Source organism: Halorubellus sp. JP-L1 (genome assembly GCF_011440375.1).
GTDB lineage: Archaea > Halobacteriota > Halobacteria > Halobacteriales > Natrialbaceae > Halorubellus.
In genome coordinates this window covers 1,502,578-1,703,293 of sequence record NZ_JAAOIR010000001.1, presented here as the reverse complement: position 1 = coordinate 1,703,293, position 200,716 = coordinate 1,502,578, and the positions used below count along the sequence as shown (strand labels likewise).

Sequence of the window (200,716 nt, the reverse complement as noted above, 5' to 3'; positions counted from 1 at the left end):
GCGGTGCTCGCCCGCGCCGGCGGCGTCCCTCGCGGGTGTGTGGCCCGCGCCGGCTCGCGACGCGCTCACTGCGTTCGCGCGGTGCTCGCCGGAGCGGGCTCGCTCGCGCGCCGAACCGGTGGTGTGGTGAGGGTGTTCCGCTATGCTTAAATTCGGCGAGTCGGTAGGTGTGGGTGCGCCAAGGTGGCAGAGTCCGGCCGAACGCAGCGGCCTGCAGAGCCGCACCCCCGCCGGTTCAAATCCGGCCCTTGGCTTCTCGCTGTTCGCGTTCGTTGTTCGTGAGTGTTCTCTGTGGTGTTCTGGTGGATGGCTTCGGTGAGTGGTTCGTGCTGGTGGGTGGTGTGGTCGGCGTCGGTGTCGTGTTTCGTGCTCGTGCGCAGTTAGTAACCGTTATACCGAGTGCGTCCTTCGCTTCGATTATGCAACGACGAGCAGCGGCGGCGTATATCGCGTTCTTTCTCGTGATCGCTGCCGGGTCGTACGCGTTCATCGCGACTGCGGACGCGCCCGACGTCACGATCAGTGGTGACGACGTACGCGAGATCGAGGAGGGTGATACCGTGACGGTCGATGGTCGGACGTACACGGTCGCGTCGGTGTCCGCGACGGCCGAAGAGGGCGGTGGTCACGGTGGCGGTGGTGGTGTGTCGTACGAGATCGTCTTCGAGTGGACGAACGAGTCGGCGGAGTACTCGGAGACGTGGGCGGCGAATTCGACGGTCGAGTACGAGAATCAGACGCGGCGCGTCCTGCCGGAGAACGGGACTGATCGCGTTCTCCTTCGTTGGGAGCCGACCGAGCAGTATCGGCCTGCGTGGGATGGTGGCGTCCAGTACATCGATAGTGCGCCGGACGAGGGTGGTCGACAGGACGTCGCGGTTACGGCGTTCGTCTCGAATTCGTCGAACGAGTCGATCCAGAACGTGACGCTCCGCGAGTCGGAGACGATCGACCGTAGTGGGAACCAGACGACGGTTGCGAACGTCTCGAACAGTTCCGTGCGTCTCGAGTGGATTGCGCCGACGACGAACGAGGTCGCCGCGGCGAACCACCAGAACGTCTCCCTGAACGGACAGCCGTACGTCGTTCACTTCGAGGACAACGATACCGTCCGCCTGGGGCAGGGCGAGAACCAGCAGCAAGCGCTCCAGGACACCATCCGGAAGGAGAGTCGGTTCCACGACCGCATCAACGGCGTCTGGGGGATCACGATCGGGAGTACCACGACTATCGTCCTCCTGCTCGGGCTCGCGTTCCTCCCCCGTAAGGAGTAACGCTCGCCACCTCGAGTCGACGGCTTCTCTCACGCATCTCACGACCAGCGCTCGCCACTGCGCGTTCTCCACGCCGCGCTACGCGTCGTCACCCGTAGCTCGACGCGACGGACCGGGAGGGACTTGAACCACGGTCACTTCGCTCACATTCGTTCGCTACGCGCGACTCGCAGGGTTCAGTCCCTCCGTGGCCGCTCCGCTCGGCACGTTCGTCTTCCGAAGCGTACACGCTTCGACGTCCCGCTCACTCCGTTCGCGGGACCCTCGCAAGAGCGGGCCGGGAGGGACTTGAACCACGGTCACTTCGCTCACTTCATTCGCTCCGCTCCCTGATTCAAGTCCTCCCGTTCCGATTCGCGCTGCTCACCGTCGTTCGCAGCGCGAAGTAGCGGGCCGGGAGGGACTTGAACCCCCGACCGTCTGGTTAAAAGCCAGACGCTCTGCCAACTGAGCTACCGGCCCTCGTGGGTTGGTTTCGGTCGCGCGTATTTAAGGATTGTCGATGCAGTGGAGAACGCTTAGGAGCGTGCTGGGTGAGCGTCCTCGTATGGAGTCACTGGATGCGGTGGATGGTGGCGAGGTGCGGTCAGTGTTGTCGTCGATCGTGGAGTATGCGTCGACGCCGGGTGAGGAGGCTGCGGTGGTCGCGTGGTTCCGTGATCGGCTCGAGGAGTGGGGGTTCGAGACGGTGACGTGGGAGGCGGACGCGAACGTGCTCGCGGAGCATCCGTCGTTCCCGGACGACCCGGCGGCGATTGACGTCGCGGATCGGCCGAGCGTCGGCGGCGTCCTCGAGTTCGGCGATCCGGATGCGGGGCGGACGCTCGTCCTGAACGGGCACGTGGACGTCGTGCCGGCGTCGGAGGGATCGTGGTCGAGTCCGCCGTTCGAGGCGACGTGGAACGGCGACGAACTCACGGCGCGTGGTGCGGCGGACATGAAGGGCGGGGTGGTCGCGGCGGCGTTCGCGGCGCGTGCGGCCGCCGAGCGTGCTCGCGACCGCGGGCTCGACGGCCGTCTCGTCGTGGAGGCGGTCGCTGGCGAGGAGGAGGGTGGGATCGGTGCGGCGAGTGCTGCGTTGGATTCGCCGTACGACTTCGAGCGCGACGCGTGCATCGTCGCGGAACCGACCGAGCTGGACTGTATCACGGCGGTCGAGGGGAGTCTCATGGGCGAGATCCGGTTGGAGGGGCGGAGTGCGCACGCGGCGACGCGGTGGCGTGGCGAGAGCGCAATCGAGCACTTCGAGCGCGTTCACGAAGCGTTGCGTGCGTTCGAGCGTGAGCGCGACGAGACCATCACGCATCCGCTGTACGACGAGTTCCCGATCCGGTGGCCGGTGAACGTCGGAACGGTTCGCGCGGGCGAGTGGGCGTCGTCGGTGCCGGCGGCGCTCGAGGCGGGCGTCCGGGTGGGTGTCGCGCCCGGGGAGACGGTCGACGAGGTCGAGGGCGCGGTCCGCGAGCGGTTGCGTGCGGTCGCGGACGCGGACGCGTGGACGCGAGACAATCCGCCGGTGTTCGAGCGCGAGGGTATCCAGTTCGAGCCGGCGGCGGTCGACGTCGACGAGCCGGTCGTGGACGCGGTCCGCGATGCGATGACGAGCGCGGGTCTGGACGACGAACCGCACGGGGCGACGTACGGTGCGGACTCCCGGCACTACGTGGCGGCGGGGATTCCGACGGTCGTGTTCGGTCCGGGGAGTATCGATCAGGCGCACTTCCCGGACGAGACGGTCGACGTCACCGAAGTGCGCGAGGCGGCTGCGGTGATTGCGGACGCGGCGGTCGGGTTCCTCGATGGGGAGTGACGAATGCGACGGGGCGACAGGAATTAACCGTCTTCCGCACGAGTGCGGTGTATGGTATCACGCGTCTTGGTTCCGATGGGCGACTCCGAGATGGCCGAGCAGGCGCTTCGGCACGCGCTGGAGGTCTATCCGTCCGCGGAGATCGCCGTCGTCCACGTGGTCGGCGGAGCGTCGTCGATGATGGGTCAGGCGGCGAGTCTCGCGCTCGAAGCGGACACCGAGGGGGCGATGGCGGAACGCGCCGAAACGGTCCTCGAACGTGCGAGAGCGATCGCTTCGGACTACGACGCGGAGATAGAAACGGACGTGCTGGCGGGGCGACCCGCGAAGGCCATCGTGGAGCGAGCCGCGGCGTTCGACGTGGTCGTCGTCGGGAGTCACGGCGGGTCGGTGGTCGACCGACTGTTCGGCGGGGACGTCGCGAAGTCGGTGTTCGAGGGGTCGCCGGTCACGGCGACGGTGGTTCGAGAGGATCAGTCGTAGCGTTCGGGGTCGTAGGCGGCGAGTGCGTCGGCGAGAACGCTTCCGGGGGTGCGGTTTTCGGCGGCGGCTTGCCGGCGGAGTTCGGTGTACGCGGCGAGGGGAAGGTCGACGTCGAGGTGGCCTGGGTGGACGTCGTGGTCGCGGAGGGCGGCGTCGATTGGGGTGTCGTCGTCGACGGCGCTCGCGATCGAGCGGACGTCGCGGACGGTGAGGTCGGCGTCGAGGACGGCCCATGCGAGGAGAAAGCGGGCTTCGCCGGCGAGGCGCGCGACGTGTTTCGCGGCGGTCGGGGCGATGTCGCCGCGGGCGACGTGCAGTCGGACTTCGCGCGGGAGGTCGTGGACGCGCGCCCACTTCCGGATGAAGGAGACGGTGGCGGCGCCGTCGGTGCGTTCGGCGGCGGTCTTGTACGAGCCGACGCCGCGGACGAGGGCGGCGCACGCGGCGGCGCCGCGGAGGACGTACACGTGGTCGTCGTCGCCGACGCTACTGGTCGCGAACCGCGCGACGGTGTCAGCGGCGAGGGCGACGCTCTCGGGGTCGTCGGGGTCGAACTGGACCGCTTCCTCCGGCGTCTGGCCCGTGATCGCTGGGTCGCCGCGGATGACGGGCTTCCCGACGGGCGAGGTCCGGTCGGCGCGCGGCACGTCCTCGTCTGGCATCTGGTGTTCGTTGGGGGCGCGTGGAGAAAAACCGTGGGCTCTATTCGTCGCGGGTCTCCGAGAGGTGCTCCCAGATCTCGGTGCAGCCGGCGCCGGGTTCGACGTCCCGGAGGTGTGCGTCGTCGCGGTCGGCTTCGTCGTCGGTGTGCTCGACGTCGTCGACGGCGTCCTCGGGTTCGGCGTCGGTGGCGGTCATGCGTCGGTGTCCTCGTGGAGTTCGGGTGCGACGTCGGCCGATGGGGCGACGTCGTTCGCTGCGTTCGTCTGCGTCGCCGCGCTCGGTCCGGGTTCCGCTGGCGGGTCGTCGGTGGCGTGGGGGGGAGTCATCGAGAGGTCGTACGGACGGGGCGGGGTTAAGGGAGTCCGTGGCCCCAATCGTGTCCGGCACTCACGGGTACCGGAGGGGGTTTCCGGTATCTCGGTCGTCGATTGCGGGCCGTAATCGACCGACGGCGAGTGGCTCTGGGCGCGTGGTGGCGTCGTGGACGGCACGGACGTTTGCGGTCCCCGACGGGGCCTTGGTTGTGGCGGCCGGAGTGGGGGTATGACGACGCAACTCCGCGTTCTCGACGACGGTGCGTGGGTGTCCGTGGACAACCGCCGGCAGGTGGCGACGACGGACGTCTGGCCGTTCGTGGCGACGGACTTCTGTTCGTGTTCGACGGCGTTCGTCCTCCTGGAGGCGTTCACGGACGTCGGCGTGGACGGCCGGGAGGTCGTCGTCGACGGCGTCGGTCGCTGCGTGGACTGCGGCGAGAAGCAGACGTTCGCGGGGCTGGGCGTCGGGCGCGTCCTCGACGGGTCGTTCCGCGCGTACCCGCCGGATGGGGTGCGGGCGACGAGCGAACCGGTCGTGTAGGCCGTGCTCGGGGTCGCAGTATTCTCCGGTTCCGGGGAGTACGGGGGATTCCTGACGCGACGGCTGGGGGTATGACCCCGTGGCGCGTCTGCTCGTTCAAGGATGCCCACGGACGTCGAGGAGTGGAAGGCCGAGGTCTATGGTACCGACATCCGCGAGCACATCGAGCGGTTCGCGGCGGAGGGATGGGACTCGATCCCGGAGGACGAACGCGACGCGTGGTTCGAGCGCTTCAAGTGGTACGGGTTGTACCACCAGCGCGCGGGCCAAGAGAGCTACTTCATGATGCGGATCGGGACGCCGAACGGCGTGCTGGAGCCCGGACAGTTGCGCGTGGTCGGCGAGGTCGCGCAGGAGTACGCGAGCGGTCCCGTCTCGAATCCGGAGTTCGGCGATTCGTGGGCGGACTACACGACCCGGCAGGCGATCCAGCTGCACTGGATCAAGGTCGAGGACATCGTCGAGGTCTGGGACGCGCTCGAGTCCGCGGGCCTCTCGACGGTGCAGGCGTGCGGTGATTCGTGGCGGAACATCGTCGGCTGTCCGGTCGCGGGGAAGGACGAACACGAGCACGTCGACGCCTTGGAGACCGTGTACGACTTCCAGCGCGAGTTCAAGGAGAACGACCGGTACGAGAACATGCCCCGGAAGTGGAAGGTCGCGGTCAACGGCTGCCGCGAGGGTTGCGGGCAGGGCGACATCAACGACCTCTCGTTCGAGCCGGCGACGAAGGACGGCGTGAAGGGGTACAACGTCCGCGTCGGTGGCGGGCTCGCGCGGAACGAGCCGCGGCTCGCGCGCGACATCGACGTGTTCGTGCCCCACGGGAAGGCGGCGAAGGTCGCGGACGGCGTCTCGGCGCTGTTCGAGGCGTACGGGAACCGCGAGGACCGCTACTCGGCGCGCATCAAGTTCCTCGTCGACGAGTGGGGCGCCGAGAAGGTCCGCCGGGTCCTCCAGGAGGAGTTCGTCGACTTCGAACTCCAGTCCGCGGGCGAGGACTTCCGCGACGAGTACAGCTACAACGCGGGCCGGGAGGGCGACGGGCACGACGACCACGTCGGCGTGCATCCGCAGGCGGACGGGAAGAACTACGTCGGCTTGAACGTCCTCGTCGGCCGGATGGGGACGGAGGACGTCCTCGAACTCGCCGACCTCGCCGACGAGTACGGCAGCGGCGAGGTTCGCCTGACCCAACGTCAGAACGTCATCGTCACGGACGTTCCCGACGAGAACCTCGACGAGCTGCTCGCCGAGGACCTTCTCGTGGACTACGAACCCGACCCGAGCCCGTTCATGCGTGGCTCGATCGCGTGCACGGGCACGGAGTTCTGCTCGCTCTCGATCGTCGAGACGAAGAACCGGATGGTCCGGTACGCGCGACACCTCCGCGACACCGTCGACCTCCCCGACGAGGTCGAGGACTTCCACGTCCACCTCTCGGGCTGCACGGCGTCGTGCGCGCAGCCCCAGATCGCGGACGTCTCCCTCAGGGGGATGAAGACGCGGAAGGACGGCGAGCCCGTGGAGGCGTTCGACCTCGGCCTCGGTGGCGGCCTCGGCGAGAACCCGCGGTTCGCGGACTGGGTCGGCGAGCGCATCCCCGCGGACGAGGTCCCGGGCGCGATCGCGAACCTCGTCGACTCGTACAAGGCCCAGCGCGATGGCTCGGAGACGTTCCGGGACTTCGTCGAGCGCCACGACGAGGACGACCTGGAGGCGCTCGTCGAGCCGGAGGAGACGAGCTACGAGGACCCGATGATGCACAACACGAAGCGGACGTGGTATCCGTACGCGGAGGACGACGACATGGCGGCGTCGCCGGCGCCGACGGACCGCGACGGCGTCCCGCTCGACCGGGGCGGCGACGACGCCGCGCCGGCGGACGACTGATGCCGCTGGCTACCGTAGTCCGAGCCGAGAACGCATGGTAGGACGCCTGATGCGCGTGAACGCGTACACGACGCTCGACCTCGTCGACTGCAAGGTCCGGACCGCCGACGACGAAGCGACGGGGCTCGGCGTGGCGAACGCGACGAGCGCGCGCGAGGACCCCGACTGCGTGCAGTTGCAGTTCGAGGCCGACGGCCAGCCCGAGGGCGTCACCGGGCACGTCGACGAACTCGAACTCGACCCCGAGCAGGCGCGCGAACTCGCCGCGGATCTCGAGACGCATGCCGATAAGGTCGAGGCGGCGCAGGCGGGCGGCACCGAGGACTGAATCCGTTCGTTCTCACGCTCCCAGCGCCGCGAGGAGTAGCGACACCGTCCCGAGGGCGAGCAGTACGAGCGACGTCCGGCGGGGAAGCTCCCGTCCGCCGAGTGGTTTGCCGAGGACGGTCGCGTCCGGGAACGCGACGCTCGCGATGGTGGTCAGTATCATCCCGACGCCGGACGCGACGACGACCCACCCGATAGTGGGCGACGTAGTGACGGCGTCGCGGAAGGTGACGACGAGGGATGCGCCGACGGTGAGGGTCGCGGCGACCGAGAGCGCGCGCTCGGACATGTTTCAACGATGCGGGTGATGGGTTGAATACTCTCGGTGTGGGGTGCCGTCGTCGGCCTCGACCTCGACGAACCGCCGGGATCAGTCGCCGTGGAGGACGTCGGTGACGTCGTCGGCGAACTGGGGGCGGAGCGTCAGGCGCGCGTCGCAGCGCGGGCAGTGCACGGCGACGCCGTAGGGGCGCTGCCGTTGCTCCCAGTCGCCTTCGACGGGGGCGTCGCGGCCGCAGTCGGGGCAGAAAAGCGTCGCCTTCGGTGGCGTCGCTGGAGGCGGGTCGTCGCTATCGCGTCGCTGGAGGGACTCCTGGGCGGTCATGGCTGAGGCTAGTGGCTGGAGGCGTAAATACTTCCTCTGAGGCTGTGTCACCATGCCAAACGAAGCGTTCGCGCGGTCCGCGCCGGCGACTGGTCGGCGTCAGCGTGCGTCGAGGTCGAGTGCGTCGAACGGCGTCGCGGGCGGTGGACTGGAAGCGTTCACCTCCCACTCGATGCCGTCGTGGTCGACGACGAACGCGGCCGTCTCGCGCTCGTCGACGTCCCAGCCGCGGTCGCGGGCGCGGGCCGCGATGGCCGCGACGTCGTCCGCGTCGACGTGCAGCGCGACGTGACCGAGCGGGCCAGCGGCGTCGCCGTCGGCCGACCCGGTGGCCTCGCCCTCGGTCGACTCGGTGGCGTCTTCGACTTCGGCGACCGCGATGGCGGCGTCCTCGCGGCCGAGGAACGTCATGCCGGGGTCGACGCCGGCGGCCGTCGCCGTCTCCCAGTCCATGCCGTCGGGGAGTGCGCCGAACTCGCCGTCGTACGTGCCCTCGCGGAACAGGACGTCGAGGCCGAACACGTCGCGGTACGCGCGCTCGGCTCGCGCGACGTCGGCGACGGCGAGCGTGACGTGGTGGATGCGGTGAACGCCCATGCCAGTCGCGTTCGAGGCCGAGCCTCTTGACGGTTCGGCGAGGTCGCCGTCTGGTGCGTCGAGGAGTTAGGCGAGGCTGACGTCGAGGAAGTGACTGCTCATGCCAAGCTGACGTCGAGGTAGAGCATGACGACGACGCCGATCATGAGGCCGGTGGTCGCGACTCGCTCGTAGCCTCGCGAGTGCGTCTCGGGGACGATCTCGTCGCTGATGACGAACAGCATCGCGCCGGCGGCGAACCCCATCGCGTACGGGAGGAGTGGGGCGGCGAGCGTGACGGCGAGCGCGCCGAACACGCACAGCGGGATCTCGACGACGCCCGAGCGGACGCCGGCGAAGATGGCGTACGTCCGCCGGTCGAGGCCGGCGTTGACGGCGGCGACCGACACCGCGAGTCCCTCGGGGACGTTCTGGATGCCGATCGCGAGCATGAGCGAGAGCGCGTCCGCGAGCGCAGCGGTCGCGTCGGCGCCGGTCGCGTTCGCGGCGTTCCCGAACCCGACGCCGACGGCGAGCCCCTCGGGCATGTTGTGGAGCGTGATCGCGAGGATGAACAGGACGACGCTCGCGACCTTCGCGTCGTCGACCGCGGGGACGTCGCCGCTGGGCTGTGCGGCGTCCTCGCGCTTCTTGCCGGTGAGGAGGTAGTGCGCGTGCGGCACGAACCGGTCGGCCTGGTCGAGGAACGCTGCGCCGAGGAGGACGCCGAACAGCACGGGGAGGGGGTCGCCGCCCGCGGCGTCGATCCCGGGGAGGATGAGGCTCGTGAACGCCGCCGCGAGCATCACGCCGGCCGCGAACCCGAGCGCGCCGTCGAGGAAGCGCTCGCTCGGGTCCCTGATGAAGAGGATGAGCGACGCCCCGAAGAGGTTCATGAACGCGATGACGATACCGCCGACGAGCGCCTGCACGAGGACGCTGTCGCCGACGAGGTTCACGAACAGGTCGGTGGCCGCGGACATTCGTCACACTCGACGCCCGCGGGGGTCTTGAAACCAGCCGTCGGCCAGGGAACGCTCGAACGCCCCGTCTGGGGCGTTCGGCGTAGCCTGCGGGCGCAAGCACAAGAGACTGTGGCGGACGGTAGCGTGTTTCGAGTGGGTCGTTGGGAGACCCGTTTCGTATCGTGCTGTCAGTACTCAGAGAGCGGAACTCACTCATCATGCCACACCACGACCATAACCGACGACGAGGCGAACAGGAGCGAGAACAACACGGCGGCCAGCACCAGGGCCAGTCGCGCGGCGGCCAGCACGCCGAGCAGTCCCAGCAGCGCGACCAGCAGGGCCAGTTCCAAGGCCACCAGGGCCAGCAGCAGGGCGGGCAACGGCCCGGTGGTCACCAGCAGCATGGACAGCAGTTCGGCAGTCATCAACAGCAAGGCGGTCAGCAGCAGCAGCACGGTCAGGGACAGCAACAACATGGCGGGCAGCAGCAGCACGGTGGCCAACAGTATGGGGGGCAGCAGGGTCAGCAGCACGGTCAGGGACAGCAACGGCACGGTGGCCAGCAACAGCACGGTCACCATGGCGGCGGCCAGCAGCAGGGTCGATCGCGCGGCGGGCAGCATTCGGCGCAGTCCCAGCAGCGCGACCAGCAGGGGCAGTTCGCGGGTCACCAGGGCCAGCGTGGCGGCGGGCAGCAACCCCAGCAGCGCGGTGGTCGGCAGCAGGGGATGCAACGACACGGCGGGCAGCAACAGCACGGCGGGCAGCAACAGCACGGCGGGCAGCAACAGGGACAACGTGGAGGCGGCCAACAGCAACACGGACAGCACGGCGGGCAGCAACAGCACGGCGGGCAGCAACAGGGACAACGTGGAGGCGGCCAACAGCAACACGGACAGCACGGCGGCGGCCAACAGCACGGTAGTGGATGGCAGGGACAGCAGCACGGTGGCGACCAGCAACAGCACGGCGGCGGCCAACAGCACGGTCCGCGCGGCGGCGGCCAGCAGCAGGGCCAGTCGCGCGGCGGGCAGCATTCGGTGCAGTCCCAGCAGCGCGACCAGCCGGGACAGTTCGCGGACCGCCAGGGCCAGCAGCAGGGCGGTAGCCAGCAGCGACACGGCGGCCAGCAGCACGGACAGCGAGGTAGCAGCCAGCAGCAGCGCGGACAGCACGGCGGGCAACAGTCCGATCGGGGTCGCCAGCGCGGCCAGTCCGGCCAGTCCCAGCACCACCACATCGGTGGCGGCGTCGAGCACCAGCAGGAGGGTCGGGGGCGAGATCGCGGTCGGGAGTCGGAGCGAGGTGGCGGCCAGCACGAACGGAACCTGAGTGACGACGACGAGGGCGGCCAGGGGATGACGGAGGGGGGCCGCTCGCGCGACCGGAAACGCTCGGCTCGGGAGCAGGGGCGCGACGAACAGGGTCAGTTCACGGGGAAGTAGCGTCAGTCGGGGCGGTGCGGAGTCCACTGCTCCCTTGCGGTCGGTATTTTGCCTCGCGCGTAACGGTTCGAGGATGCGTACGAACCCGTTCTCGATCGCGTCAGGCGGCGTCGTCGAGGCGCTCCACTTCGTCGTCGTCGAGGTCGATCTGACTGGCGGCGACGTTCTCCTCCAGGTGCTCTTTACTACTGGTGCCGGGGATGGGGAGGGTGACGTCGCTCGTGTGGAGGAGCCAGGCGAGCGCGATCTGTTCGCGGGTGGCGTCGTGTGCGCCCGCGATCTCGTCCACGGCGTCGTCGTCGTCGAGGTCACCTGCAGCCAGGGGATACCACGGGATGAACCCGGCGTCGTTGGCCTCGCACCACTCCAGGACCTCTCGCTCCTCCCGATAGCTCAGGTTGAACCGGTTTTGTACGGTTGCAACGTCGACGATATCGCTCGCGCGCTCGAGTTGCTCCACGGAGTAGTTCGAGACGCCGACGTGCTCGACGACGCCCTCGTCCTGGAGTTCCGCGAGCGCGTGCAGCGAGTCCTCGACGTCGACGTCGGGGTCGGGGCGGTGGTGCTGGTAGAGGTCGATCTTCTCGACGCCGAGCCTGTCGAGGCTCGCGAGGTGCGCGTTCTTCAGGTAGTCGGGGTCGCCGAGGGGCTTCCACTCGCCGTCGCGGTTCCGCAGCAAGCCGCCTTTCGTCGCGACGAACACGTCCGGGTCGTCATAGGGATGCAGGGCCTCGCGGATGAGGCGCTCGCTGACGCCGGGACCGTACGAGTCCGCGGTGTCGACGAAATCGATGCCGAGGTCTGTGGCGTGCCGGAGGACGTCCGTCGCGGTCGCCTCGTCCGCGGGCGGACCGACGATGTCCTCGCCCGTGATCCGCATCGCGCCGTACCCGAGGCGATGCACGTCGTCTGTCCCGCCGATCGCGAACGTCTCGGACTGGTTCTCGACCATACTCGACGGTCGGCGTCGCGGCGGGTATGCGTTTCCCAACCCCCACGGGGTCGCCGCCTTCGAGTCGCGGTCTCGACCGCGACGGCACCGCTCTGGCGGGGCGATCGCCGCGGTCGACGCGGTCTGGCTACAGTTCGCCTCGCAGCCGCAGTTCGTCGTCGCTCCGGGCTTCGACGGCGTCCTGGTGGACGGTGTACTCCTCCGAGTCGGCGTCGCCCCACCCGAGCGCGGCCTTGATCTGCTCGGCGACCCCCGGCTGGGGGTCGACGTACGCCGTGTCCTCTACGACCTTCGTGACGAGTCCGAGCGTGCTACCGCTTGCGTCGACCACGGTCCGTCCTTCGTCGTCGTCCGTGAACGTGACTGGCATCGGGTGTGCGTTCCTCGGCCGCACGGTTCCGTCCGCGGCCTGCAGTGACCGGGTGCGAGTTCCTACTCGCCGGCCGCGCAGTTGTTCGGGCCGAGTTCAAGTTCGAACGCCTCGCTGTCGTCGACCGCGGCTCTGCCGAGGTTCGCGGCGATGATGCGCTCGTAGTTGTTCGGCCGCGGGGGCATCCCGTCGAGGATCGCGTCGACGAACGCCTCGCGGTCGCGCTCGAACGCCGGCAGGCGCTGCTCGAGCTCGCCGAGCGTCGCGGCGTACGTGCCGTCGTCGCGCGCGGTCGCGGTCTCGGAGGTGTGTCCCGGCGCGATCAGGACGCCGTCGTCCAGTTCGCCCACTTCCTGGATGGTGTCGTAGAGCTGGCGCGCGGCGTCCTTCGCGCCCTCGTCGCCCGCTTCCAGGTCGGGTCTGGCGACCGAGTCGGTGAAGATAGTGTCGCCGGCCAGCAAGACGTCGCCGACGCGGAATCCGAGCATCTCGCTCGTGTGCCCCGGGAGCGCGACGGCTTCGACCGCGACGTCGCCGACCTGGAGTTCGTCGCCTGCGTCGACGAAGTCGGCGTCGCCCTCGTACCCGCGTTCGTCGGCGCCTCGCGGGACGAGCGCCTGGGCGTCGGTGGCGTCGGCGACCGCGTCGACGCCGGAGACGTGGTCGGCGTGTACGTGCGTGTCAGCGGCGTACACGAGCGTAGCGTCGTGCTCGTCGGCCGCGGCGGGGTACTCGTTCGCGAACGCACGCAGCGGGTCGACGACCATCGCCTCGTCGTTCGAGAGGACGAGGTAGGCGAGACAGCCAGAGCTGGGGCGGACGAACTGGCGGACGACGGCTTCGTCGGGGACGTACTCGCTCGGGAGCGGCGTGGACTCGTAGAGGCCCGCCCAGCCGCGCATGCCGTCGTCGAGCCCGACGACGTCGTAGCCTTCGCGGGCGAGGAACTCGGCGACGTAGAGGCTGGAGATGCCCTTCGCGCAGCACGTGACGATGGGCTCGTCGTACTGCTCGGGGAGGGCTTCGAGGAGAGACTCGGGAACGCCGGAGGCGGGGTCGTCGCCGTCCATGAACTCGGTGAACGGGACGTTGATGGCGGTGACGGCGTCGCCGCTGACGTGCCACGTCTCGAAGTCGTCGGGGCGGCGCGTGTCGAGGACGACGACGTGGTCGCCGGCGTCCAGGCGCGCCTTCAGTTCGGCTGCGCCGATCAGTGGAACTGTCGCGTCGAGGTCGGGGAACTGGTCGGACATACTGTACCGAAGGTGGGGGAGACTGAAAAGTGCGATGCGTACAATTGCGCTGGTCGCCGCGTCCGGCCGTTCGAGGGGCGCGGTCAGTCCGACAGCGTCCCACGGAGGACCTTCGCGGCGGTGAGGATCGGGTCCCAGACCGGCGAGAACGGCGGGGCGTACGCGAGGTCGGTGCGTTCGAGGTCGCCGACGGTCATCTCGGCCTCGAGCGCGGTGGCGACGGTGTCGATGCGGATGGCTGCGCGGTCGGTGCCTGCGATGGTCCCGCCGAGCAGGCGTTCGCTGTCGCGGTCTGCGGTCAGCGAGACGACGGTCTCGGCTGCGCCCGGGTAGTAGCCCGAGCGCGAGCGCGTCGTGACGGTCTCGGTGACGGGGTCGAAGCCGTACTCGCGCGCTTCCGCGTGGTCCGTGATGCCCGCGCGCCCGCACTCCATGTCGAAGGCCTTCGTGACCGCGGTCCCGGCGACGTCCCCGATCGGTTCGCGGTCGGCGGGCGCAAGCGAGCGACCGCCGCCGTCGCCCCCGTCTCCGCCGTGGCCGTCGCGGTCGGTAGCGTCGTCGTACGTGGTTCGTGCGACGGTGGTGCCGACGGCGCGGCCGGCGCGGTTCGCGGTCAGGCCGAGTGGCACCCACTCGGGCTCGCCGCTGACCGCGTGGATCGCCTCCGCGCAGTCGCCGGCGGCGTACACGCCGTCGACGTTCGTCTGCCCGTACTCGTCGACTGCGACCGCACCGCTCGCGCCGAGTTCGATCGGCGTGTCCGCGAGGAGCGCGGTGTTCGGGCGGACGCCGATGCCGACGAGCGCGAGCTCGCAGGACAGCGTCGTCCCGTCCGAGCACGTGAGGCTGCTCACGCGACCGTCCGCGTTCCCTTCGAGGCGCGCGACCTCCTCGCCGAGGTGGAGCGCGACGCCGTGCTCGCGGAGGGTCGCCTCGACGCGTTCGGCGACGGGTTCGCCGAACGACTCGAGGACGTGTTCGGGACGCTGGAAGAGGTGGACGTCGAGGTCGTGCGCGCCGAACGCTTCGGCCATCTCCACGCCGACGTACCCGCCGCCGACGATCGCGACGGTCTCCGGTGCCTGCATCGCGCCGTACCGCTCGACGAGTTCGCGGTCGACGTAGGACTCGCCACCGACTGCGGCGAGGTGGTCGGCGTCCGGGTCCAGCAGGAGCGCCCGGAGGGCGGCCGCGCAGTCGAGGCCGTGCATCGGGAGCGCCGCGTCGAGGTCGTGTCCCTCGATGGGTTCGGTGACGGCGCGCGCGCCCGTTGCCACCAGGAGGTCGCTGTAGGGCTGCTCGAACTGGCCGTTCGGCCCCTGGACGCCGACGGTCTCCGCGTCGACGTTCACGCCGACGACCTCGTGCTCGCGACGCAGGTCGATCCCGCGGTCCTCGACCTCCTCGGGCGACAGCGACAGGAGGTCCTCGAGTTTCTCGACCTCGCCCTTCACGAAGTACGGCTCGCCGCAGTGCGCGTACGACACCCACTGGCCCCGCTCGAACACGACGACCTCGCGGTCGGGAGCCTCGCGCCTGGCCTTGCTTGCGGCACTCAAGCCCGCAGCGTCACCGCCGACGACGACGAACGGATCCGTCATATCGACGACGTCGGCCGCGAGCGGCAATACCGTTCCCCCGGAAACGCCCGGTTCGCGCACGACTGCGACGCCAGGCACTCGAATACGACGCCGAGCACTCGAATCCGGTCGGTGACCGCCTCAGACGATTGGGTCGTCGCTGTCGACGGGCGTCACGGAGTAGTCGACCGTCGTCGTCCCCTTGGTCGCGCGGACCTTCCCGACGAACGCGGAGATCTCCTCGAGACTCCCCTCGAGGACGAACAGCTCCATGCACTGGTGGTCGCCGACGTGGTTGTGGAAGTTCGACTTGACGAGGCCCTCGTACTCGTGGCGGAGCGTCATCATGCGCTGTTCGGCGTTGCTCGTCTCGAAGTCGAAGAGCACGGTGATGACGCCGATGAGCTGTCGGTCCTCGAGTTGCTTGTCCTCGAACTCGCCTAAGAGATTCCGCGCGCCCTCGCGGAGCACCTCCGACCGGCCCGTGTAGCCGTGTTCGTCGGCGAACTCGTCGATCCTGTCCAGCAGTTCCTGGGGCATGGAGACGCTCGCGACCGTCATGCTACTAACTCGGCGTCGGTCAGTTAATAAGGATTGATGAATCGGTGCGGTCTCGGTCGCGGGTGGTCACGCGTCGCGTTCGCGAGCGATCCAGCAGTCAGGCGGTGCGTTCGCGAGCGATCCAGCAGTCAGGCGGTGCGTTCGCGAGCGATCCAGCCGCCGGCGAACGCGAGCGCGGCGACGACTCCGGCGACGCCGAGTACCGTCGTGGTGGAAAGCGAGACGGCGCCGACGTAGACGACCGCGGCGACGGGGAGGAGGCTGAGTCCGGCAGCGCCGACCGCGTCGACCGCCCACCGCGATGGCCCCGCGAGCTCCTCGACGAACAGCGCCACCGCGACGAAGACCGCGAGTGCGGCGAGCGCGCCCGCGCCGACCCCGACGATGCCCGCGCCGACGTCCGCTCGCGGCGCGAGCGCTTCGACGACCGCGACGGCGACGACGCCGAACGCGACCACGGCCGACCCCGCGGCGACGAGGAGACGGTGGAGTACCATGGTTACTGTGACGCGTCGAACGGTCAAATAGCTCGACCGTGACTCTCGCGGGGCGAGAACCGGCGTCCGCGCCGCGGTAGCGACTTCCGGCCAGAGGCCGCGCGTCGGTCGCGACCGGCGGTCCGAGGCCGCGCGTCGGTCGTGCCTACGGCCAGAGGCCGCGGGTGGCGTGTGCTTCGGCCACGCGAGAGAGCGCGACGACGTACGCGGCGTCGCGCCACGTCACGTCGCGCGCCTCGTGCTCTTCGCGGACGCGATGCCACGCCGACAGCATCTCCGCGTCGAGTTCCTCGTGGACGCGTTCGAGGCTCCACTTCCGGCGGTTGATGTCCTGGAGCCACTCGAAGTAGCTCACGGTGACGCCGCCGGCGTTCGCGAGGATGTCCGGAATCACCGGAATATCGCGCTCGGCGAACACCTCGCCTGCGCCGCTGGTCGTCGGGCCGTTCGCGCCCTCGACGATCAGGTCCGCCGCGACGTCGTCCGCGTTCTCCACCGTCAGCACGTTCCCGACCGCGGCCGGGACGAGGACGTCGACGTCCAGTTCGAGGAGTTCTTCGTTCGAGAGCGTCGCGGGCGCGTCGTGGCCCATGACCGCCTCGGGCTGTTCGCCGTGGGACTGCACGGCGTGCGTGTCCAGGCCGCTCTGGTCGTAGATCGCGCCGTTCACGTCGCTGACCGCGACCACGCTCGCGCCCCACTCGTCGAGGAGGCGCGCGGCGTTCGCGCCGACGCTTCCGAACCCCTGGATTGCGACCGTCGTCTCCGCGAGGTCCTTCCCGTAGTACTCGACCGCTTCCCGAGTGACGAGCGCGACGCTTCGTCCAGGTGCTCCGTCCCGGCCCTCGCTCCCGCCGACGACGGGCGGCTTCCCGGTGACGACGCCGGGCGTCGTCTCGCCCTCCTGCATCGAGTACGCGTCCATCAGCCACGCCATCGTCTGCGGGGTCGTCCCCATGTCGGGCGCGGGAATGTCCGTGTTCGGCCCGATGACGTCACGGAGTTCGCCCGCGAACCGGCGCGTGAGGCGCTCTGTCTCGTCGTCGCTGAGGGACTTCGGGTCGACGGCCACGCCGCCCTTCGCGCCGCCGAACGGGATGTCCATGACCGCGCACTTCCACGTCATCCACATCCCCAGCCCCACGCACTCGTCGCGCGTGACGTCGGGATGGTACCGGAGTCCGCCCTTGAACGGCCCGCGGACGCTGTCGTGCTGCGCGCGGTAGCCCGTGAACAGGTCGACGCTTCCGTCGTCGCGCTCCACGGGAACCGTCACCTCGTGGACGGCCTTCGGGTACTTGAGTCGGTCGACGATGTGCTGGTCGACGTCGACGAGCGCCGCGGCCTGCTGGAGCTGCCGGCGCGCCGTCTCCAGCGCCGACTCCGTCTCGGTCTCGTCGTCCACGTCGTCGGCCTCGGTCGATCCGTCGACGCCGTCGCTCGCGATCTCGTCCCCGCCGGTCGATTCGTCGACGCCGTCTGTCTCGTCGTCCGTGGTCGTGGTCGAAGCCATCTTACTCTATGGGCGTCCGTCGATTGCGTAACGATCCCGCGCAGTCCGGGCACGCGCCGGGGTTGTCCTCGGCGACGACGACGCTCCCGCATTCGAAACACTCGTACGGCGACGCTTCGCTCGGATCGTGGTCTACGTCTCTCATGGTGTGTGGGGAGCACGCCGCGAACCGCGGGTGCTCTACGACCCACTAGCGGCGACGGCGGTGAGTAGGTGGCAGTTGGTCACCGAACCCCTCGGCGCGAGTGGGGTTTAGTAGTAAAGTCCACGCTGGGGCGAGTGGCTGGGTCGCGCACCGGAGGGCAGTCGAGTCACGCGCTGGCTGGCGGCGAGACGGGGACGTGGTCGTCGACGAGCGCGGCGAAGAGCTTCCGCTGGACGGTTCGCACGTGCTGGTAGAACGCCTGCGGCGAGATGCCCAGCGAGTCCGCGACCACGTCCCCGGTACACTGGCGCGGCGACTCGAAGAACCCGCTGTAGTACGCGGTCTCCAGGACCTCTAACTGACGGTCGGTCAGGCGGTCGAGGACGGTCGCGTAGAACCCGTGCTCGCTCGCCTGCGAGCGCGTCTGCTTCGACGCGAGTTCGGCGTCGTCGAACCGCTCCTCGACGACGCGCGTGACGCGCCTGACGTCGACGCTCTCGGGCACGTCCACGGTCAGCGTCGTCCCCGCCGCCGTCGCCTCGATCCGGCTGACGACCGCGCCGTAGTCGGCGAACTCGGCGGCGACGAACGGCCTAGAGAGCCCGAGTCGGAGCACGCCACCGGTCTCGCCGCCGGCCATTCGATGGACGTCGTCGACGCCGACGACGTCCCGTGCGGCCGCCACGACGTCGTCGACGGGCGCGTCCTCGACGGTCACGAACACCTGGGTTCCCGTCGCCGTCTGCTGGACGCCGCCCTCGTACGTGACCGTGCAGTCAGCGGCGCGCGCGAGCGCGGCGAGGACGAACGAGCGGTCCTCGACCGCGAACTCCACGCGCGTCATCGACGTCGTCAGTAGCGCTCGCTTGCGTTCGCTCGCGCTGATCGCGGCCGCGATCGTCTCCGCGAGCTCCTCGAGGACGGTCCGTATCGTCTCGTCGAACGCGTCCGGCGTCTCCGCGTACACCGTCAGCACGCCGTGCGTGACGTCGTCGTACGCGAGCGGGATGCTCAGGACCGAGAGGAAGTCGCGAGCGAGCGCGTCCTTCCGCCAGGGTGCCACGCGGAGGTCCGTGGCGACGTTCGACACCTTCGTCGCGCGCTGGGTCGCCGCCGTCCGCCCGGCCGGCTCCACGTGGTGGGCGTCGACGTCGAACGAGACGGCGTCCAGGTAGCCCTCGTCGGCGCCCGCCCACGCGCGCGGCTCGACGACGTCGCCCGTCCCGTCGACGCTCCCGACCCAGGCGAACCGGAACCGGTCGTCGGCCGTCAGGAGGTCGCAGACCGTGTGGTCGATCTCCTCGCGCGTCTCCGCGCGCACGAGCGCCTGGTCGATCTCGCGGATCGTCTCGTTGATCCGGTTCAGCGCCGTGAGTTCGTCGTTTCGCGCCTGGAGTTCGCGGTCCTGCTCGCGGAGCCGGCTCTCGCGACTGACGCGGTCGAGCGCGGCCTCGGCCGTCGCGGCGAGCAGGTCCGCGAGTTCGCGCGCGACGTCGTCGAACGCGCCGACGTCCGTCGACCCGGCGACGAACACGCCGTGACTCCCGAGCGGGATGTACGTCGTGCTCCGGAGCTCCGTCGCGGGGTTCGCGAGCCGGTCGGCGTCGTGGACATCGTCGAAGAACAGCGATTCGTCCTCGACGAAGCTGTAGCTCGTCAGGTCGCGGCCGTCGGCGTGTACGGTCGGGAGCGGGCCGTGCGCCTCGCGCATCCCCTGCGAGTACGCGGCCGGCTCGAGGTGGTTCTCCTCGGCGTCGAACAGGTACACCGCGCTCGCGTCCAGGTCGAGCACGCTCGCGGCGTCGTCGACGACCTGCTGGGCGATCTCGCGGTGCGTGCCCGCGTACAGGAAGTCCCGCGCCGTCTCCTGGAGCGTCGCGAGCGCCTCCTCGCGCTGCTTGCGCTTCGTGATGTCGCGGCAACTGTAGAGGAGCCGGCCGTCCTGGATCGACACCTCGCGGACGTTCACGAGGAGCGTGTGCTCGCGCCCGGCCTTGTCGATCGCCGTGCACTCGATGTTCTTCAGGACGCCCGTCTCCGCGAGTTCCTCGCGGTCGAAGAGGTCCTCGCCGAGGAGCGCGTCGATGCCGCCGAGGTCGCGGATCTCGTCGGCGCCGTACCCGAAGATGAAGTGCGCGTTCGGGCAGACGTACGTGTACTCGCCGTCCTCGTCGGTGATGAGGACGGTGTCGGTCATGTTGTTGAGCGTGACGCGATGGAGTTCCTCGGACCGGCGGAGGTCGCGCTCCAGGTCGACGCGCTCGGAGATGTCGACGCCCTCGACGACGACGGAGACGAGACGACCGCGTTCGTCAGTGACGGGCCGCGCCGAGAGCTCGACGACGCGACCGCCGTCGACGCCCTCGCGGAGGACGACCGCGTGCCCGAACGAGCCGCCGAGCGCGGTCTCGACGATCCGCCGGACGTCGGCCCGGTCGTCCGCCGCGTCCGTCCACCACGGGAGCGTCCAGAGCGGTTCGCCGACGATGTCGTCGACGTCGGCGTCGACGACCTCCCGCGCGGTCTGGTTGACGCGCTCGAGCGTGCCGTCGGGCGCGAGCACCCACGTCGCGGTGCGGTCGTCGTGGAAGATCGCGTCGAACTGGCGGGCGCGATCGCGGCGCGTCCGGGACCGGCGAGCGGCCCGGATCGCACGGTCGGTGCGCTCGAGGACGTCGTCGACGACGGCGTCGGACGGGGCGTCGACGGCGACGTACCCGGTGACGCCGGCGGCGGTCGCCTCGCTCGCGAGCGCCTCGCTCCCGTTCTCCGCCCCGAGGAGGACGGGGAGCGTCGCGGTGCGGTCGCGGACGGCCCGGAGGAGCTCGATGCCGGTCCCGTCCTCGAGCGCGTTCTCGGTGACGACGGCGTCGACGTCGCTGGACTCGAGGACGTCGAGCGCCGCCGAGTTCGCGGTCGCTCGTTCGACCGTCGCGGCGGTTCGCTCCTCGAGTGCGGCGGCGAGCGTCGTCGTCCAGTCGGCCGCGCCGACGACGAGGACGGTCGCCGCGTCGAGGACGGACGCGGCGTCGAGGGTTTCGTGATTCGTGGACATTTGTAGGGTACGTCGGAACCGGGAACAGCCAGCAGTCGCGCCGATGCACGTTCGCGGTGGCGTCCGGTGCGCGTTCGCGGTGGCGTCCGGTGCGCGTTCGCGGTGGCGTCAGGTGCGCGTTCGAAGTTGCGTCCCGGTAACCGTCCCGGACGGTTAACCTACCCCCTTTACTTCTAAACCCACGAGATGGAGTGACGTTTACTAATCAACTGGGGGTGGGCGAGGAGGTCACAGCGTCGCGGTGTCGCCGACTGCGGGCGCGCTCGCGTCGTAGCCGTCCGCGCGGAGGTCGGCGGCGAAGCGCTCGCAGTCGTCGCCGTGGTTCACGAGCACCCGTGCGTCCCGGTAGTCGTCGAGGAACGCCCGCAATCCGGCTTCGTCGGCGTGCGCGGAGAAGTCGTACTGCTCGACCTGCGCGCTCACGGGCATCCGGCGGCCGTCGAACTCGGCGCTCCCGGTCTCCAGGAGGTCGCGGCCGGGCGTTCCCTCGACCTGGTACCCCGTCATCGTCACCTTGTTCGTCGGGTTCGCGCGGATCTCCGGGACGTACGTCATCGCGGGGCCGCCCGAGAGCATCCCGCTCGTGGTGACGATGGCGGCCTTCTGGTCCGTGATGCGCTTGCGCTGGCCGTCGCGGCCGGTGACGAACCGGGCGTGGCTGGTCGCGCGCTTGAGGGCGTCGGCGTCTCGGACGAAGTCCGGGTGGTGGCCGAGCATCCGCGTGACGTCCTTCCCCATCCCGTCGACGTAGCAGGGGACGTCGTGGGCGTCGCAGACGAGGAGCAGCTCCTGCGTGCGACCGATCGCGAACGCGGGAACGACCACCGTCCCGCCCTCCCAGAGCGTCTCCTGGACGCTCTCGACGAACCGCGACTCGACGTCGCTCCGGGGGTCGTGCTCGACGCCGTAGTACGTCGACTCGCAGATCACCGCGTCGGCGTCCGGCCGCGCGGTCGTCCCCGGCACCAGTCGCTGATCGTCCACGTGGAAGTCACCGGTGTAGAGCAGTCGCGTGTCGTCGTCCTCCACCAGGACGTGCGCGCTGCCGGGGATGTGGCCGGCGTCGAAGAACGTCACCTCGTACCCGGCCGCGGTGAACGTCTCCCCGTAGCCGTGCGTGCGCGACACCTGCGTGAGTCGCTGCACGTCCGTCTCCGTGAACGGGCACTGGAGGGTGCCGCCGTGCAGTTTCAGCGTGTCCCGTGCGAGCGTGAGCGCGAGTTCGCGCGTCGGCGGCGTCCAGTGCACGGGCGGGCGGTCGCTCCCCGATAGCAGCGCGGGGACCGCGCCTGCGTGATCGAGGTGGCCGTGGGAGACGACGACCGCGTCCGGCGTCGGCGTCTCGATCGGCGTCCGCATCGGATTCCCCGTCAGCAGTCCGAAGTCAAGCAGGAGCGAGTCGTCGACGAGGACGGCACTCCGCCCCACTTCGCGCGCGCCGCCGAGGAATCGGACGTCCATGCTGTGTCGTCCGAGGAGAGTCGCCACGGGCACTTGCGTTCGTCGCTCCGGGCCGCACGCTCCGGGTCGCGCTCGAACCGCCGTCACGGACCTACGCGAGGTCGTCGGCGTCAACGCCGGGGAGCGACCCGGGATCGGTCGCGACGGGTGCGGCGTCGTCGGTCGCGGCGCCGGTGGTGACGATGAGGCGCATGCCGCGGCGGACACTCATGTCGATCTCGTGGACTTGCTCTTCGGGGAGGAGGACGAGGCGGCCGGCGGTCGGGTTCGGGCTGTTCGGGAGGAAGACGTTGTACGTCTCGCCGCCGACGTGGTCCTCGACGGGGTCGGGGCTCTCGCCGGTGACGAGTCCGATTGAGTAGATGCCCTCGCGGGGGTACTCGACGAGGACGACGCTCTCGTAGGCGGTGTTGCGTTCGACGAGCGAGTCCGCGACCTGCCGGATGCTCCCGTAGATCGTGGAGACGAGCGGGATGACGTTCACGACCCGGCCGACGTTCCCGAACAGGTGCCGGCCGATGCTCTTCTTCGCGAGGTAGCCGAGGACGGTGATCGACGTGAGGATGAGGACGACCGCGAGCAGCTGTGCGGCGACCTCGTCGTTCCCCGTGTACTGGGTGAGTCGCGTCCCCTGGACGACGGGGTTGACGAACTGGAGCGACCAGTTCACGAGGATCTGGACGATGTACGCGGTGAGGACGAGGGGTGCGAGGAGGAGCAGCCCGGAGACGAAACTGCTCTTGAGTGCGTCGGTGAGTCGCATACGTGCCGTTGCCGGTCGGGCGTTGAAAGCGATGGTGGCTCGGGGACGGTCCGGGCTCGCGTGCCAGCGCGCGTCGGCGCTGTCAGAGCGCGTCGACGAACGCGTCGAACGCGCCGCTCTCGGGGTGACAGTGACAGTACGTGCCGAGCGTTCGGTACTCGGTGAGGCCGTCGCGGCCGTCGTCGATGCCGTCGCCGCGGACGACGTCGAACGCGAACCGGGCGTCGGCGGCGACGTCCGCGCTGGAGTAGTGGAACTCGTGGCCGCGACGCGTCTCGCCGACGCTGGCGGTGACGGCGTCGGTGCGCGCGCGGAGTTCGACGTGGTCGAGCGCCTGGTAGCGGTCGTGCATGCGGACGTCGGCGGGGAGGACGCCCGCCATCGAGCGAGCGTCGCCGTCGGTCGTGGTGAGCGTCTCGGCGAGCGCCATCAGGCCGCCGCACTCGCCGAGGACGGGGGTGCCGTCGGTGGCCGCGGCGTGGATGCCTTCGAGCGCGGGCGAGTCCGCGAGCGCGTCGGCGTGGAGTTCGGGGTAGCCGCCGGGGAGGTAGACGCCGTCGCAGTCGGGGAGGGCGTCGCCGGCGGTCGGCGCGAACGAGACGACGTCCGCGCGCTCGCGGAGCCGTTCGACGGTCGCGGGGTACGCGAACCGGAACGCGTCGTCGCGCGCGACCGCGACCGTCGCGTCCACCGACTCTACCCTGCCTGCCGCGTCCGCCGAGCCGTCCGCGTCGACGGGACGGGGCGGGGTGCGTGCGAGGTCGAGGATGCGGTCGGTCCGGACGTGTTCGGCGGCGGCGTCGAGCGCGTCGTCGTCGAGCGGCGCTTCGTCGCCCATGTGGAGGCCGAGGTGGCGGTCGGGGACCTCGAGGTCGTCGGTCGGCGGGATGCGCCCGAGGTACTCGAGGTCGTCGGGGAGCGCGTCGCGGATGCCGGCCTCGTGGCGGCCGCCGTGGGCGCGCTGTGCGAGGACGCCCGCGACGTCGACGTCGCGGTCGGCGACCCGGGCGTACCGTCGGAAGCCGAGCGCGGTCGCGGCGACGCTCTCCATCCCGGCCTTCGCGTCGACGACGAGGACGACGGGGAGGTCGAGGGATTCGGCGACCATCGCGGTGCTGGAGGCGTCGCCGTCGTACAGGCCCATGACGCCCTCGACGACGCAGACGTCGCCGTCGCCCCGGTGGTAGTTCCGACGGAGGCCGTCCTCGCCCTGGAGCCAGCGGTCGAGCGTGCGCGACGGCTTCCCGGCGACCTGCGCGTGGTGACTGGGGTCGATGAAGTCGGGACCGGCTTTCGCGGGCTGGACGTCGTACCCCGCTTTCTGGAGCGCGCGGACGACGGCGAGCGTGGCGACGGTCTTGCCGACGCCGGAGCGCGTGCCGCCGAGGACGACGCCTCTCATGCTGCCGCCGTCGGTCGCGCTCACCGTCGACCGCCCTCGCCGTCGGTCGCGACCCGCCGGCGGGACGCGGGCAGGTCGACGTCGAACGTCGCGGTACTGGGGGCGTCGCCGGGCGCGAGCGCGCGCTGCTTTCGGACCTCGGCCTCGACGGCGTCCGTGACTCGCGGGTGGGTGCCGTAGGGGTCGGCGTACGCGATTCCGCCCCGATCGAGTTCGAGTTCGTCGGGGATGCGGCGCTCGGTCGCCTCGGTCCGCGCGAGGAAGAGGGGGACGGCGACGGCGCGCGGGTTCGTGGTGGCGTAGCGGACGCACTCGACGGCGGGGTTCTGGAGGAGGTAGCACGTGCGGACCTCGCCGTACGCGGTGCGCTCGCGGAGTCGGGCGGCGTGGTAGTCCGCGGTCTGTCGGTGGTAGGGCTGGGAGCCGCTGCCGAAGGCGACGAGGACGAGCGAGCCGTCCGCGGCGGCGTCGACCTCGGCGGCGGCGCGGTCGGCGACGACCTCGGTGACGGCGGGACTCCGCCCGAGGGGTTCGCCGTAGCGGACGTCGCCCGGGATCGCGGAGAGGGCGGCGGGGACGGCGTCGAGCGTGTCGTGAGTGTGGGCGGTACACATCGGGACGGCGTACACGGTATCGGCCGCGATGGACTCGAACCGGTCGCGGAGCTCGCGGTCGGGCTCGCGGTCGTAGGTCGCCACGGCGACGTCGTCGACGAGTTCGCGTCGTTCGAGCCGTGCGGCGTGCGTTTCCAGCACCTCGTTGGCGTTTCTCGCGTCGCGGCCGATGAGCAGGAGTGTTTCGGATGTCATGGAGCGCCCGTTATACAATTGGACTTGAATTAGACCAATCTGGCTTGCTAAATCGGTTGGTGCGAACCGGCAAATAAGTTTTGGTGCGGTCGATCGCGGGAAGGAAGGCTCCGATCGAATCGAGGAGAGACGGCCCGACACGTCGAGAACGCCTGTTCTGGACGGAACTACGCCGTCCGTACCGCCAGCACCGAGAGGTCGGAGAACCGCGAGTCCGCCGCCGTCGAGTTCACGCTCTGGTCGCCAGTCGAATCGCTCTCGTCGCTGGGAGTGTTCTCGCCGCCGCCGGCGAGTGCGGCGAGGTCGCCGAGCGTCGTCGCGGTGACGGACTCGTCGGCGTGCGTGAGGCGCTCCAGGACGAGCGCGGGCAGCGACGGTGACGCCCCCGCGTCGAGGAGGTCGGCGGCGACGTCCTCGGGCATCCAGTCGTAGGGGCGCGGGAGCACGAGCAGGTGTCGATCGCCGACGTCGGCGCGCAACCGCTCCAGGCCCGGGGTCAGGTCGCCGCTCTTGTGCAGCGTCACGAACGTCGTCGCCTCCATCGACGTGCGGGCGCGACTCGCCGCCACCTGGAGCGACGAGATACCCGGAATCACGCGCACCGGCGGGTCGACGGCCGCCTGCACCTTCCCGACGAACTGGTAGCCGGAGTGGTTCGGGTCGCCCATCAGGACGGCCGTTCCCGACTCGCCGGCCGCCACGCGCTCGGCGAACGCGTCCAGGGTCTCGGCCTCGTCGCGGTACCCGCAGGTGAGCGCGTCGCCCTCGACGCGGTCCGCGACGACGTCGACGACCGTCTCGAACCCGACGACGACGTCCGCCTCGCGGATCGCGCGCTCGGCGCGCGGCGTCAAGAACTCGGGGTTCCCCGGGCCGACGCCCACGGCGAACACGGGGTCCGCGTCCCCGTCGGTCGTCCCCGTGGCGCCCACGGACTCCGGTGCGGCCGCGGCGACCGCAGCCGGGTCCGGGCCCGCGTCGAGGTCGTACGCGTCGGTCACGACAGGTCGACCTCTCCGTTCCGGGCGTCGCTCGCGACGTGCACGAGCTCGTTCGCCAGCCCCGCGGCGAGCCCGCTCCCGCCGCGTCGACCGACGTTCGTGACGGCGGGCACGTCGTGCTCGCTCGCGACCTCGCGCAGTCGCTCGCGGCTCTCGGCGGCCTTCACGAACCCGACGGGCGTGGCGACGACGACCGCGGGCCGCGTGCCGTCGGCGATGCAGTCCGCGAGCGCGAGCGCCGCCGTCGGCGCGTTCCCGACCACGGCAATCGCGTCGTCGTAGACGCCCTCGCGGTCGAGTTCGAGCACCGACGCCGCGGTCCGGGTCATCCCCGTCTCCGCGGCCAGTTCCGCGCCGTTCCCGATCGCCTTCCGCACCGGACAGTCGTGGCCGCGGCCCGTGATTCCCTCCTTCACCATCGTGATGTCCGTCACGATCGGTCGTTCGTCGAGCACGGCGCGAGCGCCCGCCCGCACCGGCTCGGAGTCGTCCTCGCCCGTGAACCGGACGAGGTGCTGGAACTCGGGGTCGCCGGTCGCGTGCACGCTCTTCTGGCGGACGCGGTCGGCGAGCGTCTCGTCCAGGACGAGTTCGCGGACGCGGTCCATGCTCGTCGTCGCGATCTCCATCGCGTTCTCCGTCGTCGCACCGAGGTCCGCGTGCGCCTCGAAATCGTCGTCGTCGTCGGTCATCGCGCACCTCCATCCGTGACCGTGGGCGCGGTCCGCGCTTCGACGTCGCGGTCGACCTCGAGGTTCAGGTCCCGGAGCCGGTCGACCACGTCGTCGGCGGCGTCCCAGAGGCCGCGGTCGACGGCCTCCAGCAGCGTGTCCGTGATGGACTCGAGCGCCCACGGGTTCACGTCGCGCATCCACTCCTGGCGGTCGTCGTCGAACGCGTACTTCTCCGCGACGCTCGACCAGAGCGCGTCGCTGACGACGCCCGTGGTCGCGTCCCATCCGAGGACGACGTCGACCGTCGACGACAGGTCGCCCGCGCCCTTGTAGTCGTGCTCGGTCATGCTGTCGAGCCACTCGGGGTTGAGGACGCGAGCGCGCATCGCCTTCCGGACCTTCTCCTCGTTCGTGTACACGTCGACGCGCTCGGGGTCGCTCGAGTCCCCGACGTAGCTCGCGGGCTCCTCGCCCGCCGTCTCCGCGACGGCGGTGATGAACCCGCCGTGGAACGCGTACCAGTCCGAGGAGTCGAACTCGTCCTGCTCGGCGGTGTCCTCTATCTTCACCGTGGCGTCGACGTTCCCGAGCCGACGCTCGAACGCGTCGTGCGCCTCGGTGACCTTTCCGCGCGACCCCATCGCGTAGCCGCCCCACTGCACGTACACCTCGGCGAGGTCGCTCCGGTCGTCCCAGTTCCCCTCGTCGACGGCCTTGTTCGTGCCCGCGCCGTAGCCGCCGGGGCGCGTCGTGAACACGCGATGGCGCGCTGCGGCCGCGGCGTCCTCGACGCCCTGCGCTTCGAGCTCCGCCTCGTCCTCCTCGACGTGCTTCTTCACGTAGTTCAGCTCGTGCGGCTCGTCGAGGGCGACGACGGCGTCGACGGCATCGTGCACGACGCTCGCGGCCTGCGGGAACGCGTCCCGGAACAGCCCGGAGACCCGCGTCGTCACGTCGATCCGGGGCCGGTCGAGTTCCTCGAGCGGGATAGGTTCGACGTCGTCGACGCGCCCGGCGTCGGTCCACTCGGGTTCGACGCCCATCAGCGCCAGTACCTGCGCGATGGTCTCCCCGCGGGTGCGCACCGTCGGCGTCCCCCACGCGACCACGCCGACCTCCTCGGGGTACTCTCCCTCGTCCTCCATGTGGCGTTCGGCCACGCCGTCGGCGACCTGCTTGCCGACGTGCCACGCCGAGCGCGCGGGCACCTTCCGGGGGTCGAGCGTGTAGAAGTTCCGCGCCGTGGGTAGCAGGTCGACGCCGCCGCGCGTCGGCGCGCCGCTCCCGCCCGGCGGGACGTACTCCCCGTCGAGCGCGTCCGCGGTACGCGGGACCTCGGCGCTCGCCCCGTCGACGCGCGGCTGCGCCTCCTCGCAGACGAACCGGAGGACCTCCCGCAGGGCGCCGTGCGCACCGCTCTCGGCTCGGCCGTCGCCGAGCGGGTCGAGGTCGACGACGAGGAGGTTCCAGTTGATCGCCTCGGCGTCGAAGCCGCTCGCGGCGAGGTGCTCGACGAGTTCGAGACACGTCTCGTACACCTCGTCGGCGGCCTCGGCGTACGTCATCCCGAGGTCGTCTGCGTAGGTGCCGGGTTCGTCGAGCATCCGCTCGTGGTCGACGCCGAGCACGCCAGCGACGCTCTCCCGGAGACTCGGCGCGCCCGGGTTCTCCAGCCTCGTGAGCGCGACGAGGTACTCGACGAGGCGCTCGCCCTCGGGGGGCTCGCTCAGCGTGTGCAGCCCCATCCGGATCTGCGTCGTCTTCACGTCCGTGACGTACTCGTGGACGCGCTCGACGAGCTCCTCGACGTCGACGCTATCGCCCGCAACTTCGCCTTCCGCGAGCGTCGTTCCAGCCTCCTCGGGACCGCGGACGTCCACCTTCTCCTCGACGTCGCCCTCGATGCCGAGTTCGAGTGCGAGGTCGAGTTCGTGGACGAGTTCGCGGAGGCGGTCGGCGAGCGCCTCGCCGTCGTCGCTGCGGGCGTCCTCCATGCCGGCCTCGCGGTACCGGGAGGCGAGCTCCTCGAGTTCGGCGAGTTCGTCGTACGCGCCGGCGTTGCGCATCACCGGCGTCAGGTAGTCGACGACGGCGGCGTACGACCGGCGCTTGGCCTGCGTGCCCTCCCCGGGGTTGTTCACGATGTAGGGGTAGACGTTCGGGAGGTCGTCGACGAGCTGGTCGGGCGCGCTCTCGCCGTCGAGGCCGACGGTCTTCCCGGGGAGCCACTCCAGGCTCCCGTGCGTGCCGAGGTGGACGACCGCGTCCGCCGCGAACCGCTCACGGAGCCACGCGTAGAACGCGACGTAGTCGTGGGGCGGCTGGAGCGCCGAATCGTGGTACACCTTCGACGGGTCCATCCCGAACCCGCGCGGCGGCTGCACGGTCACGAGGACGTTCCCGAACTCGACGCCGGGAATCGCGAACGGGCGATCGGGCGGGTCGCCCCACTCGTCGACCACGTGCTCCTGGAACCGGTCGTCGAGGTCGTCGAACCAGTCTCGATACTGCCCGGAGTCGACGACGTCGACGCTCAGGTCGCGGACGTCCTCGGGCGCGACCCACCGGTCGTCGAGCGTCAACTGGCTCGTGAGGTCGTCGACGAGCGCCTGCCCGCTCGGCGGCGTCTTCCCGTCGAGGTCGTATCCACGCGCCCCGAGTTCGTCGAGCAGGTTGACGGTGCTCTCGGGGGTGTCGAGGCCGAACGCGGTGCCGATGCCGTCGTCGCTCGGCGGGTAGTTGTGGAGAACGACCGCGACGCGCTTCTCGTCGTTCTCGAGGTAGCCGAGGCGCGCCCAGTTCGTGGCGAGGCGGGCGGCGTGGTCGACGCGGTCCTCGATCGGGAAGTGCTGTTTGGGCGCGGTGCCGATGCCGGCGTCGTCGTCGGTGCGTTCCTTCCCGCTGATGGGGTGCGTGATCACGTTCCCGTCGAACTCGGGGAGGGCGACGGAGAGCGCGAGTTCGAACCCCATGACGCCGGTGTCGCTGGCTTCGTACCGGGAGCGCGAGCGCATCGTCGTCACCGTCTGGAGGACGGGAACGCCGAGGCGGTCGAGGAACACCTCCTGGGCGCCCTCGCCCTCGTCGCTGGCCGACCGGCCGCGTTCGTCCATGGAGAGCGAGAACATGAACGACGAGAGCACGGCGTCGACGACCGGATTCCCGTCGTCGTCGACGAGCCACTCGTCGGTCACCCACTCGGCGTCTTCCTGCTCGTCGCTATCGGTCGCCGGGTTGCAGAAGATCGGGAGGGCGTTCGCGCCCTCGGCTTCGAGTGCGCGGACCTGCGCGTCGACGTACCGCGTGTTCTCGTGGGTCCAGTGGGACTCGTAGAACCACACCGCGACCGTCGGTCGGTCGGGGTCGAACGTCGCGACGAGCTCGTCGTAGCTCGCACCCGGGTGGTCGGGGTGGTAGACGCCCTCGGTCGGGAGCGCGACCGGTGCGTCGTACTCGCGGCCGGCGTCGTCGTCGGTCTCCCCGTCGGCGCTCGTCTCGTCGACGAGGAAGCGCAGGCAGTTCGCGACGTTCGCGGTGCCGCCCCGTTCTAAGTACTCGTAGACGGTCTCGCGCGTCTCGGCGTCGACGGTGGTGTCCTCGTGCGCGTAGGCGTCGCCGGTGGACTTGACGACGAGCGGGACGCCGGCGTCGCGGAGCGTCTCGACGACGTGCTCGTAGCCGGGCATGCTGTCCTCGGCGCCGTGCAGCCAGAGCACGACGGCGGTGGCGTCCTCGAGTTCGTCGAGGAAGTCGGCGACGTCGTCCTGGCCGTCGAGGTCGCTCTCGGAGCGAGCGACGAGGTCGGTGTCGACGCGCCCGGCCGCGCGCTGGACGGCGCCCAGTTCGTTCTCGGTCGCTGTGTACAGGCCGATCTGTGGCATAACGTTGTTAAACCTCTATTGTTCTACTACAACCATGATTGATTACGGTGGTCACAAAAAACCCTCGCACGCCCGCCGCGACCGGCCGGCGTTCGACGACGTCGTCGGCCAGCGCGAACTCAAGGAGGCGCTGCTCGCGGTCGCCGTCGACGACGACCTCGACGGTCTCCTCGTTCAGGGCGAGAAGGGCACGGCGAAGTCCACCGCCGTCCAGGGACTGGCCGACCTGCTCCCCGACCAGCGCGCCGTCGCCGACTGCGAGTTCGGCTGTCACCCCGAGGACCCGGCGCTCCAGTGCGCGGACTGCCAGTCTCGCGCGGACCCGCCGATGACGACGCGACCCGTGCCGCTCGTCACGCTCCCGCTCGGTGCGACCCGCGAGCGCGTCGTCGGCACGCTCTCCGTCTCCGACGCGCTCGACGGCGAGCACACGTTCGACCCCGGCCTGCTCGCGCGCGCCCACCGTGGCATCCTCTACGTCGACGAGGTGAACCTCCTCGACGACCACCTCGTCGACGTCCTGCTGTCCGCCGCCGCCAGCGGGGTCAACCGCGTGGAGCGCGACGGCGTCAGCGTCACCCATCCCGCCGCGTTCGCGCTCGTCGGCACGATGAACCCCGAGGAGGGCGACCTCCGCCCCCAACTCCGCGACCGCTTCGCGCTCCAGGCGACGGTCACCGGCTGCGACGCCGTCGACGACCGCGTCGCCATCATCGACCAGGCGCTCGACGACGATACGGCGGCCGTAGAACCCGACGACGACGGCAACGGCGACGACTCCCGCGAGCGACTGCTCGACGCCAGGACCCGCATCGACGACGTCTCGCTCTCCGGCGACCTGCGCGCCGAGGTCGCGGAACTCTGCCGGGACGCCGGCGTCGACGGCCACCGCGGCGACATCGCGACCGCCCGGACCGCACGCGCCCTCGCCGCACTCGACGGCCGCGACGTCGTCGAACGGGAGGACGTCGAGGCGGCCGCCCGGTACGCGCTCCCGCACCGCCTCCGCACCCAACCGTTCGAGGACGCCCCCGACGCCGCGGACGTGATCGACGAGCACTTCGAGGACGGTGACGGGGACGCAGGGGACGGCGACGACGGGGCGAACGGTGGCGAGGAGACGGGAGACGGCGACGCCTCGGCAGACGGCGACGGACGCGAGACCACCGACGACGCCGCGGACCCCGGCGGCGACGAAGGAGGGACGACCGCCGGCGACGCGGCCCCGGAGCCGGACGGTTCGGACGAGGGCGAGGGGACGGCCGGCGCGGCGACGCCGACGGCCGACGACGGCGAAAACACCGACGATGCGGCCGACGACGGCGAAAACACCGACGATGCGGCCGGCGACGGCGAGAAGCCGGGGGACGATACCGACGGGGACGCCTCGCAGGACGCGAGTCCGCGACCGCGGCAAGCGGGCGGTGATGGGCGCGAAGACGGCGGGTTCGAGGACGCCGACGCGGAGCGGCCGGATGCGGACGCGGACGACGAGGAGTCCGGGACGCCGCTGGTGGCGGGCCAGGAGCGCGCAGGCGTCGGCGAGGCGACCGCACCGGACCTCGAACCGCCGGACCCGGTCGGCGACGTCGGGTCCGGGAGCGGGTCGCGGGCCGCGAGGTCGCCGAGCGTGGACGCGACGGGGCCGCGGGTGCGGACCGAGCGGGCGGACGCGTCCAGTTCGAGCGTGGACGCTGCGGCGTCGGTGCGCGCGGCGAGCGCTCGCGGCGCGGACGCCGTCGAGTCCCGGGACCTGCGCGCGTCGGTCAGGGCGGGCGAGGCGTCGGCGCTCGTGCTGTTCGTCGTGGACGCGAGCGCGTCGATGCGGCCGGCGATGCGCGCGGCGAAGGGCACCGTGCTCGACCTGCTGGAGGACGCGTACCAGCACCGGGACGCCGTCGGGTTCGTCGCGTTCGCGGGCGAGGACGCCGAGGTGTTGCTGCCGCCGACGGACAGCGTCACGCTCGCCGCTCGGCACCTGAAGTCGCTGCCGACCGGCGATCGGACGCCGCTGCCGGCGGGCCTGCGGACGGCCGGTCGCGTGCTGGACCGTGCGGACCCGGCCGCGAGCGTCGTGGTCGTCGTGACCGACGGCCGGGCGAACGTCGCCGACGGAAGCCCGGTGGCGGCGACGCGGCGGGCGGCCCGCGGGCTCGCCGAGCGGGACGCGGCCGTCGTGGTCGTGGACGCCGGCGGCGACGAGCGCGCGACGGTGACGGATGCGCTCGTGGCGGCGAGCGACGGCGAGCGCGTACCGCTCTCGGCGCTCACGGCGGAGCGCGTGGACGCGACGGTCGCCGACGCGGCCGGTCGAGGGCCGTAGCTCGCCTCAACGACGCGGTCGGCCGCCGGTCGTAGCTCGCCTCAACGACGCGGTCGGCCGCCGGTCGTAGCTCGCCTCAACGACGCGGTCGGCCGACAGTCGAACAGACACGAAACTTTTACAATCTCACTTGTTCTTGTCCAATCCAGATTTAGTATGTCGGCCGCACAGGACACCGTCCACGACCGCTTCGACCGCGCACGCACCACCCTCACCGCAGGCCAGATCGCGACCGGGCTCGGGCTCGTCGCAGCGATCGCGTTCACCTTGCTGGTCCTCCAGGACCCCGCAGCGCACGACTCCCTGCACAACTTCCGGCACGCCGCCGGCGTCGTCTGTCACTGATGCTCGTCGCCCACCTCGTCCGCGGCGCGAAGGCCGGCGTCGTCGCTGGCCTCGTCTTCGGCCTGTTCGTCGCGCTCGTCGGGACCCCGCTCGTCGGCGTCGCCGAGGAACTCGGCCACGGCGACCACCACGCCGGCGGCGGCGCGCACGAGGGCGACGGCCACGAGCACGCGGCGAGCGCGGTGTCGGCTGCGACGACGACCGCGGCGAGCGTCGCCGGCGGCGTGCTCTGGGGACTGCTCCTCGGCGTCGTCGCCTTCGGCGGCGCGTTCTACCTGCTCGAACCCGCCATCCCCGGCACCGGCGGCGCGCGGAGCTACGTGCTCGGGGCTGCCGGGTTCGTCACCGTCTCGGGCGCGCCGTGGCTCGTCCTCCCGCCCACGCCGCCGGGCGTCGAGGCCGCACTCTCCGTCGAGACGCGACTCGGCGTCTACGCCGCGACGATGCTCGCCGGCGCACTCGCGTGCGCGCTCGCCGTGGTCGGGTACCGGCGCGGTCGCGCCGCAGCGAGCCGACCGGTAGGCGCGCTCGCTGCGAGCGTACCGCTGCTCGTACTCGCGACCGTCGGCGTCATCGCTCCAGTACCGACTGCCCCTGCAGCCGCGAGCGCAGCCCTGCCAGACGGGCTCGCCGCGGGCTACGTCGGTGCCGTCGCCTTCGGACAGCTCGTCCTCTGGCTCGTCCTCGCGGCGACGCACGCCCACCTCCAGCCAGCGCCGGGCGGCGCGACGAATACTCCCGGACTCGGCGACGACCACGCCCCGGCGGCGGCGAGCGCGGACTGATGCGCGACCGCACTCGAGAGATCGAAGACAGCGGGTTCACCGACCACGTCCTCGTCTGCACGAACGCCCGCGACAGCGACTACGCCGCCTGCGCGGACGCCCACGGCGACGCCGTCTACGACGCAGTCGCGGACTGGCTCCGCGACCGCGGCGTCTTCTGGTCGCCCGTCCAGCTCGCCGAGACGACGTGCCTCGGACTTTGCAGCGCAGACGGTACTGCCATCGCCATCCACCCACGGAGCCGCTGGTACAGCGACGTCACGCCAGAGGACGTCCCCGAACTCATGCGCGCCGAGTTCGGCCACGACGCCGACGAACTCGGCCTCGGCCCCGACGACGAACCACCGCTCGGAGTCGACGACGCGACCGCCGACTGATCGCCACCCGACCCCGGACCTGCTCCTGGCGACCGACCAGCGAACCGTCGAGACGCATCGCCACTGCTCGATGCGGAAAGAGAGAACAGGAGCCTGGACGACGCGCGCTACGCGGAGTGGCGGTGCAGTCGGGACGCGCTACGCGGAGTGGCGGTGCAGTCAGGATGCGCTACGCGGAGTGGCGGTGCAGTCGGGACGCGCTACGCGGAGTGGCGGTGCAGTCGGGACGCGCCGCGCTCGATGCCGTCGTCGTGGTAGACGACGGGTTCCTCGACGGCGGCGACGGCGTCCCCGTCGAGCGCGACGGCGGTGACGACGCCGTCGGTCGCGCGGTCTTCGAGCGGGCCGTCGGCGACGTCGAACGTGCGGAGGCCGTGGCCGTCGGCGTCTCGCGCTCGGAAGTGCTGGGCGCCGGGGACGACCACGCGGTCGCCGTCGGTCGCGACCTCGGTCGCGAACCCGCCGACGTCGGCGCGCCAGCGCCGGTCGCCGCCGGGCGACACGCCGAACGCGGTGTGTTCGTCGGGGTGCAGGCCGTCGGTCTCGCGGCCGTCCTCGGGGTACGTGTTCCCGGTGACGAAGACGACGCCGTCCTCGGTCGCGTGGACGTGGTTCGGGTACGCGTACAGCGTCTCGTCGCCCACCTCGGTCGACGTGGCGAGGTCGACGCGCCAGCGGACGCGGCCGCCGTCGGCGAGCCGGTAGCCGCAGTAGTCGCCGTGGCTCGCGACGACCGCGCCATCGGCGAGCAGGGAGACGTCGCCGACGCGCCGCTGGCCGTCGGTGCCGGGGTCCCAGTCGTAGCGGCGGCGGCCGGCGTCGGCGTCGAGCACGACGAGGCCGTGCTGGTCCGCGCCCGGACAGCGGTTGTGCGCGACCGCCAGTCGGTCGTCGCGCGCGTCGAGCGCGATCACCGAGGCGTCGGTCTCGTACGTCCACGTGCGCGCCCCGTCGGCGTCGAGCGCGAACACGACGCTGCGGAAGACGCGGTCGTCGCCGTCGCGCTCGTAGCGCCGCGACGCGACGTACGCGCGCTCGCCGTCGCCGACGACGTCGACGACGAACGGCAGGAAGAACCGCGTCCGGCGCTGCGGGCGACCGACGTCCTCGCGCGTCTCGATGCGGAAGCGGACGCTGCCGTTGGACGGGTCGAGGCAGCGAACGCCACCGCGGGCGGAGCGCTCCCCGGCCAGGAGCCCGCCGTCGTAGACCGCTATCGAGACGACCGACGGGTCGTCGCCGGCCGCGGGCGATGTGCGCCAGCGTTCGGCGAGCGTCTCGCGATCGAACGCGACGACGTCGCCGTCCGCGCTGCCGGCGACGACGACGTCCCCGGTGAACGCGACCGCGGACCGGCGGCCGGCGTGGTGCGACCGCGCCGGGTCGACGTCTCCGAGCGAGACGGCGGCGCGTTCGTCCGGGCTCGCGTTCGTCCACGCATCGCGCTCACTCATCGACGGGGAACGCCTCGTGCAGGACGTCGTGGGCGTCCCCGAGCCCGTCGAGGACGCTCTCGCCCTGGGTCGTGAGACGGGCGACGGCGCGTTCGGCGTCGCGGACGGCGACGAGCCGCCCGCGCAGGTAATCGTACTCGGGGTCGTCGGCGTCCGTCGCCGCGATCTCCGCTTCGAGGTCGACGAGCGCGGCGTCGAGGTGGCGTTCGATGGCGGCGAGGCTCTCCGCGTTCGCGAGCGCCTCGACGGGACCGTCGAGGTGCCCGTCGAGTTCTTTCTCGGCGTGCTCGCGCGCGGCGCGGTCGTCGGTGCCGAGGACGTTCATCAGGCCGAGTCGTAGGGCTTCGAGTTCGTAGCAGCTCATTGGTGGATTATAGCGTTTGGTCGACGAGGTCGGAGACGATGCGCTCGCGGTCGAGGTGCGAGGAGACGATGCGGTCTGCGTCGTCGCCATCGACGTCGCCGTACCAGACGCCGTCGGGGTAGACGGCGACCATCGGGCCGTCGCCGCAGCGACCGAGGCACGACGACCGCGTGATGCGAGCGTCGCATTCCTCGGAGTCCCTGGCGGCCTGCCGGAGGCCTTCGAGGACGGCGGGTGCGCCGTCGGCGGCGCACGTCTGATTCGTGCAGACGGCGACGTGCTTCTCGGGCGCGTCGTGGACGTGCGGGTCGTCGTCGACGTCGTCCCGGTCGGCGTGCTCGCTCTGGTGGGTGAGTGCGCGGAGCATTGCGCGAGCGCCGCCGACGTCCGCCTCGTAGCCGTCGAGTTCGACCTTGTACTTGCACGTGTCACAGGACATGTCGACCGAGTCGGTGCGGGCTTCCTGCCAGCGGTCGCCGAGGACGTCGAGGATGCGGGGGTCCGTACCCAGGGGGTCGCCGGCGGCGGCGTCGACGTAGGGGTACTCGTCGTCGAACGCGTCGGCGCCGTCGCGGACCCGGCCGGTGAGGACGCCGTCGCCGAGCATGTAGGGCAGGACGACGACGGCGTCCGGCCGACGCTTCGCGACGTCGTGGAGCGCCTCGTCGAGGAGCGGGTCGGTGACGCCGACGAACGCGGTGTCGACGCTCGCGAACGCCCGGCCTTCGTAGAGCAGGCGGGCGAGCTTGTGCGCGTCGGCGTTCGCGTCCGGGTCGCTGGACCCACGCGCGCAGAGGACGACTGCGACGTCGTCGGCCTCTCGGTCGACGCCGAGGTCGGCTTCGACCGCGGCGGCGCGGTCGTCGAGCAGGTCGACGAGCGCCGGGTGGACGCCGAGGTGCGCGCCGCTGTGCACCGTCAGGTCCGGGTGCGCGGTCCGCGCTTGCTGGACGGCGAGCGGGACGTCGTTCTTGACGTGGCTCGCGGCGAACAGCGACAGCTGGACGAGCGTCACGCGGGAGACGCTCGCCGCGAGCGCGTCGATGGCGTCGGCGATGTCCGGCTCGGCGAGTTCGAGGAATCCGGCGTCGACGGGGACGCCGAGGCGCCCCTCGAGGTCGGCCGCGAGCGCGCGAACCTGCTCGTTTGACTTCTCGCGACGCGAGCCGTGCCCGACGAGCAGGACGGCCTCGTCGTCGAGCGCGGCGGGCGTCGCCGTTCCGCTCGCGGTCACGGCGACAGTTCCCCGACGGGTCGGTCGGTCGCGCGCTCGACGCTCCGCGCGAGCTTCCGCCGGCGGTCCGCGGCGAACAGTCCCGACTCGTCGCTCCCCGCGTACGCCCACTCGGCGAACGCGGGGACGTCGGCGCCGTCCGCGAGCCCGAACCAGTACCCGCCCGAGGACGTCTCCTTCAGGTCCTCGGTCGGGACGTGGGGGTCGGCGGCGTCGAGCAGCGACCGGACGGTCTCGAGCAGCGCGTCGTCGTCGTGGACGAACGACACGCCGACCGCGTTCGCGGACTCCCGGAAGCAGACGGTCCCGCAGGCCTCCAGCAGCCCGCGGACGAGCTGCGGGCGGTGGTCGGTGAGCGCGTCCAGTCGGTAGCCGCCGGGGCGGCCGTCGACGGGCAGGCCGAGCGCGGCCGCGGCGCGGTCGGCGACCGACCCGACGACCTGGAGCTCGTACTCGTCCTCGAACCGGACGACTGAGGCGTCGTGCGCGGACTCGCGGGCCGCGACCTCGCGGGTGGGCCGGTCGGCGCCCGCGATGGCCGCGAGCGCGTCCGCCGCCCGCTCGTCGCCCGCGCGTACCGTCACGCAGTCAGTCTCGAGGCCGCCGTCGCCCGCGACGCGCCCCCAGAAGTACGCCGTCTCCGGAGTCGCGGCGAGGAGGTCGTCGACCGCGTCTGGAGTGACGGCTCCACCGTCGCGCGAGTCCGAGTTCGCGTCGTCCTCAGGCATCGTCGCCCTCCACGGTGACCTCGATGGCGTCCACGGGACAGGCGCGAGCGGCCTGCCGGGCGTCCTCGACGCGGTCGTCGTCGAACGCGACGACGAGCGTCTCGTCGTCGCCCGCGTCGTCCGCGCCGTCCGTAGCGACCGCCGCCGCGTCGCCTCCGTCTTCGACAGTCGCGAGACCGTCGTCGCCCTCGACGAACCGGTCGTCGCGGACGAGGCACGCGAACACGCCGTCGCACGCCTCGCGGTCGAGCTCGATGGCGTACTCAGTAGTCATACTTGGACTCGTAGCCGCGCGGCGTCACCATGCGGTCGTCCCAGACGTACGTCTCCTCGTTGCCGACGACGAGCGTCGTCGTCATGTCAACGAGGTCGGTCTCGCCGAGTTCGGAGAGCTCTCGCAACTCGACGATCTCGACGCGCTCGTCGTCGCGGCCGGCGCCGTGGACGACGCCGACGGGCGTGTCCGGGTCGCGGTGCTCTAAGAGTATCTCGCAGCACTTCCGGTAGTTCTCGCGGCGCTTCCGACTCCACGGGTTGTAGATGGAGATCGTGAATCCCTCCTTGGCGGCGGCGTGCAGGCGCGACTCGATGGTGGGCATGTCCGTGAGGTGGTCAGACAGCGAGATGCTGACGCTGTCGTTCACGAGCGGCGCACCGAGTCGCGCGCCGCAGGACTGCGCGGCGGGCACGCCCGGCACCACCTCGAAGTCGACCATGCTCGCGGTCGCGCCCTTCGACTCCAGTATCTCGAGCGCGAGCCCTGCGAGTGCGTACACGTTCGGGTCGCCGCTCCCGATTATCGCGACGTCGTGGCCCGCGAGCGCGCGGTCGATCGCCTCCTCCGTGCGCGACACCTCGCCGCACATCGGCGTGTCGTAGAGTTCGTCGGCGGACTCCGTGATCTCGTCAGGGAGCAGTTCGACGTACGTCGTGTACCCGACGACGTGTTCGGCGGAAAGGAGCGCCTCCCGGGCGCGCCCGGTCATCCCCTCGGGCTGGCCGGGCCCCAGGCCGACCGCCAGCAGGCTCCCGGGGTCGCCGTCGAAGTCGTCGACGGTCGCCGCGACCTTCTTCTCGGTCGTCTCGGCCTTCGACGCGCCGCAACTCGACCCCGAGGAGCTGGTGGCCGAACTCGACGAGTCCGAGGACGCCCCGCACTTCGATTCGCTCGCCGCGTCGTCGCCGTCCTCGCTCGGGGAGACACCGCAACTCGACTCCGTGTCCGTATTCGCGCCGCAGTTCGATTCGGCGTCTGTACTCGCGTCCGCGGTCGTGTCGGTGGTGTCGTCCGTGCTCATTGTCAGAAGTCCTCCACGTCGCGCCCGCCGCGGGGCGTGACGAGGTGCTCGCCGTGGTCGTTCTCCCAGACCTCGGTCTCGTGCGTGCCGACGAGGATCGACGTCCCCATGCCGCCGACCTCGTCGTCGTGCTCGGTCGCCGCACCGAGCGTCGTGATGGTGTGCGTCTCGTCCTCGCGGTTCCGGCCGGCGTCGCCGCGACCGGCGTCGTTGACGATGCCGACCGGGACGTCGTCGCTGCGCTCCTCGCGAACGACGTCGATCGCGCGCTCGTAGTCCCGCCAGCAGTTGTAGAGGACGATCACGAACCCGCTGATGGCGGCGGCGCGTAGCTTCTCCTCGATCTCCGCCCAGCCGCGCCACTTGTCCGAGAGCGAGATCGTGCAGAAGTCGTTCGAGAGCGGCGCGCCGAGGTTCGCGGCACCGCCGAGCGCGGCGGTGACGCCCGGGACGACCTCGATGGGGACGTCGGTCGCGTCCTCCGCGTCGGCCATCTTGTAGATGAGGTCGCTCTTCCCGTACACGTTCGGGTCGCCGCCGGAGACGTGCGCGACCGTCTGACCGTCGCGAACGCGCTCGAACGCCTCCCTGGCGAGTTCGACCTGTCGCCCCATCGACGACCGGACGAGCTCCTGCCGGGAGCCGTCGTTCCTGGTTGCGACGCCGTCGGTGAACGCGTCCTCGGACGGGAGCGTCCCGTCCCGGCGCAGGAACTCCTGGTAGAGGTTCGAGGCGACGACGCAGTCCGCGGTCGCGACGACCTCCTTCGCGCGCTGGGTCATCGCGTGCGGCAGGCCGGGACCGATGCCGACGACGTAGAGCCGCCCGTACTCGTCGGGGTCGTACTCGGGCATCTATCGCCCCACCGCGACGGTCACCGCCTCGTCGTACCGCTCCTTCGCCCGGCGGAGTTCGTGCTCGCGGCCGCCGGCGATGGCGCTCGCCTCCGCGATCCCCGGCCAGCCGATGAGTTCCTTCGACCGCGACGGCGTCGGCCCCTCGAATTCTTCGAGGTCTTCCTTCTCGAACGCGACGACGCCGAGGTCGAGTCGCGCGGCCGCCTCCAGGAGGCCGTCCTCGTCGTCCTTGCGCGTACCGGTGGCGACGAAGTCGACGTCCTCGACCGCCAATCCCTCGGCGTCGAGCGCTCGCGTCCAGGCGTCGACGACCTGGTCCGCGTCGACGCCGGAGACGGTGCCGGTGCCGAGGACGACGCCGGCGTCGCCGTTGCGCTTCAGGACCGTGACGTCGTCGCCGACCAGCACGGCCTTCGGGCCGTCGAGGCGCTCGACGGGTCCGAGTTCGTCGTCGAGGACCGCGAGGTTCGTCGCGACCGTCGAGTCGCCGTTCACGACGTGCGCGTCCAGTGCCTTCGCCTGGCTCTCGACGCCCTGCTTGCCCGCGGCCTCGCTCGCCGTCGTCATCGCCGGCACCGCGCCCATCGCCGCGAGGTCGTCCGCGACCTGGTTCGCGCCGTGATGCCCGCCCGTGAGCGGGATCGCCCACGTCAGTTCCTCGTCGACGACCACGACCGCGGGGTCCTCCCACTTGTCGTCCAGCAGGCCCGCGGTCTTGCGCATCGCGATGCCGCTCGCCATCAGCGCGAGGAAGCAGTCGTACTCGCCCCAGTGCTCCGCGAACACGTCGCCCTCGTACTCGAGGAGGTCGATGCGCTCGTAGCGGTCCGCGAGTTCGGCCTCGATCGCTTCGGCGGTCTCCCACTTGCGCTCGAAACTGATTATCGCGATCTCCTCGGCGACCTCGCCGTCGGAGTCCGGCGTCGAGCAGTGGCCGCCAGCGTCGTCGTTCGAATCGGTCGCTTCGTCTCCGCCGTTCGCTGCGGTCTCGTCGTTCGAACCGGTCGCTTCGCCTCCGTCGTTCGCTGTGGTCTCGTCGTCAGTGCTCATGCGTTCTCAGTCGTCTGCTTCGCTCGCGTCGTCCGTCTCCGAACCGTTCGCCCAGTCGCCGTAGAGGTACGAGCGCTCGTACCCCGCCTTCTGCGCCGCCGGTCCGACGACGACCATCGCGGACGCGCGGTAGCCGGCCTCGTCCAGTCGGTCGCCGATGGTCGCGACGGTACCCTCGACGACGTCCTCGTCCGGCCACGAGGCGTGATAGACGACCGCGACCGGCGTGTCGGGGTCCGCGCCGTCGTCGAGCAGTCGCTGCATGGTCTCGGCGACGGCGTGCGTGCCGAGGTAGATGCAGACCGTGACGTCGCCCTTCTGCACGAAGTCGGAGATGTGGTCGTCTTCGGGGTCGAGGGTCTTCCCCTGCGGGCGCGTGAACGCGACGTGATTCGCGACGCCGTTCAGCGTCAACTGGGTGCGTAGCGTCGCACTCGCGGCGAACGCCGAGGTGACGCCCGGAACGACGTACGTGGGGACGCCCTCGTGTTCGAGCGCGTCCATCTGCTCGACGGCCGCGCCGTAGATCGCGGGGTCGCCGCTGTGCAGGCGCACGACCTCGCGGCCGTCCTCGTACGCGTCCTGCATCAGCGGGACGAGTTCCTCGAGGTCCTTCCCGACGCTGTTGACCTGCTCGGCGTCGTCGCCGTACGCCTCGAGGAGTTCGCTGTTCACGAGCGACCCGGCGTGCACGACGAGGTCCGCGTCCTCGACGAGTTCACGGCCAGTCACGGTGAGGAGGCCGGGGTCGCCGGGGCCCGCCCCGATGAACGGGACGCCCTCCTGGACCTCGCCGGCGGTCCGCTCGGCGATCCGCGGGTCGCGCTCGGTCGCGCGCCGTGCGGTCTCGGCGTCGATGGCGTCCTGCGGGTCGACCGCCGGGTCGCCTTCGCCGTCGGTCATCCGTCGACCCCCTCCGGGAGTTCGTCGCCGCAGGACTCCGCGACGGCGCGCTCGACCGCGGTGCGCTCGTCTGGGATGCGCGCCGCGGCCGTGCGTCCGCCGTCGGTCGTCGCGCGGTCGTCGGCGTCGGTGGTCGCGTGGTCGACGTCGAACGTCGCGGTCGCGGGTTCGTCGTCGAGCCCGCGCTGCTCGGCGTACGCGAGCGTGTAGTAGTCCCGGTCCGCGAGGTCGCTCGGGTCCGCGGTGACGACGGCGTCGCCCTGTTCCATGAAGAGCCGGCGGCCGTACGTGACGTCGTAGCCGGCGTCGACGAGGCCCTCGTGGGTCGCGGGCGCGTCCGTGACCTTGAACAGGAGCATGCGGTCGGGGCCGGTCGGTGCCGCGCCGCCGGCGGCCTCCCGGAGTGCGAGGCTCGCGCCGGCGGCGACCTCGACGCCGAGCGCGGTCGCGAACGCGGTGACGGCGCTCACGCCGGGGACGACCTCGAGGTCGACGTCGGGGTGGAACGCGTCGAGGGTCCGCCTGAGGTGCCCGAACGTCGAGTAGACGTTCGGGTCGCCGAGCGTGACGAACGCGACGTCGCCGTCGCGCGCTCGCGGCGCGATCTCGTCGGCGGCGGCCCGCCACGCGCGCCGGAGTTCGTCCTCGTCGCGCGTCATCGGGAAGTCGAGGTCGCCGATGCGGGCCTCGGGGACGTGCTCGCTGGCGACCGACCGCGAGAGCCGCCCCGGCGAGTACACCACGTCGGCGTCCTCCAGCACCGCCTGGCCGCGGACCGTGAGGAGGTCCGCGTCGCCGGGGCCGAGGCCGACGCCGTAGAGCGTCATCGCGACCCGCCTCCGGTCGCCCCGGGCCGTCGCCCGTCGTCGGTCGCGGCTCGCGGGTTGCCGCCGTCGGTCGCGGCGTCGTCGGTGCCGCCGACGAGCATGTAGACGGGGTTGTCCGCATCGAAGCTCGTCGCGCCGGCGAGCTCGTAGCCGCGGCTCACCTGGAACTGGCGGACGTCCTCGAGGAGGTCGCGGTCGCGAAACGCCCGCGTTGCGGCGCCGGCGACCTCGAGCCGGGAGACGTTCATGACGACGCGGTCGACCCCGGCGTCGACGGCGTACTCGAGGACGGCGTCGTAGTTCCGGCTGCCGCCGAGGAACAGCGCGTCCGCGTCCTCGGGGAGGCCCGTGGGGGCTTCGGCGTTCCGGAGGGCGACGTCCGCGGTCGTGTCGTTCGCGGCGAGGTTCTTCCGGGTGATCTCGAGGCGCTCGGGCTTGCGTTCGAGCGCGGTGACTCGGCCGGCGCGGCGCGCGGCCTGGACGGTGACGGCACCGGTGCAGGAGCCGACTTCGACGAAGTGGTCGGTCTCGTCGAGCTCGAGCGCGTCGAGGAGGACGGCCCTGACTTCTCGCTTCGTCGGGCCGGCCTTCGCGTCGTGGGGGAGCGATACGTTCGCCATCGACGGAGACAACCGCCGTCGCCCCTAAAACAATTTTGGTTGTTTTAGGAAAACTCGGTTTGTTTTGGGTCGGGGTGGGGGCTTCGACCGTGCGTCGTGGCCCGGGTGGCCGCCGCGGTCACCTTACCTTCATTGGGCCGTCGTGCGACGGACCCGTATGACATCTACTGCGACGCTCGTCCCGGCGCTCGCCGTCGTCGTCGTCCTCGTCCTCTTCAGTGCGTTCTTCTCGAGCAGCGAATCAGCCATCTTCTCGCTCTCCGATGAGTGGCTGACCGCCACCGCGAGCGACGGCGAGAGCACCGACGAACGCGCGCTCAGGTCGCTCCGCGACGACCCGCACCGCCTCCTGGTGACGATCCTCGTCGGCAACAACCTCGTGAACGTCGCCATCTCCAGCATCGTCACGCTCCTCGTCGCCGAGTTCGTCCCCTCCGGCGTCGCCGTCGTCCTCGCGACGCTCGCCGTGACGATCCTCGTCCTCGTCTTCGGCGAGATCGTCCCGAAGTCCTACGGTCTCGGACACGCCGAGACGTGGAGCCTTCGCGTCGCCCGCCCGCTCTCGTACGTCGAGCGCGCGCTCGGCCCCGTCGTCGGCGTCTTCGACGCCAGCACCCGCCGGCTGACGGCACTCGTCGGCGGCGACCAGGGCATCGAGGAGCCGTACCTCGACGAAAACGAGAACTGACGCCGGAAGGGACTCCTCCCGGGGCGATCGCGTCGTCAGTTCAGGTACCAGAACCCGGCGGTGAGGTACGTCGCGAACAGCACCCACGCGAGGTACGGCACGAGGAGGACCGCAGCGCGACGGTCGACGCGCCGGAACGCGACGACGGTGGCGACGACGAGCACGTCCAGCACGAGAATGACGACGAGCCCCAACGCGGGCGACTGCGCGCCGAAGAACGCGAACGACCACGCCACGTTGAACGCCATCTGCGCGCCGAAGAGGCCGAGTGCTCGTGACCGCCACGAGTGTGCTCGGTCGCGGTAGACGAGGTACGCGGCGGTGCCGATCGCGGCGAACAGCACCGTCCACACCGGCCCGAACACCCACGACGGGGGCGTGAGCGGCGGCGCGGCGAGCGTCGGGTACCAGGTCGCGACGTCGCTCGCGGTGACCACCGCGGGGGCGCTGCCGACGAGTTCGACGGCGACGACGGCGACGAGCAATCCCGGGACGTCGTCGCGACCGAGGCCGTCCGCGGCGTCGCCTGTCTGCGCGCTCATGAAGCGGCATACGGGTTCGTCGCAGAAATAACGGGTGCGTACCAGCGCCGGCAGTCCGACGTCCCACCGCAGCGAGTCGATGGAATTACGCCCGCCGGGGGCGTCGTGGCGGCCGTGTACCAGGGGTCGCGTCGAGCGATCGTCAACCCCGCGAGCGGGAGCGGCGACCACGCCGACTACGTCGAGCGCCTGCTCTCGGGGCGTGGGTTCGAGGTCGAGCGAACCGCGGGCGAGGGCGACGCGGTCGCGTTGGCGCGCGACGCCGCCGCCGACGGCGTCAGCGAACTCTGCGTCTGCGGCGGCGACGGCACCGTCAACGAGGTCGTTCGCGGGCTCGCGGCCGCGGACGCGCTCGGCGACGTCACGTTCTCGGTCGTTCCCGTCGGCACCGCGAACCTGCTCGCGGGGAACGTCGGCGTCGACGGCGTCCGCGCGGGCGTCGAGGTCGCGGACACCGGCGACGTCAGGAGCGTCGACGTCGGGTTCGCGGACGGCGAACCGTTCCTCGTCTCCACCATCGCGGGGTTCCCGGCGGACGCGAGCCTCTCCGCGAGCGGCGACCTGAAGGCGCGCCTCGGGCCGCTCGCGTTCGTCGTCACGGGCGCACAGGAGGCGATCGAGTGGAACGGCCTCGACATCGAACTGGAGGCCGTCACCGAGTCGGGGACGGAGACGTGGACGGGCGAGGCCCTCTGCTTGCTCGTCGGGAACGCCCGCCGGTTCGTCGCCGAGGGCGGCCAGGGCGACGTGGAGGACGGCGTGTTCGACGTCGCCGTCGTCGAACAGATGCCCGCGCCGAACGTCGTCGCCGAAGCCATCGGCCAGCGACTGCTCGGCCAGGACACGCCGGGCGTCACGCACCTCCAGGCGAGCGAGCTCCACGTCACCGCCGACCACCCGATCCGGTTCAGTCGCGACGGCGAACTCGCCGAACACGACGGTCTCGACCTCTCCGTAAAGCCGGGCGCGCTCGACCTCCGCGTCGGCGACGGCTACGACCCCGACCCGGGGTAGGACGGGGCCGACAGCGGCGGCGCGGAAACGTCGACGCGTCGCCGTCAGCGAGACGGTCCTTCAGCCGAGGAGGTACTTCAGCCAGGGGTTGTTCCTGACGACGCCGGTGTCCTCGAGGTAGCTGTCGACGCCGAGGATGCGGCCGGCGCCGAGAGCACCGAGGCCGAACAGGAGCAGCGCGTAGACGATGTGATCGTCGACGACCCAGCCGTGCGCGACGGGGAGGCCCTCCATGAGGCCGCCGGTGAGGGCTGCCGCCCAGTAGAACAGCATCATGATGGCGCCCCAGAACGCGCTGAAGCGGACGAACGCGCCGACGATGAGCGCGAGCCCGGCGAGCGTGAGCCCCCACATGTTGAGCATGTCGACGAGGGGGCTTCCAGCCATGTCCATCCAGAGTCCCATGAACGGGTTCCCCTCGGGGACGGCGTTCTGGAGGTAGCCTGCGGCCGTCCAGTTGTTATCGGGGTTGCCGTCGAGGTACGTCACGAGCTTCGTGAGTCCGCCCTGGAGGAGCGTCCAACCCATGACGATCCGAAGCAGGAACAGCGAGTAGCCGACCCAGTGCTCGGAGTACTCGAACGAGACGCCGCGACCGAAGATCTCCGTGTCTAGCGTGTCACGTGTTGCCATACGAGCGAGTGTCTCGCTGGCACCGTTAAGAAGTACTGGTAAAAAACGAGAGTTATGGGGTGTAAAATACTGCTGCTCGGTCGTTCGCGTCGAAACCGTCCGGTTCGACTCGCTCGACGGCCCGCGGCGAGGGGTGTGGCGTTCTACTCGAGGTCGAAGCGGTCGTTCGTCATGACCTTGTGCCAGGCGTCGACGAAGTCCTCGACGAACTGCTCCTCGCCGTCGTCGGCACCGTACACTTCGGCGATGGCACGCAGCCGGGAATTCGACCCGAAGATGAGGTCGGTGCGGCTCGCCTCGTACTCGACCTCGCCCGTGTCGCGGTCGCGGATCTCGTAGCCGCGTTCGTCGTCCTTCGGCTCCCACTCGTGCTCCATCCCGAGGAGGACGTCGAAGAAGTCGTTCGTCAGCGTCCCCGGCTCGTCGGTGAACACGCCCAGGTCCGTGTCGTCGTAGGTCGCGCCGAGGGTCCGCATCCCGCCGACGAGGGCCGTCATCTCGGGCGCCGTCAGGTCCAGCAGGTCGGCCCGGTCGACGATCCACTCCTCCTCCTCGCGCGTGTCGACGCTGTCCCCGAGGTAGTTCCGGAAGCCGTCCGCCTTCGGCTTCAGCGCCTCGAACGACTCCTCGTCGGTCCGCTCGGCCGACGCGTCCACGCGCCCCGCCTCGAACGGCACGTCGACGTCGTAGCCGGCGTCCGCCGCCGCATCCTCGATCGCGGCGTTCCCGCCGAGGACGATCAGATCCGCCAGCGAGATGCGCGTCCCGTCGCTCCGCGAGTCGTTGAACGCCGCCTGGATGTCCTCGAGCGTCTCGAGGACCGACTCGAGCCGGTCGGGCTCGTTCACTTCCCAGCTACGCTGGGGCTCGAGGCGGATGCGGGCGCCGTTGGCGCCACCGCGCTTATCGCTGTCGCGGTACGTCGACGCCGCCGCCCACGCCGTCTTCACGAGGTCGCTCCGCGAGAGGTCCGAGTCGAGGAGTTCGGCCTTCAGCTGGTCGATCTCCTCGTCGCCGACGAGCTCGTAGTCGCGGTCGGGGAGCGGGTCCTGCCAGAGCATCTCCTCCTCGGGCACCTCGGGGCCGAGGAATCGCTCCGGCGGCCCCATGTCGCGGTGCGTGAGCTTGTACCAGGCCTTCGCGAAGTTGATGCCGAACGCCATCGGGTCGTCCTGGAAGCGCTCGATGATCTCCCGGTAGTCCGGGTCGCGCTTCAGCGCGATGTCCGTCGTGAGCATCATCGGCGTCACCGACTCCTCGTCCTCGACGTCCGGCGCGGACGTCCGGAGGTCCTCGTCGAGCGGGATCCACCGCCAGCCGCCACCGGGACCCTTCTCGGCGGCCCACTCGTAGTCGAGCAGGTTGTCGAGGTACCCCGTGTCCCACTGCGTGGGCGCCTGCGTCCACGGCCCCTCGATGCCGCTCGTGATGGTGTCCTTGCCCTTCCCGGAGCCGTAGTCGCTCTCCCAGCCGAGGCCCTGGTTCTCGATGGGAGCGGCCTCGGGCTCGGGGCCGACGTGCTCGTTGGGGTCGGCAGCGCCGTGGACCTTCCCGAACGTGTGCCCGCCAGCGATGAGCGCGACGGTCTCCTCGTCGTTCATCGCCATCCGACCGAACGACTCGCGGATGTTCTCCGCGGACGCCTCCGGGTCCGGGTTGCCGTCCGGTCCCTCGGGGTTCACGTAGATGAGGCCCATCACGGTCGCACCGAGGCCCTCCTTGAGGATGCCCTCCTCGTCGAAGCGCTCGGAGGCCTCCCACTCGTCCTCGGGGCCCCAGTCGACGGCTTCGTCGGGGGCGAACGCGTCCTCGCGACCGCCGGCGAACCCGAACGTCTTCGCGCCCATCGACTCGATGGCGACGTTCCCCGCGAGGATCATCAGGTCCGCCCACGAGAGGTTCCGGCCGTACTTCTGCTTGACCGGCCAGAGCAGGCGTCGGGCCTTGTCGAGGTTCGCGTTGTCCGGCCAGCTGTTCAGCGGCGCGAGCCGCTGCGCGCCCTCGGACGCGCCGCCGCGGCCGTCGCCGGTGCGGTACGTGCCGGCGCTGTGCCACGCCATCCGGATGAACAGCGGCCCGTAGTGACCGTAGTCGGCCGGCCACCAGTCCTGCGATGTCGTCATCACGTCCTCGATGTCGTCCTTCACGGCGTCCAGGTCGAGCGACTCGAACGCTTCGGCGTAGTCGAAGTCGTCGTCGTACGGCCCGACGTCGCGGGCGTTCTGGTCGAGGATCTGGAGGTCCAACTGGTTCGGCCACCAGTCCTGGTTTGAACGAGTCATTATCGCTTGATTATCGCTTTCGCCATTTAACGTTGTCCACTTCGGAAGTCGACCCGCGGGTTCACCGCAAGATATCTCTCGAACCCGTAGATACCCGTCTTCGTCCCGGTGGCGTCTCGCCGAGGGCACGCGCTCGCAGCGCGCGCTGGCCGGCCGCGGTGTCCCGCCGGCACGCCCGCACTCGCGACTCGCCGTCTCCCTCGCTCGCGCCACGGTTTGAGAACGGGAACGTGACGAACGGCAGGAACGGGAACGCCGCGAGCGCGTCGAACCACCAGAACGGGACGAGCGTTATCGCGACGGGGCCGACGACGGCGACGCTACCGGTACGGGTCCTTCCCGACGTCCGGCGGCCGCCGGACGGTGAACTGCGCGTAGTGATCGCCGTACGCGATGGCGAGCGCGCCCACCCACCAGTTCCAGCGCTCGACCGCGTTCGTGCACTCGTCGGGTGCGTCCCGGAGGTTCTCGACGACGACGTCGACGTCGAGCGTCGCGCCGACGTCCTCGCGGTAGTAGCCGCTGTCGCGGAGGTCGACGGCCTGCCTGACGACGACCTTCGCCTCCCCGCCGAACTCGCGCTCCAGTTCCAGCTCCAGGCGACCCGGTTGCACGCGTCACCGTTCGCGGTCGACCCCCATACGTGCGTCGGCAACTCGGTTCGCGGTCGACCCCCATACGTGCGTCGGCAACCCGGCCGCATCGACCCCGGATCGGTCGCACCATCGTCGGAGTCGCACTCCGGACCGAACCCGACGCCCGCTCGCGGTCGGCGCGAAGCGGGTTTCGATGGTGTTTTTTACGCGCTCCGTCTCTTTCCCTCCATGCCCAGTTTCAACGTCGTAGTTGGAGACCCCGAGTCCGGGCTCGCACACCAGCTCGAGGTCGATGGACAGGACGCGAACCGATTCGTCGGGAAGGAGATCGGCGACGACGTCGACGGCGCTGCCGTCGGCCTCGACGGGTACACGCTCGAGATCACCGGCGGGAGCGACGAGGCCGGTCGCCCGATGCGCGGCGACGTCTCCGGCCCGAACCTCAAGGAGGTCCTGATGAAGGAGGACGGCGTCGGCTACCGTCAGGACCGCGAGGGCAAGCGCAAGCGCGTGACCGTCCGCGGCGCGGAGATCAGCGACGCGGTCGTCCAGGTGAACGCGACCGTCACCGAGCGCGGCGACGAGTCCGTCGAGTCCCTCCTCGGACTCGACGACGGCGACGACGGCGACGGCGACGGCGACGACGAGGAGTAGTCGACGACGACGTACGGTCGACGACGAAGCGCAGTCGACGATGGTACAGCGGTCCCGCTTCTCGAGCGGGGTGCGTCGTAGGTTTCCTGAGGGCCTTCGCCCTCGGCGCGCACCGCGCTCGCTGACTCGTTCCGGGAGCGACGGGTTTAGGCGTCGGCGTCCCCGACGGGGGGGCATGGTCGACCGCGTTTCTTCGGACGCCGTGCCCACGGTGCGAGCGACGCTCGTGAAGCACGGTGCGATGGATCGGTTGCGAGTGGAGATCCCGGAAGCGGAGATGGAGCGCTTCCCGGCGGGCGACGTGGTGCGGGTCGTCCTCGACGGCGACACCCGACACGCGGAGGTCAAGCGCCACCTCACTGACGACACGTACCTGCTCGCGGGCGCGTTCGATACGCCCGAGGCGGCGCGCGAGCGGTCGGGCGAGGACCGTCTCGGGCCGTGGTGCGAGGCGGCGAACCGACAGCCTGGCGGGTCCGTGCTCGTCGACGTCGTCGAGGAGGGGTTCCTCTACGGGCTGCGTGCGCCCGGGCAGAAGGAGTTCTACACGTCGGTGGAGTCGCCGGACGAGAGCCTCGCGGACATCGCGGAGTCCATCGACGGCGGCGAGTGAAGCGGTCGGGACGGGCTCGGGCGGCTGCGGGGGAGTGAAGCGGTCGCTGTGAGGTGTCGGAGCGGGAGTCGTCGCGGCGCGGTCGTCGGGTTCGCGGGGGTATCGGGGCGCTAGAGGCGCGGGAGGAAGGAGTACAGCAGGAAGCCGAAGGCGAGGTGCTGGACCATCGTTCGTTCGACGGTCTCGCGGACCTCGCGTTCGTCGTCGATCGAGTACTCCTTCGTGCGCACCTTCTTGTGCATCTTGAGGACGTCTTCCTCCTCGAGCTGGTGGAGGCTCGGGTAGACGGTCCCGGGGCTGAGCTGTGCGTCGAACAGCCGGGTGAGGTCGGAGATGAGCTCCTTGCCGTGAGTCTCGCCGCGGAGCGAGATGAGCATGAGCAGGATCTCGTCGAGGTTCTCCTTGACGATGTCCTCCTCGAAGTCGACGTCGTCGGTCGGGAGTGCCGCCCGGACGTCCTGGAGCATCTCGTCGAGCTCCCGCTCGACGGTCTTGTCGTCGGCCTTCGGCGTGGATCCGATGAGCAACTCCACCTCGTTGTCCTCGTCTCCGTCGTTTGATGCCGATGCGGTCAGTTCGTCGAACACGCTTTGTGCGTTGGAATCCTCATACATCAGTCGTCACCTTCCCTCCGTACCGGCCTCCCCCTGAGACACGACCCACGTACCCACGTAGCGTGCCAAGAGACCGTTCCAGAGTGTACTCGTTCATTGTAGCTATCCCACATAAGTGGTGTGGCCGTTATATGATACGTGACAGGTTAATTTCGGAGGAATTATTGGCTGCACGAAGAATGGAGGGATCGTCGAATTCCTGCGAAAGAAGTCGTATATATGGTGTTCTGGTGAATCGAAACTCGATACAGAAACTAAAAACGACGGTAAAGTGTATAAGAATACCATAATGAATACCGCTGGGGCGTGCGTGAGAATCACGCGCAGGAACCGTGGTGGCGACGCAACCGGCTGCCGGAACGGGATCGGTCGGAACCGACCGTCTCGGAGTCAGTCGTCGCCGATGGCCTCGACGACCTCGCTGCGCGCCGGGCGGTCGCCGAGTTGCTTGTCGACGCGGCGCTCCGCGAGTCGGGCGAGCATCAGGTGCTCCTCGAGGTCGTCGCCGGCGATCTTCGCGACGTACTTCAGCGACCGCGCGTGCGTCCCGAACGGCGTCCCCGACAGCGTCTCCAGTGGGTACTCCAGGGTCGCCGGCTCGTCGTACTTCTTGTTGTGGATCTCCGCGAGCGACAGTCCGCGGATGTACCGGATCATCTCCTCGCGGACCCCGCCGGAGATCCAGCCCATGCGCTCGTAGTACCGGAGACAGTTCAGCGCGCCACTCGTCCCGAACGTCTCGCCGAGATACCGCGCCCACTGCATCGTCGCCTCCATCTGGTCTGGCGTCTGCGCCAGCGAGTCCAGGTACGGTTTCTCGCGCTCCATCCTTGCGAGTACTCGCCACGCCGTCCCCATAAATCGTCGCGCGAAATCGAGAACTGAGTCGTCGCCCGCAACCCCGCCGCCCGCGGTCGATCACACCGTGATGAGTGCGTCGACGACCATCCGCGTCACGACTGCGGTGAGCGCGCCCGTCCACGTCAACGCGACGAAGTGCACGTACCCGCTGACCTGGTGGCCGCGGTCGCTCACGCGCACCATCACCGACGACAGCAGCGCGTTCAGGAGCACGGTGAGGAGCAGGAGGAACTCGATGACCTGGAGGTCGTACCCCTCCGTGCTGATGAGGAAACTCATCCGCCCGAGGTCGCCCATGTCGTCCATGATGTCGATCATCATCTCGACGGTCTCCAGGCCGACGAAGAACGCGAACACGGACGCCGCCGTCAGCCCGTAGAGGACGCCGATGAGGGTCGTCGTCGCCTGCTTGCGTTGCTCGCGGACTTTCATCACTTGACTGTGGTTCCGCGAGATCACCTGCCCGAGGACCTTCGGTTCCCCGCCCATCCGGCGGCCCTCGACGTACATGTCGCCGAACTTCTGGATGAGGAAGGATCCAGTCTCGGCCGCGAACAGGTGCCACGACCTGTTCGTGTCGATGCGCATGTGCAGTCGCTTGTAGAGGTTGTCGATGTTCTTCGTGAGCGCCCCGAAGTCCTTCTTCCGGAGACTCTCGAGGACGCTCCCCGTCGAGGACTGCTTGACGGACTCGACGGCACCCAGTGCCCGCACGAAGCTCGGGAACTCCTCGTCGCGCACCTGTACGCGTCGTTCCTCCTTCCGCACGCTCCACCCGGGGATGATGAGTGGCGTCACCGGGAGTGCGACCATCACCGGCAGCGGGAGGACGTCCGTCGCGACGGGCGCGTACCCGAGGAGGACGACCGCGACCGCCGCGGACGTCACGACCGACAGCCCGATCCCGAGGGCGAGCCGGGCCTTCACGTGCGCGAGCGGATACGTCAGCGACTCGGGCTCGCGGTACCAGAGCGGGTCGTGCGGCGAGATCGTGTGGACCGCGTACACGAACCCAGCCTGGACGATGACGAACAGCCCGATGACGGCGCCGACCGCGAGCGTCGGGTCGATGCCGACGATGACGGGGATGACGATCGCGAACACGAGCACGAACGCCGTCGACAGCATCATCGACAGGTACAGTTCCTTCATCACGTCGAGCTTGTTCAGGTCCGCCTCGTACCGGATGACGAACTGCTGGATGATGGAGTCCTGTTCGTCCATCAGGAACTCGCTTATCTGCTGGCCGCTCCCGACGGTGTACGCGAGTCGCTCCAGGAAGTCGGACAGCAAGTCCGAGTTCACCTGGTTCGCGCGCATCCGGCACGCGTCGTCGAGGCTCTGATTCCACGTGTCGACGAGCGCGACCAGATGCCCCATCTCGTCGGCGAGCGCCTGGTACTCGTCCTCGCCCGCCAGGGTGCGGAAGATCTCGACGCGGTTGATGTTCGTCATCGACAGCACCGTGATGTGGGTCAAGAAGAGGTGGAAGCGCTGCCGGATCTGCTTGCGGCTGCGGTCCTGGACGGCCTTCGGGTACAGGAGCGCCGCGAACACGGAGAACGCGCCGAGGCCGACGAGCGGCCCCGCGACCGTGATGGGGAGCGAGACGAGGAGCGCGGCGGCGACGGAGCCGACCGCGAACAGCACCGCCGGCAGGACGACCGCGAGGAGGTACGTCCGCATCGGCATCTCCATCCGCCGATAGGACTGCTGGAGGTCCTCGAGGACCGACCGGACCGACACCTCGCCGTCGGGTTGCTGTGCCGTCGACATGGCCCTACATCGTCACGCTCTGGAGGTTCGCGACGTCGATCGGGAGGCCCTCCAGGCCGTCGCGCTGGTAGCTCTGGATGGCGTCGTTCACCTCGTGATAGCCGAGGACGTCCGCGTCGATGAGCTGGCGGATGATCTCCGCGCGCCGATCGAGTTCGTCGTAGATCTTCCGCGTGTCCTGGTAACCGAGCAGGGTCGCGATCTGTTCTTCGAGGACGTACGAGTTGTTCCGCCCCGTGAACTCGACGTCGTCCTCGCGGGGGTCCCAGTTGAACGCCTGGCGCGTGATGACGCCGTCCTCGTAGTCGCTGTACCCCTCGATCTCCTGTACGGAGGTGACTCGGCGGAGGACGTCGTCGCCCTGCTTCACGCGGTTCTGGAAGAGCGCGACGTCGCAGTTGTCCATGAACGTCTCCGGGACGTTGATGGGCGCGCCGGTAAAGCGCTGGATCATCGAGACGATGTCGCTCGCGTGGAACGTCAACATCACGGGGTGCCCGGTCTGGGCGGCCTGGAACGCCATCTGGCCTTCCGCCCCCCGGACCTCCCCGACGATGATGTAGTCCGGGCGCGAGCGCAGCGCGGCCGCGACCAGGTCGAACATGTCGACGTCGCTGGACTCGTCGTCGCCCTGGCCCTCGCGCGTGAGGAGTTGCTGCCAGGTGTCGTGGGGCGGGATGACCTCGGCGGTGTCCTCGGCGGTGTATATCTTCGAGTCCCGCGGGATGAACGACAGGCTCGCGTTGAGCGTCGTCGTCTTCCCCGAGGCGGTCTCGCCGACGACGAACACCGTCTGCTCGTTCTCCAGGCAGAGCCAGAGGTACGCCGCGAGTTCCGGGGAGAGCGTCCCCCACTTCGTGATCTGGAAGATCGACAGGGGAATCTCGTCGCCCTGGCGGATCGTGAGCGACGGCCCCTTCACGGAGACGTCGTCCGAGTAGATGATGTTGATACGGGACCCGTCCGGGAGCGTCGCGTCGACGATCGGGTTCGAGTCGCTGATCGGCGAGTCCATGCGTTCGCCCATGTTCCGCAGCCACGTGTTGAACGCGTCCGGGTCCCCGAAGTCGACGTTCGTCTCCACCATCCCGAACGTCCCGTGGTCGATGTTGCACTGGTGGGGGCCGATGACGTGGATGTCCTCGTTCTGCGTGTCCGTCATCACGGGGTCGAGCGGGCCGAGGCCGACGATGTCGCGCTGGAGGTGGTATCGAAGCGACTCGTACGTCCGCTGGTCGACGGTCACGGACCCGCCGAGGCCGCCCGAGAGACTCCCGATGGCGGACCCGACGGAGACGACTTCGTCCAAGAGCACGTCTAGGTGGGTCTCGAACTCGTCGTCGTCGCTGGGTGCCGGCCGCGACACGCTCCGGTCGAGGATGCGCTGGCGGATCTGCGCGTACACGTCGCGCTGCTCGTCGTCGAGCTGCGGTTCGATGCAGTAGTACGTCTTGCTCACGCCGAGGTCGCCGTACACCTGCACGAACACGTCGTCGCTGATGCGATAGCAGACGTTCGGTCGGTCGGCCTCGTAGTCCCCGACGTTCTCCACGAACAGCGGGTACTCGCCGAACTCCGCGTGGAACTCCTCCAGGTGGTTCTGGAGGTGCGGGTAGTCCTCCGCGTGCTCGCGCAACTGCGTCGTCATTCGCTGGGTGCCGTGTTCTGACATAGTTGTTACCTCATGCGATCGTCCGGTTCACGATGGTCAGGCCACGCCCCTGCTGGACGTTGAACGCGATGCCGTCGTCGACCGGCTGCTTCATGTTCGCGAACCGGCGGACACGGACGTTCCGCCGGATGTCCTGCCCGACCTCTTCCGTCTCGATCTGGAGGAAGACGTCCGCGACGCTCCGGATCGGGCGGAGCGCGCGCTCGGTCGTCGCCTCCGGGTCGACGGTCAGGATCACGGTCTTCCCGCGGCCCGTCATTCCCTCCAGGAACGTCAGTAGCGACTCCATCTCGTGGTCCTCGTCGCCGGCGTCCGCGATCGCGTCGAACCGCGGGTCGTTCCGGAGGAACGCCGAGAACGCGTCGACGACGACGACGTCGCCCTGCCAGAGCGTACTCGGCTCCGTCAGCCGCGACAGGAGCTCGCGGCGGTCGCCGTCCCGGTGCGTGTCCACGTCGGCGTTCAGGAACAGCACTTGCCCGGAGAGCATGTGGTCGACGACGTCGTACGAGAGCGAGTGCATCTGCTGCATGAAGTCCGCCGCCGAGAGCTCGGTGGAGACGTACGCGACGTACGTCCCCTCCTCGGCCATCCCGTAACACATCCGCTGGGTCCACACCGACTTCCCCGCACCGTCGACGCCCTCGACGAGCACGAGGCTGCCCTCGGGGATGCCGCCGCCGACCGCGTGATTCACGCGGTCCGTGTCCTCCAGGCCGAGCGAGTAGTGACCGTTCACGTTCATACGTAGAAGGTGAACTCCTCCCGGTCGCCGTTCACGACGAGCACCACGCGATGCTCGCCGGGGTCCAGTGACCGATCGATCTCCAGGCGGACGACCGTGCCCGTCCGCCAGCTCGTCTCGTCTAGGACGAAGAACGTCTGCGCGGACGCCGAGACGTACTCGCCGTCGACGATCACGTCCACCTTCCCGGGTTCGGCCGGTAGCGTGTTCGCGCCCGTGTTCTTCACGAGCAGCGAGACGGTGGTGCTTCCGTCGTCGTACACCGCCGACGACCCGGGGTCGGAGATGATCTCGATCTCCGTGTCGATGCGTTGCTCCGCGTCCACGCTCCGGGAGTCTATCGCGTCGCTGACCTGCGCGACGTTCGTCACCATCGTCCCGGCGACGCTCGCCGCGATGATCATCGCCGCGATGAACAGTATCAGGCTGGACACGGAACTACTCGCCATCGCGCTGCCCTCCGTGCTGACTCGGTAGCGCGTTCATATGTCGGTCTCCGTCTCCGCGATGCCGAACTCGGTCACGACGCGAACGCGGTCCGGTCGCGTCGTCGTCGACAGTTCGAAACGCAGGGTCTCCCCCGGCACCCAGATCGATCGGCTCGTCTCGCCCGCGACGCTCGACGCGTACCCCGTCGTGTACTCGCCGTCGACGACGAGGTCCGTGTCGGTCACGGACAACGTCCGCGACCCCGTGTTGTTCACGCGCACGACGAGCGTGTCGTTGCCCGCGTCGTACGTCACGTTCCAGAGGGCGATGTCAGAGTTCCGCTGGTCCACCGTCCGATCGCGTTCCTCGTCCATCGCCGTCTGCACGCGCTCGTTCGCCGTACTCATCACGGGGTACGCGGTACTGACCGCTATCAGGACGCCGACGAACACGATCGCCATCGAACCGCTCGTACTGAAACCCATGTTATAACTCCGTGTCGTCGATCGTGCGCTGGACCGCGTCCAGCTTCATGATGTACTCGTAGCTCTCGGCGTGGTCCTCCGCGGTGAGTTCGTTCGGGTCGCGGCTCGGGTCGACGTTCACGTCGAGGTCCGGTCCCGAGAGGACGTCCTCGAGGTACGTCTTCACGTCCGACCCGATCCACCCGATCTCCTCGTAGTACGCGATGGCGCGGAGCGTCGCCGCCGGCCCCGCCGTCGACACCAGGCTCGTCACCCACTCGAAGACGATTATCTCCGTCGCGTACGTGTCCGCGAGGCCGACGAGGGCGACGGTCGACTCCCCGGCAGCCGTCCGGTCGGCGTCGTCCGACCCGTCGATCCCCTCGCGCCACGCGCTCGCGTCGCCGCGCGAGTCGTTCGGTCGGCCGGTCCGACTCATCGATTCCTCGACCGTCGTCGGTTCGACTTCGATCTCGTTGTCAGCCGGTTCATCTTCCTGTCCAACCGCGGCCTCGGCCGCGTCGTCGCCAATCACCGCTTCCTCGCCTTCGTCGGCTGCCTCCGCCTCGTACTCCGCTCGCAGGTCCTCCAGGCCGATCGTCGTCGCCTCTTCGTCTTCCTCACCTTCGTCCGCCTCGTCTCCATCCGCCGCCTCCGCGTCCTCGCCTGGGTCCGCGTCGCCCTCCACGACCGCCTCGACGACCTCGCTCTCTGGATCGGGTTCCTCGCCGCCGACGACACCGAACCCCTCCGCGTCCGGGTCCGCGTCGCGCGTCGGCCCGTCCATGAACGGGTTCACGTCCGCCGTCAACTGGTCGTAGATCCCGAGCAACTGCCTGACCGTGTCGTTCACCTCGTTCAGTTGCTCGGCGACGTCCTGCTGGGAGCCCTTGATCGTCTCCAGCTCGGACCGGTTCTGCTGCATGCTGCCTTCCATCTCGTCGAGGCGTCCTTCCAGCGCCTCGACCTGCTCCTCCTGATCGAGCTCCTCCAACTCGACGTCGAAGCTCGACTCGGGCGGGCCCGCGTCGTCCTCGCCACCCTGCGCGTCGCCCGAACTCGAATCGGAGCCACCGCTTTCCGCGTCGTCGCGGCCAGCGCGATCGTGGCTCCCCTCCGAACTCAGGAAGTCGGCGAGGACGTCTCGGATTCCCATTGTATCGTGTGGTTCTCGTCGTCGTGGTTCGAGCGAGTCCGCCCGAGCGATACCGGATACGCCACCCGACAGTACCGGACAGACGACTAAAGAAGCGAGCACGTCCTCGGTCCGCGTTTCGAGGCGTGAGTCGAGACTCGAATCGGTGTCCGAGCGCGTACACGTCTTGAATACGAACAGGTCCGTTCTCGGACTCGGGGGCACTCCCCCCGTATCTCGTGATGAACCTTCCCGACTCGCCCCGGCACGGGGCTCGCGGCCGCACCCGGTCGACCGACGACCAGGGCGCTGCCCAGCCTCGCAGCCGTCGGACGGCAGAGTCGGGGGCAGTGCGCTCTCTCGCGAGAGCGTACGCGAGTCGGGTACGGTCCACCACGGATGGTGAACTACCGATGAACGTACCCGAAGCACACGACAGTCGCGGTCAAGTCGGTATCGGGACCCTGATCATCTTCATAGCGATGGTCCTGGTCGCAGCCGTCGCAGCAGGTGTCCTCATCAACACGGCGGGGATGCTCGAAGCGAAGGCGTCCGATACCAGTCAGGACTCGCAAGCACAGGTCTCCAATCACATCGTCGTCGTCAGCGCGGTCGGCGAAGTCGACCAGGCGAACGACTCGGTCGGCACGCTCAACTTGACGTTGATGAAGGCCGCGGGCGCCGGCGACATGGACCTGGAGAAGGCGTCGTTCGAGTACATCTCGGACGACGCCGCGGTCTCGCTGAAGGAGAGCCACTCCGCGGTGGACCTGACGGCCACCGACGGCAGTGGTTCGTACGTCCTGAACAGCAGAGACGACCGCATCGTACTGACGATTCGCGTCAACGACACCGCCCTCGAAGGGCCAGGTGGACTGCAGTCAGGCCAGAAAGCGATGATCACGATGGTCACGGCTTCCGGGGCGAAGTCGCTCTACGGCGTCAACGTCCCGCAGACGATCAGCGACGAGAAGTACGTGAAGGTGTGATGGATGCTGGCCGTGCCCCACGCGGGCACACGATAACAAACAACGTATGACTACGAACGAACCCGACACGAACGACGCGACGGCCGACCGGTCTCGTAGCGACCGCGCTTCCGCGGAGGAATCCGGGGAGGTGCTGTCCGCCGACGAGCTCGCGCTCGACGACGACGAGAATGTTCGGCAGCTCGGCGACGACCGGTTCCTCGTCACGACCGACGGGACCGCGTCGCCGCCGTCGAGTGGTGGGCGTCCACGCCCGACCCGCTCCGATGGGGGTCGAGTGGTGACCGACGGGTCGCCGTCGCCCACCGACGCATTAGCGCAGTCGTCCGCTGGGTTCGGAGTCGATCTGGCCGTCAAGACCGAGGACGGTGTTTCACGACGTCGGGTGACGTCGAACGACATTCGGGAGGTGTTCACCGAGATGCTACGCTGGTACGCGCTCGAGCTCGATTCGGAGAGCGAGCCGGCGGAGACGCTCGCCGTACTCCGTGCAGCGTCCGAACTGGATTTCTAACTCACTTCTGATACGTACGCGTTCGTTCGGAACTTCGAACTCGACTGACACCAGTAGCGGTGCGCGCACGGAACTGATAGCAAGCGCGACGACAGGCAGTCCGTTCTCGCCCTCGTTTCGAGTCCTGAGTCGCGTCTCGATACGGCGAACGAACTGATACATCCCTTGATAGTAACCCGGGGCTATGCACTATTCGGGGCGCATCCCCACACAGAGGAAAGAATGATAGTGGAACTCCCTACGAACGACGACGAACGCGGTCAGGTCGGCATCGGCACCCTGATCATCTTCATTGCCATGGTGCTGGTCGCCGCGGTCGCAGCCGGCGTGCTCATCAACACTGCCGGACTGCTCGAGTCCACGGCCTCCGACACGAGCCAGGACTCGCAAGCACAGGTTTCCAACCAGATCTCGGTAATCAGCGCGGTCGGTGACGTCGAAAACGGTGAAGTCCGACAGGTCAACCTCACGGTCATGAAGTCCGCGGGCTCGGGCGACATCGACCTCGCGAACGCGACCGTCAACTACCAGAGCGACGACAACTCGACGACGCTGACGTGGACGAACGAGTCAACCGCCAGCGACGGCACGAACTTCCTCGTGTACGACACGTCCGGCTCGGTGCTCTCCAACGAGCAGGCCGACGACCTCGTCCTGAGCGAGACGGACGAGCGCAAGGTCATCGAGGTCGACCTCAGCGCCGCTGCGATCGACGACGCGCTCCAGGAGGGCGAGGAAGCGACTCTGAAGGTCGTCGACCAGTCCGGCGCGAGCACGATCTACGGCGTGAACGTCCCGGACACGATCAGCGACGAGAACTACGTGGCGGTGTAAACGGATGCTGACTCTACCCAACGCAGACGACGGCGACCGCGGTCAGGTCGGTATCGGCACGCTCATCATCTTCATCGCGATGGTGCTGGTCGCCGCGGTGGCGGCGGGCGTCCTCATCAACACGGCCGGACTGCTCGAGTCCACCGCGTCCGACACGAGCGCGGACTCGCAGGCACAGGTCTCCAACCAGCTCACGGTCGTGCACGCTGCCGGGAACGTCAACTCCGGGACGGAGAACGTGACGGACCTGAACTTCACGGTCATGAAGTCGGCCGGCTCTGACGACATCGACCTCGCGAACGCGACCGTCGAGTACCAGAGCGACGACGCGGCGCAGACGCTATCGTGGAACACCACCATGAGCGCGACTGACTTCGTCGTCTACGAGGTCGGAAACAGCGCGCCGATCGCGTCCGCGACGAACGACGCCCTCACCCTGAGCGCCCAGGACGAGCGCGCGGTCATCCGCGTCAACCTCACCGACGTCGGTGACGAACTGCAGGAGGGCGGAGAGGCAACCGTCCGGTTCGTCGACCAGTCCGGTGCGGCGACGATTTACGGCGTGAACGTCCCGGACACGATCAGCGACGAGAACTACGTGGCGGTCTGAGGCACGCATCTATCCCGGACTGACCCGGGCACACACGTCCCCGGGCGCATCCCGCTCCGGCGTTGACGCCGGGGATGCGCCGGTGGCACGCGAACGATGTGTGCGCCGCTGGCAGCGCGTCTGGCGCCGGCCGGATGCGCTCGAGGACCCGTCCACGAACCGACGCACGGAACGATAGTGGCGATCCCAGAACGAGGCACGACGGTACCGACGCCGTCACGCACGCACGTGACGGAGCGTGATCCCAGGAGGCTCACGCGACATCGGTCCGATACGCAGCCGCACGGACGCGGAATCACGGACGGTATCGAGGAATCGCGAACGAACGATACGCTTCGGCGTATCCCACATCGGTAGGCAACCAATGTCGGCGCCCGACGGCGCCGAGTTCACCACAACGCGCGGTCCACGGTCGGGTGACGACGCGATCACGGACCACTCGCGGCTTTCTTTCGAAGCCCACGCCGGTAGCGACGGCTCCGACACGACCGCCGCACGACGGTGGTCGCGGCGGACGAACGCGAGCGCCGGAACACGCGGAGTTTTTCAGGTTCGACGGTCGAGTACGTGCCATGACGGACGTGCAAGCCCGTCGCGAGGCGTTCCTCGCGGGGGACCGACCGGACGACGTGGCGATCTACCTCGCGGACGACTACGTGGACGACCTCGGGCGCCTCGAGAAGTACGGCGTCCGCACCGACGACGGCATCGTCATCGTCGTCGACGGCGAGAGCGGTCGGAACGCGTTCCACGCCGCCACCGGCATGGACGCGATGAACTTCGCGCAGGGCGCGATGAGCGAGGCGGGCCCGATCGGGCACGACCTCACGTCCGGCGACTGCCCCGCCGTCGACGACGAGCCGGACGCCGAGCACGTCGTCGAGTTCGTGTTCGCGTTCAGCGAGGACGAGAAGGACGGCGACGAGTTCGACGGCCTCTACACCGAGGGCGACGTCGTCCACGCGTACGCGCACTGCACGTGCGGCGCCTCCTACTCGGACAAGTGGCTCGCCGAGCGCGACTGACTCACTGACTGACCCGACCGCCCGCCGCGGTCGGTCGACGACGCGCTAGAAGGAGACGTCGTCGCTCGCGACGACCTCGCCGAACAGCCAGTCCGCGTGCTCGAGCGCGTACTCCCTGTGGTCGTCCTCGATAGCGCCTATGGCGTCCTCGACGAGCACCGGCCGGTAGTCCCGGAGGCCCGCAGACCCGGCGGTGTGGAGGACGCAGACGTTCGCGAGCGTCCCACAGAACAGCAGGTCGTCGACGCCCCTGGCGGACAGCCAGCCGTCGAGTTCGGTCTGGTGGAACGCGTCGTACGTGTGCTTCTGGACGACGTGATCGTTCTCCGTGACGTCGAGCTCGTCGACGAGTTCGGCGTCCCAGGAGTCCTCGAGGACGTGCTCGCCCCACTGCTCGAACTCGTCGTAGTAATGGGCGTCGTCGAACTGCTCGGGCGGATGGACATCGCGGGTGAAGACGACGCGAACGCCCGCGTCGCGAGCGCGGTCGACGAGTTCGGCCACCGGTTCGACGGCCGCCTCGCTCCCGGGCGCGTACAGGCTCCCGTCCGGGTGACAGAACCCGTTCTGCATGTCGACGACGACGAGCGCCGTGGACTCGGAATCGACGTTCATGCGTCCAGATTCGCCCGCAAGCCCCGTAATCCTTCGGCTCCGGAACGCGATACCGCCGCGCACCATGTGGTGTGAGAGCGTACCGCAACCGGGCGTTTCTTTTATTCGTAGCCCGCGAGTGCATGTATGAAGCGACTCGCAATCGCCCTGGTGGTCCTCTCGGTCGTCCTCGCCGGCTGCAACGCCCCAGTCGACATCGGCGCGGACGCGACGGCCGACACGACCACGCCGTCGGACACGACGGCAGCGACCGACGCGACCACGAGCGAATCGTCGACCACCGACGAGAGCGACGGCGCACCCCCAGACCCCGAGGAGGACGTCATCGGGTGGGAGGACGGCGTCTGGCACAACGAATCGATCGACGTCGACCAGTCCGACGGCCTCACCGACGAGGAGATCGAGGCGTTCGTCTCCCGAGCGATGGCGCGCGTCGAACACATCCGAGAGAAGGAGTTCAAGGAACGCGTCCCCGTCGAGGTCGTCCCGCGAAGCGAGTACGCGAACCAGAGCGCGAACTCGAGCACGCCGAAGGCCCAGTCCGACTGGAACAACCAGGTCTGGGAAGCGCTGTTCATCTCCAGCGAATCGAGGAACGTCAGCGAGGAGCTCTCGACGTTCTACTCGACGGGCGTCGGCGGCTACTACAGTCCGACCGAGGACGCGATCGTCATCATCTCGGACGACCCGGACACGCCCGTCATCAGTAACGCGACGCTCGTCCACGAACTCCAGCACGCCCTCCAGGACCAGTACTTCGACCTGAGCCAGGACAAGTACAACGCACCGACCCAGGACGGGAGTCTCGCCGGGGACGGCATCGTCGAAGGCGACGCGAACTACGTCGAGTACGTGTACCGGGACTACTGCACGAACGGGACGTGGGACTGCGTCGCCACGCCCGCCTCCGACGGCGGCGCCGGTGGCGAGTTCAACTTCGGCATCTACGTCACGATCTTCAACCCGTACGCGGACGGCCCGAATTACGTCTCGGAACTCAAGCAGGCCGGCGGCTGGGACCTCGTCGACGACGTGATGCGGAACCCGCCGCAGTCCACGGAGACTGTCATCCACGCACGGACGCCCGACGAAGCAGAGGAACCGGCACCAATCGAGTACGAGGACACCGCGACCGACGGCTGGACGACGTTCGAGAACCAGGGCGTCGACGGCTACGACACTGTCGGCGAGGTGTCGATCTACTCGATGCTCTGGTACGCGTCGTACCCCGAGAGCGCCGGTGGACTCGGTCTGGACATCGTCGACTGGCGAGCGCTCCTCAGCGCGGACGGCGAGTTCGACCTCTACGACTACGAGAGCGAAGCGTCGGCCGGCTGGGCGAACGACCGCGTCTACCCCTACACGTCGCCCGACAGCGACGAGGACGGCTACGTGTGGGTGACGACGTGGGATAGCGAGCAGGACGCCCAGGAGTTCCGCGACGCCTACCAGCAGATCCTCGACGGCCTCGGCGCCGAACAGGTCGGCGAGAACACGTACCGGGTGTCCGGGAACGAGTACGCGGACGCGTTCCGCGTCGTCATCGACGGCAAACGCGTCGTCGTCGTGAACGGCCCGACCGTCGACGCGGTCGACGCCCTCAAGCCCGAGTACGCACCGAACGGGACGAACACGAGCGTCGCCGGCACAGCCACTGCAATCACCGGGACGCCCGGCGTCGTCGCCAGCACGACTGCCACCGTCGCGGCTCCGTCCGTCGCAGTCGTCGCGTAACTCCGCCGACGGCTCGCGACGAGCCACGCCGCGCGACCCGTCTTCGCACACGGCCTCTCTTTTTAGGCGTCGACCACCAAGGGGCGAGCGATGGGTCGTTCCCTCCTCGCAGTCGCCGTCGTCGCCGCCGTCGTCCTCTCTGGGTGTGCGTTCCTCGACGTCGGCGGCATCGCGGAACCGGACTCGAACCGTCCCGACCCCGACGCGGACGTCCTCGGGTGGGAGGACGGCTACTGGTGGAACGACTCGGTGGCCGTCGACGCGAGCGACGGCCTGTCGAAGGCGGAACTCGAGGTCGTGACCGCTCGCATGATGGCGCGCATCGAACGCATCCGCGGCCACGAGTTCACCGAGGACGTTCGCGTGCGAGTCATCTCGCACGACGAGTACCGGTCCGGTGGGAGCGACGACCCCGAGGGGACGCCCACCGAGGAGCAGTTCTGGGAGGCGACGTTCGTCGTCGGCGAGGACGACGGCGTCGCCGAGTCCTTCGACGCCCTCTACGGGTCTGCCGTCCAGGGATACTACTCGAACGGCCGCATCGTCGTCATCGGGAGCGGCGACGGCGGCGACCTCCGGATCTCGCGGGCGACGCTCGTCCACGAACTCGAGCACGCACTTCAGGACCAGCAGCTGACGCTCCGCGTGAACGCGAGCACGCGAGACGGAACGCTCGCCGGCCGCGGCATCACCGAAGGGGACGCGAACTACGTCGAATCGCTGTACGAGGCGCGCTGCGAGGACGGCCGGTTCGACTGCGTGTCCGTCCCCGACGGCGACGGCGAAGGCAACACCGACGGCGGCGGGGAGCGTCTCGCGTACAATCGCGGCCTGTTCGTGTCCACGTTCGTCCCGTACGCCGAAGGCGCCGAGTTCGTCGCCGCGCTCCGCGAACGCGGCGGCTGGGCGGCCGTCGACGACGGGTTCGAGACGCAGCCGGCGAGCACCGAACAGGTAATCCACCCCGACGCGTACCCGGACGAACGCCCCGAGCGCGTCACCGTCCGGGACCGCTCGAACGCGCCGTGGAACCGCGTCGGCGACGGCGAAGTCGTCGGCGAGGCGACCGCGTACGCGGCGCTCTGGTACAACGACGTCGTCCCTCGCGACCACCTCACGAGCACCGAGGATGGGCGGTACACGTACGACCACCCGATCACGGCCGGCTGGGGCGGCGACCGACTGGTCGCGTACGAGAACGACGGCCAGCACGGGTACGTCTGGAAGACGACGTGGGACTCGACCGGGGACGCTCGCGAGTTCGCGACCGCGTACCGCGACCTCCTCGAATCGAAGGACGCGACCGCACGCGGCGACGGCGTGTACGTGATCGAGGACGGTGCGTTCGCGGACGCGTTCCGCGTCGTCCGCACCGACGAGACGGTCGTCGTCGTGAACGCACCGACGGTCGGCGCACTCGACGGCGTCCGCGACCGCGAGCAGCAGGGTGCCAGGGCGCCGACGGTCGGCGCACTCGACGGCGCCCACGACCGCCATCAACGAACCGCGAACGCGTCCGTCGCGGGCGGCGTGCCGTAACCGGCCCTCTTTTCGCGTGCCCGGTCCAAGCCCGTGGTATGACCGAGTCGTTCGACACGATCGCCGAGGGCGACGTCCGCTCGGGGCGTGCGACGGACGCGTACTTCGACCGGACCGTCGAAGCGCTCGAGGCCGCGGACCGGAACCCGCACGTCGTCGCGGAAGTGACAGCCGACCAGTTCCCGGACGGCGAGTTCGAGGTGCTCGCGGGCGTGAAGGACGCCGCGGTGCTCCTCGAAGGCCGGGACGTCGACGCCCACGCCATTCGCGAAGGTCGCCTGTTCGACGGCGGCCCCGTACTCCGGATCGAGGGCGCGTACCGCGAGTTCGCACGCCTGGAGACGTCGCTCCTGGGATTCCTCTCGCACGCCAGCGGGTTCGCGACCGGCGCACTGCGTGCGCGCCGCGCCGCCCCGGACTCGAACGTCCTCTCGTTCGGTGCGCGTCACGTCCACCCGAGCATCGCCGCGGTCGTCGAACGCGCAGCGCTCGTCGCCGGTCTCGACGGATTCAGTCACGTCGCCGCTGGCGACGTCCTCGGCCGCGAAGCCAGCGGGACGATGCCGCACGCGCTCATGCTGTGCTTCGGCCGCGGCAACCAGGAGGACGCCTGGCGGGCGTTCGACGACGCCGCGCCCGAGGACGTCCCCCGGATCGCGCTCTGTGACACGTTCACCGACGAGAAGGACGAGGTGCTGCGAGCGATCGAGGCGCTCGGTGACCGCCTCGACGGCGTCCGCCTCGACACCACCGGCAGTCGCCGCGGCGACTTCGCGCACATCGTCCGCGAGGTCCAGTGGGAGCTAGACGTCCGCGGGCACGACGAAGTCGACGTCTTCGTCAGCGGCGGCCTCGGCCCCGAGGAACTCCGCGCGCTCCGGTCGGTCGCCGACGGCTTCGGCGTCGGGAGCGCGATCACGGACGCCGACCCCGTCGACTTCGCGCTCGACATCGTCGCGGTCGACGGCGACCCAGTCGCCAAGCGCGGGAAGCTCGCCGGCGTGAAGCAAGTCTATCGGACCGACGACGGCGAGCATCACGTCGCGCTCGCCGACCGCCCCGGCCCCACGGACGGCACGCCACTCCTCGAGCCGCTCGTCGACGACGGCGAGATCGTTCGCGAGTTCGACCTCGAGGATGCCACCGACCGCTGTCTCGCCGACGCGAAGCGCGTCGACTTCTGAGATCGAACGTCGCGACACGCTACGCTGGGTCGAACGTCAGATGGCGAGCAGGTGACTCGTCGCGGCCGCTCGCGTCGACGCGAGTCACGCACCCGCCTTGACGCCGACGCACCCTCGTCTCGGGCACGCCGACCGTCGCCGCCGCATCGTACTTCAAGCACCGGTCGGTCGACTACGGTCGGGACTCGTCGACGTGGCGACCGATAGAAGGAGACTCGACCCCGTTACGGCGATCCCAGTTCCTGGATGCTCCCGTGAGGCTTTCGCTCGCGGAACACCTGTCCGTCGAACAGCGTCACCATCACGTCCTCGCGCTCGTACGCGTTCGGTGCCAGCCCCGCCTTCCGGCAGACGCGCGCCAAGTACTCCTCCGCGCTCCATCCGTGCTCGAGGGGAACCGTCGGGTAGAGCCACCCCGACTCGGCGCCGGTGTCGATCGCCGCGCCGTGCCGACCGATCTCGATGTCCGCCACGGGGTCGTCCGTCAACACGACGTTGTTCACGTAACACAGCGACACCGTGAGGTTGTCCAGCTCCGAGGGCGTGATCTCGGAGCCACAGGAATCTTCGCTCGCCGCTTCGATGGCGGCGTCCACGATGACGTGCCCGACGCGCTCGTCGCTCTCGTATCCGCCCGCGCAACCGCGGAGACTCCCGCGTCCTCGCGTCGACTCGAGTCGAACGAACGCACCGGTTCGCTCGTAGAAGGCGTCCCGCATACTCCCCGGCTGTTCGCGCTGTCCGTTGACGACGAACGACTCGACGGATTCGCGAGCGAGTTCGACCGCTCGCGCACCGTCATCATACGAGAAACTGGCGGTGGTCGCCTTCGACATACACCTATTACGGGCAGGAACGCTCTTGAACGCTTTCGTTTCGCCACGAGCCCGCACCGCCGGACTTAACCCCCGTACCTCCCTAGGGGGAATCGGTAGAGAGAGCCCGGCCACCGCTGCCCCTCGCGGGGCGAGCGAGGAAAGTCCCCCCACCGTCCGGGCAGGCGACTGGACGCAAGTCCAGAGCGGGAGACCGCTGGCGCTGGAACAGAAACGACACCCCTCACCGCGAGCAAGGACGCGCGCGAACCGACCCGCGAGGGAAGGGAGTTAACCCGCAGAGCGCTGACCGGTGAGAACGGATGGAACGGCGAATCCTCGCCGGTGCAAGTCCACGCCACAAGGTAGCCCGGACACGGACGTGGACGCTCAGCCGAATGCCGGGCCGAACAGAAGGGGGCTTACTCCTCTCAACCCACAACCTTTTGTCGAGCGACGGCTGTGCGACCCGCGCGGAGCGCGGGTCGCGGCCGTCGCTCGCAAAACGTTGATGAAAAGGTGACCGTGCAGGTGACCATCGAACGGTGGACGGTGGCGGGGAGCGACGACCGCACCGCCGCCACCGCGACCGCACCGCCACCGCGACCGCACCGCCGCCACCGCGACCGCACCGCACCGCGCCCCGCCCTCCCCCTGCTCGAAGCGCGCGCCGTTCCGCGCGCGCTTCGACCGGCCCGGGCGCTAGTCGAATCGAGCGTTCGAGGACCGGCTGGCGCGCGGTATCGTAGCCGTGATCCGGCGGGGAGCGCGGCTGCGTCGTACCGTGCGAGGTTTCCGCGAGTGAAACGAGCGGGAGCATGTGAGAGCTTGCTCTCACACAGGTCGCTGCGCGAGCGTAGCGAGCGCAGCGTCGGTTGGGAGAGGGCGAGGCTACGATGCGGGCTCGGTGACGCGGACCGATTCCTCGACAGGACCCGAAAGATACCTCTCCGTCGTCCGAGACTGCGGCCGTATGGACGAACTCGCACGCACGACCCGAGCGTACGAGACCGACGCCGGAGCGTACGTCGAGAAGTACGAGACCGAATCGATCGCCGCTCGCTTCTGGGACGACGTCGACCCGAAGTTCCCAGGCCCCCGCCTCCTCGACGTCGGCTGCGGGCCCGGACCCGACACCGCGACGTTCACAGACCACGGGTACGACGTCGTCGGCTTCGACCTCACCACCGCCTTCCTCCAGCGCGCTCGCGACACCGTCGACGCACCGTTCGTCCGCGGCGACATGCGCACCCTCCCCTTCCAGTCGAACGCGTTCGACGGCGTCTGGGCGTGCGCGAGCCTCCTCCACGTCCCCCGCGACGACGTCCCTGGGACCCTCCGCGAGTTCCGTCGCGTCCTCGACGCCCCCGGAACGCTCGTCGCCACCCTCAAACGCCAGGGGACAGACCGCCACAGCGACGACGACCGCCACTTCGAACGCTACACCCCAGCGGAACTCCGCGCGCTCGCAACCGACGCCGACTACGACGACGTCACCGTCACAGCCAGCGGCGACCGCTGGCTCGAACTCACCGCACGCATCGACGCCTGACGCGGCGCGAGCGAAGCGAGCGCCGCGCGACCGCCGAGCGGGGAGCGTAGCGAGCCGCGAGGCGTCGGTACCGTCCAGGTAGTCGCTGTTCGTACTACTGCGCGAGCGAAGCGAGCGCCGCGCGACCGCCGAGGGGGGAGCGTAGCGACCCGCGAGGCGTCGGTCCCGTCGAGGTAGTCGCTGTTCGTCTACTGCGCGAGCGAAGCGAGCGCCGCGCTACGCCGTAAATTTGTCCTCCCACCTGAACACGCCGTCGCGCTGGACGACCTCGCCGTCGACCTCCAGGCGCGAGTCCTCGCTCACGTCCGCGATCATGTCCACGTGCACCGCCGAATGGTTCCCGTCTTCGCCCTCGGGGAGGTTCGCGTCGTACGCCCGCCCGACCGCGAGGTGGACGGTGTCACGCATCTTCTCGTCGAACAGGATGTTGTCCGTGAACCGATCGATGCCCGGATTCATCCCGATCCCGAGTTCGCCCAGTCGCCGCGCGCCATCGTCCGTGTCGAGAATCTCCCCCAGGACGTCCTCGTTGTGCCCCGCCGAGTACTCCACGACCTCGCCGTCCTCGAACGCGAGCCGGACGTCCCGCACGGTCTTCCCGCGGAACGTCATCGGCACGTCGAAGCACACCTCGCCCTCCGTGTCGTACGGCGCTGTGAACACCTCCCCACTCGGGAGGTTACTCGAATTGTAGGCGACGCTCGCCGCCGAGTTCACCGCCGTCCGCCCCTCGATCGACATCGAGACGTCCGTGTGGTCGCCGATCACCAGTCGGACCTCGCTGCCCGCGTCGAGGATCTCCTTCAGCTGCGCCATCTCGTCCGCGAGCGCCTGCCAATCCCGGAGAATCGCGTCGTACACGAACTCCTGGTACGCCTCGTAGGACATCTCCGCCTGCTGCGCGAGCGACCGCGTCGGATGCAGCGTCGACACGTAATCCAGGTCCATCCACGCCTCCCGAACCGCCTCCGACGCCTTCGAACTCGCCGCGCGCGTCGCCGCGTCCACGTCCACCATCGCGCTCGTGTTCCGACCCCCACCGATCCGGATCCCCACGTCCGCGCTCTCGACGAGCGCCAGCTCGTGCTCGCCCAGCCCGAACTCGTCGTCGTGCGCCCGCAAGTACGCGCGGTTCGCCTCCGCCGACGAGTAAAGCGTCACCACGTTCGCCCCACGCTCCCCGAGCGCCTCGGACACCGCCACCGCCAGGTCGTGACAGCCCTCGCTCACGCTCACGATCACGTCGTCGCCCTCCTCCACGCGCGCACTCCAATCCACGAGCACCTCGGCGTGCTCTCGAACACGGTCGTCCATACCCCCACCCAACGCCGCCGCCCACAAAACCAGTCCGCATCCAGAACTCTCGAACCCTGTGTCGGACGGCCAGCGCGAACGGCCGGCGCTACGCCTTCGCCACCGTGTAGTTCGTCCCGACCTCGTTCATGTTCAACTCGTCCGCGCGCCGCTTGGCCTCCTTCCGCGACTCGAACGGTCCCTCGACCTCGCGATCGCCTACCATGACGTAGTACCCACTCATCGACGCCCCCTATCCAGCGCACGACAAAGAGTCTCACGCAATTCGCCAGGTGCGATCTCTCTCATAGCGGCGGGTTTCAACGATGACCATATCCCCCCCTCCTCTCGACATCGTCCGCTTTGCGTACTGGTTCGGTGGTCTCGTCGTTGGATTCCCTGCGGGACTTCTGCACGTCTCGGATACCGTACTCGGGTTCTTTCGGCGAGGTTACCGAGAGAGAACGCGGAAACGCGGCGAGGACAGCAAAGCGGACTGGCTACTCCATCCCTCGAGAAGTCGACCGGTCATCCGACGAAGCCGCTCAGCTGCTAGTCGTTTCGGTCCCGCCGTTCGCGAGCTCGCCGTCGATATTGACCGTGTACCCGGTCGCCGCGTACATCTCTTCGCCGTCGAAGCTGGTCATGAAGCGCCAGAGCTCACCGGCACCGAGGCCGTCGAGTTCGTCATCGCTGGTGTCGGCCACCTCACCGATGGTACTGTCACCGTCGTTCAGCGTCACCTCGACCTCGACGAAGTCGTAGGCCGTCTCACCGGTGTTCTCGACGGTTCCCATCACGGCCACGCCGCGCGAGGTTTCGACCATGGTGGTACTCGTTAGCGCGAGGTTGTCCGCCGTCTCGCCGGTCTCCCCTTCGACGGCGTCGAAATCGACGTCGTCGTCGCCGCCACCGTTGCCGCCGCCGTCGCCGTTATCTTGGGCGGGTTCGCCGCATCCGGCGAGCGCGACGCTCGCTGCTGTTGCTCCTGTTACCGCCAGGAAGGTGCGTCGTTTCATGGCAGTATCGCTCCCTCTAGCAGTCACCGTTGGTTACGAGTTGGGCCTTCCACTGCAAGCGGCGACGCCCCGAAACGACGAGGCGGCGCAACGGCAGAGCGAAGTGTCCAGACTCCTGAACCTGCTCTGCCCCATCACTTACCGCAGTCCGGAATACCGGAATACGAGCCAGAATCGATAACGAGACGTCTCTTGGACCGACTCTAGATGGGCCCTGGCGGATTTGAACCACCGACCACTCGGTGTCCCACAGTCTTGACACCCCGCCGCGACTGCGTCAAGCAACTGATATGAGCCGAGTGCTCTAACCAGACTAAGCTAAGGGCCCTCTACCGGGATTTGCGGTCAATCCCCCTTGAGTCTGCCGGATACGTACGACAGCGACGCGAGACCGTTAGATTCCTCCACTTCAAGCCCGAATCTCGGCCACTAGTTCTTCGGGTGATTCGAGGACGACGCAATCTAGCCCCTGCTCCTCGTAGTGCTTGAGTTTTTGCTCGAAATCGGCTGCGTTCGGTCGTTCGCCATCGGCAAATCCGTTCACTTCGACCCACAGCTCGAACGCCGAAAGGTAAAAGTCACCAACCCAGGACGTTCCATCCAGATCCGGATGGACCTCGTACTCGATATCACGCTCGTGGAGTAACTCCGCGATTTTCAGTTCCTGACGACTCTCAAGCGTCGAACCGCGCGGTCCCTCACACCTCACTCCGTACTTCTCACCAGCGTCGATCTTCGCTCGTTCGCACGCTTCACGCCACGACCCGAACGTCTCCTTAATTGTATCGTCGGCGTACGAGCCATTCTCTGCGTACTGCCGTGTCGTGAGGTAACTGCTCTCGACAGTATGCAGAACGGCACGCATGTCCTGCAACATATCAGTTGCTTCGGCTGGTCCGTACTCCCCCACGTGTCCTCGCTTCAGGCCTGCGTCCTCCAACAGGTCGTTCCAGGATCCATCGAGTCTCTTGTAAATGGTCGCGAGAGATGGAAACCTTCCGTCGTTTGCTGCTTCCTCGGTCGTCGGTGGCTCGCCGTGCTCTACCGCATACGATTTCACCGCCTCGCGTAAGTCTGCATACTCCATTTTCTCGTTCATACTCGTGTGCTGGTTCCCGTAGAACTCTCCTATCGTTTCACCCGAAATCACACGCTGAAAATACTTAAAATTAGCACATGTGCTAAGTATGGGTCGATGGGTACTGCTAATGGGCTCGCTCGTGCAGGCGACGGTATGGCGAAGACGCGTGCCTTGTTGACGGAGACGGAGCGCGAGCAGATTGCTGAGGAGCACGGGGATACGCGGAAGCATCAGGCGGCTTCGCGTATCAGGAGTCGCATCCGGGACGAGTTGCCGGAGGATGTGGCGTTGCTTGCGGAGCATCATCCGACGCTCCTCGACGAACTTCGCGAAGCAGTCTGTGAGACGTAGCTGGGGTATCTCGTCCGGACGCAGGTTGGCTCTATGGTCGTGGTCGATCTGTCTGCATGGCTGCAGGGCGTCGTCGTTGCGGTCGCTCACGCGACGGTTGCTTTCGCGAGTCGGTACTCAATGGGGACGGTGTTCGTGGTGTCATCGAAGTAGTCGTCGATGACGTCGAGCACGTCGGCGCGGAGGGCAGGGTGGTCGGCGTCGTCGACGTCTTCGAGGGCGACGATGAACATTCCGGACTGGGTTCTTGCGCTCTCCCAGAGGTGCGCTGGGGAGAGCGAGCGCTGGTCGACGGTCCCGGTCTCGAATTCGAGGTCGGCGACGCCGTCGCCGAGGCGGTCCTGGACGACGTCGGGGTCGCCCCAACGGAACGGCGGTTCGGGAGCGTCGGGGTTCGGCGGGAGGTACTCGTTCATGACGTTCGCCATCGCGGGGACGACGCTCTTGGGCGTCCAAGACGTGAACGCGATCTGGCCGCCGGGGCGCGTCACCCGGACCTGCTCCGAGGCTGCGAGGTCGGGCGGGTTCGCGAACATGTGGCCGACGCACGAGAGCGTGGCGTCGAACGCGTCGTCGTCGAACGGGAGGTCGACCGCGTCGCCTTCGTGCCAGTCGGCGTCGACGTCGGCGATCGCGGCGTTCTCGCGGGCGTCCTCGAGCATCGCTGGCGTGATGTCGACGCCGGTCACGCGTGCACCGCGTCGTGCGGCCGTGATGGCGACGTTTCCGGTTCCGCACGCGACGTCGAGGATCGCCTGGTCCGGGCCGACGTCGGCGGCGTCCACGAGGTGCGCGGCCATCGAGAGGAAGTCCTCGCCGATGTCCGGATACGACCCGATCGTCCAGACGTGCTTCACGTAGTCTTTCGAAGCCATTCTAGTCGGTTCGGGCGACGTCACGATAACTCTGAGCGAGGTCGCGAGGACGAGTGCTGTCTCCACGCGTAGCGACGTCTCTCCGTCGCTGGTGGCCGAGCGGTCGCTACGGCGACGTGGGTGAGAGAGAAGCGCCGTCGCCAGGACTCGAACCTGGGACAACCACGTTAACAGCGTGGTGCTCTACCATCTGAGCTACGACGGCTTCTGCAATACTGTGTTGTCGCGGGTCGCTGTATAGGGCTTTCGTTTCGGCGTGGGGCGTGCGGGGGCGTGTCGTGTGGTTTGCGGGGGTTTCGGTGGGCGTCGCGTGGTGGTTTCGATGGGTTTTCCGTGCGAGGCGGCGAGTGCTGTGGTATGAGCGACGAGTCGCCCGGCGAGGGCGGAGACGACGGGGACGCGTTCGAGCGGGTGGTGTCGCGGGTTCGAGAGCGCGTGGACCCGAGCGAGGAGGAGTGGGCGCGGATGCGGGAGGTAGTGGCGGCGTTGACCGAGCGCGCCGAGGACGCGGTCGCGGACCTGTGTCCTGGCGCGGACGTGATGCAGGTCGGGTCCACTGCCAGGGGGACGTGGGTCGCGGGCGACCGTGACGTGGACCTGTTCGTGCGATTCCCGCCCGAGGTCGACCGCGAGGACCTGGAGGCGTGGGGACTCGAGGTCGGGCACGCGGTGCTGCCGGAGGGCCGCGAGGAGTACGCGGAGCACCCGTACGTCAAGGGCCAGTATCGCGGGTTCGACGTCGACTGCGTGCCGTGTTACGCGGTCGAGTCGGCGAGCGAGATCCGGTCGGCGGTCGACCGGACGCCGTTCCACAACGAGTACCTCGAGGCGCGACTCGACGACGACCTCGCGGGCGAGGTGCGCGTGACGAAGCAGTTCCTGAAGGGCGTCGGCGTGTACGGAAGCGATCTCCGAACGCGTGGGTTCTCGGGGTACGTCACGGAGCTGCTCGTCGCCGAGTACGGCGGGTTCCGCGAGTTCGTCGAGGCGGTCGCGGACTGGCACCCGCCCGTGGAGATCGACCCGGAGGGGCACGCGGCGGCGTCGTTCGACGACGCGCTCGTGGTCGTCGACCCGACGGACCCGGAGCGGAACGTCGCGGCGGTGTGTTCGGCGGGGAACGTCGCGCGCCTCCAGCATCACGCTCGCGCGCTCCTCGCGGCTCCGTCCGTCGAGCGCTTCGAGGCGACCGACCCCGAACCGCTGTCGGCGGCGGACGTCCGCGAGCACGTCGACCGGCGGGGGACGACGCCGATGGCGGTCGCGTTCTCGCCGCCGGACCTCGTCGACGACCAGCTCTGGCCGCAGCTCCGCCGGTCGGAGGCCGGGCTCGTCGACGAACTCGACCGCCGCGGGTTCGACGTCCTCCGGTCGGCAACGTTCGCTACGCAGGACCGGTCCGCGGCAGCGATCCTCGTGGAACTTGAGGTCGCGGAGCGGCCGCGCGTCCGCCGGCACGAGGGCCCGCCCGTGCACGTCGCGGACCACGCGCGCGGGTTCTACGAGAAGTACGCGGCCGACCCGGACGCGTACGGGCCGTTCGTCGCGGACGGCCGGTACGTCGTCGAGCGCGAGCGCGAGCACACCACTGCCGAGGCGTTCCTCGAGAGCGACGCGGTGTTCGACGTCCGCCTCGGCACGCACGTCGAGAGCGCGCTCGAAGCCGGCTACGACGTCCTCGTCGACGACGCGGTCGCGACGCTCGCCGAGGACTTCGGCGTCGAACTCGCCGCGTACTTCCACCCCGAACCCTGAACGCGAGATCGGGTATCGAACCGCGAGCGTGCGTCGACCGTCGGAAGGAGCAGGGGAGACCGAGAAGCGAGTCAGTCGAGGTCGTGGATCGCTCGGGCTTCGTCGACGAGGTCGCGGACGTCGTCGTCGACGGCCTCGTCGGTCGGGATCGGGTCGCGGCCGTCGAACGTCTCGTGAACCATCGCGACGCCCTCGGCGAGCACGTCCAGGCCGTAGCCGCCCTCGAGCACGAACCCGATGGGGGCGTCGACGGCGTCGGCGAGCGCACGCAACTGGTCGGTCATGATGGCGTACCCTTCGGTGGAGACGCGCATCCGCGAGATCGGGTCGTGGCGGTGCGCGTCGAACCCCGCGGACACCAGGAGGAGGCCGGGGTCGAACCGTTCGACGGCGGGCGCGACGACGTCCTCGATGGCGGCGGCGTAGTCCGCGTCCCCGGCACCGGCGGGCATCGGGAGGTTCAACGTCGTCCCTTCGCCGTCGCCCTCGCCGGTCTCGTCAAGTTCGCCCGTCCCGGGGTAGAGCCCGGACTCCTGGAGGCTCGCGAAGAACACGCGGTCGTCGTCGTACCAGATGTCCTGCGTGCCGTTCCCGTGATGGACGTCCCAGTCGACGATCGCGACGCGGTCGACGTCGCGCTCGGAGAGCGCGTGGTCCGCGGCGACGGCGACGTTGTTCACGAAACAGAACCCCATCGCGTCGTCCGCGACGGCGTGATGCCCGGGCGGCCGGCCGAGCGAGAACGGCGTGTCCCGCCCCTGGTCGCCGTCGAGCGCGGACTCGGCGACCCACTGCGCGATCCCGGCGCTCTGCAGGATCGCGTTCCAGGACTCCTCGACCGCGGCGGTGTCCGGGTCCCAGTCCCCGCCGCCGTCAGCGCAGAACTCCCGGAGCTCCCGGACGTAGTCGGGGTCATGCACGCGCTCGATCGCGCTCACGCTCGCCGCGTCGGGTTCCACGTACGCCACGCCGTGCTTGCGCTTCAACCCCTCGCGGATCGCCCGCAAGCGGTCCGCCGTCTCCGGGTGCCGGGGGCCGGTGTCGTGGTCGAGGCACGTACCGCTGTAACCGAAGTTCATCTGGGGGTCACTCGAAGAGCGCGAAGTACGTCTCGATGTCTTCGGCCTTCACGGTGCGTCTGTCGGCGTGTCGCGCGAGCGTCGCCGCGGCACTCGCGACGTTGTCCGCGTAGTCCTCGAGGATGTCCGCGAGCGCGATGCGGGCGTCCATCGAGACGCGATACGAGTCGTCGATGTCGATGCGCGCGATCCGGTCGACTGGCGCGACCGGGAGTTCGAGCGCGTCCCCGTCGAGATTCGCCGTCACGCCGAAGTCCTCCGCCATCAGCGTCTTCCGGCCGTCCTCGGTTGCGACGTCGGCGGCTTCGACGGCGAGGCCCGCGCCGTGGGACTGGATCCGGCGCGCGAGCTCCTCCGCAGCACCCGCGCTCACGCGAAGGTCGCCAGCGTTCCGTCGAATGATCGTATCCACCGGCGCGAACGGCAACTCGACGCTCATACACCAACCCGGGTTCGGCCACGCCTTAGTAGTTTCCGTGACGGAACGAGGACGACGGAGAACGCGCATCGTACATTCTCGACACGTCACACGAGGTCGTCACTCGCGGCCGACGTGATCAGGACTATAGCGGGAACGATGGCGGCGGTCGTTCTCGTCGGGTCAGACGACGTCGTCGGCGTCGACGCGTCCGTCGACGAGGTCCCCACGGACGGTGACCTCCTGGCCGAGGTGGACGTCCGCGTCCGTGTCGACCGACATGGTCTCCTCGCCGTCGTCGAGCACGACCGGACTCCCGGCCTGCACGACCGTGCCCGTGAACTCGACGCGCTCCCCGTCCTCGCGCGCTTGCGTCGTCGCGGCGACGCCACCGCCGCCCCCGCTATCGGACGCGCTTGCGCCATCGCCGGCGTCGTCGCCTCCGTCGTCCGCGAACGCGTCCAGGCCAGTCGCACCTTCGTCCCCGCTCCCGTCGGTCCCCGCGTCGGCCTCCGTGGCGTTCCCGTCGAGCACCGTCACCGAGGACCGCCAGCCCGCCGACGCCTCGAGGTCGTCCTGCCAGCCGTCCTGTATCTCCACGTCCGCGAACGCCACGCGGTCCCCGGGGCCGATGTCGTAGTCCGCCTTGTCGCCCCACAAAGCGACCCGGATGTCGCCGGAGTCGTCCTGCACGCGCACGTTCCGCACCTGGCCCTCGCTGCCGTCGTCGCGGTCGAACGTCCGCTTCGGGTCCGCCGACCGCACCACGCCAGCGATGTCCACCGTCGTATCGATCTCGAGGTCGTCGATCGGCACGGACTCGGGCTCGTACGCGACCTCCTCGTCGAGGTCCTCGATCGCGCCGCGCTCGCCGACGTGCAACTCGAGGTCGCCGTCGCGCTCGCGAGTGTAGCCGTCCACGACCTCGACGCTGTCGCCAGCGTTCACGTCGTCGACGGTCTCGGCCTGCCCGTCCCACATCGTCACGCGAACGCGCCCGGTCTCGTCGCCGAGCACGAGGTTCGCGACCTTCCCCTCGCTGCCGTCGTCGCGGTCGAACGTCCGCACCGACTCCGTGTCCAGCACCTTCCCCTTCACGTTCACGTCCGACAACCCGAGACTCAGTCCGTCGATCGTGCTCTCCCCGGAGACGTCCACGTTCACGTCCGTGTCCGGCGCCGGCTCCACGTCGTCGACGTTCACCTCCACGCCGTTGTAGCCCTCCTTCGGTCGCCCACCGACCTTGAGGACCATTCCTGCCTCCAGTTCCTCCTCGGCGGCGTCCGCTTTCTCGTCCCAGAACGCGAGCCTGACACTCCCCGTCTCGTCGGCCACCTCGACGTTGATGACGCGGCCGTCCGGCTGGTCCTCGCCGTCGCGCTCGAACCCGCGCTTCTCGCCGACCGAGGTCACCTTCGCGACGAACTTCACCTCCTCCATCCCCGGCTCGACGTCCGCGACGCCCTCGACTTCGCCGTCCTCGAGTTCGTGCGCGACGAGCATCGCGGCGGACTCCTCGTCGGCGAGGCCACCCATCTGCTCGACCTTCGCCTCGACGGCGTCCCGGAACTCCGCCAGCTCGACGTCGGTGTCGAGGTCCTCGTAGACGTCCTCTATCGCGCCCATAATCGTACGATTCCGCATGGTTGGACGCCGCTTAAGCGTTGTCTTCTCGCGGAGAGCGCGGTCCCGGCTTGCGGTTCCCGACGTCGACGAATCGCGATCATCGCCGGGCTTACTGCGGCTCCCTACAAGAAGCCTCGGACCACCACGAGCGCGCGAGTCAACGTCGTGTTTCGGAGCTATCGGGACTGCTCCGCGACGACCGACGTCTCCCCCTGCGCCCGATGCTTCACCGTCACCGACTCCGGCACGCCGTTCTCCGTCTCGACACCAGCCGAGTACTCGACGACCGCGAGGCACTGCTCGCACGCCTCGGCGTCCGTCGCCATCGCCTCCAACGTCACCGTCAACGCCCCGTCGCTCAAGGAGACGTCCGCGAACGCGGCCTCGTGGCACGGATCGCTCGTCGAGATCTTCCCGTCGACGGACGCACCACTCTTACCGAACGCGATCTCGGCTGTGTTCTCCGTCCCACAGCCCGTGTTCGTCGTCTCCAGGCTCTGCTTCGCGACCGCCACCGGCGCCTCGGTCGTCGTCGGCTCGGTCGTCGTGGAGTCGGTCGTCGACGACTCTCCCGTCGTCGACTCGTCACCGCCGGTCTCCTCGGTCGTCTCCACATCACCGGAACCAGCGCCCTCGCTGAGGCACCCGGCGAACGCGGCCATACCCGTCACGGCACTCGCCCGCTTCAATAGCGCCCGTCGCTTCATACTACCACGAACGACCCGTGTTTTGAAAGGGCTTGTCCACGCTGAAAAATTGTTTTCATCCAGCCCCCGCGCTAGCAGCCCCCACGCGCCGCCCCGCGATTCCACCCCTACACATCGTAACCCTCTTGTGTACCACCACGAAACGTAGAGATGAGTCCGGGTAGGGTAGTGGACTATCCTCTTGGCTTGCGGAGCCAGGGACCGGAGTTCAAATCTCCGTCCGGACGTTTCTCCCGACGCAACAACGCCGAGCGATAGCGAGGCGTCTGCGTCGGGAGAAACGATGACACGGAGATTTGAGCAAGCGAGTCGCAGCGCGCGAACGCAGTGAGCGCGACCGTCTCGCCCAGTTCAAATCTCCGTCCGGACGTGCCCCCGCTCGCCTTCGTCGCCGGCGCTACGCGCCGGCTGCCAGCGAGACCGAAGGTCTCGCCCTGCTCGCGGGGACTCCGTCCGGACGTTCTCAGCGGACAAAGACGCCGAGAGACAGGAGCGTCAAACTTCGTCCGGACGTTCGTGGTTGGGACTGGGTAAGGGTGTGTTCGCAGAAAACGGGGTCGTGCCGTCTAGAACTGGGTGCCGCTGGCGCCGGCGCCGGCGCCGCCGGCGGGCCCGTGGCCGTTGTAGTTCGCGTCCCCGAACCCGAGGAGCGGGTAGAAGATGAACGGGAGGAATGCGAGGCCGAGGCCGAATCCGGTGCCCTTCCCGAAGTTCTTCGCCATGTCGATGGGGACGATGATCGCGGGGATGAGGCTGATGACCGGGATGAAAAAGAGGATTAGCCACCAGGCGTCTCGGTCCGCGATCTTGAGCATGTAGTAGATGTTCAGGATCGGGATGATGGAGGCCCAGCCGGGCTGGCCTGCCTTCTCGAACGTCTTCCACATGCCGGCGATGGAAACGACGATGATCGCGAGGTACACCAGGAGGATGACTATCCCCGCGCCATCGCTCTGTAGCGGTACGGTCGGTATCGCAGTGACGTCCATCATTGGAACCACATCATGTACAGTTCACTCACTTATCAAAAACCCATTGGTTGCTTCTATATCTTGAATACCGTATACGGGCGAATAGAACCGGGGGTGGATCGGTGGGCGAGTCGTCGGCCGGCTGACCGACTGTGCCAGTCGGCCAGTAATCGAGTCGACGCGCGAGCGGTCAGTCGTCGCGAGTCTTGTCCGCAACGACTTGCGTAACGGGTTCGTCCTCGCCTTCGGGCGTGAACTCGTGGATGAGGACGAGCGAGTGCGGGTCGCGGTTCGTCTCGAGCGTGCCCGCGTACTCGATCTGTCCGAGGCAGGACTGGCAGTTCTCGGCGTCGGTCTCCTGGATGCCGACGGTGACCTCGACGACGCCGCCGAGCACGCGCTCGTTCACGTACTGCGCCTCGTAACAGGGCGTGTTCGCTGGGACGGAGCCACTGATATCCGCACCGCTGTCGGTGAACTCGATGCTGCCGGCGTTCTCGCTCCCGCAGTCGGTCGACTCGGTCTGGATGTCCCGGGACGTCACCTCGAGCGCCGGCGTCGTCGTGGTCGACTCGGTCGCCGGCGTCGTGGTTCCGTCGTCGGTCGCGGTGGTCTCTGTCTCGGAGTCGTCGTCGCCGGATCCGTCGAGGCAGCCGGCGATGGCGCCGAGCGCGGTCGTTGCGGCGGTCGTTCGAAGGAGAGCACGACGTCGCATGCGTCATCGTTCGCGTCGAAGAACTGCAAGCCTTGTGTTACGTGAAAGAGCTGGTTGACCGAGAGCATGCCTCCCAAACGAGACGAGCCAGCGTCGACGTCGCCGTGGCGACCGGCGCGACGCGCGAGTCGGTTCGAGGCCGGTGGACGGAAAGACCGTTGGTCGGCGAGTGCGTACGGGTCGGTGTGCGAGCGAATCTTCGTGCGGGGCTGGCGTTGTTCAACGACGGGTTCTATCACGCGGCCCACGACCCGCTGGAGGGGGCGTGGCTGGAGAGCGACCGCGACGACGCCGACGGTCGATTCCTCCAGGGGCTCGTGCAGTTGACGGCGGCGGTGCATCACGCTCGCGGGCGTAACTGGGAGGGGTGCGTGGGGCTCGCCGAGAGCGCGCTCGAGTACCTCGACGGCGTCCCCGACGACTACAGTGGGGTGGACGTCGCGCTCGTCCGCCGCGTGCTGGAGACGCTCGCGAGCGACCCCGAGGTCGTCGAACGCCGCGCGATGCCCGTCCTCGAGTTCGAGGGCGAGCGCGTGACGCGCGAGCGACTCGCGCCGGATGCCGCGGCGCTCGCCGCCGAAGCGCTCGCGGCGGAACGCGGACTCGACGCGTCCGTCGTCGAACGCGCCGCCGCGTACGCTCGCGAGGACCGCCAGCGCCAATCCGACGACGACCGCGCCGCGAGCGCGCGGAACGAGGCCGCGAAACTGGAGCGGTTCCTCGTCGACTTCGCGACAGCCGACGACGACTACGCGATCGTCTACCAGCGCCTCGCCGACCACGTCGAGCGCCGCGACCACCGCGCGAGCGACGTCGACGGCCTGTTCGAGTGACTATCAGTGCGAGCGACGTCGACGGCCTGTTCGAGTGACTATCAGTGCGAGCGACGTCGACGGCCTGTTCGAGTGACTATCAGTGCGAGCGACGTCGACGGCCTCTTCGACTGACGCCAGCGAGCCGGGCCGGTCGGCTCGACCAGCCCTGTTGGCTCAGTCTCGCTCGGCGCGGTCCTTCCACTCGCGTTCCTGGCGTCGTTCCTTCACGTGCCGGCGGCCGCCGGCGATCTCGTCGGTGGCGTCTGCGCCGAACGCGACGATGTCGCGGAGGAACGATTCCTCGTAGGTCTCGAGGAGGTCGTACGACCACCGTCCGGGGTCGTCGGGGTGTCCGCTCTCGGCGACGCCCCGGGGGAGGAACTCGTCGCGGATGGCGTCGGCGAGCGCGTCGTGCCCGGTCTCGCGCAGGCGCGTTTCGGCGTCGGCGAGGTGGTCCATACCGCGGCCGGTTGCGTGGTGGAACGCGACGAGGTGTCCGTGCGCGCGATGCAGGTGCTCGATGCCGAGTTCGACCTCGTGCAGCGCCGACGCCTCCGCGTCGGTGAGGTCGTCTGCGTCGCCCGCGGACTCGTCGTCGTTCCGGTCCTCGGCTCCCATGCCAAACGATAGCACGCGAGGAGATATACGCGTGCGGCCTGAGAGAGCGCGGGGACTGCCCGACGAGTACGGCTCAACAGTTATCCGCGCGGCGGCCGTCGATTAGAGCATGTCGGATGAACCCCTCTACAAGACCACTCAGACTGCGACCCGGAAAGCGATCGCGTCGTACCTGCACAACGTGGCGAACGCGTTCGACAGCGGCGACGCCGTTCCGGTCGCCGACTCGGTGACGGTCACGCCGCCGGGCGAGGTCGAGATGGAGGTCGACGTGGAGCGCGAGGGCGACGAGTCGAGTTACGAGGTCGAGTTCGCGTGGCCGGCGGCCGACGGCGACGTCGACACCGACGCCGACGTCGCGGCGAGCGGCATCGGGAGCGACGCCGTAGACGCGGACGCGGAGTCGCCAGACGACGCGGGTGCGGGAGGAGACGACGCAGACGCAGCGGGCGAGCGGGAGGCGACCGAGGAGGTCGCCGAGACCGTCCCCGCGGGAAGCAAGGCGACGTTCGAGATCTATCGCGACCGCGCGAACGAGTGGCGGTGGCGGCTCCGTCACGACAACGGGAACGTGATCGCGGACAGCGGCGAAGGCTACGACCGGAAGGCCGGCGCGAGGAACGGCATCGAGAGCGTGCAGCGCAACGCCGCCGGTGCGGACGTCGACGAGCAATCGTAGCGCCGCGCCCACTCGCAGCCGCAGTGGATCGGCCGCTCGCGGCTACTCGCCAGCGTACTCCGCGGAGTTGCCGCACGCATCAGAGGGCACAGAGCAGTAAGAATTCCACATGAAGAACTAACCTTTCTTGACTTCCCGTATTAATTTTGCCGCTGATGGACTCCATATAGGAATCTGCGAATGGCTAACGTTTAATACACGCCACCATGTCTTTTTTCCAGAATGAATGACTTAAGGGTTGGGAAGGTATTTCGGGAAACCGGCTATCCCGAACACACCTATATCCGGAGGCGAGAAGGACATAAAGAGGAGGAACTAGCAGATTACTTATTCAAAGAAACAGCCGCAGTTTCTATCTCTGGACCCTCAAAAACGGGTAAGTCAGCATTAGTGAAGTATGTCGTAGAAGAGGTTGAGAGGGTGCCATCAAATCATGTTCCTGTAAGGGGAAACAAAGTCGAGTCAAAGGACGACTTGTGGAAGATAGTGCTGAATAAATTAGACGAACCCACGAAATACACTAAAGAAACAAAGGAAGGAGAGAGAAAAACAACTAGCAAAAAACTGGCGGCAAGTATCAAAGCAATAACTGGGCAATATAAGAAAGACGATACAGAAGTAGAGTTTGAGACTATAATCGAAGAAAAGAATCTAGGGATAGATACTGTTCTTGAGCTTTTTCAGGAGGAACGGTTTGTGATTTTCATCGACGACGCTCACAAAATACCCGATGATATTCATAAGGATATTGCTGAAGAAATTAAGGAGGCAATAGACAGAGACGCGTTAATTTGCGTGGGATATATCGACTATCGAGGTGATGCACTCACTTCTGCCGACTCCGATTTAAATTCACGAGTCGATACGATTTCTCTTCGCCAGTGGTCGGAGGACGACCTTGTCCAGATCGCAAACAAGGGATTTGATAAGCTAAATATCGAGGTCAACGACGACTTTGTGGAAACCCTTGCTTTTGAAGCACTCGAATCCCCTCAGCTGATGCAAAAGTTCTGCTACCATTTTTGCGTATCAAATGACATATACTATAAACAAGAGGATGAGGTGGACATCTATGGGAGCGAACAAGATGCAATAAAAATCCTCAAAAATGCTGCAAGCTCTTTGAATGAAAACTATTCCACGGAATTCGGTCTTATCAGCGGTCGGACACATGGGAGAAGTGAAGATAAATTTGAATTTGTTGACGGCACAAAAGGGACCAGATATGATGCCATACTACGGGGGATTGCAGCGAATGAACCTAGCACAAGCTATAGCTTGAATGAGCTAAAGAAGAAAATAAGGATCGGATGTGCAGGCAAACCTCCCCAGAGCGGGAACGTAACTAAGCACCTAAAAAGGATGAATAAATGGGTAAAACAAGATGAAGATGTTGATGACTATATCTTTGACTTCGTTTCTAACAAAGAGGAACAGGTTCAAATCCCAGAGCCTGCTCTGCTCTTCTATTTAAGATGGTCGGGGGTTCTGAACTTCGAACCGGGTCTCAGGGTTGATTCTCTTAGGAACCCATAAGAAGACGATAAAAAGACAAAGATAGCCTTTGTTCCAATTTTCCTTCTGCAGTCTTGCGTTCTACCGTAAAAACTAGGCCTCTTGCGGTTTACTTACAAGAGAACTGACGCATTTCAGTGGCCTACCTAACCGTCCTGTATGACTACAAGAACAGGGCGGGATGATGCAGAGAAATCCGACTTTTCTCAACGGGGTAAAAGCGCTCGAAAAGCACCCTACTCGCCCGCGTACTCCGCGGAGTTGTCCCGCGGTTCGTAGCCGAGGACGTCCTTTGCGTTCTCGAGCGAGTAGTACTTTCGGTCGTTGTTGCTGATGCCGTACACGATCTCGTAGTCGTAGTCGGCTTCGATGGTGCGCTGGAAGAGGTGCCCGCAGTCGCGGTAGGAGAGCCACATCGCCTGGCCGCGCTCGTAGTCCTTCGGGGGGTGTTCCTCGGTGAGGTTCCCGATGCGGACGGCGACGAAGCTGAGGTCGTGTTCGTCGTGGTAGTAGCGGCCGAGGGTCTCGCCGGCGGCCTTCGAGACGCCGTAGAGGTTCCCGGGGCGAGGGAGTTCCGAGCCGTCCAGCAGGAAGTCGTCGTGCTCGCGGTAGAGGTCGGGTTTGCGCTCGGTCTCGTAGTGCTTGACGGCGTGGTTCGAGGAGGCGAACGCGACCTTCTCGACGCCCTCGTCGACGGCGGCCTGGAGGACGGTGTGGGTGCCGTCGACGTTGTTCGAGAGGACGCTCGACCAGGGCGCGGTCTTACGCGGGTCGCCCGCGAGGTGGACGACGGCGCCGCAGCCCGCGACGGCGTCGCGGACGGCGTCCTCGTCGGTGATGTCCGCGACGACGAACTCGCCGGGGTACTCGTCGGCGTCGGCGGGCGGGTCGCGGTCGAGCAGCCGCCAGTCGTACTCCTCGCCCGCGTAGTCCAGGAGTGCGGTGCCGACGTGCCCGCGGGCGCCGGTGAGGAGGACGGGGTCGTCCATTCGTGTGGTGGCAGGACGACCGCGAACAAGAAGCGTGCGGTTCGCGTCGGCGCGGCGCTCGAACCCGAATCCCCTTTGGCGTCGCCCTCGGATTCGAGGTATGGTCGAGGAGCCGACGACTGGCGAGGAAGCCGCGTTCGAGGCGGGGATCAAGTTCGGATCGCTCTACCACCAGTTCGCGGGGACGCCGGTGTCGCCGACGAGCGCGGCCAGCCTCGCGCGAGCGATGGAGGAATCTATCGAGAACCAGCCCCATTGCGAGGACGTCCAGGTCGCGATCCGCGAGGACGCCCTGGCAGCGGCTATCGCCGAGGCAGGCGCGGACTACGTGGAGTTGACGGGGTCGCTCGTGGACGTGTCGATGCGGATCGAGTACGAGGGCGTGACGGTGTACACGAGCATGGCGATGCAGGACGGCTACCCGCTGATGCAGGTCGACTCCGTCGAGCGCGAGTGACCGGTCGCGGAGCGATGGGTCGGGGTCGACGGCGAGCGCTCGATCGAGGAGCGACGGGGGGCGTCGTCTCTATCGGTCCACTCGGCACAGATGCGGTCGTGGCGCGCTCTCGGCCGGGATTTCACTTTCACTTTCAGGCGGGTACTTAACCCCTTCGCGGGCGTCGTTCTCGGCATGAGTCAGACCAGTCTCGACGACGACGAACTGTTCGGCGAGATGGCGTCGGAGATGCGCGAGGACGTGGAGTCGGCGCTCGCCGAGGCGCGAGCGGCGCTCCCGGAGGCGGACGAGGTCTGGGAGTCGGACGCGGACAACGTCCTCGGCGTCCTGAACGGGCTGCGATCGGCGCTCGACGTCGGCGACGCCGAGGACCACCTCCGGGACGCGAAGAAGGCATTCGTGATGGGGAAGCGCGCGGACGCGTTCGAGGACGCCGACGACCTGGAGGCGGAGATCGAGACGGTCGAGGACCTGATCGCGACGATCGAGGACGCGCACGACCAGGTCGGGGACCTGGCGTCGACGGTGCCGGAACTCCGGAGTACGCTGGAGGACGCACACGCCGACGCGGACGAGGACGGTGGCGCGAGCGAGGACGCCGACGCGGACGAGGACGAGGAGTAACGCCCCTGCGAGGCCGGGTCCCGGTTTCGGCCGTGGCGAGGCCGGAGGTCAGTATCGTTCTTCGAGCGACCGGAACGGCTCGTGGTCGACGGTGTTCGTGGTGGTCGAGAGCGGGGCGATGCTCACGTCGCCGTCGGCGAGCGCGCGCCGGTCGGTGCCGACGGGGTCGGTGACTCGTTCGTCGCGGTCGGGGCGGAGCGGGTCGTAGAACGCGCTGGTGACGGCGTAGCCGTCGCCTGATTCGTCGACGCGGAGCGAGTAGTCGTGGACGGGTTCGGTGAGCCGCAGGTGCGTGTCGTCGGTCGTCTCGGTGGGGACGTTCACGCTGAGGTAGGCGTCCGCGTCGGTGAGCGTCTCGGGAGCGATGGCGTCGACGAGGCGTCGGGCGACGTCCTGGGTGGCGTCGAACGCGTTCCGCTCGAACTCGACGAGGCCGCCTTCGACGGGGTCGTACGTGGAGAGGGCGATGCCGGCGTGACCGAGGAACGCGGCTTCGGCGGCGGCGCCGACGGTCCCGGAGCGGCCGACGTTGTCCGCGCCGACGTTCGGGCCGTCGTTGGCGCCGGCGACGACGAAGTCGGGGTCGTCGACGACGTGCAGGCCGTACGCGACGCAGTCCGCGGGCGTGCCGGTGACGGCGTACCCGCGGTCGTGCTCGCGGACGGCGAACTCGCGGTCGGCGGCGCGCCCGACGCCGCTCTGGTTGTCGACGGGTGCGACGACGGTCACGTCGGCGACGGTTTGGAGGGCGTCGTGGAGCGCGGCGATGCCGGGGGCGTCGATGCCGTCGTCGTTCGTGAGGACGACGGTCGGCGGTGAGTCCATGCGGCGACGTTCGAGGGTGGAATCTGAGAAACTGGCGGTCGCACCCGGACCGCTCCCTCGACGGGCGGCGACTCGGCAAGTGGGTACAAAGCGCCATCTTACTCGACCGAATGGCTATGATGGCTCCGTGCGTACGTCTCCCATGCTTTCGAGTGCTTCGACCGGACCGCTCGACGACGTCGAGTTCCTCGTGCGGTCGGAGCACCGGGTCGATGCGCTCGGCGCGCTGGCCACGCGACCGCGGACCCGAGCGGACCTGCTGTCGCTGACGGGCGTGTCCCAGTCCACGATCGGGCGGACGCTCCGCGCGTTCGAGGACCGGAACTGGATCCGCAGGAACGGCAAGTACTACGAGGCGACGAAACCGGGCGCGTTCGTCGCGGTCGGCGTCCGGGAGCTGCTCGACCGGGTCGAGACCGAGCGACGACTCCGCGACGTCTGGCGGCTCCTCCCGAACGAAGCGGACGGTTTCGGGATCGAGATGTGCACGGATGCGGTCGTGACGGTCGCGAGGGCGGCGGACCCCTACGGGCCGGTGAATCGGTTCGCCTCGCTGCTCGAGGAGACGGACCGGTTGCGGTTCGTGGGGTTCGACGTGTCCCTCCTGGCGCCGTGCGTGGACGAGTTCTGCCGGGCGCTGGATGCGGGCATGGAGACGGAGCTGATAGAATCCCCTGGCGTCGTCGGGCGCATCCACGAGACGTGTCCCGAGCAGTTCGCCGACAGGCTGTCGGGCGGTGACCTCACCGTCTCGGTGCACGACGCTCTGCCCGCGTTCGGCGTCGGCATCCTCGATACCAGGGTCGCGATCAGCGGCTGCGACCCCGACAGCGGGGCGGTCGCGGTGCTCGTCGACACCGAGGACCCGGTGGCGCGAGCGTGGGCGGCGTCGCTGTACGAGTCCTATCGACGCGAAGCGACGCCGATCGGTCTCGAACCGACCGCGTAGTCCGAGTCGCTACCAGTCGTCGGGGGTACTTGCAGCGGCGACGGCGTTTCGTCGACTGCAACCCGGGCAGTGGCTGCAACCCGCGCACCGAATGCAAGTCTATCACGCGACGCCTCGATGCTCCTGTCGCCCGTAGACGGTATTGCATGCCGAAGCATACCACGAAGACGATGAACGGCGTTGACGTATCGAAGCTCGAGCAGACGGTCGAGGCAGTGACGGACGACTCGACAGTCGGCCAGTTCCAGTTCCGGGCGGAGACCGAGTGGACGGATGCCCTGCGGTCCATGACGCGGATCGACGACTTCGACCAGGCGGGCGAGACGATCCACACGCGGACGTTCGAGATCGAGGGCGACGAACCGGAAGAGATCCTCGGCGACCGGACGGGGCCGAATGCGGTCGAGCTCCTGCTCTCGGCCATCGGGTCGTGCCTGACCGTCGGGTACGCGGCACACGCCGCCGGCATGGGGATCGAGCTGGACTCGCTGAGGCTGGAGCTAGACGGCGACGTCAACCTCCAGGGGTTCCTCGGCATCTCCGAGGACGTCCGCCCCGGGTACGAGCACGTGAACTGCACGGTGTACGTGGAGTCAGACGCCTCGCCGGAGGAACTCGAGGAGCTCCGGGAGGTGGTGGAGGAAACGTCGCCGCTGCTGGACAACGTCCGGAACGGCGTCAGCGTCGAGACCGAACAGGTCTCGCTCTGAGAGTCGACGGAAATCCACCCCGACTCGGCGACGGGCGCTCGCCGGCGCTCTCGCGGACTATTTCGACGGATCCGGACTCTTGCGAACCAATTCGGGGTCAGTGGTCCTCGGTGACGCGGACGTCGAGGTCGGCGGTGACGACGACGTGGACGACGTCGGGAGCGTCGCTGATGTCCGCCGCGTCGAATCCGCGTACTGCGACGGTCGCTTCGAGCGGGTCGGTGCCGCTCGCGGTGACGGCGTCGTCGTCGAGGACGGGGAGCTCCCAGAACGGGGTCGTCCCGGGGTCGAGGCCGCGGTCGGCGAGCGCCGCGGCGACGTCGGGGTCCTCGAGCGCGAGGAGGCCGACGGGGAACGCGAGGTGGTTCCCGCACTGCTCGCAGTCCGCGACCGCCTCCAGGGCGTGTCCGTCGCCGCGGGTCGCGGTCGGCGCCGTCTCGTCGGGGTCGGCGACGACCTCGAGCCCTCTCGTCGTCCGTCCGGCGCACTCGGGGCAGACGCCGTCGGCGGCGAGCGCGAAGTGCGAGCGGACGCGCCGGTCGAACGCGTAGAGGAGGCCGTCGACGCCGTCGTCGCGGAGGCGGTCGGCGGCGGGACCGGGCGGGAACGGGTAGCGCGCGAGGACGCGCTCGCAGCCGTGGCACGCGACGGTGAGCCAGGCGTCGCCGTAGCTCGCGTGCAGCGCGCTCGCTCGACAGTGCGGGCACGCGCCGTCGACGCCGGTGGGGCCGAACGCGGGCTGGTCGGCGTAGGTGCCGGCGGCGAGCGCGGCGGCGGCCTTCCACCCGGCGTACCTGAGCCGGTAGCCGTCGCCGGTCTTCGCGACGAACGCACCGACGAGCTCGTCGAGGTGGTACGCGAACTGCGAGGAGACCGCAACGCCCGCGCGCTCGCGGAGTACGGCGAACGGCGTCGGGTACGGCGTCTCCGGGTCGGCGTGCGCGGAAAGGAGCGCCCGCAGGATGGCGGCGCGGTGCTCGTTGCCGACGAGCGCGAACGCGTCCGCGTTCGACTGCTCCCCGGTCTCCGTTCCGTCGTCCGCGACCATACCTCCAATCTCGGTCCCACTCCCAAATCGGTTCGTATCGGATAGTCTACTAAAACGCGGGGTAGATTACGCCTACAAACCCCGACCCCGTCGGTGGTATCGATGCGTCGCCCGCCAGCGCTCGTCGCGAAGTACTACGCGTACCAGGCGACGGCGACCTTCGGGTTCTTCTGGCCGATCTTCACCGTCTTCCTGCTCTCGCGGGACCTCAACTACACGCAGATCGCGCTCCTGGGGTCGCTCTCGGCGGGCGTCGGCGTCGTCGGCGAGGTCCCGACGGGGTACGTCGGCGACCGCGTCGGCCGCCGGAACAGCCTCCTCCTCGGTGCCGTACTGCGCGCCGCGTCCGTGTACGGGCTCGCAGTCGTCCAGTCGTTCCCCGGGTTCGTCGCGGTGTACGCGGTCTGGGCGGTCGGCGGCGCGTTCACGTCCGGCGCCGGCGACGCCTGGCTCTACGACGTCCTCGCGCAGCGCCTCGACGAGTCGGCGTACACGCGCGTCCGCGGTCGCGGCGGCGCCGTCAACATGACCGTCAGCGCCGCGACGATGCTCGGCGCCGGCGCGCTGTACGCGCTCGACCCGACGCTCCCGTTCTGGGTCGGCGGCACCGTCAACGCCGCCGGCATCCCGGTGCTCCTCGCGATGCCGCGCGTCGACCGCGGCGGGAGCGCGTCCGACCAGACGGCCGGTTCGAGCGACGACCGCCTCGGCGTCCGCGAGGCGGCGCGCGTCGTCCGCGCGCAACTCCTGACGCCGCCAGTGCGGTCGGTCGTCGTCGGCCTCGCGCTGTTCTTCGGCGTCGTCGGCGCGGCCGACACCTACATCCAGCCCATCGCGGTCCGGCGCGTCGGACTCTCCGAGACAGCACTCGGCCCGTTCTACACGGGGTTCTCGCTCGTCGCTGCGGTTGCGAGCTACAACGCCGACCGGATCGAGCGCGCGCTCGGGCGGACGACCGCGCTCGTTGTCGTCCCGCTCGTCGTCGGCGCCCTCCTCGTCGCGCCCGCCGTACTCGCGCCTGTCGTCGCGATGCCCGCGTTCGTCGTCATGAAGGCCGGACGCGAGGTCGTCGCGCCGGTCGCGAGCGGCTACCTGAACGACCACGTGAACTCGCTGGGGCGCGCGACCGTGCTCTCGGCGGCCGCGATGTGCTACGGGACCGTCCGGTTCGTCCTCAAACCACTCGGCGGCGTCGTCGCGGACGCGCTCGGCCCGGTCGCGGCGGTCGCCGGTCTCGGCGTCCTCCTCGTCGCCACCGTCCTCGTCGGTCGCGGCGTCGCCGCACTGTCGGCCGACGCCGACTGCGACGCCGACTCGACGTCCGCGTGACCGTCGATGCCCTCGAGCGGCCGGCGGCACGAACGCGGTCGGTCGCTCGAACTCAGTCCCGGTCGGCGAGCGCGCGCAGGACGTCCGCGAGCGAACTCGCCGCGTCGTCCAGCATCGCCGCGCCCAGCTCGGCGTCCCCGTCCCGCGGGTCGCCGACGACGCCGTTCGCGGTGAACGCGTCAGCGTCGTTCGCGACGTTCACGCCTCCGACCCAGTCGCCCCAGCGCGTGCTCGCGCCCTCCGCGGCCTGCTGGACGCGGTCCTCACGCACGAGGTGCGGTGCGACGTGTCGAAGCAACGCCGTCTCCCGGCCGCCGCCGTGCCCCATCGGGACGTCCGCGTTCACCACGTCGAACCACGTGAACGCCGCCGCGTCCGCGACGTCGTCGCGGGAGACGCGAGCGCACACCTCCCGGAGCGCGTCGACGTTCCCGCCGTGGCCGTTCACGAGGACGACCGCGTCGACGCCGTGACTCGCGAGGCTCTCGACGGTATCCCGGACGTACGCCCGGAACGTGTCCGGCGACACCCACAGCGTCCCCGCGAACGCGCGGTGCTCTTCGGCGACCCCGACCGGGATCGCGGGGGCGAGCGCCACGGGCGCGTCGTCCGCCGTCTCGTAGGCCTCAACGCCCGCCGCCGCCACCGCCTCCGCCGCGACGGTATCCGTCCCCAGCGGCGCGTGCGGCCCGTGCTGTTCCGTGCTCCCGACCGGGACGACCCCGACGTCCGGGTCGGCGTCGCGCACGTCCGTCCACGTCGCATCCGCGACATCCATGCTCCACACGTCGCCCCCGGCCCGCAAGAAACGCACGCCTCGCAACGCACACCTCGCGACGCACACCACTCCACCTCGAACCGTCGCTTCGTCGCCACACCCGCCTCATCCACGCTCAGACGACGCGCTCCAGCCAGTCGAGAACGACCGCACTTTTATACGCCAGTACGCGGCCAACGTTCGACCGAGACCAGAGCCCATGCCCGCATCCAACCCGAACGCCGACCCCAGCACCGAACTCGAGCACGACGACGCCCACGCATCCACCACCGACTCGACGACCGACGACCCCGGACTCGTCACACTCCACGAGGACACCATCGACGGCCGCCGCTGCACCATCTGCCCCGCCCCCGCCCGCGCCCACGCCACCGACCTCGTCACCAACTGGCTCACCATCGACGCCAACGCCGTCGTCGACCTCGACGACTGGCGCTAACCACACTCATCCAGGCAGTCACCGCACACTGCGAATCAGGTAGAACGAGGAGAAACGCCGGCCGAGAGGCCGGCGTACGTTCCTGATTCAGCGAGATGAAACGCCGGTCGAGCGGCCGGCGTATGCTACTCAGTCGGAGAGCGCGAAGACACGGCGGCCTGGCGACCGCCGTATGCCAGTGAGTCAAAGCGGACAACAGGAAACGGCGGCCTGGCGGCCGCCGTATGCTAATAAGTCAGTTCAATCGTCCTGTTCGACTTCGATCCGGTTCTCGCGGTTCTTCGCGCGTTCGACGAACTCCTCGGGCAGTTCGTCGATCTCGCCGGCCTGGACGCCCCAGAGGTGCGCGTAGAGGCCGTCGTTCGAGATGAGGTCGTCGTGCGTGCCGCGTTCGACGATGCGGCCGTCCTCGAGGACGACGATCTGGTCGGCGTCCTTGATCGTCGACAGGCGGTGCGCGATCGCGAACGTCGTGCGGTCCTCGGCGAGGTCGTCGATGGAGCGCTGGATGAGCATCTCCGTCTCCGTGTCCACGTCGCTCGTGGCCTCGTCGAGGACGAGCAGGCTCGGGTCCTTCAGGATGGCGCGCGCGATGGAGATGCGCTGGCGTTGCCCGCCCGAGAGCTTCACGCCGCGCTCGCCGACCTCCGTGTCGTAGCCCTCGGGGAGCTTCTGGATGAACTCGTGCGCTTCCGCCATCTTCGCCGCCTCCACGACGTCCTCGCGGTCCGCGTCGAACGACCCGTACGTGATGTTCTCCGCCACGGTCCCGTAGAACAGGAACGTGTCCTGGCTCACGTACCCGATGTGCTGGCGGAGACTCGGGATGGAGACGTCGCGCAGGTCCTGGTGGTCGATCTCGATCGCACCCTCGTCGACGTCGTACATCCGCAGCAGGAGCTTGAGGACCGTTGACTTGCCGGCGCCGGTCGGGCCGACGAGCGCGAGCGTGTCGCCGCCGTCGACCTCGAAACTGATGTCCTCGACGATGGTCTCCTCGTCGTACCCGAACGAGACGTCGTCGTACACGACCTCGCCGTCGTCGACCACGAGGTCGTCGGCGTCCGGGTCCTCCGCGATCTGCGAGGGCTCGTCCATCAACCCGAAGATGCGTTCGCTGGACGCTCGAGCGCGCTGGTACATGTTGATGATCTGCCCGAACTGCGCCATCGGCCAGATGAACCGCTGGCTGAGGAGGATGAACGCGACGAACTCCCCCGGCGAGAGCGTCCCCGTGAAGAACCACGGCCCCGCGTTCCCGGAGAGCGTGTCGAACACCCAGACGCCGCCGACGAAGAACGTCACGACGAACCCGACGCCCGCGAGCACGCGGAGCGCAGGGAAGAACTTGATCCGGGTGTTGATCGCGTCCCAGTTCGCGTCGTAGTAGTCCTGCGAGACGTCGTCGACGCGGTCGGACTCGAAGTTCTCCGTGTTGTACGTCTTGATGACCTGGACGCCGCCGAGGTTGTTCTCTAGGCGCGAGTTCAGCGCGCCGACCGACGACCGCACGTCGGCGTACTTCGGCTGGATGATGTTCACGAACTTGTACGTCGTGAATCCGATGAGGGGGACGACGACGAGCGTGACGAACGCCAGCTGCCAGTTGTAGTAGAAGAGGATGGCGGCGATACCGAGCACCATCACGCTCAGCCGGAACGCGGAGTTCATTCCGTCGTTCAGGAACCGCTCCAGGCGGTTCACGTCGTTGCTGAGGATGGACATCATCTCCCCGGTCTGCTTGTCCGCGAAGAAGTCCATGTTCAACCGCTGCATCTTGTCGTACGTGTCCGTCCGCACCTCGTGCTGGATGTGCTGCGCGAAGCTGTTCCACCCCCAGTTGCGCGTCCAGTGGAAGCCCGCACCACCGAGGAACGCGACCGCGATGATGCCCGCGGAGAGCGTGAGCTGCGCGCCTGGCTCCGTCGGCAGCCACGCGTCGGGGACGAGCCAGATCGAGAACGCCTGGTCGCCGTCGGGGTTGAACGTCGTGTCGAGCGCCATCGCGAGGATGACCGGCGGCATGAGGTCGAGGAGGCGCGCGACCACGCTGGAGAAGAGCCCGACGACGAACGCGAGCCTGTTCTCGGCACCGTACTCGAGGAACAGCCGCTTCATCGGGTTCTCGGCTTGCTCTCGTTGTTCTTCGAACGGGTCGTCGTCGGCGTCGTCGAGTTCCATTGCTTCGTATCTGTGTCTACGAACGCTTATGACTTATTACGTTTCGAAACAACTGCGGGGGTCGTGGACGGCTTATCGTCACGATTCGACGAGCACGCACCGGAATCCGAACCACAGTACAAAAAGCGGCCGTGAGGTTCGTTAACACATCTGGCCGGTGTTCCCGTCAGGGCCGCGTCGCCGACCGTTCCGTCGAGCGGTCGGCCGTCCGTCAGTCACGCGGTGCACTCGGTCGTTCGGACAGTTACGCGGTGCACTCGGTCGTTCCGTACGTCACGTCGACGCGGTCGCCCTCGTCGATGCCGTTCGCGGCCGCGTAGCCACGGGGGACCTCGAGCACCCACTTCGCGCGCCCCGACGCCCGGATCGACTCGCCGTCCTCGCCCGCCTCGGGCGCTCGGAGCGACGCCACCGACGTCACGCGCCCGTCCGCACTCACGAACACGATGTCGATCGGGAAACTCATCTCGCGCATCACGTACGTCACGTTCTCCTCGCTATCGTGCACGAACCACATCCCGCTCCCGTTCGCGAGCGAGTCGTGCTCGCTCAATCCCGTGAACCGCTCCGGGCGCGTGTCCGCGACCTCGACCGCGACGCACGTCGACGCCCCCGACTCTGCGTCCGATACCGTTACCGCGCCCGCGTCGCGGTCCGTCGCCCACGGCACCGCGAACGCTCCCGACTGGAACAACACCAGTGCGACGAGCACCACGATCACGCCGAGGACGGCCAGCTGCCACCATCGTTCTCGATCCACGAGTCCGTTCGACCCGACGCCCTCCACGGAGAAAGCGCTTGGGAAGAGAGCGAAAGCGTTAGGACCACGGGTCCGCTCTCGTCGACTGCGGGCACGTGGTCTAGTTGGTCATGACGCTTCCCTTACAAGGAAGAGGCCGACGGTTCGACTCCGTCCGTGCCCACTTCTCGACCCTCTCTCGCCGCCGTTTCGACCCTCTCGCCGCCGAACTTCAACAGGGTCGTCACTCAGCGCCCGGCATCGTGCGCGACCCCTCCCACGCCGGGGAACCGCTTTTCACGCCGACGGTCGTCGTTTCGATCATGCATCCGGCCGTGACGATCCGGCCGGCGACGTTCGACGACGTCGCCGGCATCCAGCGCGTCGCCCGCGCCGCCTACCACGCCGCGTACGGCGAGTACCTGGACGCCGACGCGCTCGACGCCCAGCTCGACGAGTGGTACGGCACCGACGGCGTCGAGAACCGCGTCCTCCGGGACGCCTCCACGCTCCTCGTCGCCGACCACGACGCCGACGGCGTCGTCGGCTACGCCTCCGGCGGCCCAACGCCGACCGACCACGACGACGATCAAGACGACGCGGCCAGCGACGGCGACGACGGCGCGAACGGCGACAGTGCTGGCGACGACGCAAATCTGGAGACGCCCGCGACGCTGTACACGTGCTACGTCCACCCCGACCACTGGGGCGAACGCGTCGGGCATCGCCTCCTCGAGCGCGTCGCGGACCGGCTCCGCGACCGCGGGTTCGAACACCTCCGTATCCCGGTGCTCGCCGACAACGACCGCGCGCGCCAGTTCTACGTCGACCACGGCTACCCCAAGACCGACACCGGCACCGTCGACTTCGCCGGTCGAACCCTCGACGAGGTCACGCACGCCGGCCCGCTCTAACCTCCCGTCAACCCATCCCACCGGAACGCCGCGAGCGCGCCGTAGCAGTCACCTACGGTCATCGAACGCGACGCATTCTTCATCCCGAGCCCGAACCACGACCGGACGGGCTCTCCAGATGGCGTGCGCCACTCGCTCGCCCGTTCGCTCGGCCGACCATCTTCACACCGTTCGCCACCATCGCCGCGCGTTCGCACCCGACGACTTCGGCGACGCCACGCTCGACCCCGTCGCCCCGTTCGGCGCGACCGAGTCCGCCATCTGGACGGCCTGACTCGCCACCGCCGCCGACTCCGAGCCCGCCCACCGACTGCCACCGATTCGAAATCCTTTTACAGCAAACCCGCCGACGTAAGCCTGCGAGCCGCCTTAGCTCAGACTGGGAGAGCACTCGACTGAAGATCGAGCTGTCCCCGGTTCAAATCCGGGAGGCGGCATATTCTGAGACCGTGAGCGGAGCGAACGGTCGAAGAAACGACGCCGAGCGGATTTGAATCCTACCAGTCGCGCGCAGCGAAGCGAGCACGTCTGGTTCCGGTTCAAATCCGGGAGGCGGCATTGCTGCTGTGAACGAGACGATGAGCGTTGCGAGTCGTCGGTGAAACCCGACGGTCCATCCGTCGGCGATCTGGCTGTTCGGGGTCGTGGGCGGGGAAGCGGGTACCTTTGTTTGTGGTTCGAAGCTGGGGCTGACACGGGGTCTGGGTGCTGTTGTCGGAACGAGGATCGTCGTAGGACGTGGTTCGTCGCGCTCGCGAACCAAGCGGTGGCGGTGCCGGTGGTGTGGTCGTGGAGTGCGGGATTGGATGGCTGTCGCGTTCCGGAACGTTTTCGGGTGCGATCTGTCGATGGTGGGTCGTGCAGTGGTTCGTTCGTGGGTGTGGGTTCGTTGCGTTGGTTGGGACGGCAGTGGCATTGCTCGGGCGTGCGGTCGTCGAGCCGGCGGTCGTCTCGGTGGCGAGCGTGGGGGTGAGTGGGTGGGTGCTCGTCGTCGGTGGTGTGGCGGCTGGCGTCGAGTGGCGGCGGATGGTCGGTGGGATGGGTGGGGTGGCGGTCGAGGGTGGCGTGAGTGGGTTGGGCGTCGAGAGGAGGTTGGGCGTCGAGGGTGGGGACGTGGTGGACGTGCTCGCGGCATCGGTGGCGGCGGGTGCGACGTACGTGTTGAGTGTGCACGCTGGCTTCGGGCCGGTGGTGGCGTCTGCGGTGGTCGGGCTCGTTGCCGGCGTGTTCGTGTCGGGCGTCGATACGGCGGCGTACTGCGGGTCGTTCGTGGGGATGGCGTCGCCGGCGGTGTTTCCGTCGGTCGGGGGCGTGGTCGCTGCGGGCGTGGTCGCGGGGGTGGCGTTCGTCGCGGCGGAGGGGTCGTTCGCGGGATTCGGTGGGAAGCTCGGGACGCTGGCGCTGTTCGGGTGCGCGACGACGGGGCTGGCGCTGGGCGTCGGGTCCGGGGCGGCGGGTGGCGTTCGGTGGGGGGCTGCCGTGGGACTGGTTCCGGTCGGGGCGGTGGCTGCGGTGGTCACGGCTGCGTTGAGCGTCCGGTACGGGCTCGGCGCGGTCGTCGGGTCGGCGCTGGTCGGCGTGGTGGCGGGCGTGGTGCTGCCGGTGGTCGTCGCGGACGGTGGCGGGCGGCTGGCGGCGGTCGCGTTCTGCGCGTCGTTCGTCGGGATGTCGACGCGCGAGCGACTGGCGGGTGCGGTCCGGGTCGGACTGACTGGGGCGCTCTGCGGGCTCGTGTTCGTCGTCGTCGCGCCCGCGTTCGTCGGGCTGGGCGGGAAGCTCGGGACGACCGCGTTCGTCGCGTGTCTGGCGGTGGTGGGCGTGGACCGCTCCGCCGTGGCGGTCGTGGAGCGCGTCGGCGGCTCGGCGTAGGTACGGTCGTGCCGACCGCGCGCGGAGGGAGGAAGGGAAGGGGTGACGTGGCGAGGTCGCACCGAAAGACCGTGCTGCCTGCAGCTGCAGCCGTGGCACTGTGGTGGACGACCGACCGGGTAGTGGGTGGTCGAGGGGAGCCGAACGGTGTCGGCGAGGATAGTCCTGCAAGCAGCACGGGTTCCCGTCTCGCGGGCGATATCGTCGACGCATGCAGTCACTCGTACACTTGGTGTCCGGCGACGAATCGGAGCACGAAACGGCGCTCGCCATCGCGCGGAACCTCCTCGAGGACGAGTCGGAGAGCATCGACGACGTGGCGGTGGTCGCGCAAGCGGGCGGTATCGACGCGGTGACGAGCGAGGGCGAGCACGCGGAGAACGTCCGAGAACTGCTGGCGGACGACGTGTCGTTCGCGGCCTGCGAGAACACGCTCGAGACGAAGGACCTGACGCCGGCGGACCTCGTCGATGGCGTGGAGACGGTGCCGGAGGGCGCAGTCGAGGTGACGCGACTCGAGAACGAGGGGTACGCGTACATGCGGCCCTAGGGCGGGCTGTGACGTGTGGTCACTCTCGGCCGTCCTGCGGTGGGCGAGTTCGCGCTCGCGTCGGCGGCGTCGCCTTGCGCGTGACGGCAGAGTAGCGAACCGTGGTGACTCCTCAGGTTGGGATGCAATGTCCGTGTTCCAGAACCAAGAGTCGAAGTCCGAAGCCAAAGAGGAAGCCGAGCGGATGATGGACAGCGTCCCGATGACGGCGGGCGATCCGGTCGCGACGATGGCCGTCGGGTCGGTGCTGTACGCGTGGTACAAGTTCTACGTGAAGGGCGACCGCGAGGGCGGGATCTTCGTCGGGCTGTGGGCGCCGACGTTGCTCGCGGCCGCGAGCTACCTCCAGCAGAAGAACATCGTCCAGAAGTTCAAGCGCGGCCTCTCGTCGTTCTGACGACCCCCCTCGCCTCGGTCGGTCGTCGGGCGCGCTGACGTCGACCGGGATCTCTCCTTCGACGTGGGACCGTGTTCGTCGGTCGCGTTCGCCTCTCGAACCTTGGCACGCATCGCGCTCGTCGGCCGCGACGACGAGATGCCCGAGATGCCGGCGTTCTCGGCGACGGCTCGAGCGGCGAAAGATTCGTGTCGCCGGTCGTCGTTCTGGGCGGCATGAGCCTGGTTCCGCCGATCCGGGGCGTCATCGACCGTCGGGTGCTCGTGAACTTCCGCATCGATCCCGGCGCGCTCTCGGAGCTCCTTCCCGCGCAGTTCCGGCCGCGGACGGTCGAGACGCCGTCGGGGTCGTACGCCATCGGCGGCATCTGCTGCATCCGTCTGCGAGGGATGCGACCGCGGGGGTTGCCGGCGGTCTGTGGCGTGACCTCGGAGAACGCCGCGCACCGGATCGGCGTGACGTGGGACGAGGACGGCGGGACGCGCGCTGGCGTGTTCGTGCCGCGTCGCGACACGTCCTCGCGCCTGAACAGCCTCGTCGGGTCGCGAGCGTTCGGCCGGCACTATCACGCCGACTTCGACGTCGCGGAGGGCGATGGCCGCTACGAGGTGCGGATGCGGAACGACCGCCACGACGTCAGCATGGGCGTTCGCGGGCAGGTCGCGGACGCGCTCCCGGCAGACAGCGTCTTCGAGTCAGTCGGTGCGGCGTCGGCGTACCACGAGTGCGGGAGCGTCGGGTACTGTCCGTCCCCGAACGGCGACCGCCTGGAGGGCGTCGAGTTGGCGACCGACGAGTGGCGCGTCACGCCGCTGTCGGTCGAGGACGTGCACGCGAGCTACTTCGAGGACGAACTGCCCGCGTCGGCGGTGACGTTCGACAACGCGCTCCTGATGCGCGACGTCGGGCACGAATGGCGTCCGCAGCCGTCCATGCAGGGGTCGACGCACGCGTGACGCGGTCGTCTCGCGCCATCCGACGGCGCCGACGCATTACACCCCGCCCTCGCGATCGGCCTCGCGTCCTGACGGTCCCGCTGCGAGCGACGGAGCGCCTACGTCGCGTCCCGGACTGCGTCGACTGCGTCCGCGAGTGCATCGTCATCGCCGAGCGCGGAGAGGGCCGCGTCTGTCGGTGCGGCGAGTGCGAACTCAGGGCGGCCTTTGCCGACCGCAGACGTCGTATCCGGTGTCACGCGGTCGACGTGCCCGCTGGCGTCGAGTTCGTTGAGTGCGCGTGCGACCGTGGCTTCGTCGAGCGTCCCGACGACCGCTTCCGAGTGCGGTGCCACGCGCTCGCTGCACGAGCGACGGACTCGTGGTGCGTGCGCTGGCGTCCCGTCCTCGGCTTCGAGCGATGCGAGCCCCAGGAGGACGACGCGCTTCTCCAGCGACAGGTCGGACACGTCAGGTGACATACCGTCAGATGCACGCGGCGGCCCGAAAGAGGTTCTGGTGGTCGCCGCACCGAGACTGTCTCCGCTCTGGAACGTCGCATTCAAGTGCGATTGCGGCGGACGGTCGAGTCCGCGCAATCGATCGCCGCCCTCCACTCGAGAAAGTATACGAAATATTATACCTCTATTTCGTTTCTATTCTCTGCCTAGTCTCTCGTATTCCACTGGAAACGAAGGGGTGAGCTATCGCTTCGCGGACGCTTCGGAGATGGCGTCCCGGTCGTATGCGTTCCCATCGGCGTCGTACACGACGTACTCCGTCATCGGTCCCGCCGACGGTACCTCGACGGCCTCCAGTCGTCCGTAGTGCGCGACCTTCGTCAGCGCCTCCCCCGGCGGCTCCTCGTAGTCGATGCGCACGAGCGCGTACCCCGTCATCGGGTACATCGCCGCTCGCTCGGAGCGCGCGGTCTCGAACTCGCCGGATTCGCCGTCCTCCTCCGCCATACGACAGCGGACGAGCGCACCCGACGAGAACCCATCGGTCGTCGGGCGGACCGACCAATCCGCCTCGACCAGTCTGCCCCGACCGATCCGGGAAGATGGCCACGAGACCGATGGCACCCCGTCGGATTGCGCTACGACTCCGGGTCGGACCGGGCACCTCACCACGCCCACAGCCGCCCGTTCGTCCGAATCCACCCAACGCGCCGAGAGAAAACTCTCCAACTGTCTACTAATACTGGGTCAAATACGTAAAGCACCATGATTTACTCGCTCTTCGCTATAGATGTTGTTCTAGCCGGTATATTTATGCACTAATGGTCGAAACAGAATACTGCGGCAATACGCCGCGTCGGTATCGTCGGGGCGGCGTTCCACGCCGTCTCTGTGAGCACGCGCAACTCATGCTTAGGCGGTCGTGAGTGGCTGCACGGCCGCTATCACGCGTTTTCCACACCGAGCAACGACGCCAGATGCATTCCGTCACCACGACGTCGCGACTCGTCGCCATGCCGTCCCTGGTGCGTAACGACCCGCTCACGCCGAGACTGGGGATTCGCGACGAACTCGTCGACCCGGCGCATCGACGCCACGCCGTCACCCCGACGCCGTCCGGTGTGAATGTACAGCACACGCTCTCTCGTGTGCAATGGTGTATCTATTCATATAATGCCATTCTAGGCATTTCCATCACCTTGGGCATAGACTTATATTGTATTCTACCGTCGTTCCAGTCGTCATGAGCATGCAACAGTCCACGCACCTCGCCAAGCCCGAAACCCTCCCCGAAGACATCACTTCGCCCCGCGCGAAGCTCGTCTACCTGTACCTCGACGTCACCGAAGACGCGACCGTCGAAGACCTCCAGAGCTGTCTCGACATGCGGAAGATCGACCTCTTCAGCGTCCTCAACAGCCTCACTGGCGCGGGTCACGTCTCGCTCGACGACGGCACCTACACCGTCGCAGCCTGACCCGTCCGGACACGACCGACCGAACCAGACGAGATCGACCGCGACGACCAGTCGCCGACGACGCCCGCCACCGCCGTCGGACCACGAACCGGCCGGCAGCGCTGGCGCCCTGTTGTACGCTCTCACTCTGCACTGAGCCACGGGTTCACACCGAACCACGGGATTCACACCAAGCTACGGGTTCCCAGTAGTGACGGCGAAACGGTCGCGTCGCTCCGCCGCGGCGCCAGCCCGCTTCGAAGCCCTTAACTGCGCGCTCGGCGCACGTTCCCGTAATAACCATGAGTGAGAAACCGGCGTCGATGTACCGGGAGATCTCGAAGCCGCCGTACACGCGGCGCGAGTACATCACGGGCATCCCTGGGTCGAAGATCGCACAGCACAAGATGGGCGACGCGCAGAGCGACCCCGAGGACTATCCCGTCCAGATCAGTCTGCGCGTCGACGAGGAGCTCCAGATCCGTCACGGCAGCCTCGAGGCCGCGCGCCTCTCGGCGAACCGGCACCTCATCAAGGAGCTCGGCGAGGGCAACTACAAGATGATCCTGCGGAAGTTCCCGCACCACGTGATCCGGGAGAACAAGCAGGCGACGGGTGCGGGCGCGGACCGCGTCTCCGACGGGATGCGCCAGGCGTTCGGGAAGGTCGTCGGCACCGCCGCGCGCATCGGTGACGGCGAGCGATTGTTCACGCTGTACTGCGACGTCGACCAGGCCACCGCCGGCAAGGAGGCGTTCCGACGCGCGTACAACAAGATCAGTCCGCCGTGTCGCATCGACGTCGAACGCGGCGAGGAACTCCTCGTCTCCTGAGGACGCGCGACACCATTCTGACGCGTTCTATCCAGTACTGATAGCTCCGCGCAACTTCGCCGGAGAGGAGCGTCGACCGAGCCACCCGTCCGTTCGCGGGTGGTCGTTCGTGCGTCCGCGGGTTTTTGTACCGGCACTCCCGACTCGTGGGTATGCTCCGGGTGGCCGTCGCGAACCGTGAGGAGACCTTCGAGCGCATCCGCGATCCGCTGGCTGAACGCGGCATCGAGGTCGCGCACGTCCCAGTCAGGGAACGCACCGTGGACGTCACCGGCGGCGACGGCTTCGCGGGCGTCGACGGCGACCTCGACGCGTTCGACGCCGGATTCGTCTATCCCGGCCGGATGATGGAGGGTGGCGTCGCCGACGCGCTCCTGGCCGTGCCGTGGGTGAACGGCCGCGACGCGGTCCTGACCTCGCGGAACAAGGCCGCGGTGCTCGCGACGCTCGCCCGCGAAGGCGTCCCCGTCCCCGACTCGGTCTTCGTCTCCAACCCCGTCGACGAAGCCGCGCTCGTCGACGCCTACGACCGGTTCGATCCGCCGGTCGTCGTGAAACCGAACTCGACGACGCGCGGCGTCGGCGTCGCGAAACTCGACGACGCCGACTCGTTCCTGGGCGTCACCGACTACCTCGAGCTCGTCCACGACTACCGCGCGACCGGCGACAAGTCCTTCCTCGTCCAGGAGTACGTCCCGGACGCGACCGACTACCGCGCGATGGTCGTCGACGGCGAGTACGTCGGCGCGGTCGAACGCTCGCTCGCCGACGACGAACGCGCTCGCGGTCGCTGGAAGCACAACGTCCACCGCGGTGCGACCGCGACCGGCGTCGACCTCGACCCCGACCTGCGGCGGCTCGCCGAACGCGTCGCGGACGTCCTCGACATCGGGTTCCTCGGCGTCGACCTCCTCGTCGCCGACGACCGCGTCGTCGTCAACGAGACGAACGCGCGACCGACCGTCGACGCGGCGACGAAGTACGAGGACGGCTTCTACGACCGACTGGCGGCGCTCGTCGAACGAACGGCCGAGTCCTGAGTACGGACTGTCGAGGCGCGAAGCCAGAGAACGCGACGGCGCGTTACTGGAGGTCGATGCCGGCCGAGGAGTCGGCGTACTCGAAGACGACCTCGAGGACGCCGTTGTTGTACGTCGCGGTCGCCGAGTGCTCGTCGACGCTCGCCGGCAGCGTGACGCGTTCGTCGTACTGTCGGTGGTCGGTGTGCGCGCTGATGGTGAGCGTCTCGCCGTCGCACTCGAGTGTGATGTCGTCCTTCTCGACGCCCGGGAGGTCGCCGACGACGCGGACTTCGTCGTCGGTCTCGTGGACGTCGACGTGCGTGTCGGACCCGAACCCGGCGTCCCCACCGTCGAAGTGTACGTCCGAGCCGTCCCCCATCATGTCGTTCATCATCCGCTCTATCTCTCTGAAGAAGTCGTCGAACGGCTCGTCGTTGTCGTCACGCCGCATGGCTACCTGTAACGGAAGGGTACTCAAAAGCCTTCTGTCCGTGGTGATGGTTGTCGAAGTACCTGCCGGCGTCGGGCGTCGACGCCGGTCGACGGCGCGATGCGGCCACCGTCGATGGTCGATCATCGGTCGTCGTCGTCCGCATGCGAGTCGTCCATGGATCCGCCGTCCGCCCGCAGTTGCCTGACCAGGTTCAGATGCATGAGGTGGAGGTGCATCCCGATGGCGAACAGGAGCAGTCCCATGCCGACGAAGATCGTCGGCATGAGGACGGCGTCGAGGGCGGCCGCGGTCGAGTCGACGTTCCGCGGCAAGTGGACGACGACCGCGGCGGCGAACGCGGCGACGATGACGCCGAGTCCGAGCCTGGAGAACCGCGAGTACCGGCCGAGGTCCTCGAGGCGTGTCTCGATCGACTCGACGGTCTCGGCGTCGTCGTCTGGTGGCATGGGTCTCCTGCTCGGACGGTCGAACGGAATCGGTCAGCGAGGTCGATACACAACGAATGGCGACTGAGCCCTCAGCTCGCCATCTGCCGGCAGCTCTCGGCGCACTCGGTGAGGACGTCCGCGCAGACCTGGCAGTGGTCGGCGTCGTGCTGGCTGCACTCCTCGGCGCAGGCCTCGCAGACCTCCGCGCACGTCTCCGCGAGCGACCCGCTGTAGTCCGAGCTCCGGGCCATGAGGCGCGCGTGCAGCGACGCGATGTCGACGACGTCCCGGCAGAGGCGCGCGCACTCCTCCATGTCGGGGTCGCCGAGGCACTCGTCGGCGCACCACTCGCACACCTCGGTCGCCTCGAAGCAGTTCTCGATGCACTCGCGCTGGTCGTCGTTCAGCGTCCCGATCTCCTGAGAGGTATCTGCCAGTGACATGGCGTCAGGAGGTTCCGCTCGGAGGCTGTTCAGCGACGTGCCTGCTGGCGCAAGCCAGGAGGAGACCGGCAGACTGCGGCTAGTTAGATGCCCATGCCCATTGCGGCGTTCGTGCGTTCGATGCTGTCGCGCTGGTCGTCGGTGCCGAGGACGGCGCGGATGGCGTCGACGTTCTCGGGGACGACGTCGGACTCCTGGTGGATGGCCTGGAAGAGGTACAGGTCGTCGCCTTCCATCGTGATGGATTCGCCCCAGATGCAGTTCTCCCAGACGTCAGCGCGCGGCCGGCCGACGTCCTGCGCGTACTCCTTGATCGCGCCCGCTCCGTCGATGTCCATGTGTTCGGGGATGACGAACGTCCGCGATTCGTCCTCGAGGAGGTCGCGGACGGCGTCGGCGCTCGGGCGGTCCGCGAGCGTGACGTTGATCGAGTGCATGTGCATGAGCGTCGCGGGGACCTTGAGGCCGAGCGTGTCGATGTCGAGGTCCGGGAAGATCGTGTTCACGTCCGGTCCGTGGTGGCTCGGGAGCGAGACGGGATCCGGGAGGATGTCGTTGATGGGGCCGCGGTCGGTCTGGGCGGGGTCGCCGCCGCGACGGACGAGCGTCGCGCGCACCTTCTCGACGCCGTAGGCCTCCTCGAGGGGAGCGACGAGGCGGCTGAGGCCGGTGGTGTTGCAGGAGACGACGCGGACCACGTCGGCGTCGCGGGCGTCGTCGTAGTTCGAGCGCGCGTTGAAGCTGACGTCGACGGCGTCGGCGGACTCGCCGCCCTGGAGGAGCGCGGGCGTGTCGTGCTCGCGGTACATCGAGACGTTGTCCGCGCCGACCCCGGACGGGCAGGCGTCGACGACGACGTCGGCTTCGGCGACGAGTTCGTCGACGGTCCCGGCGAGCTCGATGCCGGCGTCGTCGAACAGCTCGATGCGGTCCTCGATGGCGGCGTACAGCGGGTAGCCCTTCTCGACGGCCGTCTCCGCCTCGAAGTTCGGGCGCGTCTTCGCGACGCCGACGACCTCCATGTCGGGCTGTGCGCGGACGGCGTCCGCGACGCGCTTGCCGATGGTGCCGTAGCCGTTGACCGCGACCTGTATCATGCGCGAGACTCCGCCAGCCACGCCCGTAATAGTTCCGAGAGTCGCCGTCACACACGCTGAATCCTCACTCGCCGACGAGTTAGCGTTCGCAGACGCTGGCGGGGTCGGGCCGTGGACGCTGGTGGGCCCGAGACGACAACACCTAATCGGTCGCCGTCCGCAGTGGCGACCATGAGCGAACTGGCTGCGCCAGCGCGGACCGCGATCGAGCAGTGCCTGAACGTCGGCGACGGCGAGAGCGTCGTCGTGGTGACCGACGACGACCGACGTCCCATCGGCGAGGCGCTGTACGACGCAGCGCTCGAGGCGACGGACGACGCGACCGTCCTCCAGTACCCGCCGGGCGACAACCACGGCGAGGAACCGCCGGCGGCGGTCGCGGCGGCGATGGAAGCGGCTGACGTGTTCCTCGCGCCGACGTCGAAGAGCCTGAGTCACACGCGAGCGCGCTCCGCGGCGACCGAGGCGGGCGCTCGCGGCGCGACCCTCCCCGGGATCACCGAGGACGTGTTCGTCACCGGGCTGGACGCGGACTACGCGCAGATCGCCGCGCACTGCGAGGCCGTCCTCGACCAGGTCGCGGACGCCGACGAGGTCCGCGTGACGACCGACCTCGGGACGGACATCACGTTCGAGGCAGGCGAGCGCGAGTGGCGGTCGGACACCGGGATGGTGCACGACGACGGCGACTTCTCGAACCTCCCCGCGGGCGAGGTGTTCGTCGCGCCCGAGACCGCGAACGGCCGGTTCGTCGTCGACGGGACGATGATGCCGTACGAGCGCCTCGACGACGACCAGACGCTCGCGTTCGAGGTCGAGGACGGACGAGTGACGGACATCGCCGACGCCCAAATCCGCGAGCAGTTCGCAGACCTCGCCGCGGAGGCAGGCGACGCCGTGTACAACCTCGCCGAACTCGGCATCGGGACGAACGTCGCGGTGACCGAGCTCGTCGGGTCCGTGCTCCTCGACGAGAAGGCCGCGGGCACTGTCCACATCGCCATCGGGGACAACGCCGGCATCGGCGGCGACACGGACGCGCCCATCCACTCCGACGGCGTCATCCGGGATCCGACCGTGTATGCGGACGGCGAGGAAGTGGAACTTCCTCGACCGTAGTCGAGCGGCGGAGCCGCGAGACGGGGAGGTCGTAGACCTCCCGACGGTCGAACGACCGTAGGCCGTGAGACGGGCGATCGTGGACCGGCGGTCGGCCGTGCGACCGTCCAGAGATGCGTCAATTGCTGCCGGTTTCTTCCAGGTTGGTTCACGCGTTAACCTGCCGTCGGCATGGTGCGCGAACGGACGGGGTGCCTGTGGTCGCGGAGGCGTAGCGTGGCGAAACCACTTTGCCGTCGCCGCCGGTGGATGCGAGCATGAAGGTACTGCTGGGTGTCGCGGGCAGCGAGGAGTCCATGCGCGCGCTCGAGAAGACGGTCGAGCGTGCGGCGGACGCCGGCGACGACCTCACCATCGCGGTCATCGAGAAGGACGACATGGAGCGCTCCCAGGAGTCGGTCGCGGAGCGAGCGCGAGCGGTCGCCGCCGAGCACGGCCTCGACGTCGAGGTGCGGGTCCTCGGCGGGCACGCCGGGAGTACGCTCGTCGACATCGCCGAACGCGAGGGATTCGACGAACTCGCGATCGGCGGCGGCACGGAGAGCCCGATGGGGAAGATCCGCCTCGGTCCCGTCACCGAGTTCGTCCTCCTGAACGCAACGACGACGGTGCGTCTCGTCAGATGACGCGGAATCGCACGTATCCCGAGGAGCCCGCGAGCGGGTTCCCGACGCCGCCGCGGACGTTCGCGGACCGCGAGGACCGCGAGATCCGACTCGAAGCGGTGGACGAGACCGCCATGGACGCGGTCGCGGAGATGTACGTCGCGTTCGACCCGGCGGACCGCGCGCAGGGCATCCCGCCGGCGGGCGAGGAGCGCGTGTACGACTGGTTGGACGCCATCTTCGACGACGGTATCAACGTCGCCGCGTTCCACGGCGACGACGTCGCCGGGCACGCGACGCTCGTTCCCGACGAGGCCCACGGGGAGCCCGGCGAGCACGCGTTCGAGCTCGCGATCTTCGTCCTCCAGGAGTACCAGCGCGCCGGCATCGGCCGCGAGTTGCTCGTGACGCTCCTCGGCCACGGTGAGCAGGTGGGCGTCGACCGCGTGTGGCTCACGGTCGAACGCTGGAACACCGCCGCCGTGTCGCTGTACCGCGACATCGGGTTCGAGACGTGCGGCTCCGAGAGCTTCGAACTCGAGATGAGCCTGCGGCTCTCGCCCGAGGGGTAACTGACAGAGCAAGCGTCCGGGGGCCTTCAGGCCGGCGGTTCCGTAGCGTTCAGATGGCGCGGTGTCGTTCAGACGGAGAGGAGCGGCTGGCTGGCGTAGAGGAGGACGTACTCGGCGGCTTTCGCGAGGACGTCGCCGCTCTCGCTCATCGGTTCGCGAGGGACGACGAGGAAGTCCGCGTCCACCTCGTCGGCGGTGTCGAGGACGACGCTGCCGGGATGCTGGGTCTTCCGCGTGGTCGAGAACCCGTACGCGGTCGAGTGATTGAGCGCGACGCCGTGTGCTTCGGCGATGGGTTCGACGTCCTCCATGAACGACGTGCTGTTCGAGGACACCTCCTCGGCGTCGACGGCGCCGTCCTCGACGGCGCGGACGACGTCCTGGCCGACGACGTACACCGCGTACACGCTGGCTTCGTACTCCTCTGCGATGGCGACGGCGTACTCGACGGCGTCGATGGACTCGTCGCTGCCGTCGACGGGGACGAGGACGGTGTCGACGGACAGCGCCTCGTCTGGCGCGGGCGTACTCATGGCCGGGAGTGCGGTGCGGGACACCAAAAAGCCTCGTGCGTTCGCCGAACTGGGTCGGCGTGGCGTCGGGTGGGTTTAAGCCGCGGCCGGTCCTTCCATCGCGTATGTTCGATTCGGTCGTCGTCGCGACGGACGGTTCCGAGAGCGTGCAGCGAGCGGTCCACGTGGCGCTGGATCTCGCCGATCGGTTCGATGCGGCCGTGTACGCGCTGTACGTCGTCGACGCCTCCGAGGTGGAGTCCTCGCCCGAGTCGGTGCGGGACGAACTCCGGGACGCGCTCGAAGCGGACGGCGAGGACGCGCTGTCGACGGTCGAAGCGCTCGCGTCGGCGGACGACGTCACGACGGCGGTCCGCGAGGGCCGGCCGGCGGCGGAGATCACGGGGTACGCGCGCGAGGTCGACGCGGACCTCGTCGCGACCGGTACCCGCGGCCGGCACGGCGAGAACCGGTTCCTGGTGGGGAGCGTCGCCGAGCGCGTGGTGCGGACGTGCGACAGGCCCGTGCTGACGGTACGCCAGCTCCAGGAGGAGTAGTAGTCGACGCTACCGTCGCGACGGCCTCGGGCAGCGGAGGGCGACGCGGTCGCGAACCGCCGGCTACTTGCCGCGTGACGGCTTCGCTCTCGTATGGACGAGTCTCTCATCGCTGAGGAGGACATGCCCCTCGCCCGGAAGTCGGTGCTCCCTGGCACGGGCTTTTTCGTGCCGGACGAGGTCGACGAGGAGCGACGCGAGCGCGAGGCGATCGACGCGCTCGCCGGGCAGTCGGTCGCGGTCGTCGCGGACCCGGACGCCGACGGCCTGGCGTGCGTCGCCCTCCTGCGGGAGGCGTACGGCGACGCGGGCCTGGTGCCGGCGAGCCCGCACGACCTCGAGGACGGCATGGAACTCGTCGCCGAGCACGGCGAGCCCGGCCTGGACGTGTTCGTCTGTGACCTCTGCCCGGACAAGTTCGAGTACGTCGAGGACGAGCTAGCGGCGCTCGTCGAGACCGCCGACTCCGTGCGGTGGTTCGACCACCACCAGTGGGACGAGGACGTTGCGGCGCAAGTCCGTGAGGCGGGCGTCGACCTCGTCGTCGGCGACAGCGAGGAGGAGTGCACGGCGGACGTCGCCGTCCGGAGCCTCGAGTACGCGTTCGACGACGCGTACGTCGACCTCGCCGAAGTCACGCGCGACCACGACCTCTGGCTGCGCGAGGACCCGCGGAGCGACGACCTCGCGGACCTCGCGTACTGGCTGGAGCCCGAGGAGTACATCGAGATCGTCGCCGAGCACGGCGCGGAACTGCCGGCCGACGCGAAGGAACTGCTCGCGGAGCGCCGCGTGGAGAAGGACGCGCTCATCGAGAAGGCCGTGGACCGCGGCGAGATCAAGGAAGTCGACGGCGTGACGGTGGGCGTGACGTACGGCCGGTGCTCGCAGAACGAGGTCGCTGAGGCGTTCCGCGAGCAAGGCGCGGACGCGAGCGTCGTCGTCAAGCCCGCGGGCTCCGCATCCATCCGCGGCACCGACGAATTCCAGCGTTGCCACGAAGTCGCGGCACAGGTCAACGGCGGCGGGCACCCGAAAGCCGCCGGCTGCAAGCCCGACATCTACGAGGACATGCTCGACTACGCGCACCACTGGACGACCCGCGGCGCGACCACGAAGCAGGTCATCCTCGACGCGTTCGGGAACCTCGACCCCGAGGACGCCGACGAAGCGGACGAAGTGGACGACGACGAGAGCGATAGCGAAGACAGCAGCGCGGACGACGAATAGCGCGGCGCCAACGCCTGAATCTCGGGGTCATCGAAGGGGTCGAGCCGATAGATGCAGCGGACGACGTCTCGACGGTTCGACTCACTCGTGCACGTTCTCTCAGACTCCGTCTGCTGAATAGCTGGCGCATATCCAGTATGGCCAAATCGGGAACGCGGTGCCGGTCTCAGTGATCGGGGTGAGCGATGATGTGGTCACCGTCAGCGAACCCGACCCGGTAGTAGGTGTCCTTCCGTCTGAGGTACGCTTCCAGAGTCTCCCCATTGCCCGTTCGCTGTTCGATGCGGTCTCGAAGGGCCTCGAGTGCCGGAGATGCCGACTCGTGTGCTGTCGTGTATTCGCCTTCTTCGAACACGGTCCGTACGATCTCTCGTTGGTCACTGGACAGGTCATCGAACGCGATCGAGGTCACCTGCTCGCGTTCGGACTGGGTGAGTGATACCTCTTCGAGCCAGAACCGGATCCCGAGACTATCTGTCCCCTCAGAGCCCGCTCGATCGTCCATTCGTGAGACACAGCCAGCCAACGAACCCGTCAGGCCGACTCCGGTACCCGCCAGGAAACGTCGTCGATTCATATCGAACGTTCTCTATGCAATCCGTTTCGCAGGGAGTCATAAACGTCTTGAGGAGCCCCAAATCGCTATTTCAGCCAAACCGACGGACGCAGGCACCCGACGGTGATGGAAGGGCGAGAACGAACCTTCGAGGCGGTTCTCTGGCTGCTTCGGAGCGACGGCTGCTCATTCGCGGGGTGCAGGGTCGAGCGTCACCTCGACGCGGTCGCCGGCTTCGAGGCCGTGGTCGTCGCCGACGATCTTGACGGCGTAGTCGCCGCGCTGTCCGCAGAACAGGGAGATGCCGTGGACGGGGCGGTCGTTCGCGCGGACGGTGACGGGACGCCAGGCGACGTCGTTCGCACTGCCGGGGCTCTTGCGAGCGTCGCCGACGGTCTCGCCGAGCAGCGAGACTGGGCCGGTCGCGTCCGCGTGCAGCCCGCCGGCGTCGTAGTGCTGGAACCCGCCGTCGAGCACGACCCGCTGGCCGTCGACGGTGGCGGCGAGTCCGCAGAAGCCGTCGTCGGGCACCTCGGGGGCGTCGAGGACGGCGTACGTGTCGGCGGCGTCGACGACGGTCCCGGTGCCGTCCCAGTCGACGGGCGTCGGGTCGACGCCGAGGTCGAGCGGGAGTGACCCGCCCGCCCGGAGGTGGTTCTGGTCGTGCCGTCGGAAGCCGACGTGGAGGTGATTGGGGACCCAGCGTGCGAAGAACCCGGCGCGGACGAGGTCGCCGAGGTCCTGACCGACCTCGACGCTATCTCCGACCTCGACGCTCGGGTCGACGTGCATGATGCGGGCGACGACGGGGCCGCAGTCGACGACGACGAGGTGGTCTTCCGCGGGCGCGTACGGCTTCGGGGGCGCGCGCACGGTCTCGGTCGCGATCACTTCGCCGGCGACGGGACTCGGGGCAGCATCGCCCTCCGGATACAGGTCGATCGCGCACCCGCGGTCGTGCGCGACGTACGGCGAGTTGTACGCCGTGTACCGCCGATAGCGCTCCAGCACGGTTGCGGGGAGCGTCACGACGCCGTCGGTCACCGACATCCCCGTCGCGGCTGCCTGCTCGTTTGCCATCTGCCAGCGCGTTGGGGACGGTGCGCCTAAACCGCCGCGGTCCGATTGCTGGGGTATGCCAGCGGAACACCGCGCGCTCGTCGTCCGCGGCCGCATGCCCGACCCGGACGCGGACGGTGCGGCGACGCGCACGCTCCGGGACCGCGTCGCCGACACGAAGCAGCCGGCGGTCCGGGTGTGGACGCCCCACCGCATCGTCGCGTTCGGCCGTCGCGACACGCGTAGCGACGGCTACGACGCCGCCGCGGCCGCCGCCAGCGACCGCGGGTACGAACCGGTCGAGCGGTCCGTCGGCGGCCGCGCGGTCGCGTACGACGGCGAGACCACGCTCGCGTTCGCTCGCTTCACGCCCGTCGACGGCGTCCGCGGCGGCCTCGACGAGCGCTACGAGGCGCTCACGACCGACGTCGAGCGCGCGCTCGAATCCCTCGGCGTCGACGCGGAGCGCGGCGAACCAGCCGACTCGTTCTGCCCCGGCCAGCACTCCCTCCGGGCGCCGTCCGGCGGCAAGCTCGCCGGCCTCGCCCAGCGCGTCACGTCGGGCGCGGCCATCACGAGCGGCGTCCTCGTCGTCGCGAACCACGCCGAACTCGCCGGCGTCCTCGACGCCGTCTACCATGCGCTCGACGTGCCATTCGACCCGGACTCCGTCGGGAGCGTCGCCCGCACGGGCGGTCCCAGCGACCCCCGAGTGGTCCGCGAGGCGCTCGAGGACGCGCTCGTCGGCGACCGCGAGCGCGAGGTCGTCGACGCCACCGACCTCTAGCTACACCGACGCTGATTCGCGGCTGGGACCGGAGCCTTCAGGGAACCGCGCCGAGACCCGTCGCGTATGCTCTTTCGGAACGCGACGCTCGCGGACGGCGAGCGAGTGGACGTCCGCGTCGACGACGGCGAGATCGTGGCGGTCGGCGACCTCGGCGGGGGCGAATCGCCGACGGACGACGAGGCGGTCGTGGACGCGACCGGCAAGCACCTGCTGCCGGGCGCGATCGACGCGCACGTGCACTTCCGCCAGCCGGGGTACGGGCACAAGGAGACATGGGAGACGGGGTCGAAGTCGGCGGTCGCGGGCGGCGTGACGACCGTCGTCGACCAACCGAACACGAGTCCGCCCACGACGACGGGCGGGGCCTTCGACGAGAAGGTGGCGTTCGCCGCGGACTCGTACGTCGACTGGGGGATCAACGGCGGCGTCACCGAGGACTGGGACCCCGACTCGCTCTTCGAGCGCGACGTGTTCGCGCTCGGCGAAGTGTTCCTCGCGGACTCGACGGGGAACATGGGTATCGACGCGGACCTGTTCGCGGAGGCCGTCGCGCGCGCTGGCGACGCGGGCGTCACCGTCACCGTCCACGCGGAGGACGCAACGCTGTTCGACGAGTCGGCGCTCGAGAACGCCGGCGACGGCGAGGGTCGCGCGGCGAACGCGGACGCCTGGAGCGCGTATCGAACGGCCGACGCGGAAGCCGCGGCGGTCGAGCGCGCGTGCGAGGTCGGCGCGGACGCCGACGCCGACCTCCACATCGCGCACACCTCGACGCCGGAGGGCGTCGACGTCGCGAGCGCGGCGGGCGCGACCTGCGAGGTCAGCCCGCATCACCTCCTGCTGTCGCGCGCGGACCTCCGAGGAGAAAATCAGCTCGGGACGTACGGCCGCATGAACCCGCCGCTGCGGAGCGAGGAGCGCCGCGAGGCCATCTACGAGCGCGTCGCCGACGGCACCGTCGACGTCGTCGCGACAGACCACGCGCCCCACACCGTCGCGGAGAAGGAAGCGACCCTGCTCGACGCACCCAGCGGCGTCCCCGGCGTCGAGACGATGCTCCCGCTCCTCCTCCAGGAAGCCAGCGAGGGCCGACTCGATCTCGAACGCGTCCGCAACCTCCTCAGCGCCAACCCTGCGGCCGTCTTCGACCTCCCGGCCAAGGGCCGGGTCGCCGAGGGCATGGACGCCGACCTCGTGCTCGTCGACCTCGATGACGCCACCGAGATCGACGGCGACGCGCTCCACTCGAAGTGCGGGTGGACGCCGTTCGCGGGCTGGCAGGGAGTGTTCCCCGAGCGCGTCTACCTGCGCGGCGAGCTCGCGTACGACGCCAGCGCCGACGACGGCGGCGCCGACGCGAGGGAGGACGCGTTCCCCGCGGGCGCCATCGGCGAGAACGCTCGCGAGTAGCGCGACTCTCGCCTCACGCGCCGAGCGCGATCGCTTCCGCGACGCCCGTCGCGAGCATCGCGCCCGCGCCGAACGCGCCGATGCGTGCCATCGCGCGCCGCGAGTCCGCCTCCGTCCAGTCCGTGTTCGTGTCCAGGTGCTCCTGCATCGCCTCGAACCCGCGGCCCGCCATCGCCGACCCCGACCACCCCAGGAGTCCGAGCCCGAACGCGAGCGTGCCGAGCGCGAACGCGAACCGCGCCGCCGGAACCGGCGCCCACCCGCCGCCACCGACGAGTACGAGAAGGAGTCCCACGCTACAGGCTGCACCGACCGCGAACGCACCGCCGACGATGCGGAGACGCGGCCAGACGTACGCGCGAACGCGCTCGGCCGTCGTCGCCTCCGCGTCCATCGCGATCAGTCGACCGCGTCCTGCATCCGCGGGTCCAGTGCGTCACGCATCCCGTCTCCGAGGAGGTTGAACCCGAGGACGGTCAGTGCGAGGAACAGGCCCGGGAAGAACGACATCCACCAGCGCCCGGACTGCAGGCCGAACTCGACGCCGTTCGAGAGCATCAATCCCCACGACGGCGCACCCGCTTGCGCGCCGAACCCCAGAAAGGACAGCGCGGCGATGTCGATGATCGCCAGCCCGAAGTTCAGCGTCGACTGGACCGTGATCGGCGCGAGCGTGTTCGGCATGATGTGCCGGAACAGGATGCGCGGGTCCTTCGCACCGAGCGCCTCCGTCGCATCGATGTACTCGTCCTCCAGGACCTTCAGCGCCGCTCCGCGGACGACGCGCGCGAACCGCGGCGTGTAGACGAGCGTCAACGCGATCACGGCCTTCCAGAGGCCCGCGCCGAAGATCGCGACGAGCGCGAGCGCGAGCAGGAGCGACGGGAACGCCAGCAGGACGTCCATCGTCCGCATGATGACGTTGTCAGTCACGTCACCGTAGTACGCCGCGATGATGCCGAGCGTCACGCCGAGGACCGTCGACACGCCGACCGTGATCGTCCCGAACTTCATCGCGATCCACGCGCCGTACATCGTCCGTCGATAGATGTCCCGCGCCGCCTGATCCGTCCCGAACAGCATCTCGTTCGCCGGCGCCGGCCCGCCAGCCCACCCCGGGGCCACGCGGTCGGGGAACGTCCCGCCGAGACGGGACGACGTGAGCGCCTGCAGGTCGTAGAACACTCTGGCGTAGATCGCGATCAAGAGCATCGAGACGATGATCCCGATCCCGATGAGCGCCAGGCGATTCGAGAGCAAGTCAGAGAGGAACGGTGAGTTCCGCAATCGCTCTATCGGTCCGCGTTCCTCGACGTCGGTCGTCGCGTCGGGCGTTTCGGTACTCATGTTATTGCTGGATTCTGGGGTCGAGGTAGCTGTAGGTGATGTCGACGCCGAGGTTCACGAGCGTGAACAGCAGCGCGAACGTCAGGACCGCACCCTGGACGACCGGATAGTCCGTCGCGTTGATCGCGCTCACGATGAGCGTCCCGATGCCACCGATCCCGAACACGGTCTCGGTGAGGACCGCGCCACCCAGGAGCGTCCCGAACTGGATGCCGACGACCGTGATCACGGGGATCATCGCGTTCCGGAACCCGTGCTTCATGATCGTGATCTTCGCGCCCTGCCCCTTCGCGCGAGCGGTCCGCATGTAGTCCTGCCGGACGACCTCGAGCATCGACGACCGCATCATCCGCGAGATGAGCGCCATCGAGTACACGCCGATCGTGACCGCCGGCAGGAACAGGTGCGAGACCGCCGACAGCCACGCACCCGGTTCACCGAGGAGGATCGTGTCGATCGTGACCATCCCCGTCAACGGGAGCTCCATACCGAGGAGCGTCCAGGAGTTGTCGAGGAAGACCGTCGACCCGATGCGGCCCGCGGCCGGGAACCACCCGAGGAACCCCGAGAAGAACAGGATGAGCAGCGGCCCCGACCAGTAGATCGGGACGGAGATCCCGGCGAGCGCGCCGATGCGCGTCGAGTGGTCGAGCAACGAATCCTGCTTGATGGCCGAGAGGATGCCCAGCGGGAGCCCGAGCGCGAGCCCGATGAACTGCCCGTAGAGCGCGAGCTCGAGCGTCACGGGGAGCCGGCTCGCGAGCACGTCGCGAACGGGGTTCCCGCGCGAGATCGAGTACGAGTTCCCGAAGTCGAACTGGACGACGTCGACGAGGAATCGCCCGTACTGGACGAGGATCGGGTCGTTCAGCCCGAGCTCTTGACGCACCTGCCGGACGACCTCCTCGGACGCACGCTGTCCGGCGATGACGCGCGCCGGATCACCCCCCGAGAGGTGGAGGATGGCGAACACGAACGTCGCCACGCCGAACAGCACCGGCACGAGCAACAGCAGACGCTTCAGGATGAATCGCTTCGAGACCATTGCCTGTGTTGGCTGGTCACACAGACGGCCACAATAAAACGCTTGTCATCGACGCCCAGTACGCGGCGCTGTCACGCGATTCTTCCGGTCGCTACCGGTCCTGAAAACGCCGGGTGAGTTGCCCGACACCGCGACTCGTGCTCGTCGACGAGACGAGCGACCGCGTCCGTTACTCGAGCTCGACGAGCTCCAGGAAGGGACCGCCGACGGAACTCACGGTGAACGAATCGGAGACGACCGACTCGTGGATCGCGCGAATCGTCTTCGCGTAGTCGACGAACACCCACGGCGCCTCGTCGTGCGCGATCTGACTCGCCTGCTGGTACTTCTGCTTGCGCGTCGCCTCGTCGTACGTCGACTGTGCGTCACGCACCAGCTGCATGTAGTCCGTGTTCGCCCAGCCCGCGGCGTTCAGGACGCTGTAGCCCTCCGTGTCTCGGCTGACCCAGTCCTGGCCGTCGGGGACCGCGTCCATCTCGACCTTCGGGTCGAGGAGGACGTACATGAAGTTGTCCGGGTCCGCGTTGTCGGTGTACCAGCCGAGGAAACACGCGTCGTGGTTCCCCGCGTCCGTGTACTCGAGGTACGACGAGAACGTCGAGAACTGGTTGATGTTCACCGTCAGCCCGATCTCTTCGAGGTCGGACTTGAACTGGTTCGCGGTCTGGATCGGACTCGGGTTGTACCCGCGCGGGTTCGAGAACGTCGCGAGCTCGAACTCCATGTCGGCCGCACCGGCCTCCTCGAGCAAGCTCTGAGCCTGCTCCTTGTCGTTCGGGTACGGATCCAGGTCGTCCTTGCGGCCCATGACGCCCTGCGGGAGCGGCTGACTCGACTGCACCGCGAAGCCCTGATAGATCGTGTTCACGACCGCTTCCGTGTTCACGGCGAGGCTGACCGCGCGGCGAACGCGCCGGTCGCGGAACTCCTCTTTGCGCGCCATGTTGAACGCCATGTACCCGCTGTTGATGCCGGGCTTGGACTTGATCTGGGCGGTGTCTGCCTCCTCGATCGTCGTCGAGGACTCCGCACCCAGGTTGTCCGTGATGTGCGAGTCGCCGTTCACGACGTCCTGCGCTCGCGAGGAGTTCTGCCCGATCGTCTTGAAGACGACTTCGCCGACGTTCGGCCCCTCGCCCCAGTAGTCGTTGTTCGCCGACAGCAGCACGCGCTGGTTCGAGTTGTCGAGTTCCTCGAATGCGAACGGTCCCGTGCCGTTGGGCTCGGTCCCGAGCTGGGTCTGGTCGTCGAGACCCGTGATCTGGTCCTGGTTGAGGATCGCGGCCGCGAACATCGCCAGGTTGCGGAGGAACGGCGCGTACTTCTGCGTGAGCGTGAACTCGACGGTGTACTCGCTGGACGCGTCGATCTCATCGACCCAGTTCCCGAACGTGAACCCGGCGTACCCGGAGGCGTTCTCCGTACCGAGGTAGTAGTCGTAGTTCTCGTCCGTGAACCGACGGATCGTCGCCTTCACGTCCGCCGCCGTGAAGTCGGAGCCGTCGTGGAACGTGACGTCCTCCTTCAGTTCGAGGGTCGCGGTCGTACCGGAGAGCGACCAGCCGTCGCTCTTCGCGAGCCCGTCCGTGAGCTGTCCGCCACTCCCCGCCTGGAACTGGATGAGCGTGTCGAAGATCTGGTTCGTGACCTTCGCGACCTCGCCGCTCGTGGTCTGCTGTGGGTCGTAGTTCTCGGGGTGGTCACCGCGAGCGTACACGAGGGACCCACCGCTGCCCCCGGTGAGGCTCGAGATACAGCCGGCAGTCGCCGTCGTCGTGGCCGCGGCGGCCGTGGCGCCTGCTGTCTTCAGGAAGTCGCGTCTCTCCATGCCGTTGTCACCATCTGCCATAGGCATTGCCACAAACGCCGCCTATATAAACGTTCATAATGTCTGTAGCCGGTGTTCGCCTCCCCGGCAGCGAAAACGTCCGCTCTCCGCGATCTACTTCGGCGTAAAATCACGTCGAAACGGGCACTTCTTACCGTTCGCCACTCGGCGGCGCGTCTGCATCGGGGGTCGTCGCGTTCGCCGGCTGGGCGTACAGGTGACACGCGGCCGGGTGGTCGTCGTCCTGCAGGACCGGATTGACGGTCTCGCAGACGCTCTCGAACCGGTCCTCGAGCGTCGCCGCCGCCGCCGTCCAGTCCTCGCGAGCCAGGTGCTCGAACGCCTCCTGTACGAGTTCGCGGGACCGACCACGAACCTTGGACGGGTCCTCGAACAGTTCCGCCCAGAGCACGTCCGTGAACGCGTCCACCGCCGCCGGCCCCGGCCCGTCTTCGCCGCCCGCCGGCGTCCCACCGTCCGTCGCGGCCGCCGTCGTTGACTCCTCGTCCGCGTCGGACGCCTCGGCTTCCTTCCACGCCAACTGCAGGTCGATGGACTCCTCGTCGATGCGCTGCCGCACGCTCATCACCTCGCGGTACGTCTCCTGGGGCATGTCCAGGTCCGCCGGCGGGATGACCTGCGGGCACCGCGTCCGGAAGTGACAGCCCGACGGCGGGTCGATCGGACTGGGGACGTCGCCCTCCAGGATGATGCGGTCGTCCGTGTCCACGGTCGGATCCGGAACCGGGATCGACGACAGCAACGCCTGCGTGTACGGATGCTTCGGGTCCGCGAACAACTCGGCGGTGTCCGCCACCTCCACGACCTCGCCGAGGTACATCACGGCGACGCGATCCGAGACGTGCCTGACGACGGAGAGGTCGTGTGCGATGAACAGGAACGTCAACCCGAACTCCTCCTGGAGGTCCTCCAGGAGGTTCAGGATCTGGGCCTGCACGGACACGTCCAGCGCCGACACCGGCTCGTCGCACACGATGAAGTCGGGGTCGACCGCGAGCGCTCGCGCGATCCCGACGCGCTGGCGCTGCCCGCCGGACATCTCGTGGGGGTACCGGTCGATCTGGTCGCGAGACAGTCCGACTTCGTCGATGAGGTCGAGCACGCGCTCGCGACGCTGCTCGCGCCGACTCTGGTCTTCGGCTGGCCGTTCCTCGGGGAGGTCGTGGATCTTCAGGGGCTCCATGAGGATCTGCCCGACCGTCATCCGGGGGTCGAGGCTCGACAGCGGGTCCTGGAAGATCATCTGCATGTCTCGGCGCTTCGCGCGCAGGTCGCGCCCGGAGAGGTCGGCGAGGTCCTCGCCCGCGAACACGACGCTCCCGTCGGTCGGCTCCAGGAGCCGCAGGATGGTCTCGCCCGTCGTCGACTTCCCGCAGCCGGACTCGCCGACGAGCCCGAGCGTCTCGCCCTCGCGGATGTCGAAACTCACGCCGTCGACGGCCTTCACGCTCTGGGTCTCGCTCGACAGCCACTTGTCGAGCATGTCGTCGGCGCGCGAGAAGTGCTTCTTGAGGTCCCGGACCTCCACGAGCGGGTCGCCGAACTGCGTCGCCGCCGAGGACCGAACCGGCTCCTGGCCGCTCAGGTACTCGGACTCGTCGAAGTCCTCGAGCACGCACTTCGAGACGTGGTCGACGCCCGCGTCGCCGTGCTGGAGGTACGGGATTTCCTGGCCGACGCACGCGTCGTGCGCCCACGGACATCGATCCGCGAAGTGACAGCCTTCGTCCATGTCGATGAGGTCGGGGACGTTCCCCTCGATCGGCGTCAACCGGTCCTTGTCCTCGCGGGGGATGGACTCGAGGAGCGCGTACGTGTACGGATGCGACGGGTTCGCGAAGATCTCCTCGACCGGGCCCTCCTCGACGACGTTCCCCGCGTACATCACCGCGACCCGGTCGCACGTCTCCGCGACCACGCCCAGGTCGTGCGTGATGAACAGGACGCTCATCCCGCGCTCGTCCTGGAGTTCGTTGATGAGGTCGAGGATCTGCGCCTGGATTGTGACGTCCAGCGCCGTCGTCGGCTCGTCCGCGATCAAGAGCTGCGGGCGGCACGCGAGCGCGATCGCGATGAGCACGCGCTGGCGCATCCCGCCGCTGAACTCGTGTGGGTACTCGTCGAGCCTGGCGGTCGGCTCCGGAATCCCGACCTCCTCGAGGATGTCGACGGTGTCCTCTAGCACTTCCTCGCTCATCCCGCCGTTCCCACCGAACTTCGGGAGGATCTCGCGGACCGCGTTCCACCACGTGTCCTTCGAGCGGTTCCCGTACCGGTGCAGCCGCAGGCTCTCGGCGACCTGCTCCCCGACGGTCACCGCGGGATTCAGCGACGTCATCGGGTCCTGGAAGATCATGCTCATCTCGCCGCCGCGGATCGACCGCATCGCCGGCTCGGGCGCCTGCGAGAGGTCCACGACGCCACGCCCCTCGTCGACGAACGTCCCCGCACGCTCGGGGTACTCGCCGGCGAGCCGCTGCGCGAGGTCGCGGTCGTGGAACTCGATGTCGCCCTCGGCGACGTACCCCGGGTCGTCGACGAGTCCCATCGCGGATAGCGCCGTCACGGACTTCCCCGAACCGGACTCGCCGACGAGGCCGACGGTCTTCCCCTCGGGGACCGTCAGGTCGAAGTCCTCGACCGCTCGGACGGTTCCCCGATCGGTATCGAAACGCGTGTGCAGGCCGGAGATGGAGAGTAGATCGGTCACTACTCGAACGTGGCAGTCGCACCCGTGAAAAGCGTTTCCACACGAATCAGGGTCGCCCCGCCGGCACCCCCCGGTTTCTCGTCGAACCGGCTCCCCTGCGACGTCGTCCGGGCCCCGTACTGTGTCGCTCGGACGCCCGTACTGTGTCGCTCGGACGCCCGTACTGTGTCGTCCGGACGCCCGTACTCCGTCGTCCGGCGTGGGCGTGCTTCCCAACCCTTTTGCCGTCCGGTCCCGCCGCTTCGTGCATGAACGAGGACCACGTCGACGTCGACCCCGAAGCGCACCTGCCCCCGGAGGGCGTCCTCGACCACTGGGACGCCGTCGTCTCGGACATGGAGGCGACCGCCGCCGAGTATCGCGAGGACGGCTGGCAGGTCGTCGAACTCCACCCCGGCGACATCGGCGTGCTCTCCGGCCAGCACGCGACCGTCGACCGGTACGGCCTCGACCTCGTCGTCCCCGGCGAGCGAGCGCGCGAGATCCAGGACCTCGTCGAGGCGCCCGACGCCGCGTTCGACGCCTGCTCGGTGTTCCGGGCGGTCGAGGCCGGTATCGTCTTCCTCGTCGTCGTCCTCGAGGACGCCGACCGCGAGATCGCCGTCGTCTCGCCCGCGTTCTACGACAGCGACGACGAGACCGCCCAGGACATGATCGAGGCGGCGACCCGCGAGGGCGAGATGCGGACGCACGTCCGCGACCTCGCGAGCGAGCACGTCTCGACGTTCACGCACGACGACCCGTCGCTGTTCTTCCCGCCCGCCGAGGACTGACCTGACTCGGAGATCGACGATCATCCCGGCGTCAACGCCAACGGGACTGACCGCTCATCCCGCTGTCAACGCTAGCGAACGCTGGCGGCGCGCGAGCGACATCGGCTGTCGCGGTCGCGGTTCGAATCCGTCTCGCGCTCCACGCACCATCCGACCGTTCGGAACGCATTCCGACCGTCGCGAGCCGACGCGCTCTTCGACCGTACCGGCATCGCCGACGAGATACCTCCGACAGAAACCCCTCAACCGAGCCTTGAATCGCGTGATGGAACCGGTTTCGACCCGGTCAGATTGCCCGAATCCGCGGCCCGCCGACCCACCGCTTCAACGCATCGCTGAGAACCGCAGAACTTCCCTTGAAGACGCCCAACGAGGCCTATACCTGGAGAAACCGTTCCAAACGGTAGACCCCCTTTATTGGTAGCCCAGTAATACGGGATGATAGCGTTCAGCGCCGACGAGGCGTCGGCCGCGAACGCAGCGGCAGGCCAACCGACCCACGGGCGGCTCGACTTCACGCACGTATCGCGGTGACCGCTCGCCGGCCATCACGGGGGTGGAGGCCGGTGACGACGACACCGCACCACGGTATCAGCGGCTTACTACCTTCGCGAACGTCCATCGACGACCGCAGGCTCCAGCTACTCGTCGCGGAGATCCTCGCTCGCAGACCGGACCTCCCGCATCACCGAAGAGATGCGTTCCTCGGCGTCCAGTTCCTCGTCCACGGACAGGTCCACGCCCTCGACCTCGAGGAGGAACTTCGCGACCTCCGTCGACTCGTACATCACGTCGTCCAGCTCCTCGGCCGTGAAGAAGTCACACATCGCACCGTAGAGGAAAGTCGCACCGGCCTTCCGGACTTTCTCCTCGAACGACGACCGCGCCTGGTTCACCGCCTGCGGCGTGTACGTGTCCGTCATGAACGGCACCAGCTCCGGGAGGTTCTCGCCGATCTTCGTCATCTCCACGCCGGTCTCCGTCCGGAAGTCCGAGCACAGGCGCGCGATCGCCCACTCGCGCGCAGTCACGTACGTACGCTCCCGAAGGAAGTCGTTCACTCGTTCGTACTGCGCGCCGTCCATCTTCGTGAACCGCTCGTACTTCTGGACGTCCGGGGGTACCTCGTCGTCGCCCGGCAGGTTCGACTCGTCTGGCACCCCTGGCGACGGGGAGCCGTCAGCCTCTCCAGCGTCGGTCGCGGCGGTCTCGGCACCACTGCTGGCGTCGTCGTCAGCGTCGTCAGCGCTAACGTCGCCGGCGCCAACGTCGTCAGCGCTAGCGTCGTCGACACCGACGGCGTCCACACCGTCGTCGTCGACCGACTCCACCTCGCCAGTCGTCTCGTCGTCGACCGACTCCACCTCGCCAGTCGCCTCGTCGTCGTCCGCCGCCGGCGGCGGGTTCTCTGTCATACCCGGCCGTTGCCCGGCCGGGTGCAAAAAGCGTTCGCCCCCCGGGAACCCGACGTGGCCTGCCACGCGCCCACGCGGTGGCCGTAACTCGGACGGCTTTAGTGCCTGGACGCCCCATTCGTGGTATGAGCGAGACCGCCGAGCGCGTCGCCCTCCCCTGTCCCTCGTGCTCCCCGTCCATGGAGACGGTTCACGAGGTCCTCACGGCGACGGGCGCGCAGTACACCGTCAAGTGCACCGAGTGCGACCACACGCACAAGACACGCATCGAGGAGGAACGCACCGTCGACACCGACGTCGTCGTCAGTCAGGACGGCGAGTCCTTCAGCGCCAGCGCCGAGGTCCCCGCCGAGGAGACCCTCGCCGTCGGCGAAGAGTTCGTCCTCGACACGCCCGAGGCCCTGATGACGGTGCGCATCACGAGCCTCGAACTCGACCAGCAGAAGCGCCGCCAGCAGGCGACCGCCGAGGACGTCCAGACCATCTGGACGCGCGAGGTCGACAACGTCCCCGTGAACGTCACCGCGAACCCGCGCGACGGCTCGAACGACGAGACGCGCTCGATCAAGGTGTACGTCCCCGGCGACTTCGAGTTCATCGTCGGCGACACCGAGAGCTTCGGCGACGACGAGTTCACGATCAAGAACATCGCCGTCCGCGAGGACGCCGTCAGCCACGACTTCAAGAAGCGGGACCACGAGGGCGACACCGTCCTCGCGAAGGACGTCAAGCGCGTGTACGCCTGGGACGAGAAGACCACTGCCTGGTCCGCCTGGTAGCGGGACGGGAGCGACTTCGAACTCGCAGCGGGCGTCGACGCGAACACTCTTTTCACCGCGGGTCGTGCTAGCACGCGTGACTTCGGGGTTCGAGGCAAGACGGGGGGCGCTCGTCGACCGGCTCTCGCAGCGCGGCGACGTCACCCGCTCGTCCACGCTCGACGCGATGCGCGCCGTCCGGCGCGAGGCGTTCGTCCGCGACGGCGACCGGGGTGCGGCGTACGCGGACCGGCCGCTACAGATCGGTGACGGTCAGACGATCAGCGCCCCGCACATGGTCGCGATAATGGTGGACGCGCTCGCACTCGACCCGGGCGAGCGCGTCCTCGAGGTCGGCACGGGCTGCGGGTACCACGCCGCCGTCACCGCCGAGGTCGTCGGCGCCGAGCACGTCTACACCGTCGAGTACAGCGAACGGCTCGCCGAGCGCGCTCGCGAGACGCTCGCCGACCTCGGCTACGGCGACGTCTCCGTCCGCGTCGGCGACGGCCGCGACGGCTGGCCCGAGCACGCGCCCTACGACGCCGCGTACCTCACGTGCGCCGCCAGCGAACTCCCGCAGCGGGTCGTCGACCAGGTCCGCGACGGCGGCCGCGTCCTCGCACCCGTCGGCGACGGCCACCAGCGGCTCGTGTACGCCGAGAAGCACGATGGCGTCCTCGACCGCGAGGACCGCGGCGGCGTCCGCTTCGTCACGATGCGCGGCTGAGGGTTCAGGAGACTTACCACGACCCCGGTCGATGACTCCCGCATGAACGACGATGCACGCGACGCGGTCGCGACCGTCGCCGCGCTCGGCGCCGCCCGCGAGACCGGCGTCCTCGACGCGCTTCTCGAATCCGCGGACACCCCACGTGAGGTCGCCGCCCACGCCAGCGTCGACGAACGTACCGCGAGCGTCCTCGTCGACGTCCTCGCCGACCGCGGGCTCTTCGAGCGCGTCGGCGACGCGTACGAACCCACGAACCGCGCGCTCGGCCTGCTCACGAAGACCGACCTCCGATCCATCGGACGGCTCCCACACGAGACCGACCGCTTCGAGTGCTACGGCGCGCTCCCGGACGCCATCGCCAGCGACGACCCCGTCGCCGCCGCCCGCGACAGTCGACCCGACGACTTCGAACGGAACCGCCTCGGGTACGAGCAGACAACGCCTGATGCCACCGTGAACGCCGCCGTCAGCGCCGCTATCCGCGCGGCTCCCGATGCCGGGAGCGTCCTCGACGTCGGCGGTGCGCCCGGCCGGTACGCCACCGAGTTCGCCGCCCGCGGACACGCGGTCACGCTCCGGGACGACCCCGGCGCCGTCGACGCCGCCCGCCCCCTGCTCGCGCCGCGCGACGTCGCACTCGACCCCGGGCCGCTCGCCGCCGACCTTCCGACGGCCGACCTCGCGTTCGCCAGCGACCTCGCGCCGCGACTCGACGACGACGCCCTCGACGCCTTCGCCACCGCCGCGCACGACGCGCTCACGCGAGAAGCCACAGACGGGAGCACCACCCGACCCCCGGTCGCCGACCGCGCACTCGTCCTCGTCGAACACGTCCGCGAGCGCTCCCCGCGAACCCCCACGCGCCGCCTCGACGCACTCGCGACCGGCCAAACCGGCGACCACCGCACCGGAGACACGCTCCGCGAAGCCCTCCAGACGGCTGGCTTCGAGACCGTCGAGATCCGCGCCGTCCCCGGAATCGACCGGCACGCGGTCGTCGCCACGCCGCGAAGGACTTAATCTCTCGCGGACGAACCATCGACCATGGAGCTCGCGGTGCTGCGAGAGGACATGGTCGACAGCCTCGAACACGACGCCAAAGCCGTCGTCAACACCGACGACGTCGGCCTCGCCATGCGGACCGTCCCCCGAGAAGCGTTCGTCGACGACGACCGCAAAGCGTACGCCGACCAGTCCCTTGAACACCACGGCACGAGAGTGCTCTCCCCCAGCACCGCCGCCAGACTCATGGAAGTCCTCGCCCCCGATCCCGGCGACGACGTCCTCGTCGTCGGCGTCGGCGTCGGCTATACGACTGCAGTTGCAGCCGAGATCGCCGGCGCCCGGCACGTCCACGCCGTCGACATCACGCGCCCGATAGTCCACGACGCCCGCGAGAACCTCGCCGACGCCGGCTACCCCGAGGTCCTCGTCGACTGCCGCGACGGCGCACGCGGCCTCCCCGACTACGCGCCCTACGACCGCATCCTCGTCGAAGCCGCCGCCGTCGACCCGCCCGCCCCGCTACTCGACCAGCTCGCGCCCGACGGCCGCCTCGTCATCCCGCGGGGCCGCGGCGCCAGCCAGACGCTCGTCGCCGTCGACGCCGACGGCACCGAGACCACGCACGGCCCCGTCGCCTTCGCGCCCCTCCTCGTCGACGGCGAACAGACCGGCGCACTCGAACGGAACCGGACCGCGCGCGAAGACGCCGAACGCGCCGCCCGCGCCGCCCAAGCCGAGACCGGCTGGGAGCACGAGTGGATCGACTGGGAATAGCCCCGCTGCTGTTCTTCGACGACGAATAGTACCGTCTCTCTACTCCTCCTCGACGACGAGCAGCATCTCGTTCTCACGGTCGTCCGTGTACCCCCCGCTAGCCGGCGGCTTCACCGAGACCTCGACGGTTCCCTGCTCGCGGTTCGCCGCCAGCGACGCCGACACCGACAACTTCACGCGTCCCTCCTCGCCGGTCCGCCCCGACACCACCCCGTCCAGGTCCGCCGACCCCGACGTCAACACCACCGTCGCGTTCTCCACCGGATCCCCGGCGTCGTCGACGACCCGGACCGTCACCTCCGACTCGCCCTCCGCGACCACCGACGGCGTCGGTCGTGCGTCCACCTCGTGCGCCGCCAACCCACCGACGCCCGCGAGCATGTTCATCATCACCGACAGGCTCGCCACGCCGACGACGAGCGCGATGACCAGTCGAATCGGTAACCCCTCGATGGCGCGGTCGTCGCGCCCGAGTACATCGAATCGCATACCCCGCCTGGCCGCCCCATCCCACTTCAACCACAGCCCGCGCCTTCACGTACTAGGACACGGCCACTCCCAGGGTCGTACAACCCGCTCCAGCCGGCGAGACCGACGCGAACGGAGCCTCAAACAGTTCCTTGAGTCACCGGGACCACTAATACGTACCCGAGACAAGGCCGAACTGTCGACAGGGACGCCCTGTCATCCACCGAGGACACCGACCTGTCGACCGACGGTGGCAGCTTCGTGATGGAAGTGGCCCCAACCGCCACCGCCTCTGACACTTTTCGACGCACCGCACACCGCCAGCGCCGCTCACCAACACCAACTCCGCCAACGAAGACACCCACCACTCACGAACTGGCACCCACATCCGCAACCGCTCGGACTCGTCTCTCCCTCGACGGCGACGGACCCCTCGCTTCGCTCGTCGCGTTGTCGCCGTCAGAGGGCGCCCGAGGCGGGAATCGAACCACGGTCGCTCACGAGGTTCGCTCCCCGCTTCGAATCCCTTTTCGGCGTTTTTCACCGACCGCTCGCTCGTCGCGACGCTCCTCGTTCGTTGGTCGCTGGAAGAAGCGCCCGAGGCGGGATTTGAACCCGCGTCACAACCGTGACAGGGTTGTATGATGGGCCACTACACCACCCGGGCTTGCAAATTATAGGAGGAGGTTGCCCTTTTTATACCTTTTCAATCAATGTGGCGGTGCGGGGGGATACCACGGCGTCGCGACTCGCTGGTCCTCACAGGGAACGGTGCGGATCGAACTCGAATTCGGATGCCCAGTTTATTGACGGGTGATCGATAGCTGCGTCGAACCGTAATTCCATCTTCTGTTTGGTCGCATCCTCAACGTCGATCCAGTAGAGTTGCCCATCGTATGGAAAGCGGACGATGAAAGCGTCTGCTACCTCGTCGTACGTCGACTCGTGATACTCTCCATTCTTCGTCGTTTGCGAGTGCGTATTAAACCGGATAGTTTCTACTTTGTTTCGCCATGCCGTCTTGCATTGAATCCGGTAGAGATCCTCACCGTCATCGACGACGAGATCATATTTATCGTTGTCACCAAACGGAATTGACACGCTCCACCCTGCGACGAGTAACTCGTGTAGGATTGCTACTTCCGTCTCGTCTCCGACAGATTTCGAATTCCCGACAGGCATGTTCTTTGTTCCGCAGGAAACCACGCGAATGTATTAAACTACCGGGTGCCCAAGCCGACACGCATGCTGCTTTGCTCCTCAGTCGTTGATCGCTGGAAAAGTGCCCGAGGGGGATTCGAACCACGGTCGCTCACGTCTGCTCGCTCCCTGATTCAATTCAAACGTAGCGTTTCGACGACGACAGACTCCTCGCTTCGCTCGTCGGTTTGTCGTCGTCAGAAAGCGCCCGAGGCGGGATTTGAACCCGCGTCACAACCGTGACAGGGTTGTATGATGGGCCACTACACCACCCGGGCCTGCAATACCACGTATCGCGGTTGGACGATTAAGGCTTTCTACTCGTGGCGGGTGTGGGTGTGTGCATCGTGGCACAAACGATTTATGGGGGAAGCGTCCTTAGTTCGAATCAGGTTTGTCGGCCCGTCGTGCCGCCCGCTGCCCTCTGGCGGGTCGAGCGAGTGGCGACGCCGCAATCGGACTTGGCAAGCGTTAAATGCCTCGCGCCTGTACGAGCCTGTAGTATCTCGTGACAGCAGTTTCTCCCGCCCGCCAGACACACTCATGGTAGATGTAAGCCAACACGAACTCGTGCCAGAGCACACGCTCCTCGACGAGGCCAAACTCGAGGAGGTGCTCGAAGCGTACGATATCGACCGTACCGACCTGCCGAAGATCAAACGGAAGGACCCGGCGCTGCCCGACGAGGCGAGCGTCGGCGACGTACTGAAGATCGTTCGAGATTCGCGAACGACAGACACGGCGACCGTATACCGACTCGTGGTAGAATAAATAATGGATAGAGAGAACAGACGCGTCATCTCACGGGAGTACTTCGGGAAGGATCGCCTCGCAGAACACCACTTCCGGTCGTTCAATTCGTTCCTCAACCGGGGAATGCAGCAGGTCGTCGACGAGAAGGAGACGATCGAGACCGACATCGGCGACAAGGAGGGTGAGGAGCCGGTGTTCGTCGAACTGAGCGACGTTCGCGTCGTGACGCCTCGGGTTCGCGAAGCGGACGGGTCAGAGGAACTCCTGTACCCGCAGGAGGCGCGCCTTCGGAACATCACGTACTCCGCGCCCGTGTTCATGGAGATGTCCATCGTGAAGGGCGAGGAGGGCGAGGAGCGCGTGGTCGACCAGACGGAGACGAAGGTCGGCCGGATGCCGATCATGGTCGGTTCGGACAAGTGCAACATCGCTGGGTTCAGCGACGAGGAACTCATCGAGATCGGTGAGGACCCCGCGGACCCGGGTGGGTACTTCATCGTGAACGGCAGCGAGCGCGTGCTGATGACGAGCGAGGACCTGGCGCCGAACAAGATCCTCGCCGAGTACGACACGAAGTACGGGGACGAGATCCAGGTCGCGAAGACCTTCTCGCAGCGTCGTGGCTATCGGGCGCTCGTGTTGACCGAGCGGACGCGCGACGGCTTGCTGGAGGTGTCGTTCCCGTCCGTGTCGGGCTCGATCAACTTCGTGACGCTCGTCCGTGCGCTCGGACTGGAGTCCGACGAGGAGATCGTGCATCGGGTCAGTGACGATCCGGAGGTCGTGAAGTACATGCTGGAGAACCTCGAGGCGGCCGAGGTCCAGACGGAGGAGGAGGCGGTCGAGGCGCTGGGCAAGCGCGTCGCCTCCGGCCAGGGGAAGAACTACCAGCTGAAGCGCGCGAACTACGTCATCGACCGGTACCTGCTCCCGCACCTCCACGAGGAGGGCGTCGAGGAGGAGGAGACGCGCATCAACAAGGCGTACTACCTCTGCCGGATGGCCGAGGCGTGCTTCGAGCTTGCGCTCGGGCGGCGCGAGAGCGACGACAAGGACCACTACGCGAACAAGCGCCTGAAAGTCTCGGGGGACCTGATGAAGGACCTGTTCCGGACGGCGCTGAACAAGCTGGCGCGCGACGTGAAGTACCAGCTGGAGCGTGCGAACATGCGGAACCGTCAGTTGTCCGTGAACACGGTCGTTCGCTCTGACGTGTTGACGGAGCGTCTCGAGCACCCGATCGCGACGGGGAACTGGGTCGGCGGGCGGTCTGGGGTCTCCCAGCTCGTCGACCGAACGGACTTCATGGGCGTCCTGAGTCACCTCCGTCGGTTGCGGAGTCCGCTCAGTCGCTCGCAGCCGCACTTCGAGGCGCGAGACTTGCACGCGACCCAGTGGGGTCGCATCTGTCCGTCGGAGACGCCGGAGGGCCCGAACTGTGGGCTGGTGAAGAACTTCGCGCAGGCGATGGAGCTCTCACAGAACATCGAGGACGAACAGGGACTCAAGCGACAACTCGACTCCATGGGCGTGGAGGGGATTCCGGGGCTGGAAGGCCAGGGTCACGATCAGCCCGCTGACGACTAACATGAGCAAACAGCAACGCGAAGCGAAGGTGTACGTGAACGGTAGTCTCGTCGGGACACATCCCGAACCGCACGAGCTCGCGGACCAGATCCGCGAGGAGCGACGTTTCGGTGACATCTCGGAGATGGTGAACGTGTCCGTGAAGGATCGGACGCGCGAGGTCATCATCAACGCGGACGCGGGGCGTGCGCGCCGGCCGCTCATCGTCGTGGAGGGCGGCGAGCCGCTCATCGACCAGTCCGAGATCGAGGCGCTGTCGAACGAGGAGCTGTCGTTCCAGGACCTCGTCGACAACGGTCGCATCGAGTTCATCGACGCGGAGGAGGAGGAGGACATCCTCGTCGCGGTCGACCGCGAGGACGTCACCGAGGACCACACGCACCTCGAGGTCGACCCGCAGCTGATCTTCGGGATCGGCGCGGGGATGATTCCGTATCCCGAGCACAACGCGAGTCCGCGCATCACGATGGGTGCGGGGATGATCAAGCAGAGTCTCGGACTGCCGTCGGCGAACTACCGGATTCGTCCGGACACGCGACAGCACCTCCTCCACTATCCGCAGTTGTCGATGGTGAAGACGCAGACCACGGAGCAGATCGGGTACGACGACCGGCCGGCCGCGCAGAACTTCGTCGTCGCGGTCATGTCCTACGAGGGGTTCAACATCGAAGACGCGCTCGTGATGAACCAGGGGTCCGTTGATCGGGCGCTCGCTCGCTCGCACTTCTTCCGGACGTACGAGGGCGAGGAACGCCGGTATCCGGGTGGACAGGAGGACCGCTTCGAGATTCCGAGTCAGGACGTGCGCGGTGCGCGCGGTGAGGAAGCGTACACGCACCTGGACGAGGACGGTCTCGTGAACCCGGAGACGCGCGTCGGCGAGAACGACGTGCTGCTCGGGAAGACGAGTCCGCCGCGGTTCCTCGAGGAGCCCGACGACATGGGCGGCCTCAGTCCCCAGAAGCGCCGCGAGACGTCGGTGACGATGCGGAGCGGCGAGTCCGGCGTCGTCGACACGGTGACGTTGATGGAGGGCGAGGACGGCTCGAAGCTCTCGAAGGTCTCGGTGCGCGACGAACGAATCCCCGAGCTCGGGGACAAGTTCGCGTCGCGGCACGGCCAGAAGGGCGTCGTCGGCCACATCGCGCCCCAGGAGGACATGCCGTTCACGCAGGAGGGCGTGGTGCCGGACCTCGTCCTGAACCCGCACGCGCTACCGTCGCGGATGACGGTCGGGCACGTTCTGGAGATGCTCGGCGGGAAGACCGGTGCGCTCGAGGGCCGCCGCGTCGACGGCACGCCCTTTACGGGCGAGAACGAAGATGAGATCCGTGGCGGGCTCGAGGAACGCGGGTTCCACTCGTCCGGGAAGGAGATCCTCCACTCTGGCGTCTCCGGGGAGAAGATCGAGGCGGAGATCTTCGTCGGCGTCATCTTCTACCAGAAGCTCTACCACATGGTCTCGAACAAGCTCCACGCTCGCTCGCGCGGGCCGGTGCAGGTGCTCACCCGTCAGCCGACGGAGGGGCGTGCTCGCGAGGGTGGACTGCGGGTCGGGGAGATGGAGCGCGACGTGCTCATCGGGCACGGTGCGGCGATGGCGCTCAAGGAGCGCTTGCTCGATGAGTCCGACCGCGAGTTCATCAACGTCTGCGGGGAGTGTGGGATGAGTGCGGTCGAGAACGTCGACCAACGTCGCGTCTACTGTCCGAACTGCGGGGAGGAGACGGACATCCACGAGATCGAGATGAGCTACGCCTTCAAGCTCTTGCTCGACGAGATGAAGGCGCTCGGAATCGCGCCGCGCCTGGAACTGGAGGACGCAGTCTAAATCATGTCCACAGGACAATCACCCAAGGAGATAGGGGAGATCAGCTTCGGGCTGATGGACCCCGAGGAGTACCGCGAGATGAGCGCCACGAAGGTCATCACGGCCGACACGTACGACGACGACGGGTTCCCAATCGACATGGGCCTCATGGACCCGCGTCTGGGCGTGATCGACCCTGGTCTGGAGTGCAAGACCTGCGGGAAGCACAGTGGGTCGTGTAACGGGCACTTCGGGCACATCGAGCTGGCGGCGCCCGTCATCCACGTCGGGTTCACGAAACTCATCCGACGACTGCTTCGCGGGACGTGCCGCGAGTGCGCGCGTCTCTGTCTTACCGAGGACGAGCGCGAGGACTTCGAGCGCGACCTGAACAACGCACGGAAGCTCGGGAACGACCTGAACGACGTGACGAAGGCCGCGATTCGGCAGGCTCGCAAGAAGGACCGGTGTCCGTTCTGCGGCGAGGAGCAGTACGACATCCAGCACGAGAAGCCGACGACGTACTACGAGGTCCAGCAGGTCCTGACGTCGGAGTACTCCCAGCGGATCGCGAGCGCGATGCAGGGCGACGAGGAGGCGGGCGTGGAGCCGATGGGTCGCGAGGAGCTCGCGGAGGCGACGGAGATCGACCTGTCGCGCGTGAACGAGATCCTCTCCGGGGAGTTCCGGCCGCGGGAGTCCGACCGGAAGGCGATCGAGAAGACGCTCGACGTCGACCTGACCGAGGAGGACATGAACAAGCTGATGCCCAGCGACATCCGGGACTGGTTCGAGGACATCCCCGGCGAGGACCTCGAAGTGCTCGGCATCAACCCCGAGCGCAGTCGCCCGGAGTGGATGATTCTGACGGTGCTGCCGGTGCCGCCGGTGACGGCGCGGCCGTCGATCACGCTGGACAACGGGCAGCGGAGCGAGGACGACCTCACGCACAAGCTCGTGGACATCATCCGCATCAACCAGCGGTTCATGGAGAACCGCGAGGCGGGTGCGCCCCAGCTCATCATCGAGGACCTCTGGGAACTGTTGCAGTATCACGTGACGACGTTCATGGACAACGAGATCTCGGGGACGCCGCCCGCCCGCCACCGTTCGGGTCGCCCCCTGAAGACGCTCAGTCAGCGCCTCAAGGGCAAGGAGGGCCGATTCCGAGGCTCGCTGTCCGGGAAGCGCGTGAACTTCTCGGCGCGGACCGTGATCAGTCCGGACCCGACGCTGTCCCTGAACGAGGTCGGCGTGCCCGACCGCGTGGCCAAGGAGATGACGCAGACGATGAACGTCACGGAGCGCAACCTCGCGGACGCGCGCCGGTACGTCAGTAACGGCCCCGAAGGCCACCCGGGTGCGAACTACGTGAAGCGCCCGGACGGTCGCCGCCTGAAGGTGACGGAGAAGAACTGCGAGGAGCTCTCGGAGAAGGTCGAGGCCGGCTGGGAGGTCAACCGCCACCTCGTGGACGGCGACATCGTCGTCTTCAACCGGCAGCCGAGCCTGCACCGGATGAGTATCATGGCGCACGAGGTCGTCGTGATGCCGTACAAGACGTTCCGCCTGAACACGGTCGTCTGTCCGCCGTACAACGCTGACTTCGACGGCGACGAGATGAACATGCACGCCCTCCAGAACGAGGAGGCGCGGGCTGAAGCGCGCGTCCTGATGCGCGTCCAGGAGCAGATTCTCTCGCCGCGGTTCGGCGAGAACATCATCGGCGCGATCCAGGACCACATCAGCGGGACGTACCTCTTGACGAACCAGAACCCGCAGTTCAACGAGACGCAGGCGCTCGACTTGCTGCGAGCGACGCGCATCGACGAGCTGCCGGCGCCGAGCGGGCACGACGAGACCGACGAGCCGTACTGGACGGGCCGGGACATCTTCTCGGAGCTGCTGCCGGACGACCTGAACCTCGAGTTCCGTGGGACCGTCGGCGACGACGTCGTCGTCGAGGACGGCGTGCTCGTCGAGGGCACGATCGCGGAGGACGAGGTCGGCGAGTTCGGCGGGCAGATCGTCGACACGATCGTGAAGGTGTACGGGACGACGCGTGCGCGCATCTTCATCAACGAGGTCGCGGCGCTCGCGATGCGCTCGATCATGCACTTCGGGTTCTCGATCGGGATCGACGACGAGACGATCCCCGGCGAAGCCCAGGAGCGCATCGACGAGACGATCGACGAGGCGTACGACCGCACCGAGGAGCTCATCGAGACGTACGAGGCCGGCGAACTCGAGAGTCTGCCGGGGCGGACGGTCGACGAGACGCTCGAGATGAAGATCATGCAGACGCTCGGGAAGGCCCGCGACAACGCGGGCGACATCGCCGAGGAGCACTTCGACGAGGACAACCCGGCGGTCGTCATGGCGAACTCGGGTGCGCGTGGGTCGATGCTGAACCTCACGCAGATGGCTGGCGCGGTCGGCCAGCAGGCGGTTCGCGGGAACCGCATCAACCGCGGGTACGAGGACCGCACCCTGTCGCACTACAAGAAGGACGACCTGAGCGCTGACGCCCATGGTTTCGTGGAGAACTCCTACACGGGTGGACTCACTCCGCGGGAGTTCTTCTTCCACGCGATGGGTGGCCGCGAGGGCCTCGTGGACACGGCGGTTCGGACGTCGAAGTCCGGGTACCTCCAGCGCCGCCTCATCAACGCACTCTCCGAGCTGGAGACGCAGTACGACGGCACGGTCCGGGACACCTCGGACACGATCGTCCAGTTCGAGTTCGGCGAGGACTCGACGAGTCCGGTGCAGGTCGCGCACGACGCGGACAACGGCGTGGACGTCGACCAGATCGCGGACCGCATCCTCGACAACGAGTTCGCGGACGACCGCTCGAAGGCGGAGTTCCTCGGCGACGAGGCGCGCCCGACGAACCTCAGCGAGCACGCGGACGCGCGTCGTAACCCCGACCTCCTCACGGAGGTGGAGTCGGATGACTGACTACGACGTCTCCGCGGACGTCGAGGCGGTCGTCGAGGACGCCGAAGTCCCCGAAGAGCTCCGGGAGGACGTCTACCGCGTGGTCGACGAGCGGAACGCGAGCGTGGAGGCGGCCGACGACATCGCGAAGGCGGTCGCGAACCGGTGGCGGGAGACGCGCGTCGAACCGCTCGATCCCGTCGGGACGGTGAGCGCGCAGTCGATCGGGGAACCCGGGACGCAGCTGACGATGAACACGTTCCACTACGCGGGCGTCGCGGAGATCGACGTCACGCAGGGACTGCCGCGTCTCATCGAGCTCGTGGACGCGCGGAAGACGCCGGACACGCCGATGATGACGATCCACCTCGAGGACGAGTACGCGGCGAGTCGCGAGCGCGCGCACGAGGTCGTCTGGCAGCTGGAGGCGACGAAGATCCTCGCGCTCGGTGACGTGTCGACGAACGTCGCGGACATGAACGTCTCCGTCGACCTGAACCCGGAGACGCTCGACGAGCGCTGGCCGACCGTGGCGGACACGGGCGAGGTCGCCGCGGAGATCGCGGAGATAATCGAGGACTCGCTGGGCGTGACGACGATCCAGAAGGGGACGAACGTCCAGTTCGGCCCGGAGGAGCCGAGTTACCGCGACCTCCTGCAGCTCGTCGAGGAGCTCCGCGAGATCACGTTCAAGGGCATCGAGGAGATCTCGCGGGTCGTCATCCGGAAGGAGGACGTGGAGGACGAGGACCGCGACGTCGACGAGGAGTTCGTGCTGTACACGGAGGGGTCGTCGTTCGGCGACGCCTTAGAGATCGAGGGCGTGGACGCGTCCCGGTCGACGTGTAACAACATCCACGAGATCCATCGGACGCTCGGCATCGAGGCGGCTCGGGAGACGATCATCGAGGAGACGAACGACACGCTCGCCGAGCAGGGCCTGGACGACGTGAACGTCCGGCACCTGATGCTGGTCGCGGACATGATGACGAACCGCGGCGAGATCGAGTCGATCGGTCGGCACGGCATCAGTGGCTCGAAGGAGTCGGTGCTGGCGCGGGCGGCGTTCGAGGTCACGGTCAATCACTTGCTGGACGCCGCCATCCACGGCGAGGTCGACGACCTGAACGGCGTGACGGAGAACGTCATCGTCGGGAAGCCGATCAAGCTCGGGACGGGTGACGTCGACCTCCGGATGGGGTCGCTGCCGAAGTCGTCCGAGCAAGCTGACTGATGGCGCGGACGCTGTCGGACGAGGCGCGTCGCGTCCTCGCGCTGTTCGAGGACGTCACGGGAGCGACCGGGCTCGATTGCGTGGTGTACGAGGACCGCGTGGTGGTCCTGGTCGCTCGCGGCGACATGGGGGAGGCGATCGGGCCGGGTGGCGAGCACGTCGCGGAGTTCGAGGAGCGCCTCGGGACGGCGGCGAAGCTCGTCGAGACGGCCGATTCGGCGGCGGACTTCGTCGCGAACGCGCTCGCGCCGGCGGCGGTGTACAACGTCACGATCAGCGAGAACGGCGATACGGTGGCGTACGTGGAGGTCGACGAGGCCGACACGGGCGTCGCCATCGGCGCGGACGGCCGGAACATCGAGGCGGCGCGGGACCTGTCGCGTCGGCACGTCGACGTCGACGACATCGAGTTGACGTAGTCCGCGTCGCTGGCTCTCGCGGCGTTACACGCGACCTCTGCAGGTAAGGCGCGTGCAGAGACCGTAACTCGAACCGCGAGACGGGCGCAGAGGGCGTTATCGGGGTCGCTAGAGCGACCTCAGGCCGTCACGCCGTCTCGAAAAGGGTGGGCTTAAGTGCCTCGGACAGGTAGCGGGTGGTACTATGGCGAACGGCAAGTACGCCGCGCGCAAGCTCAAGAAGGACCGCCAGCAGCAGCGGTGGTCCGACTCGGACTACGCGCGACGCGAGCGTGGACTTCGCAAGAAGTCCGACCCGCTCGAGGGTGCGCCGCAGGGTCGCGGCATCGTCCTCGAGAAGGTAGGTATCGAAGCGAAACAGCCCAACTCCGCGATCCGGAAGTGCGTGCGAGTGCAGCTCATCAAGAACGGGAAGCAGGTCACCGCGTTCTGTCCCGGTGACGGTGCGATTTCGTTCATCGACGAGCACGACGAGGTCACGATCGCCGGTATCGGTGGGGCGAAGGGTCGTGCGATGGGTGACCTCTCGGGCGTGAACTACAAGGTCGAGAAGGTCAACGGCGTCTCGATGATCGAACTCGTCCGCGGGAACGCTGAGAAACCGGTGCGATAACTCATGGCTGCAGAAGACACACCCGAACCCGAGAAGCCGGCTGGTACCGACGACGAGGGTGCGCGAGCGAAGCTCTTCGATCAGTGGGAGGTCACTGGCATCGAGTACAGCGACCCCTCGACCGAACGGTACATCACGGTGACGCCGATCGCGCACACGATGGGTCGTCACTCGAACAAGCAGTTCAAGAAGTCCGAGCTCTCGATCGTCGAGCGGCTCGCGAACCGCTTGATGCAGACGGACGAGAACACGGGCAAGAAGCAGCTGGCGCTCCAGATCGTTAGTGATGCGTTCGAGATCGTCCACGAGCGCACGGAGGAGAACCCCATCCAGGTACTCGTGGAGGCCGTCGAGAACGCGGCGCCGCGCGAGGAGACCGTCCGCCTGAAGTACGGTGGCATCTCGGTCCCGAAGGCGGTCGACGTGGCGCCGCAGCGGCGCGTCGACCAGTCGCTGATGTTCCTCGCTGAGGGCGTCTACGGCGGGTCGTTCAAGACGACGACGACGGCGGCGGAGTCGCTCGCCCAGCAGCTCGTCGGGGCGGCGAACTACGACGTCCAGACGTACGCGATCAACCAGAAGGAAGAGTCCGAGCGCGTCGCGGCGGCCGCACGCTAAGCAGTTCTTCTCTCTTCGCTTCTCGCAGCGACCCGGTAGCTCTCAGTCCGCCGCTTGTTGGCCGCCGAGTGCGTACTCGCGGGTGACGTCGACGAGGGCTTTGCGGTACTCGCTCTCGGTGGGGTCGTCGGCGAGGTCGAGGAAGTGGTTCTTGAAGGAGTCGACGCTGACGCCGGGGGCGTCTTCGCCGGCGGCGTGCGCGAGGTCGTAGAGGCGGTGGTCGGTGGGGAGGAGGTCGTGGCGCTCGCAGAGTGCGAGCGCGAACGCGGCGTTCACGGCCGTTATCTCGGGGTCGGCGTCGGCGGTGACGGGCGTCAGGCCGGCGCGTGGTGGGGTGCCGTGGTCGCTGACGGCGGCGGCGAGGCTCGCCTCGAAGAACGAGACGAGTTTGTCGCTGTCGCCGAGGCTGAGGGTGATGTCGTCGGCGTAGATGTCCTTCATGTGGTTCGCGATCTGGTAGCAGTGCGCGACCTTCCGGCGTTCGACGCTGTTCCCGGCGAGCCCCAGGAAGAGGGCTTCGTCGGTGCTCTGGAGGTGCGAGGGGTGCTCTTCCTCGTAGCGCGTCATGTGCGCGTACTCGTGGAGAGCGAGTTCGCGTGCCATCGCCGAGGTCGCGGCTTGCTGGGAGATGTTGAGGACGTGCCGGTCGTCGTAGTGGCCGGTCCACGTGCGTTCGTCGGGGTCGTCGCGGACGTGCACGTGGACGGGGAGCGTGACGTCGTACTCGGTCTCGAATCGGTCCTGCGCCCCGAGGAACGGCGCGGGGGGCGCGCGACCCTGGACACGAACGTCCATGTTACTAGTTCGCAATGGCTTTGTCGGGTATGAGGGTTGCGGCCCGCGGAACGATTGCCGCATGACCGAAGAGCGGTCGCCGGCGACGGAAGAACGGTCGCCGGCGACGGAAGAACGGTCACTGGACGACGGAAGCGATCGCCGCATGACGGTAGGTACTTGTCGTGGGCGACGCCGCACTCGGGTATGGCCGACGGTTCGCTCTCGGTCGTCGACGAGTTCGACGACGGCTTCGGCTGGGTCGCGGCCCCCGAGGAGTCCCTCCTGCGGACGAGTCACGCCCTCCGAACCACGGACGGCTTCTGGCTCCTCGACCCGCTCGACGCACCCGGGCTGGACGACGAACTCGCCGACCGTAGCGCGGGAGCGGGCGCCGCAGACGCTGCGGGAGCCGTCGCCGGCGTCGCGGTCTGCGCGGGCTGGCACGCCCGCGACGCCGCCGCACTCGCGGCGCGCTACGACGTCCCCGTGACCGTTCCGTCGTGGATGGACCGCCCGCTCGACCACTTCGACGCATCCGCGGACGCACCCGGCGTCGGTGAGGGCGTCGACGTCCAGCGCGTCGACGACCACCTGCCGGGGACCGACGTCTCGCTCCACCGCGTCTCGCCGATGGGAGCGTGGAGGGAGGCGGTCTGCTGGCGCGAGCGCGACCGGACGCTGTACGTCCCCGAGTCCCTCGGGACCGCGGACGCGTTCCTCGTCGGCGACGAACGCCTCGGCGTCGTCTTCTACGCGCGCCTGTTCCCGCCGCGGAACGCCCTCTCCGGGTTCGCGCCCGACCGCGTCCTCGTCGGGCACGGCACCGGCGTGTTCGAGGACGCCGCTGGGACGCTCGCGGACGCCCTCGACGGCTCCCGGCGGCGGTTCCCGCGAGCGCTCGTCGCGAACGGCCCGGGGGCGCTCCGGAACCTCGTCGCCGCCGCCCGTCGCTGACCGCACTGTGCGAGGGTCGACCACCGCCGCATCGACCATCCCGAACCGTGCGTACCGTTGACGCACTGAGGGGTTCTCAGACCTTCGAAATCGCGGGTTTCGCGCGTTCCCCACCAATCGAAAACAGCATACTTTTACACGCCGTGACGGTATCCAACAGCAATGGGCCGACGCAAGAAGATCGTCGAACAGTGCGAACGGCTGATGGACAAACCGGAGAACATCCGGAACATCGCCATCGCCGCGCACGTCGACCACGGCAAGACGACACTCACCGACAACCTCCTCGCTGGCGCCGGAATGATCTCCGACGACACCGCGGGCGAACAGCTCGCGATGGACACCGAGGAGGACGAGCAAGAGCGCGGCATCACCATCGACGCGGCGAACGTGTCGATGACCCACGAGTACGAGGACACCGACCACCTCGTCAACCTCATCGACACGCCCGGCCACGTCGACTTCGGTGGCGACGTGACCCGCGCGATGCGTGCGGTCGACGGTGCGCTCGTCGTCGTCGACGCCGTCGAGGGCGCGATGCCCCAGACCGAGACGGTGCTCCGGCAGGCGCTCCGCGAGGGCGTGAAGCCCGCGCTGTTCATCAACAAGGTCGACCGCCTCATCTCCGAGCTCCAGGAGGGCCCTGAGGAGATGCAGAACCGCCTCCTCTCCGTCATCAGCGACGTCAACGAACTCATCGCTGGAATGACCGAGGAGATGGACGACATCGAGGACTGGACGGTCTCCGTCGAGGACGGGACCGTCGGCTTCGGGTCTGCGCTCTACAAGTGGGGCGTCTCGATGCCGTCGATGCAGCGAACCGGCATGGACTTCGGCGACATCATGGAACTCGAGCGTGCGGACAAGCGCCAGGAGCTCCACGAGCGCACGCCGCTTAGCGACGTCGTGCTCGACATGGTCTGCGAGCACTTCCCGAACCCCGTCGACGCACAGCCGATGCGCATCCCGCGCATCTGGCGTGGTGACGCCGACAGCGAGCTCGCGGACACGATGCGGCTGGTCGACGAGGACGGCGAGGTCGTCCTCATGGTCACCGACATCGGTATCGACCCGCACGCCGGCGAGATCGCCGCGGGCCGCGTCTTCTCTGGGACGCTCGAGAAGGGCCAGGAGCTGTACGTCTCCGGGACCGCCGGGAAGAACCGCGTGCAGTCCGTCGGTATCTACATGGGTGGCGAGCGCGAGGAAGTGGAGCACGTTCCCGCGGGGAACATCGCCGCCGTCACCGGCCTCAAGGACGCGATCGCGGGGTCGACGGTCTCCAGCGTCGAGATGACGCCGTTCGAGTCCATCGACCACATCAGCGAACCGGTCATCACGAAGTCCATCGAGGCGAAGAACATGGACGACCTGCCGAAGCTCATCGAGACGCTCCGTCAGGTATCCAAGGAGGACCCGACGATCCAGATCGAGATCAACGAGGACACGGGCGAGCACCTCGTCAGCGGTCAGGGCGAACTCCACCTCGAGGTCCAGACCCAGCGCATCGAGCGCAACCAGGGCATCCCCGTGAACACCGGTGAGCCGATCGTCGTGTTCCGCGAGGCGATTCAGCAGCCCTCCGGCGAAGTCGAGGGCATCTCGCCGAACCGTCACAACCGCTTCTACCTCGAGATCGAGCCGCTCGGCGAGGAGATCGTCGAGAGCATCAAGCACGGCAACATCTCGATGGACATGCCCGAGCTGGAGCGCCGCGAGGCACTCCAGGAGGCCGGCATGGACAAGGACACGAGTCAGGACGTGGAGACGATCCATCGGACGAACATCCTCGTCGACGAGACGAAGGGTATCCAGCACCTCAACGAGACGATGGAGCTCGTCGTCGAGGGGATGGAGGAAGCGCTCGACGACGGCCCGCTCGCCGCGGAGCCCGTCGAGGGTGCGCTCATCCGCCTTCACGACGCGCGCCTCCACGAGGACACGATCCACCGCGGGCCGGCGCAGGTCATCCCCGCGGTCCGGAACGCGGTCCACAACGCGCTCGTCAAGGGCGAAGTCCGGCTCAAGGAGCCGATGCAGGACGTCCGCATCGACGTCCCGAACGAGCACATGGGTGCGGCCTCCGGCGAGATCCAGGGTCGTCGTGGTCGCGTCGACGACATGTACCAGGAGGGCGACCTGATGGTCGTCGAGGGCGAGGCGCCCGTCGAGGAGATGATCGGCTTCTCGAGCGACATCCGGTCGGCGACGGAGGGTCGTGCGTCCTGGAACACGGAGAACTCCGGGTTCCAGTTCATGGCTGACAACCTCCAGCGCGAGCAGATCATGGAGATCCGCGAGCGGAAGGGAATGAAGCTCGAGCTGTACGAGCAGGTCGACTACATCTAAGCGCGCGAGCGCACCGGCGGTTCTCTCTCTCTTCGTTCTCGACGGTCGACAGCGACGGGTGTGGCGGGTGTCGGCCCGCGCTCGTGTGCGTCGCTGTCGGCCGGTCTGGGTTGCGTTCGGGAACCGCAACGCACAACGTCGGGCGGCGTCGAGTTCGGGTATGGATACGATTCGCGTCGTCTGGGGCTCGGGGACGGGTCCGACGGCGATGGCGAGCTACGACGCGGCGCTCGCGGACGCGGGCGTGTGCAACTACAATCTGGTGGCGGTGTCGTCGATGCTGCCGCCGGGCGCGGACGTGGAGGCGGTGGGGACGGCGGGCGATCTCGGCGAGGTCGGCGGGCGGCTGACGGTCGTGGAGGCGCGGGCGACGGCGAGCGAGCCCGGGCACGTCTCCGCGGGATTGGCGTGGGCGCAGTCACCCGACGGTGGGGTGTTCTACGAGGCGGCTGGACGGACGGACGCGGACGACGTCGAAGAGCGCGTCCGCCGGGGCGTCGCCGCGGGCGTCGAGCTGCGCGAGGCGTGGGCGTTCGACGACCCGCGCGTTCGCGTGCAGTCCGCGGCGGTCGAGCCGGGGACGCACACGACGGCGGTCGTGCTCGCGGTGTACGGCGACGCCGACCCGCTGGTCTGACCGTTCGGGGTCGCGGGCTCGCGGTCGAGGGCTCGCGACCGTCGACGTTCACCGACCACGGGCGGTCGGTTCGCCGACCGAACCTTTTTCACTCGACCCGCCCCTAGGGAGGGTAGCACTTGCGATGAATGGAAACACGCCCTATGCTGGTTTGCCGGGTATCACGCAGGCGGGGAAGCGCAACGCCGACGACGTCCCGGAGCTGTCGACGGCGCAGAAGTCGGCGCTTCGCCGCGACGTGACGGCGATCGCTGCCCGGACGCGGGAGTTCCTCCCGAACGAGTACCTCGTCGACGGCGACGTCCACCAGGGGGTGTCGGGGCCGCAGGCTCGCGTGGCGGTGCAGCCGCCGGTCGGCGACCCGGTGAGCGCGGGGTTCACGCCGGAACTGGAGGACCTCGATCTGGACGAGCCCGTGATCGACGCGGACGAGCAGGCGGAGGTCGCGCGCGGGCTCGCGGCGAGTGCCGCGTTCCAGGTGAAGCAGGCCCTGCAGGGGTCGGTGACGCCGACCGCTCGCTGAGGCATCGTTCGTTCGCGTTCGTCCACTGCCCGGATTCTCTCGTTTCTCGTCGCCGAGCGTCGCGTCGGCGACTGCGATTGATGACTGCGATTGGTGTCAGTCGGCGAGGTAGTCGAGGGTCTCGGCGACGACGGTCCGTCGGTGTTCGTTGAACGAGTGGTTCTCGTCCTCGAGGACGCGCAGCTCCGCGTCCGGGAGGGCGTCGGCGAGCGACTCGGCGGGCTCGGGGTAGAAGTGGTCGTCGTCGCCGTACAGGAGGCGGACTTCTGCGTCAGCGGCCGCAACGTCGCCGCGTGTGATCGCGAGTCCGTCCTCGAGGTCGCCGAGCGGGACGTCGTACTGTTCGTCGAGGCGGGAGTCGTCGGCGAACACGACCGCGGGCGCCCACCCGAGGACGCGGTCGACGTCGCCGGGGAGCTTCGTGAACGCGATGCGGCCGCCGAAGCTCTTGACGAGCATCGACAGGTCGTCGTACCCGCGCTCGCGGACGAACGCGACGGCGTCGTCCATCTCGGCGTGGAGGTCGGCGAGGGACTTCTCGTCGAGTTCGTCCGAGTTCGTCCACGTCTCGAACCGGAACGACGCGACGCCCGCGCTCGCGAGTTCGTACGTGGCGATGTCGAAGATGTCCCCGAACGGGCCGTGTCCCGCACCCGGAAGCACCACCACGCACGACTCGGCGTCGCCCTCGGGCGGCGTCACCAGTCGTCCCTCGTACGCCTCGCCGTCGACCTCGAAGTCCAGTTGCTCGAGCGGCATGGACCCGTAACGAGTAGGACGGCGGACATAAACCCTCGTCGCACAGACGCCGCCTCGACCCTGCGAGCGACCCTCGACGCCTGTGAACGCCTCTCGTCCCTCGGGAACGCTTAACTCGCCGACGCCGCGACGATGGGACATGGCGATCCGCGAAGCCACCGACGAGGACGCCCGCCTGCTCGCCACCGAGTTCTGGTTCCCGCTCGCCGAGCAGATGGAGGCCTACACGGACCTGAACGAACTCCGCGACGACGCCGGCGAGCACGCCGTCGACGGATTCGAGCGCCTCCTCGCGAGCGACGACGTCCACGTCTTCCTCCGCGAGGACGCTGGCGACCCGGTCGCGTTCGTCACCGTCGAACTCGGCGAGCACCCCTCCCGGGAACGCGGCCGCTACGCCTCCATCAACGACCTCTACGTGAAAGAAGCCCACCGCGGCCAAGGTCACGGCACCGCGCTCGTCGAACGCGCGGAAGCGCTCGCCGACCGCGAAGACTGCGATTTCCTCAAGGTATCCGCCGAATGGGAGAACCGTCCCGCCCGCGAGTTCTACCGCGACCGCGGCTACGAACCCAAACAGGTCACGTTCGCGAAACCCCTCTACTGACGGGCACAACACGAACCGCCTGTCGACGGGACCACGCCGCAACTCACACAGAAACGGCCGCCTGGCGGCGGCCGTATGCTGGAACAGTCATTTTCCCCAGAACGGATCGCGTTTCCGTTGCTTCTCGAGGTACTGGTTGAGGGCTTCGCGTTCGTCCATCGGAATCTCCTCCTTGAGTTCCTGCTCCAGGATCTTCGCGTGCTTCTCGGGGATCTCGATCCAGAGTTCGTCGCCTTCCTCGATCTGGCGGCCGACCGTCGGGCCGTCGATGGCGAGGCTGACGCGCGTCCCGCTCCGGGCCTCGTCGACGTCCTCGCCGTTCTCCTGGATGCCCTTGAGTTGGCCGACGCGCTCGGGTTCCGAGCCATCGAACTTGACGACGTTCATGTTGTTCCGGACGGTGCCGGCGAGGATCTCCACGCCGACGACCGCCGGGTCGTTCTGGCGGAACGTGTGGTCCATGAGGATGTTGAACCGGGCGGGACGCGTGATGTTGTCGAGCACGGTCTCCTGTTGCTCGCGCTCGATCGCTTCGACGTACTCGTCGTACTCCTCGACGAGCTGGTAGATGACGTCGCTCTCGAAGATCCGGACGTCGCCCTCCTCGACGCGGCGCTCGGCGTCGTCGAGGACGTCCACGTTGAACGCGAGGATGGTCTTGTGCGTGTCCTCCTCGGCGGTCGACGCGACCGAGACGTCCCGGGGCGCGACCGCGCCGACCTCCGCGCGCACGATCGGGATCTCAGCCTCGTCGAGCGCGTTCGCCATCGCCTCGAGGCTCCCCAGGGTGTCGGCCTTCACGACGACGCCGTCCTCGGCGGTCTCGACCGCGATCTCCGCGAGTTCGCTCCGGACCTCGCGCTCGACTTCCTCGACGGGGCGGTCGCGGACGACGCGGATCGGGGCGCCCGACATCGCCTCGTCGAGGTCCGGTGCGGCGACCTTGATACCGGCCGCGGCGACGACCTCGTCGACCTGCTCGAATCGGCTCTCGGTGCGGATCTCCGCGAGCGGCCGCGGCTGGAGGAGCGCGCGGACCTCGGTCACGATCGGGTCGTTCTCGCCGCCGACGACGAGGACGTCGTCCGCGCGGATCGTCCCGTCGTAGAGCACGATGTCGATCGTCGTCCCGAACCCCTTCTCGTCCTTGACCTCCAGGACCGTGCCGACGCCGGGCCCGCCGACGTCGACCTGCATCTCGTCCTTCATGTATCGCTGGGCGAGCCCCATCATCACCGTCAGGAGGTCTGGGACGCCCTCGCCCGTCATCGCGCTCACGGGGACGACGCCGACGTTCTGCTGGAAGTTCCGCACCTGCCAGTACATGTCCGCGGAGAACCCCTCGTCGCTGAGTTCGCCGACGAGCTCGTAGAGGCGCTGGTTGAGGTCCTGCTGGACGCGGTCGGACTGGGTCTCCATGGACTGCTGGATGGGGGCGTCGTCGACGGGATTCCACCCGGGGAGGGTGTCGACCTTGTTCGCCGCGACGATAAAGGGCGTCTCCGTGCGCTTGAGGATGTCGAGCGCTTCGATCGTCTGGGGCTGGAAGCCGTCGTTGACGTCGACGACGAGGATGGCGATGTCCGCGAGCGCGCCGCCGCGGCTCCGGAGCGTCGTGAACGAGTGGTGGCCGGGCGTGTCGATGAACAGGAGTCCGGGGAGGTCGAAGTCGCTCGGGTCGACGAGGCCGCCCGCGATGTCCGAGATGACGTCGAGTGGGACGGCGGTCGCGCCGATGTGCTGGGTGATCGCGCCGGCCTCGCCCTCGATCACGGCCGAGCCCCGGACCTTGTCCAGGAGGCTCGTCTTGCCGTGGTCGACGTGGCCGAGGACGGCGACGATGGGCGTGCGCAGCGTGTCTGTGCCGGGGTCGCCGGCGTCCGATGAGTCCGACATGGTGACCACCCAGAAGTTCTACTCGAAAGTTCGTGCGCCGGCATTTAATGTTGCCGTATCGGCCCCGCAGCGCTCCCGTGACTTGCTCTCGCGCTGACGAATCTCGGTTCCGTGACCCCGTGGCGTTTATTACTCGTCGTTCGGTACGGGTGGGTATGCCCGACATACTTGCCGAGAACATCTCGGACAAGGCCGTCATGGGGTCCGACGGCACCGAGCTCGGCGCGCTGTACAACGTGACGATGGACATGAAGAGCGGCGAACTCCACGACCTCATCGTGGAACCGAACGAGGAGACGCCGACGCGAGCCATCGACTACGACCGGGACGAACAGGGCCGCTTCCGCGTGCCGGTTGCGCGCGTGCAGGCCGTGAAGGACTACATCGTCGTCGACCGCTAAGTTCGGATGAAGGTCCTGGACTCTTCTGCGTTCATCAACGAGTACCACGCCGACGACGACACCGCGACCATCCCGCTCGTCCGCGAGGAACTCACCGACGAGAGCGGGTATCGGTTCGACGCGATGGAGGGCGCGGGGATGCGCATCCACATCCCGGACGCGGAGACCGTCGAGCGCGTCGAGCGCGCGGCGCGCGAGACCGGTGACCTGGCGGAACTCAGCGACACCGACGTCCGCCTGATCGCGGCGACGTTCGAGCTCGACGCGACGCTCGTCACGGACGACTACGCGATGCAGAACGTCGCGGAGCGCCTGGACGTGAGCGTCGAGGTGATCGCTCGCGAGGGCATCAGCGAACAGCGCGACTGGTCGTTCCAGTGCCAGGGGTGCGGGCGCGAGTTCGACGAGAACAGGGATCGCTGTCCGATCTGCGGGAGCGACCTCGCGCGGAAGAACCCGACGTAGCGACGAGCCGCGAGCAACGGTCGTTCCGGCGAACGCGGGGACGCGTCCGCGACGTCAGAGAAGTGCGAGGGCGACGCTCGCGGTCTGGTCGAGGTAGTCGAGTCCGAAGAGGACGGCGTTGTAGCCGCCGTGGACGACGGCGGGGACGACGAGGTTCTCGGTGCGCTCGTAGACGGTGCCGAGGACGAGCGAGAGCGTGAAGATGATGGCGAGCGTCGCGACGAGCGCGCTCGTGGAGGCGCCGGCGGCGTACGCGGGGATGTGGACGAGCGAGAAGATGACGCTCGCGGTCAGGACCGCGACGACGCGCGGTGCGTGCTCGTAGAGGCCTTTCTGGACGACGTTCCGGTACACGAGCTCTTCGGCGGGGCCGACGACGAGGATGCTCAGGGGGATGAGCGGGAGGAGGAGCGACGGCTCGGTCTTCGCGGCTTCGGTCGTCGTGTGCTGGGCGGCGGAGATGCCGAGGACGTCCAGGAGGATGGAGACGACCTGGAGGAGCGCGAACAGACCGACGAGGCCGACGGCGATCCACGCGAGGTCGCGCAGTGACGGCCACTGGACGTCGATGAACGCCCACGATCGGTTCGTGTACACGACGTAGCCGGCGCCCGTCATCGCCATCCCCAGGCCGAGCGAGATCGTGGACACGATCTGCGACCGGGCACCCGACAGCGGCGGCTCCCAGATCGTCGCCGTCACGAGCGAGTAGACGACGGACTGCCAGAGCACGAGCGCCAGGATACCGGTCGCGCCCACGAGCGCCATCCCGAGCGCGGCGGCGACGAACCGACCGGGATTCCACGCGTCCCGGGATTCCAGCGACATGCGAACTCGTAGCGCCTCCCGCGACATAGGCCCTTTCGTTACGAGCGCGTCTCCGCCTGGGGCAGCGGGCCGACGGCTGGCTCGCTCAGTCGACGACGAGGGTGTCTTTGTCGGCGACGGCGTCGGCTTCCGCGTAGTCGCCTTCGCCCAGCAGGCCGCGGGCGGCGTTTTTGCCCCACTCGACGGCTGGCTGGACGAACGTGTCGACGGCGTAGAGTTCGCCGGCGAGCACGCACGCGGCCTCCATCGCGTACAGCAGCGCGCCGAGTTCGTGCTCGTCGACGCGGTCGAGTGCCACGCGGACGCTCGGGCGGCCGGCGGCGGCGAGACTCGCTTCGGTCGCGTCGAACTCGGCGTCCGCGAGGTCGCCGAGGCCGGTGCCGGCGAGGTACGAGAGTTCGTCGGCGTCCGTCTCCGGGATCTCGCGGTCGTCGCGCTTGCCGGGGTGGACGAGCGTGACGAGTTTGTCGCGGGGGCCGGCCCGGTAGAGCTGGAGCTGGGAGTGCTGGTCTGTCGCGCCGAGCGCTCGCGCGGGCGTCTGGCCGAGGCCGTCCTTCCCGAGGCTCTCCGCCCAGAGTTGCGCGAACCACTCGGCGAACGTCTCGAGGGACTCCGCATAGGGCATCATCGCGTTCACGTTCGCGCCGCGGCAGTCGAGCGCGTACGCGACCGCGCCGTACGCGTACCCCGGTGCGTCGAACAGCGACGGCCCGAGCGTCTCGCGTTGTTCGCTCGCGCCGGCGACGAGCGCGTCGAGGTCGTGCCCGCAGACGCTCGCCGCGGCGAGACCGACGGTCGAGAGCGCCGCGAACCGGCCGGGGACGCCGTCGGGCTGGGGGAGCGTCGGGAGGTCGTGGCGGTCAGCGAGTCGCCGCAGCGGCCCGCTCTCGCCGGTCGTGACGAACGTGCGGTCGGTCCAGTCCACGCCGGCGTCCTCGAACGCGTCGCGGACGACGAGGAAGTTCGCGAGCGTCTCCGCGGTCGTCCCCGAGCGCGAGACGACGTTCACGGTCGTCGACGCCAGGTCGACCTCGTCGAGCAAGGCCGTGAGCCACTCGGGGTCGACGTTGTCGAGGTAGTGCGCGTCCACGCCCGACTCGGCGTCGAGCGCGTCCGTGATGGTCGCGGCGCCGAGCGCACTCCCGCCGATGCCGACGTTCAGGAGCGTCTCCGTGTCCGGGAACGCGCGCGTCGTCTCTCGGATCTCTTCGAGGTCGACGTCCTCGGGGAGTGCGAGCGCCGCGTAGCCGTGCTCGCGGGCGTCGATACCGCGCTCGATGCGGTCGTGCGCCGTAGCGACCTGGTCGTCGAGACGCTCCAGCGCGGCCCGCGAGACCCCCGGCGAAGCGGTCGCCGCGAGTGCGTTCGCGATGTCCACGTGCATGGACGAACGCGCGCCCGGCGGCGACAAGGGTCTTGCCATCACCGGTCGCGGCGCTCCGCTGTCGACCGGTCGGCGACACCGGGCCCTCGGTGGTCACTCGTCGCCGGCATCGGGCCCTGGGCGGTCACTCGTCGCCGGCATCGGGCCCTGGGCGGTCACTCGTCGCCGGCATCGGGCCCTGGGCGGTCACTCGTCGCCGGCATCGGGCCCTGGGCGGTCACTCGTCGCCGGGCTCGGCCCGATCGGTCCCCTCGGCGTCGTCGACGCGGTCGCGGAACGCGAGCGCGGGATGGCGGTCCCGGACCGGGTCGCCGAACAGTCGCTCGCGCAGCGACCGCTCGGTCGGCCGTTCGGCGAGCAGCACCGAGCAATCGACGTCGTCGATGATGTCCGTGTGTAGCGAGTCCTGGACGAGTCGAGAGAGCAGGCCCTGTTCGGTCGCGCCGAGCATGAGCAACGTACACTCGGTGGACGCCCTGACGATCGCGGACTCGACGTCGCCCGAGTCGACGGTGATCTCCGCGTCCTCTAGGTCGTGCTTTTCGGCCCAGTCGCGGAGGAACGCCTCGCCCGCGGCTACGTTGGCCTCGTCGTCGACGACGTGGAGTAACTCGACCCTGGCGTTCGCCACCGACTCGAGTGCCCCTGCGACTTCGGCGGTCAGGTCCGAGTCCGGGCCGCCGGCCGTCGGCAGCACGATCCGCGACGGATCGAGCTCGGGGCCGTTCGCTATCAGGAAGTCGCAGGGGAGTCGGTTGGTCAGTTCGGCGAGCGGCCGCTCGGCGCGAGCCGAGTTCCACAGGCCGCGTTCCTCCCAGTCCATCGTCACGAGGTCCGGACTGGTCCGGCGTGCGAGCGCGAACACCTCCTCGAACGATCGCGGCGTGACGACGGTCGAGGTCTCCAGGGTCACGTCGTGCTCGCCGCCGATGCGGCGGGCGTCCTCGAGGAGGCGGTCGGACTCGCGCGTGATGCGTTCGCGCTGGAGGCCTTCGTCGTCCGTCGTCCACCGTCGGGGTGCCTGCACGACGTGGACGACGTGAACCTTCCCCTTCTGGCGACTGCTCGCGATCTGGCAGGCGAGGCGCACCACGCCCGTCTCGGTCCGGGGATTGGCGATGGGGACGAGGACGCGGTAGGCCTCCGGGTCGCGGACGAACTCCTCGAGGGTGTCGATCACGGGGACGTACGAGCGGCCGGCGAGCGAGCCGGCGAGCCACTCGCGGAGCGAGAGCCGGCGGACGTTCTGGAAGCGGTCGATCTGGAGGCGCTGGTCGGACGTCTGATAGTAGTTCACGACCGTGACGAGCACGACGCCGCCGAGCGTGTTCCCGAGGAGGACCGGGAGCACGAATCCGACGAGCGCTGGACCAGGGTTGACGCCGGTGACGAGCGCCAGGTAGACCACTTCGGTGAACGACACCACGACGTGGAACAGGTTCCCCATGGGGATGGCGAGGAACGCGAGGTAGACGACGGCCAGCCGGGAGATCGTGTCCTTGGCGGCGAAGTTGATCCAGACGACGCCGGCGACGATCAGACCGGCGAACGCCGCCTTGAAGAAGAGGTCGGTGGCTGGCGTGGCGATGCCCTTCTCGGCGAATCCGATCGCGACGTTCGCGGTGGCGTCGTCGAACACGCCGCCGTAGGCGAGTGCGACCGCGCCGAGGCCGCCGCCGACGAAGTTCCCCGCGAGCACGATCAGCCAGTGCCGGAACAGCGTCGGTACCGACGCGAGTCGCTCGAGCGTGAGCGCCACCGGCGGGAGCGTGTTCTCGGTGTAGAGCTGGTAGCCGCCGATGATGATGTAGACGAACCCGAGCGGGTAGAGGAGGACGCCGACGAACTTGGCGTCCGTCGTCGCCGTGACCGAGGCGTACAGGAGGAACGTGACGGTGATCGCGAACCCGGCGGCGAGCGCGCTGAAGAACAGTTCGCGCGCGCCGGAGGTCACCTCGTGGTCGGCGTCGGCGACCACGCGCTGGTAGACCTCGTCGGTCGAGAACTGGTCCGTGAGGACGTCGTCGACGCGATCCCGGTGAGGATCGTCGCCGTCCGCGGGTGGCGGCCCGCCGCTCGTACCTGTCATGAGATACGTACGCCTTGCGGGGCCGAAACTAAGTCGTTTGGTGATTCGGGCCTCGCGACGACCGCTGGCAGGGGCGCTGGTGCGTGGGTCGCCACCGCGAGCAACCACGCCGCTTTTGCCCGACTCGCCCCAACGCTCGAGCGATGACAGACGACGGCGTCGCGACCGCGGCCCCGGAGGACGCCCGCACGGGAGAGGAGGCGAGCGACGACGACGCCGACGACAGCACGTACGGCGGCCTCTTGACGGCGTTCCCGTACGCGCTCCGGGAGAGCGACTCGCGGCTGTTCAAGCTGTACGCGACCGCGAGCGGCCTGCTCTCGCTCGTGCTCGCGTTCTACTTCGCGGCGGCGGTCGCGGTCGCGGTGTCGAACACGCTCGGCGCCGCCGGTGGGTCGTTCACGTTCGTCCGGTCGTTCTACGTGTTCGTCGCGTTCGGCGTGGTCGCGCCCGTCGTCGGTCCCGTCTTGTTCGTCGCGCGCGAGCACCGCCGGGCTCGCGGCGACGCCGTCTACGACCGCCGGATGGCCGTCCTCGGGTTCGCGTACTTCCTCGCGCTCTACGCGGCGGCGGTCATCTCGATGCCGCCGTCGTTCACGCTCGACGGCGAGACGGTGACCCGTCCCGCCCCCAGCGGCCTCTTCGCGCCGGTCGTCTCGGTACTGTACGCGATGCCGCCGCTGTCGAGCCTGCTGCCGCCCACGGTCGTCGGCCTCGCGATGTACGTACTGGACCGGCGGCACGGCGACCGGTGACGAACCCAGAAGGCTGGCGCGGCGTCCGATGACGAAACCCGGAAGGCCGCCGAGGCGTTACCGGGGCGTATGACGGAGACGACTGCGACGTTCCTCGTGACGGAGGCCGACGCCGACAGCGCGGTGCTCCGGGACGTCGACGCCGGCCAGGTGTACACGCTCGCGGACAACGACGCCGAGTTCGAGGCGGGCACGATCATCGGGGCGACGGTCGCGCCGGTACCGCCGATGGACGTCGTCTACGAGGTCGTCGAGACGGACTACGTGCATCGCGTCGACGTCGTCGACACGGACCTGTCGCCGACGACGCAAGCGATGGAGGTTGCTGCAGACCTCGATGTCGGCGAGGTCGAGCGCATCGAGCGCGAGGGCACGGGCGAACTGCACGTGCTCTCGGTCCCACCGGCGGAGACCGAGCAGGCCGCTCGGGACGTACTCGAGGACGAGGAGACGATCGCGCGCGCCGGACGCGTCGGTGCGGTTCGCGTCGAAGTGCGTCGGGACCCGGACGCGGGCGTGCTGAACGTCCGCTACCTCCCGGACTGACCGCCGTCGCTGGCAGTCGGTTCGGGCGGAAACGGCCGCCTGTCGGCGGCCGTACGCTGGATGAGTCGGTCCGAGTGGAAACGGCCGCCTGTCGGCGGCCGTACGCTGGATGAGTCGGTTCAGTCGCCGTCGCTCGCGTACGGCGCGGGGCCGTCCGCGCTCTGGACCTTCCAGCCGCCCTCGAGGCCGCAGGCCTCGCGGACGGTGTACTCGATCTCGGTCTCGGGACCCATGCGGTCGCCGCCCTGGACCTCCTCGACGCGGAGCGGGACGTCGTACGTGCTCCCGCAGCACCCGATGTCGACGAACTCCGTCCACGTGTCGCCGCGCTCGACGTCGTCGTGGACGCGACGCAGCCACGCGTGGAAGTGGTCGGTGTCGACCTGTTTGCGACTCCAGTCCGAGAGGTCCTTCGGGTACGAGAGCACGACGCGCGTTGCGGCTGGCATACGAACGCGTACGGTTTCGGGCGGCAAAAGCCTGCGCCGTGGGGGAGCCCCGCGCAGCACAGAGCGTGCCCCGCCCCGTCGCTGGCGAACGAGAGATAAGAAGGCTTACTTGCCGCCGAGGCGGACCGGGCGGCATGAGCAAGTTCGAGGTACCGGAGATCGACTACGAGCGGTACACGAACCGCCAGCTCGCCGCCATCCCAGTCGGGATTCTCGTGGTGGCGCTGGTGGTTCTCGCCGGCTTGTACGTCACTACCGGATCGCCGGTACCACTCGGCATCGACTTCACAGGAGGGACCGAACTGACGGTGCAGACGGACACGCCCCGAGACGAACTCGCGGCGGCGTTCAGCGAGGAACCGGTGAGTATCCAGGGGACAGCCGGGACGGAGTCGCCGCAGTACATCGTGACGTTCGCCGACACCGGCGACAGCGCGAGCGGGAGCGAGCTCGCCAGCCAGGCGCGTGAGAACCTGGAACCGACGTGCTCGAACGCGGATAACTGCGCGGTCGTGCAGTCCCAGCAGTCGACGACGCCCCGGTTCGCGTCCTCGGCCCAGCAGACCGCGTTCCTCGGGATCGGGCTGGCGTTCGCCGGGATGAGCGTGCTCGCGTTCGCGTTCTTCCGGACGTTCGTGCCTTCGGTCGCGATCGTCATCTCGGCGTTCTCCGACATCGTGATCCCGCTGGCGCTCATGGGCGTGCTCGGGATCAAGCTCTCGCTGGGGACGGTCGCCGCGCTCCTGATGCTGATCGGGTACTCGGTCGACTCCGACATCCTCCTGAACAATCACATCCTCCGACGCGAGGGTGGGTTCTACGAGAGCACGCGGCGCGCGATGCGGACCGGTGTGACGATGACGCTCACGTCGCTGTCCGCGATGGCGGTGATGGCGGTCACCGCGTACCTGTTCGGGATCGAGCTGATGGCGTCGATCGGGCTCGTGCTCGTGCTCGGGCTCGCGACCGACCTGATGAACACGTACATGCTGAACTTGAGTCTGCTTCGCTGGTACCAGCTCGGGGAGGTGAGTAACTGATGGCGGACCTCCGCGGGAACTGGCGGATCATCCTGCTCGTCGTGATGCTCGCGGCCAGTGGCGTGGCGCTGTTCGTGCCGTCCGCGTCGCTGAGCTCGGGCGAGGTGACGGGTGCGACGAACCTCCAGTACGGCCTCGAGCTGGACGGTGGGACGCGCATCCGGTCGCCGGTCGTCGGGATGAGTGCGACCCAACTGGACGTGCAGCAGGAGGATAGCGCGGTAGTGACGAACGTCTCCGAGCGACTCGGGGTGCCACGTATCGACGTCGCGGTCCGGGACTGCGAGGCTTCGGGCGTCGACTGTCGGACCGACCAGGGGCACGTCGTGGAGGTGTTCAACGAGTCCGTGGACCGGTCGGCGTTCGTGGACGCGCTCCGCGAGGAGAACATCCAGCGCGTCGACGGGACGCAAGTGTCGGCGCAGCACGTCCGTGACGATCCGTCACCGGAGACCTACGAGCGGATGGCGAGCTCGATCCAGTCGAAGCTGGACGCGACGGGCCTGACCGGTGGGACGGCGACGGTGGCGTCCTCGGCGAGCGGCCAGCGGTACGTCGTCGTCGAGGCACCGAACCGGCAGCCGGAGGCGCTCGTGGAACTGCTCGACGAGCGCGGGCTGGTGACGCTTACGGTGCGGTATCCGGCGAACGGGACGATGGAGGAGCGCGTGATCGCGGACGCGGACGACATCCGGACGGTCGACCCGCCGCGGAACCCGGAGAACGCGCGGTCGTGGCAGGTGCCGGTGAAGCTCACGCAACGGGGCGGTGAACGCTTCCAGCAGACGCTGAACGGCGTCGGGTTCACGGAGGAGGGGAACTATCGGTCCTGTCCGCAGAACGCGTCGGCGACGTCGACGCGGAACGACCAGGGGTACTGTCTGTTGACGATCGTGAACGGCGACGTGAAGGGTGCGTTCTCGATGGACCCGCAGCTCGCGCGCACGATCCGGAGCGGGCAGTTCGACGACGACCCGCGGTTCTTCTTCACCGCGGGCAATCAGAGCGACGCGCAGAACATCCAGACGAACCTGGAGGCGGGTGCGCTCCCGGCGCCGCTCGACCTCGACCAGCGCCAGACGTTCGCGCTGGAGGGCGCGCTCGCGGATCAGTTCAAGGGGAACGCGCTCATCACGGCGATCGTCGCGGTGCTTGCGGTGTCGTTCACGGTGTACATCCGGTATCGGAACGTGACGGTCGCGGCGCCGATGGTCGTCACCGCGCTCTCGGAGGTGGTGCTCCTCCTCGGGTTCGCGTCGGTCGTCGGCCTGCCGCTCGATCTCTCACACATCGCTGGGTTCATCGCGGTCATCGGGACGGGGGTGGACGACCTCATCATCATCGCGGACGAGGTGATGGCCGAGGAGGTGAACAGCCAGCGCGTCTTCCAGTCGCGGTTCCGGAAGGCGTTCTGGGTGATCGGGGCGGCGGCGGCGACGACGATCATCGCGATGAGTCCGCTCGCGGTCCTGAGTCTCGGTGACCTCCGCGGGTTCGCGATCATCACGATCCTCGGTGTCCTCCTCGGCGTGCTCGTGACGCGTCCGGCGTACGGGGACATCCTCCGGTCGTTCGTCACGGGCGACAAGTAGTCGCGCGCTGTCGGGCTTCGCTTCCGGAGTCGCGGTTCGCTTTTGGAGTCGTGGTTCGCTCTTCGATTCGGTATTCGTCTCCGACAGCGGTCGCTACGAGGTCGTTCGCGACGTGGTCGCGTTGCGGTCAGAAGTCGTCGAGCCCGGACTGTTCGGCGGCGGCGAGGACGTCCGCGCTCGTGCTCCAGGATTCGCGGGCGAACGCGGGGAGTTGGCCGTGGTCGGCGACGTGGGTGGCGAGGAACTCGCGCGTGGTTGGGTCGCTCGGGTAGCCGGAGCCGACGGCGCCGTGTTCGCTCGCGAGCGCTGTCATCTGGGCGTCGCGTGCGACCTTCGCGACGACGCTCGCGGCGGCGACGACGGGGTGGGTCTCGTCGGCGCCGTGTTCGGCGGTGACGTCGACGTCGGCGGTCGCCGCTGTTCGCACCCGACGCGCGAACCGCGATTCGCTGACGTCGCCGGCGTCGACGACGACGTCGTCGCCGTCGGCCGCGAGCCGGGAGATGGCGTTGGCGTGGGCGGCGACGGTGAGCGCGTTCATGTCGGTCGCGGGGTCGTCGATGCGCGCGGGCGTGATCTCCGCGACGGCGACCTGGACGCGGTCGTCGCCGCGCAAGCGGTCGTCGAGGCGCTCGCGGGTTTCGGGGGCGAGGCGCTTGGAGTCGTCGACGCCGTCGGGGAGGACTTTTGGGTCGGTGACGGCGACGGCGGCCGCGAACATCGACCCGAGGACGGGGCCCTTGCCTGCTTCGTCGACGCCGATTCGCATCGTGCCGTCCTCGGACCGGGAGGGCCTTGACCGTTCCCCAACGATCGGGCGAGCCGCGACCGTTCTCACGGAATCGAGCGCTTCTCGTCCGCGTCGAACCGGTCGCATTTTGGGATAGACTTAATTTCTTCCACGAACTGTACCGAACGTATATGGGCGTGTTCGATGTCGTCTTCGCGTCGTCGGTCCGCCAGACCGTCCTCCTGGAGTTACGCGACCGACCGCGGCAGCGACGGGCCCTCCTCGACGACGTCGACGCGAGCAAGTCGGCGGTGTACGACGCGCTGAACGAACTCCGCGACCGCGACCTCCTCCGCGAAGGCCGGACGCGGCGCTGGGAGACCACTTGCCTGGGCGACCTCGTGGCGGACTACGTCGCCGACCGCCGGCGGACAGACGACGTCCTCTCCGCGCACGCCTCGTACTGGCGGGATCACGACGCGAGCGTGCTTCCGGAGCCGTTCCGGGCGTCGCTGGGCGCGCTCGCGGGTGCGGAACGAGTGTCGTCATCGTCGTCGTCGGAGACCGAATCGCTCCCTGCGGCGAGTAGCGTCGTCGACGTCGTCGAGCGCGCGGACCGCGTCGCGCTCGCGACGCCGGTCTACCACGACCGGTACGCGACCGCACTCGAACGCGCGGCACGGAGTGCGGACGTCCGCTTCGCGCTCGCGCCGGCCGTCATCGAGACGGCTGCGGGCCGCGCGGACGCGAACTGGAACGCCGACGGCCTGGGGGTTCGCGTCGCCGACCCCGGCTGTACCGTGCTCGCGACCGACGAGGCGATGGTGCTCTCGCTCCCGCGCGAGGACAGCAGCCACGACCTCGCGGAGGCGCTGCTCGCGCGCACCGACCGCGCGCGTGCCTGGGGCGACCGACTCTTCGAGAGCGTGTGGCGCGAGGCCACGCCGCTACGGGCGCTCGAATCGCTCCCGCGGCCCTGACCGCGTTCTCGCTCGCTTGCGTGGCCGTCTCGCGGGCGAACTCGCGGCGGTGGTCGCGCCGGCTCCTGGAGGTGGCCGGTTCGGCTATTGGAGGTAGTCGTCGGTTGCGAACGCCTCGTCCTCGCCCGCGACGCTCAGGACGTCGAGTGCGGTGACGGTGGCGTCGACGTCGAGGAGGCCGGCGAGACTCGGTTTCGTTCGGCCGTCGTCGCCGCTCACGAGTTCCTTGATGTAGAGGCCGCCTTCGCCGTGGACGTCCACTGTCGCGTGCGTTTCGTCGACGGAGTGGCCGCTGGCGGCGTACACGGTGCGGGTGCGGTCGATGCTCGCGCGACGATGGTCGACGCGCTGGGGCGTGTGCTGCGTGATCGTCGCGCCCTCGAGTTCGTCGAGTGCGCGCTGGAGTGCGTCGGCGCCGACGGGGTCGGAGAACTCGACCTCGGCGCGGTACGTCTTCGAGGCGTCGAGTTCCTTCACGCGCTCGACCATCTCGTGAGTCGCGAGCGCGAGGTCCTGCACGGCGACGGCGCCGTCGGCGTCGTCGTTGATGCGCGCTTCGAGGGCGTCGACGTCCGGCGAGCGCTCGCCGGGGTGCTTTACTTCGGCGACGAACGGCCGGCCGTCCCCGAGCATCAGCGCGTCGACGTCTTCGCGGCCGGCGCCGTGGAACACCGCCTCCGTGCCGTCCATCGCCTCCTCGACGTGCGGCGCGACGTACCCCTCGACGCTGTCGTCGTAGAGGTACCCGCTGCCGCCGCAGTGGTCGCAGGGCTCCTCGCCGTCGTCGCCGAGTTGCTTCCCGCTCGCGCCGCACTCGCGGCACGGCCACTCCGTCTGCGGGATGTCGCGCTCTAACTTCTTGTATCGGCCGTAGACGAACGCGGGGTTCACCTGGACGTCGACCGCGTGCGTCGACGGGTCCGCGTCGGCGGCGTCCAGGTCGACGAGCGCGAGCACGTCCGGCCGGTCGAAGTCGACTTCGGTGCCCGTCAACTGGCCGAAGCGCTTCCCGACCTCGCGGTTGAACTCGGACTTGAACAGCTCGCCGGCGTCCGCGTCGAGGCCGGCGTCCTCCCGCAGCAGGCGGTCGTTCTCCTCGACGAGCGGCGGCGTCCGCGTCCCGACCTGATACGTCTCGAAGTCGACTCTGTCCACCGATTCGGCGGCGAGTTCGGCGTACGTCTCGTACTCGCCCGTGAGCCCCTCGCACACCCAGCACGCGTCGCGCTCGGGCGGCTCGAACGGCTCGTCGTCGTCGAGCGCGACCGCGACCCGGAGGCTCTTCCCGCGCTCGTCGTTCGTCAGCCCGAAACTCCGATCCGCGAACGGCCGCCCGAGACACGCATCGCACAACGGCCCCGACGCGAGCAAGTCGCGAGCGACAGCGAGTACGTCCATTGACAGAGTAGAAGCGTTCACGGCGTTAGTTCCTTGCCATCTCGACCCACCTCCACTTCCGTAATCCTCCACGAATCCTCGAACGCGACCCCCTGGAACCCCCCCATACGCTCGACCCGCTCGGTTAGGACAGCAACTGGGGAGCCCGCACGACACGACAGCCAGAACGCACCCGCCCGCTCCTTGACGACCGCAGGCGTGGAGTCCGCCCGACACGACAGCCAGAACGCCCCCACCCGCTCGACCCGCCGGGACCCAACTGCGCTCCTCGGCTCGCTCCGTTCGCCTGCGGTGCTTGACGGGTCCGGGCGGGGTCGAGCGCGCGGCCCCGTTCACTCCCACCCCACCGCGACCGCTCCACACCTCGTCCTCCCCAGCCGCCTCCTCACTCGCTTCGCTCGTTCGTCAGCCCTCGCACGGTATCGACGCAGCCGCGCTCGCCTTCGCTCGCGCGGCTACGACACCGCGCGCCAGCCGGTCGTCGAACGTTCGATTCGACCAGCGACCGGGCCGCTCGAAGCGCGCGCGGAACGGCGCGCGCTTCGAGCAGGGGGAGGGCGGGGCGCGGTGGGTCGCGGTTGCGGTGCGGTCGTTGCTGGGGGTGGGACTGAAAGGGGCGGCGCGGTCGCCCGGCGTCGCGACGCAAGCACTGGAGGAACGACCGAAGGGAGCGACGAAGCGCGCAGCGAGTGACGTCGGGCGAGCGTGTCAGGGCTTTCTGCGTGTTCGCGATGCGGTTGGTGTCATGGAACGGTGAGTGGGGCGGGGCTTTCTGCGTGTTCGCGATGCGGTTGGTGTCGTGGAACGGTGAGTGGGGCGGGGCTTTCTGCGTGTTCGCGGTGTGCGGTATGGAGAGGGGTCGCGAGCGGACTGGGGCTTTCTTGGTGGTCGTCGTGGTGGGTTCGTTCCTGGCAACGCACCCGTCGGTCCACGCGGTGGTCGATGGCCGTACTTCCGGGGTGTTTTTCGCCGTTGGTGACTTCGAGGGTGATATGCGTCAGTTCGTCGTCGTCGCGCACGACGCCCCCACGACCCCGGAGTTCTCGCTGGACGCGCTCGGGAGCGACGCGGGCCGCATGGACTTGCTCGCTCGCTGCCTGAACGCCGGACTGTTGTCGAGTCACGGCATCCGCGAGGACGCGCGCGTGCATCTCGTCCTCGGCGGCGAGTTCACGGTGAGCGTCGACGGTGGATCGGTGCGGAACCTCCACCCGGACGAGCGCTCGATCGCGGCGCTCGTCCGGTCGGCCCTGGAAGCCCGCGACGACGCGATCGGCCATCAGCCCGCCGAGCCCTCGCCCGGCATCGAGGTGTACCGGATGGGCTTCGAGGCGACGCTCGACCGGCTCGCTCGCGACGGAACGGTCGTCGCGCTCCACGAGGACGGCGAGCCCGCGAACGAGCGCGAACCGCCCGCGCACCCCGTGTTCGTGCTCTCGGACCACCGGGACTTCAGGGACGCCGAAGCGCGCGTGCTCGACGACGCGACCGACGTCCGCCTCCGTCTCGGGCCGGAAGTCCTGCACGCCGACCACGCCATCACGGTCGCGCATCACTACTGCGACACCGACGCCTACAGCGACTTCTAGCCGCCCACGCGACCCGTCGCTCTAACCGACGCCCGTCGCTCTAACCGACCTTCGTCGCTCTAACCGACTCGCCCCCGACCAGTCACTGGTGTTTCACGTCACGAGAGGCGAGAAATTAAGACCCGGGTCGTCCTACCTCCCGCCATGTCAGACCTCCCCAGCGGCGAGGCCGACGGCGCGACGCCAGACACGCCCCAGTCCGTGCGCGACGCACTCGGCGCGCTCGGCGACGGCGACGGCATCCACTTCCGCACCGAGTTCGGCGACGAAGGCCCGCGAGCGGGCGAACGCTACGAGTTCACGGGCGCCGTCGACCGCGCCACCACCGACGCCCTCGGCGCCAGTCAGGCCGTCGTCGACGCCGACGACGACGACCGCTACCGCCTCGCCGAATCCTACACCACCGGCCAGGTCCGCGCCACGCGCCTCACCGCCGGCAACGAGAAGGAGTACGTCGGCGTCGTCACCGTCATCGACGACGCCTGACGGCGTCACGGAACCGCACGCGCGCTCGAACTTTCGGAAGCCTTAAAGACGACCCACGACCTACGTAGACACGCGGGCCGGTGGGGTAGCTTGGTATCCTTCGGCCTTCGGGTGGCCGTAACCACGATTCAAATTCGTGCCGGCCCACTTCTCCCGCATTCTTCCTTTCCCAGCGACGGCCTTCGGGTGGCCGTAACCACGATTCAAATTCGTGCCGGCCCACTTCTCCCGCATTCTTCCTTTCCCAGCGACGGCCTTCGGGTGGCCGTAACCGCGTCCCCGCGAGCGCAGCGAGCGGGGAGCGACGAGTCGCACGCCCGGGAAGCGACCGACTGGAGCGACCCGGAACGTCTCGTCCGCATCCGAATTCGCGCCGGTCTATCTCACTCCACTTCACTCCACTTCACAACGACGAGTAGAGACTCGTCTCCGTGCGAGATGGCGAGCGTTCGAGCGTCGACGATCTAGTCGCCGTCGACGATGCCGTCGAGGAGTGCGCGGACGTGGTCGAACGCGGCGTCGGTGACTTCGTGGCCGGTGTCGTCGAAGACGTCGACGGTGACGTCGGCGCCGCGTGCGCGGAACGCGTCGGCGGTCGCTTCGACGCGAGAAATGGGGACGTGCGGGTCGTCGCGACCGACGGCGAAGTACGCGGGCGTGCCAGCGAACGAACCTGCGGTCGCGTCCTCGCTCGCCGCGGCCGCGTCTTCGCCGTGGCGTTCGATGAAGTCGCGCTCGGGATCGATGGCGGCGCCGGCGAGGCAGACGACGGCGCCGTACCGCGCGGGGTGCTGGAGGGCGTACTCGGCGGCGACGACGGCGCCCTGCGAGAACCCGGCGAGGACGACGCGCTCCCTGGGCACGTCGAACGCGCTGGTGGCGTGGGCGACGAGCGCGTCGACGACGGCGATCGCCGACGACAGGTCGGGGTCGTTGCGCTCGCGGCCGGCGGTCGCGGCGTAGGGGTACCAGCGGCTGCGGTGCGCGTCGGGGGCGAGGAACGTGACGCCGTGGCGATACACGGGGTCGAGCAGGTTCACGACGCCCTGCGCGGTCGCGCCGCGGCCGTGGAGCGCGAGGACGACGACCTCGGTCCCGCCGCGCGGTGCGCCGGCGGTGACGACCGACCGGCCGCCGTGGGGCGCCGGCGCGGCCGCGGTCGGCGATTCGCCGTCGTCGGTCGTCATCGCGGACTACTCACCACCGCCGGGCTGGTCCGGGAAGTCGACGGCCGGGAGCTGGGATTCGATCATCTCGCGGTCCTCGGCGGCCCACGGCGGCAGCACGAGCGAGGAACCGAGCGCTTCGATGGGCTCGTCGACGGCGAGGCCGGGGTCCTCGGTCGCGAGCTCGATCAGGATGCCGCCGGGCTCGCGGACGTACACCGACCGGTAGTAGTGGCGGTCGCGGACGCGGGACACCTGCACGTCGCGCTCGCGGAACAGGTCGTGGTACGCGAACAGCGCGTCCTCGTCGGGAACGCGCACGGCGACGTGGTGGATGGTACCGACGCCCTCGCGCCCGAACGCAACGCCGCCGACGCGACCGGCGTCCGCGGGTGCGTCGTCGTCGTTCTCGGCGGCGTCGTCGTCGCTGGCACTCGCGGCGCCGCGGTCGAGGACGTCGACGACGGTCGCGTGCGGGCCGTCGGCGCGGTAGCGGACGCGGTCGCCGTCCTGCCCGACGGCGTCGAGGCCGAGCGTCTCGAGGACGCTCGCGGTCTGGAACGGGTCGACGGGGAGCGCGGTGACGCCGTGGACGCCACGGATGCCGTGCTCGGCGGGGATCGGGCCGGCCGCGTAGGGGTCGACGGGCGCGTGCGCGCCGACGAGTTCCAGGCGCGTCCCGGCGGGGTCGACGAACTGGAGGACGGTCTCGTCGAAGCGCTCGCGGCGCTCGACGTCGACGCCGCTAGCTTCGAGGCGGTCCCGCCAGTAGGGGAGCGACGCCGGTGGGACCGCGAACGACGCGGCTGCAATCTGGGGTGGCCCGACTCGCCCCGGCGGCTCGTTCGGATACGGGAAGCACGTGTAGACGGTACCGAGGTCGCCACGGTCGTTCCCGTAGTAGAGGTGGTACCGGAGGACGTCCTCGTGGTTGACGGTTCGCTTGACGAGGCGGAGGCCGAGGACGTCCGCGTAGAAGTCGACGTTCGCCTGCGGGTCGCCCACCATCGACGTGACGTGGTGGATGCCGGGCGTGTCGGGGAGCATGTCCCGTGGAACGACCGCCAGCGTCAAAGGAGTGCGGTCTGTCGCGACCGCCAGCGTCGAAGGGGTCCGGTCTGTCGCGACCGCCAGCGTCAAAGGAGTGCGGTCTGTCGCGACCGCCAGCGTCGAAGAGACGCCGTCCGGGTCGATCAGAAGTATTCACGCGCAGCGGCTCTGCAAGGGCAGGTTCTTGTCCGCGCACGCATTTCGCCCCGCTACAGATGCCTCACGATCGCGACCGACCGACCTCGGACGAGACCGCCCTCGACGACGACGTGCGGGCGGACCTCGCCGCCAGTGCGGGCGACGACCCCGACATCGAGTTCCGCGGCGGGAAGTGGCTGAGCGCGCTCCCGCTCGCGTTCTTCGTGCTCTGGGCGATCGTCCAGAGCGGCGTCCTACGGATCGGCGACACCACCGGACTCGTCGCCGGAATGCTCGTCGGCCTCGTCCTCGGCCTGTTCTTCGTGGAGGGTTCGTGGGCGACGTACGCGAACACGATCTTCCAGGGGATGACGCGCCGGGTCGCCGCGACCGCGGTCGTCGCGTGGCTCTGGGCGGGCATGTTCGCCGCGACCATTCAGGCCGGCGGGTTCGTCGGTGGCCTCGTGTGGGCGGCCGACGCCGCCGGCCTCGGCGCGGCCCTGTTCCCTGCAGCCACGTTCGTCCTCTGTGCGCTCCTCGCAACCGGCATCGGCACCGGGTACGGCGCCACGGTGGCGTTCAGCGCGCTGTTCTTCCCCGCCGGCGTCCTCCTCGGCGCCAACCCGGTCCTCCTGTTCGGAGCGATCCTCTCCGGCGCGGTGTTCGGCGACAACCTCGCGCCGGTCTCGGACACCACCATCGTGAGCGCGGTCACACAGGACGCCGACATCGGCGGCGTCGTCGCGTCGCGATTCAAGTACGCGATCACGGCGGCCGTGGTCGCGTTCGTCGCGTACGTCGTCGCCGGCCAGCTCATGACGGGCGTCGAGGTGTCCGGGCAAGCGCAGTCGCTGTTCGTCGAGAACAGCGACCCGCTCGGGCTCGTCCACCTCGCGTCGATGCTCGCCGTCATCGGGACCGCCGTGAGCGGCCGGCACATCGTCGAAGCGATCTCGTGGGGGCTCGTCGTCGCGGTCGCGTTCAACGTCGCGCTCGGACTCGCGCCCGTCTCGGAGATGCTCGTCTTCCGCGCGTCCGAGGACCTCGCGGCCGCACAGACGCTCTCGTTCCTTCCGTTCGTCGAACTCGTCGACGTCTCCCGGGAGGGCGTGAGCGCGGGCGTCGGCGGGAGCATCTACTCGGGCGCGGCCGGGTTCTTCCCGCTCATCGTGCTCGTGCTCCTCATCGTCGCTGGCGCGCAGATCATGATCCGCGGCGGCGGATTCCAGGCGATCCAGGACTGGCTGCTGGAGTCGGTCGCCACCTCCGTCCGGCGCGCGGAGACGACGATGGTGCTCGGCACCGCGCTCGTGAACGCGATGATCACGATCAACACCGCCGCCGAGATCGCGATCGCGCCGTACATCGCGCGCCTCGGCGAGCGCTTCAACATCAACGGCTACCGGCGCGCGAACATCCTCGACGCGAACACGTCCGCGCTCGGGTACATCTTCCCGTGGTCGGGCGGCCTCCTCGTCGGGTACGCGACGCTCACGGAGCTCCCCGGCCAGTACGAGTGGTTCACGCAAGCGATGGTCGTCAATCCCGCTGACGTGTTCCCGTACGTCTTCCACGGCTGGCTGCTCGTCGGCGTGTTCCTCTTCTCGGCACTCACCGGGTTCGGGCTGGAGTACACGACCGACCGCGAGGCCGATGAGGTGGCGCGCGTATGAGCCTCCTCGAAAAGTACGCGAAGGGCTGGGGGTTCCGCACGCACACGCCGTCGTTCGACGTCGGCGAGGAGCTCTCCGCGTTCGTCACCGGCGTCGACGACGACGGGACGCCCGTCGTCCGCGTCGGCGACAGCATCATCCGCCTGGAGGACGCCGACCCGGGCCTCGTCGACAAGCGCGTGCGCTGCCGCGTCACCGGCTTCGACGACGACGCGCACACCGGGACTGCCGTCTACCTCGAGACCGTGGGCGACTCCGCGTTCTAGTGCTCGCTCGGTAGCGACTGGCGGCCGCGACTGCCATCGAGTGGTCGTCGGACGGTGCTACGTCGCCGTCGACTCGGTCGGTTCTGGTTCGCGCACGCTCGCGCGCTGGTCGGGGATGGCGTCGAGGTCGGGGGTGACGTCGCCGAGCACGAGCAGCGCGTAGTACCGGAGGAAGGTCACGACGGGGACCTGAACGAGTGCGAACGTGACGGCGACGGCGAGCGCGAACAGGACGCCGACGACGACGAGCAGTGCGAGGCCGAGGAGGTCGGGGCCGGCTGCGAGCACCGCGAATCCGATCCCGAACAGGACCGCGAACGGCACGAGGAGCACGAGGACGAGCATGCCGGCGGCGAACGCGACGAACGTGCTCGCGCCGATGCCGAGGAACACGCCGGCGAGCGCGTACGCGACGTACTGGATGGGGTCGCTACGGATCGACGACAGGAGTCGCTTCCAGCCGGCGAGGACGCCGCAGTCGTCGACGAGCATCACGGGAACGACGAACGCGGTCGTGAACCCGCTGACGAGGCCGAGGACGAGCGCGAGCGCGAACCCGCCGGCGAACAGGACGAATATCGAGAGGACGAACAGTCCACCGGCGAACGAGCCGGGGTCGAGTGCGGCGAAGACGAGCGGTGCGACGAGCACGGCGACGCCCGCGAGCGCGAGGAGCCCGACTGCGACGCGGAACCCGAACAGCCGCAGGCCGCGCCGCCAGTGCGCGCTCGCGTACTCGCGGACGTGGACCTCGCGCTCGCGGAGCGACTCGACGAACACGAACTCCATGACGGCGCCGACGAACGCGAACGCGAGCGCTATCGCGAGGAACGCCACGACGATCACGGCGACGAGCAAGAGTAGCTCGGTCGTCACGTCGAACCCGCCCGTTCCGGGCGACCCGCCGACGTCGGTGCTGCCACCGTTGCCGCCGCTGAACAGCCACTGGAACGGGTTCGCGGCCGAACCCGCGCCACCGACGAAGAACGCGACGAGCGCGAGTCGGAGCCACTGCGACCGGTCGAACGGCGTGAGGAGCGCTCGCGTCAACTCGAACGCGTCCTCGATGTCCTCCAGCGCGTATATCGGAGCCATATACTCCAATCGACGAGCCGACACGTATTAAATCAGGCACAATGCGCAGACGAATCTCGCGGGTCGACTCACTCTCGGCTCTTCGACGAGTGCTGGAGTCCCGGCGAAGAGCCGGACTCGGGGACTCGCACCTTTTTCACCGACTGCGCGCAACCGGCGAGCGTGCTCAACATCAACGTCTCCGACTTCATGATCGAACTCAAGGACGGCTCCATCAAGAACGTCGGCGCGCCGAACAAGTCCGCGGAGGCGAAGCTGTTCGACGTCGCCGACGCGGAAGTCCGGGAGTTCGGCGACAGCCAGGTGAAGTTCGTCGCCGAGGACGACGAGGGGAACGAGGTGCAGGTCGCGATGCTCGCCGACCAGTTCGCGGACGTACTCGACGAGGCGAACGCGCTCCGCGAGGAGAGCCGCGTCTTCGAGTGACTCCGCTCCGTCGTTCGCTCAGACCGTCGCTTGCTCCCGGACCGCACGAAGGAGCACCTCGGTGCCGGCGACGACGTCCGCCCACTCGGTGAACTCGCTCTCGCGGTGGCTGACGCCGTCGACGCTCGGGACGAAGATCATGCCCGTCGGCGCGATCGCGTTGAGATAGCTCGCGTCGTGGCCGGCGCCGCTGACGAGGCGCTCGTACTCGTAGCCCGCGTCCGCGGCGGCCGCGGCTATCGTCTCGATGCAGTCGTCGTCGAACGCGCTCGCGTCGAGGCGCATGATCTCCTCGAACGCGAACTCGAGGCCTTCGCGGTCGGCCGCCCACGCGACCTCCTCGCGGACGCGGTCGACGGCCCGGTCGACGACGTCGTCGTCGTACGAGCGGACGTCGACCGTGAACTCGACGCGCTCGGGGATGACGTTGATCGCGTTCGGCCAGACGTCGACGCTCCCGACGGTGCCGACGAGGTCCTCGCCGCCGGTCGCCGTCAGCTCGCGCACCGCCTTCGTCACGTCCGCGGTCGCGACGAACGCGTCCTGGCGCATGTCCATCGGCGTCGGTCCGGCGTGGTTCGCCTGCCCCTCGAACGCGACGTTCATCCACGAGAACCCGAACACGCCCTCGACGACGCCGACGCTCAGGCCCGCGTCCTCCAAGTAGGGTCCCTGTTCGACGTGCAGTTCGAAGTAACAGTGGACGCCGTCGGCCTCGCAGGGCGCGTCGCCGTCGTACCCGATGCGTTCGAGTTCGTCACCGAACGTCCTGCCGTCGTCGTCCTCGACGCCGAGGGCGTACTCGAGGTCGAACTGGCCCGCGTAGACGCCGCTCCCGAGCATGTCCGGCTGGAAGCGCACGCCCTCCTCGTTGCTCCAGGACACGACCTCGAGGGGGCGGTCGGTGACGACGCCGGCGTCGTCCAGCGCCTGGACGACCTCGAGCGCGCCGAGCACGCCGACGACGCCGTCGAACCGCCCGCCGTTGTACTGGCTGTCGACGTGCGACCCGAACAGTACGGGGTCGGCGTCCGGCTCTCGGCCCTCGCGTCGTCCGAAGATATTGCCCATCTCGTCGATGCGGACCTCGAGGCCGGCGTCGCGGAACCACTCGACGAGCAGGTCCCGCGCCGCCCGGTTCTCGTCCGAGAGCGCGGGCCGGTCGACGCCGCCGGCCGCTGTCGCACCGATCTCGTTGAACTCCTCGAAGCGCTCGCGGAACCGACGCTCGTCGAGGGTGACCTTGCTCATGCGGGAAGGAATCCGCCGGGAGCCCATTACCGTTCGGGCGTCGACGAGTGCTGCCGCGGCGGCGAGGGCGGCCGCGACGGTGGCGAGCGCTCGCTTCGCGTCCTACTCGGCGCTCCCGTACAGGTCCCGGACGTCCTCCATCCGCGGGTCGATGGCAGTGACGCCGTCCGTCGCGTCGAGCGCGCTCTCGGTGTCCTTCAGGCCGAACCCGGTCGAGCAGACGACGACGGTCTCGTCGCGCTCGACGACGTCCTCCGCGAGCGCGCGCTGGAGACCGGCGAGCGCCGTCGCGCCCGCGGGCTCCGAGTAGATGCCCTCGGTGCGGCCGAGGAGCGTCTGCGCGTCGAGGATGTCGTCGTCGTCGACGAGCAGTGCCGTGCCGCCGCTCTCCTCGAGCGCCCGGCACGCCTTCACCGTGTTCCGGGGTCGGCCGACGGCGATGCTGTCGGCGAGCGTGTCCGCGACGTCGTCGACGTCGTCGTGCCCGTGGAACGCGTCGTGGATGCTGGACGCGCCGGTCGCCTGTACGCCGAGCATCTTCGGCGCGTCGTCGACGTACCCGAGGTCGCGGAACTCGCGGAAGCCCTTCCACGCGCCCGCGATCGTGCAGCCGTCGCCCATCGAGAAGACGAGCCAGTCCGGGACGTCGCCGCGCGCGCTCGTCTGGCCGGCGAGTTCGTGCCCGACCGTGCGCTTCCCCTCGACCTGGAACGGATTGATGGCGGCGTTCCGGTTGTACCAGCCGTACTCGTCGGTCACGTCGACGCTCAGGTCGTACGCCTCGTCGTAGGACCCGTCGACGGCGAGCACGTCCGCACCGTAGACGAGCGGCTGCGCGAGCTTCCCCGTCGGGGCGTCGCCGGGGACGAAGATGCGCGCGTCGAGGCCGCCCCGGGCGGCGTACCCCGCGAGCGATGCCGCCGCGTTCCCCGTCGACGCACACGTCACGACGTCTCTGCCCGCGTGCTTGGCCTTCGTCACCGCGATGGAACTGGCGCGGTCCTTGAAGCACCCCGTGGGGTTCCGGCCGTCGTCCTTCACGAGCGTCTCCACGCCGAGCGCGTCGCTCAGGTTCGGCGCGTCGAACAGGTCGGTGCCGCCCTCGTCGAGCGTCACCACCTCCGCGTCGTCGTGCACGGGCAGGAACGCCGCGTACTTCCACTGGCTGTCGACGACGCCGTCGAGCGGCGCGTCGAAGCGGTCGTGGACGACGTCGTAGTCGTACGTCACCTCCAGGATGCCCTTCACGCCCTCGTGCTCGGGGCACGTGTAGATCACCTGGTCCGGGTCGTACTCGGCCCCGCACAGCGTGCACTCGAGCGCGTCGACGTGGTCCATGGTCATACGAGTCGAATCGGGCGACCGCGACTTAAGCGACGCCCCACCGGCAGGGAGCCGTCTCCGTGCTCGCAGCCTCGTCGTCATCGCTCACGGCCGCGGTCGCGTTCCGCGGGCCTTTTGCGTCGCAATCGCCGAGTACTGACAATGACTGCTACGCCCGCCATCGAGGTCGAGGGCCTCGTGAAGGAGTACGGCGACCTCCGGGCGCTCGACGGCCTCGACCTCCGCGTCGAGGACGGCGAGTTCTTCGGGCTCCTCGGACCGAACGGCGCGGGGAAGACGACGTTCATCGAGATCCTCGTCGGCCTCACGCGGAAGACCGACGGGCGCGCTGAGGTGTTCGGGCACGACGTCGTCGACGACTACCGAGACGCCAGGGACGCCATCGGGCTCGCGCCCCAGGAGTACAACGTCGACCGGTTCTTCCCGATCCGCGAAGTGCTGGAGCACAAGGCCGGCTACCACGGCATCCCGCCCGAGGAAGCCGGCGAGCGCGCGGACGAGGCTCTCAAACGGGTCGGCATCTACGACAAGCGCGACGAGCGCTTCGACTGGCTCTCCGGCGGCATGAAGCGCCGGCTCTTGCTCGCTCGCGCGCTCGTCACCGACCCGGACCTCCTCATCCTCGACGAACCGACCGCGGGCGTCGACGTCCAGCTCCGCCGCGACCTCTGGCGCGTCGTCCGTGAACTCAACGAGAGCGGGACGACCGTCCTCCTGACGACGCACTACATCGAGGAGGCCGAACGCCTCTGCGACCGCGTCGCCGTCATGGACGAGGGGAAGAAGCTCGACGTGGCGACGCCCGAGGACCTCATGAGTCGCGGCACGGACACGATCACGGTCACGCTCGCGGACGCCCCAGCCGAGGTGCCGACGTTCGACACAGACGCCGTCCTCGACACCTCGATCGAGGGCGACCGACTCACCGTCCGCGTCGAGGACGGCGGGCGCGCGGTCGCGGACGTCGTCTCGAACCTCCAGGCGACCGGTCACACCGTCGTCGACCTCGACGTCTCGCGGACGAGCCTCGAGGAGATCTTCGTCCAGATGACCGGCGAAGACGCCAGCACCACGCGCGGCGACGCCGACGAGTCCGGCGATTCGTCGTCCGCCGAGGACGCGGAGGTGACGCGAGCGTGATGGGCGTCGAACGCGTCCCCGGCCTCTCCACGGGGACGGTGACGCTCGTGCGCCGCGAGATCCTCCGGTACGTCCGCCGCCCCCGGAACACGTTCCTGCCGCCGTTCGTGAACAACGTCCTCTACTTCGCGGTGTTCGGCGTCATCCTCGGCGAACGCATCGGGAGCTACGGCGACGGCATCCCGTACATCCTGTTCGTGCTCCCCGGCCTCGTCGTCCTCGGCGCGGTCTCGAACGGCTTCGAGAACGCCTCGTTCTCGATATTCCACGGGCGCTGGAACGAGTACATCCACGAGGTCCTCACGAGTCCGCTGAGTTACGGGCAGATCACGTTCGCGTACGTCGCCGCCAGCACCCTCCGCGGCGTCCTCGTCGGCGTCATCATCGCGATCGTCGGCGTCGCGTTCACCGTCGCGCACCCCGCGTACTCGCTCGTCTCCGTCGCGCACCCAGTCTACCTCGCCGTCGCGCTCACGCTCGTCGCCGCGCTGTTCGCGTGCTTCGGCGTCGTCGGCGGACTCTGGGCGCGGGACTTCGACTACCTCACCGTCCTCAACCAGTTCCTCATCCGCCCGCTCGTCTTCTTCGGTGGCGTCTTCTACCCGCTCGACGCCCTCGACGGCATCGCGTACACGCTCTCCTTCCTCAACCCGATGGTGTTCACGGTCGACGCCGTCCGCTACGGCTTCCTCGACTCGAACGTCCTCCACCCGTGGCTCTCCCTGGGCGTGCTCGCCGGCGCGACCGCGGTCGTGTTCGCGATCGACGTCGCGCTCGTCAAGCGCGGCTACGGCCTGACGGAGTGACGGAGGAATTACACGCCCGCCGTCCGAAACGCCACCCATGGCGAGTTTCGAGACGCTCGCGCGCGACGTCGACGCGGACCTCGAGCGCGAGCACGTCGTCGCCGACGACGTCCGGTTGCACGTCGTCACCGCCGGGCCCGAAGACGGCGACGTCGTCGTGCTCCTGCACGGGTTCCCGGAGTTCTGGTACTCGTGGCGCGAGCAGATTCCGGCGCTCGCGGACGCGGGGTATCGCGTCGTCGTCCCGGACATGCGGGGGTACAACGAGAGCGAGAAGCCCCGCGGCGTCGACCAGTACCGGATCGACCGCCTCGTCGCGGACGTCGCCGCGCTCGTCGAGCACTACGCCAGTGACGACGGCGAGAGCCCGGGCGATGACGGCGCGGACGCGGATCGCGATGGCGACGGCGCGGACGCGGATCGCGATGGCGACGGCGCGGACGCAGACCCCGAGACGGCGAGGGCGCACGTCGTCGGCCACGACTGGGGTGGTGGGGTCGCGTGGGCGACCGCCATCCGACGCCCGGACGTCGTCGACCGACTTGGGGTCCTGAACGCGCCCCACCCCGAGCGGTTCCGCGAACTCTTGCGGACGCCGGCACAGCTGAAGCGCTCGTGGTACATGTTCTACTTCCAGCTTCCCCGACTTCCGGAGTACGGGCTGACGCGGAAGGACGCCGCACTCCTCGAGGACGTGTTCGCCGATGCGATGCCCGAGCGCGAACTCCGGCACTACCGGCAGGCGCTCCTGCGGCCGGGGGCGGCGAGCGCGGCCCTGAACTACTACCGGTCGTCCGTGCGCGAAGGTATCAGGGACCAGCTCCCGTTCGTCTCGGCGTCGATCCCGATGCCCGACGGCGTCGTGGACGCGCCGACGGTCGTCGCGTGGGGCGAGCGCGACGAGGCGCTCGTCCCCGCGAACCTCGACGGCCTCGACCGCTGGGTGTCGGACCTGCGCGTCGAACGCATCCCCGACGCCGGCCACTGGGTGCAACTCGACGCGCCCGAGCGCGCGAGCGACGAACTGCTCGCGCACTTCGAACCCGAGTCGGCGTGACCGGTCGCGTTCGTCGAGAAGACGCGACCGACTGCGAACGATAGCGCCGACGCGACCGACTGCGAACGATAGCGCCGACGCGACCGACTGCGAACGATAGCGCCGACGCGACGGCACGCTCGACACCAAACGGTAAGGTGGACGACATCGAACCCCCGGGTATGACAGCCGACGCCGATCCGCTGGCGTGGGAGACTCGCGCCAGCGAGGTCGCCTACACCTGTCCCGGGTTCGAGGTCGTCCACCAGGACGTCCGCCTCCCCGACGGCACCGACACGGACTTCGACTACCTCACCGAGCCGCCCGCGGTCGTCGTCCTGCCGTTCGTCGGCGACGGCGGCCGCGACGACGACGTGGTCGTCATCGAGGAGTGGCGGCAAGCGGTCTCCCGGGTGAACCGCGGGTTGCCCGCCGGATCCACGGAGGCCGACGACGACGACCTCGCGGTCGCCGCCCGGCGCGAACTCCGCGAGGAGACCGGGTACGACGCGGGCGACGTCTCGCACCTCTGCACGGTCGAGCCCGCGAACGGTCTCCTCGACAGCGTGCATCACGTCTACGTCGCCACCGGGTGCGAGCACGCGGGCGAACAGGACCTCGACTTCGACGAGAGCATCCGCGTCGACACCGCCGCGTTCGCCGACCTCCTCGAAGCAGTCCGCGACGGCGAGATCCGCGACGGCCGCACGCACGTCGCCGTCACGCGGTACGCGCTCGAGTGCGTCCTCGACGGCGCTTCGAGCGTCGACGCAGCCGCCGAAGACGAGCCGGCCGCGACGCCGGGAGGTGAGGGAACGTGAGCGACGACCGCGACGACCGAAACGCCGACCGCCGCGACGGCGGCGATCGCAGTGGTCGCTCGACGTCGCCGGTCGACTCGACGTCGCCGGCCGATACGGCGGCGACGGGCGGGGACGGCGCGGTGCGGACGCCCGACGCGGGCATCGACGCGGACGTCCCGCCCTGGCAGACGGGTCGCGGATCGGGCGGGCTGGCGCGGGCGAGCGGCGAGGTGCTCGTGACGGTCGTCCTGTCGTTCGTCGCCGCGTTCGCGCTCGCGATCGGCATCGGGATCGCGCTCTTCTTCGCCGGCTACGAGATCACGTCGATACCGGTGCTCATCGGGTCGCTGCTCGGGACGCAGGCCGGGCTCGCCATCGGTGGGTTCGCGTACCTGCGATGGCGCGGCGAATCGCTCTCCGCGATCGGCGTCGCGGTCCCGGACCTCCGCGGGAGCCTGCTCGTCGTCGTCGGAACCGTCGCCGCGCTCGTCATCGCGTTCACGGCGAGTATCCTCGTGCAGACGTTCGGGCTCCCCGCCGCCGAGAACTCGACGGGTGCGGCCGCACAGGAGGTGCCGTCGTCGCTCCTCCTGCTCATTCCGGTCGCCATCTTCGTCATCGGACCGTGCGAGGAACTGCTGTTCCGCGGCGTCGTCCAGCGGCGACTCCGCGAGGTCGCGTCCGCGCCCGTCGCCATCGTCGCCGCGAGCGCGCTGTTCGCCGCGGCGCACGTCGTCGCGCTCATCGGGAACCTCGCGGCGATGGCGGTCACCATCAGCATCCTGTTCTTCCCCGCGCTCGTGTTCGGCGTCCTCTACGAGTACACGAAGAACGTCACCGTCACCGCGCTCGTGCACGGGCTCTACGACGCCGTCCTCTTCGGGCTCCTCTACGTCGCGCTCACGTTCGCGCCGGAGAGCGCGCAGCCCGACGGCGGCGCCGCAGCCGCAGCCGCGGTGGACGCGCTCGCGCTCCTCCTGTAGCGCCGCTGTACGCGTCGCGGCCGCGAGACGACACCCTTACCGACGCGCCCGGCGAACTCGCGGCCAATGAGAGAGCACTTCGAGGCTCGCGACTGGGACGCCGCGGGCCGCGTCGGCCGGCTCGACGTGCCGCGAGCGGGCGTGACCGTGGAGACGCCCGCGCTCCTGCCGGTCGTCAACCCGAACATCCAGACGCTCGAACCCAGGCGGATGCGCGAGGAGTTCGGTGCGCAGATCCTCATCACGAACAGTTACATCATCAAGACCAGCGACGGGCTCCGGGAGCGCGCGCTCGAGGAGGGCCTGCACGACTTGCTCGAGTTCGACGGCGCGATCATGACGGACTCGGGGTCGTTCCAGCTCGCGGAGTACGGCGACATCGACGTGACGACCGAGGAGATCCTCCAGTTCCAGTACGACATTGGCAGCGACGTCGGGACGCCCGTGGACATCCCGACGCCGCCGGACGCGAGCCACGAGCAAGCGGAGGAGGAACTCCGTACGACCCAGGAGCGCCTCGCGATAGCGGAGGGCGTCGACGTCGGCGACATGCTCGTGAACGCGCCCGTGCAGGGGTCGACGCACGTCGACCTCCGCGAGGACGCCGGCCGGCAGGCGGCGGCGACGGACCTGGACGTGTTCCCGGTCGGTGCGGTCGTCCCGCTGATGAACGACTACCGGTACGGGGACATGGTGGACGTCGTCGCCGCGGCGAAGCGCGGCCTCGACCAGGACTGTCCGGTGCACCTGTTCGGCGCCGGGCACCCGATGATGTTCGCGCTCGCCGCTGCACTGGGCTGTGACCTCTTCGACTCGGCGGCGTACGCGCTGTACGCGCGGGACGACCGCTACCTGACGGTGCGCGGGACGAAGCACCTCGACGACCTCGAGCACCTGCCGTGTCCGTGCCCCGTCTGCACGGAGCACACGCCCGCGGAGCTGCGCGCGCTCGGCGAGCGCGAGCGCGGCGACGAACTCGCGGCGCACAACCTCCACGTGTCGTTCGCGGAGATGCGACGCGTCCGGCAGGCCATCCGCACCGGCTCGCTGCTCGAGCTCGTCGAGTCGCGTGCCCGTGCGCATCCGGCGATGCTCGACGGCTACCGCGCGGCGCTCGCGCACGCCGACCAGCTGGAGCGCACGGACTCGGCGTCGAAGGACACGTTCTTCTACCTCTCGAGCGAGAGCGCGCGCCGGCCGGAGGTCCGCCGGCACCACGAGCGCCTCGACCGCCTCGCGCCCGAGGGCGACGTGCTCCTGACGGAGGGCGACAACGACGACGCGTTCGACGCGTCGTGGACGGTCGAGCCGCCGTTCGGGCCGTTCCCGCGCGACCTCCGGAACACGTACCCGCTGACGGCGGAGCTCCCGGAGCGGCTCGACGAGGCGGCGTTCGCAGCGGCCGCCGACGGCGTCGCCGCGCTCGTCGACGGCGCGAGCGCGTCGTTCACGCTCGCGCACCGCGACTGGCCCGAGCGCGCGCTCGACGGCGTCCCCGACGACGTCTCGCTCGTGAATCTCCACGGACGCGAGCACGCTGAGTACTGACTGTTCGGGTGGGGAGCGCGGCGAGGACTGACTGTTCGGGTAGCGAGTGCGGCGAGGACTGACTGTTCGGGTGGCGAGTGCGGCGAAGGGTGGACGGGACCGGTGGCCGCGGTGCTGGTGGGCGTTCGAAAGGGGGGGAATGGGGGAAGTGAAAGAGGGAATGCCTCTGACACACGGATGCCCACCTCGGCATCCACGTTACAGGAGGGAGTACCGCCTAATCAACTTTTGGGCAGAGGTGAGTCGCGAAATGGGCCGACTGAGGCGGTGCCTTGGGAGATCGCCGTCTAGACGGCGGCGAGTGACTGGAGGGACAGCCTCGAGGAACCGGTCGACGAGACGCTGGTACCGTCGCCGTCGCCGAGCGGATCGATTCCTCGTCTCGACCGACGACCGGGGCGCTCCCGGCGGGCGCGGAGAAGGGAAGATACAGGAGCGAGCGGGACCGACGACGCGGCATGACCGAGTACTTCGAGGTGCTCTCGCGCGACGGCGCCGCGAGAGTCGCCACCCTGCGCCTCGCCGACCCCGTCCGGACGCCCGCGCTCGTCGACGACGTCGTCGAGGACGCCGGCGGCCTGTGGCCCGAGCATCGCGACGTCCCCGACGGCGACGACGGCGCCCTCACCGTCCTCCCCCATCGCGGGCTCCCAGCGGGGACCGCCGACGAGGTCGCGGAGTCGTTCGCCGTCTCCTATCCGGACGTCGACTACCCGAGCGCCGTCGTCGTCCACTCCGAGCACGTCCAGGACTGCGGTGCCGACGCGTACGTCCTCTCGGACGTCCAGGGGTTCCTCGGGCACGGCCGCGGGTTCGCCGAGGCCATCCTCGCCGTCAAGGACGCCGTTCCGGAGGACGCCGCGGTCTACCTGTCGGGTGCGGCGACCCCGCGGAACGTCGCGGTGCTCGCGTACGCCGGCGTCGACCTGTTCGACGCCGACCGCGCCGTCGCCGCCGGCACCCAGGGACGGTACCTGACGACGGACGAGAACCACCGGCTCGACGAACTCGACGAACTCCCCTGTGCGTGCGAGGCGTGCCGGCAGCCGCGCGACGAGTTCGACCGCCAGGATTGCGTCGACCACAACGTCGCCGTCCTCGAAGCGGAACTGGCACGGGTCCGCAAGCGCATCCGCGACGGCCGCCTCCGGGACTACGTCGAGGGGCAGGCGCGCCAGGACCAGTGGCTGACCGCGCTCGTCCGCGAACTCGACCAGCAGTACGGCTACCTCGAGGCCCGGACGCCGATCTACCGGAACGCGCACATGGACGCCACGACCGAGGACACCCTCAATCGCGTGGAGATCCAGCGGTTCGCGCAGCGCGTCACCGAACGCTACGAGTGCCGGTTCGACCGGCCGCTCGTCCTCGTCCCGTGCTCGGCGACGAAGCCCTACAGCGACTCCCAGAGCCACTACCAGTTCCACGAAGTCATCCAGTACCGCGCGCACGTCGCGTCTATCACGTCGCCGATCGGCGTCGTCCCGCAAGAGCTCGAGCTCACGTACCCCGCCCAGCACTACGATACGGTCGTCACCGGTGAGTGGACCGCGGGCGAGATCGAGTTCGTCGCGGAGGTCCTGAAGCGGTACCTGGACGCGAACGACTACCCGCGAGTGATCGCGCACGTCCCCGCGGATTACCGCGAGATCGTCGACCGCGCGCTGGAGGCTCACCCCGACCTGCCAGTGGAGTTCACGGTCGCGGACCACCCGACGACCGACGAGAGCCTCGCGAACCTCGGGGCGGCGCTCGAGGGCGAGCGCGCGTACCGGAAGCGCGAACGCCAGCACAACACGATTCGCGCCATCGCGGACTACCAGTTCGGTGCGGGCGCGGGCGACGACCTCCTCGGAGAGTTCAAGACGACGAGCCGGTACCCGAAGCTCCAGGTGCGCGCGGACGAACCGCCGTCGGCGGGCGACGAACAGAACGCCGCGCCGCAGCTCGCGACGATGGTCCCGAACTACGGGACGCTCTCGCTCACGCTCGACGGCGCGCACCGGTGGGTCGAGGGCGACGTGCCGACGAAGCGCGTCGAGATCGACGAGTTCGTGCCCCACGGGAGCGTGCTCGCGCCGGGCGTCGTCGACGCCGACGCCGACATCCGCGAGGGCGACGAGGTCGTCGTTTCCGGCCCGAAGGCGTTCGCGGTCGGGCGCGCACAGATGCACGGCTCCGCGATGGTCGCGGCGACCCGCGGCGAGGCGTGCTCGATCCGGCACGTCGAGGAGCGCTGACGGCGACGACTCGTCTGCGCTCCGACGACTCGTCTGCGCTCCGACGACTCGTCTGCGCTCCGACGACTCGTCTGCGCTCCGGCAGCGAACCACTCTCCGGGGACGAACCTGTTGCCTGGCGTCTTTATCCGTCCACGAGACCGACGTCGTGGTATGCTTCTGGACGTGGCGCCATCCACGCCGAGCCCGGGGGTGCGCGGGTGAAGGACCACCCCTTCCCGGAGCCGGTGCTGTCGGGCACGGCGAACGCGGGCGTCGTCCGCGCGGAGCGACTGGCGGAGTTGCTGTCGGTCGTGCAGGCCGACCTCTCGCTACGTCTCGAGACGTACCGCGACGAGTGCGAGTGCGCGTACGAGGACGACCGCCTGGTGGCTTTCTTCGTCGACGGCGACCGCTGGGCGGCGATCGCGGACCGGCTCGGGTTCGAGCCGGGTGCGGTCGACGCGACCCGGTCTGCGCACGCCCGCCTGCTCGTGGAACTCGGCGCTGGCGTCGGTCGCCGCGACGAGTTCACGACCGCGCTCGACGATGCGGACTGCGTCGTCGTCGACAAGACCACGTCCTGACCGCGCGGGTCGATCACTCGACGTCGTCGAGCGCGTCGCGGTGCGCGGCGGCGACGGCGTCGCGCGTCACGCCGGCGGCGAGGTGGCCGTCGCACGCGCAGTCCGACGCGCCGAAGCCGTCGCCGGGCCCCGCTGGGAGGCGTTTCGCGACCGCGCACTCGACGTCGGCTCCTGGGGTCGTGACGACGTCGCGGACGCTGGCGGCGTCGTGCGCGAGGAGGTAGTCGACGTGCCAGTGCGTGGTGTCGCGGTCGCCGGCGGCGAGTTCGCGGTGCCGGTCGACCCTGCCGAATCCGCCCGGGCCGAACGCGTTCCCCGTGTACGCGTACGTCCCGGCCGGTATCTTGAGCGCGCCGAGGGCGCCGACGTCGACGGTGGCGTCCCGCGCGACGTCGAGGACGAGCGAGTACGTGCCACCGGTCACGCTCCGGATTCCGTCCCGGGAACGGAAGTCGGTTCCGGGCCCGGCGGCTGATTCCGGGGCCGCGGGTCGGTGCTGTCGACCACCGGAGCTTTGTCGATCGGTCGAGACGTGCGGGTGTGAGCGCTCGCACTCGCTGGGCCGTCGTGGCCGTCCTCGCACTCGGGGTGCTCGTCGCGTCGCTCGTCCCGGGAAGCGGCCGGCTGGCTGCCGGCCCGCTCGGTCTCGTCGGGCTCGACAAGTGGCTGCACGGCGTCGCGTACGCGACGCTCGCCGGCGCGGTGACGTACGCGGACGGCCGCGGGGTCGTCGGCGTCGCGGCCGCCGTCGCGTACGGCGTCCTCGTCGAACTCCTCCAGGCCGGCGTCCCCTATCGGTCCGCGAGCGCGCTGGACGCCGTCGCGAACCTCGCCGGCGCGGTCGTCGGCGCGGCGGTCGTCGTCGGCGCCGTGGGCGCGTACCGTCGCTACGACGGTCGCGCGACCACTCGCTCGACGCCCGAGAGGTAGCGTTCGAGGACGCGCGTTATCCCGTCCCGTACGCTCCGCGACCCCACGGCCGCGACGTCGCCGGCGACGTCCAGGTGCGCGTCGACGCGCACGACGGCGCCCTCGGGAACGTCGGCGATGGCGACGACGACGCGCGCGTCGAACGACCCGGCGTCCGCGTCCCCGCCACCGGCCAGCACGAGTCGGTCCGCCTCGCGCTTCTCGACCGTGAAGTACGACTCGAACGACACCACGTCCGCACCGATCGGGACGTCGACGTCGCCGACGTACGTCTCGCCCGGCGAGAGACGAGGTGGCGGCCCCGTCGCCGCCGCGTGGTCGTCAGTCGACGCCGGGTGGTCGTCCGTCGCCGTCGCGTGGTCGCTCGTGCTCTCGCGCTCGCCCGTCGTCGCGCGCTCGACGTCGCCGAGCGTCTCCGGGTCCGCGAGGCCGTCGAACAGCGTGCTCGCGTCGACGTCGTACGTGCGTTCCACCGATACGGTGAGGTCAGCGATGACTTGCGTCATTACACCGACCGAAGGGGCCGAGACGGGAAGTGACCCACCCAACGTGCTTCGGGCCGGTCGTCGGCGACGCCGACCGCTGCACCGTCTCGCGTGCGGGCCGGGGCACTCGAAGGGGATTTGAGCGTGCGCGCCCTGGTGCCGGTAATGAGCGAACCGAGTCCCGAGGTCTACGAGCGGGGACGCGGCATGGACGCCCACAACGAGGTGATGCGGTCCATCCGCGCGGAGAAGAACGAGACGTACGACCCCCACGAGCCGACGCGCGTGTGGCTCGACGAGGACAACACGCCAGGTGGCGTCTACGACAGCCTCACCATCATCCTCAACACGGGCGGGTGTCGGTGGGCGCGCGCCGGCGGTTGCACGATGTGCGGGTACGTCGCCGAGTCCGTCGAGGGCGGGAGCGTCGCGCACGACGCGCTCATGGACCAGATCGACGCCTGCCTCGAGCACGAGCGCGAGAACCTCGGCGAGCCCGGCGAGGACGACGAGCGCGCGGGCCTCATCAAGATCTACACGTCGGGGAGCTTCCTCGACGAGCGCGAGGTCGGCGCCGAGACTCGGCAGGCGATCGCGAAGGCGTTCGGGGACCGCGAGCGCATCGTCGTCGAGAGCCTCCCGGACTTCGTGGACGCCGAGAAGGTCGGGGACTTCACCGAGCACGGCCTGGACGTCGACGTCGCCGTCGGATTGGAGACCGCGACCGACCGCGTGCGTCACGACTGCGTGAACAAGTACTTCGACTTCGAGGACTTCGAGGACGCCGCGATGGCCGCGAAGGAGGCGGGTGCGGGCGTGAAGGCGTACCTCCTCATGAAGCCGCCGTTCCTCACGGAACCCGAGGCGCTCGAAGACATGAAGGCGAGCGTCCGCAAGTGCGCGAGCGTCGAGGGCTGTCACACCGTCTCGATGAACCCCTGCAACGTCCAGCGGTACACGATGGTCGACGAACTCTACTTCCGCGGGGGCTATCGGCCGCCGTGGCTCTGGTCGGTCGCAGACGTCCTCGAATCCACCGCCGACGAGGACGTCATCGTCGTCAGCGACCCCGTCGGGCACGGGAGCGACCGCGGCCCGCACAACTGCGGCGAGTGCGACGACAACGTCCAGACCGCGATCAAGGACTTCGACCTCCGCCAGGACCCGTCGGTGTTCGAGCAAGTGTCCTGCGAGTGCGAAGCGACCTGGGAGACGGTCCTCGAACGCGAGACCGAGTACAACGCCCCGCTCGTCGACTGACGCGCCCCGAACCGTCGCGACCGAACGCGTCTCCTGACCGATCGCGTCTCCCGACCGAACGTTCCTCGCAACGACGAACAGCGTCACGACTACGGAGCTGAGTGGCGTCAAAAAACGCGTCCGACGCCGACCGCCCCGGCGTCAACCTCCTCACTACGACCCATTGCGACCAGAACGACTTAAAGAACCGTGCGGGGTGCTGTCACGGAGAGGGCTGGTCGGTCCAGAACGAGACGAAACTGTAACGCGACTACCGAATTGAACACCAGCGAAAAGCGCGTGCGACGCCGACCGCCCCGGCGTCAACCTCCTCACTATGATCCATTGCGACCAGACCGACTTAAAGAACTGCGGGATTCGGGGTGGATCGATTCCTGACCGCGACTAGTCGACGGTCACGACGCGCGTACCAGTCTGCAGAAGACTCATGCCGCGAGGCGAGCGCGTCCCTCGTATGCAGCGCCGCCGCCTCCTCGCGACCGCCGGCCTCGCCCTCGGGACCGCCGGCTGCCTCGGCATCGACGACGGCGACGACGCGACGGGAACGACGACGACCACGACCGCGAGCACCGAAGCGACGACCGCCACGACGACGAACGCGACGACGACGGCGAGCGCGACCCTCGACGTCACCGAGGCGACCCTCCAGCAGGCGCTGGTGTTCCTCGAGACCGACTACCTGAGCACGACCGGCGGCGACGGCCGGTACCTGCTCGCGAACGCATTCGTCTCCGAGGGCCGCGTGGACCGACGCGACGTCGCCCTGCGGGTCGACGGCACCGAGTACGGGCCGGACGACGGGCGGACGGTGTCCCGACTCTGGCGCGTCTACCAGTCCGACAGCGCGTTCGAGTCGGACCTGGGCGGCCTCCTGCTGTTCGAACTCCCCGCGAGCGGGTTCGACTCGACGAGCGACGCGGCCGTCACGTGGCCGGGCGGCGAACACCGACTGCGCGCCGGCCTCCGGGAGCGCCTCCGTGCGGACGCACCCGCGTTCTCGGTGTCGATCGACGCGCCGGACACCCTCGCCCAGGGGGAGTCCCCGACGTTCGACGTCGCCGTGACGAACGACGGCACCGTGCCCGGGCGGTTCGTCGCCGGCCTGAATCGGTACGGGCCACGCGTCGCCTCGATTCCCGCGAAGCGATTCTCGATCCTCGTCGACGCCGGCGCGACCGAACGCACGAGCTACACCGGTGGCATCAGCGGCTTTCGCGTGCCCGACGACCAACTCGACGACGGCGACCACGACCTCCGCTACGGGTGGAACGGCGCCGCCGACGACCGCACGTTCCCAATCGAGTACGTCGCCGCGGACGGCTAGCGAGCGACGCGCCGTTCTCCGTCAGCGGTAGACGCCGTAGCTACCCGAGCAAACCAGCCACAGAAACGCGTCTGACGCCGACCACGTCGGCGTCGACCTCCTCACCATGAACCATTGCGACCAGAACGACTTAAAGGACCGTGCGGGGTGGTCCCACGATCGTGGGGGCGTCGCGTGGTAGCGTGCACCGCGGTGGCGTCGGCGTAACCCGGTAACACCGGTGTCCGCGTCTCGTTAAGTACGGCAGGCGGCTACGGTGCGGTGAAGCGTACTTCATCATGTCCCAACAGAAAGCGGATTACGTAGACGACACAGAAATCGACACAGGACTCGACGACCACCCCGACGACGAGACGCTCGAGGAGACCGTCGCGAACCTCGAAGCGAACGGGTTCGAGGTCGTCGTCGTCGACACCGCCGACGAAGCGCTCGACGCCGTCCAGTCCCAGATCCCCGCAGGCGCGTCCGTGATGAACGGCCACTCGACGACGCTCGAGGAGATCGGGTTCGAGGACTACCTCGGCTCCGGCGACCACGACTGGGAGAGCCTCCCCGACCAGGTCTGGAGCATCGACGACGACGAAGAACGCCAGGCCGCGCGCCGCGACGCCCAGACCGCGGACTACTTCCTCGGCGGCATCAACGCCATCGCGTCGACCGGCGAACTCGTCGCCGCCGACATGTCCGGGAGCCGCATCGGCGCGTACCCCTTCGCCGCCGGGAACGTCGTCATCGTCTCCGGGACGAACAAGGTCGTCCCGACGCTCGACGACGCCTTCGACCGTCTCGAATCCGTCGCGTACCCCCTCGAGAACGAGCGCGCGCAGGAAGCCTACGGCGTCGGGTCCGCCATCGCGAAGCAACTCGTCTTCCGGAAGGAGATGGAGGACGGCCGCACGACCGTCGTCCTCGTCCGCGACCAACTCGGGTACTGACACACCGACCCGAAGCCGTCCCGGCGTGTCGACCGAACGACGGCCCGACGCCCGCCGTGACCGCGGTCAGTCGTCGGCTTTGACGACGCCTTTCTCGCTCGCGATCGGGACCGAGAGCGTGACGACGGTGCCGCGCGGGTCGTTCTCATCGAAGGAGACGCTCCCGCCTGATTGACTCACCACCCAATCGACGAGCCAGAGGCCGAGGCCGCTCGCGTGCCGGAGCTGGGTTATCTCGCGTTCCTCGCCGATGAGTTCGCGCTCGGTCGCCGGGATGCCGGGGCCGTCGTCCGCGACCTCGAGTTCGAGCATGTCCTCGTGCTCTCCGCCGTAGTTCGCGGTGACGCGCACCGACGGCTCCGCGCGGTCGTTGTGCTGGACCGCGTTCTCCATGACGTGATAGATCGCGGTACGGAGCATGTCGTCGGCGTGCACCGCCACGTCAGCCGTCAGGTCCGTCTCGATGCGTGCGTTCGGGTACTCCTCGCGGATGCGGGCCGCGCTCGTCTCCACGCTCTCCGTCACGCTCACCGGCCCCGTCGCCTCCGAATCCCGGTCGAGCGTCCGTTCGACCGCGCGCGTCTTCTCCGCGAGCCCGAGCAGGTCGTCCGCGCGCTCTATCACCTGGTCCGCGTACCCGACCGCCGCCGAGTCGGTCACGGCGTCCTGCAGCATCTCCGCGGACCCCTTGATGATGTTCATGCCGTTCCGGAGGTCGTGCCGGAGGACGCGATTCAGGATCTCCACGCGCTTCTGGCGCTCCTTGCGCTGCGTGATGTCCGTGTACACGAAGAACGTCGACGGCTCCGCCGCGTCCGCGTCGACCGGGACCGCCGTCAGCTGGAAGTCCCGGAGGCCGTCGGTCGTCTGCCGCTTGACCTCCTGCTCGACGACCTGACCCTCGCGGCCCGCCCGGTCGATCCGCTGGGCTTCCGCCAGGCGATCCAACGGCACCACGAACTCGTTCAGGTTCCCGCCCACGATGTCCTCGCTCTCGTACCCGAACACGCACTCGAACGCCGGATTCACGGCGTCCACGATCGCACCGTCGTCGGTGTGGCGAGTCTGGACGACCGGGTCGGGGACGTTCTCGAACAGCGCCGCGAACCGGTCGCGCTCCCCGCGGAGCCGGGTCTCGAACTCGATGCGCTCCAGTGCGTCCTCGACGTGCCGCATCAGGAGCTCCGCGAGCTCGAGGTCGTCCTCGTCGAACCCACCGACTTCCTCGTGGACCGCCTGAAACACGCCGTACTCGCCGATCGGGACCGAGATGAGCGACCGGTACTCGCGGTTCTCCGGCGTCGCGTCGTTCTCCCCCTGGACGTCGTCCACGAGGTAGGACTCGCCCGTCCGGTGGGTCTTCCCGGCGAGCCCGTCGCTCACGTGCGCTCGCTGCTTGTACCCCTGCGGTTCGATCTCCGAGGACAACCCGACGGAGTGGAGGTACTCGCCGCGGACCTCGTCGATCCCGCAGACGTCGAAGTCGAGGATGCCTTCGGCCGCTTCGACGGTCAACCGCCAGATGTCCTCGCGCGTCCCGCAGTCGTCCAGGAGCGACGCGATGTCGTGGAGGTTCTCGATCTTCCGGCGCTTGTCGCCGAGTTCGGACTGGATGCGTTTGCGTTCCCGGACGTCGCGGACGACGCCCGCGACGCCCTCGAAGTCCCGGCCGTCGCCGCGCGAGAGGAGTGCGAGGTTCACTTCGCACGGTACTGCGTCGCCGTCGGCGGTTCGCAGGTCGACCTCGTACGTCAGCACCTCGCCGAGCGACGAGTCGCCGTCCGCGAGCGCACCGACCTGTTCGGTCGCCAGTTCGAACGTCGCGTCGTCGACGAGCAGCGTCGCGTGCTCGCCGACGAGGTCGCAGCGGTCGTAGCCCGTGAGGGCCGCGAGCGTCTCGTTGGCGGTCTGGAGGTAGCCGTCGCCGTCGAGCGCGAACACGCCCGCGCCGACGGTGTCGACGATCGTCTCGTGCAGTCGTAGTTCCCGCTCGCGGTTCGTTCGGTCGAGCGCCGCGGTGGTCGCGGACGCGAGGATGCTCGCCAGCTGTGCGTCGGTCTCGTCGAACGCGCCTTCCGCGGGCGACCCGAACGTCAGCGTCCCGTGGTCGCCGAGCGGGACGACGAACACGCTCTCGATGGGGTGGTCGGCCGACACCGTCGTGTGCTCTGAGACGCCCTCGTCGACGAGGATCTCCTCGTTGCGCTCGAACGCCCGGAGCGTCGCGCTCTCGCCGGGCACGAGCGGGGGTACGTCCTCGAACGACTCCGTTCGGGCCGCCAGGGCCAGGTCGCCGCCGTCGTCCGCGAGGTACACCGCCGAGTACTGCTGGCCGAGGATGTCTTTGGCTGCGCCGACGACGCCCTCCGCGACCGACGCTTTCGTGTCCGCGCGCACGAGTTCGCGCGTCACGGACCGCAACTGGTCGATCGTCTCCTTGCGTTGCTCGCGGTCGGTGACGTCGTGGACGAGCGACACGGAACTGACGACCTCGCCCGCGTCGTCGGTGACGCCCGTACTGTGCCACTCGCACGTGAGGACGGAGCCGTCCTTGCGAACGTTCCGGTTGACGTTCTCGACGGTCCCGGTCGTCGACAGCGCTCTCCGACAGACCGCCTCGACGGCGTCGCGTTCGGCGGCGGGGACGACGAGGTCGACGAGGTTCTCGCCGAGCGCCTCGGCCTTCGCGTACCCGAACAGCGACTCCGCGCCGCGATTCCAGCGTACGACGACGTTGTCGGCGTCCACCTCGACGAGCGCCATCGGCGCGGCCTCGAGGACCGTCGGCGGGTCGCCTGGAGCGGACTCGGCCATCGGCGAATCGCCTGGAGCGGACTCGGCCGTCGGCGAATCGCCTGGAGCGGACTCGGCCGTCGGCGAATCGCCTGGAGCGGACTCGGCCGTCGGCGAATCGCCTGGAGCGGACTCGGCCGTCGGCGAATCGCCTGGAGCGGACTCGGCCGTCGGCGTGGCGTCATCGAGCGCGCGCTCGACGCGTTCGACGAGCACGTCCACGCCTTCGGCCTTCGACACGTACCCGTCCACGCCCGCGTCGACGAGGCGGCCGGCGGCGCGTTCGTCACCTGCGTCCGTGTAGACGACGAACGGCGTCCCGGGGGCGACGCGCTCGACGTACTCGCAGAGCGCGGCGCTGCCGCCGTCGCCTGCTGGTGCGTCCGGGAGGTCGTACTCGCTGACGACGCAGTCGAACGACGCCGACGCGAGCGCGTCGCGTGCGGCGGCGTCGCTCTCGACGACCGTGACGGCGCCGGAGAGGACAGCGGCTACGCTCTCCTGGGACGTCGCGTCCACGTACAGGAGTCGTCTCTCGCCCACGTCCGCTCGCTCGTCCGATCCCACCACTATTCGTTTCTCATACGGTCAGCCCACGGTTTAAACTTTGAGGCAGTGTCGCACGGCCACTCGTCGGCGGGCCGTCAGCGACTTTCGGCGCTGGCGGCGCGAGCGAACCCGCGGAGGAGCGGGCGGCCGTCGGTCCCGCCGACGTCGTCGAGCGCGGCGCGCTCGGGGTGGGGCATCAGGACGGCGGTCGTGTCGCGTTCGCCGAGGACGCCGGCGACGTTGTGCTTCGAGCCGTTCGGGTTCGCGTCGACGGACGGCTCACCGTCCGCGTCGCAGTACCGGAACAGCACGCGCTCGTTCGTCTCCAGTTGCGTGAGGCGGTCGTCGTCGATCTCGTAGCGGCCTTCGCCGTGCGCGATCGGGAGTTCGACGACCTCGCCCTCCTCGTAGCCGGCGGTCCAGGGCGTGTCGGCGTTCTCGACGCGGAGGCGGACGTGCTCGCACTGGAAGCGCGCGCTCTCGTTCGTCGTGAACGCGCCCTCGGTGAGCCCGGACTCGCACCCGACCTGCGCGCCGTTACAGACGCCGAGGACGGGGACGTCGTCGCTCGCGGCGTCGCGGACGTCCTGCATGATTGGGGAGCGGGCGGCCATCGCGCCGGCGCGGAGGTAGTCGCCGTACGAGAACCCGCCGGGGAGCACGACGCCGGAGACGTCCTCGGGGAGGCCGTCCTCGTGCCAGACGATCTCCGCGTCGACGCCGACGTCCTCGAGCGCGCGGAGTGCGTCGCGGTCGCAGTTCGATCCGCCGAAGCGGACGATTGCGACGGTCATCAGTCCTCGCGTTCGGCGACCACGACCTCGTAGTCGTGGATGGTCGGGTTCGCGAGCAGTCGCTCGGCCATCTCGCTGGCGCGCTCGCTCGCGGCGTCGGCGCTCTCGGCGTCGAGGTCGACCTCGAACTGGTCGGCGGCCCGCAGGTCCTCCAGTTCGAACCCGAGGCGGTCCAGGGCCTGCTGGGTGGTCTCGGCCTCCGGATCGAGCACCCCGTGCTTCAGGCGAACGGTCACCGTGGCGGTGTACGCGGTCATCGACTGCAAACGCGCGTTCGTGGTCAAAAACTCTTGTGCAATCCCGTCGTGATACACGATTGTGGATAGGCGAGGCGTCTCGTTGACGCCTCGTAGCGAAGCGGGTCGCTCCTGCGACCCGCGGAGCGTGGCGGCCGACGGGAGCCACGTTGGATACGAGCGGTGAGCGGAGGGAGGGCCGCGAAGCGGTGGCGGTGTGAGACCGGTCCGGTCCCCTGTCGTCTCTGTGACACGGTACCGATGAACGTGCTTATGCGGGCGGCGGTCGAACCCCGTGATATGAGTCGAGTCCTGCGGATTCTCGGTGGCGCGATCGGCGTCGGGGCGGGTGCAGTCGCGGCCTGGGATGCGTGGGGGCGGTTCGTGCAGGCGGACGTCGAGCACGTGCCGTACACCGTCGTCGAACGGGACGGGCCGTTCGAGGTACGGGAGTACCCGGACGTGGTGGTAGCGCGGACGGTGGCGGAGAGCGAGCGGGAGGCGTTCCGGCGACTGTTCGCGTACATCGACGGGGCGAACGAGGCCGGGCGGGACGTCTCGATGACGGCGCCGGTGTCGACGACGGCGGGCGTGGACCTGGCGATGACGGCGCCGGTGTCGACGACGCCCGTCGAGTCGGGCGTGGAGATGGCGTTCTTCCTGCCGTCGAAGTACACGCTCGAGAGCGCGCCGACGCCGCGGGACGACCGCGTGGAACTGGACGTCGTCGAGCATCGGCGCGTCGCGGCGTACCGGTTCTCGTGGGTGACGACGGACGCGCTCGTCGACCGGGCGCGGCGACGACTCGACCGCGCGCTCGACGACCACCGCCTGGAGCCCGCGGGCAGACGCGAACTCCACCGGTACGACGACCCGCGGACGCCGCCGTGGCAGCGACGGAACGAACTCGTCGTCGACCTCGCGTGACGCCGCCGCCTTCGCGTGACGACGCCGCCTTCGCGTGACGACGCCGCCCTCGTGACGGACCGACCGCGGACGAAAGCCACGGCGTTGCGGCGAAGGGAACCCTTTTGCTCGCGCGTCGTCTGAGATTCCATCGATGTCTCTCTCGACCAGCAGTCGGAGGTGGTCCCGTTGACCAGTGACCTCGCCGAGATCACGGTCGTCGGAGGAGACAAGACCGGACTCATCGCGCGCGTCACCTCCCTGCTGTTCGAGCGCGGAATCAACATCGAGGACCTGGACCAGGCGGTCCGCGAGGACGTCTTCCGGATGACGCTATCCGCGGACACCGACGAGATGGTGTGCACGCAGGCGAAACTCCGCGAGGACCTCCACGACCTCGGCGACGAACTCGGCGTGGACGTCCAGGTACGATACCCGGAGGACCGCGAGACCCAGCAGATCGCGGTGCTCGTCACGCAGGAATCCCACTGCCTCGAACGGCTCTTCCAGGCGTGGGCGAGCGGCGACCTCGGCGCCGACATCAGCGTCGTCATCGGGAACCACGACGACCTCGAACCGCTCGCCGCGAAGTACGAGGTGCCGTTCCACGACGTCGGCGACGAGAAGGGCACGCCCGACGAGGGCGAACTCCTGGACTTGCTCGCGGAGTACGACGCGGACCTGATCGTGCTCGCGCGGTACATGCGCATCCTCAGCCCGGACGTCGTGTTCCGGTACGAGGACCGCATCATCAACATCCATCCGAGCCTCCTCCCCGCGTTCCCCGGCGCGAAAGCCTATCGACAGGCCCTCGAGGACGGCGTGCGGATAGCTGGCGTCACCGCGCACTACGTGACGACGGACCTCGACCAGGGCCCGATCATCACGCAGCGCGCGTTCGACGTCCCCGACGACGCCGGCATCGAGGACGTCCGGGAGCGCGGCCAGCCGCTCGAAGCAGAAGCCCTCCTCGAAGCGGTGCGCCTCCACCTGAACGACGAGGTGAGCGTCCACCGCGGCCGCACGCGGTTGCGGGAGGACCACGAGGAATCCTACCAGCTCGGCCTCCCCGACGCGGCCGACCGCGCGAACCCCGACCGGCCCGTCGACGGCCTCGGCGACGTCGTCGGCGACGACTAGCCGGTCCGTCGGCCGCTACTCGCTGTCACTTCCTTGCTGTCACCTACTCGTTCTCCCAGGCCGCGAGACAGTCGTCGTCGCAGAAGTGTTCGTGTTCGGTGTCGCCGTCGACGATTCGGGAGCGGACGCGGTGGCTGTCGCCCGTCACGGGTGCACCGCACTCGGTGCACTCTGGGGCGTCGTCGGCGTTCACGTCGCCGACGTCGGACGTAGGGTCGACCATGCTGTCCGAGTGGATGCGGTGGAGTGGCTTGAACGACCGGGGGCCGGCAATTATTCGCCGCCGTCAGCGTCGTCGTCGTCGTCCGCGATCGCGTCGTCGTCGTCCGCGATCGCGTCGCCGTCGTCATCCTGAGTGGTGTCGTCGTCGCTGGCGACGAGGCTGTCGGCGTCCGCGAACGCTCTCGCGTCGCCGTCGCGGACGCTGATACCCTTGGAGGCGAGGTGGCGTTGCTGGTTCTGCGCGAACTCCTCCTCGTTCGTGCCGCGAGTGGCGAGCACGACGACGTGCGCCGAGCCCTCGGGTCGCATCGTGCGGCCCGCGCGCTGGGTGCCCTGGCGGCGCGACCCCCCTAACCCGGACGCGACGACCGCGACCTCGGCGTCCGGGAGGTCGATGCCCTCGTCGGCGACCCGGGAGACGACGAGCACGCGCCGGTCGCCGTTCCGGAACTCGCGGAACAGGCGGTCGCGTTCGCTATGGGGCATGTCGCCCGAGATGAACGGGGCGTCGAGTGCCTCCGCGAGTTCAGTGCCGTGGTCGAGGTACTCGACGAACACGAGCGCCTTCTTCTCGGGGTGCTCGCGCTCGAGGACGTGCGTCGTCTCCGCGATCTTCGCGGGATTCGCCGCTGCGGCCTGGCGCTTGTCGTGGCCGTCGCGCTTCGCGTGGCGCTCCTGGGCGTCGTCTGACCCCCACGGCACGTACCGCACCTCGACGTCGGGGTCCTGCACGAACCCGGCGTCGAATAACGCGTCCCAGTCCGTCCCGATCGGCGGCCCCACCAGCGTGAATATTTCCTCCTCGCGGTCGTCGCCGCGTACTGGCGAGGCAGTGAGGCCGAGGCGGTGCTTGCTCTGGAGGTCGACGCTCCGCCGGTGGATGGGCGCGGGGACGTGATGCACCTCGTCGTAAACGACGAGCCCCCACTCGCGGTCGTCGAACAGCTGGCGATGGCGGTCCATGCCCGCAGTCTGGTACGTCGCGATGGTCACGGGCCGAATCTGCTTCGTGCCGCCGTGGTACTCGCCTACTTGGGAGTCAGTAAGGTCGGTGTGGGCGAGGAGTTCCTCGCGCCACTGCGTCGCGAGTTCGCGACTCGGGACGAGCACGAGCGTCTCCCCGCCGACGGCCTCGATGCAGCCCATCGCCGCAACCGTCTTCCCGCTCCCCGGCGGGCCGACGAGCACGCCCGCGCCCTTCTCCTCGAACCGGTCCACCCACTCCTGCTGGTAGTCCCGCAAGCGCAGGTGCAGGTGGACGTCGAGCGCGTCGCCGGACTCGAGGTCGCGGCCGTCCTCGACGGGATAGCCGGCCTCGTACAGCACGCGCTTCACCTCGGCGACGCGGTCCTCGGCCACCCACGCCTCCGTGTCGGAGATGACCGCGCGGAGCGCGCCCTCGGGCAGTCGCTGCTCGGCGACGTTCCCGAGCAGGCTTTCGTTCGCCGCGACGAGGACGACGTAGCCGTCCTCGTGCGTCCGGAGCTCGAACCGATGCGCGCGCTTGTACTGCTCGACCACCCAGTCCTCGAACGTCGACGGCCACACCGGCAGCACGCTCTTCATCGTCGCGACCAGCTCCTCGTGGGTCTCGTAGGGCGCCTGCCAGACGTCCTCCCGGCGGACCTCGTACAGGTACCCGCCGGTCCGCGTGGTGTCTTTGAGGCGCGCGAACTGCGCGAGCTGCGCTCGCGTGAACTGCTCGGGCTGGTCGACGACGATCTCCCTGCGTTCGGGGAAGAACACGACGCGCTCGCGCTCGACCATCCGCGCCCAGTCGCTCGCGTAGAACACCGTCGGGTCCTCAGCGACGCTCGCGCGCTCGACGTCCCCGCGCTCTTCGAGTGCATCCAGCGCCTGCATCGCGCGCTCCTGGCTGACGTCCAGGCGGCGCGCGAGCGCCGTCGCCGTGATGACGGGCCGCCCGTGGTCCTCGAGCGCGTCGTAGAACCGGTCCACGGACAGCGCCTCCGTCTCGGTGTCGCTCTCGGTCACTACGCCCCGGTAACGCCCGCGTGGGGAAAGGCGTACCGTCCCGCCACTGGTCGATAGAGTGCCGTCGCCACCTCGCCATAATCGACCGATTCCCGATTCCTGAGAACGGTTTCTGGACCCCGAGAACCGCGACCCGTTTATATGGGGTTCTCCGCGGTATCTGTAGGTGTAGAGGTGCCACGATAATGTCCGCACAAACCCGTCGACTGGAAACTGAACTGTTCGGTCGCGAGACCGACTTCGAGTACTCCGAGCACTGGATCGGCTACGCCCTCGTCGGCCTCCGGGTCGTCATGGGCTGGGTCCTCCTCCAGGGGGGCCTCACGAAGCTCGTGACGTACCTGGACGGCAACCCCGAGACCAACTGGACGGCCGCCGGCTACCTCGCGAACGCCATCCCCGAAGGCAACCCGTTCGGGAGCGTGTTCGCGAACATGGCCGGGAGCCCGCTCGTCGACATGCTCGTCATGTGGGGGCTCACCCTCACCGGGCTCGCGCTCGTCGTCGGCGCGTTCGTCCGCTTCAGCGCGTTCTGGGGCGCCGTCATGATGATGATGTTCTGGGCCGCGGCGCTCGAGGGCGGCCTCATGCAGGGGCTCCCGCTCGCGAACGGCTGGGTCATCGACGACCACGTCGTCTACGCGCTGCTCCTGTTCGGCCTCGGCGCCATCGGCGCCGGCCGCATCCTCGGCGTCGACAGCTACCTCGAGGACCTCGACGTCGTCGAGAAGAACCGCTGGCTCCGCCTCCTCATGGGCTGAGCCGAAACCAGTCCCTCCAGTTTCGCGCGGGTGGCGCGCGAACGCCCACCTCTTTCTCTCGTCCTCTCGCGCTGACGTCGTCGTCGCGTTTCGTCGACTGCGACCGCGAGCGATCGCTCTCGGTCGCGACCGACTCTCTCGGCGACCTACTGTCGGCCGAGTCGCTGCACGGCACCGACCGCCGAACTCAGCGGCGGTGCGTCGAACAGGTCCATGCCGGTGTACGCGTTCGTGCCAGCGGCGTACATGTCGCGGGCGACTTCGAGCACGTCCTCGTCGAGTGGCTCGGGGTCGACGTCGCAGAGCGCCTTCCAGTCGGCTTCGTCTCGCTCCTTCGCCTCGGCTTTGGCCGCTTGGACGGCGTCGACCCACTCGGGCTGGGTGCGCTTGTGGTACTGGCGGATGACTTCCTTCGAGAGCTGCGTGCCCTCGTAACTGAAGCGGTTCTCGTCGAACGTCCCGACGACGTCCGCGACGCGGATCTCGCCCTGGTAGTAGAGGCACTCGATCTTCCCGTCCTCGTGATCGAGGTGCTGCGAGGCCGCTTGCTCGGTGACGACGTCGTTCACGTCGCGTGCGACCGCTTCGAGGTCCTCGACGCTCGCCACGCCGGCGATGCGGTCGGCTTCCTCGCGCGAGAGGTAGCGGTCCGAGCGCTCGTACTTCGTGGAGAACTCGACGATCGGCTCCGCGAGGTCGACGGCCTCGTCCGGCCACGCCTCGAGGTCGAGGTCGTGGTCCGCGGGCGTCGTCCGACTGCGGAGGCTCGACCCAACTGGAACTTGGTTCCGGAACACGATCTCGAGCGGGACGAGGTAGTTCTCGGCCGCGTCCGCGTGGTACGCGTCGTAGTCGTAGTCCCGGCCGTCGTGGGGGAGCTCGGGGACTTGCGTGAGGTCGATCGCCATCTCCCACGGCGGCGACGTCGCCTCGCGGAGGGGAACGACGTCGCCGTCGTCGACGACGCCGCGGTAGTGCGTCGGGACTCCCGACTTTTCGAGGAGTTCGAAGTTGAACGCGCCCATCGAGCAGAGGCTCGCGCCCTTGTCGGGGATGCGGTCGGGCATCTTCCCCCAGTCGAACACCGAGTAGTCGTCGGTGAACACGAACGCGCCGCGACCGAGTTCGTCGTCGGTCGCCTCCTGTTCGACGCGGAAGTCCTTCACCGACGTCACGCCTGACACCCTCCGGCTGCGGCGGTGGTCATACTTCGAACGCGGATACGCGGGGTAATCAACTTTCATGACTGGTCGCGCGCCGGTCGTCGGACGAGCGAGACCGCCGGTTCCATCACGCTTTTGGCGTCGTCTCGCGTGCGTTTCGACGATGACGAGCGCGTTCGACGACTCGGCGGTGCCCGACGACGGCGAGTTCGACTTCGACGTCGTCCCCGAGACGACGCAGTCCTTCGAGAACGCGCTGGCGAAGGCGCGCGCCGGCGACCGCCTCTCGGTCGACGACGGCATCGAACTGATCACGACGGGAACCGACTCGGCGGGCATCGACCGCTCGCGGATGGAGCGCGTGCTGCAGGCGGCGGACGAGCGCCGTCGCGACGTCGTCGGCGAGGAGGTGTCGTTCGTCGCGAACCTGAACAACAACGTCACGACGGCGTGCAACACGGGTTGTCTGTTCTGTAACTTCAAGGACACCGCGCACACGTTCGAGAGCGACTACGACGGCGAGACGGACGGGTTCACGCAGACGCCCGCGGAGTCCCGCGAGGTCGTCGCGGACGCCCTGGACATGGGGATCTACGAGGTGACGTCGGTGTCGGGGCTGCATCCGGCGTTCGCGCTCGACGACGAGCACCACGAGATACTCGCGGCGAGCGACTGGACGGAGACGAACTACAAGCCACCCGAGCGCTACGCCAAGGATCCGGGAACGTACGTCGAGCAGATGGACGCGATGAGCGTCGGCGACGTCCACCTGCACTCGATGACGCCCGAGGAGGGCTATCACGCGAAGCGCGGCACGGACTGGTCGTACGAGGACGTCTACGGTCGCCTCGCCGACGCCGGCCTCGACTCGGTGCCCGGGACGGCGGCGGAGATCCTCGTCGACGAGGTCCGGGACGTGATCTGTCCCGGGAAGATAGACACCGGCGAGTGGCTCGCGGCGATGGAGGCCGCCGGGAACGTCGGCCTGGACCTCACCGCGACGATCATGTACGGGCACGTCGACAACGCCGCGCATCGCGTCGTCCACCTCGACCGCGTTCGCGACCTCCAGGAGCGCGTCGACGGCGCCATCACCGAGTTCGTCCCGCTCTCGTTCGTCCACCAGCAGACGCCGCTGTTCGAGCGCGGCGTCGTCGACGGCGGCGCCAGTCCGGCCGAGGACGCCCTCATGATCGCCGTCGCCCGGCTCTACCTGGACAACGTCGAGCACGTGCAGTCGTCGTGGGTGAAGTACGGCGACGAACGCGGCCTCCAGTACCTCAACTGCGGCGCGGACGACTTCATGGGGACCATCCTCAGCGAGGAGATCACGAAGCGCGCCGGCGGCGAGTACGGCGAGTTCCGGAGCTTCGACGACTACGTCCGCATGATTCGCTCCATCGGGCGCGTCCCAGTCGAGCGCTCGACGGACTACCGGCAGCGTCGCCGCATCGAGGGCGACGGCCCGCACGGGCCCGCGCTCGGTCCGCAGGCCGACGGTTCGCCGATGCTCGCCCACGGGGGCGCGGACGACGCAGGTGCGGCCGCAGACGACTGACTGAGAGTCACACGCCACGGGGCGGGGGAACCGTGGCGGCTTTGACGTTCGCCGCCGTCACTCCGACCGTGAACCACCTCGCGCCGGCATCCGCGGCCGACGACGACGGCAACGGCGAACGGTACCTCCTCCCGAAGCACGCCCACATCGTCGTTTACGAGCGCGAACGCGACGACGTCGACGGCAACGATGACGACGGTAGCGACACCGACGGGGGCGACGGCGACGGTGCCCACGAGACCGACCGCGCCGGCCAGCTCGTCACCGTCTACGACTGCGGCGCCGCCCAGAAGCCGCCGTCAGCGCAACTCCTCGGGGAACTCGGGAGCGTTCGCGCGGCCTGCGAGACCGCGGAGAACCCGACGGGGTACGTCTGCAGGATGCGCGAACCCGCGGTCCTCGTCGACGAGGGCGACGGGCACTTCGTCGTTCGGTCGCGCTAGCTGGCGCCGGACCTGCTCGACGGCGATCGCGGAGTCGGGCGCCGGTACTCCGGCGACGAACGAAGTGGAGGGCCGTCCCCCCGCGGTGGGGGGTCGAACGTCCGTGTCAGGACAGGCGTCGGGGTACGCGAACCACGGGCGCGGTCGGGCGAACCACGCCAGGGCCGTCAGAGGCACTCCCGACGACAAACCGTACCGCTGGGAGGAGCGTAACGTTGTTGCGCCGGATGCGAGGGTCATTCAAGTACCCCTGCCGATGGAGTTTAGTCGCCGCACCTCCGAGAGTGCCGGGTATGCGGTACGTCACGGCGGTGTACTATCCGGACTCGGGGGAGGCGTTCCAGGCGAGCGGGCAGGCGATCGCGGACGCCACGGGCGTCACTCGCGAGTACGTGCATCGCGTCGAACTCCACGACGACGACACCGTCGCGGAACTGCTGTGCGTGCGTGGCGACGAGACCGCCGCGGCGGACGCGCTCCGCGCGTGCGACCGCGTGCACGACGTCGCCGTCAGGAACCCACGGGGTGGGGCGGCACTCGTGTACGTCCATCACGACACGAACCCGCGGGCGGCGGCGATGATCCGCGCCAGACGCCAGACGAGCGTCGTCATGGACATGCCGATCGTCGTCCGGGACTCCGGCGCGTTCGAGGTGACGTACCTCGGGACGGACGCGGCGTTCGCGGAGACGTTCGGCGAGGTCCCCGAGTACGACGTGGCGTTCGACGTCCTCGAGACCGGCGAGTACACGCCGACGCGGCGGGACGCGTTCGACTCGCTCACCGACCGCCAGGGGGACGTCGTCGCGACCGCGGTCGAACTCGGATACTACCGGAATCCGCGCGAGGCGACCCAGGAGGACGTCGCCGACGCCGTCGGGTGCTCGCCGGGAACGGTCGGCGAGCACCTCCGGAAGGCAGAACAGCGCGTGTTCTCGCAGTTCGTCGACTGCCCCGACTAGCCGGTTCTTCGAGGGCGCTCCACCCCAGCGCTACGGCGCGACGACGACTTCGCCCGCGAGGACGCGCCGGTAGCGGTCGCCGGCGGGACCGTCCGCGCGGAGGGCGTCGAGCACGGGGTCGCCGAGCCAGTCGTCGCCGGGCGCGGGCGTGCCCTCGAAGTCGTCGCGCCGGAGGGACGCGGGTAGGTATCGTTCGTGAACGGGCAGGCGCTCGCGGAGCGGGACGCCGGCGTCGTTCGCGATCGCCTCCAGTTCGCGTAGCGCCGGCCACTCGTACTCGGGGTTGATGTGGTCGTCCGTCACCGGCGACACGCCGCCGAGGTCGTCGATCCCGCAGTCGAGCAGGTCCCGGACTGGCGCGAGGTTCGGCGGCACCTGCACGGACACCGTCTCTGGGAGGACGGCCCGGGCCATCGCGGTCACGCGACGCATCGTCTCCACGTCGGGACTCCCGCCCGACCAGCGGTCGTTCTCCACGACCGGCTGCACGATGACCTCCTGGACGTGCCCGTAGCGCTCGTGGAGGTCTCTGATGACGAGCAGGCTCTCCGCGCGATCCCGCCACGTCTCGCCGACGCCGACGAGGATGCCGGTCGTGAACGGCACGCGGAGTTCGCCCGCCGTCTCGATCGTCCGCACGCGCTGGGCGGGCGACTTCCGGCGCGGCCCGGCGTGCGCGTCGACGTCCGCGGTCGTCTCCAGCATCACGCCCATGCTCGCGTTGTACGGCGCGACCGCCGCCATCTCGTCGCGGGTCTGATCGCCGGGGTTCGAGTGCGGGAGCACGCCGGCGTCGAGCGTGTACTCGCAGACCGCGGCGAGGTAGTCGTGGATGCCGTCGTACCCCCACGCATCCAGTTGGTCGTGGATCGCGTCGTAGCGCTCGTCGGGCGCGTCCCCGAACGTGAACAGCGCCTCCGTGCATCCCGTCTCCCGGCCGCGTTCGAGGACCGCGTCCACGTCGTCGTCGTCCATCAGCGTCGCCTCGCCGGGCGGATCGAAGAACGTGCAGTACGTGCACGTGTACCGGCACGCCGTCGTCAACGGCAGGAACACGTTCCGCGCGAACGTCAACTCCGACGCGGGCGAGACGTCCGCGGGCGTCACCGACAGCGCCGCCTCGACGTCGCGCTCGCTGACGGTCGCGTCGACGTCGTACTCGTCGGCCCCCGGAAGCATACCGCGTCCTCTGTGACGCGGGGGCAAAAGGATGACTCACCGCGGCGACGACCGCCGGCTTCTCTCGCTCCCCGTTCGCGAGTGCGTCGCTCCCGTTGCGAGTTCGTCGTTCGCGTCGCTCGCGGTCGTGAGCGCAGACGGCCACCCCGAACCCCACCCCTTGGGATAGCGGGTCGGTGGGCCGGCCGTCGTGCAGGGAAGGTGACGGTGCGCGACCGTTCCGCGCGACTAGTCGTCTCGAACACAGCCCCTTCAAGCAACGCCCTGAATCGCCCGCCGTCTCGGGGGTCGTTCCCGGA

General features: G+C 68.8%; 204 protein-coding genes, 10 tRNA genes and 1 other RNA gene. 103 read left to right on the top strand and 112 right to left on the bottom strand.

The annotated features are described in order from the left end of the window. Window positions 1–177: 177 nt before the first annotated feature. Together G9C85_RS08685 and G9C85_RS08680 are read left to right on the top strand one after the other, a co-directional pair. Window positions 178–254, top strand: a tRNA-Cys gene (locus G9C85_RS08685). 165 nt (window positions 255–419) lie between these two features. Then, on the top strand, window positions 420–1,274 hold the full coding sequence (locus tag G9C85_RS08680) for a hypothetical protein (protein WP_166038875.1): 855 nt from the start codon (window positions 420–422) through the stop codon (window positions 1,272–1,274). A 389-nt stretch (window positions 1,275–1,663) separates the two neighbouring features. Here G9C85_RS08680 and G9C85_RS08675 read toward each other — a convergent pair. Further along, window positions 1,664–1,736, bottom strand: a tRNA-Lys gene (locus tag G9C85_RS08675). Between the two features lie 85 nt (window positions 1,737–1,821). Between G9C85_RS08675 and G9C85_RS08670 the strand changes: the two genes are divergently transcribed. Together G9C85_RS08670 and G9C85_RS08665 are read left to right on the top strand one after the other, a co-directional pair. Then, the gene (locus G9C85_RS08670; RefSeq protein ID WP_166038873.1) at window positions 1,822–3,084 is read left to right on the top strand and encodes an ArgE/DapE family deacylase; all 1,263 of its coding nucleotides are present in this window, start codon (window positions 1,822–1,824) and stop codon (window positions 3,082–3,084) included. Window positions 3,085–3,135: 51 nt separating this feature from the next. Beyond that, the gene (locus G9C85_RS08665; protein ID WP_166038870.1) at window positions 3,136–3,567 is read left to right on the top strand and encodes a universal stress protein; all 432 of its coding nucleotides are present in this window, start codon (window positions 3,136–3,138) and stop codon (window positions 3,565–3,567) included. Here the strand turns inward: G9C85_RS08665 and G9C85_RS08660 are convergent. Genes G9C85_RS08660 through G9C85_RS19100 form a run of 3 tightly spaced genes read right to left on the bottom strand, consistent with a single transcriptional unit; the run spans window position 3,558 to window position 4,556 of the window. Next, window positions 3,558–4,229 carry a hypothetical protein gene (locus G9C85_RS08660; RefSeq protein ID WP_166038868.1) on the bottom strand — a complete coding sequence of 224 codons (672 nt, stop codon included), beginning with the start codon at window positions 4,227–4,229 and terminating at the stop codon, window positions 3,558–3,560. The genes G9C85_RS08665 and G9C85_RS08660 overlap by 10 nt on opposite strands. A gap of 40 nt (window positions 4,230–4,269) precedes the next feature. Next, window positions 4,270–4,425 (bottom strand): hypothetical protein, encoded by a 156-nt coding sequence (locus tag G9C85_RS08655; RefSeq protein WP_166038866.1) that lies wholly within the window; start codon window positions 4,423–4,425, stop codon window positions 4,270–4,272. Beyond that, window positions 4,422–4,556 (bottom strand): hypothetical protein, encoded by a 135-nt coding sequence (locus G9C85_RS19100; protein WP_275690764.1) that lies wholly within the window; start codon window positions 4,554–4,556, stop codon window positions 4,422–4,424. Before G9C85_RS19100 ends, G9C85_RS08655 begins: the two co-directional genes overlap by 4 nt. 217 nt (window positions 4,557–4,773) lie before the next feature. Between G9C85_RS19100 and G9C85_RS08650 the strand changes: the two genes are divergently transcribed. From G9C85_RS08650 to G9C85_RS08640, 3 genes are all read left to right on the top strand, one after another. Next, a complete protein-coding gene (locus G9C85_RS08650; RefSeq protein ID WP_166038864.1) occupies window positions 4,774–5,088 on the top strand; it encodes a hypothetical protein in 315 nt (104 codons plus the stop codon). Between the two features lie 102 nt (window positions 5,089–5,190). Beyond that, window positions 5,191–6,981, top strand: coding sequence for a nitrite/sulfite reductase (locus tag G9C85_RS08645; RefSeq protein ID WP_166038862.1), 1,791 nt, complete (start codon window positions 5,191–5,193; stop codon window positions 6,979–6,981). Window positions 6,982–7,015: 34 nt separating this feature from the next. Next, entirely contained in the window at window positions 7,016–7,309 is a 294-nt protein-coding gene (locus G9C85_RS08640; protein ID WP_166038860.1) for a DUF6360 family protein, read from the top strand. Between the two features lie 12 nt (window positions 7,310–7,321). On the opposite strand, the gene G9C85_RS08635 is transcribed toward G9C85_RS08640, so the two are convergent. The 21 genes from G9C85_RS08635 to cobN all read right to left on the bottom strand — a co-directional run bounded on the left by G9C85_RS08635 (window position 7,322) and on the right by cobN (window position 30,818). Beyond that, window positions 7,322–7,597 (bottom strand): hypothetical protein, encoded by a 276-nt coding sequence (locus tag G9C85_RS08635; protein ID WP_166038858.1) that lies wholly within the window; start codon window positions 7,595–7,597, stop codon window positions 7,322–7,324. Between the two features lie 81 nt (window positions 7,598–7,678). After that, the gene (locus tag G9C85_RS08630; protein ID WP_166038856.1) at window positions 7,679–7,912 is read right to left on the bottom strand and encodes a hypothetical protein; all 234 of its coding nucleotides are present in this window, start codon (window positions 7,910–7,912) and stop codon (window positions 7,679–7,681) included. 99 nt (window positions 7,913–8,011) lie between these two features. Beyond that, window positions 8,012–8,509 carry a VOC family protein gene (locus G9C85_RS08625; protein ID WP_166038854.1) on the bottom strand — a complete coding sequence of 166 codons (498 nt, stop codon included), beginning with the start codon at window positions 8,507–8,509 and terminating at the stop codon, window positions 8,012–8,014. A gap of 98 nt (window positions 8,510–8,607) precedes the next feature. Further along, entirely contained in the window at window positions 8,608–9,471 is an 864-nt protein-coding gene (locus tag G9C85_RS08620; protein ID WP_166038852.1) for a ZIP family metal transporter, read from the bottom strand. A 191-nt stretch (window positions 9,472–9,662) separates the two neighbouring features. After that, a complete protein-coding gene (locus G9C85_RS08615; RefSeq protein WP_166038850.1) occupies window positions 9,663–10,928 on the bottom strand; it encodes a hypothetical protein in 1,266 nt (421 codons plus the stop codon). A 73-nt stretch (window positions 10,929–11,001) separates the two neighbouring features. Continuing rightward, complete coding sequence (locus tag G9C85_RS08610; protein ID WP_166038849.1) at window positions 11,002–11,853, bottom strand: aldo/keto reductase; 852 nt, start codon at window positions 11,851–11,853, stop codon at window positions 11,002–11,004. A gap of 127 nt (window positions 11,854–11,980) precedes the next feature. Next, complete coding sequence (locus G9C85_RS08605) at window positions 11,981–12,223, bottom strand: hypothetical protein (protein ID WP_166038847.1); 243 nt, start codon at window positions 12,221–12,223, stop codon at window positions 11,981–11,983. Between the two features lie 62 nt (window positions 12,224–12,285). Beyond that, window positions 12,286–13,476, bottom strand: coding sequence for an MBL fold metallo-hydrolase (locus tag G9C85_RS08600; protein WP_166038845.1), 1,191 nt, complete (start codon window positions 13,474–13,476; stop codon window positions 12,286–12,288). An 83-nt stretch (window positions 13,477–13,559) separates the two neighbouring features. Next, entirely contained in the window at window positions 13,560–15,077 is a 1,518-nt protein-coding gene (locus G9C85_RS08595; protein ID WP_166038843.1) for an FAD-dependent oxidoreductase, read from the bottom strand. Between the two features lie 120 nt (window positions 15,078–15,197). Then, complete coding sequence (locus G9C85_RS08590; RefSeq protein ID WP_166038841.1) at window positions 15,198–15,617, bottom strand: CopG family ribbon-helix-helix protein; 420 nt, start codon at window positions 15,615–15,617, stop codon at window positions 15,198–15,200. 128 nt (window positions 15,618–15,745) lie between these two features. Continuing rightward, entirely contained in the window at window positions 15,746–16,114 is a 369-nt protein-coding gene (locus tag G9C85_RS08585) for a hypothetical protein (protein ID WP_166038839.1), read from the bottom strand. Window positions 16,115–16,259: 145 nt separating this feature from the next. Beyond that, a complete protein-coding gene (gene gdhB, locus G9C85_RS08580) occupies window positions 16,260–17,627 on the bottom strand; it encodes a glutamate dehydrogenase GdhB (protein ID WP_166038837.1) in 1,368 nt (455 codons plus the stop codon). Between the two features lies 1 nt (window position 17,628). Continuing rightward, window positions 17,629–17,772: a rubrerythrin-like domain-containing protein gene (locus G9C85_RS08575; protein WP_166038835.1), complete on the bottom strand. Its 144-nt coding sequence runs from the start codon at window positions 17,770–17,772 to the stop codon at window positions 17,629–17,631. Window positions 17,773–17,938: 166 nt separating this feature from the next. Then, on the bottom strand, window positions 17,939–20,827 hold the full coding sequence (locus G9C85_RS08570; protein WP_166038832.1) for a bacterio-opsin activator domain-containing protein: 2,889 nt from the start codon (window positions 20,825–20,827) through the stop codon (window positions 17,939–17,941). A gap of 228 nt (window positions 20,828–21,055) precedes the next feature. Then, window positions 21,056–22,288, bottom strand: coding sequence for an MBL fold metallo-hydrolase (locus G9C85_RS08565; RefSeq protein WP_166038830.1), 1,233 nt, complete (start codon window positions 22,286–22,288; stop codon window positions 21,056–21,058). 91 nt (window positions 22,289–22,379) lie between these two features. Beyond that, window positions 22,380–23,051 carry a DUF502 domain-containing protein gene (locus tag G9C85_RS08560; protein ID WP_166038829.1) on the bottom strand — a complete coding sequence of 224 codons (672 nt, stop codon included), beginning with the start codon at window positions 23,049–23,051 and terminating at the stop codon, window positions 22,380–22,382. An 82-nt stretch (window positions 23,052–23,133) separates the two neighbouring features. Beyond that, window positions 23,134–24,453 (bottom strand): cobyrinic acid a,c-diamide synthase, encoded by a 1,320-nt coding sequence (locus G9C85_RS08555; protein WP_166039010.1) that lies wholly within the window; start codon window positions 24,451–24,453, stop codon window positions 23,134–23,136. Window positions 24,454–24,473: 20 nt separating this feature from the next. Continuing rightward, a complete protein-coding gene (locus G9C85_RS08550) occupies window positions 24,474–25,262 on the bottom strand; it encodes a CbiX/SirB N-terminal domain-containing protein (RefSeq protein WP_166038827.1) in 789 nt (262 codons plus the stop codon). Window positions 25,263–25,429: 167 nt separating this feature from the next. Continuing rightward, window positions 25,430–26,263, bottom strand: a complete 834-nt coding sequence (locus G9C85_RS18860) for a cobalt-precorrin-7 (C(5))-methyltransferase (RefSeq protein ID WP_166038825.1) — start codon at window positions 26,261–26,263, stop codon at window positions 25,430–25,432. After that, window positions 26,260–26,955: a precorrin-8X methylmutase gene (locus G9C85_RS18855; RefSeq protein ID WP_166038822.1), complete on the bottom strand. Its 696-nt coding sequence runs from the start codon at window positions 26,953–26,955 to the stop codon at window positions 26,260–26,262. Before G9C85_RS18855 ends, G9C85_RS18860 begins: the two co-directional genes overlap by 4 nt. Further along, entirely contained in the window at window positions 26,952–30,818 is a 3,867-nt protein-coding gene (cobN, locus tag G9C85_RS08535; RefSeq protein WP_166038820.1) for a cobaltochelatase subunit CobN, read from the bottom strand. The genes G9C85_RS18855 and cobN overlap by 4 nt, the downstream gene beginning before the upstream one ends. A 34-nt stretch (window positions 30,819–30,852) precedes the next feature. On the opposite strand from cobN, the gene G9C85_RS08530 reads away from it, so the two are divergent. From G9C85_RS08530 to G9C85_RS08515, 4 genes are all read left to right on the top strand, one after another. Then, window positions 30,853–33,141 (top strand): VWA domain-containing protein, encoded by a 2,289-nt coding sequence (locus G9C85_RS08530; protein WP_166038818.1) that lies wholly within the window; start codon window positions 30,853–30,855, stop codon window positions 33,139–33,141. Window positions 33,142–33,297: 156 nt separating this feature from the next. Continuing rightward, window positions 33,298–33,486, top strand: a complete 189-nt coding sequence (locus G9C85_RS08525) for a CbtB domain-containing protein (protein WP_166038816.1) — start codon at window positions 33,298–33,300, stop codon at window positions 33,484–33,486. Beyond that, the gene (locus tag G9C85_RS08520) at window positions 33,486–34,271 is read left to right on the top strand and encodes a CbtA family protein (RefSeq protein WP_166038814.1); all 786 of its coding nucleotides are present in this window, start codon (window positions 33,486–33,488) and stop codon (window positions 34,269–34,271) included. The genes G9C85_RS08525 and G9C85_RS08520 overlap by 1 nt, the downstream gene beginning before the upstream one ends. Continuing rightward, window positions 34,271–34,648 carry a ferredoxin gene (locus tag G9C85_RS08515; protein ID WP_166038812.1) on the top strand — a complete coding sequence of 126 codons (378 nt, stop codon included), beginning with the start codon at window positions 34,271–34,273 and terminating at the stop codon, window positions 34,646–34,648. The genes G9C85_RS08520 and G9C85_RS08515 overlap by 1 nt, the downstream gene beginning before the upstream one ends. Window positions 34,649–34,848: 200 nt before the next feature. Here G9C85_RS08515 and G9C85_RS08510 read toward each other — a convergent pair whose 3' ends face one another. The 11 genes from G9C85_RS08510 to cbiT are packed head-to-tail and all read right to left on the bottom strand — an operon-like array spanning window position 34,849 to window position 43,983. After that, window positions 34,849–36,102, bottom strand: coding sequence for a PQQ-binding-like beta-propeller repeat protein (locus G9C85_RS08510; protein WP_166038810.1), 1,254 nt, complete (start codon window positions 36,100–36,102; stop codon window positions 34,849–34,851). Beyond that, on the bottom strand, window positions 36,095–36,466 hold the full coding sequence (locus G9C85_RS08505; protein WP_166038808.1) for a DUF3209 family protein: 372 nt from the start codon (window positions 36,464–36,466) through the stop codon (window positions 36,095–36,097). Before G9C85_RS08505 ends, G9C85_RS08510 begins: the two co-directional genes overlap by 8 nt. A gap of 7 nt (window positions 36,467–36,473) precedes the next feature. Then, complete coding sequence (locus G9C85_RS08500; protein WP_166038807.1) at window positions 36,474–37,700, bottom strand: CbiX/SirB N-terminal domain-containing protein; 1,227 nt, start codon at window positions 37,698–37,700, stop codon at window positions 36,474–36,476. Beyond that, entirely contained in the window at window positions 37,697–38,428 is a 732-nt protein-coding gene (locus G9C85_RS08495; protein WP_166038805.1) for a cobalamin biosynthesis protein, read from the bottom strand. The genes G9C85_RS08500 and G9C85_RS08495 overlap by 4 nt, the downstream gene beginning before the upstream one ends. Beyond that, entirely contained in the window at window positions 38,421–38,702 is a 282-nt protein-coding gene (locus tag G9C85_RS08490; RefSeq protein WP_166038803.1) for a ferredoxin, read from the bottom strand. Before G9C85_RS08490 ends, G9C85_RS08495 begins: the two co-directional genes overlap by 8 nt. Continuing rightward, window positions 38,692–39,726 (bottom strand): precorrin-3B C(17)-methyltransferase, encoded by a 1,035-nt coding sequence (cobJ, locus tag G9C85_RS08485; RefSeq protein ID WP_166038801.1) that lies wholly within the window; start codon window positions 39,724–39,726, stop codon window positions 38,692–38,694. The genes G9C85_RS08490 and cobJ overlap by 11 nt, the downstream gene beginning before the upstream one ends. A gap of 2 nt (window positions 39,727–39,728) precedes the next feature. Then, window positions 39,729–40,580 (bottom strand): precorrin-3B C(17)-methyltransferase, encoded by an 852-nt coding sequence (locus G9C85_RS08480; protein ID WP_166038799.1) that lies wholly within the window; start codon window positions 40,578–40,580, stop codon window positions 39,729–39,731. Further along, window positions 40,581–41,633, bottom strand: a complete 1,053-nt coding sequence (cbiG, locus tag G9C85_RS08475; protein WP_166038797.1) for a cobalt-precorrin 5A hydrolase — start codon at window positions 41,631–41,633, stop codon at window positions 40,581–40,583. A 6-nt stretch (window positions 41,634–41,639) separates the two neighbouring features. Then, window positions 41,640–42,536 carry a cobalt-precorrin-4/precorrin-4 C(11)-methyltransferase gene (locus G9C85_RS08470; RefSeq protein WP_166038795.1) on the bottom strand — a complete coding sequence of 299 codons (897 nt, stop codon included), beginning with the start codon at window positions 42,534–42,536 and terminating at the stop codon, window positions 41,640–41,642. Continuing rightward, on the bottom strand, window positions 42,533–43,363 hold the full coding sequence (locus tag G9C85_RS08465; protein WP_166038792.1) for a cobalt-factor II C(20)-methyltransferase: 831 nt from the start codon (window positions 43,361–43,363) through the stop codon (window positions 42,533–42,535). The genes G9C85_RS08470 and G9C85_RS08465 overlap by 4 nt, the downstream gene beginning before the upstream one ends. Continuing rightward, the gene (gene cbiT / locus G9C85_RS08460) at window positions 43,360–43,983 is read right to left on the bottom strand and encodes a precorrin-6Y C5,15-methyltransferase (decarboxylating) subunit CbiT (RefSeq protein WP_166038790.1); all 624 of its coding nucleotides are present in this window, start codon (window positions 43,981–43,983) and stop codon (window positions 43,360–43,362) included. Before cbiT ends, G9C85_RS08465 begins: the two co-directional genes overlap by 4 nt. A gap of 157 nt (window positions 43,984–44,140) precedes the next feature. Between cbiT and G9C85_RS08455 the strand changes: the two genes are divergently transcribed. Then, a complete protein-coding gene (locus G9C85_RS08455) occupies window positions 44,141–44,671 on the top strand; it encodes a DUF21 domain-containing protein (protein ID WP_166038788.1) in 531 nt (176 codons plus the stop codon). Window positions 44,672–44,706: 35 nt separating this feature from the next. Here G9C85_RS08455 and G9C85_RS08450 read toward each other — a convergent pair whose 3' ends face one another. Beyond that, a complete protein-coding gene (locus G9C85_RS08450) occupies window positions 44,707–45,213 on the bottom strand; it encodes a TspO/MBR family protein (protein ID WP_166038786.1) in 507 nt (168 codons plus the stop codon). 114 nt (window positions 45,214–45,327) lie between these two features. On the opposite strand from G9C85_RS08450, the gene G9C85_RS08445 reads away from it, so the two are divergent. Continuing rightward, entirely contained in the window at window positions 45,328–46,227 is a 900-nt protein-coding gene (locus G9C85_RS08445) for a diacylglycerol kinase family protein (RefSeq protein WP_166038784.1), read from the top strand. Between the two features lie 60 nt (window positions 46,228–46,287). On the opposite strand, the gene G9C85_RS08440 is transcribed toward G9C85_RS08445, so the two are convergent. The 3 genes from G9C85_RS08440 to G9C85_RS08430 form a co-directional block, all read right to left on the bottom strand. Beyond that, entirely contained in the window at window positions 46,288–46,860 is a 573-nt protein-coding gene (locus tag G9C85_RS08440; RefSeq protein ID WP_166038781.1) for a DoxX family protein, read from the bottom strand. A gap of 143 nt (window positions 46,861–47,003) precedes the next feature. After that, on the bottom strand, window positions 47,004–49,271 hold the full coding sequence (gene katG / locus G9C85_RS08435) for a catalase/peroxidase HPI (RefSeq protein ID WP_394352727.1): 2,268 nt from the start codon (window positions 49,269–49,271) through the stop codon (window positions 47,004–47,006). A 191-nt stretch (window positions 49,272–49,462) separates the two neighbouring features. Beyond that, window positions 49,463–49,756 carry a hypothetical protein gene (locus G9C85_RS08430; protein WP_166038779.1) on the bottom strand — a complete coding sequence of 98 codons (294 nt, stop codon included), beginning with the start codon at window positions 49,754–49,756 and terminating at the stop codon, window positions 49,463–49,465. Between the two features lie 210 nt (window positions 49,757–49,966). Between G9C85_RS08430 and G9C85_RS08425 the strand changes: the two genes are divergently transcribed. Together G9C85_RS08425 and G9C85_RS08420 are read left to right on the top strand one after the other, a co-directional pair. Beyond that, window positions 49,967–50,392: a 30S ribosomal protein S6e gene (locus tag G9C85_RS08425; protein WP_166038777.1), complete on the top strand. Its 426-nt coding sequence runs from the start codon at window positions 49,967–49,969 to the stop codon at window positions 50,390–50,392. Between the two features lie 175 nt (window positions 50,393–50,567). After that, window positions 50,568–51,005, top strand: coding sequence for a hypothetical protein (locus G9C85_RS08420; RefSeq protein WP_166038775.1), 438 nt, complete (start codon window positions 50,568–50,570; stop codon window positions 51,003–51,005). A 110-nt stretch (window positions 51,006–51,115) separates the two neighbouring features. Here the strand turns inward: G9C85_RS08420 and G9C85_RS08415 are convergent, their stop codons facing one another. The 8 genes from G9C85_RS08415 to G9C85_RS08380 all read right to left on the bottom strand — a co-directional run bounded on the left by G9C85_RS08415 (window position 51,116) and on the right by G9C85_RS08380 (window position 58,722). After that, a complete protein-coding gene (locus G9C85_RS08415; RefSeq protein WP_166038773.1) occupies window positions 51,116–51,619 on the bottom strand; it encodes a PadR family transcriptional regulator in 504 nt (167 codons plus the stop codon). A gap of 390 nt (window positions 51,620–52,009) precedes the next feature. Further along, window positions 52,010–52,447, bottom strand: coding sequence for a FlaD/FlaE family flagellar protein (locus tag G9C85_RS08410; protein WP_166038771.1), 438 nt, complete (start codon window positions 52,445–52,447; stop codon window positions 52,010–52,012). A gap of 90 nt (window positions 52,448–52,537) precedes the next feature. Next, window positions 52,538–54,256, bottom strand: a complete 1,719-nt coding sequence (flaJ, locus tag G9C85_RS08405; protein WP_166038769.1) for an archaellar assembly protein FlaJ — start codon at window positions 54,254–54,256, stop codon at window positions 52,538–52,540. Window positions 54,257–54,260: 4 nt separating this feature from the next. Next, a complete protein-coding gene (locus G9C85_RS08400) occupies window positions 54,261–55,928 on the bottom strand; it encodes a type II/IV secretion system ATPase subunit (protein WP_166038767.1) in 1,668 nt (555 codons plus the stop codon). Between the two features lie 10 nt (window positions 55,929–55,938). Beyond that, window positions 55,939–56,673, bottom strand: a complete 735-nt coding sequence (locus G9C85_RS08395) for an ATPase domain-containing protein (RefSeq protein ID WP_193570616.1) — start codon at window positions 56,671–56,673, stop codon at window positions 55,939–55,941. Further along, the gene (locus G9C85_RS08390) at window positions 56,670–57,122 is read right to left on the bottom strand and encodes a flagellar protein G (protein ID WP_166038765.1); all 453 of its coding nucleotides are present in this window, start codon (window positions 57,120–57,122) and stop codon (window positions 56,670–56,672) included. Before G9C85_RS08390 ends, G9C85_RS08395 begins: the two co-directional genes overlap by 4 nt. A gap of 33 nt (window positions 57,123–57,155) precedes the next feature. Then, the gene (locus tag G9C85_RS08385; RefSeq protein WP_166038763.1) at window positions 57,156–57,587 is read right to left on the bottom strand and encodes a flagellin; all 432 of its coding nucleotides are present in this window, start codon (window positions 57,585–57,587) and stop codon (window positions 57,156–57,158) included. 1 nt (window position 57,588) lies between these two features. Next, a complete protein-coding gene (locus G9C85_RS08380; RefSeq protein WP_166038761.1) occupies window positions 57,589–58,722 on the bottom strand; it encodes a FlaD/FlaE family flagellar protein in 1,134 nt (377 codons plus the stop codon). Between the two features lie 392 nt (window positions 58,723–59,114). Between G9C85_RS08380 and G9C85_RS08375 the strand changes: the two genes are divergently transcribed. The 5 genes from G9C85_RS08375 (at window position 59,115) to G9C85_RS08355 (ending at window position 62,673) form a co-directional block, all read left to right on the top strand. After that, complete coding sequence (locus tag G9C85_RS08375) at window positions 59,115–59,690, top strand: archaellin/type IV pilin N-terminal domain-containing protein (protein WP_166038758.1); 576 nt, start codon at window positions 59,115–59,117, stop codon at window positions 59,688–59,690. Window positions 59,691–59,736: 46 nt separating this feature from the next. Continuing rightward, the gene (locus G9C85_RS08370) at window positions 59,737–60,204 is read left to right on the top strand and encodes a hypothetical protein (protein ID WP_166038756.1); all 468 of its coding nucleotides are present in this window, start codon (window positions 59,737–59,739) and stop codon (window positions 60,202–60,204) included. Between the two features lie 222 nt (window positions 60,205–60,426). Further along, entirely contained in the window at window positions 60,427–61,038 is a 612-nt protein-coding gene (locus tag G9C85_RS08365; protein ID WP_193570615.1) for an archaellin/type IV pilin N-terminal domain-containing protein, read from the top strand. 4 nt (window positions 61,039–61,042) lie between these two features. Then, window positions 61,043–61,648, top strand: coding sequence for an archaellin/type IV pilin N-terminal domain-containing protein (locus tag G9C85_RS08360; protein WP_166038754.1), 606 nt, complete (start codon window positions 61,043–61,045; stop codon window positions 61,646–61,648). A 572-nt stretch (window positions 61,649–62,220) separates the two neighbouring features. After that, window positions 62,221–62,673, top strand: a complete 453-nt coding sequence (locus G9C85_RS08355; RefSeq protein ID WP_166038752.1) for a DUF5807 family protein — start codon at window positions 62,221–62,223, stop codon at window positions 62,671–62,673. 45 nt (window positions 62,674–62,718) lie between these two features. Here G9C85_RS08355 and G9C85_RS08350 read toward each other — a convergent pair whose 3' ends face one another. Continuing rightward, window positions 62,719–63,288 carry a cysteine hydrolase family protein gene (locus tag G9C85_RS08350; protein WP_166038750.1) on the bottom strand — a complete coding sequence of 190 codons (570 nt, stop codon included), beginning with the start codon at window positions 63,286–63,288 and terminating at the stop codon, window positions 62,719–62,721. Between the two features lie 126 nt (window positions 63,289–63,414). Here G9C85_RS08350 and G9C85_RS08345 point away from each other — a divergent pair, with 126 nt between their 5' ends. The 3 genes from G9C85_RS08345 (at window position 63,415) to G9C85_RS08335 (ending at window position 67,745) form a co-directional block, all read left to right on the top strand. Next, entirely contained in the window at window positions 63,415–65,022 is a 1,608-nt protein-coding gene (locus G9C85_RS08345; protein WP_193570614.1) for an Hvo_1808 family surface protein, read from the top strand. Between the two features lie 90 nt (window positions 65,023–65,112). Beyond that, window positions 65,113–66,561, top strand: a complete 1,449-nt coding sequence (locus G9C85_RS08340; RefSeq protein ID WP_166038748.1) for an Hvo_1808 family surface protein — start codon at window positions 65,113–65,115, stop codon at window positions 66,559–66,561. A 38-nt stretch (window positions 66,562–66,599) separates the two neighbouring features. Further along, window positions 66,600–67,745, top strand: coding sequence for a nicotinate phosphoribosyltransferase (locus G9C85_RS08335; protein WP_166038746.1), 1,146 nt, complete (start codon window positions 66,600–66,602; stop codon window positions 67,743–67,745). A gap of 224 nt (window positions 67,746–67,969) precedes the next feature. On the opposite strand, the gene G9C85_RS08330 is transcribed toward G9C85_RS08335, so the two are convergent. Further along, window positions 67,970–68,581: a TIGR00296 family protein gene (locus tag G9C85_RS08330; RefSeq protein WP_166038744.1), complete on the bottom strand. Its 612-nt coding sequence runs from the start codon at window positions 68,579–68,581 to the stop codon at window positions 67,970–67,972. A gap of 94 nt (window positions 68,582–68,675) precedes the next feature. Here G9C85_RS08330 and rnpB point away from each other — a divergent pair. Next, an RNA gene (gene rnpB / locus G9C85_RS08325) (RNase P RNA component) lies at window positions 68,676–68,997 on the top strand. Between the two features lie 536 nt (window positions 68,998–69,533). Next, window positions 69,534–70,112, top strand: a complete 579-nt coding sequence (locus G9C85_RS08320; protein WP_166038742.1) for a bifunctional 2-polyprenyl-6-hydroxyphenol methylase/3-demethylubiquinol 3-O-methyltransferase UbiG — start codon at window positions 69,534–69,536, stop codon at window positions 70,110–70,112. Between the two features lie 216 nt (window positions 70,113–70,328). On the opposite strand, the gene G9C85_RS08315 is transcribed toward G9C85_RS08320, so the two are convergent. From G9C85_RS08315 to G9C85_RS08300, 5 genes are all read right to left on the bottom strand, one after another. Further along, the gene (locus tag G9C85_RS08315; protein ID WP_166038740.1) at window positions 70,329–71,426 is read right to left on the bottom strand and encodes an aminopeptidase; all 1,098 of its coding nucleotides are present in this window, start codon (window positions 71,424–71,426) and stop codon (window positions 70,329–70,331) included. Between the two features lie 88 nt (window positions 71,427–71,514). Beyond that, window positions 71,515–71,649: a hypothetical protein gene (locus G9C85_RS19095; protein ID WP_275690763.1), complete on the bottom strand. Its 135-nt coding sequence runs from the start codon at window positions 71,647–71,649 to the stop codon at window positions 71,515–71,517. A 301-nt stretch (window positions 71,650–71,950) separates the two neighbouring features. Next, complete coding sequence (locus tag G9C85_RS08310) at window positions 71,951–72,424, bottom strand: FxLYD domain-containing protein (RefSeq protein ID WP_166038738.1); 474 nt, start codon at window positions 72,422–72,424, stop codon at window positions 71,951–71,953. Between the two features lie 208 nt (window positions 72,425–72,632). Further along, window positions 72,633–72,752: transfer RNA gene (locus tag G9C85_RS08305), tRNA-Ile, on the bottom strand. Window positions 72,753–72,833: 81 nt separating this feature from the next. Next, window positions 72,834–73,574 (bottom strand): homing endonuclease associated repeat-containing protein, encoded by a 741-nt coding sequence (locus G9C85_RS08300; protein ID WP_166038736.1) that lies wholly within the window; start codon window positions 73,572–73,574, stop codon window positions 72,834–72,836. Window positions 73,575–73,658: 84 nt separating this feature from the next. On the opposite strand from G9C85_RS08300, the gene G9C85_RS08295 reads away from it, so the two are divergent. After that, window positions 73,659–73,856: a hypothetical protein gene (locus tag G9C85_RS08295; protein ID WP_166039002.1), complete on the top strand. Its 198-nt coding sequence runs from the start codon at window positions 73,659–73,661 to the stop codon at window positions 73,854–73,856. An 86-nt stretch (window positions 73,857–73,942) separates the two neighbouring features. Here G9C85_RS08295 and G9C85_RS08290 read toward each other — a convergent pair whose 3' ends face one another. Both G9C85_RS08290 and G9C85_RS08285 read right to left on the bottom strand, forming a co-directional pair. Beyond that, entirely contained in the window at window positions 73,943–74,731 is a 789-nt protein-coding gene (locus tag G9C85_RS08290) for a class I SAM-dependent methyltransferase (protein ID WP_166038734.1), read from the bottom strand. Window positions 74,732–74,863: 132 nt separating this feature from the next. After that, window positions 74,864–74,936 (bottom strand) — tRNA-Asn (locus G9C85_RS08285). Between the two features lie 152 nt (window positions 74,937–75,088). Here G9C85_RS08285 and cca point away from each other — a divergent pair. Then, complete coding sequence (cca, locus tag G9C85_RS08280) at window positions 75,089–76,486, top strand: CCA tRNA nucleotidyltransferase (RefSeq protein ID WP_166038732.1); 1,398 nt, start codon at window positions 75,089–75,091, stop codon at window positions 76,484–76,486. Between the two features lie 71 nt (window positions 76,487–76,557). Here the strand turns inward: cca and G9C85_RS08275 are convergent, their stop codons facing one another. From G9C85_RS08275 to G9C85_RS08260, 4 genes are all read right to left on the bottom strand, one after another. Continuing rightward, the gene (locus G9C85_RS08275; RefSeq protein ID WP_166038730.1) at window positions 76,558–77,565 is read right to left on the bottom strand and encodes a histone deacetylase; all 1,008 of its coding nucleotides are present in this window, start codon (window positions 77,563–77,565) and stop codon (window positions 76,558–76,560) included. 7 nt (window positions 77,566–77,572) lie between these two features. Continuing rightward, window positions 77,573–78,004 carry a histone gene (locus tag G9C85_RS19090; protein WP_166038728.1) on the bottom strand — a complete coding sequence of 144 codons (432 nt, stop codon included), beginning with the start codon at window positions 78,002–78,004 and terminating at the stop codon, window positions 77,573–77,575. Between the two features lie 162 nt (window positions 78,005–78,166). Then, window positions 78,167–79,609 (bottom strand): single-stranded DNA binding protein, encoded by a 1,443-nt coding sequence (locus G9C85_RS08265; RefSeq protein ID WP_166038726.1) that lies wholly within the window; start codon window positions 79,607–79,609, stop codon window positions 78,167–78,169. A gap of 176 nt (window positions 79,610–79,785) precedes the next feature. Further along, a complete protein-coding gene (locus tag G9C85_RS08260; protein WP_166038724.1) occupies window positions 79,786–80,316 on the bottom strand; it encodes a hypothetical protein in 531 nt (176 codons plus the stop codon). A gap of 154 nt (window positions 80,317–80,470) precedes the next feature. On the opposite strand from G9C85_RS08260, the gene G9C85_RS08255 reads away from it, so the two are divergent. Continuing rightward, window positions 80,471–80,543 (top strand) — tRNA-Arg (locus G9C85_RS08255). A gap of 339 nt (window positions 80,544–80,882) precedes the next feature. Here G9C85_RS08255 and G9C85_RS08250 read toward each other — a convergent pair. Both G9C85_RS08250 and G9C85_RS08245 read right to left on the bottom strand, forming a co-directional pair. After that, window positions 80,883–81,308: a DUF5684 domain-containing protein gene (locus G9C85_RS08250; protein WP_205254316.1), complete on the bottom strand. Its 426-nt coding sequence runs from the start codon at window positions 81,306–81,308 to the stop codon at window positions 80,883–80,885. A gap of 169 nt (window positions 81,309–81,477) precedes the next feature. Beyond that, the gene (locus G9C85_RS08245) at window positions 81,478–82,002 is read right to left on the bottom strand and encodes a hypothetical protein (protein ID WP_166038722.1); all 525 of its coding nucleotides are present in this window, start codon (window positions 82,000–82,002) and stop codon (window positions 81,478–81,480) included. 185 nt (window positions 82,003–82,187) lie between these two features. Here G9C85_RS08245 and G9C85_RS08240 point away from each other — a divergent pair, with 185 nt between their 5' ends. Continuing rightward, entirely contained in the window at window positions 82,188–82,835 is a 648-nt protein-coding gene (locus G9C85_RS08240; protein ID WP_166038720.1) for a DUF309 domain-containing protein, read from the top strand. A gap of 156 nt (window positions 82,836–82,991) precedes the next feature. Here G9C85_RS08240 and G9C85_RS08235 read toward each other — a convergent pair whose 3' ends face one another. Beyond that, window positions 82,992–83,435 carry a hypothetical protein gene (locus G9C85_RS08235; RefSeq protein ID WP_166038718.1) on the bottom strand — a complete coding sequence of 148 codons (444 nt, stop codon included), beginning with the start codon at window positions 83,433–83,435 and terminating at the stop codon, window positions 82,992–82,994. 109 nt (window positions 83,436–83,544) lie between these two features. On the opposite strand from G9C85_RS08235, the gene G9C85_RS08230 reads away from it, so the two are divergent. Together G9C85_RS08230 and G9C85_RS08225 are read left to right on the top strand one after the other, a co-directional pair. Beyond that, window positions 83,545–84,114, top strand: a complete 570-nt coding sequence (locus G9C85_RS08230; RefSeq protein WP_166038715.1) for an HVO_2922 family protein — start codon at window positions 83,545–83,547, stop codon at window positions 84,112–84,114. A 222-nt stretch (window positions 84,115–84,336) separates the two neighbouring features. Beyond that, the gene (locus G9C85_RS08225) at window positions 84,337–85,650 is read left to right on the top strand and encodes a hypothetical protein (RefSeq protein ID WP_166038713.1); all 1,314 of its coding nucleotides are present in this window, start codon (window positions 84,337–84,339) and stop codon (window positions 85,648–85,650) included. Window positions 85,651–85,865: 215 nt separating this feature from the next. Here the strand turns inward: G9C85_RS08225 and azf are convergent, their stop codons facing one another. Next, complete coding sequence (gene azf, locus G9C85_RS08220) at window positions 85,866–86,618, bottom strand: NAD-dependent glucose-6-phosphate dehydrogenase Azf (protein ID WP_166038711.1); 753 nt, start codon at window positions 86,616–86,618, stop codon at window positions 85,866–85,868. Window positions 86,619–86,718: 100 nt separating this feature from the next. Here azf and G9C85_RS08215 point away from each other — a divergent pair, with 100 nt between their 5' ends. Then, window positions 86,719–87,075, top strand: a complete 357-nt coding sequence (locus G9C85_RS08215; RefSeq protein ID WP_166038709.1) for a dihydroneopterin aldolase family protein — start codon at window positions 86,719–86,721, stop codon at window positions 87,073–87,075. A gap of 174 nt (window positions 87,076–87,249) precedes the next feature. After that, window positions 87,250–87,699 (top strand): DUF5790 family protein, encoded by a 450-nt coding sequence (locus G9C85_RS08210; RefSeq protein WP_166038707.1) that lies wholly within the window; start codon window positions 87,250–87,252, stop codon window positions 87,697–87,699. Window positions 87,700–87,747: 48 nt separating this feature from the next. On the opposite strand, the gene surE is transcribed toward G9C85_RS08210, so the two are convergent. Then, window positions 87,748–88,524, bottom strand: a complete 777-nt coding sequence (surE, locus tag G9C85_RS08205) for a 5'/3'-nucleotidase SurE (RefSeq protein ID WP_166038705.1) — start codon at window positions 88,522–88,524, stop codon at window positions 87,748–87,750. 142 nt (window positions 88,525–88,666) lie between these two features. On the opposite strand from surE, the gene G9C85_RS08200 reads away from it, so the two are divergent. Together G9C85_RS08200 and G9C85_RS08195 are read left to right on the top strand one after the other, a co-directional pair. Beyond that, a complete protein-coding gene (locus G9C85_RS08200) occupies window positions 88,667–89,473 on the top strand; it encodes a winged helix-turn-helix domain-containing protein (RefSeq protein ID WP_166038703.1) in 807 nt (268 codons plus the stop codon). A 170-nt stretch (window positions 89,474–89,643) separates the two neighbouring features. Beyond that, entirely contained in the window at window positions 89,644–90,183 is a 540-nt protein-coding gene (locus G9C85_RS08195; RefSeq protein ID WP_166038701.1) for an OsmC family protein, read from the top strand. A gap of 97 nt (window positions 90,184–90,280) precedes the next feature. Here the strand turns inward: G9C85_RS08195 and G9C85_RS08190 are convergent, their stop codons facing one another. Further along, window positions 90,281–91,231 carry a helix-turn-helix transcriptional regulator gene (locus G9C85_RS08190; protein ID WP_166038699.1) on the bottom strand — a complete coding sequence of 317 codons (951 nt, stop codon included), beginning with the start codon at window positions 91,229–91,231 and terminating at the stop codon, window positions 90,281–90,283. Window positions 91,232–91,333: 102 nt separating this feature from the next. Here G9C85_RS08190 and G9C85_RS08185 point away from each other — a divergent pair, with 102 nt between their 5' ends. Further along, window positions 91,334–92,560 carry an MFS transporter gene (locus G9C85_RS08185; protein WP_166038697.1) on the top strand — a complete coding sequence of 409 codons (1,227 nt, stop codon included), beginning with the start codon at window positions 91,334–91,336 and terminating at the stop codon, window positions 92,558–92,560. 52 nt (window positions 92,561–92,612) lie between these two features. Here G9C85_RS08185 and G9C85_RS08180 read toward each other — a convergent pair whose 3' ends face one another. After that, complete coding sequence (locus G9C85_RS08180; protein ID WP_166038695.1) at window positions 92,613–93,338, bottom strand: creatininase family protein; 726 nt, start codon at window positions 93,336–93,338, stop codon at window positions 92,613–92,615. Window positions 93,339–93,537: 199 nt separating this feature from the next. Between G9C85_RS08180 and G9C85_RS08175 the strand changes: the two genes are divergently transcribed. Then, on the top strand, window positions 93,538–93,777 hold the full coding sequence (locus tag G9C85_RS08175; protein WP_166038693.1) for a hypothetical protein: 240 nt from the start codon (window positions 93,538–93,540) through the stop codon (window positions 93,775–93,777). Window positions 93,778–94,017: 240 nt separating this feature from the next. Here G9C85_RS08175 and G9C85_RS08170 read toward each other — a convergent pair whose 3' ends face one another. Together G9C85_RS08170 and G9C85_RS18840 are read right to left on the bottom strand one after the other, a co-directional pair. Beyond that, window positions 94,018–95,958: an ABC transporter ATP-binding protein gene (locus tag G9C85_RS08170; RefSeq protein WP_166038691.1), complete on the bottom strand. Its 1,941-nt coding sequence runs from the start codon at window positions 95,956–95,958 to the stop codon at window positions 94,018–94,020. 244 nt (window positions 95,959–96,202) lie between these two features. Beyond that, complete coding sequence (locus G9C85_RS18840) at window positions 96,203–96,718, bottom strand: DUF192 domain-containing protein (RefSeq protein WP_166038689.1); 516 nt, start codon at window positions 96,716–96,718, stop codon at window positions 96,203–96,205. Window positions 96,719–96,807: 89 nt separating this feature from the next. Between G9C85_RS18840 and G9C85_RS08160 the strand changes: the two genes are divergently transcribed. The 7 genes from G9C85_RS08160 to G9C85_RS08130 all read left to right on the top strand — a co-directional run bounded on the left by G9C85_RS08160 (window position 96,808) and on the right by G9C85_RS08130 (window position 101,383). Then, window positions 96,808–96,881: transfer RNA gene (locus G9C85_RS08160), tRNA-Val, on the top strand. Window positions 96,882–97,020: 139 nt separating this feature from the next. Then, window positions 97,021–97,611 (top strand): GNAT family N-acetyltransferase, encoded by a 591-nt coding sequence (locus G9C85_RS08155; protein ID WP_166038687.1) that lies wholly within the window; start codon window positions 97,021–97,023, stop codon window positions 97,609–97,611. 363 nt (window positions 97,612–97,974) lie between these two features. After that, window positions 97,975–98,048 (top strand) — tRNA-Phe (locus tag G9C85_RS08150). Window positions 98,049–98,469: 421 nt separating this feature from the next. Next, window positions 98,470–99,480: a hypothetical protein gene (locus G9C85_RS08145; RefSeq protein ID WP_166038686.1), complete on the top strand. Its 1,011-nt coding sequence runs from the start codon at window positions 98,470–98,472 to the stop codon at window positions 99,478–99,480. A gap of 211 nt (window positions 99,481–99,691) precedes the next feature. After that, window positions 99,692–100,030 carry a DsrE family protein gene (locus G9C85_RS08140; RefSeq protein ID WP_166038684.1) on the top strand — a complete coding sequence of 113 codons (339 nt, stop codon included), beginning with the start codon at window positions 99,692–99,694 and terminating at the stop codon, window positions 100,028–100,030. 127 nt (window positions 100,031–100,157) lie between these two features. Next, window positions 100,158–100,427: a hypothetical protein gene (locus G9C85_RS08135; RefSeq protein WP_240148789.1), complete on the top strand. Its 270-nt coding sequence runs from the start codon at window positions 100,158–100,160 to the stop codon at window positions 100,425–100,427. 215 nt (window positions 100,428–100,642) lie between these two features. Beyond that, window positions 100,643–101,383 carry a DUF2071 domain-containing protein gene (locus G9C85_RS08130; RefSeq protein ID WP_166038682.1) on the top strand — a complete coding sequence of 247 codons (741 nt, stop codon included), beginning with the start codon at window positions 100,643–100,645 and terminating at the stop codon, window positions 101,381–101,383. Window positions 101,384–101,481: 98 nt separating this feature from the next. On the opposite strand, the gene G9C85_RS08125 is transcribed toward G9C85_RS08130, so the two are convergent. Continuing rightward, entirely contained in the window at window positions 101,482–101,844 is a 363-nt protein-coding gene (locus G9C85_RS08125) for a hypothetical protein (protein ID WP_166038680.1), read from the bottom strand. Between the two features lie 222 nt (window positions 101,845–102,066). Further along, complete coding sequence (locus G9C85_RS08120; RefSeq protein ID WP_166038677.1) at window positions 102,067–102,330, bottom strand: hypothetical protein; 264 nt, start codon at window positions 102,328–102,330, stop codon at window positions 102,067–102,069. Window positions 102,331–103,066: 736 nt separating this feature from the next. Between G9C85_RS08120 and G9C85_RS08115 the strand changes: the two genes are divergently transcribed. The 3 genes from G9C85_RS08115 (at window position 103,067) to G9C85_RS08105 (ending at window position 105,152) form a co-directional block, all read left to right on the top strand. Then, complete coding sequence (locus G9C85_RS08115) at window positions 103,067–103,300, top strand: MarR family transcriptional regulator (RefSeq protein WP_193570612.1); 234 nt, start codon at window positions 103,067–103,069, stop codon at window positions 103,298–103,300. A 281-nt stretch (window positions 103,301–103,581) separates the two neighbouring features. Beyond that, entirely contained in the window at window positions 103,582–104,112 is a 531-nt protein-coding gene (locus tag G9C85_RS08110) for a 50S ribosomal protein L16 (RefSeq protein WP_166036452.1), read from the top strand. A gap of 152 nt (window positions 104,113–104,264) precedes the next feature. Beyond that, on the top strand, window positions 104,265–105,152 hold the full coding sequence (locus G9C85_RS08105; RefSeq protein WP_166038675.1) for a RimK family alpha-L-glutamate ligase: 888 nt from the start codon (window positions 104,265–104,267) through the stop codon (window positions 105,150–105,152). 43 nt (window positions 105,153–105,195) lie between these two features. On the opposite strand, the gene G9C85_RS08100 is transcribed toward G9C85_RS08105, so the two are convergent. The 4 genes from G9C85_RS08100 to G9C85_RS08085 form a co-directional block, all read right to left on the bottom strand. After that, window positions 105,196–105,585 (bottom strand): Hsp20/alpha crystallin family protein, encoded by a 390-nt coding sequence (locus G9C85_RS08100; RefSeq protein ID WP_166038673.1) that lies wholly within the window; start codon window positions 105,583–105,585, stop codon window positions 105,196–105,198. Between the two features lie 122 nt (window positions 105,586–105,707). After that, a complete protein-coding gene (locus tag G9C85_RS08095) occupies window positions 105,708–106,034 on the bottom strand; it encodes a hypothetical protein (protein ID WP_166038670.1) in 327 nt (108 codons plus the stop codon). A 71-nt stretch (window positions 106,035–106,105) separates the two neighbouring features. Then, window positions 106,106–106,459 carry a four-helix bundle copper-binding protein gene (locus G9C85_RS08090; RefSeq protein WP_166038668.1) on the bottom strand — a complete coding sequence of 118 codons (354 nt, stop codon included), beginning with the start codon at window positions 106,457–106,459 and terminating at the stop codon, window positions 106,106–106,108. Between the two features lie 83 nt (window positions 106,460–106,542). Continuing rightward, a complete protein-coding gene (locus G9C85_RS08085; RefSeq protein ID WP_166038666.1) occupies window positions 106,543–107,556 on the bottom strand; it encodes a type II glyceraldehyde-3-phosphate dehydrogenase in 1,014 nt (337 codons plus the stop codon). A gap of 171 nt (window positions 107,557–107,727) precedes the next feature. Between G9C85_RS08085 and G9C85_RS08080 the strand changes: the two genes are divergently transcribed. From G9C85_RS08080 to G9C85_RS08070, 3 genes are all read left to right on the top strand, one after another. Then, window positions 107,728–108,675 (top strand): aminopeptidase, encoded by a 948-nt coding sequence (locus G9C85_RS08080; RefSeq protein ID WP_166038664.1) that lies wholly within the window; start codon window positions 107,728–107,730, stop codon window positions 108,673–108,675. Between the two features lie 257 nt (window positions 108,676–108,932). Next, window positions 108,933–109,301, top strand: coding sequence for a universal stress protein (locus G9C85_RS08075; RefSeq protein ID WP_166038662.1), 369 nt, complete (start codon window positions 108,933–108,935; stop codon window positions 109,299–109,301). Continuing rightward, the gene (locus tag G9C85_RS08070) at window positions 109,298–109,852 is read left to right on the top strand and encodes a GNAT family N-acetyltransferase (protein ID WP_166038660.1); all 555 of its coding nucleotides are present in this window, start codon (window positions 109,298–109,300) and stop codon (window positions 109,850–109,852) included. The genes G9C85_RS08075 and G9C85_RS08070 overlap by 4 nt, the downstream gene beginning before the upstream one ends. 68 nt (window positions 109,853–109,920) lie before the next feature. On the opposite strand, the gene G9C85_RS08065 is transcribed toward G9C85_RS08070, so the two are convergent. Then, window positions 109,921–110,385: a universal stress protein gene (locus G9C85_RS08065; RefSeq protein ID WP_166038658.1), complete on the bottom strand. Its 465-nt coding sequence runs from the start codon at window positions 110,383–110,385 to the stop codon at window positions 109,921–109,923. Between the two features lie 104 nt (window positions 110,386–110,489). Between G9C85_RS08065 and G9C85_RS08060 the strand changes: the two genes are divergently transcribed. Together G9C85_RS08060 and G9C85_RS08055 are read left to right on the top strand one after the other, a co-directional pair. After that, window positions 110,490–110,921, top strand: coding sequence for a universal stress protein (locus G9C85_RS08060; RefSeq protein ID WP_166038656.1), 432 nt, complete (start codon window positions 110,490–110,492; stop codon window positions 110,919–110,921). A 93-nt stretch (window positions 110,922–111,014) separates the two neighbouring features. Then, window positions 111,015–112,151 (top strand): DHH family phosphoesterase, encoded by a 1,137-nt coding sequence (locus G9C85_RS08055; RefSeq protein WP_166038654.1) that lies wholly within the window; start codon window positions 111,015–111,017, stop codon window positions 112,149–112,151. A gap of 166 nt (window positions 112,152–112,317) precedes the next feature. Here G9C85_RS08055 and G9C85_RS08050 read toward each other — a convergent pair whose 3' ends face one another. Both G9C85_RS08050 and G9C85_RS08045 read right to left on the bottom strand, forming a co-directional pair. After that, a complete protein-coding gene (locus tag G9C85_RS08050) occupies window positions 112,318–112,656 on the bottom strand; it encodes a hypothetical protein (RefSeq protein WP_166038652.1) in 339 nt (112 codons plus the stop codon). 237 nt (window positions 112,657–112,893) lie between these two features. Further along, window positions 112,894–113,787: a hypothetical protein gene (locus G9C85_RS08045; protein ID WP_240148788.1), complete on the bottom strand. Its 894-nt coding sequence runs from the start codon at window positions 113,785–113,787 to the stop codon at window positions 112,894–112,896. A gap of 55 nt (window positions 113,788–113,842) precedes the next feature. On the opposite strand from G9C85_RS08045, the gene G9C85_RS08040 reads away from it, so the two are divergent. After that, window positions 113,843–114,553, top strand: coding sequence for a lipoate--protein ligase family protein (locus G9C85_RS08040; protein WP_166038650.1), 711 nt, complete (start codon window positions 113,843–113,845; stop codon window positions 114,551–114,553). Window positions 114,554–114,619: 66 nt separating this feature from the next. After that, window positions 114,620–115,966: a dihydroorotase gene (locus tag G9C85_RS08035; protein WP_166038648.1), complete on the top strand. Its 1,347-nt coding sequence runs from the start codon at window positions 114,620–114,622 to the stop codon at window positions 115,964–115,966. A gap of 13 nt (window positions 115,967–115,979) precedes the next feature. On the opposite strand, the gene G9C85_RS08030 is transcribed toward G9C85_RS08035, so the two are convergent. From G9C85_RS08030 to G9C85_RS08010, 5 genes are all read right to left on the bottom strand, one after another. After that, window positions 115,980–116,360 carry a hypothetical protein gene (locus G9C85_RS08030; RefSeq protein WP_166038646.1) on the bottom strand — a complete coding sequence of 127 codons (381 nt, stop codon included), beginning with the start codon at window positions 116,358–116,360 and terminating at the stop codon, window positions 115,980–115,982. Window positions 116,361–116,365: 5 nt separating this feature from the next. Next, a complete protein-coding gene (locus G9C85_RS08025; protein WP_166038644.1) occupies window positions 116,366–117,313 on the bottom strand; it encodes an ABC transporter permease in 948 nt (315 codons plus the stop codon). A 1-nt stretch (window position 117,314) separates the two neighbouring features. Next, window positions 117,315–118,358 (bottom strand): ABC transporter permease, encoded by a 1,044-nt coding sequence (locus G9C85_RS08020; protein WP_166038642.1) that lies wholly within the window; start codon window positions 118,356–118,358, stop codon window positions 117,315–117,317. A gap of 169 nt (window positions 118,359–118,527) precedes the next feature. Continuing rightward, window positions 118,528–120,207, bottom strand: coding sequence for an ABC transporter substrate-binding protein (locus tag G9C85_RS08015; RefSeq protein ID WP_166038640.1), 1,680 nt, complete (start codon window positions 120,205–120,207; stop codon window positions 118,528–118,530). A gap of 130 nt (window positions 120,208–120,337) precedes the next feature. Then, window positions 120,338–122,917 carry a dipeptide ABC transporter ATP-binding protein gene (locus G9C85_RS08010; RefSeq protein ID WP_166038638.1) on the bottom strand — a complete coding sequence of 860 codons (2,580 nt, stop codon included), beginning with the start codon at window positions 122,915–122,917 and terminating at the stop codon, window positions 120,338–120,340. A 248-nt stretch (window positions 122,918–123,165) separates the two neighbouring features. On the opposite strand from G9C85_RS08010, the gene G9C85_RS08005 reads away from it, so the two are divergent. Beyond that, complete coding sequence (locus G9C85_RS08005) at window positions 123,166–123,690, top strand: hypothetical protein (RefSeq protein ID WP_166038636.1); 525 nt, start codon at window positions 123,166–123,168, stop codon at window positions 123,688–123,690. 641 nt (window positions 123,691–124,331) lie between these two features. On the opposite strand, the gene G9C85_RS08000 is transcribed toward G9C85_RS08005, so the two are convergent. Further along, window positions 124,332–125,105 (bottom strand): DUF5806 family protein, encoded by a 774-nt coding sequence (locus G9C85_RS08000; protein ID WP_193570610.1) that lies wholly within the window; start codon window positions 125,103–125,105, stop codon window positions 124,332–124,334. A 125-nt stretch (window positions 125,106–125,230) separates the two neighbouring features. On the opposite strand from G9C85_RS08000, the gene G9C85_RS07995 reads away from it, so the two are divergent. The 4 genes from G9C85_RS07995 to G9C85_RS07980 all read left to right on the top strand — a co-directional run bounded on the left by G9C85_RS07995 (window position 125,231) and on the right by G9C85_RS07980 (window position 128,375). Next, window positions 125,231–125,884, top strand: a complete 654-nt coding sequence (locus tag G9C85_RS07995) for an HVO_0476 family zinc finger protein (RefSeq protein ID WP_166038634.1) — start codon at window positions 125,231–125,233, stop codon at window positions 125,882–125,884. Between the two features lie 76 nt (window positions 125,885–125,960). Further along, window positions 125,961–126,593 (top strand): protein-L-isoaspartate(D-aspartate) O-methyltransferase, encoded by a 633-nt coding sequence (locus tag G9C85_RS07990; RefSeq protein ID WP_166038632.1) that lies wholly within the window; start codon window positions 125,961–125,963, stop codon window positions 126,591–126,593. 42 nt (window positions 126,594–126,635) lie between these two features. After that, window positions 126,636–127,616, top strand: a complete 981-nt coding sequence (locus tag G9C85_RS07985) for a class I SAM-dependent methyltransferase (RefSeq protein ID WP_166038630.1) — start codon at window positions 126,636–126,638, stop codon at window positions 127,614–127,616. A gap of 24 nt (window positions 127,617–127,640) precedes the next feature. Further along, a complete protein-coding gene (locus G9C85_RS07980; RefSeq protein ID WP_166038628.1) occupies window positions 127,641–128,375 on the top strand; it encodes a protein-L-isoaspartate O-methyltransferase in 735 nt (244 codons plus the stop codon). A gap of 39 nt (window positions 128,376–128,414) precedes the next feature. On the opposite strand, the gene G9C85_RS07975 is transcribed toward G9C85_RS07980, so the two are convergent. The 4 genes from G9C85_RS07975 to G9C85_RS07960 form a co-directional block, all read right to left on the bottom strand. After that, window positions 128,415–128,864, bottom strand: a complete 450-nt coding sequence (locus G9C85_RS07975) for an Ig-like domain-containing protein (RefSeq protein WP_166038626.1) — start codon at window positions 128,862–128,864, stop codon at window positions 128,415–128,417. Window positions 128,865–129,437: 573 nt separating this feature from the next. Further along, window positions 129,438–129,510 (bottom strand) — tRNA-Asp (locus G9C85_RS07970). A 92-nt stretch (window positions 129,511–129,602) separates the two neighbouring features. Further along, window positions 129,603–130,025, bottom strand: a complete 423-nt coding sequence (locus G9C85_RS07965) for a group I intron-associated PD-(D/E)XK endonuclease (protein ID WP_166038624.1) — start codon at window positions 130,023–130,025, stop codon at window positions 129,603–129,605. 223 nt (window positions 130,026–130,248) lie between these two features. Continuing rightward, window positions 130,249–130,321 (bottom strand) — tRNA-Asp (locus G9C85_RS07960). Window positions 130,322–130,586: 265 nt separating this feature from the next. Between G9C85_RS07960 and G9C85_RS07955 the strand changes: the two genes are divergently transcribed. The 8 genes from G9C85_RS07955 (at window position 130,587) to G9C85_RS07920 (ending at window position 140,017) form a co-directional block, all read left to right on the top strand. Next, entirely contained in the window at window positions 130,587–130,814 is a 228-nt protein-coding gene (locus G9C85_RS07955; RefSeq protein WP_166038622.1) for a DNA-directed RNA polymerase subunit H, read from the top strand. Window positions 130,815–130,817: 3 nt separating this feature from the next. After that, window positions 130,818–132,383 carry a DNA-directed RNA polymerase subunit B'' gene (locus tag G9C85_RS07950; RefSeq protein WP_166038621.1) on the top strand — a complete coding sequence of 522 codons (1,566 nt, stop codon included), beginning with the start codon at window positions 130,818–130,820 and terminating at the stop codon, window positions 132,381–132,383. Between the two features lies 1 nt (window position 132,384). After that, window positions 132,385–134,214 (top strand): DNA-directed RNA polymerase subunit B, encoded by a 1,830-nt coding sequence (gene rpoB / locus G9C85_RS07945; protein WP_166038619.1) that lies wholly within the window; start codon window positions 132,385–132,387, stop codon window positions 134,212–134,214. Between the two features lie 3 nt (window positions 134,215–134,217). After that, window positions 134,218–137,154: a DNA-directed RNA polymerase subunit A' gene (locus G9C85_RS07940; protein WP_166038617.1), complete on the top strand. Its 2,937-nt coding sequence runs from the start codon at window positions 134,218–134,220 to the stop codon at window positions 137,152–137,154. Further along, window positions 137,147–138,367: a DNA-directed RNA polymerase subunit A'' gene (rpoA2, locus tag G9C85_RS07935; RefSeq protein WP_166038615.1), complete on the top strand. Its 1,221-nt coding sequence runs from the start codon at window positions 137,147–137,149 to the stop codon at window positions 138,365–138,367. Before G9C85_RS07940 ends, rpoA2 begins: the two co-directional genes overlap by 8 nt. Continuing rightward, window positions 138,367–138,786, top strand: a complete 420-nt coding sequence (locus G9C85_RS07930; RefSeq protein ID WP_166038612.1) for a NusA-like transcription termination signal-binding factor — start codon at window positions 138,367–138,369, stop codon at window positions 138,784–138,786. Before rpoA2 ends, G9C85_RS07930 begins: the two co-directional genes overlap by 1 nt. Window positions 138,787–138,970: 184 nt before the next feature. Further along, window positions 138,971–139,399, top strand: a complete 429-nt coding sequence (locus tag G9C85_RS07925; RefSeq protein ID WP_166038610.1) for a 30S ribosomal protein S12 — start codon at window positions 138,971–138,973, stop codon at window positions 139,397–139,399. A gap of 3 nt (window positions 139,400–139,402) precedes the next feature. Beyond that, on the top strand, window positions 139,403–140,017 hold the full coding sequence (locus G9C85_RS07920; RefSeq protein ID WP_166038608.1) for a 30S ribosomal protein S7: 615 nt from the start codon (window positions 139,403–139,405) through the stop codon (window positions 140,015–140,017). A gap of 42 nt (window positions 140,018–140,059) precedes the next feature. Here G9C85_RS07920 and G9C85_RS07915 read toward each other — a convergent pair whose 3' ends face one another. Next, window positions 140,060–140,812 (bottom strand): DUF5781 family protein, encoded by a 753-nt coding sequence (locus tag G9C85_RS07915; RefSeq protein WP_166038606.1) that lies wholly within the window; start codon window positions 140,810–140,812, stop codon window positions 140,060–140,062. 186 nt (window positions 140,813–140,998) lie between these two features. Between G9C85_RS07915 and G9C85_RS07910 the strand changes: the two genes are divergently transcribed. The 4 genes from G9C85_RS07910 (at window position 140,999) to G9C85_RS07895 (ending at window position 145,257) form a co-directional block, all read left to right on the top strand. Next, window positions 140,999–141,748, top strand: coding sequence for a hypothetical protein (locus G9C85_RS07910; RefSeq protein WP_166038604.1), 750 nt, complete (start codon window positions 140,999–141,001; stop codon window positions 141,746–141,748). A 162-nt stretch (window positions 141,749–141,910) separates the two neighbouring features. Then, window positions 141,911–144,097, top strand: coding sequence for an elongation factor EF-2 (locus tag G9C85_RS07905; RefSeq protein ID WP_166038602.1), 2,187 nt, complete (start codon window positions 141,911–141,913; stop codon window positions 144,095–144,097). A gap of 160 nt (window positions 144,098–144,257) precedes the next feature. Then, a complete protein-coding gene (locus G9C85_RS07900; protein ID WP_166038600.1) occupies window positions 144,258–144,734 on the top strand; it encodes a pyruvoyl-dependent arginine decarboxylase in 477 nt (158 codons plus the stop codon). Window positions 144,735–144,858: 124 nt separating this feature from the next. Next, a complete protein-coding gene (locus G9C85_RS07895) occupies window positions 144,859–145,257 on the top strand; it encodes a DUF5811 family protein (RefSeq protein ID WP_166038598.1) in 399 nt (132 codons plus the stop codon). Between the two features lie 96 nt (window positions 145,258–145,353). Here the strand turns inward: G9C85_RS07895 and G9C85_RS07890 are convergent, their stop codons facing one another. Next, the gene (locus G9C85_RS07890) at window positions 145,354–146,016 is read right to left on the bottom strand and encodes an alpha/beta hydrolase (protein WP_166038596.1); all 663 of its coding nucleotides are present in this window, start codon (window positions 146,014–146,016) and stop codon (window positions 145,354–145,356) included. Window positions 146,017–146,155: 139 nt separating this feature from the next. Here G9C85_RS07890 and G9C85_RS07885 point away from each other — a divergent pair, with 139 nt between their 5' ends. Further along, complete coding sequence (locus G9C85_RS07885; RefSeq protein ID WP_166038594.1) at window positions 146,156–146,623, top strand: GNAT family N-acetyltransferase; 468 nt, start codon at window positions 146,156–146,158, stop codon at window positions 146,621–146,623. Window positions 146,624–146,710: 87 nt separating this feature from the next. On the opposite strand, the gene infB is transcribed toward G9C85_RS07885, so the two are convergent. Next, a complete protein-coding gene (infB, locus tag G9C85_RS07880; protein WP_166038592.1) occupies window positions 146,711–148,519 on the bottom strand; it encodes a translation initiation factor IF-2 in 1,809 nt (602 codons plus the stop codon). Window positions 148,520–148,674: 155 nt separating this feature from the next. Between infB and G9C85_RS07875 the strand changes: the two genes are divergently transcribed. Continuing rightward, complete coding sequence (locus tag G9C85_RS07875) at window positions 148,675–148,920, top strand: PRC-barrel domain-containing protein (protein WP_166038590.1); 246 nt, start codon at window positions 148,675–148,677, stop codon at window positions 148,918–148,920. A gap of 6 nt (window positions 148,921–148,926) precedes the next feature. Next, window positions 148,927–149,385, top strand: coding sequence for an NOB1 family endonuclease (locus tag G9C85_RS07870; RefSeq protein ID WP_166038588.1), 459 nt, complete (start codon window positions 148,927–148,929; stop codon window positions 149,383–149,385). Between the two features lie 54 nt (window positions 149,386–149,439). On the opposite strand, the gene G9C85_RS07865 is transcribed toward G9C85_RS07870, so the two are convergent. From G9C85_RS07865 to G9C85_RS07855, 3 genes are all read right to left on the bottom strand, one after another. Beyond that, on the bottom strand, window positions 149,440–150,213 hold the full coding sequence (locus G9C85_RS07865) for a CPBP family intramembrane glutamic endopeptidase (protein ID WP_166038586.1): 774 nt from the start codon (window positions 150,211–150,213) through the stop codon (window positions 149,440–149,442). An 85-nt stretch (window positions 150,214–150,298) separates the two neighbouring features. Further along, window positions 150,299–151,597 (bottom strand): glucose-6-phosphate isomerase, encoded by a 1,299-nt coding sequence (locus G9C85_RS07860; protein ID WP_166038584.1) that lies wholly within the window; start codon window positions 151,595–151,597, stop codon window positions 150,299–150,301. Window positions 151,598–151,814: 217 nt separating this feature from the next. Further along, on the bottom strand, window positions 151,815–153,686 hold the full coding sequence (locus tag G9C85_RS07855; RefSeq protein WP_166038582.1) for a formate/nitrite transporter family protein: 1,872 nt from the start codon (window positions 153,684–153,686) through the stop codon (window positions 151,815–151,817). A gap of 143 nt (window positions 153,687–153,829) precedes the next feature. Between G9C85_RS07855 and G9C85_RS07850 the strand changes: the two genes are divergently transcribed. Beyond that, entirely contained in the window at window positions 153,830–154,441 is a 612-nt protein-coding gene (locus tag G9C85_RS07850) for a hypothetical protein (RefSeq protein ID WP_240148787.1), read from the top strand. A 69-nt stretch (window positions 154,442–154,510) separates the two neighbouring features. Beyond that, on the top strand, window positions 154,511–154,987 hold the full coding sequence (locus G9C85_RS07845) for a DUF5812 family protein (protein WP_166038580.1): 477 nt from the start codon (window positions 154,511–154,513) through the stop codon (window positions 154,985–154,987). Between the two features lie 119 nt (window positions 154,988–155,106). Here G9C85_RS07845 and G9C85_RS07840 read toward each other — a convergent pair whose 3' ends face one another. After that, window positions 155,107–155,436: a hypothetical protein gene (locus G9C85_RS07840; RefSeq protein ID WP_166038578.1), complete on the bottom strand. Its 330-nt coding sequence runs from the start codon at window positions 155,434–155,436 to the stop codon at window positions 155,107–155,109. A gap of 134 nt (window positions 155,437–155,570) precedes the next feature. On the opposite strand from G9C85_RS07840, the gene secF reads away from it, so the two are divergent. After that, the gene (gene secF, locus G9C85_RS07835; protein ID WP_166038575.1) at window positions 155,571–156,476 is read left to right on the top strand and encodes a protein translocase subunit SecF; all 906 of its coding nucleotides are present in this window, start codon (window positions 155,571–155,573) and stop codon (window positions 156,474–156,476) included. Next, window positions 156,476–158,068 carry a preprotein translocase subunit SecD gene (locus G9C85_RS07830; protein WP_166038574.1) on the top strand — a complete coding sequence of 531 codons (1,593 nt, stop codon included), beginning with the start codon at window positions 156,476–156,478 and terminating at the stop codon, window positions 158,066–158,068. Before secF ends, G9C85_RS07830 begins: the two co-directional genes overlap by 1 nt. Window positions 158,069–158,195: 127 nt before the next feature. Here the strand turns inward: G9C85_RS07830 and rnhB are convergent, their stop codons facing one another. After that, window positions 158,196–158,837 carry a ribonuclease HII gene (rnhB, locus tag G9C85_RS07825; protein ID WP_166038572.1) on the bottom strand — a complete coding sequence of 214 codons (642 nt, stop codon included), beginning with the start codon at window positions 158,835–158,837 and terminating at the stop codon, window positions 158,196–158,198. 152 nt (window positions 158,838–158,989) lie between these two features. On the opposite strand from rnhB, the gene G9C85_RS07820 reads away from it, so the two are divergent. After that, window positions 158,990–159,778 (top strand): winged helix-turn-helix domain-containing protein, encoded by a 789-nt coding sequence (locus G9C85_RS07820; protein ID WP_166038570.1) that lies wholly within the window; start codon window positions 158,990–158,992, stop codon window positions 159,776–159,778. Window positions 159,779–159,862: 84 nt separating this feature from the next. Here G9C85_RS07820 and G9C85_RS07815 read toward each other — a convergent pair whose 3' ends face one another. After that, on the bottom strand, window positions 159,863–161,176 hold the full coding sequence (locus tag G9C85_RS07815) for a tRNA pseudouridine(54/55) synthase Pus10 (protein ID WP_166038568.1): 1,314 nt from the start codon (window positions 161,174–161,176) through the stop codon (window positions 159,863–159,865). A 992-nt stretch (window positions 161,177–162,168) separates the two neighbouring features. Here G9C85_RS07815 and trmY point away from each other — a divergent pair. The 3 genes from trmY (at window position 162,169) to G9C85_RS07800 (ending at window position 163,398) form a co-directional block, all read left to right on the top strand. Continuing rightward, window positions 162,169–162,765, top strand: a complete 597-nt coding sequence (gene trmY / locus G9C85_RS07810; protein ID WP_166038566.1) for a tRNA (pseudouridine(54)-N(1))-methyltransferase TrmY — start codon at window positions 162,169–162,171, stop codon at window positions 162,763–162,765. A gap of 144 nt (window positions 162,766–162,909) precedes the next feature. Beyond that, complete coding sequence (locus G9C85_RS07805; RefSeq protein WP_166038564.1) at window positions 162,910–163,251, top strand: hypothetical protein; 342 nt, start codon at window positions 162,910–162,912, stop codon at window positions 163,249–163,251. Window positions 163,252–163,325: 74 nt separating this feature from the next. Beyond that, window positions 163,326–163,398, top strand: a tRNA-Pro gene (locus G9C85_RS07800). Window positions 163,399–163,715: 317 nt separating this feature from the next. Here the strand turns inward: G9C85_RS07800 and G9C85_RS07795 are convergent. Next, on the bottom strand, window positions 163,716–164,438 hold the full coding sequence (locus tag G9C85_RS07795; protein ID WP_166038562.1) for an alpha/beta hydrolase: 723 nt from the start codon (window positions 164,436–164,438) through the stop codon (window positions 163,716–163,718). A gap of 6 nt (window positions 164,439–164,444) precedes the next feature. Then, window positions 164,445–165,464 carry a VOC family protein gene (locus tag G9C85_RS07790; RefSeq protein WP_166038560.1) on the bottom strand — a complete coding sequence of 340 codons (1,020 nt, stop codon included), beginning with the start codon at window positions 165,462–165,464 and terminating at the stop codon, window positions 164,445–164,447. Between the two features lie 218 nt (window positions 165,465–165,682). Between G9C85_RS07790 and G9C85_RS07785 the strand changes: the two genes are divergently transcribed. Beyond that, entirely contained in the window at window positions 165,683–167,278 is a 1,596-nt protein-coding gene (locus G9C85_RS07785; RefSeq protein ID WP_166038558.1) for a Na+/H+ antiporter NhaC family protein, read from the top strand. Further along, window positions 167,275–167,544 (top strand): hypothetical protein, encoded by a 270-nt coding sequence (locus tag G9C85_RS07780; RefSeq protein WP_166038556.1) that lies wholly within the window; start codon window positions 167,275–167,277, stop codon window positions 167,542–167,544. Before G9C85_RS07785 ends, G9C85_RS07780 begins: the two co-directional genes overlap by 4 nt. 57 nt (window positions 167,545–167,601) lie before the next feature. On the opposite strand, the gene G9C85_RS07775 is transcribed toward G9C85_RS07780, so the two are convergent. Next, on the bottom strand, window positions 167,602–168,639 hold the full coding sequence (locus tag G9C85_RS07775; protein WP_166038554.1) for a hypothetical protein: 1,038 nt from the start codon (window positions 168,637–168,639) through the stop codon (window positions 167,602–167,604). A 162-nt stretch (window positions 168,640–168,801) separates the two neighbouring features. Between G9C85_RS07775 and G9C85_RS07770 the strand changes: the two genes are divergently transcribed. Continuing rightward, complete coding sequence (locus G9C85_RS07770; RefSeq protein WP_166038552.1) at window positions 168,802–169,065, top strand: hypothetical protein; 264 nt, start codon at window positions 168,802–168,804, stop codon at window positions 169,063–169,065. Window positions 169,066–169,083: 18 nt separating this feature from the next. Here the strand turns inward: G9C85_RS07770 and G9C85_RS07765 are convergent, their stop codons facing one another. Both G9C85_RS07765 and thrC read right to left on the bottom strand, forming a co-directional pair. After that, window positions 169,084–170,316, bottom strand: coding sequence for a Zn-dependent hydrolase (locus G9C85_RS07765; protein ID WP_166038550.1), 1,233 nt, complete (start codon window positions 170,314–170,316; stop codon window positions 169,084–169,086). Window positions 170,317–170,418: 102 nt separating this feature from the next. Further along, window positions 170,419–171,660, bottom strand: a complete 1,242-nt coding sequence (thrC, locus tag G9C85_RS07760; RefSeq protein ID WP_166038548.1) for a threonine synthase — start codon at window positions 171,658–171,660, stop codon at window positions 170,419–170,421. Window positions 171,661–171,801: 141 nt separating this feature from the next. Between thrC and G9C85_RS07755 the strand changes: the two genes are divergently transcribed. The 8 genes from G9C85_RS07755 (at window position 171,802) to G9C85_RS07720 (ending at window position 180,782) form a co-directional block, all read left to right on the top strand. After that, the gene (locus G9C85_RS07755; protein ID WP_166038546.1) at window positions 171,802–172,800 is read left to right on the top strand and encodes an ABC transporter ATP-binding protein; all 999 of its coding nucleotides are present in this window, start codon (window positions 171,802–171,804) and stop codon (window positions 172,798–172,800) included. Then, window positions 172,800–173,606, top strand: coding sequence for an ABC transporter permease (locus G9C85_RS07750; protein WP_166038544.1), 807 nt, complete (start codon window positions 172,800–172,802; stop codon window positions 173,604–173,606). The genes G9C85_RS07755 and G9C85_RS07750 overlap by 1 nt, the downstream gene beginning before the upstream one ends. A 37-nt stretch (window positions 173,607–173,643) precedes the next feature. Continuing rightward, a complete protein-coding gene (locus tag G9C85_RS07745) occupies window positions 173,644–174,663 on the top strand; it encodes an alpha/beta fold hydrolase (RefSeq protein WP_166038542.1) in 1,020 nt (339 codons plus the stop codon). A 161-nt stretch (window positions 174,664–174,824) separates the two neighbouring features. Beyond that, window positions 174,825–175,463, top strand: coding sequence for an NUDIX domain-containing protein (locus G9C85_RS07740; RefSeq protein ID WP_166038541.1), 639 nt, complete (start codon window positions 174,825–174,827; stop codon window positions 175,461–175,463). Beyond that, complete coding sequence (locus G9C85_RS19225) at window positions 175,460–176,428, top strand: type II CAAX endopeptidase family protein (protein ID WP_166038539.1); 969 nt, start codon at window positions 175,460–175,462, stop codon at window positions 176,426–176,428. The genes G9C85_RS07740 and G9C85_RS19225 overlap by 4 nt, the downstream gene beginning before the upstream one ends. Window positions 176,429–176,494: 66 nt before the next feature. Then, window positions 176,495–177,976: a tRNA guanosine(15) transglycosylase TgtA gene (gene tgtA / locus G9C85_RS07730; RefSeq protein ID WP_166038537.1), complete on the top strand. Its 1,482-nt coding sequence runs from the start codon at window positions 176,495–176,497 to the stop codon at window positions 177,974–177,976. A 458-nt stretch (window positions 177,977–178,434) separates the two neighbouring features. Beyond that, complete coding sequence (arcS, locus tag G9C85_RS07725) at window positions 178,435–180,216, top strand: archaeosine synthase subunit alpha (protein ID WP_166038535.1); 1,782 nt, start codon at window positions 178,435–178,437, stop codon at window positions 180,214–180,216. 200 nt (window positions 180,217–180,416) lie between these two features. Beyond that, window positions 180,417–180,782: a hypothetical protein gene (locus G9C85_RS07720; RefSeq protein ID WP_166038533.1), complete on the top strand. Its 366-nt coding sequence runs from the start codon at window positions 180,417–180,419 to the stop codon at window positions 180,780–180,782. Window positions 180,783–180,795: 13 nt separating this feature from the next. Here the strand turns inward: G9C85_RS07720 and G9C85_RS07715 are convergent, their stop codons facing one another. After that, the gene (locus tag G9C85_RS07715) at window positions 180,796–181,206 is read right to left on the bottom strand and encodes a GIY-YIG nuclease family protein (RefSeq protein ID WP_166038532.1); all 411 of its coding nucleotides are present in this window, start codon (window positions 181,204–181,206) and stop codon (window positions 180,796–180,798) included. Window positions 181,207–181,322: 116 nt separating this feature from the next. On the opposite strand from G9C85_RS07715, the gene G9C85_RS07710 reads away from it, so the two are divergent. Beyond that, entirely contained in the window at window positions 181,323–181,712 is a 390-nt protein-coding gene (locus G9C85_RS07710; protein ID WP_166038530.1) for a VanZ family protein, read from the top strand. Here the strand turns inward: G9C85_RS07710 and G9C85_RS07705 are convergent. After that, window positions 181,670–182,218: a hypothetical protein gene (locus G9C85_RS07705; protein WP_166038529.1), complete on the bottom strand. Its 549-nt coding sequence runs from the start codon at window positions 182,216–182,218 to the stop codon at window positions 181,670–181,672. The two genes, G9C85_RS07710 and G9C85_RS07705, sit on opposite strands and share 43 nt — an antisense overlap. A 144-nt stretch (window positions 182,219–182,362) precedes the next feature. Here G9C85_RS07705 and G9C85_RS07700 point away from each other — a divergent pair, with 144 nt between their 5' ends. The 3 genes from G9C85_RS07700 (at window position 182,363) to G9C85_RS07690 (ending at window position 185,716) form a co-directional block, all read left to right on the top strand. Next, window positions 182,363–183,457, top strand: a complete 1,095-nt coding sequence (locus tag G9C85_RS07700) for an archaeosine biosynthesis radical SAM protein RaSEA (protein ID WP_166038526.1) — start codon at window positions 182,363–182,365, stop codon at window positions 183,455–183,457. 454 nt (window positions 183,458–183,911) lie between these two features. Further along, a complete protein-coding gene (locus G9C85_RS07695) occupies window positions 183,912–184,781 on the top strand; it encodes a hypothetical protein (RefSeq protein WP_166038525.1) in 870 nt (289 codons plus the stop codon). Window positions 184,782–185,059: 278 nt separating this feature from the next. Next, on the top strand, window positions 185,060–185,716 hold the full coding sequence (locus G9C85_RS07690) for a lactate utilization protein (RefSeq protein WP_166038523.1): 657 nt from the start codon (window positions 185,060–185,062) through the stop codon (window positions 185,714–185,716). Between the two features lie 66 nt (window positions 185,717–185,782). Here the strand turns inward: G9C85_RS07690 and G9C85_RS07685 are convergent, their stop codons facing one another. The 3 genes from G9C85_RS07685 to purS form a co-directional block, all read right to left on the bottom strand. Then, complete coding sequence (locus G9C85_RS07685) at window positions 185,783–189,079, bottom strand: PAS domain S-box protein (RefSeq protein ID WP_166038521.1); 3,297 nt, start codon at window positions 189,077–189,079, stop codon at window positions 185,783–185,785. Between the two features lie 74 nt (window positions 189,080–189,153). Next, window positions 189,154–189,852, bottom strand: a complete 699-nt coding sequence (gene purQ / locus G9C85_RS07680) for a phosphoribosylformylglycinamidine synthase I (RefSeq protein WP_166038519.1) — start codon at window positions 189,850–189,852, stop codon at window positions 189,154–189,156. After that, window positions 189,852–190,109, bottom strand: coding sequence for a phosphoribosylformylglycinamidine synthase subunit PurS (purS, locus tag G9C85_RS07675; protein ID WP_166038517.1), 258 nt, complete (start codon window positions 190,107–190,109; stop codon window positions 189,852–189,854). The genes purQ and purS overlap by 1 nt, the downstream gene beginning before the upstream one ends. Window positions 190,110–190,388: 279 nt before the next feature. On the opposite strand from purS, the gene G9C85_RS07670 reads away from it, so the two are divergent. Beyond that, on the top strand, window positions 190,389–191,015 hold the full coding sequence (locus tag G9C85_RS07670; RefSeq protein ID WP_166038515.1) for a heme-binding protein: 627 nt from the start codon (window positions 190,389–190,391) through the stop codon (window positions 191,013–191,015). Window positions 191,016–191,183: 168 nt separating this feature from the next. After that, entirely contained in the window at window positions 191,184–192,134 is a 951-nt protein-coding gene (locus tag G9C85_RS07665; protein WP_166038513.1) for a formyltetrahydrofolate deformylase, read from the top strand. A gap of 43 nt (window positions 192,135–192,177) precedes the next feature. Here G9C85_RS07665 and G9C85_RS07660 read toward each other — a convergent pair whose 3' ends face one another. Further along, complete coding sequence (locus G9C85_RS07660; RefSeq protein ID WP_166038511.1) at window positions 192,178–192,357, bottom strand: hypothetical protein; 180 nt, start codon at window positions 192,355–192,357, stop codon at window positions 192,178–192,180. Window positions 192,358–192,407: 50 nt separating this feature from the next. Beyond that, window positions 192,408–194,351: a DEAD/DEAH box helicase family protein gene (locus G9C85_RS07655; protein ID WP_369680776.1), complete on the bottom strand. Its 1,944-nt coding sequence runs from the start codon at window positions 194,349–194,351 to the stop codon at window positions 192,408–192,410. Window positions 194,352–194,536: 185 nt separating this feature from the next. Between G9C85_RS07655 and G9C85_RS07650 the strand changes: the two genes are divergently transcribed. Continuing rightward, window positions 194,537–195,112, top strand: coding sequence for a DoxX family protein (locus G9C85_RS07650; RefSeq protein WP_166038509.1), 576 nt, complete (start codon window positions 194,537–194,539; stop codon window positions 195,110–195,112). Window positions 195,113–195,258: 146 nt separating this feature from the next. Here the strand turns inward: G9C85_RS07650 and G9C85_RS07645 are convergent, their stop codons facing one another. Next, a complete protein-coding gene (locus G9C85_RS07645) occupies window positions 195,259–196,287 on the bottom strand; it encodes a phosphoribosylaminoimidazolesuccinocarboxamide synthase (RefSeq protein WP_166038508.1) in 1,029 nt (342 codons plus the stop codon). A 151-nt stretch (window positions 196,288–196,438) separates the two neighbouring features. Between G9C85_RS07645 and cofH the strand changes: the two genes are divergently transcribed. The 3 genes from cofH (at window position 196,439) to G9C85_RS07630 (ending at window position 199,238) form a co-directional block, all read left to right on the top strand. Continuing rightward, a complete protein-coding gene (gene cofH / locus G9C85_RS07640; protein ID WP_166038506.1) occupies window positions 196,439–197,833 on the top strand; it encodes a 7,8-didemethyl-8-hydroxy-5-deazariboflavin synthase subunit CofH in 1,395 nt (464 codons plus the stop codon). Window positions 197,834–197,901: 68 nt separating this feature from the next. Then, window positions 197,902–198,276, top strand: coding sequence for a hypothetical protein (locus G9C85_RS07635; RefSeq protein ID WP_166038504.1), 375 nt, complete (start codon window positions 197,902–197,904; stop codon window positions 198,274–198,276). A 293-nt stretch (window positions 198,277–198,569) separates the two neighbouring features. Next, on the top strand, window positions 198,570–199,238 hold the full coding sequence (locus tag G9C85_RS07630; protein ID WP_166038502.1) for a helix-turn-helix domain-containing protein: 669 nt from the start codon (window positions 198,570–198,572) through the stop codon (window positions 199,236–199,238). 30 nt (window positions 199,239–199,268) lie between these two features. On the opposite strand, the gene cofG is transcribed toward G9C85_RS07630, so the two are convergent. Continuing rightward, window positions 199,269–200,417, bottom strand: coding sequence for a 7,8-didemethyl-8-hydroxy-5-deazariboflavin synthase subunit CofG (gene cofG, locus G9C85_RS07625; protein ID WP_166038500.1), 1,149 nt, complete (start codon window positions 200,415–200,417; stop codon window positions 199,269–199,271). Window positions 200,418–200,716: the final 299 nt, after the last annotated feature.

Coding starts and splice junctions, on each gene's coding strand:
- G9C85_RS08680 (WP_166038875.1), top strand. CDS start 420: ATGCAACGACGAGCAGCGGCGGCGTATATCGCGTTCTTTCTCGTGATC.
- G9C85_RS08670 (WP_166038873.1), top strand. CDS start 1,822: ATGGAGTCACTGGATGCGGTGGATGGTGGCGAGGTGCGGTCAGTGTTG.
- G9C85_RS08665 (WP_166038870.1), top strand. CDS start 3,136: ATGGTATCACGCGTCTTGGTTCCGATGGGCGACTCCGAGATGGCCGAG.
- G9C85_RS08660 (WP_166038868.1), bottom strand. CDS start 4,229: ATGCCAGACGAGGACGTGCCGCGCGCCGACCGGACCTCGCCCGTCGGG.
- G9C85_RS08655 (WP_166038866.1), bottom strand. CDS start 4,425: ATGACCGCCACCGACGCCGAACCCGAGGACGCCGTCGACGACGTCGAG.
- G9C85_RS19100 (WP_275690764.1), bottom strand. CDS start 4,556: ATGACTCCCCCCCACGCCACCGACGACCCGCCAGCGGAACCCGGACCG.
- G9C85_RS08650 (WP_166038864.1), top strand. CDS start 4,774: ATGACGACGCAACTCCGCGTTCTCGACGACGGTGCGTGGGTGTCCGTG.
- G9C85_RS08645 (WP_166038862.1), top strand. CDS start 5,191: ATGCCCACGGACGTCGAGGAGTGGAAGGCCGAGGTCTATGGTACCGAC.
- G9C85_RS08640 (WP_166038860.1), top strand. CDS start 7,016: ATGGTAGGACGCCTGATGCGCGTGAACGCGTACACGACGCTCGACCTC.
- G9C85_RS08635 (WP_166038858.1), bottom strand. CDS start 7,597: ATGTCCGAGCGCGCGCTCTCGGTCGCCGCGACCCTCACCGTCGGCGCA.
- G9C85_RS08630 (WP_166038856.1), bottom strand. CDS start 7,912: ATGACCGCCCAGGAGTCCCTCCAGCGACGCGATAGCGACGACCCGCCT.
- G9C85_RS08625 (WP_166038854.1), bottom strand. CDS start 8,509: ATGGGCGTTCACCGCATCCACCACGTCACGCTCGCCGTCGCCGACGTC.
- G9C85_RS08620 (WP_166038852.1), bottom strand. CDS start 9,471: ATGTCCGCGGCCACCGACCTGTTCGTGAACCTCGTCGGCGACAGCGTC.
- G9C85_RS08610 (WP_166038849.1), bottom strand. CDS start 11,853: ATGGTCGAGAACCAGTCCGAGACGTTCGCGATCGGCGGGACAGACGAC.
- G9C85_RS08605 (WP_166038847.1), bottom strand. CDS start 12,223: ATGCCAGTCACGTTCACGGACGACGACGAAGGACGGACCGTGGTCGAC.
- G9C85_RS08600 (WP_166038845.1), bottom strand. CDS start 13,476: ATGTCCGACCAGTTCCCCGACCTCGACGCGACAGTTCCACTGATCGGC.
- G9C85_RS08595 (WP_166038843.1), bottom strand. CDS start 15,077: ATGACGGATCCGTTCGTCGTCGTCGGCGGTGACGCTGCGGGCTTGAGT.
- G9C85_RS08590 (WP_166038841.1), bottom strand. CDS start 15,617: ATGACGGTCGCGAGCGTCTCCATGCCCCAGGAACTGCTGGACAGGATC.
- G9C85_RS08585 (WP_166038839.1), bottom strand. CDS start 16,114: ATGGTACTCCACCGTCTCCTCGTCGCCGCGGGGTCGGCCGTGGTCGCG.
- gdhB (WP_166038837.1), bottom strand. CDS start 17,627: ATGGCTTCGACCACGACCACGGACGACGAGACAGACGGCGTCGACGAA.
- G9C85_RS08575 (WP_166038835.1), bottom strand. CDS start 17,772: ATGAGAGACGTAGACCACGATCCGAGCGAAGCGTCGCCGTACGAGTGT.
- G9C85_RS08570 (WP_166038832.1), bottom strand. CDS start 20,827: ATGTCCACGAATCACGAAACCCTCGACGCCGCGTCCGTCCTCGACGCG.
- G9C85_RS08565 (WP_166038830.1), bottom strand. CDS start 22,288: ATGGACGTCCGATTCCTCGGCGGCGCGCGCGAAGTGGGGCGGAGTGCC.
- G9C85_RS08560 (WP_166038829.1), bottom strand. CDS start 23,051: ATGCGACTCACCGACGCACTCAAGAGCAGTTTCGTCTCCGGGCTGCTC.
- G9C85_RS08555 (WP_166039010.1), bottom strand. CDS start 24,453: ATGAGAGGCGTCGTCCTCGGCGGCACGCGCTCCGGCGTCGGCAAGACC.
- G9C85_RS08550 (WP_166038827.1), bottom strand. CDS start 25,262: ATGACATCCGAAACACTCCTGCTCATCGGCCGCGACGCGAGAAACGCC.
- G9C85_RS18855 (WP_166038822.1), bottom strand. CDS start 26,955: ATGACCGACGACGACGACGATTTCGAGGCGCACGCGGACCTCGGTGCG.
- cobN (WP_166038820.1), bottom strand. CDS start 30,818: ATGCCACAGATCGGCCTGTACACAGCGACCGAGAACGAACTGGGCGCC.
- G9C85_RS08530 (WP_166038818.1), top strand. CDS start 30,853: ATGATTGATTACGGTGGTCACAAAAAACCCTCGCACGCCCGCCGCGAC.
- G9C85_RS08525 (WP_166038816.1), top strand. CDS start 33,298: ATGTCGGCCGCACAGGACACCGTCCACGACCGCTTCGACCGCGCACGC.
- G9C85_RS08520 (WP_166038814.1), top strand. CDS start 33,486: ATGCTCGTCGCCCACCTCGTCCGCGGCGCGAAGGCCGGCGTCGTCGCT.
- G9C85_RS08515 (WP_166038812.1), top strand. CDS start 34,271: ATGCGCGACCGCACTCGAGAGATCGAAGACAGCGGGTTCACCGACCAC.
- G9C85_RS08510 (WP_166038810.1), bottom strand. CDS start 36,102: ATGAGTGAGCGCGATGCGTGGACGAACGCGAGCCCGGACGAACGCGCC.
- G9C85_RS08505 (WP_166038808.1), bottom strand. CDS start 36,466: ATGAGCTGCTACGAACTCGAAGCCCTACGACTCGGCCTGATGAACGTC.
- G9C85_RS08495 (WP_166038805.1), bottom strand. CDS start 38,428: ATGCCTGAGGACGACGCGAACTCGGACTCGCGCGACGGTGGAGCCGTC.
- G9C85_RS08490 (WP_166038803.1), bottom strand. CDS start 38,702: ATGACTACTGAGTACGCCATCGAGCTCGACCGCGAGGCGTGCGACGGC.
- cobJ (WP_166038801.1), bottom strand. CDS start 39,726: ATGAGCACGGACGACACCACCGACACGACCGCGGACGCGAGTACAGAC.
- G9C85_RS08480 (WP_166038799.1), bottom strand. CDS start 40,580: ATGCCCGAGTACGACCCCGACGAGTACGGGCGGCTCTACGTCGTCGGC.
- cbiG (WP_166038797.1), bottom strand. CDS start 41,633: ATGAGCACTGACGACGAGACCACAGCGAACGACGGAGGCGAAGCGACC.
- G9C85_RS08470 (WP_166038795.1), bottom strand. CDS start 42,536: ATGACCGACGGCGAAGGCGACCCGGCGGTCGACCCGCAGGACGCCATC.
- G9C85_RS08465 (WP_166038792.1), bottom strand. CDS start 43,363: ATGACGCTCTACGGCGTCGGCCTCGGCCCCGGCGACGCGGACCTCCTC.
- cbiT (WP_166038790.1), bottom strand. CDS start 43,983: ATGGCGAACGTATCGCTCCCCCACGACGCGAAGGCCGGCCCGACGAAG.
- G9C85_RS08455 (WP_166038788.1), top strand. CDS start 44,141: ATGACATCTACTGCGACGCTCGTCCCGGCGCTCGCCGTCGTCGTCGTC.
- G9C85_RS08450 (WP_166038786.1), bottom strand. CDS start 45,213: ATGAGCGCGCAGACAGGCGACGCCGCGGACGGCCTCGGTCGCGACGAC.
- G9C85_RS08440 (WP_166038781.1), bottom strand. CDS start 46,860: ATGGCAACACGTGACACGCTAGACACGGAGATCTTCGGTCGCGGCGTC.
- G9C85_RS08425 (WP_166038777.1), top strand. CDS start 49,967: ATGCCCAGTTTCAACGTCGTAGTTGGAGACCCCGAGTCCGGGCTCGCA.
- G9C85_RS08420 (WP_166038775.1), top strand. CDS start 50,568: ATGGTCGACCGCGTTTCTTCGGACGCCGTGCCCACGGTGCGAGCGACG.
- G9C85_RS08415 (WP_166038773.1), bottom strand. CDS start 51,619: ATGTATGAGGATTCCAACGCACAAAGCGTGTTCGACGAACTGACCGCA.
- G9C85_RS08410 (WP_166038771.1), bottom strand. CDS start 52,447: ATGGAGCGCGAGAAACCGTACCTGGACTCGCTGGCGCAGACGCCAGAC.
- flaJ (WP_166038769.1), bottom strand. CDS start 54,256: ATGTCGACGGCACAGCAACCCGACGGCGAGGTGTCGGTCCGGTCGGTC.
- G9C85_RS08400 (WP_166038767.1), bottom strand. CDS start 55,928: ATGTCAGAACACGGCACCCAGCGAATGACGACGCAGTTGCGCGAGCAC.
- G9C85_RS08395 (WP_193570616.1), bottom strand. CDS start 56,673: ATGAACGTGAACGGTCACTACTCGCTCGGCCTGGAGGACACGGACCGC.
- G9C85_RS08390 (WP_166038765.1), bottom strand. CDS start 57,122: ATGGCGAGTAGTTCCGTGTCCAGCCTGATACTGTTCATCGCGGCGATG.
- G9C85_RS08385 (WP_166038763.1), bottom strand. CDS start 57,587: ATGGGTTTCAGTACGAGCGGTTCGATGGCGATCGTGTTCGTCGGCGTC.
- G9C85_RS08380 (WP_166038761.1), bottom strand. CDS start 58,722: ATGGGAATCCGAGACGTCCTCGCCGACTTCCTGAGTTCGGAGGGGAGC.
- G9C85_RS08375 (WP_166038758.1), top strand. CDS start 59,115: ATGAACGTACCCGAAGCACACGACAGTCGCGGTCAAGTCGGTATCGGG.
- G9C85_RS08370 (WP_166038756.1), top strand. CDS start 59,737: ATGACTACGAACGAACCCGACACGAACGACGCGACGGCCGACCGGTCT.
- G9C85_RS08365 (WP_193570615.1), top strand. CDS start 60,427: ATGATAGTGGAACTCCCTACGAACGACGACGAACGCGGTCAGGTCGGC.
- G9C85_RS08360 (WP_166038754.1), top strand. CDS start 61,043: ATGCTGACTCTACCCAACGCAGACGACGGCGACCGCGGTCAGGTCGGT.
- G9C85_RS08355 (WP_166038752.1), top strand. CDS start 62,221: ATGACGGACGTGCAAGCCCGTCGCGAGGCGTTCCTCGCGGGGGACCGA.
- G9C85_RS08350 (WP_166038750.1), bottom strand. CDS start 63,288: ATGAACGTCGATTCCGAGTCCACGGCGCTCGTCGTCGTCGACATGCAG.
- G9C85_RS08345 (WP_193570614.1), top strand. CDS start 63,415: ATGAAGCGACTCGCAATCGCCCTGGTGGTCCTCTCGGTCGTCCTCGCC.
- G9C85_RS08340 (WP_166038748.1), top strand. CDS start 65,113: ATGGGTCGTTCCCTCCTCGCAGTCGCCGTCGTCGCCGCCGTCGTCCTC.
- G9C85_RS08335 (WP_166038746.1), top strand. CDS start 66,600: ATGACCGAGTCGTTCGACACGATCGCCGAGGGCGACGTCCGCTCGGGG.
- G9C85_RS08330 (WP_166038744.1), bottom strand. CDS start 68,581: ATGTCGAAGGCGACCACCGCCAGTTTCTCGTATGATGACGGTGCGCGA.
- G9C85_RS08320 (WP_166038742.1), top strand. CDS start 69,534: ATGGACGAACTCGCACGCACGACCCGAGCGTACGAGACCGACGCCGGA.
- G9C85_RS08315 (WP_166038740.1), bottom strand. CDS start 71,426: ATGGACGACCGTGTTCGAGAGCACGCCGAGGTGCTCGTGGATTGGAGT.
- G9C85_RS19095 (WP_275690763.1), bottom strand. CDS start 71,649: ATGAGTGGGTACTACGTCATGGTAGGCGATCGCGAGGTCGAGGGACCG.
- G9C85_RS08310 (WP_166038738.1), bottom strand. CDS start 72,424: ATGAAACGACGCACCTTCCTGGCGGTAACAGGAGCAACAGCAGCGAGC.
- G9C85_RS08295 (WP_166039002.1), top strand. CDS start 73,659: ATGGCGAAGACGCGTGCCTTGTTGACGGAGACGGAGCGCGAGCAGATT.
- G9C85_RS08290 (WP_166038734.1), bottom strand. CDS start 74,731: ATGGCTTCGAAAGACTACGTGAAGCACGTCTGGACGATCGGGTCGTAT.
- cca (WP_166038732.1), top strand. CDS start 75,089: ATGAGCGACGAGTCGCCCGGCGAGGGCGGAGACGACGGGGACGCGTTC.
- G9C85_RS08275 (WP_166038730.1), bottom strand. CDS start 77,565: ATGAACTTCGGTTACAGCGGTACGTGCCTCGACCACGACACCGGCCCC.
- G9C85_RS19090 (WP_166038728.1), bottom strand. CDS start 78,004: ATGAGCGTCGAGTTGCCGTTCGCGCCGGTGGATACGATCATTCGACGG.
- G9C85_RS08265 (WP_166038726.1), bottom strand. CDS start 79,609: ATGGGCGCGATAGAGGACGTCTACGAGGACCTCGACACCGACGTCGAG.
- G9C85_RS08260 (WP_166038724.1), bottom strand. CDS start 80,316: ATGAAGCGACGGGCGCTATTGAAGCGGGCGAGTGCCGTGACGGGTATG.
- G9C85_RS08250 (WP_205254316.1), bottom strand. CDS start 81,308: ATGATGGACGTCACTGCGATACCGACCGTACCGCTACAGAGCGATGGC.
- G9C85_RS08245 (WP_166038722.1), bottom strand. CDS start 82,002: ATGCGACGTCGTGCTCTCCTTCGAACGACCGCCGCAACGACCGCGCTC.
- G9C85_RS08235 (WP_166038718.1), bottom strand. CDS start 83,435: ATGGGAGCCGAGGACCGGAACGACGACGAGTCCGCGGGCGACGCAGAC.
- G9C85_RS08230 (WP_166038715.1), top strand. CDS start 83,545: ATGTCGGATGAACCCCTCTACAAGACCACTCAGACTGCGACCCGGAAA.
- G9C85_RS08225 (WP_166038713.1), top strand. CDS start 84,337: ATGAATGACTTAAGGGTTGGGAAGGTATTTCGGGAAACCGGCTATCCC.
- azf (WP_166038711.1), bottom strand. CDS start 86,618: ATGGACGACCCCGTCCTCCTCACCGGCGCCCGCGGGCACGTCGGCACC.
- G9C85_RS08215 (WP_166038709.1), top strand. CDS start 86,719: ATGGTCGAGGAGCCGACGACTGGCGAGGAAGCCGCGTTCGAGGCGGGG.
- G9C85_RS08210 (WP_166038707.1), top strand. CDS start 87,250: ATGAGTCAGACCAGTCTCGACGACGACGAACTGTTCGGCGAGATGGCG.
- surE (WP_166038705.1), bottom strand. CDS start 88,524: ATGGACTCACCGCCGACCGTCGTCCTCACGAACGACGACGGCATCGAC.
- G9C85_RS08200 (WP_166038703.1), top strand. CDS start 88,667: ATGCTTTCGAGTGCTTCGACCGGACCGCTCGACGACGTCGAGTTCCTC.
- G9C85_RS08195 (WP_166038701.1), top strand. CDS start 89,644: ATGAACGGCGTTGACGTATCGAAGCTCGAGCAGACGGTCGAGGCAGTG.
- G9C85_RS08190 (WP_166038699.1), bottom strand. CDS start 91,231: ATGGTCGCGGACGACGGAACGGAGACCGGGGAGCAGTCGAACGCGGAC.
- G9C85_RS08185 (WP_166038697.1), top strand. CDS start 91,334: ATGCGTCGCCCGCCAGCGCTCGTCGCGAAGTACTACGCGTACCAGGCG.
- G9C85_RS08180 (WP_166038695.1), bottom strand. CDS start 93,338: ATGGATGTCGCGGATGCGACGTGGACGGACGTGCGCGACGCCGACCCG.
- G9C85_RS08175 (WP_166038693.1), top strand. CDS start 93,538: ATGCCCGCATCCAACCCGAACGCCGACCCCAGCACCGAACTCGAGCAC.
- G9C85_RS08170 (WP_166038691.1), bottom strand. CDS start 95,958: ATGGAACTCGACGACGCCGACGACGACCCGTTCGAAGAACAACGAGAG.
- G9C85_RS08155 (WP_166038687.1), top strand. CDS start 97,021: ATGCATCCGGCCGTGACGATCCGGCCGGCGACGTTCGACGACGTCGCC.
- G9C85_RS08140 (WP_166038684.1), top strand. CDS start 99,692: ATGCAGTCACTCGTACACTTGGTGTCCGGCGACGAATCGGAGCACGAA.
- G9C85_RS08135 (WP_240148789.1), top strand. CDS start 100,158: ATGTCCGTGTTCCAGAACCAAGAGTCGAAGTCCGAAGCCAAAGAGGAA.
- G9C85_RS08130 (WP_166038682.1), top strand. CDS start 100,643: ATGAGCCTGGTTCCGCCGATCCGGGGCGTCATCGACCGTCGGGTGCTC.
- G9C85_RS08125 (WP_166038680.1), bottom strand. CDS start 101,844: ATGTCACCTGACGTGTCCGACCTGTCGCTGGAGAAGCGCGTCGTCCTC.
- G9C85_RS08120 (WP_166038677.1), bottom strand. CDS start 102,330: ATGGCGGAGGAGGACGGCGAATCCGGCGAGTTCGAGACCGCGCGCTCC.
- G9C85_RS08115 (WP_193570612.1), top strand. CDS start 103,067: ATGAGCATGCAACAGTCCACGCACCTCGCCAAGCCCGAAACCCTCCCC.
- G9C85_RS08110 (WP_166036452.1), top strand. CDS start 103,582: ATGAGTGAGAAACCGGCGTCGATGTACCGGGAGATCTCGAAGCCGCCG.
- G9C85_RS08105 (WP_166038675.1), top strand. CDS start 104,265: ATGCTCCGGGTGGCCGTCGCGAACCGTGAGGAGACCTTCGAGCGCATC.
- G9C85_RS08100 (WP_166038673.1), bottom strand. CDS start 105,585: ATGCGGCGTGACGACAACGACGAGCCGTTCGACGACTTCTTCAGAGAG.
- G9C85_RS08095 (WP_166038670.1), bottom strand. CDS start 106,034: ATGCCACCAGACGACGACGCCGAGACCGTCGAGTCGATCGAGACACGC.
- G9C85_RS08090 (WP_166038668.1), bottom strand. CDS start 106,459: ATGTCACTGGCAGATACCTCTCAGGAGATCGGGACGCTGAACGACGAC.
- G9C85_RS08085 (WP_166038666.1), bottom strand. CDS start 107,556: ATGATACAGGTCGCGGTCAACGGCTACGGCACCATCGGCAAGCGCGTC.
- G9C85_RS08080 (WP_166038664.1), top strand. CDS start 107,728: ATGAGCGAACTGGCTGCGCCAGCGCGGACCGCGATCGAGCAGTGCCTG.
- G9C85_RS08075 (WP_166038662.1), top strand. CDS start 108,933: ATGAAGGTACTGCTGGGTGTCGCGGGCAGCGAGGAGTCCATGCGCGCG.
- G9C85_RS08070 (WP_166038660.1), top strand. CDS start 109,298: ATGACGCGGAATCGCACGTATCCCGAGGAGCCCGCGAGCGGGTTCCCG.
- G9C85_RS08065 (WP_166038658.1), bottom strand. CDS start 110,385: ATGAGTACGCCCGCGCCAGACGAGGCGCTGTCCGTCGACACCGTCCTC.
- G9C85_RS08060 (WP_166038656.1), top strand. CDS start 110,490: ATGTTCGATTCGGTCGTCGTCGCGACGGACGGTTCCGAGAGCGTGCAG.
- G9C85_RS08055 (WP_166038654.1), top strand. CDS start 111,015: ATGGACGAGTCTCTCATCGCTGAGGAGGACATGCCCCTCGCCCGGAAG.
- G9C85_RS08050 (WP_166038652.1), bottom strand. CDS start 112,656: ATGGACGATCGAGCGGGCTCTGAGGGGACAGATAGTCTCGGGATCCGG.
- G9C85_RS08045 (WP_240148788.1), bottom strand. CDS start 113,787: ATGGCAAACGAGCAGGCAGCCGCGACGGGGATGTCGGTGACCGACGGC.
- G9C85_RS08040 (WP_166038650.1), top strand. CDS start 113,843: ATGCCAGCGGAACACCGCGCGCTCGTCGTCCGCGGCCGCATGCCCGAC.
- G9C85_RS08035 (WP_166038648.1), top strand. CDS start 114,620: ATGCTCTTTCGGAACGCGACGCTCGCGGACGGCGAGCGAGTGGACGTC.
- G9C85_RS08030 (WP_166038646.1), bottom strand. CDS start 116,360: ATGGACGCGGAGGCGACGACGGCCGAGCGCGTTCGCGCGTACGTCTGG.
- G9C85_RS08025 (WP_166038644.1), bottom strand. CDS start 117,313: ATGAGTACCGAAACGCCCGACGCGACGACCGACGTCGAGGAACGCGGA.
- G9C85_RS08020 (WP_166038642.1), bottom strand. CDS start 118,358: ATGGTCTCGAAGCGATTCATCCTGAAGCGTCTGCTGTTGCTCGTGCCG.
- G9C85_RS08015 (WP_166038640.1), bottom strand. CDS start 120,207: ATGGCAGATGGTGACAACGGCATGGAGAGACGCGACTTCCTGAAGACA.
- G9C85_RS08005 (WP_166038636.1), top strand. CDS start 123,166: ATGAACGAGGACCACGTCGACGTCGACCCCGAAGCGCACCTGCCCCCG.
- G9C85_RS08000 (WP_193570610.1), bottom strand. CDS start 125,105: ATGACAGAGAACCCGCCGCCGGCGGCGGACGACGACGAGGCGACTGGC.
- G9C85_RS07995 (WP_166038634.1), top strand. CDS start 125,231: ATGAGCGAGACCGCCGAGCGCGTCGCCCTCCCCTGTCCCTCGTGCTCC.
- G9C85_RS07985 (WP_166038630.1), top strand. CDS start 126,636: ATGAACGACGATGCACGCGACGCGGTCGCGACCGTCGCCGCGCTCGGC.
- G9C85_RS07980 (WP_166038628.1), top strand. CDS start 127,641: ATGGAGCTCGCGGTGCTGCGAGAGGACATGGTCGACAGCCTCGAACAC.
- G9C85_RS07975 (WP_166038626.1), bottom strand. CDS start 128,864: ATGCGATTCGATGTACTCGGGCGCGACGACCGCGCCATCGAGGGGTTA.
- G9C85_RS07965 (WP_166038624.1), bottom strand. CDS start 130,025: ATGCCTGTCGGGAATTCGAAATCTGTCGGAGACGAGACGGAAGTAGCA.
- G9C85_RS07955 (WP_166038622.1), top strand. CDS start 130,587: ATGGTAGATGTAAGCCAACACGAACTCGTGCCAGAGCACACGCTCCTC.
- G9C85_RS07950 (WP_166038621.1), top strand. CDS start 130,818: ATGGATAGAGAGAACAGACGCGTCATCTCACGGGAGTACTTCGGGAAG.
- rpoB (WP_166038619.1), top strand. CDS start 132,385: ATGAGCAAACAGCAACGCGAAGCGAAGGTGTACGTGAACGGTAGTCTC.
- G9C85_RS07940 (WP_166038617.1), top strand. CDS start 134,218: ATGTCCACAGGACAATCACCCAAGGAGATAGGGGAGATCAGCTTCGGG.
- rpoA2 (WP_166038615.1), top strand. CDS start 137,147: ATGACTGACTACGACGTCTCCGCGGACGTCGAGGCGGTCGTCGAGGAC.
- G9C85_RS07930 (WP_166038612.1), top strand. CDS start 138,367: ATGGCGCGGACGCTGTCGGACGAGGCGCGTCGCGTCCTCGCGCTGTTC.
- G9C85_RS07925 (WP_166038610.1), top strand. CDS start 138,971: ATGGCGAACGGCAAGTACGCCGCGCGCAAGCTCAAGAAGGACCGCCAG.
- G9C85_RS07920 (WP_166038608.1), top strand. CDS start 139,403: ATGGCTGCAGAAGACACACCCGAACCCGAGAAGCCGGCTGGTACCGAC.
- G9C85_RS07915 (WP_166038606.1), bottom strand. CDS start 140,812: ATGGACGTTCGTGTCCAGGGTCGCGCGCCCCCCGCGCCGTTCCTCGGG.
- G9C85_RS07910 (WP_166038604.1), top strand. CDS start 140,999: ATGGCCGACGGTTCGCTCTCGGTCGTCGACGAGTTCGACGACGGCTTC.
- G9C85_RS07905 (WP_166038602.1), top strand. CDS start 141,911: ATGGGCCGACGCAAGAAGATCGTCGAACAGTGCGAACGGCTGATGGAC.
- G9C85_RS07900 (WP_166038600.1), top strand. CDS start 144,258: ATGGATACGATTCGCGTCGTCTGGGGCTCGGGGACGGGTCCGACGGCG.
- G9C85_RS07895 (WP_166038598.1), top strand. CDS start 144,859: ATGAATGGAAACACGCCCTATGCTGGTTTGCCGGGTATCACGCAGGCG.
- G9C85_RS07890 (WP_166038596.1), bottom strand. CDS start 146,016: ATGCCGCTCGAGCAACTGGACTTCGAGGTCGACGGCGAGGCGTACGAG.
- G9C85_RS07885 (WP_166038594.1), top strand. CDS start 146,156: ATGGCGATCCGCGAAGCCACCGACGAGGACGCCCGCCTGCTCGCCACC.
- infB (WP_166038592.1), bottom strand. CDS start 148,519: ATGTCGGACTCATCGGACGCCGGCGACCCCGGCACAGACACGCTGCGC.
- G9C85_RS07875 (WP_166038590.1), top strand. CDS start 148,675: ATGCCCGACATACTTGCCGAGAACATCTCGGACAAGGCCGTCATGGGG.
- G9C85_RS07870 (WP_166038588.1), top strand. CDS start 148,927: ATGAAGGTCCTGGACTCTTCTGCGTTCATCAACGAGTACCACGCCGAC.
- G9C85_RS07865 (WP_166038586.1), bottom strand. CDS start 150,213: ATGTCGCTGGAATCCCGGGACGCGTGGAATCCCGGTCGGTTCGTCGCC.
- G9C85_RS07860 (WP_166038584.1), bottom strand. CDS start 151,597: ATGCACGTGGACATCGCGAACGCACTCGCGGCGACCGCTTCGCCGGGG.
- G9C85_RS07855 (WP_166038582.1), bottom strand. CDS start 153,686: ATGACAGGTACGAGCGGCGGGCCGCCACCCGCGGACGGCGACGATCCT.
- G9C85_RS07850 (WP_240148787.1), top strand. CDS start 153,830: ATGACAGACGACGGCGTCGCGACCGCGGCCCCGGAGGACGCCCGCACG.
- G9C85_RS07845 (WP_166038580.1), top strand. CDS start 154,511: ATGACGGAGACGACTGCGACGTTCCTCGTGACGGAGGCCGACGCCGAC.
- G9C85_RS07840 (WP_166038578.1), bottom strand. CDS start 155,436: ATGCCAGCCGCAACGCGCGTCGTGCTCTCGTACCCGAAGGACCTCTCG.
- secF (WP_166038575.1), top strand. CDS start 155,571: ATGAGCAAGTTCGAGGTACCGGAGATCGACTACGAGCGGTACACGAAC.
- G9C85_RS07830 (WP_166038574.1), top strand. CDS start 156,476: ATGGCGGACCTCCGCGGGAACTGGCGGATCATCCTGCTCGTCGTGATG.
- rnhB (WP_166038572.1), bottom strand. CDS start 158,837: ATGCGAATCGGCGTCGACGAAGCAGGCAAGGGCCCCGTCCTCGGGTCG.
- G9C85_RS07820 (WP_166038570.1), top strand. CDS start 158,990: ATGGGCGTGTTCGATGTCGTCTTCGCGTCGTCGGTCCGCCAGACCGTC.
- G9C85_RS07815 (WP_166038568.1), bottom strand. CDS start 161,176: ATGGACGTACTCGCTGTCGCTCGCGACTTGCTCGCGTCGGGGCCGTTG.
- trmY (WP_166038566.1), top strand. CDS start 162,169: ATGCGTCAGTTCGTCGTCGTCGCGCACGACGCCCCCACGACCCCGGAG.
- G9C85_RS07805 (WP_166038564.1), top strand. CDS start 162,910: ATGTCAGACCTCCCCAGCGGCGAGGCCGACGGCGCGACGCCAGACACG.
- G9C85_RS07795 (WP_166038562.1), bottom strand. CDS start 164,438: ATGACGACCGACGACGGCGAATCGCCGACCGCGGCCGCGCCGGCGCCC.
- G9C85_RS07790 (WP_166038560.1), bottom strand. CDS start 165,464: ATGCTCCCCGACACGCCCGGCATCCACCACGTCACGTCGATGGTGGGC.
- G9C85_RS07785 (WP_166038558.1), top strand. CDS start 165,683: ATGCCTCACGATCGCGACCGACCGACCTCGGACGAGACCGCCCTCGAC.
- G9C85_RS07780 (WP_166038556.1), top strand. CDS start 167,275: ATGAGCCTCCTCGAAAAGTACGCGAAGGGCTGGGGGTTCCGCACGCAC.
- G9C85_RS07775 (WP_166038554.1), bottom strand. CDS start 168,639: ATGGCTCCGATATACGCGCTGGAGGACATCGAGGACGCGTTCGAGTTG.
- G9C85_RS07765 (WP_166038550.1), bottom strand. CDS start 170,316: ATGAGCAAGGTCACCCTCGACGAGCGTCGGTTCCGCGAGCGCTTCGAG.
- thrC (WP_166038548.1), bottom strand. CDS start 171,660: ATGACCATGGACCACGTCGACGCGCTCGAGTGCACGCTGTGCGGGGCC.
- G9C85_RS07755 (WP_166038546.1), top strand. CDS start 171,802: ATGACTGCTACGCCCGCCATCGAGGTCGAGGGCCTCGTGAAGGAGTAC.
- G9C85_RS07750 (WP_166038544.1), top strand. CDS start 172,800: ATGGGCGTCGAACGCGTCCCCGGCCTCTCCACGGGGACGGTGACGCTC.
- G9C85_RS07745 (WP_166038542.1), top strand. CDS start 173,644: ATGGCGAGTTTCGAGACGCTCGCGCGCGACGTCGACGCGGACCTCGAG.
- G9C85_RS07740 (WP_166038541.1), top strand. CDS start 174,825: ATGACAGCCGACGCCGATCCGCTGGCGTGGGAGACTCGCGCCAGCGAG.
- tgtA (WP_166038537.1), top strand. CDS start 176,495: ATGAGAGAGCACTTCGAGGCTCGCGACTGGGACGCCGCGGGCCGCGTC.
- arcS (WP_166038535.1), top strand. CDS start 178,435: ATGACCGAGTACTTCGAGGTGCTCTCGCGCGACGGCGCCGCGAGAGTC.
- G9C85_RS07705 (WP_166038529.1), bottom strand. CDS start 182,218: ATGACGCAAGTCATCGCTGACCTCACCGTATCGGTGGAACGCACGTAC.
- G9C85_RS07700 (WP_166038526.1), top strand. CDS start 182,363: ATGAGCGAACCGAGTCCCGAGGTCTACGAGCGGGGACGCGGCATGGAC.
- G9C85_RS07695 (WP_166038525.1), top strand. CDS start 183,912: ATGCAGCGCCGCCGCCTCCTCGCGACCGCCGGCCTCGCCCTCGGGACC.
- G9C85_RS07690 (WP_166038523.1), top strand. CDS start 185,060: ATGTCCCAACAGAAAGCGGATTACGTAGACGACACAGAAATCGACACA.
- purQ (WP_166038519.1), bottom strand. CDS start 189,852: ATGACCGTCGCAATCGTCCGCTTCGGCGGATCGAACTGCGACCGCGAC.
- purS (WP_166038517.1), bottom strand. CDS start 190,109: ATGACCGCGTACACCGCCACGGTGACCGTTCGCCTGAAGCACGGGGTG.
- G9C85_RS07670 (WP_166038515.1), top strand. CDS start 190,389: ATGAGTCGAGTCCTGCGGATTCTCGGTGGCGCGATCGGCGTCGGGGCG.
- G9C85_RS07660 (WP_166038511.1), bottom strand. CDS start 192,357: ATGGTCGACCCTACGTCCGACGTCGGCGACGTGAACGCCGACGACGCC.
- G9C85_RS07650 (WP_166038509.1), top strand. CDS start 194,537: ATGTCCGCACAAACCCGTCGACTGGAAACTGAACTGTTCGGTCGCGAG.
- cofH (WP_166038506.1), top strand. CDS start 196,439: ATGACGAGCGCGTTCGACGACTCGGCGGTGCCCGACGACGGCGAGTTC.
- G9C85_RS07630 (WP_166038502.1), top strand. CDS start 198,570: ATGCGGTACGTCACGGCGGTGTACTATCCGGACTCGGGGGAGGCGTTC.
- cofG (WP_166038500.1), bottom strand. CDS start 200,417: ATGCTTCCGGGGGCCGACGAGTACGACGTCGACGCGACCGTCAGCGAG.